The organism is Spirillospora sp. NPDC000708, assembly GCF_040299565.1.
In the GTDB taxonomy this organism is placed as follows: domain Bacteria; phylum Actinomycetota; class Actinomycetes; order Streptosporangiales; family Streptosporangiaceae; genus Spirillospora.
On record NZ_JBEPCJ010000005.1, the window covers coordinates 57,672 to 257,794 of the forward strand.

The window sequence follows — 200,123 nt, forward strand, 5'->3', positions numbered from 1 at the left end:
CGGACTCTGGACCGACGCGACCCGCCGCCCAGCGTGATCGCCGGCAGGCGCAACCGGCTGATGGCCAACGCGGGACGGTTGGCCGGCCGCCGCAGGATGACCATGACCATCGGCTCCATGATGGACCGCACCGCGGCGAGACACTGACACACACCCGATTGCGAATCGGCTCGTCAGCGGTGACCAGCAGGAGCTGCTAGCCGCGGGCGGCGAGGTAGTGGGCGAACGTGGCGCCGATGCCGGCGGAGGTGCCGGTGATGAGCACGGTGCGGAGGGTGGTCATTGGGGGGTTTCTTCGGCCGCGTGGGGGGTGGTGCTGGCGAGGGGGCTGCTGCCGGGGAGCCGGGTGATGGGGTCGGCGCCGAACAGAGTCGCGGGCGTGTGCGCGCCGGGACGAGGGGCGGGGGCGGCGAGGCGATCGGTGACGGCGGTGAGGGCGCCGTCGATGGTGAGCCGGTAAGGGCTGGCCGTGGTGATGCGGGCGGTGGCCCGCCGGCCGGCCGCGTAGGTGGTCTCGCGCCACACGAAGGCAGTGCTGGCGGCCCGTTCGTTCGCGTCGGGGCCCTTCACCGTCTTGTCGATCAGCTTGTGTTTGCCGACAGGGAGGCAGGCACGCGGGCGGGAGGGGATGGGCTACGCGTGCCGGTCGGACGATGCCGGGTCCACGGTCTCCTGCGGGCTGACTTCGGTGGCGGCCCAGGCGGCGAGGAGTAGGAGCTTGTCGTGGTCGGGAGTGTGCGGTGGTGCGCTGTAGGCGGTGAGGGTGAGGCCGGGCTGGGCGGGGAGTTCCATGGCGTCGAAGTCGAGGGTGATCTCGCCGATCGCGGGGTGGCGGAAGGCTTTGCGGCCGGTGTGGTGCAGGCGCACGTTGTGCTTGGCCCACGCCGTACGGAACTCCTCACTGCGGGTGACCAGCTCGCCGATGAGGCCGGTCAGCCCGCTGTCGCCGGGCGCTCGTCCGACCTCGGTGCGCAGCAGCGAAACGGTGGTGTTCAGCGACTCCTCCCAGTCGGGAAAGAAGTCGTGGCCGTCCGGGTCCAGGAACTGGAAGCGGGCGATGTTGGCCGTCCGGGTGTCGCGATCGGGAAACACCGGGGAGTACAGAGCGCGGCCCAGGCGGTTGGTGGCCAGGATGTCCAGGCGGCCGTTGCGGATGAACGCCGGCGAGTCGGTCATAGAGTGCAGGACCCGCAGGGCGCTGTCGGGCAGCGGTCCGCGGGGGCGTCCCGTACGGCGGGCGGGCCGCTTGGCGGCGGCACGGGCCAGGTCGAACAGGTGGGCGCGTTCGGCCTCGTCCAGTTGCAGAGCAGTGGCGACGGCGTGCAGGACCTCGTCGGAGGCGCCGGCCAGGTGTCCACGTTCCAGCCGTACGTAGTAGTCGATGCTGACCTCCGCCAGCAAAGCGACCTCTTCGCGGCGCAACCCCGGCACGCGCCGGCGACCGCCGTACGCGGGCAGCCCGGCCTGCCGCGGGGTGATCTTGGCGCGGCGTGAGGCGAGGAACTCGCGGATGTCACTCTGTGTGCTCACCTCTTCAGGTTAGGCGGGCGTCCGGCGCGGAGAGGGGTCCTGTCAGTACCTGGATCATCAGGCCCTGCTCTCAGCCTGTGACCTGCGGTTCTCTGGGTAGTGGACAGCCGTTGGGGCTGGTCGCTCCCAGGCTGTGCCGGGGTCGACCGATCCCACCCGAGAGCCGACCGCCCTTCCACCAGAGGAGCTCTTCCGTGCCCAAGCAGTCCGCCCCGCAGGAACTCGCGCAGATCGCGCCCAAGCTCGTCGACGTCACCAACGAGGTGCTGTTCGGCGACATCTGGGAACGCCCCGGCCTGTCTGCGAGGGACCGAAGCCTGGTCACCGTCAGTGCGCTGGCGGCCCTCTACCGCAGCGAGCAGCTCGGTTACCACCTCGGTGTGGCCCTGGACAACGGGCTCAGCATGGAGGAGCTGTCGGAGGCGATCACGCACCTGGCCTTCTACGCCGGCTGGCCCAACGCCATGACCGCGATCACCCTGCTGAAGAAGATCGCCGACGAACGCTCCGCCTTACCCCCGACGCGAGCAGCAAACCGGCCCCGCACGATCAGCGGGCGGCAGTGAACCCAAAGAAGAGGACCACGATGGCTGGCAACGGATTCGACCAGATCTTCCCGCTAGGCGAGAAGAACGACACCTACGCGCAGTACTTCATCGGCCAGAGCTATCTGGCTCCGCTCGCCTCGGGCAGCGTTCCCGTCAGCAACGTCTCCTTCGAGCCGGGCTGCCGCAACAACTGGCACATCCACCACGGCACGAACGGCGGCGGGGACCAGATCCTGCTGTGCACGGCGGGCAGCGGCTGGTACCAGGCCGAGGCGCAGGACCCCATCAGCATGGAGCCGGGCACGGTGATCCGCGTTCCGGCGGGCACCAAGCACTGGCACGGCGCGAAGGCCGACGCGTGGTTCTCCCACCTCGCCTTCATCACCCCGGGCGAAGGTGTCAGCAACGAATGGCTCGAGCCGGTCACCGACGAGGTGTACGGCAAGCTGCCGAAGAACGGAGCGAACGCATGACCGTCCTGGAGGAGACCTACACGCTTTCGAACGGCGTCGAGATTCCCAGGCTGGGGCTCGGCACCTGGTTCATCGACGACGACAAGGCGGCCGACGCGGTCCGCGCGGCCGTGCAGATCGGCTACCGCAACGTCGACACCGCCCAGGCGTACGGCAACGAGCGCGGCGTCGGCGAGGGCGTGCGCACCTCGGGAGTGCCCCGCGAGGAGCTGTTCGTCTCGACCAAGCTCGCTGCGGAGATCAAGGACTACGACCAGGCGCTCGCCGCGATCGACGGCTCTCTGGAGAAGCTGGACCTGGACCGTATCGACCTGATGCTGATCCACAGCCCGCAGCCGTGGGACGACTTCCGCGGCGGCGACTACGCCCAGGGCAACCGCGAGGCGTGGCGTGCGCTGGAGGACGCCCACCAAGCCGGAAAGATCCGGGCCATCGGCGTCTCCAACTTCCAGCAGCACGACCTGGAGAACATCCTTGAAGGCGCGACCGTCGTCCCGCACGTGAACCAACTGCTCGTGCACGCCGGGAACACCCCCGCCGAGCTGCTGGCCTACTGCGAGAGCAAGCAGATCCTCGTCGAGGCGTACTCGCCGATCGCCCACGGCGCGATCCTGGAGAACGCCGAAGTCCGGGCGATGGCCGACAAGTACGGGGTCTCCGTCCCTCAGCTGTGCATCCGCTACACCCTCCAGCTGGGCACGGTGTCGCTGCCCAAGACGGCGAACCCCGAACACATGCGGTCCAACGCCGACGTCGACTTCGAGATCTCCGACGCGGACATGGACGCTTTGCGGGGCCTGCGCGATGTGGACTACGGCGACCACAGCGCCTTCCCTGTCTTTAGCGGCAAGTGACACCAGACGAGCGCCACCTCGCGCTGGCGCAGGCCAGCCATGACGAACCGAGCCGGACGCGTACGCGACGGTGTCGGTGGCGCCGAACTCGGCGGTCGCCTGGCTGGGCGACCGCCGCATCGGCCGACCCGCGATGGGCCGCCCCGGACTCATCACCGCCGTCAAGTCCTGCGCGGCACCCCCGCAGCCTCCTGCCCTGGCCCCGGCTGTTCACTATCTGAAAGCAGGGGAGGCGGCGATGCGGCCGGGCGAGGGGGCTCGGGGGCTTCCGGCGACCTGGTCGATCGTGCGCCGGGACCGTCCGGCCGTTCGCGCGTCGACCAGCACATCCGCGGTAGGCAGTTCGGGGCGCGTCACGGCACGTCCGTCATCCTTTCGCGCGGCGCGTGCGTGCGGGTCACTCGGCTTGGGCCGCGCGTTCGAGTGCCTGCGTGCGTTCCTCGGCGACGCGAGCACGTTCGGTGGCGGCGCCGAGCTGCTCGCGCACCGCCGCAGCTCGGCCTCGGCGGCCGCGGTGTCGCGGACCTGCACAGCGACCCTCAGCTCCCCGCGCGTGTCGTCCAGGTCCCGGGCGGCGTCTCGGGCAGCGTCCGCAGCGCGCGGCGTGCGCGTCGTGTTCGGCGGTCTGCAGCGCCTCGCGCAGCCGCGCGTTCTCCTGCTCGGCGATGGCCATCTGGGCGGCGATGCAACCGCCGCGCCCACTCACCCATACCGCTCGGACGTCACAGCCTCATCGCCCGTTCACGCCTTGGCCGATGACGGGCAGGGCCACCATCCTGGTGTGTGCGGTGCCCTTCTACCGGAGTCCGGCCGTAACCCCATCATCGTCGGCGCGCGTGCGGTGTCACTCGGCTTCGGCGGCGCGTTCCAGAGCCTGCGCGCCACGTTCCTCGGCGGCGCGGGCGCGTTCGGCGGCGGCGTCGGAGCGCGCGTCCTCCAGCACGCGCCGTAGCTCGGCCTCGGCGGCTCGACGCCTACGAGACCGAGCGCCTGCCCGTCGCCGAGGAGGTCGTGTCCTTCACCGACAAGATGACCCGCGTCGCGACCGTGGACAACCCCGTGCTGCGCGCCGGGCGCGACACCGCCCTGCGCGTCCTGGACTGGATTCCCGCTGTCCACCGCAAGCTGGCCATGAACCTGTCCGAGCTGGCCCTTGCTCGACCGGGCATGTCCAGAGCGATACCGCGGGCTTCGCACGCCACCACGCCGTGGGACGGCCGTGGCGCCGAGATGACGACCCGACGGTGCGCCGCCGGGCACCGCCAGTGGCCTGACCCGTCACTTTGCCCCTGTTCGGCCTCTGCGGTCATGGGGGAACCTGCGGCTGTCCGCGGACCAGCCGGATCCGCGGGAGGGGCTGACCCGGAGGTCTCGGTCGGCACCGTCGACGGTGGGGTGCTCCCTTCGCCCGGGGAGCGCCCCCACCGTCTCCGTCCTGTTGGATTCGGGGTGGCCTACGAGGTGAGGGACGCGTACGACTTCGTCCCGAGGTAGCCCTGCAGCGAGGCGGAGTTGTTGCCGGACGCCGAGGGCAGGCCGGACCGCCAGTCGGCGATGCCGCCAAGGAGGCCGCAACCGGACGTGGCGGGCACGGAGAACGTGGTGTCGTTGAACGTCGCGCCGATCGCGCTCGTGTAGAACTTCAGCGTGGACGTGTCGGCCAGCGTCTTCAGGTGGACGGGCTGGTCCTTCGTTCCGATGTAGCAGGTGTCGCCGAGCAGCGGGTTGATGACCTTGATGCGGATGTCCATCGCGGTGCTGTAGGTCCCGCTGGCCTGGCCGAGTTCGAGCCCGCCGACGTACTCGGTTAGGACCTTCAGGCCGAGGAACGGGATGTCCTCGGTGCCGGGGACGCCGAGCACGCCGCCGGGTACGGACATCGGCGCCGACTCGAAGCTCCCGAAGAAGTTGCGGCGCACGCCGGTGTCGGGGTCGGGGCCGTTCTGCAGCACGATCGTCATCGGCGAGGTGATCGGCTGCTCGATCTTGCCGATCTTGATCGTGCCGGCGGGGACGACCAGGACGCCGCAGCTCCACTGGCTCGGGGTGGCGCCGGCGGGCAGGGGCGGGCACTTGTCGTAGCCGATGGTCACGGGCGGGTCCTCGGCGGCGGAGGCCGGCACGGCGGCACCGCCGAGGACGGCGGGGGCGGCGGCCGCGCCGAGGGCGAGGACGGACAGGAGCCGGGCGGGCAGCGCGCGCAGGCAGGAGGGGGTCTTCACAGGGGTGGGCCTTTCCCGGAGAACATCACGCGGGATTGAAACACTCGGGGGTGTGTCAATGATCAGTGGCAGGGTAAGGCGCGACACCCCGACGATCAAGGCCTCGGACCAAGGTTGGCGATCAACGTCCAGAGGGTCACCCTGCGTTGATCACGCCGGGCGTCCCGCGAAAGCCGTGCAGTGGGCTGGGCGAATCCGGTCGCCTGACACTCCCCTACGCGTGGCCACTGATCAAGTTCACAGAGCACAAGGCGAAGCCTGCCCATCGCATCCGGTCGAGAGGCTCCGGTACCACCTATGCACGATGCTGAACGATCTGCCGCCGGCATCACGCAGGCCCACCCGCCCGAGCCCGGCGAACCATGGCCTATCAAGCCACGAACCCGGCCGTCCGGTCGGGCTGGCCGACCTCGCCACCCAGATCCACACCCGGAGAACACCGATGAGATCGACTGCTTCCGCGATCAGCCTGAGATGTCGGACGGACGATCAAAACGAGCGGTTGACGCGGTGGCCGTTTCCGGCACCGATCGCTACCGCCGGGACGCCCCAAGTGTCCTATAGATGACTGTTCAGCCCTCTCGATCGGGGAAGCATGAGGGATTCACGCAGCACCTTCACCCACAAACTCCGCCGTCTCATGCCAGTGCCCATGTTCGCGCTGGGATTGGCCCTCGTGGGAGCGATACCGCTGGCGCGAGCCGCACAGCCGCAGCCCTGGCAGCTGGTGAAGACCAACGACTTCAGCCCGTACGACAGCATGTCGGCGGTCACGGCCACCGGCCCGCGCAACGCCTGGACGTTCGTTAGCGGTGACCAGCACGACCGGATCGTCGCGCAGCACTGGAACGGCAGGGCCTGGCGCAACGTGGCAGTGCCCGCCGGACTGCCCGGGGAGATCCGAGAGGCCAGCGCCACGTCCACTTCCAACACCTGGGCGGTCGGCGACAGCGACAACGCTTCCAGCGGTTCGTACGCACTGCGCTGGAACGGCGGCAAATGGGTGGTGGCGCACCGATGGGCCACCGGCGTCGTCAGCGGCGTGACCGCGGCGGGCCCCAACAAGGCATGGGTCTTCAGCGACAATCGCCGCGACGCCGGCGTGGGCACCTGGCATTTCAACGGCCGCCGGTGGATCCAGATCCAGTTGCCGTACAGCATCGAACGGGCAAGCGCGGTCTCAGCCCGCGACATCTGGGCGATCGGCAATGATTCCTCGGACAGCTTCAAGGTGATCGCACATTACGACGGCACGGCCTGGACCCAGGTACCGGCCGGTGACGGGCTGCCCGACGACATCCGGGGCGGCGACGGAGAGCCCTCGCAGCAAGTCTTCCTGTCGGACGTGGTCGCGGTGTCGGCCACGGAGGTCTGGGTGACCGGGACGGTGTCGCGTAGCGACGACCTTGGCGTAACGGAGTTCCCGGTGGCCGCACGCTGGGACGGCAATCGGTGGCAGAAGGTGGACGTGCCGGGGACCTGGCGTCCGCGGGTCGCCGCGGCCGACGGCCGCGGTGGGCTGTGGGTCTCCGGGGACGGCGACCCGCGGGAGTCGGGCCGCGACGCACCGGTGCTGATGCACCGCTCGTCCGACGGCACGTGGTCGAGTTCGGTCGTCCAGGCCGGAAACCGTACCGCCTACGTCGACGGCATGGCCCTGGTGCCGGGGACCACCACACTGTGGGGCGTGGGACAGCTACGGCCTGCGGATGAGTCCTCCTCTGACGGAGCCATCTTCCGCCAAGGACAATGAACCGCCGACCCGGATGGAACGCGGCGGGGCGATCTCCCCAGGGAGATCGCCCCGCGTCCGAAGGACCCTTTTCATCGGTCTGAGGTGATGGTGATCACGGAGTGATCGCGATGCTGACGTTCGGCCGGTGAAGTGAACAGGGCTCGGGGCCGGGTTCGGCGTGTCGACGAGTACGGCCTGGCGGTATGTCGAGGAGGCGGTGGCGCTGCCCGGCCGCACGCACGACCTGACCGCAGTCCGCGTGTGGGGGATTCTGCGGGAGTTGGACAAGGCCGGAATCCTCACGCTGGCCGACAAGGGCTATCAATGCGCCGAGGCCTCGGTGGTCATCACCCCGTACAAGGGACACAACAAACCCGAGTCGCAGAAACAGGGCCAACCGCTCGCACGCCAAGCTCCGCGGACCCGGCGAACGCGCGAACGCTCAACTGAGTCATGGAAGCTGCTCCGCAGGCTCCGCTGCAGCCCCTGCAAGGCCGGCCATCTGGTCAAGGCCATCGCCGTCCTACAGAACTACGAGATCACCCGAGGAATGAAAAGGTCAAAGGTACCGTCGACGCGCGACTGGCTCGCCAAACTCCACCTCGTCGCCGCCGGCCTCGGCATCACCACCCGGCAAGAGCCCCCGCAGCCGCCGGCCTGCGCCCTCACACCGGCCGTGGCCGGCTGTCAGTGGTCGGCGCCGCGCTCGCCGACCAAGCCCCCGTTCGTCGGCGCCGCTGACCGCAGCGAACACCGAGCCATGGCCCCTTTCTGTCACATTCCGGCCGCCCCCGGATGAGCGCCGCTAACGGCAAACCCGTCGCCCCGCGCGCACGCACTGACCCTCTTCCGCGCGATCTCCGAAACCGAAGGCCGCAGGTACACCGCCACCACCTTCCGCGCGCCCGTATCAGGGCTGCGAGCGGATGATCCGGATGACCACGGCGGTCGACTACCTGGCCGACTCGTTCGAGGAATCGGGCCCGCCTCCGTACGCGATGCTGGACCTCCTCTACAGCGACGGCGACATCGTGCAGGACTTCATCATCCCGCACGCCCGCGCCTTCCGGTGGTGGTACCGCAAGCTTGGCCTGGGGCGGAGCGCGAGCGACGGCCCCGACAACCAGTCCGCGCGCGGTCCCTCACCGCCCGCCCCGGGATGCGAGCACTCCCCGCTCGGGCACCCGCGCCGCACACGACCGCCACGCCGTCCTGGACCAGGACCTGCCGGACGACTGCCGGCTGCGCCGCCGCCGCGGCAACGCCTTGTGCAGACCCGCCGCCCGGTTCACCGAACTGACCGACGCAGGCCCACACTCGGCGGCAGATCCGAGGTCGTCTTCCCACCCGACTCCGCCGCCGCCTGATCACCTATCCCGAAACCTCCACCTTGCCCGAGCCGATATCCCGCCGGAACCTGCCCCCGGCCCCGCCCCAGCCCACCGCACCGCACCGCACCGCACCGCACCGCACCGACCACAGCCTTGACGAACACGAAGGCATTCGTCGACATTCAGCAGAATCGTCCATTTGACGGCAGATTGGTCGTCAGACCACGTCGCCCACCTTGGCGGCACGCTCGCGGGCGCGTTCGTCATCGATGTCGATGGTGGCCCGCCGGTAGAGCCCGACCACGGCGTCGGCGGTCAAGAAGTACCGCGTGCTTTGGTGACCTTGCAGAGCTGGTAGCCCAGCGACTCACACGCGTTGGTGATGAAGAGGAGCAGCCGGTGGACCGGTCGGATAAAGGCCAAGAGAGGAATGGGTGACGCCATGAGGGCGCGTGCGCTGATCTGGGCGGTGATCGGGGCTGCGGTAACGGCCGCTGGGACGCTCGTGGTGTTCTGGCTCCTGCGGGGATTGGAGCAGGCGGGCTGGCTGGCCGGCGTGTTCGGCGCGTTCGCCGCTCTGGCCGCGCTCGTGATGGCCCTGCCCCACCCTGCCCCGGCGCCCGTCCCGCCGCCGACGCCCGAGCGGTCCGGCGAGGAGCACGGCGCGACCGTCAACACCTTCAGCGGCGGGACCGTCCACGGTCCGGTGGTCATGGGCCGCGACATCGCCTTCACCGGCAAGCCCGCTCCCGCCACCGGCTCCGGCGCGGACGAGGAGCCCCGGGACGGCGCCGGACCGTCCCGGTGAGCGGCGGGACCCGCAACGAGATCACCGGCGGGATCTTCTTCTCCGCTGTGGTCCAGGGGCGCGACATCACCGTGCAGTTGCCGCCCGCCGTGACCCCGGCACTGTCCGGTCTGCCCGCCGGGTCGGGCGCCTTCACCGGCCGCGAGGACGAGCTGCGCCGCGTGCTGGCCCCGCTGGCCCCACAGGCCCTGCCGGCCCCGGGGAACCAGGACGCCGCAGGCCCGGCGGTCGTCGGCGCGGCGGTCAGCGGGATGGCGGGGGTCGGCAAGACGGAACTGGCCGTCCAGGCCGCCCGGACCGCGCTGGACGACGGCTGGTTCCCGGGCGGCGTCCTGTTCGTCGACCTGTTCGGCTACGACAGCGTCCGGCGCGTCGAACCCGAAGTGGCGCTGGAGGGGTGGCTCCGCGCCCTCGGTGTCCCCGGCGAGCACGTCCCGCCCGGCCTCCAGAACCGGTCCCGGCTGTTCACCTCGATCCTGGACGCCTACGCCCGGGAGGGCCGCCGGATCCTCGTCGTGATCGACAACGCCGCCTCGCACGAGCAGGCCGGGCCGCTGCTGCCGGCCGACGGCCGCACGGCGGCGATCGTCACCTCGCGGCACCGGCTCGGCATGCTGAACACGCGGAAGGTCGATATCGGTGTCCTGCCCGCCGAGGACGCGGTGACGCTGCTAAGGCGCGCCATGGCCATGCTCGATCCGCGCGACACCCGGATCGACGACCATCCCGGCGACGCCGCCACGATCGCCCGACTATGCGGCGGCCTGCCGCTGGCGCTGCGTATCGTCGCGGCACTGCTGGCGGACGAGCCGTCCCGGCCACTGGCCGGGACGGTCGCCGACCTGTCGGAGGCCGGGGCGCGCCTGGAGGAACTGCAGTACGCCGACGCCGACGGTGAGATCGCGGTACGGGCGGCGTTCGCCCTGTCGTACGCACGCCTCGCCCCGGAGCAGGCCCGGCTGTTCCGGTCGCTGGCGCTGAACCCCGGCGCCGAGTTCGGGCTCGACGCGGCGGCGGTCCTCGCGGACTCCCCGACCTCCGGTGTCCGCAGGACGTTGCGCCGCCTCCGCGCGGCCCATCTGATCGAGGACGGTTCGGCGGACGGCAGGTACCGCTTCCACGACCTGATGCGCGACTACGCCCGCGAAAGGCTGGCCGACGAGGACGCCGAGCCCGACCGCGTCGCCGCGCATGGCCGGCTCACGCAGTTCTACCAGCGGACCGCCGCATCCGCCGCCCGCCGGCTCGGCGGATCCGAGGACGACCGTTTCGCCACCCGGGAACAGGCCCTGTCCTGGCTGGACACCGAACGCGCGAACCTGCTCGCCGCCCTGTCCGAGGCCCACGAATCGGGCCAGTGGCTCCGCACGTTCGCGCTCGCCGCCGACCTGAGCGCCTACCTGGAGTTCCGCCACCTCGTGGACGACTCGATCGCCGCGCAGACCCGTGCCCTGGACGCGGCGGCCAGGCTGGGCCCGAGGCAGCAGGCCGTCGCCGCGGCCAACCTGGGCAACGCCTACCGCATCGGAGGGCAGTACGACCTGGCGGAATCCCATCTCAGGCGCGCACGCGAACTCTTGCGCGGAGTCGACCTCGTCTCAGAGGGCGATGTCCTGCACAATCTCGGCCTCGTCTACTTCCGCATGGGCAGGTACGCCAGGGCCGAATCATGCCACCGGGCCGACCTGGGCATCTGCACGGCCACGCGGGAACGGCGTCGTCAGGGCCAGGCCCTGACGGCCCTCGGCGACGCTCTGCGCATGCAGCGCCGCTATGCGGAGGCCGCCAGAACCCTCGACACGGCCATCCACCTCTTCGAACGCCTGGACGCCTCCGCCGATGCCATGCTCGCCCGCGTCAACCACGCGCTCACCTGCCTCGACTGGCGTCCCCACGGCTCAGCGTCCTTCATCATCTGGCAGCTGTGTCGGGCGCTCAAGACGGCCGAGGAGATCGACGCGCGCCCCGTCAAAGCAACGATCTTCCTGAACCTCAGCGCGGCCTATACGATCCGCTGCGGCACCTGCCACCGGGACGCGGCGATCCACTGGGCTCTGGAGGCGGCGGCCCTGTTCAGATCGCTGCGCGACCCCCGCCAAGAGGCCGGGGCCCTCCGAAATGTGGGCATAGCGCACCGCAGCGCCGGGGAGACGGCCGAGGCAGATCGCCACCTGCGGCAGGCACTGGCGATTTTCGCAGGGCTGGGCGCGTCCAAAGAGGTCAAAGTCCTGAACGCGCTGCTGGCGAAACCGGCCCCGCAACCTCTCCGCCATGAGCAGCACTCACGGGACGAGGACGCACGCTGGCTGACGAAATGGTGCGACGACCTGCCACACGCCGTGCTGCGCGGCGATACCGCACGGCTGTCCGACGTCGCCTTCGCGATCTATTAGCTACCCGCGGTGAGGTCGGAACTCATCGACGAACTCGGAAACGACGTCACCTGCTGGATTCAGCTCTCTCCCTGCTGGGCGGAGGTCCTGCGTCCCGCACATGGAAGGCGTTTGCACCCGCAGGCCGACTCGTTCGGCGAGCAGCAGCAACTCGGTGTCGAAGAAACCACTTCCTCGTCCTCGACGACGGGCAGCAACGCCTTGACGACCTCCGTCCGGGCCGCCTTGAACCCGCATTGGGCATCGGAGAACCGGGCGCGCATCACGGCGCGCAGCAGCAGGTTGTAGCAGCCCGAGATGATCTCCCACTTGGGGCCGCGGGCCGTGTGCGCTCCGCGCGCCAGCCGCGACCCGATAGCGAGTTCGCCAGCAGCGGCTTCACCAGCGACAGGGACCCGTTGAGGTCGGTGGACAGGTCCACGTCCATGTAGGCGACCACGTCGGCGACGCTGGCCGACCAGATGTGCCGCAGTGCCCGGCCCCGCCCCTTGCGGTCCAGGTGGACGGCCCGGACCGGCGCCAGCGCGTCGGCCAGCCGCCTCGCGATGTCCCAAGTCCGGTCGGTGCCGGCATTGTCGGCGATCGTGATGACGAAGTCGTAGGAGAGCCCGGTCTTCAGGAAGTCGCGCAGCCCGCGGACGCTGCGCTCCAGCACGTGCTGCTCGTTGTAGACCGGCACCACCACCCCGACCAGGCGCCAGCGCGGCCCGCGCGGGGACCGCCGCTCTCGCGGGAACAAAATCGGTTCGCTCATGGCCCCCACGGTCGGGCGACCGCATTCGCATGCCGTGAACCATCCTCGAGACGAGCCGCAAAGCTGCGGACGCCGTGCCCAGCCCCGCTTAACCCGTCTCTCATCGCCCCAGCAACAGCGGCGCCGAAACGGCCGCACTCGTGGCAGCTGCGCTCAGGGACATCAGCGATTGCTGAATCAGCGTCGTTGTCGTGTGGTCCTGATCCCTACCACCTCGGGAGCCACTTTCGGGAGCCAACGCCTTCCGCCGAGCCTGCGCACACGGGATCATTGGATGGACGACTCGGTGCACCATGCCGACAAGGACTCAGAGTGGATCCTCTTGGCCCCGACGACCCACAGACCATGGGCCGATACTCACTGACCGCGCGGCTCGGATCGGGCGGGATGGGAACCGTCTACCTCGGTCTCTCGCCAGGCGGACGCCCGGTAGCCGTGAAGGTCGTCCGTGCCGAGTACGGCAGTGATCCGGAGTTCCGGCGCCGGTTCGCCACGGAGATCACCGCGGCCCGGCGCGTGGGCGGGTTCTACACCGCCAATGTGGTGGACGCCGACCCCTACGGCGACCCACCCTGGATGGTCACCGCCTACGTCGACGGCCCTTCCCTCTACCGGACGGTCATCGACCAGGGCCCGCTCCCGCCGGACCGAGTGGCGCGCCTCGGCGCCGGCCTGGTCGAAGCATTGGGCGCCATCCACGGATGCGGCCTTGTCCATCGTGACCTCAAGCCCACCAACATCCTGATCGCATCGGACGGTCCCCGGGTCATCGACTTCGGAATCGCCCGCGCCCTCGATGTCACCTCTGCCACCACTACCAGCGCGATCGTAGGCACTCCGAGCTACATGTCCCCGGAGCAGATTCTCGCCGGCCGGCAGATCGGCCCGCCCAGCGACGTCTTCTCCCTGGGATCGGTCCTGACGTTCGCCGCGACCGGAACGGTTCCCTTCGGCGTCGGCCATCCTCAAGCGGTGCTCTTCCGAATCGTGCAAGACGAGCCGGACCTCTCCCAGGTCCCCATCGGCATCAGGGACATCGTCGCCGCCTGCCTCGCCAAGCAACCAGCATTGCGCCCGACTTTAGGCGAGTTGCTGACCGCCTTGAGCGCCGATGGCAGCACCGTCACGGCGGACTGGCCGCCACGTCCGGCCGCAGAAACGATCAACCGGCACGTCACGCCGACCGGCACCCAGCCCAGCAGCGAACCTTCCCGTGCGGCCATTCCAGAAGGCAGCGAGCTACCGGCCGATCTCCGCGACCTCGTTCGGCTGGCCCGCAGCCGCACCATCGACGCCATCAACCGCCGCCGAGCGGCACTTGAGGTGACCGAAAAGGACTCGGCGCTCGGGGTCGCGCTGCTCAGCGAACTCGCTCGAGATCGCTCGGTCGAGCCCTTCGACCGCCGGCTGGCCGCCAAGACGGCGAGCGACTGGGATCTCCGGCAGGGCATCGCACTGCTCACCGAACAGGCCCGTGACAGACGGGATGACAGCCACGACCGGCTCGACGCGGCCAGTGATGTCGCCGGGGTCGACCAGGCCGCAGGAGTCGCGCTGCTCGTCGAGCAGTGCCGCGACCCGGCGCTCCCCCCGAGCGCCAGACGGGAAGTCGCCAAGAAGCTCGCCGTCTTCGACATGGACGCGGCGATCACGATGCTCACCGAACAGGCACTGGACACGGCCTTCGACCGAGACGACCGCCTTCGGGCGGGTGTCGAAGCCAAGGCATTGGATTACGCCCGAGGATCGGCACTGTTGGAGCGGTTGACCGACAGTCTTCGCGACGGACGCTGACGCTTCCAGCCATGCACACGCCGCGAGAACGATCACCGATCATTTGGCCCGGCTGGTCATGATCGCCCTGACGAATCGACAGCCGAACCAGAGCAGGCGTCGGTGATCTGCCACAGGGCCAATTTCGCCTCGTCTGCAGACCTCGATCGGCGCTCGCACCCGACCCCCCTTCGCGATGCGTGCCACCGAGACGTGACGTATTGCCCCCGCCCCGCGCCCTGCGACGCCATCCGACAGGGCCCGGCCGACGACACGACTCCGCGCCTTTCGGTGGCCCGGACGTCCCCAGTCTTCGACGGGTTGTTTGCTGGCTGTCGTCCCGCCTGATGGTGAAACTCCCGGACTGTGCGCACGACCGGAAGAACCATCCCTGCGTGCGCAGGGCCAACGCGCTGCGGTCCCCGCGCACGCGGGGGATGGACAGACCACGCCGGACCTGAGTTGCGTCAGGTGTTCTTACCGGCCAGTCACGCGATCTATCCGCGCCTCGACTGCAGGGACGCGCACAGCATCCTGGAACCGTCCTTCGGCCGGCGGCGACATGCGGCCGTCGGCGGTCCTGTGAGCATCGAATCGTAGGCGGCCCGATGTCACACGCGTGCACCAGTCGGTGTCTTGATGTCGACTGCACCAACCCGTTGGGCCGAGCCCAATGGCTATCCCCGAAAGAGGATCGTGTCGTGGACGCACAGCTCGAGGGTCGCCGGCAGGCAGGGCCGCTGGATAAGGAGCAGGCTCGGGATGTGAGCGAGTACGCCACCGACCCGGAGACCGAGGCGTTCCTCGCCCACCGGAACATGCTGTTCACGGTCGCCTACGAGATGCTCGGATCGGCGGCCGACGCGGAGGACGTTCTGCAGGAGACCTGGCTGCGATGGGTCAAGGTCGACGTGGGGCAGGTGCGCGATCAGCGCGCCTACCTGGTCCAGATCACGATCCGCCAATCGATGAACCGTTTGCGCAGCATAAGGCGCTGCAGGGAGGCCTACGTCGGTCCCTGGCTGCCCGAACCGCTGCTCACCACACCGGACGTGGCCGAGAACATCGAGCTGGCCGAGAGCGTGTCGATGGCGCTGATGCTCGTTCTGGAGACGTTGTCACCGACCGAACGCGCCGTGTTCGTGCTGCGCGAGGTCTTCGGGTTCGGCTATGACGAGATCGCGGCCGCCGTCGGGAAGACCTCCGTGGCCGTCCGCCAGATCGCGCACCGTGCCCGCAGGCACGTGGACGCTCGCCGCCCCCGCGAAGCGGTGTCCCCAAGCCAGGCCCGGGCGGTCGTGGAGGCGTTCCGGCGGGCGTTGGTCACTCGGGACCTGCAGGCGCTGTTCGACGTGCTCGCCCCCCAGGTCGTGGCCATCAGCGACGGCGGTGGCGTAAAGCAGGCCGCGCCTCATCCGATCATCGGCGCCGAGAAAGTGGCCCGTTTCATCATTGGCGGCCTGGCCAAGACCGATGCCGCTCTCACCGTTGGGCCGACCGTGGCCAACGGCAACCCGGCACTGATCGTGCGCGTGGACGGCGAGTTCGACGGTGTCTTGGCGGTGCGCGTCGAGGACGCCCGCGTCACCGGTCTCTACTACGTCCGCAACCCCGACAAGCTGACCCATATCGATACCGAGACCTCACTCACTCTGCGATGAGCACGGTCGCGGAACAGGAGTGCGCGCCCCACTGAGACACCACGCCTCGGTTGATGTTGCGCCGATCAGGTAGCTCATCACGCTCCGGTCATCGACCCCATCGCAGGCGATGGCAGCCCGAGGGATCTGCTCGGCACGGTCGGGTTCCGCTTTCCCCTTCACCTGGCGACAGACCGGCCGGTCCTGCCTCGCCGCTGATGCTGCATGCCCATTTCGAGAGGAATCCATGAGTACGAAACCTTCACAGGCCGCGCTCGCCGACGGCGGCGGGGACGTGCCGGACGCGCGTCAGCTGCGCGTGGTCCTGATCGCCGTCTCGATGGCGTTGATGGCCGTCATCGCGTCGGTGTCCGGGCTGACCGTCGCCCAGACGCAGCTGGCCGTCGACTTCGACACCTCGCAGGACACGGTCCTGTGGATCATCAACATCTACACCCTCACCCTGGCCGCGCTGCTGCTGCCGCTCGGCGCGATCGGTGACCGCCTGGGCCGCAAGCCCACGCTGATCGCCGGGCTGGCCGTCTTCGGCATCGCGAGCATCGCGGCGGGCCTGGCCCCGACCGCCGAAATCATGATGGCCGCGCGCGTGGCCTGCGGTATCGGCGCCGCGACGATCATGCCCATCACCCTGGCCGTCATCACCTCCACGTTCCCCGAAGAGCAGCGCGGGAAGGCGATCGGCGTGTGGACCGGCGTCGCCGGAGGAGGCGGCATCCTGGGCATGTTCCTGTCCGCCCTCCTGGTCGACGTCGCCGACTGGCGCTGGATGTTCGTCCTGCCCGTGGCCCTGATCGTCATCGCCCTGGCCATGACACTGAAGTCGGTCCCCAACTCCCACGAGCGCCCCGCTCACGCCTTCGACGCCGTCGGCGCACTGGTCTCCATCATCGCCGTGGCCGCCCTCACCTTCGTCCTGCAGGAGGGACCGCGTCGCGGCTGGACCGCACCCGCGACGCTGATCAGCCTCGCCGCCGGCCTCATCGCCACGGCCGGGTTCGTGTCATGGGAGCTGCGCCGCCGGGACGCCTCGCTGCTGGACGTGCGCCTGTTCGGCCAGCGCGGCCTGGCCGGCGGCTCGATCACGTTGCTGGTGGTCTTCGGTGTCCAGTCGGGCATCTTCGTGGTCCTGTTCCCGTTCTTCCAGGCCGTGCTCGGCTGGTCGGCGCTGCTGTCCGCGGCGGCGCTGATGCCCATGGCGGCCGCGATGATGACGGCCTCCGGCCTGGCCCCCAGGCTGGCCGCGCGGGTCGGCTCCCGCCTGACCATGAGTTCGGGAATCGCTTTGACCGGCGTCGGTCTGGCGCTTCTGGCCCTGTTCGTCTCCATCGACGGCGGCTACCTGACGATCCTGCCCGGCATCGTCGTCATGGGCGTCGGCATGGCCCTGTCCATGGTGCCCTCCACCGAAGCCATCACCCGTGCCCTGCCACAGGACAAACAGGGCGTCGCCTCCGCTCTCAACGACGTCACCCGAGAATTCGGCACCGCACTCGGCGTCGCCATGCTCGGTGCGATCCTGACGGCCGGCTACCGCAACGCCATCGACGACAAGCTGGACGGCATCCCCCAGGGGGCCGCTGACACGGCCCGCGAGGGCATCGCCAACGCACTCCAGGCCTCGAACGGCGCAGGCTCACAGGCTCAGACCCTGGTGGACGCCGCGAAGCAGTCCTACGTCGACGGATGGCAGCAGTCCATGTGGGCAGGCGTCGCCCTCATGGGCCTGCTGCTCGTCTACATCACTGTTCGCGGTCCGAAGAACACCACCTCCGCAGCCGCATCGGACAAGGCAGAGGCTGCCGAACCTGCCTCACCCGCTTCCCCGTTCCCTGCTCATGACCCCGATCGTGAGGCGGCGATCGCATCCGGGCGGGTCGCCGTAGGAGGAGATCGCGGCCACTCCGAGGGCGGTAGCCACCGCGCCGACGACCTGACCAGCCGGTAGCCGGAAGAGGCATCGCTCGGGCGACGCGGTCGGGCGACCCTTCCCGAACGATGAGGCGCACCGATCCGACCACGTCGTCCGGCCCCGAGACCCGGACCAGATCGCGGCCGCGCTCGCCCACGCCGTGCGGCACGACCTGGCGGTGTCGGTGCGGTCGGGCGGACACAGCCCGCTCGGCCACGGCACCAACACCGGCGGAATGGTGATCGACCTATCGCGCCTGGCCACCGTCGAGATCCTCGAGCCGAGCGCCGGTTCGTGCGCGTGGGCGGTGGCGCGCCCTGGGGCCAGGTGGCCGGGACGCTCGATCCGCACGGCTGGGGTCTCACCGCCGGCGACACCACGGGCGTCGGCGCCGGCGGGCTGACCTTGGGCGGGGCGTCGGCTGGATGGTGCAGCGGCACGGCCTGGCGATCGACAACCTGGCCGGAGCGCGTTGTGACGGCCGACGGCCGCCTGCTCACCGCATCGGCGCAGGAGAACCCGGACCTCTTCTGGGCGCTGCGTGGTGGCAGCGCCAACTCCGGCGTGGTCACCGACTTCGACTTCATCGCCCAGCCGGTCACCACCGTCCACTACAGGTCGGTCGGCTACCGGCTCGACGACCCCGCGGACCTGCTCTTGCGCTGGTTCCTGTCAGCGATCGGGTCGCTGTTCCGCTCAACTCCCGACAGCAAGCGAACCGACGGGAGCATCACATGAAGCACCGCATCGTCGTCCTCGGCGCCGGCTATGCCGGGGCCTACACGGCCGGGACCCTGGCCCGCCGGCTGCCCCCGGCGGACACCGAGCACCGTGGTCAACGCCGTGCCGGACTTCGTCCAGCGGCTGCGGCTGCATCAGCTGGCGGCCGGACAGGAGATCGAGGCACCCAAGCTCACCGACGTGTTCGCGGGCACGGGGATCCGGCTGCGCGTCGCCCGCGTCACCGCCGTCGACCCCGAGCGCCGAACCGTCACCGTGGCCGACGCCTACGGCGGTGGCGAACTGGGCTACGACACGCTCCTGTACGCGCTCGGCAGCCGCGGCGCCGACCACGGTGTCCCGGGCGCGGCCGAGCACGCCTTCGACGTCGCCGACAGGCCCTCCGCACTGCGCCTCCGCGAGCGCCTGGACGGCCTGGCCAGGCGGGGCGAAGGCGGCCGCGTGCTGGTCGTCGGCGACGGCCTGACCGGAATCGAGACCGCCACCGAGATCGCCGAGTCCGCGAGCCAGCAGCACCTCCACCGGGCCCGGCGCGAATCGCGACCGTGCGCGACATCGCCGCCCCCCGCCCGCCTGGCCCGCCTCACCGAAACCTGGCGGCGGCACAAGCCGGACACGCCGCCCATCGACCGATGGTGACGCGCCCGCGTTCATAGGCGCCCGGTGTGGAATACCGCGTCGCGCCGGCCATCACACTGCGGGTTTCGTGTTCACGAGTCGTCGCAATCGAATGGAGGCCTGAAACACCCTTTGGTGAACAAGTCCTGGGCTGCGGACCGACGACTTCAAACACGGGTGATTGTAAAAAATGCCCGCCGTTGACCTGCACTAACCCCGCCGATGAGAGTAAGATCGTTCACTGCCTGGAGAGAAAGGCGATAGTCGCATGCGTCAGGCATCCGGTGATCTCATTCTGCGGAAGGATTCGAGGGCAGGATGGAGCAGGCTGCTCCTCCTGCTGGTACCTGCCGCGGGTTTGACCGCACGCGCCTACCTCACCGAGGGCTGGGAATGGGCTTTGGGTACGGCGGTCGCAGGCACCTCAATCCTCCTCGTGGCGGCTTGGGGTGTGCATCGCTCAAGAATCATGCTGACGGCAGACGAGATCCTCGTGAGAGGGTTGGTCTTGCGACGGCACCGGGCACGGACGCATGCCACCAAAGTGGTACGCGCGCGAGTCCTCGGACCCAAGAACACTTCCGTCGACACTCTGTTCGTGCTGGATGCGCGAGACAAAGTCCTCCTGAGGATCTATGGGTCCGGATATCGGACCAGGGACTTGGACCGGCTGGTCGACGCCCTCGGACTACCGGAAAGCGGCCCCATCGATCCCGTGACGGTACCGGAACTTGAAACCGAGTATCCAGGCCTGGTGTCATGGGCCGTAAAGAACCAGTATGAGGTTGGAATCACAGCCGCCGGCGCCGTCCTTGTCGCTTTGGCCGCTGTCGTCTTCGCGCTCTAAGGCGGCCCGCGGCCGGTGAACGCGCCGAGCGGGTCAAACGAGCTGCCACGGCCGGGCGGGCCAAGACCACGGCGGCGCAGTGCGGCGCGGCGATCGGCGCTGCGGGCGCCGCGGCCGCCTCACGATGTTGCCAGAAACAGCATGGTCTTCCGGACGGACAGGAGCAACCCATCTCCATGCCATCCGGAGAAGGCCGCTCAATTGCGGCCGCGCTGTTGCCGTTTCGGCACGCATGGTTGCCCCGGCACGTCCGGTGCGCCCACGATGGGCGCATGAGGCTGACGACGATGACGCAGATCACCGTGGACGGTGTGATGCAGGGCAACGGTCACGCGACGCCCGAGGAACTGGCGAGCGGATTCACCCGCGACGGCTGGGCGCTCGGAGCATTCGCCGATGACACTGGCGAAATGATCACCGCCACCTATCAGCGAGCGGATGCGTTCCTGTTCGGGCGGCGCACCTACGAGATGTTCGCCGAGACCTGGGGCACCCGGCCGGAAATGCGGGCGCACCCCATCGGGGTCGCGCTCAACGGCGCACAGAAGTACGTCGCGTCCAACAGTCTCCGGCAACCGTCGTGGGGACCCGTCACGCTGCTGCCCGGAGACGCGACCGCGGCGATCAAGGAACTGAAGGAATCGTCATCGGGCGAGATCCAGGTGCACGGAAGCGCGACCCTGATCCGCTCACTGCTCGCTGCCGGCCTCATCGACGAACTGACGCTGCTGGTCGTTCCCGTGCTCCTCGGACAGGGCATGCGGCTGTTCCCAGACGACGGCCCCGCCTCCGCGCTCGAGGTCATCAGCTCCCACACCGACGCAAGAGGCGTCGGTGTGCACGTGTACCGGCCGGCCGGACAACCGGAGCTCCACCCGGCGCGACCGACGTAGACAGACCCGGCCCGGGCCGGTGGCCGGGTGGCGTTGGTGGCCATTGGCGCGCCTTCAGCCGCCGCGGCGGGCGCTTTACAGCTCGCCCTCGGCCTGGTCGATCATGCTCTTGGGCGCACTGATCAGGTCCATCGCGCGGATGCGGGCGTCGTCGGCGCCGGGGACAGTGCGCCGCCCAGCGGCCGCCAGTCCGATCGCAGCCAGTCCGCGGCGTCACTCAGCCCGGTGCAGGCGTTGTTCAACTCGCCCAGCGCGCTGTCATGATGCCGTTCCATGTCGGCAACTCGTGCTCTTCCATTGCGCGGGTCCTTCCATAGCGGGTGGAGGGGGCGGTGCCGGTCAGGAGCCGAGGGCGGTCTCGGCGACGGTCTCGGCGACCTCGGCCCACCGGCGCCGCCGGGCGACCTCGACGCTGGCGCCGGGGTCCACGTCGTCGCCCGCGGCGATGGCCTGGGCGACGTCATCGGCCTCGCCGCGCTGCCGGTGCGCGAACTCCCGCAACGCCTCGGTGAGGACGAACGAGGTGTCGGCATCGTTCAGGTCGACCCCGGGCAGCACCGCGCCGTCGGCGGCCTTAGGCGCGTCCTGGACGGCGGTCCCGGCCCCGGTATCGGCCCTGGTGGTGGCGGTCGTCGTGTCGTCGGCGGCCCGGGCGAGCGCCTCGGCATAGGCCTCGGTGGACATCCCGATGGGGCCGCCGGGCTCGCGGGCATTGAGCTGGCGCTGGCCTGCGGCCCACGCCCAGTACTCGGCGCGGGCCAGCGCCGGGTCAATGCCGATCGCCCCGGCCACGTCCTGCCAGGACAGCCCGGCCCGCACCGCGTGTTCCACGTTGGCGGGGTGGTGGTAGTGCTTGGCGATCGCGCGCCCGTAAGCCAGCAGCTCGGACCACTCAGCGGCCGTCAGCGGCTCGGCGTCCAGCACGCCGTGCCGCTCCGGGTCGTACTCGCCGCGCTCGCGCAGCAACTCCACCGACCGCACGTCCAGCACCCGCCGGTTCAGCTCGTCATAGCGTTCCCGCAGCTCCACGATGTTGTACGGCACGTCGGTCCACCGGGTCATCGCTTTGTCGGTCATGCGCTCTCTCCATGAGAGCCGGCGGCGGGCTTGGCCGAGGTGCCGGGGTCAAAGTGCCGGTAGATGGTCGCGCGCGCCACGCCGAAGGTGTCGGCGATCTGCTGGACGGTGTAGCGGCGCTTGCCGTCCTCGCCGCGCTCGGCGTACATCTCGCGGGCCTTGGCGATCTGCAACTCGGTCATCGCGGCGGGCCGGCCGCCGACCCGGCCGCGGGCGCGCGCGGCGGCCAGACCCTCGAAGGTGGACTCGCGGATCAGGTCCCGCTGGAACTCCTCCAGCACGGCGATGACGTGGAACAACAGCTTGCCCCGCGGAGTGGTGGTGTCGATGTGCTGCTGAACACGATCAGGTCGATCCCGCAGGCCTGCAGCGTCTCGGTGAAGTCGATGATCTGGCGGACGTTGCGCGCCACCCGGGCGAACCGCGTGATCACCATGACGTCCCCGGCGCGGGCGTACTCCAGCGCCTTCTCCAGCTCGGGCCGCCGGTCGAGACGACTGGAGACCTTCTCGATGAAGATCTTGTCGCACCCGGCCTCGTTCAACGCGTCGCGCTGGGAGTCGGGGCTCTGGTCCCGGGTGCTCACCCGGCCGTACCCGATCAGCTCTCCCATCAGCGATGCACCCCGTCGGGGCGGAGGAGGGGCAGGGTGACCAACACCAGACCAACGCCGCGGCGTTACTCGCGGACCGTCTCGAAAACGAACGTTCCCGGACGCGCACTCTTAGCGGCACCCAGCGGCGGAGGGGCCCGCACGAAGCGGCCTTGAGTCTCTCTGGCCGCGTTGTGAAGAAGGTGTGCGGGTGTGATTCTCCGGGCGCCGGTAGAGGCCGATCTGACGGCTGCCTGTGCGCAGACTGTGAACTGCGGAACGGCTCAGCGGGCCGATGTCGGAAAAGGCAACGGCCCCTGGTTGATGCGCAGCGCCAGGAGCCGGCCATGAACCCGAGTCCATCGCCTGGAAGTCGAGCCTGCTATGAGCCTACGTCCGGTCTTGGAGGGCGCACAGCCGCCCGAGCACGTGTCGATCGGCGCCCCGGCCCTGCTGATCACGTTCATCCTGATCGTGGTCGCCGTCGCGGCCTACAGAGATCCCAAGCTTGCAACGGCGATCGGAGCGGCGTGTGCGGTCGGCGCTCTGCTGGTCATCGTTCTCGCGGTGTGACGGCCCGCCGCCAGGGAGTGGACGCGGTGGCAGGGCGTGTGCGGCCCGTGCGTCGTCCTCGTGCGCGGCGCGCGGCCGCCGGGTGCGCGTCGGATCGGGCCCGGCGGCCGGGGCGGCGATGGCGCTCAGCAGGTCACGTCCCCACCTGGAGTCCTTGGCGCCAGCTGGGGTGGGACGGAGTCCAGCCCAGTTCGCGCTTGGCCTTGGCGTTGGACGCGCCGCGCAGTTCGGTCATGAGCACGACGCCGGCGGGACCGGCGGCCAGCCGTCCGATGAACCGGGGCACGCGCATCGGCTTCTTGGCGCCGAGCATCGCGGCCAATTCCGGCAGCCACTGGGCGACCGGGGCGGGGTCGTCATCGACGATGTTGTAGACACCGCGGCCGCCGTTCTCCACCGCCGCCACCGTGGCGTCGGCGGCGTCGGCGATGTGGACGAACGACCACACCCCGCCGCCGTCGCCGACGACCGGGAACTTGCGCTTGCGGATCATCTCCAGCTGCTCCGAGCCCGGCGCCATGGACGTGCCGGGTCCGTAGAACGCGCCGTACCGCAGCACGATCCCCTCGATCCCGTCGGCGCCCAGCACGGCCTTCTCCATGTACTCGACCGCGGCGATCATCGACGCCATCTGGGCGACCGGTGAGCGGTCCAGGGGGTCCTCTTCGGTCTTGGCCGGGCCGCCGGTCCGGGCGTAGGTGAACGCGCCGTTGCTCTGGGCGATGAACCGTCGTACTCCGGTGTCGCGCGCGGCGGCGAGCAGGTTGTCGGTGCCCTCGATCCGCAGCCGGTCGGTGGCGGCGAAGCTGCGTTCGAAGTGGCGGGTGTCGATATGCCCGATGGCGGTCAGCTGGTTGACGATCACCTCCGGGTCCGCCTCCCGGACGGCCTTCCCGACCTGGGCGCTGTCGAGCGCGTCGGCGATGACCGGCACCGCGCCCATCCTCGTGACCGCGTCCTTGCCGGATTCACTGCGGACCATGGCGAACACCTCGTGCCCCGCGCCGACCAGACGCGGCAGCAGCTCCTTGCCCATCGCTCCGGTCGCTCCTGCCACCAGCACTCTCATCATCGGCTCCTTCGCTCTCCGGTTCGGATTCGCCACTTGAACCGGATGGCCCGCCGATTGCTGACAGGAGCTAGATGTGAACCACGTCACACCACCAGCAGAGGCCGGCCATGGTCGGTTGCCGCCCACTGCTCGGTCGCGCGTTCGAGCTTGTCAGGGTTCGCCTGGGTCCTGCAGGCGGTGATGCCCTCGGCGGTGACCTCCAGGCACATGATGGCGACGACCCGGCCCTCCACGACGGCCACCACGGCGGGTTCGCCGTTGGCGGCCCAGGCGTAGATCTCGGACGAGCCGCCGACGATGGCGCGCTTGGCCTCGGCGGGCTTGAACAGGGCCCGCATGAACTGCGCGACCGCGGCGGCCCCCTCGAACGCCCTGGTGCGGGCCGGGACCTTCCCACCGCCATCGCCGACCGAGACGGCGTCCTTGGTGAGCAGGCGTACGAGCTCACCGGTCTGGCCGCTGGTGGCGGCCGCGAGGAACTCCTCGACGACCCGGAAGGCGGACGCCTCGTCGACCTCCCGGCGGGCCTTGCCGTGCGCGACGTGCTTCTTGGCACGGTGAAAGATCTGCTGGCTGGCGGCCTCGGTGATGTCGAGGATCTCGGCGATCTCCCGGTGCGGGTAGTCGAACGCCTCCCGCAGCACGTAGACGGCCCGTTCGCTCGGGGACAGGCGCTCCATGAGGGTGAGGACCGCGTACGACACCGATTCGCGCTGCTCGGCGGTGTCGGCCGGGCCGAGCATCGGGTCCCCCGCGAGCAGCGGCTCGGGGAGCCACCGGCCGACATAGGTCTCGCGGCGGGCCCGGGCGGAGGCGAGCTGGTTGAGGCACAGGTTGGTGAGCACCTTCGTCAACCAGGCCTCCGGAACCTCGACGCGGTCGACGTCGGCGGCCTGCCAGCGCAGGAACGTCTCCTGGACGACGTCCTGCGCCTCGTAGGCGGAGCCGAGGAGGCGGTAGGCGATGGCCTCCAGACGGGGCCTCGCCATCTCGAAGCGGTCGACGTCCTGCACCGTCAGAGGCATGACCTGATCCTAATCAGCGACACGATCACACCCAGCTCGTAGCAGGCCCGCACGATGATGCCATCGGCGTCGACGACCGCCTCCAGCCAGCCGTCCGACACCACGCCCTTGATCGGGACGTTCTCAGCCGCGTCGTAGTGGCGGGTGGTGTTGGGGGTGTCGCACGGCTGGAGGAGGGCAGGCGGCACGCCGCTCCGCCACCAGGCTCGCAGTGTCGTACAACGATCCGTTGCGCCCGGACCGGGCGGGCGGTTACGTGAACCACGGGGTGTGTGCGGGGCGCTGAGCGGCATTGGCGAGGTGGCGCCGGGCGGCGCGCATTGAGGTGGGAGCTGGAATCGGTCCCGCAGCGCTGGGCTGAGGCCGCAACGATTCGCCAAACTATATGCCCGGCTATATGATTGCCGGCTATGGAAATCATTGACGTGTTCGGCATCTGCGGGAGTGTGCGGGCGGGGTCGGTGAACCGGGCGCTGCTGCTGGCCGCACAAGAACTGGCCGACGCCCCCCTGCGGGTGGAGGCATGGGAAGGCAACGCGGAGGTTCCCCGCGTCGACGCGACCATGGGACGTCCGTTCCCGCCGGGCGTCGCGGCCTTGCGAGACCGGGTCGCGGCGGCCGATGTGCTGCTGCTGGTGACGCCGGAACTGAACCGCGGCATTCCCGGCAATATGAAGGACGTCGTCGACTGGCTGGGAATCCTCGCACCGCCTCGCCCGCTGGCCGGCAAGCGCGTCGTGCTGATGAGCGCCTCACCGAACCGCTTCGGCGGCGCGTTCGCCCAGTTGCAGCTTGCCGACCTGCTCCGGCGGTCCGGCGCCGAGATCCTGTCCGACCTCGACGTCGCGGTCGGCTACGCCCACCGTCACGTCGACGACCACGGTGTCCTGGTGAGCGCGGACCCGCGACGCGAGATCTCCGAGCTGTGGCAGCGCGTCCTCGCCCGAGTCCAAAGCGATCGGCAGGTAGTCCAGGTATGACCACCGGGCGTCAGATCGCCGCCGATATCGGGCCGGTCGGTTACGCGCTCGCCCGCGCCACCCGGGCGCACCGCTCGGTGTTGCAGCGCCGGATGGCGCAACTGGGCCTGCACCTGGGCCAGGAGCTCCTCATCGTCGACATCCACCACAACCCCGACACCACCCAGGCCGAACTCGTCGAGCGGATCGGCCTCGAACAGCCCACCATCGCCAAGGCGCTCACCAGGATGGAACGGACCGGGTTCATCCAGCGCACCACCGACCCCGGCGACCGCCGCGTCACCCGCCTGCGGCTGACCGAACGCGGTGCGGCCGTCGTGGACGCCGTGACCGCCGCATGGGCGGACACAGAGGCCCAGGCCACCGCCGGGCTGACCGACGCCGAGGCCCAGCAGCTCGCCCGCCTGCTGACCGCCCTCCGCGACAACCTCGAATAACCCCACTGACCGAGACAGAACATCAGGAGATGAACGTGGACCTCGGCCTGGCAGGAAAGGTCGTGCTGGTGACCGGCGCCAGCTCGGCGATCGGCAGAGCCACCGCATTGGCGTTCGCCGAGGAAAAGGCGCACATCGCCGTCGGCTACCACTCCAACGCCCAAGCCGCCGGCGAGACGGTGGCCCTGGCCGAAAAGCGCGGCGCCCGCGCGATCTGCTGGCAACTCGACCTCGGCCGGCCCGACTCGCTGGAGGCCGCGGTCGAGCACGCCCGCGATGAACTCGGGCCGATCGACGTCCTGGTCAACAACGCCGTCCGCTGGCCGGACCGGCCCAAGCCCGACGAACTGTTCGAAACCGCACCCCCGCAGCGATTCACCGCCTCGATGAGCGCCAACCTCATCGGCCCCTACCTACTCGCCCGCGCGGTCGTCGCCGACATGCGCGCCCGCAGCTGGGGCCGCATCGTCAACGTCTCCACCGGCCTGGTCGAGGACGGCTTCCCCGGCAACGTCTCCTACATCGCCGCCAAGGCGGGACTGCACGGCCTCACCCGCGTCATGTCCCGAGAACTGGCCGCCTCCGGCATCCTCACAAACGTCGTCATGCCCGGCTTCACACCTGCGGACAAACCCATGCCACCCGAACTCATCGAACAGGCCGGGAGCGCTGCGGCGACCCGCAGAGTCACCCACCCCGACGACGTCGCCCGAATGATCGTCTTTCTCTGCTCGACCGCGAACACCAACACCACCGGCGAAGCCATCAGAACCGACGGCCACTTCCTCAGCCCAGGCTGACCCACCCACAGTCCCAAGACCGACACGGGCGGCGACCAGCCTCGGAATGAAAAGTCTCGGCAGGCGGTCACCAGCAGCGGACCGCCGAGGCGGCGCACTGGTGGCAGGCACTGCTGGCCAACGATGAAGCGACCGTGTGCGAAGCGGTGAACACCGCGTTCGCCGACAACCCCGCCGCCGGCTGCGCCGTCGGCGTCAGGACCGGATCCTGTCGGTGGTGATACGCCAGCCGGACCTGGACTCCCTGCCCGACCAGACCCCAGCCATGACGCCCGCCGGGCGGCCCACGTTGAAGTAGCTGACCCAGCGCGACCGCATGCTGTGGTGGCTGACCACCCTCGGCTCCAACATCATCGCCACCCTCAAAGAGGCCTTCGCCACCGCACCAGCCCTCACCGCCATCGACCTGGCCGCCCTCACCCGCATCCCCGACACCCAACGGCTCGGCATCATCGCCTACGGCCGCTGGACCCGCCACGCCGTCGAAACCACCCCCTGGAGCCGGCCGCAAGACGCGCTGCGGTTCCTGGACATCGGGCAGGAGGTGGCCTGCTCGATCACCACCACCGCGTCCGGCAACCTGTCCACCAAGGTCAAGCCACTGGACACCGACAAGGTGACAGGACTGCGCACCCTGCTGGAAAGCCTCCAAGACGAGGCCGAACCCGCCGCCGCGTCCCTGGCGCGCATCGACACCGACATGGCCGCCGCTCCGGCACCGCAGGCGCCCGCCGACCCCTACCAGCTCACGCCCTTCGACCAGTGGCATCAGTGGAAGCAGCAGACGGCGCCACCACCGCCCCACCCGCAGCCCTCCCCCATGCCGTCCGCGCCGAGCCCCCTGCTGCCTCCCGCACAACCACAGCCTCCAGCGCCGCAAGCTCAAGCGCCGCAGCTACCCGCGCCGCAGCCGCCGACGGCGCTGGTGCCAGGGCAGACGGTGGTGCTGCCGGAAGCCGCTCACCAAGGGCTACTGGTCACGTTCGGCTTCACCGGCCCGGACGCCGACCTGACCCTGCTGCTCATCGGCGAGAACGGCCTCGTCGCCGGTGACGAGGACTTCGTGTTCTACAACCAGCCCACCGCGGCGGGCGGAGCCGCCCGCCTGCTCGGCAAACACACCATCGCCCCACAGACCGTTGAACGAGCCGCTCTGCACCTGGCACCTGCCACCCCACATCCACCGCATGGTGGTCTCGGTCAACATGGACGCCGACACCGGCCTCACCTGCGCAGCCCTCACCAACGCCTACCTCGAAACTAACTGCATCACCGGCGCTGCATGGCACTTCCCCGTGCCCGCCGACCCCACCATCAAGGCCATGGTCATGGCCGAGTTCTACCGGCACACCGCCAACGGCGCCCCGGTGAGGAAGCTGCGCGCCGTAGGCCAAGGCTGGTCCGACGGCCTGGACGGACTGGCCCGCGCCTACGGCGTCCAGGTCGACTGACAACCCAGTCAGATCAGCGCCGTGCCTCGGATCTCGATGCCCCAGGGCGCCCACGGATCGATCGTCGCCAGGTCGTCCACGACGAAGGCGACTGTGCTGCCTTGCTCGATGTTGCAGAACTTCTTCGTCCTGCCCAGTGCGCCGCCGCCGATGACGATCGTGCCGGTGGCCCCTCAGTGGTTCGTGGCGGCCGCGGCGAGTGTTCGCCAGTAGGTCTGCTTGGGCGCAAGCAGCCTCTCGATAGTCGCTTCCCGTTCGGGACAGGTCGTTCCCCGGACAGGTGCCGCTGGTCGGCCATGACGCCGTGTTCGGTGTCGGCGGGACACCGGTCAAGAAGACCTTGGACGGTCGCTGAAACTTCAGGGCATGCCGCCCACCGGAGCGGCGGGCCCTGGAACGGTTCCCGCCCCGGGGACACCTGGTTCCACGGAGAGGGGTTGCTCAGCTTTCGATGTCGTCGGCCGCGGTGGAGGTCGGGGTGTTGAGGACGCCGTCGAACGCGTCGAGGACGGGTGTGTGCAGGTAGGTGCTCTGCATCCGGATGCGGTCGGGGCCCGGGGCGAGACGGGCGGTGTCGGGGCCCTCGCGGCGCGTCCAGCGAAGGTCGGCGATCGCGGGCTGCCCGAGGCCGGCCTCGGCGAAGGCGGCTTCGATGCTTCCCTGTTCGGGCGGTTGTAGTGCGGTGTGGTCGATGGTGAAGCCGAAGCGCGCGTTCTCGTCGCGGCGCATCTCCGCGGTGTGCCCGGTCGTGCTGGTCAAGCCGAGGGCGAAGTAGTCGTCGCCGAGAGCGCTGTGCAGGTGCAGTCCCATTGGTAGCCCGGTGAGATGGCCGTCGAAGGAGACCGGCGTCTTCTGGATGTGCGCGTTGTGGGCCACGAGCACGATGCGGGCTCCAGGGTCGAAGTGCTCCAGGTGCCAGAGGACCGATCCGGCCATGTAGAGGTCGCGCGCGGAGGTGTCGGCGGTCAGGCCGTTTCCGGCGAAGAGGCCGGCCATGGCGCGGAAGGTGTAATCGGCGTGGCAGGCGCCTTCGAGGCGGCGCAGGGCGATGTCGTAGCTCTGCTGGTCGCCGCGGGAAACGTACAGGGGCTGGAGGGAGCGGAACCGGATGAGCAACCGTGCCAGACCCGCGCTGAGGGCGTCCTGCTCGGCGGTGGGCAAGCGCGCCCACGCGGGCGCGGCCACAGCGCCGGAGCCACCGGCGAACGTTTCCGCGATCCGCATCGTCGTCTGGACGGTCGGCAGGGTTTCGGGGTCGATCCGGCGCAGGTAATCGGCGACCGGGGCCAGGGCGGGAAGCAGCGACCCGCCGGCCGCCGGAATGTCGATCCCGGCGAAACGCACCGCGCGCGATGCCGTGCGGTTGTACCTGCGGACCCAGCGCAGTGGCTCGGCGACTCCGACGGGGATGGTCCCGGCGAGGTGGGCCGACAGGTCGTCGTCGGTGCCTTCGCCTTGGGCCCAGGCGTCGAGGGGGAAGCCTTCGCTGAAGCCGTACTCGAAGGCCAGGACGGTGAAACCGCAGCGTTCGACCAGGAACCGCACGATCCGCCGGCGCATGAGCGCGAACTCGTTGATGAAGTGGGAGTGCTCGCCGATCGCGACGACGCGTGCATCGCCGATGATGCCGCGCAGCGGCTCCAGGTCGTCGAGCGGAGCGTCAGGGTCGAGGTGGGTGAGCGGGACGGCGTGGTCCCCGAGCCAGTCGGCGAACGGGTTCGGGTGGGATGAGGCGGACATGCTGAGAAGCTCGATTCTGACGTGCTGGATGGGCGGGAGGACGGGTCAGCGCATGCGAGGCGGCGTGGGGGCTGCCTTCTCCAGGTCCTCGATGCCGCCGGACATGATCGTGCGCAGATGCTCGGTGATGTGTGGCAGTGGCCAGTCCCACCAGGCCAGTGCCAGGAGGCGGTCGATGTCCTCGTCGGGGTAGCGGCGGCGCAGGAGCTTGGCCGGGTTGCCGCCGACGATGCCGTAGTCGGGCACATCACGCGTGACCACCGCGCCGGTCGCGATGATGGCCCCGTGCCCGATCCGGACACCGGGCATCACGGTCGCGCCGTTGCCGAACCACACGTCGTTGCCCACCACGGTGTCGCCGGGGTTCGGCAGTCCGGTGAGCAGATCGAAGTGCTCGGCCCAGGAGCCGCCCATGGTGGGGAAGGGGAACGTGGACGGACCGTCCATGCGGTGGTTGGCGCCGTTCATGATGAAACGCGTGCCCGTGCCCAGTGCGCAGAACTTCCCGAGGACGAGCCGCTCGGGCCCGTAGTGGTAAAGCACGTTGCGGGTCTCGAACGCGGTGGGGTCGTCCGGGTCGTCGTAGTAGGAGAACTCACCGACCTCGATCAGCGGGGACTTCACCAGCGGCTTGAGCAGCACCACCCGTGGCTGTTCCGGCATGGGATGCAGGACGGTCGGGTCGGCCGGTACGGGGAGCATCGTGGAAATGGTTCCTCTCGGTCTGGCCGGCAGGCGTCACTATTGCGACATGCGTCGCTTTAGCATGTTCTCACAGTCCAGACTGTTGATCCACTGCTCGGCACGGCGCGCCGAACTCGGCGATCCTGGCCACGAGGCGTTCACCATGGAGGGCGTCGCGGCCTGCGCGGACGACGCGGTGCTCCTGGCCGGCCACAGGCCGGTGAGCACGGCCGTCGCCAGGGTGACGACGCCCCGCCACGACGAAGGCGCTGTCGAGCCCCTGCTCGAAGGAGGCGCCGCCGGACCGCCGGGTGCGGACGACGGCCCCGAGCACCGCCACGCCGAGGACCGCGCCGATCTGCCGGGTGGTGCTGCTGACGCCCGACGCCAGGCCGCCCTCCTGCGGGCTGACCGACTGGATGGCGGCGCCGGTCAGCGGGGACATGGCCAGGGCGAAACCGATGCCGACGACAGCCAGCCGCCACCACACGTTCGTGTAGCCGGTGTCGGCGTGCACGAAGCCCAGGGCCAGCAGTCCCAGCCCGGCCGGCGTCAGCCCGATGGTGACCATGATCCGGAAGCCGTACCGGGCGGCGAGCCGTCCCGCGAACGGGCTGACGACGACCATCGCGAGCGTGGCGGGCAGGGTCTGAACCCCGGGTCGCAGGATCGAGCCGCCCTGGACGTAGACGAAGAACTGGGAGAAGAAGAAGGACGAGCCCATGAGCGCGAAACCGACCACGATCATCGCGGTGTCGGAGACCGTGAACAGCCGTTGCCGGAAGAGCCGCAAGGGCAGCATCGGTGCCGAGACCCGCCCTTCGGTCACCACGAAGGCGGCGAGGATGACGGCTGAGTCCGGCCCACAGCCCGATCGCTCTGACCCGCTCCTGCGAAACCGGATACGCGGCGGCGAGCAGGCTCAGCGAGGCCGGGCTCAGCGCCGCGTCCCCGATGCCCTGCAGGACCCGCCCGGCGATCAGCCAGCCGATCGTGGGCGCGGCCGAGCACACCACGGACGCGGCGGTGAACACCACAACACCGGCCAGGAACAGCTTCTTGCGGCCGAAGCGGTCGGCGAAAACGCCGCGGGACAGCAACAGCATGGCGACCAGCAGCACGTAGGCGTCGACGATCCATTGCAGCCCCGTCAACTGGGTGTGCAGCCGCTGCTGCATGTCGGGCAGCGCCGCACCGACGATCGTGTTGTCGAGCAGCACCATGAACTGCCCCAGGCAGCGTTGATCGTGTGGGGGCTCACCGACGCCCAGACCGTGGACGTTGAGTTGGTGGTGTCGGCGCTGGTGACGAACGCGGTCAACCAGGCGCGACACGAGAAGTCCAGAGTGCGGATCTGCGAAGAGACCCCCGGCACGCTCACCATCGAGGTCTGGGACCCCGTCCTGGCGCCGCCGTACCGCAAGTTTCCGAGCCGCTATGCCGAGACCGGGCGTGGACTGCTCATCGTGGAGGCGCTCGCCGCCCACTACGGCTGGCGTCCGGCTGACGGTGGCGAATGGGTCTTCGCCGTTGTGGAGGTACCCCCGTATGTCTGACAGCTCCGCGCTCGTCGCAGGCGAAACCCTGATCTCGGTCCCGGCCGCTCTGGAGATCGCCCATGGTGCTTACGAGCAGGCGATGGTGCAGCACGGCCTGTTGCCTGACTCCATCAAGACCATCCGGGCGATGGCCGAAAACAACGTCCAGGAGTTGGGACCGAGGAGTGGCCCTCACAAAGACGCCTCCGGACCGCGCTCGGGGGTCTCTGTCCGGCCCCGGCGCCCCGGCGCTGCTCGGAGGGCACCAACGGACGCAACGGCAAGGAGAGGAGGGAGGGTTCCGCGAGAAAGACGGATGGGGCCTGCCGACTCGGCCAGCGGCGAGCCACCGCCGCGCCCAGTGGCCCAAGGAGAGCCAATGTCGATTTGGACAGAGAAATCCCCGGTTGTGATCCGGGCCGAGCTGGCCGCGCCGTTCCACGACGGGTGGAACAAGATGACCGGCGTCACCGTGGACGGCAACATATCGACACCGCCGAGTACTTCTTCCGGTACGACAACCCCATCTGGGCTCGTGTATGACCGGAACGGGTGCAGCTCGTTTTCAGGGAATGGCTGAGCCGGGTCGGTGCCGTCTGGACCGGGGCGACGAAAACGCGATCGGCGCGGCGCGGCAGGCGATGATAGGGCAGGAGCACACGGTGGCCGACAGCGTGCGCTCCTGCTGGTATCGATACCCGCGAAGCACCGACGAGAGTCGGCAACCGAACGGCGAAACTGCGCCTCTGTGCGGGTGAGAGAGTCTCTGAGAACGAGCTGCACCCTCCGCGCATAGCGCGCCACGGCTGCTGCTGTGGGCGTGTAAGGGCGCTCTACGGGCTCGTGGGCGAATTGCGGAAGGCGCTCTGTTCTGAGGCGGAGGTCGCCGACGTTCCCGCGATGGTCTGCGGTGAACCTCTCGTCGCGCTGGCCGAGGCCGTGCGTACCGGGGTCCTCAGTCCGGCGGGGCGGTTGATCCATGCGACTTGGCTCGATGGGCGGACGTTGCGGGAGTACGCAGCCGAGCCGGGGGTGTCAGCGGAGCGGTCGTACAAGCAGCGGCGGATGGCGGAAACCGCGTTGGCCCGGGCGATCGACGAAGGTCACATCTGGACCAATTCCGACGATCGGGTTCCAGTCCAGGGGGATGAGACGCCTCACCGAAGCATTCCAGCCTCGATCCGCCGGGGAACGGTTCCTCGGCGGTAGCCCCGGCCTCAAAGATCCCGGCCACGCCGTCCTTCTTCGGGAGCGACCGGGAACCCGGACGCGGCGGAGGGCGTTCTACTCTGAGAAAGGAATCTATCCGCAGAGAGCGCCCTCCGCCGCGTTTGACACCATCGTTCCACCCGTACACGGCATCGAGCCAAGGGGGCACGGATGCACGAATTCGGCATGGACTCCTCCAGCGATTCCTTCTCGGCACCGAGTTTCTCGGACCCTTCACCGGTCTCCTCGGCCGAAACCTTCAGCCAATCGCCCGCATCCTCATCCGAGACGTTCTCGGCGAGCCCTCCGACCGGGTTCGATACCTGCGCGCAGGACATGAGCGGTGGTGGCGCCGCTGCGCAGGGCACCGAGAGCTCGAGTTGGTTCGGCTCGTTGCTGAGCCAGGTCGCATCCTCCTTCGGCAGCGGGGAGGCGTGCGCCGCCGAAAGAGCTGCGGCGTCGACCGCCACCTCCTTCGACGCGGCGGACCCGCCTCCGGCGGCCGGGCCGGCCGTCGATGCTGCACCAAGTGGCGTGTCCGGGCCGGCAGCGGATCCTCCTTCCATGCGATCGGCGGGTGAGGCCGTCTCCACCGGCGGCGAGAGCTCCGACGGGACCGAGCGGGCAGAAACCCCACCCAGGTCCCGGACACGGCAGTTCTTCGCCGACCTCCAGCAGAAGGGCCTCGAGCAGACCCTGGTGGACCGCTACCGGGACTCGCACCTCAAGGCACGTATCGAGGATTACATGGAGAAAGGCGAGAAAGCCTGGGCGAAGCTGGACCTCAAAGGCGGTGAAGGGGCGGGCCGGAACGGCGAGTTGGCGACTCCCTACGGCGGTTCCGACTATGAGGTGGCCGTCGATTCTGATCTCGAACCCGTCATCGTCTTCGACGACGACACGATCACGGTGCGTCCGGCCAAGAAGCCGCCGAAACCCGCCCCGTCCCATGAGCACGACCACAAATCCTCCGGCGCGCACGTGACGTCCCCGCCAGAGCCACGGGCTCACGCACACCCCTCGGAAGCGCCGCCTCGGACACCATCCCCGGAGGGCCACGACCAGGCGCAAGCCTACTCCGCACCGGACGGCCCCACCGAAGAGAACCTCCGGCACGCGCTCAACCGCGCGGCAATGAAAGAAGGGCTTCTCCCTGCCCTGTCGCCGGACTTCAAGATGACGGAGTTCGAGCAGAAGATCGAGGGCAACGCCTTCTTCCACAAGATCTTCGACGCGCAGACCGGCGACATCATCGGCTACCGGTACGACTCGAATGGGTTCTGGCAGGTCCTCGACCGGCAGGGGCACGTGCTCCGTGCAGGAGAGAAGATGCTCGAGCAACCGCTCGTGGATCCGATCGACTTCGTCGATCCCGAGGCGTTCGCGGAGAAGGCCGCCGAACGCGCCGCCACCGAACGGATCCGGCGGGCTCTCTCTCCCGAGCACGTCGCCGTGGTGGAACACGCCATGGCAGGAGATCTGCGGAAAAGCATCGGCGCCGGCGGGGAGGCCAGCGCCGCTGCGATCCTGCGTTCTGAGGGCCGGACAGTGATCGACCTGAACAGGATCAAGCCGAACCACGTGCTCCTCGACCTGTCTACGGGGCACTCCTTCATCTCGGTCAAGACGCGCGGGATCTACGAGGAAAGGCTCTCTCCCGGCACCCTCAACGCCTACGGGCGCGACCTCATCGCCCTGCTGGAAAGACCCGAACCGGGTATCGCCCCCAACCCTGCGCAGAAGGCCGCCGAGGTCCTGTGGTCCAACCGGGAGCGCCTGGCCGAGGCGGGCGCGTGGCCTCGCGGCCTGCGCCCGGACGCCTCCCCCGAGGAGATCACCGCCTTCATCAACAAAGAGGGCAGGCTCCTGGTGCCCGAGGACCAGGTCGCCGTACTGCGCGAGCACATCAGAGCCCGCGCCCTCACCTCACCCACGATCTTCGAACTCGAGCCCGGTCCCGACCTGGAGCGCCGCGTGGACCACCTGCTCTCCCGAATCGAGTCGTCGGGAATGACCACGGCGGAGTACCGCTCGCTCAACGACCGCGCCCACCGCCACTGAGCCCTGTTGACGATCGTGCCCTCACGGGCCAGCGAGAAATGCGCCCCCTTGACCTCCGGCGCCCGTCCCTCAGACCGGCGGACACGGTGGCCGACAACGTGCGCTCCTGCTGGTATCGATCCCTGCGCAGCACCGGCGAAAGCCAGCAACCGAACCGCAGAACCGCGCGTCTATACAGGTGAGAGAGTTCCTGAGAACGAACTGCACCCACTGGAAGAGCGTCCGCACCGACCTGCTGGAGTCCCGCGAGACCGGAGCAGGCCCTGGACTACATCCGCCGGCACGGCCGCCTCACCACCGACCCGGCGGAGGTGCTGACGACGGCGTACGCGGTGCACTCCTGGCTGTTCCGCCCTGAGCACCTGGCGGACCCGTCGCTGCAGCGCATGGGCGTCAGCACCGCCCACCTGCGCGGCCGGGGTCGAGATGGGCACGATGATGGCGCTCAACCGCGTCGAGATGTCCGGCGAGATCACCAACGTCGGCCCCGCCTGGATGTTCGGCGAAGCCGCCAAGGTCGTCTTCGGTCTCACCACCGCCGAGGCCGAGATGATCGACGAGCTGTACCGCGGCTCGTGGTTCAACGAGCCGCGCAGGGTCGAGCAGGTCAAGGCGCACGTCGCCCTGGGCGGGCGGCTGGTCCACGGCTGCCGGTCCGGCGTCGAGGTCGACATGGCCGGCGGATGCGTCGCGCCGTTCGGCTTCGACCGCTTCCGATCGATCTAGCACGCCGCGGCCTGCACAAATCGTGCCGCGCGACATCCAGCAGCCAGCGTCGGAACGGCGGGTGCATCGCGGCGGAGATCAAGCCGGCCGCGTCGAACCCGATCATGCCATGAGCACCGCGTCACGCACCGAGCTCTCTCAGGTCCTGACGATCGCCGAGGTCGGCCACCGAGATCGGCTGTCACTCGACCACCGTCCGCAGCAGGACCCGATCAGGTCATAAGGCGATGTGCGAGGTCGAGGAGTTCCAGTGGCCGCAAGACACCGTCTCCGTAGCCAGGCGAGCGGACGTGGAGCGGGTCGGTCCAGCCGTTCGGGATCGCGTCGAGACCGTAGCAGGTGCCGACGCGGGCGCCGATGCCCGCCGCGACGGTGCCGGTGTCGCCGCCGCGGTCGGTCGCCGCCCGCGCCGCTGCGTCGTCCCGCCTCTCGTGATTGCCAATCTCAGCAATTGCCTATGTAGTCAGCTCGATGATGCCCTGTAGACTGCGCGGTCGTTCAGGCTCACTTCCGTTGAGGCTCGCGCGTCAAGACGTACGTTGGCGCTTGGGCGGGCGGATGTCTGAGGATCGGCCTTGATGGCGGGAAGGAACTGCTGAGCGCTGGCGGCGGGCCGGTGAGCATGCCGGACCGGGGCACCTGGCGCCGCCGTCTTGGAGCGGTGAAGGGAGATGGGCAGTGTGAGCGCGCCGCTTTACCAGTTGAAAGCAGAGTTCTTCAAGACGCTGGGGCACCCGGCCCGGATCCGGGTGCTGGAACTGCTCAGCGAGCGTGACCACGCGGTGTCGGAGATGCTTCCCGAGGTGGGGATCGAGCCGGCGCACCTGTCTCAGCAGCTGGCGGTGCTGCGGCGGGCCGGTCTGGTGGTGTCGCGCAAGGAAGGGTCGACGGTGATCTATTCGTTGACCAGCCCGCGTGTGGCGGAGTTGCTGGCGGTCGCCCGGGCGATCCTGACCGGGGTGCTGTCGGGGCAAGCGGAGCTCTTGGACGATCTGCGGGCGGCCGGTGTCGGCTCCGAGGGATCCGAGCAGGCCTAGGGTCTCCGTGTGACACCGAGGGGGCTCCGGTAGGACGAGCCGCAATCGCCTCGCTGAGCCCTCCTCGGCTTCAAAGCGGCATCTCGCAGAGCTAGTGGCGCCGCCGCTCCCGACCCACGGAGCAGCTTGCTGCGCAGTTGCCAACATTGGCAATTGCGCAAGGCTGTAGTCTTCCTGATGGTCGGCCCCCTTTCGGGCTCTCATACAGAGGAAGTTCGTGAAAGATCTGCTGCGCAAGATCCTCAAGACCGGCCGGGTGGCCGAGGATCGGCCCGACCGCCCTGAGGCGGCCTTGTCGGCCGGAACCCGTGCTCTGGGCGGTTCGGTGCAGGTCCGGCATGTTGATGCGGGGTCGTGCAACGGGTGCGAGGTGGAGATCGCCTCGGCGTTCGGGCCGGTGTATGACGCGGAGCGGTACGGGGCCCGGCAGGTGGCCTCGCCGCGGCATGCCGATGCGCTGATGGTGACCGGGCCGGTGACCCGCAACATGGAGGTGGCGTTGCGCCGCACCTATGAGGCCGTGCCGGAGCCGAAGATCGTGGTGGCGGTCGGTGATTGTGCCCGCAACTGCGGGGTGTTCGCCGAGGCGTACGGGGTGGCCGGCGCGGTGGGGGACGTGGTTCCGGTGGATGTCGAGGTGCGTGGTTGCCCCCCGGAGCCGGAGGCGATCGTGGCGGCGCTTCGGGGACTCACCGGCCGATGAGCCTGACGGGTGCCGCGTTCGGTGTGGCGATGGGGTCCAGTGCGCTCGCCGCTGGGGCAGGGACGGTGCTGCCGCGGCGAGCCCGCCGCATCACCGTTGGTGTGGGAACGGGCGCCGCCGGTGCGGCCGCGATGGTGGCGGGGGCGGCGGCGATGGCGGGCCACTCCTGGGGTATATGGCTCCCCGATGTGCTGCCCCTGGCGGGGGTGCGGTTGGCGGTCGATCCGCTGAGCGGGGTGTTCCTGACGGTCACGGGCGCGGTCGCGGTGTGCGCGGCGGTGTACGGCGTCGGGTACACCCGCCCCCACCCTGCTGGTCATGAAGCTGCTGGTCATGAAGCTGCTGGTCATGAAGCTGCTGGTCATGAAGCTGCTGGCCACGGCTCGGGTGGTCTCGGGGTGGACGGCCGGGTCGCTCAGGTGATGGTGCCGCTGTTCGTGGCGGCGATGCTGCTGGTGCCCGCTGCGGCGAGCGTGAGCACGTTCCTGGTGGCGTGGGAGCTGATGGCGCTGGCCTCGCTGCTGCTGGTGGCGGCCGAGCATCGGCGGCGGGCGGCGGTGGCCGAGGCCGGGCTGTGGTACGCGGTGATGACGCATCTGGGCTTGGTGGTCACCCTCGCGGGACTGGCGGCGTTCGCGGCCGAGGCGCACGGCGAGACGTTCGCCGCCATGCGGGCGGCCTCCGCCGGCCTGTCACCGGCGGTTCGCGGGGCGGTGTTCGTGGCGACCTTCGCCGGGTTCGCCTCCAAGGCGGGCATCGTGCCGTTGCACGTATGGCTGCCGCGCGCTCACCCGGAGGCGCCGAGCCATGTGTCGGCGTTGATGAGCGCGGCGATGGTGAATCTGGGCGTGTACGGGATCGTGCGGGTCGGGTTGGACCTGCTAGGCGGCGGACCGGCCTGGTGGTGGCTGCTGGTGTTGGCGGCGGGCGCGGTCTCGGCGCTGTACGGCATCTTGCAGGCGGCGGTGGCCACCGATATCAAGCGTCTGCTGGCGTACTCGACCTGCGAGAACATGGGGTTGGTGCTGATCGGTGTCGGCGCCTGCGGGTTCTTGGGGTCCTCGGGCGCGGGTGCGCTGGCTGCGCTGGCATTGACCGCCGCGCTGCTGCATGTGGTCAACCATGCGGGGTTCAAGACGTTGCTGTTCTTGGCGGCGGGATCGGTGCTGCACGCCACCGGGACCCGCGATTTGGACGCGCTCGGCGGGTTGCGGTCGCCGATGCCGGCGACGACGGCGCTGTTCGGGGTGGGGGCGTTGATGGCGTCGGCGCTGCCGCCGGGCAACGGGTTCGTCTCCGAATGGCTGCTGTTGCAGAGCCTGATTCACGCCCTGCCGTCGGGAGGGACCCTCGCCGCGGTCACGATGCCGGTGGCGGTGGCGGTGGTGGCGTTGTCGGCGGGGCTGGCGATCGCGACGTTCGTCAAGGCTTTCGGGGTGGGTTTTCTGGCCCGTCCGCGCACGCCTGCGGCCGGACGCGCTCACGAGAGTCCGCCGTCGATGGTGACGGGCATGGTGGTGGCCGCGGTCTGCTGTACCGGGCTGGCGCTGGTCCCGGGCCCGGTGGCCGGCGGGCTGTCGCGTGCCGTGGCGGTGGCGGTGCCAGGGCACAAGGCGGGGTACAAGGCGGTGACCGGTCCGGTGGCGGATGCGGGGACGCTGCATGTGGCGGGGTTGCCGAGCACGATGTCCCCGCTGCTGATCGTCGGCGCGTTGCTGGTGGCGGTGGTCGCGCTGACCGCCGTGCTGCGCGGCGCCGCCTCGCGGCGTTCCGAACGTCTCGCGCGGAGGCGGGCGCGGCTGTGGGATTGCGGGGCGGGGCCGATGTCGGCGCGGACGGAGTACACCGCGACCTCGTTCGCCGAGCCGTTGCAGCGGGTGTTCGACGACGTGCTGGCCCCCGAGACCGATGTGGACGTCACACCGGTGGCCGAGTCGGCGTATCTGGTGGACAGCGTGACCTACCGGGCGCGGGTGGGCGACCGGGTCGAGCACCGGCTGTACCGGCCGGTGCTGGCCGCGGTGGCGTGGGCGGGACGGGCGGCCCGGCCGCTGGCCAACGGCAGTGTCCACCGCTACGTCGGGTACGGCTTCTCCGCCTTCACCGGCGTGCTGATCGCTTTGGCGGTGCTGCGATGAGCGTGACGGTCGCCGGTTCGGTCGGCGCGGCCGCGCAAGTGGTGCTGGTGGGGGCCGGGGCGCCGCTGCTGGTGGGGCTGATGCGGCAGATTCGGGCCCGTTCGGAGGGACGCGCCGGGGCCGGTGTGCTGCAGCCGTGGCGGGATCTGCGCAAGCTGATGCACAAGCAGCCGATCACGCCGGATGGGACGGGCCTGGTGTTCCGGGTGGCGCCGCTGCTGCTGGCCGGGACGGCGCTGGTGATCGCCGCGGTGATCCCGATCGCCACGACGGCGTCGCCGCTGGACGGCGCCGCGGACCTGTTCGCGGTGACGGCGCTGCTGGCGCTGGGCACGGTGGCGCTCGCGCTGGCCGGGCTCGACACCGGTACCGCCTTCGGTGGGATGGGCGCCAGCCGCGAGATGACGGTGATGGCGCTGGTGGAACCCACCATCCTGGTGTCGGTGTTCGCGCTGTCGGTGCGGGTCGGCTCCACCAACCTGGGCGCGATCGTCACCTCCACGCTGCACGAACCGCAGCGGGTGATCTCGCCCGTGAGCCTGCTCGCCGCGATTGCGCTGGCGGTGGTGACCATCGCCGAGACCGGACGGATCCCGGTCGACAATCCCGCCACGCATCTGGAGCTGACGATGATCCACGAGGCGATGGTGCTGGAGTACGCGGGCCCGGACCTGGCGATGGTGGAGTGGGCGTCGGCGGCGCGGCTGACGCTCCTGCTCGGCCTGGTCGCGAACCTGTTCGTGCCCTGGGGCATCGCCGGAGCGTCGATGGTGATGCTGCCGCTCGCGGTGGCGGCCTACGCGGCGAAGGTCGCGGTACTGGGCGGCGTGCTGGCCGCCGGTGAGGTGTTCATGGCCAAGCTGCGCATGTTCCGGGTGCCCGAACTGCTGGCCGGCTCCTTCGTCCTGGCCCTGCTGGCCGTCGCCGCTTCCTTCTTCCTGGCGGGCACGTGAACCACACGCTGTATGTGCAGCTTCTGGACCTGGCGTGCGGCGCGTTCCTGCTCGCGGGCGTGCTGGTGCTGTGGCGACGCGACCTCGCCGCGATCGTGCGGCTGTTCGCCGTTCAGGGCGCCGCGCTGAGCGCGCTGGTCGCCGTCCTCGGCGTCCACAAGGGCGACACCGAAGTGATCGGCCTTGCGGTGGGGATCGGGCTGCTGCGCGCGGTGCTGCTGCCCTGGCTGCTGCGGCGTGCTCTGGCTGCGAGCAGTGGCGCGGCCGGTCCTGCGGGGGGTGCGAACCGGGAGAGTAAGCCGCTGGTGAATGTGGCTACCTCTCTGGTGGTCGCGGCGCTGCTGGCGCTGGTGGCCTACGCGGTGACCCGTCCGGTGGTGGCGCTGGATCCCTCACCGGCGGCGCACGCGGTCCCGGTCGCGTTGACCGTGGTGCTGATCGGGTTCTTCGCCCTGGTGACCAGGCGGCGGGCGCTGTCCCAGGTGGTGGGGTTCCTGCTGGTCGACAACGGCATCACCGCGGTGGCGTTCCTGACCACCTCGGGGGTGCCGCTGATCGTGGAGGGCGGCGTCTCTCTGGACGTGCTGCTGGCGGTGCTGGTGCTGCAGGTGCTGACGGCCCGGATCCGGGCCGCGTTCGGCGATACCGATCTGGACGACTTGCGGGAGTTGCGGGACTGATGACCGTGATGTTGATCGTCCCGATCGGGGCACCGATCGTTGCCGCAGGCGCCTACGCGGCGCTGGGATGGCGGCGCGCCACGGCCTGGCTGGGCGCCGTCGCCACGGCCCTCCTGCTGGCGTCTGGGATCGTGCTCGCCGCCTGGGGTGCCGGCCGTCCGCGTACCGGCCTGGGCGGGCTACTGCGGGCGGACGCGTTGAGCGCGTTCATGCTGATCGTCATCGGCGCGGTAGCGCTGCTGGCCATGCTCGCCAGCCCCGGATACCTGGCCGCCGAAAAGGCCGCCGGACATGCCACCGGCCGCGACATGCGCCGCTACGGCGTCCTCACCCAGGCGTTCGTCGCGGCGATGGCGCTGGGCGTGCTGGCCGCGAGTCTCGGCGTGCTGTGGGTCGCGGTCGAGGCCACCACGATCTTGACGGCGTTCCTGGTCGGGCACCGCCGCACCCGCAACGCCACCGAGGCCGCCTGGAAATACGTGGTGATCTGCTCCACCGGTATCGCGCTGGCGTTCCTGGGCATCGCGCTGCTGCACTTCGCCGCCCAGCATGCTCAGGTGCCCTCCTCCGGATCGCTGGACTTCACCCAGCTCACCGCGCACGCCCGGCAACTGGATCCCGGCGTCACGCGGATCGCCGTCGCGCTGCTGGTGCTGGGATTCGGCGCCAAGGCGGGCTTGGCCCCGCTGCACGCCTGGCTGCCCGACGCGCACAGCCAGGCGCCCGCACCGGTCTCCGCGCTGATGTCGGGAGTGCTGCTGTCGGTGGCCTTCTACGCCGTGCTGCGGGTGAAGGTGATCGCCGACCTCGCGCTCGGCGCCGGGTTCGTCCGGGTGCTGCTGCTGATCATCGCGCTTGCCTCGCTCATGTTGGCCGCGGCGCTGCTGCTCGCCCAACGCGACTACAAGCGGATGCTCGCCTACTCCAGCATGGAGCACATGGCCCTGCTGGCTCTCGGCGCCGCGATCGGGTCGCGACTCGCCGTCGCCGCGGTGCTGCTGCACGTCCTCGGGCACGGGCTGGCCAAGTCCGTGGCGTTCCTGGCGTCGGGTCAGATCCAGCAGGCCGTCGGCGGCAGCCGGATCGACGCCGCCCGCGGACTGGCCACCCGCGCCCCCCTGGTGGCCGGCGGGTTCGGCGCGGCCGTTGTGGCACTGCTCGGCTTCCCGCCGTTCAGCCTGTTCGCCAGCGAGATCGGCATCTTCCGCGCCGGCTTCAACGCAGGACTCGGCTGGGCCGTCGCTGCCGCCCTGGCGTTGCTGCTGCTCATCACCGCGTCCCTGGCCGCCCGGACCGGCCGGATGCTGCTCGGCGCCCCCAAGTCCGGCCCCGGCGCCGCCACCGTCCCCTTCCGCCCGGCCGCAGCGGCTCTCGTTGTGGGGCTGGTGGCCTGCGCCGCGGTCGGCATCACCGTCTGGCCGCTGCATTCTCTGCTGGACCACGCGGCCGCGATCCTGGAAGCACACCGATGACCTCGCCTGACGACAACCCGCCCGACCCGCACCCCGGCCAGGCCCGCGGCCGGACCGAGGGTCCACCGGTCGATCCGTCGACGCATCAGCCCGAACGGGTGAGAGCCGACGTCGACGCCCGCGTACTGCCCGGCCGCGCCGCCGCACTGCTGGGCGACGGGTTCCGGCTGGCCCTGACCGCGGCTCACCAGGACCCCGACACCCTGCGCGTGGTCTACCTGTTCACCAAGGCGAGACACGGCCAGAACGAGCCCGAGCGCCGTACCGAACTGCACGTGCGGCTCGACCCGGCCGACCCGGTGCTGCCGAGCCTGGCCCGCCTCAGCTTCCCCGCCGGCCGGTTCGAACGCGAAATGCACGATCTGTACGGAATCGTCCCGCAAAACCACCCGCTCCCGCGCCGCCTGGTCCGCCACCACCACTGGCCCCGCGGCTGGTACCCGATGCGCGACGACGCCGGCGCGCCGCCCCCGTTCGGCGACCCGGAGGGCCCCTACCCGTTCGTCCAGGTCGAAGGACCCGGGGTCTATGAGATCCCGGTCGGGCCCGTGCACGCCGGAATGATCGAACCCGGCCACTTCCGGTTCTCGGTCGTCGGCGAGACCATCCTCAAACTGAAGGCCCGCCTGTGGTACGTCCACAAAGGCCTGGAGAAGCTGTTCCACGGAAAATCCCCCGCGGCCGCCCTGCCGATCGCCGAACGCGTCAGCGGCGACACCACCGTCGGCCACACCCTGGCCTTCTGCCTGGCCGTCGAAGACGCCCTCGGCCTGCAAGTCTCCCCGGACGCGCAGCGCATGCGGGCGACCCTGCTGGAACTCGAACGGCTCTACAACCACGTCACCGACCTGGGCGCCCTGTGCAACGACGTCGGCCACTCCGTCCTCAACGCCCAGTTCGGCCGCGTCCGCGAGCAACTCCTGCGCCTCAACGCCCTGACCACCGGACACCGGCTGCTGCGCGGCGGGATCGTCCTGGGCGGCGCCATCGTGCGCGTCATCCCCGACCCGCAGGCGCTGCGAGCGCTCGAGGCCGACATCACCGAACTCGTCGACCTGGCACTCGGCCACACCGTCGTCGCCGACCGCTTCACCGGCACCGCCCCGCTCACCGCCCAAGCCGCCCGCGACCTGGGCGCCCTCGGTTACATCGCGCGCGCCAGCGGCATCGACACCGACGCCCGCCGCGACCACCCCATGACCGACCTGCAGCCGGCGCTGACCGTCCCCACCGCCGCCACCGGCGACGTCCTGGCCCGCTTCCAGATCCGCACTCGCGAGATCACCACCTCGATCGCCGTCATCAACGACCTCACCTACGGCATGTCCCCAGGCGCGGCGTCCTCCTGGCCGCCGCTCACCCCGCGAACCGAGCCGGCATCCGGCGTCGGCATCGTCGAAGGATGGCGCGGCACCATCGTCCACCGCGTCGAGCTCGCCCCCGGCGGCACCCTCACCCGCACCAAGATCGTCGACCCCTCGTTCTTCAACTGGCCCGCCCTGCCGGTCGCGCTGACCGGCGCGATCGTCCCCGACTTCCCGCTGGTCAACAAGAGCTTCAACCTCTCGTACGCCGGCAATGACCTGTGAACGTAGGCAACACGGGCTGCGGGGGCAGGTCGGCTTTGGCATGTTGGGTACGGACGAATGCTGCATCCGTCCTCCGGCCGCCCGATCGGGACGGGAGGTCGCCTCCGGTGCTCCGGACGAAAGGCACGAGGGTGAGCTCATCTCAGCTGTCGCATCGCCACCCCGTCGAGGGCGTCACAGTGATCATCGTGACCGGATACGTCAGCACGGCGATGGCGGACGACTTGGGCACCTACATCCAGCAGGTGCACCGCCGGCCCAGCGACCAACTCGTGTTCGACCTCTCCGGTGCCTTGTTCGAAGAGAAGGAGGGTGTGCAGGCTCTCATGGAGGTGTCGGCCCGGTCCCAGGAGCACGGTGGCGAGGTGCGGCTGGCAGCGCCGCCGAGCGACTTCGTGGGTCAGATGCAGTCGGCGAAACTCGATGCCTTCGTACCCGTGCACGCCACCGTCGACGTCACATCGAGGGACCGGCGTCCGCTGACCATCTTCGACAACGCCGGCGCGCAGACCCGCCGGTGTCCATGTCCATGTCGGCGTCCTCGCTCTCGTGCAGCAGGAAGTCGCTCGTGATCTCCAGCCCGGTGGTCTGGATCCCGCGCCCCGCGAGGTAGCGGCGCGCGGGGATCGACGGACATGTCGAACGGCCACGGTGTGATGACGTTGAGGGCTCCGCATCAGCGCGTTTCGGCGGACCGCCTCGTCCGCCGCCCAGTCAAGGCGAGCAGGCTCTGCTCGGATCCGCCACTCCCGACGACATGCCGTTCATGCGCTCACCGCCCGCAGGTCCGCGGCGATGCCGTCCGTCCACGCGCGGACGCGGTCGCGATCGCGGTGGTCACCGCCCGCCCGCTTGGCGATCCTCGAGGCCAGGAAGCCGCAGGCGCTGGGGTCGAGCCGGCCGCCGAAGGTGGTGTGCCCCCGCGCGCCGACGCGGCGGGCGAGCTTCGCCACGCCCGGCACCGGATCGAGCCCGCCTTCGTCCGCCGAACGGTCGAGGGGCCCGCTGCTGAACAGCCACACGGGCCGCTCGGCCAGGGCTCCGGCGTGGTGGCGGACGAAATGGCGCGCCTCCCGATGCCAGCGCCCGGCATAAAGGGCGCCGCCGAGGACGACGGCGCCGAAGCCGTCGAGCGTCGTGACGTCCCTGGCCGGGCTGACCTCCGCGTCCACTCCCGTGCGGAGCAGTTCGGCGCCGATCCACTCGGCGATCTCCGCGGTGCCCCCGCGTTCGGAGGCGTACGCCACCAGGACCTTCATGTTCTCTCTCCTCAGCAGTCGCGGCGTGCGCCGCCTCGGCAGAGTCGGTCGGTGCTCGCCGACAGCTCCAGCGTGGACACGCGCGGACCCGCGCGCAGGGGACGAAGGTCCCTGCTTCGCCGGTGCCTACGTCCCCGCCGGGCCCGCACGCCGGATCCACCGCCGCCCACGCCCTCGCCCTCCCCGGCGGCGCGGTCCTGGACGCGCTCTGCGCGGAGCGTCCCGGGAACGGCGCCGCCCGCGCGGACGTGCGCCCCGCCACGGTCGCTCAGGGGGTCGTCTGAGGCCGAAGGTCGCCCTGACCCACGGGTCCTATGGCCCTGTCCCTTAACCGCTCCGCGGACTGCAATGGAGATGAGGGAGGCACTTCCGGCCGAGGGGGCGAGGAACCCATGAGCGAAGGCCTCGTGAGAGAGACGGCGGGCACGGCCCAGCCGCCCACCACGCAGATCGTCATCCTCATCGGCGGGCCCGAGGAGGCGCGGCGCACCGGCGCCATGGTGATCGCACCGGCGCGGCTGCTGCGCGCCTGGCGCCGACTCACGATGCTCGACCGTGAGGTGCACGCCGGCCGCCACGACGACGCGGAGAGCCGCCGGATCGGCCGGCTCTTCGACCAGGTGCGAGGGGAGATCCTGGCGTCGGTGTCGGCGCCGCTGGCCGAGGAGGCGCACCGGCTGATCCCGGCGCTGGGCGAACGTCCCGGCCCCGCCGACACGCGGATCGCGTGCTCGGGCACCCTGGCCTGGCTCGACAGCCTGGTGACCTCCATGCTGCTGCAGCTCGGGAGCGAGGCGGCGCCGCGGCCGGTGGTCCCCCGCCCCGCCCCGGCCCGGCCTCGCCGCATCGGGGGCGTCTGAAGCGGCCGGCGCTCCGGAAGACCCGGACTTCCACGGAAGCGCACGGGACCTTGGTCCCTGGAGTCGGCTCCGCCTCTCACCGGAGGCTTGAGACGGCCGCTCGGCGAGCGGGACAGGAGACGATTCGCATGAACACGACGACCGGATGGCCCACGCCGTCCGCACAGCTGCGCACCACGGTCCGGTCCGGGCCGCCCCGATGCGTCATCGTGGCCGGAGAGCTCGACATCCTCACGGCCGCCCGCCTGGAGGACCTCCTGACCGAGATCGTCGAGACGGGCTCACCGCGGGTCGAGATCGACGCCCGCGACCTGAGGTTCTGCGACGCGACCGGGCTGGGGGCACTGGTCGCCGCCGACGAGATCGCGGCGCGGCGCGGCGGCGGCCTGACGCTGACCGGCGGCCAGCCGCTGCTGCGCACGATCCTGCGCGTCACCGGCCTCGACCGGCGCTTTCCCGCGGGCGAGCGGACCGGAAGCGGGCGGCCGGTATGACGACGGTGATCGAGACCCGGGGGCTCACCAAGCGCTACGGGCGGACGACGGCGCTCGACGCGCTCGACCTGGAGGTCGAGCAGGGCGAGGTGTTCGGGTACCTGGGGCCGAACGGCGCCGGCAAGTCCACGACCGTCGGCCTCCTCCTCGGCTTCATCCGCCCGACCTCGGGTTCCGCGACGATCTTCGGGCTGGACGTCCGGAGCGCGGCCCGGGAGATCCATCGGGACCTCGCCTATGTGCCGAGCGAGGCGAACCTCTGGCCTTCCCTGACGGGCGCGGAGACCCTGCACTTCCTGAACACGGTCCACGGTTCGGTGGACGAGCCCTACCGCGCCGAGCTCGTCCGCCGCTTCGAGCTCGACGTCGACAAGAAGGTCCGCTCCTACAGCCACGGCAACCGCCAGAAGGTCCTGCTCGTCGCGGCGTTCGCGGCCCGGCCGCGGCTGCTGGTCCTGGACGAGCCGACGACCGGCCTCGACCCGCTCATGGAACAGGTGTTCCGGCAGTGCGTGCGGGAGGCCCGGGACCGGGGGCAGACCGTGCTGCTGTCGTCGCACATCCTCAGCGAGGTCGAGGCCGTGTGCGACCGCGTGGCGATGCTGCGGGCCGGCCGCATCGCGGAGACCGGCTCGCTGGAGGTCCTGCGCAGGCTCGCGGCGACCCACGTCCGGGCGCGCCTCGACTCCGCCGTCCCCGACCTGTCCGCCGTTCCGGGCATCCGGAACGTCGCCGTCGACGGACGCCTCGTCGAATGCGACGTGTCCGGGCCCATGCGCCCGCTGCTCCACGCCCTCGCACCCGCGGGGCTGGAGAAGCTGACGACCCGCGAGCCCTCCCTGGAGGAGCTGTTCATCGCCCAGTACGGCACGGCCGACTGACCGGCGCCGAGGAGACGAGATGCAGGACGCATTGACACCGCTCGCCGTCCACGCGAGCCGCAGCGGCGCCGCCGAGCCCGCCATCGCCCGCAGCGCGCTGAGGAGGACGTGGGTCGCCGCCACGGCGTGGGCGCTGGTGTTCGGAGGTTCCGCCGCGGCTTCGGCGGTCACCTACGCCGGCACCTATCCGACGTCGGCCGAGCGTCAGGCCATCGCGTCCACGACCGGGCGGGACAGCGGGTTCGCGGTCCTCCTCGGCCCCGTGGCCGACATCGGGACGGCCGGCGGCTACACCGTCTACAAGAACTTCGTCTTCCTCACCACGATCGGCGCCATCTGGGCGCTGCTCGCCGCCACGCGCCTGCTGCGCGGCGAAGAGGACGCCGGCCGCCGGCAGATGCTCCTCTCCGGCCGGACCACCCCCGTCCGCGCCACCGCCGCCACGCTGGCGGGACTCATGGCCGCCGTCGGGATCGTCTTCACGGGGGCGGTCGCCGTCCTGCTGCTCGCGGGCCGCGACTCGCGGCTGGAGTTCGGCACGGGCTCGACGCTGCTGTACGGGCTGAGCCTGGTGATCAACCCCGTGCTGTTCGCCGCCATCGGCGCGCTCACCTCGCAGCTCGCCGCGACGCGGCGCGGCGCGGCCGGGATGGGGTTCGGTGCGTTCGCCGTGCTGTTCGTCCTGCGCATGCTCGGCGACAGCGGCCCCCACATGCACTGGCTGCTGTGGCTGACCCCGTTCGGATGGTCCGAGCTGCTCCGCCCGTTCACCCGCGACGCCCTGCTCCCGCTCCTGCCGGCCGCCGCCGCGGCGATCGCCCTGACGGCCGCGGCGATCGGGCTGTCGGCCCGCCGCGACACGGGGGCCGGGCTCCTGGCGTCGCGCGACACGGCGCCTCCACGGCTGTCCGGTCTCGGCTCCCCCACCGCCCTCGCCGCGCGGCTGGAACTTCCCACGCTGGCCGCATGGTGCGCCGGCGCGGGCGCGGCCGCCCTCTCGCTGGGCAGCCTCGCCAAGGTCGTCACCGACACCTCGACCCGATCCCTGGCGAACGCCCTGGACAAGTTCACGCCACAGGGCGCCCTGGTCGACCGCTACCTGAGCGTCGCGTTCCTGTTCGTCGCCGCCATCGTCGCCCTGATCCCCGCCGGCCAGCTCGCCGCGATGGCGGCGGAGGAGACCTCCGGCCGGACGGCCCACGTCCTGGCCGGTCCCGCGTCCCGGATCTCCGTGCTCGTCGGCAGGCTCGCCCTTACCGGCGCCGCGATCACGACCGCGGGGCTGCTCTCCGGCGTCGGTGCCTGGCTCGGCGCCGCGATGCGCGGCACCGGCGTCGGGTTCGGCTCGATGGTCGTCACCGGCCTGAACCTCGTGCCGACGTCCCTCCTCGTCCTCGGCATCGGCGCCTGCGTGCTCGCCCTGGCGCCCCGCGCCGCCGGCGTCGCCGTCTACGCCGCCGTCATCGGCTCCCTGCTCGCGGACATGCTGGGCTCGCTGGAACCCGGCACCCACTGGCTGAGGAAGGCTTCGTTCTTCCACTACATGGCCTCGGCGCCCACCGAATCCCCGGACGCCCTCACGGTCGTCATCACGGTCGCCCTGGCGGGGGCGCTCTGCGCGCTGGCATGCGTCCTCTTCCAGCGCCGAGACCTCCAGCTCTCCTGACCCCAAGCCCCCAGCACGCTCCTCTGAGCCCGTCCGGTCGCCGGCTGCTGAACACCGACTGCTGCACTTGTTCGAGCAAACGGTCAACGGGCGGGGCGGGCTCGCCGGTCAGCACCATGGTCGACGCCGTGGACCCGTTGTCGCCGGTGACGACGTGGACGCGCAGGTCCGCGTCGTTGCAGCGGCGGACCACGGCGGCGACCTGGAGGTGCGGCGGGTCGTACAGGCCCACCAGCCCGATCAGCCGCAGGTCCTTCTCGGCGTCCTCCCGCTTTCCCGGCACCGGCCGCCCGGAGGGCAGCTCGCGGGCCGCCACCGCGCCCGGCCGCCGGCGACGCGCGCGGACCGCCCGCGCGGCGACCGGCGGCGGCGCGCCCGGGGCCGGAGCCGGTGATCCGGGGGCCGATGGTCTCGGCCCGTTCGGGACTTTGGTCCGCGCGTGCGCGGGACCGATGCCCGGCGCGCGCCCGGGCCGGCCGGTGATCAGCTGATGGCGCGGCACGTGGGCCGCTCATCGAGGAGGCGCTCATGCGCACGCAACCCGTCCGGCGGAGACTGGGGCTCTGGATGGCCTCGGCTCTGGTCGTGGGCAACATGATCGGATCCGGGGTCTTCCTGCTGCCGAGCTCGCTGGCCAAGTACGGTCCCGTCTCCCTGGTCGCCTGGGTCTTCACGGCCGCCGGCGCCGTCCTGCTGGCGCTGGTGTTCGCGCGGCTGGCGCGCGCCTACCCGGAGACCGGCGGGCCGTACGCCTACGCGCGGCGGGCGTTCGGCGACTTCGTCGGGTTCCAGACCGCGTGGGGCTACTGGATCGCGGTGTGGGCCGGGAACGCGGCGATCGCGGTGGCGTTCGTCGGGTACCTCGCGCACTTCTGGCACGCGCTCGGCACGGACAAGCCCTTGGCCGCCGGCGTGGGGCTGGCAGCGATCTGGGCGCTGACCGCGGTCAACTCCTACGGCGTCCGGCAGGGCGGGCTCGTCCAGGTCGTGACGACCGCGGTGAAGCTGGTGCCGCTGCTGCTGATCGCGGTCGGCGGGCTGTTCTTCGTCGAGTCCGCCAACTTCGGTCCGTTCAACGCCAGCGGGACCAGTGCCTTCTCGGCGGTGACCGCCGCCGCGGCGCTGACCCTGTGGTCGTTCATCGGCCTGGAGTCGGCGACCGTCCCCGCCGAGGACGTGGAGGACCCCGAGAGGACGATCCCCCGCGCCACCGTGGCCGGCACCGTCGTCACCGCACTCATCTACATCCTCGGCACCGTCGCCGTCCTCGGCCTCGTCCCCGCTGCGGCACTGGCGACCTCGACGGCGCCGTTCGCGGACGCCGCGGACGCCGCGTTCGGCGGCTGGGCGGCCGACCTGGTGGCGGCGGGCGCCGCGATCAGCGCGTTCGGCGCGCTGAACGGCTGGATCCTGCTGCAGGGGCAGGTGCCCTACGCGGCTGCGCGCGACGGGCTGTTCCCCCGCTTCTTCGCCCGCACCGGACGCGGCGGGACCCCCGTCGCCGGGCTCGTGGTGTCCAGCGTCCTGGTCACCGTGCTGATGGTCATGAACTACAACAGCAGCCTGGTCGACCAGTTCACCTTCATCATCCTGCTGGCCACCCTCACCACCGTCATCCCCTACGCCTACGCGGCCGCCGCCGAGCTGGTCCTGCTGGCCACCGACCGCGCCGCGTTCTCCGGGCGCCGTCTCGCCCGCGACGCGGTGATCGCGCTGCTGGCGTTCGGGTACTCGGTCTGGGCGATCGCCGGCGCCGGGTACGAGGTCGTCTACAAGGGCACCCTGCTGATCTTCGCGGGGATGCCCGTCTACGCCTGGCTGAAGTACCGCGAGAACCGCACCCCGATCAAGGCCGTGGGCAGCGGGCCCGAGTCGCCCGCCAAGGCCGCCTGACCCGCCCCTGAAAGGACGTCTCCGTGTTCACCGTTTCCTCCGAGGTCGGGCGGCTGCGCCAGGTGCTGCTGCACCGCCCCGACCTCGAACTCCTCCGCCTCACCCCCGACAACAAGGACGACCTGCTCTTCGACGAGGTGCTCTGGGCCAAGCGCGCCCGCCAGGAGCACGACGTGTTCGCCGACACCCTGCGCGAGCGCGGCGTCCAGGTCCACTACCTCGGCGAACTGCTGGCCGAGACCCTCAAGATCGAGCAGGCACGGGCGCACGTGCTCGACCACACCGCGTCGGAGACCGTGCTCGGCCCGACGCTGGCCGGCCCCGTGCGGGCCGCGCTCGACGGCATGGACCCCGACACCCTCGCCCGGCACCTCGTCGGCGGCCTGACGAAGGCGGAGATGGGCCTGGCCGTCCACAGCCTGCTGCTCGCCTCGCTCGACGACGGCGACTTCGTCCTGCCGCCGCTGCCGAACCACCTGTTCACCCGGGACCCGTCGGCATGGGTGTACGGCGGGGTGACGCTGCATCCGATGGCCAAGCCCGCCCGCCGCCGCGAGACCCTGCACCTCAGCGCGATCTACCGGTTCCACCCGATGTTCGCCGAGCGGCCCCCGACCGTCTGGTACCCCGGCGCGGACTTCACCCTCCCCACGATCGAGGGCGGCGACGTCCATGTCCTCGGCAACGGCCTCGTCCTGATCGGCATGAGCGAGCGGACCGCCCCGCAGGCCATCGAGCTGCTCGCCCAGCGCCTGTTCGCCGCCGGAGCCGCCGAACGCGTCATCGCCGCCCGGCTGCCGCGCCGGCGGGCGTTCATGCACCTGGACACCGTCATGACGATGGTCGGCAAGGACGTCTTCACCGTCTATCCCGAACTGCCTCCGCTGCGCTCCTACACGCTGACGCCGGGGCGTGCGGGCGAAGTCGCGGTGCACGAGAACGAGGCGCTGTTCCCCGCGATCGCCCGCGCCCTGGGCCTCGCCCACGTCCACGTCCTGACCGCCGAACAGGACGTCCGCGCGGCCGAGCGCGAGCAGTGGGACGACGGGAACAACGTCCTGGCCGTCGAGCCGGGCGTCGTCGTCGCCTACGAGCGCAACGTCACCACCAACACCATGCTCCGCCGCCACGGCATCGAGGTCGTCACCATCCCGGGCGGCGAGCTCGGCCGCGGCCGCGGCGGCCCCCGCTGCATGACCTGCCCCCTCCATCGCGACGAGGTGACCCCGTGAAGGACCTGCTGCGCGTCGCCGACCTGAGCGCCGACGACCTGTCCCTGCTGCTGAAGCTGGCCGCCGGGTTCCAGGACGAGCCCGCCGCCGAACCCGGCCTGCTCACCGGGCGGATCGTCCCGATGTACTTCGCCAAACCGTCCACCCGGACCCGGCTGTCCACGGCGGCGGCGGTCACGCGCCTCGGCGGCACCCCCGTCACGGTCGGCCCGGACGAGCTGCAGCTGCGGCGCGGGGAGACCATCGGCGACACCGCGCGCGTCATGGGCTCCTACGCCGCCGCCGTCGTCATCCGCACCTTCGCCGACGCCGACGTCGCGGACCTGGCCGCCGCCGCTCCGATACCGGTGATCAACGCGCTGACCGACGGCCATCACCCGCTTCAGGCCGTCGCCGACCTGCTGACCGTCAAGGAGCACTTCGGCGACCTGCGCGGTCACCGGATCGCCTACGTCGGCGACGGCGGCAACAACGTCGCCCGCAGCCTGCTGGAGGCCGCGACGCTCGCCGGCATGGACATCGCCATCGCGGCCCCCGACGGCTACCTGCCCACCGGCGAGACCCTCGCGTCCGCCGAGGCCGAAGCCCGTCGGCGCGGCGGAAGCATCATGGTGACGCAGGACCCCGTCGCGGCCGTCAGCGGCGCGAGCGTGGTCTACACCGACGTCTGGCTGTCCATGGGCGACTCCGAGGACGAACGCACGCACCGCAAGGACGTGCTCGCCGCCTACCAGGTGAACCAGTACCTCATGGACCGCGCCGCCGAGGACGCCGTGTTCATGCACTGCCTGCCCGCCCACCGCGGCGAGGAGGTCACCGCGGCCGTCATCGACGGCGGCCGTTCGCTGGCCTTCCGGCAGGCCGCCAACCGGCTCCCCGCCGCCCAAGCCGTCCTGTACGCCCTCCTGACCGACCGGCTGGAGGGACACCGATGAGGATCGTCGCCGCGCTCGGAGGCAACGCGCTGCTACGGCGCGGGGAACCCCTGGACGCCGCCGTCCAGATCGCCCACGTCCGCGAGGCCGTCCGCGGCCTCGCGGCGCTGGCCGGCGGCAACGAGCTGATCGTCACGCACGGGAACGGCCCGCAGGTCGGGCTGCTGGCGATCGAGAGCGCCGCGGACCCGGAGCTCAGCACGCCCTACCCGCTCGACGTCCTCGGCGCCGCGACGCAGGGCATGATCGGCTACTGGCTGATCCGGGAACTGCGCCGCGCCCTTCCCGGCCGCGAGGTCGTCGCCCTGCTGACCGAGACCCTGATCGACCCGGCCGACCCCGCCTTCGATGATCCGACCAAGTTCATCGGCCGCGGCTACCCGCCGGCCGAGGCCAGGCGGATGCGGGAGGACCGGGGCTGGGCGATGCGGCAGGACGGCCGCATGTGGCGAAGGGTCGTCCCCTCCCCCGAACCGCGCGACATCCTGGAGCTTCCGACCATGCGGCGGCTCGTCGACGGCGGTTGCGTGGTCATCGCGGCCGGTGGCGGCGGCGTCCCGGTCGACCCCGACCACCACGGCGTCGAGGCCGTCGTCGACAAGGACCTCACCGCCGCCCTCCTCGCGGAGCGGCTGAAGGCGGACACGCTGATGCTGCTCACCGACGTCCCCGCCGTGATGCGCGACCACGGCACCGTGAACGCCCGTCCCATCCGCGCCATCACCCCTGACCGGCTGCGCGCGATGGATCTGCCGAGCGGCTCCATGGGGCCGAAGGCGGAGGCGGCCTGCGGCTTCGCCGAGCACCGGCCCGGCGCCGTCGCGGTCATCGGCTCCCTCGCCGACGCGCCCGCCCTGCTCGCGGGCGGCGCGGGCACCAGAATCGAGGCGCCATGACCACCGGACTCCAGACTCTCGACACCGGCGCCTGCCTGACGTTGCTGCGCGGCGCCGCGGTCGGCCGGATCGCGTGGGCCGGGGACCACGGCACCGCCTCCGTCCTGCCGGTGAACTTCGTCATGGACGGCACCGCGCTGGTGTTCGCCACGGCGCCCGGCGCCAAGATGGACGCGGTCCAGGCGGGACGCCCCCTGACCTTCGAGGCCGACGACCTCGAACCCGCACTGCGGACCGCGTGGAGCGTCATCGTCACGCGGTGGGAGGCGATCGAGGAGATCAGCGGCCGGGCGGGATAGGCGCCGCCCGGATCTTCTCGGGGGTGAGCCGGACGAAGAACCAGCAGCCGCTGCTCCGCGCCCGGCTCCACCGCTCGGGCCGCCTCGGAGAGTGCGGCCCCGACGAGGCGGTGCTCGTGCACGAGGGCCTCGAAGTGGTCGGGGAAGTCGACGGCCCTCGCCGGGGGTCCTGGTCGCCCGCGCGGCCGGCGGAACGCACCTCACCGATCAGGTCGACGACGAGATCGTGCTCATTGGTCAGCCGCTTGATCGACTCTATGGCCTGGCATCCGCAGTGTTCGCACATGACGTACCGCTGTACCGCTCCCCTGGTCTGTCGTCCCGCCGGATCCCCCGGCGGCGCGGAGGCGCGCGACGACGAGTTCCGCGAACCGCCGCGTCAGCTCGTACCCGAGGGCCGTGTCGACCGCGCAGAGGGTCCGCACCAGCCGGGCATCGAACTCGATGGCGTCGACACGCGTGCTCGCCACGGCCCCGTGCGCCCAGCGCCGCGGCTGGAACAGCCACGACCAGCCGAGCACGGACCCGGGCCCGAGGGTCTCGACGATCGAGCACCGATCGGGCAGCAGCCGGTCGACCGTCACCGTCCCGCCGTCGATGAGCCAGAACCGATCCGCCGGCCGCCCCTCCGCGCACATCCGCTGCGCGGCCGGGATGGTGACACGGCGACCCGCCGTCGCGAGCCTTGTCAGATCGGCCTTCCTCATGCCCCGCAGGAACGGCTCATGAGCGAGCTCTTCCCCGGTCAGTACGCCCACCGCGCTCACCTCCCCCGCCATGGCGGGCCGCTCCACGCTCCGCGGGGCCGGCCCCGATCAGAGATCGACGACGCCACTTCGCCGCCATGACCAGCACACCACCGCGGGGAGGCACCGCACAGGGCCGAAGGACCCGCCCGGACCACCCCCGGAAGGCGCCCGGCGAACGGGACCATCCTCCGCGGGGCAAGGGACCTACGACCGTGCCCGCCGGACGCGTCCGGACGGTCCCCTGTAATCGGTCGTCGACGGAGGAGGAGCGCGATGGACACGAGTCGCCCCGAGCCGGTTCCGGTTCATCCCCGTCCGGCGCCGCCGCCTGCGTGGTTGACGAAAGCGGCGGGGCGCGACTGGACGGACCTCGCGGCGGTCCCAGGGTCCGGGACGCCCTTCGACCCGGAGATCACCCGGTACCTGCCCGAGCCCGCCCGCCGCTGGCTGGGCCACGCGATCCGGCCCGGCACGCCGCTGTCGCCCGCTGCGCTGCTGCACATGCGCGGGCGGATACGGCTCGGGTCCTGGCGGGCCTTCCGCGCGACCCAGATCCTGCGTCCCCCGCACGGCTTCGTCTGGGCCGCCCGCGCCCGGGTCGCTGGGCTGCCGGTCAGGGGTTTCGACCGCTACAGCGGCGGCGACGGGGAGATGCGCTGGCGGCTGCTCGGCGCGGTCCCCGTCATGTCGGCCTCCGGACCCGACATCACCCGCAGCGCCGCGGGACGGCTGGCGAGCGAGTTCGTCTTCGCCCCGGCCGTGGCGCTGTCCCCCACCGTGTCGTGGGCTCCGGTCAGCGGTGACCGCGCCCGCGCCGACCTGATCATCGGCGGCACCGCGCACTCGGTCACCGTGACCGTCTCGCCGGAGGGCGCGCTGACCGAGCTGACGCTCGACCGGTGGGGCGCCCCGGAGGGCGGGGCGTTCGGGCGGCATGTCTTCGGCGCCCGTTTCAGCGGGGAGGCTTCCTATGGCGGCTACACCGTCCCTGCCCATGTGCGGGCCGGATGGTGGTACGGGACCGGGCGCTGGGACCGCGGGGAGTTCATCAGGTTCGCCCTGGACCGGGCCGAGTTCCTGTGAGTCCCACGTGGGCCCCGCCCGCCCTCCGGGCGGGGCCCAAGGGGAGTTCAAGCCCGACGACGCCGGCGAGCGCCCGCTGCGGGGCCGCCACCGGCACCGCCTATCCGAGGGCGTGAGACGCGATGCCCGACCAGGTGGGCGCGGCCGTGAGCGAGACCGACAGCGGCGTCGTCTTCTTCGTCGGAGGCCGGGCCTACAAGCTGAATAAGCCGCTCGACCTCGGCTTCCTCGACTTCGGCACCCGGGAGCGGCGCGAGACCCGGGTGTGTGGGCTCCGGGCCTTCGACCGCAAACCCAGGCACCTGCGGGAGCTGCCGCCGAAGGAGTCGGCGAGGAAGCACGTCGAGTTCATGGGCGGCGCGGACAGCATCATGCCCAAGGCCAGAGCGGCCCTCGAAGCCGGTGAGACGCGCTGGGCCGCGCAGGTCCTCGACCACGTCGTGTTCGCCGACCCGGGAACCCGAGGCTCGCGACCTCCTCGCCCAAGTCCACGACCTCCTCGCCCAAGTCCACGACCGGCTCGGGCGGGGCAGCGAAGGCGGCACCTGGCGCAACTTCAACCTGCAGGGCGCGGCGGAACCGCGCGGGAAGAAGCCCACGAATATCTTCGCCACCCTTATCGCGCTCCTGAACGTTCCCGACCGCGACTTCGACATCGTCACCCCTGAGGCGCTCGATACGGCCGGGCGCCGGGCGGCGAGCGTCGTCGCGTCCCGCACCGCCCGAGACGCCTGCCCCTGGTGGTCTCCCCCGGTCGCCGGCCCGCTCGTGCGCCGGGGGAAGGTGAAACTCGACCGGCACGCCGCAGGGGCGCTCACCGGAGTGAGCGCCCCTGCGGATCCCGCTTCGGGTCACTTGAGGATCGGGAGGCGCTCGACCAGGGGGATCTTGGCCCACCAGCGGCCCAGGCCGAGGGTGTCGCCGGCGCTGACCAGGGCCAGGCCGATGATCACGACCGCGTAGATCAGGTGGTCGTCCATGAACAGGTTGTTGGCCGGGGGCAGGACCGCCGACCACATCATGACCAGCAGCGCCGCGCCGCCCGCCGCCGCGATCCGCATGCCGATCCCCAGGATCAGGGCGGCGCCGACTCCGGCGAGCCCGATCATGAACAGCCAGTCGGCCCAGGCCGCGCCGGCGATGTCGTGGTAGAACCCGGCGAACGGGCCCTTCGGAGAGAACTTCAGGAACCCCTCGGTCGGGCTGCCGCCCTTGGTCCACGCCTTGGCGGCCGGGGTCTCATGACCCAGCCCGAACAGCTTGTCCAGGAACGCCCACAGGAAGACCCAGCCCAGGGCCAGCCGCGCGACCGCCCAGGTGTACCGGGCCGCGGGCGACTCGGTCAGCGGCTTGGGGGTCACCACCCGCACCAGCGCGTGGTGCCCGTGCCGGGTACTCATCTTGTGCTCGGAGACCGCCATCGCGTCTCACCTTCCATCGCATCGCCTTTTCTCTATCCACCCCGAACTCAACACCTCGGCAAACACGCACTGTAGGACCGTTCGGCGCATGATCGACGGGACCTAAGTCCTGTCTCCCGGCCGTTTCCACGCTCATAAAGCGTCCATTTTCAGGCCGGACGGCCCTGCCGCACTGAGGGCCGGCGTCTTAACTTCGCCGAGGTGGACTTGAGCGAGAGGACATTATGAGACCGGCAAGGATTGAGCGCACGATGGATCGCCGGCGCCGCAGCTGCGGCTTCGATCGGAACGACTTGCGACGCGGACTTGACCGGTGGCAGTGGTCGATCGGATTGATTCTGCTGATGGCCGGGACCGCCGTCGCCTCGGTCGCGGCCGTTCGTGTCAGCGGCGCCATTTACGAGTCGGGTGTACGAACCGAACGTCACGAGGCAGCCGTCTTCAATGCGACCGACGCGACGGTCGTGAAGGTCCACGAAGCGAGTCGCACCCGCGGAGTGACGGTGTCCTGGGTCGCCCCGAACGGGTCTCACCGGACCGGCAGTTACGAGACCTGGCACGGAGCGTCCGTGGGCGATCACGTGCGGGTCTGGGTCGGCCCGGCGGGTGTCAGGGAGGACCCCCCACGGCCGCACGCGCGAACGATCGGTGACACCACCGCCTACGCCGTGGGCACGGTGGCCGCGACCGCCGCGGTCTTCTTCGGCGCCTACCAACTCCTCCGGCGCCGCTTCGACGAGACCCGATACAAGCGTTGGGACGCCGCGTGGGCCGATTTCGACCGGCATCGCATCGAGCCGTGAGCGGTCAGCCGTTCTTGAGCGGGACGCGCCAGGCCAGGATCGTGCCGCCGCCGGGCGGCAGCCGGGTGGTGCAGGAACCCCCGCACGCCTCGGCGCGGTCGGTCATATTGCGCAGACCACTGCGGCGGCCGCCCTCGCCGATGCCGACACCATCGTCCTCCACGCGCAGCGTCAGGTCGTCGCCGACATCGATGGCGACGACGGCCTCCCCGGCGTGTGCATGCCGCGCCACGTTCGACAGAGCCTCGCGCACGACCGCGAGGAGCTGCTCGCCGGTCTCCTCGTCGACGGCGGTGTCGAGCAGGCCGTCGAGCCGGACGGACGGAGAGAACCCCAACTGCTCGGCGGCACTGTCGACCAGGGCGTGGACACGGCTGCGCAACGACTCCTCGTCCCCGGTCGCCTGCAGCGCGAAGATCGACGAGCGGATCTGGCGGATGGTGTCGTCGAGATCGTCCACGGCCCGCTGGACCCGGACCGCGACCTCCCGCTTCTGGGTGATCTTGATCGCGGCCATCTCGCCGCTCGGCCAGCTCCAACGCCACCGCCGCCTGCCCCGCGAACGCCTCCAGCAACCGCTGCGTCCCCTCGGAGAAAGGCGGCTCGCCGGGCGCGTTGATGACCGTCAGGACACCGCGGGCGGACGACCCGACGCCCAGCGGCACCGCCAGCAGCGGACCGATCTCCACCTCGACCGGGGTGCGGGCCTCGCCGACGCCGGGCGCGGAGCCCATGCGGAGAAGCGGGGCGCGTCGAAACCCGCGAGAACGCACTGTCGGTCCATGGTGCCGTCCTCCCTCCGATCCCGAGGACCACCCGTCGGCCCCTCGCCGGGCGAGGGGCCGAGGGTCGCTCGTTCCGGGGACCTTCGCCCCTGCCGGGCGGCCTGCCCGCCGGGAGACGGTGGAGCCGTCAGGAGGTACGGCCATGAACATCGGGTACGTCCTCGCCGCCGCCGCTTCCGGCGACGGATGGGGGCACATGGGCAACGGCGGCTGGTCCGGCTGGATGTGGATCTGGGGGTCGATGATGATCATTTTCTGGGTCGTCCTCATCGGTGCGGTCGCGTGGATGATCGTGCGTGCGGCGACGTCGCGGCGGGACACTCCGGCGATCAGCGAGCAGACGGAGCACCGGCACGCCCGGGAGATCCTCGCCGACCGCTACGCGCGCGGTGAGATCACCTCGGAGGAGTACGACGAGCGGCTGGCCAAGCTCGGATGACGACCGCGCAAGCGCCGTACCGCACTCAGGCGGACGAGGTCGCGGCCGCGCTCGGCACCGACGCCGAGCACGGTCTCGACGGCCCGGAAGCGGTGGAGAGGCTGACGTGGGACGGACCGAGCGAGTGAACGCCGGGTCGTTCGTCCCGCCGGCGCGGGACGTCCGCTCCTGCCGTCCCTTCATGACGCACCTTCCCGAGACCGATCGGATCGTCGTAGGCGTGGACGGGTCGGCGGCTTCGCTGGCGGCACTGCTGCGGGCGGCCGACGAGGCGGAGCTACGGCATGTTGAACTCGTCGCCGTCCGCGCCTGGCGGGCCAGCCGGGAATGGCTCGCCCCCTAAGCGGTGGCAGCCGCCCGGCCGTCCCCGGAACAGGAGCGCGAACGGGCCCGGAGCGGGCTGGTCGCGGATGTCCGCAGGACCCTCGGCCCTGCCCCCCGCATATCCGTCCGGCAGGAGCTGGTTCGCGGTGAGGGCGCGAGCGCGCTGATCAGCCGCGCGGCCGGCGCCCGCCTGCTCGTCCTCGGCGGACGCCCCGACGGCCATTCGCCGGAGGTGCGTCCCGGGCCGGTGGCCTCCGCCTGCCTGAGGCACCCGCGGTGCCCGGTCGTCCTCGTCCCGCCCGTCTACGTGCCGGAGGTGAGCGCGGACGGCGGCGCCGATGGCCGGAAGATCACCCAGTCAGAGCCTGGCCCGGCCCCTGGTCTCCTCACCCGGGACCGGTCGGACTCACCCACCTCCGGAAGGGAGTCGGCGTGCGCGTCAGCCACAGGGACGCGTGGGCGATGCGACGGAGGTGGAGAGGATCGCCACTGGAATCCTCGTCACTTCTGACGTGGCGCGGATGTCGGTGATGACCGCTCACTGAAGCTCCTCGGCAAGCGCGACGATGATGCCCTGGGGGCCGCGGAGGTAGCAGAGCAGGTAGGCGTCCTCGTACTGCGCGATCTCTCCGACGAGTTCGGCGCCGTGGGGGCGCAGGCGGGCGACGGTGGTCTTGAGGTCGTCGACCTCGAACATGATGCTGCGCAGGCCCAGCGTGTTCGATGGTGCGGGGTCGGGGTCGGCGCCTATCGCGGCCGGCGAGTGGAACGTCGTCAGTTCGAGCTTGCCGTGGCCGTCCGGAGTCCGCATCATCGCGATGTCGGCGTGGAGGTCGTCGAACCCGTTGACCCGCTCCGCAGCGCGGCCCTGGATCGGGGCCCTGCCCTCCAGCTCCATGCCGAGCTCGGTGAAGAAGGCGATGGCGGCCTCGAGGTCGGCGACGACGATGCCGACGTGGTCCATGCGAAGTGTCATGGCTCGTGCTCTCAGGAGTCGGTGGCCTGGCGTTCGGACTGCTGCTGGATCAGTTCTTCGACGGCGGTCGGAAGGGTCGTCTCGAAGTCGATCAGTTTCGCCCAGGTCGGCGTGACGACGATGCGGACCATGCCCTCGCGGTAGAGCGACCGCACCCCGGCTTCCCGTTCGACCCGCTGCTCGGGCGTCATCTGGTAGGTGGTGTTCATCTCGAGGTATTCGTCTGGGATGCCGTCGGTGACGTCGAGTTCGGCCCGGCCGCGGATGAGCAGGATCTTGGGCGGATGCACCTCGGTGTCGATCGTCAGGGCGACCGCCGGGTTCTGGCGGAGGTGGGCGAGCTTGGGGGCGTTCTTCGCGGTGCACATGACGATCTCGGTGCCGTTCCAGCCGAACCCGACGGGGACATTGCGCAGCGTGCCGTCCTTGGCGACGTAGGCCAGGCGGGTGATGTCGCGGGCCAGCAGCTCCCGGCTCAGCGGCCGGTTCAGGATCTCGGTGGTCTCGTCCGGTGTGGTCAAGGCGTGTCTCCGGTCAGTTCTGGACGGGGAGGTCGTAGAAGCGGCGGGCGCTGGAGTCGATGCGGTTCAGGTCGGTGCCGTAGATGTGCAGGGAGACGGCGGTCTCGTCGCCGATGTTGCGGACGCGGTGGATGTCGCCGGGCGGGGCGAAGGCGCTGACGTCGCCGGTTCGGTTCGGGTTGTGGCCGGCCTCGATCAGGGACGTGCCGTCGTCGGAGAGGGTGTACAGCTCCTCGTGCTCAACACCGGTCAGGACGCCGAACACGCACCAGGTCACGTGGTCATGGATGCGGGTCAGCGCGCCGGGATGCCAGGCGATGGCCACCATCGAGAACGAGCCGTCCGGCTCCACATGCAGGCGGTGGCTGCGGTAGGTGCCGCGCTCGCCGGCGAGCTGGTCCGCGGTGAGCAGGGCGGGCGAGGGTAGGTGCTCGCGGAGTGCGTCCCCCACGTACGACGCGGTGTCGCGCCAGCCGGCGTCGCGGGCGACGGCCGCACGGACCGCGATGACCAGTTCGTCCAGCTCCGCGGCGGAGCGCGCGGTTAGGGTGTTCATGGTGCCTCCCTGGCGGGTGTGCTTCCAGCGTCCGCCCCGAAGGGACCTGTGGTCATCCGTGCCGACCGCAGAGCACCACGGATGCCACCACGGAAAGGGGACATCGGTGGCTGAGCGGATCTCCGAGCGGGAGGCCGAGGTGCTGGGCGCGCTGGGCGCGCGGCTGTCCAACGCGCAGATCGCGAATCGACTGCACATCTCCGTGCGCACGGTAGAGAGCCACGTGTCGTCGCTGCTGCGCAAGTACGGCATGGCCGACCGGTGGGCGCTGGCCGAGCTGGCCCGCGCCGGCGAACGGGAGCCGGGCCGAGTGGCCGGGCTGCCGGTGCCCGGGACGACGTTCGTGGGCCGTGCGGCCGAGCGCGCCGCCGTCCTGGCCGCGGTCGAGCAGGCCCGGCTGGTGACGCTGTTGGGCCCAGGCGGGGTGGGCAAGACCCGGCTGGCCGCGGTGGCGGCCGGGGAGGCCGTGGCGCTGTTCCCGTCCGGCGGGGCCTTCGTGGACCTGGTGCCGGTGCGCGAGGGGTTCGTGGCCCGCGCGGTCGCGACGACGCTCGGGGTGACCGAGGGCTCGCATCAGCCGCTGGAGGAGGCGGTCGCAGCGCGGCTGGGCACCGGGCGGTCGCTGCTCGTGCTGGACAACTGCGAACACGTGATCGACGAGGCCGCCGCGTTAGCCGAGCGGATCCTGGCCGCCTGCCCTGGCACCCGCGTCCTGGTCACCAGCCGCGAACGCCTCGGCGTCCCGGGTGAGCGCACCGTGCCGATCGCCCCGCTGCCACTGGGCTCGGACGCCGAGCGGCTGTTCCACGACCGGGCGCTGGCCGCGGATCCGGAGTTCGTGGCCGAACCCGCGGTGGTCGCCGACTTGTGCGCGCGGCTGGACGGCATGCCGCTGGCGATCGAGCTGGCCGCAGCCCGGAGCGCGTCACTGGGCCCCACGGGACTGCTCGCGGCGCTCGACGACGCGCTGCGGCTGCTGTCGGGCGTACGCGGCGGCGATGAGCGGCACCGTTCGCTGCGCGCGGTCCTGTCGTGGAGTTACGACCTGCTCGATGAGGAGGAGCAGGCGCTGTTCCGGCGGCTCGGGGTGTTCGTCGGGGCCTTCGACCTGGACGCCGCGGCCGCTGTCGGCGGCGACCGCGCCTGCGTCGCGGACTTGCTCGGCCGGCTGGTCGACAAGAGCCTGGTGGTGCACGTGCGCGGGCGGGTCAGCCGCTGGCGCCTGCTGGAGACAGTCCGCGCGTTCACGCTGGCGCAGATGTCGGCCGCGGGCGAGGAGGACAAGACCCGGGCGCACCACCTTCGCTGGGCCGCCGGCGCGGCATCCGCCGCGGAGAGCAGGATCAGCGATCCCACCTGGCGTGAGGACTTCGACGCCATGGCCGCGGACCTGCGCGCCGCGCTCGCCGCGGCCGGCGGCCCGGGCGAGGTGACGCACCGGCTGGCGAGCGCGCTGGCGCACCTGACCTACGCCCGCCGCCACCTGCTGGAGTCCTACGCCCACCACCGGACCGCCGCCGCGGTCGCGCCGAGCGCCGCGTCGGCGGCACGCGACCTGCGCGCTGGAGCCGGGTGCGCGCACGTCAGCACCACGTCCAACCAGCACGTGTACGAGCTGCTGCTGGAGGCCGCCGAACAGGCGGCACGGGCCGGCGACGACCGCGGCCGGGCGATCGACCTGGCCCGCGCGGTCGAGACGGCCTGCCGGTTCCCCGAGGCGTTCGAGACCAGCGTCCCCTACGAGCGTCTGCGCGACCTGCTTGGCGAGGCGGCCGCCGCCGCACCCGCCGACAACCCGGAGGTCACGGCGCGCCTGGCGCTGGCCCGCGCCTGGCTGGCCGGCCCCGACAAAGGCGCACCCGACCCCGCCCTCGCCGCCGCCGCCCTCGCCGCCACCCGGGGAACCGCGGACCCGGTCCTGGTCAGCGCCGGCCTGTGCGCCGCCGGGACCGCGGCCCTGCACGCCGGACGAGTGCGCGAGACCGACCGCGTGACCCGCGAACGCCTGGCGCTGCTGCCGTCCATGGACCGCGACGACCCGTACTGCGCACCGGAGATCTGCAACACCTACGGCCGCGCCTGCACCTACGCGATCATGACCGGCGACCTGCCCGGCGCGCTGGCCGCCGCCCGCGCCGGCATCGACGACGACCTGCTGCGCGACACCCACATCACGGCCAGCCGCCTCGTCCAGCCGCTCGCGCTGACCGGCCGCTTCCACGACGCAGTCGAACACGCCGAACGGATGCTGGACCAATGGGAACGCGCCGGACGCCCCGCCCCGCTCTGGATGCTGCCGGCCGTGAGCCTGACGGTGCTGGCCACCGGGATGCTCGACGAGCCGGGTGCGGGGCCGGGGCAGGTGGCGCGGTGGCGGGCGCACGCCGCGGAGATGGCCGGTAGAGCGCTCGACACGGCACCGGTCGCGGCGTTCGTGAACGCCCGCCTCGCCCTCCACGACGAGCGGTACGACACCGCCGAACCCCTCGTACGCACGGCCTTCACCGTCGACACCCCACTGGACAACTACCTCGCCTACGCGCGGGCGGCGGGCGCGGAACTGGCCGTGGCCGCAGCCCTGCCCGACGCGGCGGATCTGCTGGCGGCGGCCGCCCCGCTCGCCGAAGAGAACGCCTGGGCCGCGGCCTGCCTCGCCCGCGCCCGCGGACGCCTCCACGACGACCGCGCCGAACTCGCCCACGCCCTCACCTCGTTCGAACACCTGGACGCACAAGCCGAACGCGCCCACACCCACGCCCTACTGGCGCGGCTCTAAGTGCGTGTCTCATGTGGATTGTTCGGCATCCCGCCCGCCGGCCTCGACCTCGCCCCGATCATCGACCGCGCCACCCCGAAGACCGGCCAACCCCCTTCACGATCGTCTTCAGCCCCCACGAAGCCGCGCATGGCATCATAATGATCACAATCAGCACCCTCTCTGTTGAGGAGTAGAAGGTGGGCGAACGGCCTCAGGCCGTCAGAGGCTTCGATCCGGGTGTGCCCAGCATCGCGCGGATGTACGACTACTACCTCGGCGGGAAGGACAATTACGAGGCGGATCGGCGCCGCGCCGAGGAGGCGATGGAAGCCGACCCGACGCTGCTGACCACCATCAACGGGAACAGGGCGTTCCTCGGGCGCGCGGTGCGCTACATGGCGTCCCAGGGCATCGACCAGTTCCTCGACATCGGCACGGGCCTGCCCACCCAGCAGAACGTCCACCAGATCGCCCAGGCGGTCAACCCCGGCGCCCGGGTCGTCTACGTGGATTACGACAAGCAGGTCGTCGCCCACGGGCGGGCGCTGCTCGCCGGCTCGGACACCACCAGGATGATCCATGCCGACGTGCGCGAGCCGCGGGACATCCTGGAGCACCCGGAGATCAAGCTTCTGGACTTCGACCGGCCGGTGGGGCTCCTGCTGGTGGCGGTCCTTCACTTCATCTCCGACGAGGACGATCCGCCCGGCATCATGGCGGAATTGCGCGCCGCCCTGCCGCCGGGCAGCCACCTGGCGCTCACTCATGCCTCAGCCGACGGCATCCCCGACGTCGTCGCCAGGGTCGTCGAGGTGTACAGGCAGACCTCGGCGCCGGGGACGCCGCGCACCCACGCCCAGGTGACCGGCCTGTTCGGCGACTTCGAACTGGCCGAACCGGGCCTGGTCTGGGCTCCGCTGTGGCGCCCCGAGCACCCGGTGAGCGCCGAAGAGGCCAAGCGGACCTGGTTCTACGGAGGAATCGGCCGCAAGAACTGATAACCGGCGGCGCGGGGACCGACCATGTGATGGTCTGAACGATCACCGGCCTGGGAGGACGGCATGCGGGCTATGACGGTCGGGGCGGTCCTGGAGCACGCGACGACCAGGGACAAGGCGTTCTTGCACGACGGCGGCGAGACCGTGACGTTCGCGGCCTTCGACGAGCTGACCGACCGCGTCGCGACCGGACTGCTGGCGCGCGGGGTCGGGCATGGTGACCGCATCGGGCTGCTGGGCCTGAACACGCCGCAGTGGCTGGCCGTCTTCTTCGCCGCGGCCCGGATCGGCGCCATCGTCGTCCCGCTGAACGTGCGCTACCGCGAGAACGAGCTGTCGTACATGCTCGGCCAGAGCGGCGCCCGCACCGTCATCAGCGTGGACAGCGCGGGCGGCTTCGACTTCGCCGCGTTCTTCGACGGGTTCCGGGAACGGACGCCCGGGGTGACGGACTATGTCTTCTTCGGCGAGGGCTTCGCGGGCAGCGGCACCTTCGACGAGCTGGCGGCGGCACCGCCCGCCCCGTCCGCGCTGGCCGAAGCGCGCGGGAGCGTGACCCCCGACGACCCCTTGATGATCCTCTACACATCGGGGACGACCGGGCGTCCCAAGGGCGCGGTCATCACCCATCGCAGCATCCTGGCCTCGGCGTCGGCGCAGGCCGCCCACTTCGGGACGGACGACGCCGATGTCCTGCTCGGGCACCTGCCCTTCAACCATGTCGGCGGCATCACCTGCACCATCATGGCGGCACTGGTGAGCGGCGCCTCGGTGGCGCTCCTGCCCGCGTTCAGCCCGGACGGAGCGCTGCGCGCCGTCGAGCAGCACCAGGTCACCCTGCTGAGCGGGGTGCCGACGATGTTCGTGCTGATGCTCGGCCACGAGACGTTCGCCGCCCGCGACCTGTCCTCGGTGCGGAGATGCGTGGCGGGTGGCTCGAACGTGGAGCCCGCGCTGGTCGAGGCGATCCGGCACGGCTTCCCGCAGGCTTCGCTGCATGGGCTCTACGGCCTGTCGGAGTCGTCGGGAGCCTGCGTGCTCTCGCCTTTGGAGGACGCTCCGGAGACGGTCTCGCGCACGCTCGGCAAGGTGATCGGGGATTTCGAGGCCCGGGTGACCGGACCGGACGGGGCGGCCCTCCCGCCCGGGGAGGCCGGCGAGCTCCACATCCGCGGGGCCTGCGTGGCCGCCGGGTACTGGGACATGCCGGAGGAGACGGCCGAGGTGTTCCACCGCGACGGCTGGCTGGCCACCGGCGACGTGGTCACGATGGAGCCGGACGGGCACCTGGTCCTGCGCGGGCGCAAGAAGGAGATGTACCTCCAGGGCGGATTCAACGTCTATCCCGTGGAGATCGAGAACCTGCTGACCGCACACCCCAAGGTCGCGCTGGCCGCCGGGATCGGAGTGCCCGACGAGGTCCTCGGCGAGGTCGGACGGTTCTACGTGGTGCCGAGGCAGGGCGGCGAGCCGCCCACCGCCGAAGAGCTCACCGCCTACTGCCGGGACCGGCTGGCCGGCTACAAGGTGCCCCGCCAGTTCGTCATCACCACCGAAGTTCCGCTGACCCCGGTCGGCAAGATCCACAAGTCCCTGCTCAAAGAGCGCTACCTCGCCGGAGAGCACCTCCGCTAAGGAGTCCGGCCGCGGTCGACGAGGAACGCGATCGGCTTCCGTTTCCGGTGATGCGTGCGTCGTCCTCGTCCAGCAGATCACCCTCGTCTACCTGCGCCGCGTCCTCGGCATCGACAGTTCCGCCTGGACGGCGGCGCCAGCGGAACTCACCGGCGCGCCGCACCCGATGGGTCGACTCGAATCCAAGTGAGGCGCCGCAAGATGTCGATTTTCAGTTCAGGCTTCGTCGATCACGCGAACGCCGGGTGGTCGCAGGGTCCTCGGATCGATGGTCAATGCGATGCGCTCGCCATTTCGAATGTCGATGAGGTCTTCTTCCCATCCACCGTCGCGCAGTTCGGCATTCGTCATGAACAGGTCTTCGTCATCGCGGCCGGTGGCGGCCAGGTGCCCGATGAACCCGAGTGGCAGGCGCTCGACGGTCCAGCCAGGCCATGCGGCGGCCACTTTCGCCACGAGTTGGGGCGGGACGCTCTCTGTCGTCCAGTAGCGAAGCCGGCGTGAGGGAAGATCGATCACCGCGCCGGCGTGAACGGTTTCCTCGGCCGGCCTGGCCTCTGAAACCACCTCGACGAGACCCTCGCGTCCGCTCCATGCATAACCGACATCCCAGCCCGACCATCCAGGAGCCGAAGCCACCCGCACGGCGGTGCTTTCGAGGTAACTCACGCCCGGCTGCAAAGTTTGGAGGTCGCAGCCGAAAAAGCGATACCGGTGCGTGACGAGATCGAGGACGACGCCACGGCAGAACCACGAGTCCACGAGACCACGTGCGGAGTCGTCGTCCACCGCCACGCCACCGCGCAAGATCGACTCGACGATCCGAATGCGATCGCTTTCCTTGGCGAGGCACCAGTCTCCCCACTTCTCGCCCATCGTCCAGCAGGAGCCGTCTTCGGCCCGCAAGACGTAAGCGGTCCAACACCCCATTCCATGCCTCTCCGCAGTGTCTTCGAGTGGGTCGTTGGAATCGCTACGGCAACGACACCTCGGTGTCGGACATGCGATGAGCGTCCGCCGCCCGGCGGGTCGCTATCTCGCGGACGCAGTACATCGCGATGGTCAGGACCGCAGGGAGGACCGTGCCCGGTTCCGGGCGGACGAAGGCGATGTAGGGGGTGACGGATACGGAGCGGTCCACCAGAGTGGCTCCGGAGTCGAGCACCGCGATGGTAGTGAAGGCCGCGAGTGCATAGCCCGCTCTGCGGGTCCAGAGTCCGGTCCGCGGTGTGAGCGCGGCGGCGAAGGCGAGCAGGCTCACGAGAGCGACGGTCGAGATGGCCAGCGTCCACCAGTACCGCCCGTAGCCCCCTCTTGCCCAGCCGTACCGGCGATCACTGCGCCGTAGACGCCGAACAGGAGCAGTGGCAGGACGAACCGGGTCACCTTCGTCACCGCCGCACGCCGGCCCGGACGTGACATGAGGACGAAATGCCCGATGAGCCAGGCCGTGGCGAGAGTGACCGCGAGGGCGCCTGGTCGAGTTGCCGCAGGGCACGGGAGACGTCAGCGGCGGTTTCGTACCGCTCGGCCGGGTCCTTCCTCAGAAGTCCGTGTAGGAGACCGTCCCACGAGCCGGGGATGCCGGGCTGCACCGAACTAGGAGCAGGTGGCTCCTGGCTGAGGTGGGCGGTCAGATAGCCGACACTGTCGGGTGCGTGGAAGGGCAGCCGGCCGGTGATCAGCTCGAACAGCAGGCAACCGAGCGCGTAGAGGTCGCTCCTGGGCTCGGGGTAGCCGCGTGCCTGCTCAGGGGCCATGTACGGGGGCGTGCCGACGATGAACCCCGTCTGGGTGAGACGGTCGGCGGTGGCGTTGGGATCGACCGCTCGCGCGACGCCGAAGTCCAGGACCTTCACCGCGCCGGTGTGCGTGATGAAGATGTTGGACGGCTTGATGTCCCGATGCATGACGCCCGCCGCATGCGCCTCGGTCAGTGCTTCGCAGACCTGCGCGCCCCACCTGGCCGCCTCTTCCAGGCTGACATCGCCCCGGGCCAGCTCGGCGTCCAGCCCCTCGCCCCGGACCAGTTCCATCACCAGAAACGGGGCGTTGCCGTTCTCGGGGCCGCTCTCGCCGAGGTCGTGGACGGTCACGATGTGCGGATGCTGCAGACGAGCCGTGATCCGGGCCTCGCGCAGGAACCGGGCACGCGCCTCGCTCGCGCGGCTTCCGCCCCCGCCGAGCAGCGAGATCACCTTGACCGCGACCCGCCGATCCAGGGTCTCGTCCTGTGCCTCCCAGACCTCGCCCATGCCGCCCTCGCCGAGCTGCCGCACCAACCGGTAGCGGCCTCCCAGGAGTTGATCCTGCACAATGGCCCCTCACCCTCGGTTTCGCCCCGCCTGATCTTGCCACGGCACCCGGGACCGGACCGTACGGTTTCCGGCTCTGTCGCGCCTGACGGAGAAACTCGCCGAGGCGCCAGGGCCAAGGGACTGGAGAATGCCATCGACCTTTACGGCCTGGAAGACGTCGGCCCTTGCGCGGCCCTGACGGCGCTCGCACGCAACACCCGCACCTGCGGCTGACGGTCCGGCCCGAACAAGCCTCAAAGTCTCAATACCGCTGCGCGTACCAGGTCGGTTGCTCGCCGAACATGCCCTTGAAGTCGCGAATGAAGTGGCCCTGGTCGGCGTAGCCGAGGTCCGCCGCCAGCGCGGCCCAGTCGATCGTCCCACCGGCGGCCATGCGTGCGGTCACCTCGTGCAGGCGGAAGCGGCGGATCACCCACTTGGGCCCGATGCCGACATACTCCGCGAACAGCCGTTGCACCCCCCGCACGCTCAGCCCCAACTCGCCGGCGAGGCGTTCGACCCTGGTGACGGCCCGGTCCTTGGCGATCAGCTCGACCGCGGCCACCGCCTGGCGTACCCGGGGGTCGTCGTCTGGCAGGTGTTCCAGCAGGAACGCCTCCACGGTCGGCACGTCGAGCGTCGCGGGCAGGTCCGGGCCGAACACCTCGGTCGCCGGGACGACGCGGTCGGTGATCGCCGAGACGGAGGCACCAAGGAACGGGCGGAAGCAGCCCGGCCGGAACGCGACGCCGAAGACGTGGTCACGGCCCTCGAGGACCTTGATCCGGTAGCCGCTGCACACGCCGTTGACGTCCGCACGTCCGCCGCCGAACGACAGGTGCACGTTCGGGTACGGCACGATCTTCTGCCGGTAGGGCTCGGCGTAGTCCCAGCGAGCCTCCCAGTGCCGCTCCACCCATGGCGCGAGCGCCGGCGACGGATCGTGGAACGTGTGGCGCTGATACCTGCTCCAAGCACCGCGCAGCTCACGAACGTCCCGCTCCACTCGGCAGAGTGTACGTCGCCTTTGTCCAATACCCCTCCCGCCCCGGCCGCCTAGCGTCGCCGCCATGTCACATCTGTCCAACGCCGCCGAGGCCATGGCCGCGATCGCCCGCACCATCACCGACGACCAGCTCGCCAACAAGACTCCATGCACGGAGTACGACGTGCGGGCATTGGTCAACCACCTCCTGTTCTGGGGCCCGTCGCTCGCCGGCGGCGGCCGCAAGGAGTCCGTTCCGCAGCCGGCGGCCGCCGAGTCCGATGCGGACCTGGCGGCCGGCGACTGGCGCGGCCGCCTGCTCGCCCTGCTGGACGACATCACCTCGTCGTGGGCGCCGCCGAGCGCCTGGGAGGGCGAGACGGACATGGGCACGCCGCAGACACTGCCCGCGCCCGTTCTGGGCGACATGATCACCGGCGAGCTGGCCATGCACGGCTGGGACCTGGCCGTCGCGACCGGGCAGCGGCTGGAACTGCCCGCCGACCTGCTGGCGCATCTGCACGACACCGTGTTCGCCAGCGTGGAGCAAGGGCGGGAGATGGGCATGTACGGACCACGGGTCACGGTGCCGGCCGACGCACCCACCTTGGACCGCATCCTCGGCCTGACCGGCCGTGATCCCGCCTGGGCCTAGGTCGTGTCCGGTGGATCATGCGTTGATCCACAGCAGTGCTGTGACCGCTCTCCGGAGACACCAGGCGCGAGGTCAAAGGTCTGGGGGCGACGCCGGTGCCGGGCACGTTCTCGGTCGCTTCGCACTCGTAAGATCAATCTGAGGCGGCCACCTGCCAACTCCGTGGGCTACAGCGTCCGACGCGGTGCTCCGGCCGCCCCCAGCGCGCACGGCGCCGCCGCCCGTGGCCGACGGCGCTTTCGGCCGCGGCCGGCCAGGCCCGGAGCAGCAGTACGGCGATCACGGCGGCCAGTTCCTCGTCGGTGACCTCGCCCTTCTCGATACGGATGTCCATGTGGGGCTCCTTGAGGTCAGGATGCGGTTGACATGAACCTTGGTTGAGGTATCAAGCTGGAGACATGACCTTCACCAAGAGCGAGCGCGAATACCTTGCCAAGCACCGGCGCGGGCATCTGGCGACCATCGGGCCCGACGGGGCGCCACAGGTCAAGCCCGTCGCTTACACGCTCAACAGCGACGACACCATCGACATCGGCGGGCCCGACCTGAGCGCCTCGCAGAAGTACCGCAACATCCAGGCCGACGCCAGGGTGACCTTCGTGCTCGACGACGAGGCGGACGAGCCCGTCGGGCCCGGCGGACAGACCGGCCGCGGTCTGGAAGTCCGCGGCACGGCCGAGCTGTTCTCCCTGGAGGAGGAGCTCCTGCCGGGCTTCAGCCGCGAGGTGATCCGGGTCAGGGCCCGCCGGGTGATCGCCTGGAACATCGACGGCCCAGGCCCCAACATCCGCGACGCCGGGGACGGAGGGCGCGTCCGGCAGCAGGCGTGACGGCCGATCAGGTGGCGGGGGTGAGCTTGTTCTCCTGCCACCACCAGCGGTTGTCGCGATACCAGGTGACCACGTCGGCCAATCCCTGGTCGAACGGCACGGTGGGCTCGAACCCGAGTTCCTCCCTGATCTTGCCGTCGTCCAGGGAGTACCGCCGGTCGTGGGCCTTCCGGTCCGGTACCCGCCGCACGCGTTCCGGACCGGCCCCGCACAGCGTCAGCAGCCGTTCGGTCAGTTCGAGGTTCGTGAGCTCGGCTCCGCCGCCGATGTTGTAGACCTCGCCCGCGGCCCCGGCGGTCAGGACCAGGTGGACCGCGCGACAGTGGTCGGTCACGTGCAGCCAATCGCGCACATTGCGGCCGTCACCGTAGAGCGGGACGTCGAGGCCGTCGATCAGTCTGGTGACGAACAGCGGGATGACCTTCTCGATGTTCTGATGGGGCCCGTAGTTGTTGCAGCATCGGGTCACGGAGACCGAGAGGTCGTGGGAGCGCCAGTAGGCCCGCGCGAACAGGTCCCCGGCGGCCTTGGAGGCGGAGTACGGGGAGTTGGGTGCCAGCGGGAACGCCTCGGTCCACGAGCCGTGCGCGATCGAGCCGTACACCTCATCGGTGGAGACGTGCACGACCCGCTCCACGCCCACGTGGCGGCAGGCCTCCAGCAGCGTGTGGGTGCCGGCGACGTTGGTCATGACGAACGGCGCCGCGTCCGCCAGGGACCGATCGACATGGGACTCCGCGGCGAAGTGAACGACCGCGTCGTGCCCCGGCAGCAGATCGGCCAGCAGCGCGAAGTCGCACACGTCGCCCTTGACGAACGTGAGCCGCGGATCGCCGGTGGGGAGGTTCCGCAGATCGCCCGCGTAGGTCAGCTTGTCCAGCGCCGTCACCCGGACGTCGCGCGTCCCCGGGTAGCGGCCGTCCAGCAGATCCCGGACGTAGGCCGAGCCGATGAAGCCGGCGGCGCCGGTGACGAGGAGGTTCATGCGGGCACCTCGACGCGGCTGTCGTCGCCGACGATCAGCCGGTGGGCCCGCAGTTCCTGGCGCCGCCCGCGCACGCCGGCCTGCTGGCCGATCACCGAGCCCTTGACGCCGCGCACACCCTGGACCGAGGACCGATCGAGCATGATCGTGTCCTCCACCGCCGCGTCCCGCACCGAGCAGCCGCTGCCGATCGCGGTGTAGGGGCCGATGTAGCTGTCGACGACGGTGCTGCCACGGCCGATGATCGTCGGTCCGTCGATGCGGGAGGCGGTCACGCTCGCCCCCGGCTCGATGACCACCGACGCCCCGATCTGGGTGAGCGCGTCCACCGAGCCGGAGATCCGGGGCTCGACGTCGTCCAGCATCGCGCGGTTGCAGTCGAGCAGCTCCGGGACGGTGCCGGTGTCCTTCCAGAACCCCGCGCACATGTGCGCCCGCACCTCGTGGCCCTCGCTCACCAGCCGCTGCACGGCATGGGTGATCTCCAGCTCGTTGCGCCAGCTCGGCCGGATGGCCCGGACGGCCTCGTGCACCTGCGAGGTGAAGAAGTAGGCGCCGGTCACCGCGAGGTTGCTCCGCGGGCGCTCCGGCTTCTCCTCGAGTCCGAGGACGTGGCCGGAGTCGTCGACCTCGGCCACCCCGTACGCGGACGGATCGCTGACCTTCACGAGGATGAGCTGGGCCGCGGGCCGGGTGTCGCGGAACTGCGCCGCCGGTACGGCCAGGCCGTCACCGAAGATGTTGTCACCCAGATACATCAGGAAATCGTCGTCGGCGAGGAAGTCCTGGGCGATCAGCACGCAGTGGGCCAGTCCCCGGGGCTCGTCCTGCGGGATGCAGGTGATGGTGAGGCCGAACGCCGACCCGTCACCGACCGCCGCGCGGACGGCCCGGTCATCGGCGTTGATGATGAGCCCGACCTCGGTGACCCCCGCCTCCCGCAGGGTCTCCAGGCCATGGAAGAGCACCGGCTTGTTGGCGACGGGAACGAGCTGCTTGGGCATGTTGTAGGTGAACGGGCGCAGCCGGGAACCGGTGCCACCCGCGAGGATGAGAGCCTTCATGCTGTCCTTTCCGGGGTCGTGGCCGCGCCGAGCCGCGTGCGGGCGCCGTCGTTGCGGCGGCCCACCGGCAACAGGGTGCGGAAGGACGCCAGGCCGAGCGGCGGAACGATGCCGTAGATCGCCTCGTAGCGGCCGGCGGGGACCACATAGGTCTCGTGCCAGAGCCCGACCGCGGCGCCGTCCGTCGCGAGCGCGTAGAAGTCCCGCCAGGCGCGGCGGTGGGTCGCGCCGTCGGCGAACGCCATCAGGTCGTCAAAGGTGCGCCAGTACTGCAGCGCCACGGTCTCGCGCCTGCCGACGCGCAGCACGCGGTAGCCGAGCAGGCCGCTCTCCGTGTCGGCCTCGGCCTGCCGCAGCATCGGCCGCAGCGCCCTGATCACAGGGCCCCACTTGCGTACGGCTCGCAGCTTGTTGACGCGGATGCCGACCAGGAACACCACCACGTCCTGGTCGTTCTTGACGCTGAACCGTCCGTTGCGAACCTTCCGGTCCTTCTCCTTCTCCTTCATCACGCCCTCCTGCATCAGTGGAAGAACCCATGGATCGCCTTGATCCGCTCTCCGTCGAGGAGCGCGACGTCGAGCCCGGCGACGATCGATTCGGCGTCCGGCGGCCCGCACTCCCAGCCGAAGAGGATCTGGTCGTGGTGGCCGTTGACGGGGTCCCGGGGCACGAACCGGCTCCCGGCGAAGTGACGTCTGGTGGTGCCGATGTAGTCCGACAGCTCGGCGAGCCCGCGGGTCGCGACGAGCGGATCGACATAGAGGACGTCCGCGGTGAACACGTCCGCCATGGCGCCCGGCCGTTCCTCGTCGGGCAGGTTCCAGACGGCGATGTACGCGCTCACCAGCGCCTTGGGAGCGACGGTCATGGCCGTCCCCCGCGGGAAGCGCCGTAGATGGACTCGGCGACCGACCGTTTGCGTCCCTGGAGCTCCGCCAGCACTCCGGGCGGGTAGCCGCCCGACCGCGGCCGGTCCGGGATCTCCTGCCGCCGGTCGAACGGACGGTAGTGGGCGAGGGACCACCCCGATCCCTGCTCGATCAGGGAGCCGTGTTTGGTGTCGTAGTAGCCCTTCATCAGGTTCACGGCGACGCCCGAGGCACCCGCGGCGGCGGCGAAGAGATGGGGATGGAACCGGGTGGACAGCCACGTCTGCCCGGGGACGGCGGGGAACCCCTCGTGCAGCACGTCGCGCAGCGGGTAGCGACGGACGCTCGGCGCCAGATCGTCGGCCATCTCCCAGGCCCGCCGGTCCGCGTCGGGCCAGCACTCGATCAGGCCGACCTCGTCGGCGCCCCACGCGGCGAGCGTCTTGGCCGCGAAATCGATGAGCATGCGCATCCCCTGTTCGGACCGCGCTTCCCTGACCCGCAGCTCGCGTTCGTCCGGTTCCGCCGCGCCGCGCGCGGTCCCCGGCGTCCGGGCGGACGGCGGCGGGAACAAGGTGACGGGCGGCTGGGTGGACTGGATGGAGACCATGACCTCCGGCAGGTCCGCGCCGGGTTCGGCGAGCCAGGCGTCCGGGAGGAGGAAGACGTCGTCACAGGAACGCGCCCCTGGCCGGCCGAGGAGCCGGGACGACGGCTCGTCGCGGACATCCAGCACGTCGAATCCCGCGGTCAGCTCGGGCATGATCTCCCCGGTGCCGCCGATGGCGGGGGACAACCCGAGTCCGGTCGCGGCTGCGGTCCCGCCGGAGATCCCGGTCGCCGCGGTGATGCCGGACAGGAGCCCGGCGAATGCGGGCCAGATCCCGTTCAGGAATCCGCCGCCGGTCAGGTGGACGACATCGGCCCGCCGCAGCAGCTCGACGCCCGCGGCGAGGTCGCCCGCCAGGGACGGATCGGCGATGACCTCGCGCGCGATCTCGCGGGTGCGGGCGCCCGCCTCCCAGTTCCGGAAGCAGATCTGCCAGAGGGTGGAGGTCAGGCGCAGGCGGGGGTGGAGACCCGCCAGCGGGGCGAGCGACGCGGCCGGGTCGATGCAGTCGAGCACGACGTCGGCCTCAGGATGCCGCTCGGCCAGGTGTTTCAGCCAGGTGGCGGCGATGAGCTCGTCGCCGAGATTGGGTATCCCCGCCGTCGAGACCAGATAGTGGAGCGGACGGTGGTCAGGGTTCATCGGCACTCCCGGTCGGCATGGGCCGACGGTCGGATGGGCGAGTCGGACGGGCGAGTCAGATGGGCTGCCCGGCGGCGCGCGCCGCGACGCGCTCAAGGACCGCCTCCAGCGCGGGCAGTTCGGGCTTGTTGCGGCGGAGTGTCCCGCTGACGAAGGGGGCGTCGACGCCCATCTCGGCGAGGGTCCGCGAGATCGAATGGGTGACGACCGGGTGCGGGGAGATCTCCAGGAAGGCGCGGTGGCCGTCCTCGGCCGCGGCCGTCACCGCGGCCACCAGCCGGACGGGGTTCCGCAGGTTGGCCGCCCAGTAGGCGCCGTCCGCCCCGGGCACCGTCCGTGGGTCGGGCAGCGCCGTGGAGTAGACGGGCACCGCGTACGGGCGGGGCGTCAGATCCGCGCCGGCCGCGCGGAGATCGTCCACCAGCGGGTCCATGTGCGGGCTGTGGAAGGCGACGTCGGAGGCCACCCGGAAGATCCCGACGCCCTCGTCCCGCCAGCGCGCGACGAGATCCTCCAGTGCGTCGGGTGTGCCCGCCACGACGCTGGCGGCGGGTGCGGCGGCGATCGCGGCGACCACGTCCGAACGGTCCGCGAGCCGCCGTGCGGCCTCGTCGAACGGCAGCGTCGTCATGACCATCGCGCCGTGGCCCGCGACCCGGCGTAGCAACACCGACCGCCGGCAGATGAGCCGGGCGCCGTCGGCCAGCGACAGTGCCCCGGCGGCGACCGCGGCGGCGATCTCCCCCACCGAATGCCCGATGACGGCGCCGGGCTCGATGCCGCGGTCCCGGAGCAGCCCGACCAGGCCGACCTGCATCACGAAGATCATCGTCTGGACGCGGTCGACGCCGTCCACCTCACCGGTGAGCAGCACCTCCCGCGGGGAGAAGCCGATCTCCTGGAGGAAGACGGGTTCGAGGGCGCTCACCACTGCGGCGAACGCCGGCTCGCCCAGTAGGTCGCGTCCCATGCCGGGCCATTGCGAGCCGTGCCCTGAGAAAACCCACACCTCGCCTTTCACACGGTCCTCCTCACGGGGATCACTCCGGTGAGCGCGATGAGGAATCCGAGGAGCCCGACGAGGGTGAGGGCCACCGGGTTCGCCGTGACCGAGACCAGCGCCAGGACCAGGACCCCGCCGAGCTGCACCATGGTCTGGTAGGCGGCCGAGGCCGCGCCGTGCCGGGCGGGTTCGAGCCCGCTCAGCGCCTGGATGTGCAGGCTGGAGAAGCACATCGCGAAACCCGTCCCGACCAGGAGCAGCCAGGGCAGCACGTCGACCGCGTAGGCCGCCGGGGAGCCGGTCCGTTCGTGCGCGGCCGACCAGGCCAGCAGGCAGCCGAGCGGCACCAGGGCCGCCCCGGCGGTGATCTGCCGGGCCGTTCCGAAGCGCCGGACCAGCCGTCCCGCGACGGGGCTGACAAGGGCGGCGGGCAGGCTGGCCGGCACCAGCGCGATCCCTGCCTGCAACGACGTCCAGCCGAGTTCGTCCTGCAACCGGAACGTCCACTCGACGAGCAGCCCCCAGACCGTGCCGTTCAACGTGGCCGCGCCCAGCGCCGAACGCACCAGCGGCGCATGGACGAGCAGGGCACCGATCTGGAGCCGCGGGGGCGGGCCGCCGGGCGTCGCGGGGAGGAGGCGGAGCCCGGACACCAGCAGCACCAGCGCCACCGGCGCCGGGAGCAGGAACGTCCAGCGCCAGTCCGCGGCTGTCAGGAGGCCGGAGATGATCAGCCCCAGGGTGAAGCCCCAGGCTCCGAGGAACGTGTAGACCGAGATCGCCCGATGGCGCGGCGGTCCCTCCGGGAAGTACCGGGCGATGAACGCCAGCCCGGTCGGCGCGGTGAGCGCCGCGCAAGCACCCTTGACCAAGCGGGCCGCGACGAGGATCGCGGGGGCGTCTGCCAGCGCGCACACCACCGAGGCGGCGGCGAACAGCGCCAGCGCGGCCAGATATGCCTGCCGCTCGCCCCATCTGGCGGCGAGGTTCCGGAGCACGATCAGCAGGCCGCCGAAACCGAGCGCGAACGCCCCGACCACCCACGTCGCCCCTGCCGCGCCGATCCCGAGGTCGGCGGCCAGCGCGGGGAGGGCGACGATCGCCGTCGACACCTCCAGGGCGTCGAGAAGCATCGTCCCCGACAGCACCGCCAGCAGTCCCCACGAACCGCGGGTCTCCGCGGCCGTCTCCCGCGCCGTCACCGAACGCGTCGTCAACGAACGCGCCATCAGAGCACGATTCCGCCGTCGACCTGGAGCACCGCTCCCGTGACGTAGCGCGCCCCCGCCAGATAGCCGACGGCTTCGGCGACCTCCTCCGGATCGCCGAAGCGCCTCAGCGGGATCGCGCCGAGCACGCTGTCCCGGCGTTTGCCGGCCAGCGCCGCGGTCATGTCGGTCTCGATGAGGCCGGGCGCGACCACATTGACGCGCACGCCGTAGCGCCCGACCTCCTTGGCCAGGGCGCGGCTGAACCCGATGATCCCGGCCTTGGCCGCCGAGTAGTTGGTCTGCGTGGGGTTTCCGAGCACGCCGGAGACCGAGGAGATGTTGACCAGGCACCCGGCCTTGCGTTTCATCATCGGGAACACGGCGGCGCGGCAAACGTTGTAGGTTCCGCTCAGATTGGTGTCGATGACCTGCCGCCAGTCGTCGTCGGGCATCCGGACCAGCGGCCCGTCGCGGACGATCCCGGCGGACGTCACGACGACCTCGACCGGTCCCTGCCGCTCCTCGGTACCGGCGACCCATTCCCGCACGGCCGCCGCGTCGGTCACGTCGACCGCGGTGGCGACGGCCTCGCCGCCCGCCTCGGCCGCCTCCTTCTCCAGGCCGCGCGCGGCCGCCTCTTCGGAACGGAAGCAGAAGGCGATACGGCGTCCCTCCCGGGCGAACCGCAGCACCGTGGCGCGGCCGATGCCCCGCGATCCACCGCTCACCAGGACGACGCCTGAACTGTCGTTCGGCATGAACGGACTCCTTCGGTCGTGTGTGGGCGAACGTGGGACGAAACGTGGTGGGGGTGAGGGTGGCGAGGGTGAGCGTGATGTGGGTGAGCGCGGCGAGGGGCGCCGCGGTCATCCGCGGCGCCCCTCGTCTGCGACATACGGACGGCCTAGGCGGCCGTACCCGCCAGGCGGTCGCCGAGGACCTCGTACACGCCGGCCAGATTGACCATGCGCTCCAGCTCGGACTGGTCGATGACCACCCCGAAGTTGATCTCCAGGGAGGCGAGGATCTCGATCGCCCGCATCGAGTCGGCGCCGTGCTCCTCGACGAACAGGCTCGTCTCGGTCACCTCTTCGGTCTCCAGTTCGAGGATGTCGCACACGATCTCCTTGACCTTCGCGCGCGTGGCATCGGTGAGTGCGGTCATGGGTTACCTCCTGGTCGGGTTCCTTGTGATGCGGGGAAGTGAGCCATGGGCAGAGGTCACTGCGGTGGGTTGCCGTGCTTGCGGGCAGGCAGGTCGGCGTGCTTGCTCTGGAGCATCTCGACCGAGCGGATCAGCACCGCCCGGGTGTCCGCCGGGTCGATCACGTCGTCGACCAGCCCGCGCTCGGCGGCGTAGTAGGGATGCATGAGTTTGGCCTTGTACTCCTTGACCAGCCGGGCGCGCGTCTCGTCCGGGTCGTCGGCGGCGGCGATCTCGCGGCGGAAGATGACGTTCGCGGCGCCCTCGGCGCCCATCACCGCGATCTCGTTGGTGGGCCAGGCGTAGCCGAGGTCGGCGCCGATGGACCGCGAGTCCATCACGATGTAGGCGCCGCCGTACGCCTTGCGGAGGACGAGCGAGATTCGCGGGACCGTGGCGTTGCAGTAGGCGTAGAGCAGCTTCGCGCCGTGCCGGATGATCCCGTCGTGCTCCTGTCCGACGCCCGGCAGGAAGCCCGGCACGTCCACGAGCGTGACGATCGGGATGTTGAACGCGTCGCAGAACCGGACGAACCGCGCCGCCTTCTCCGAGGCCTTGATGTCCAGGACCCCCGCCATCGACAGGGGCTGGTTGGCCACGATCCCGACGATGTGCCCGCCGAGACCGGCCAGCGTGCAGATGACGTTGCCGGCCCAGCTCTCGTGCACCTCGATGTGCTCGCCGTAGTCGACGATCTCCTCGATGACGCGACGCATGTCGTACGGCAGGCTGCCGTGCACCGGGACGAGGTCGGCGAGCGCGTCGCACCTCCGGCCGGCCGGGTCGTCGCAGTCGGACCGCGGCGGCGCCTCCCGGTTGTTGGCGGGCAGGATCGCGATCAGCTGCCGCACCTGCTCCAGGCAGGTCTCCTCGTCGTCGAACGCGAAGTGGCACACCCCTGACGTCCCCGCGTGCACGTCCGCGCCGCCGAGGCCGTTGTGGTCGATCTCCTCGCCCGTCACGGCGCGGACCACGTCCGGACCGGTGATGAACATCTGTGCCGTGTCGCGCACCATGAACACGAAGTCGGTCAGCGCCGGGGAGTAGGCCGCGCCGCCCGCGCAGGGGCCGAGCATCACGCTGATCTGCGGGATCACCCCCGAGGCCCGGGAGTTGCGGCGGAAGATCCCCCCGTAGCCGGCCAGGGCCGTGACGCCCTCCTGGATGCGGGCGCCGGCGCCGTCGTTCAGCGAGACCAGCGGAGCGCCCGCCGCCACCGCCATGTCCATGATCTTGTGGATCTTCTGCGCGTGCGCCTCGCCCAGGGCCCCGCCGAAGATGCGGAAGTCGTGGGCGTAGACGAAGACGGTCCGGCCCTCCACGGTGCCCCAGCCGGTGACGACGCCGTCGGTGTACGGGCGCCGGTCCTCCAGGCCGAACCCGGCGGCCCGGTGCCGCCGCAGCGGCTCCACCTCCTGGAACGAGCCGGGGTCGAGGAGCAGGTCGATCCGTTGCCGGACGGTCCTCTTGCCCTTCGCGAGCTGCGCGGCCGTCGCTTGTTCGCTCGGGCCGTCGAAGGCCAGCCGCTTCAGGCCCGCCAGCTCCTCCGCCGGCCCGGTCGCCGGCGGGGCTTGGTCTTCAGCCACCTGCCTCTCCTCTCACTGGGTGCCGCCGAGCCGCAGGATCGCGGCCGCGACCGTTCCGCTCGCGGGGTCGACCGAGGTGAGCACGGCGGCGCGGCGGGCCGCGGCGGGCGTCCGTCCGGCCAGGGCGAGCACGGCGGCGAGCTGGAACGCCGCCGAGACCGCGTGGGTCTCGCCGAGAAGCCCGGTCAGCGCGGGCAGGGTGACCTCGGCGTCCACCTCCGCGTCGAGGGCGGCCGACTCGGCGGTCCCCGTGGATCCGGCCGCTCCGGAGGCGCAGGCCGCCCAGACGTCCGCGGCGGCCGGCCCGGCCGCGGCCAGGGCCCGCCGCGTCACCCGCGCCACGGCCGCCTTCCAATCGCCGTCCACGCACACGCCGAACTCCGTCGCCGCGATCTCGGCGAGGACCGGGACATCGCCCGCAGAGCCATCGGTGAGCGCGAAAATGGCGCAGCCCTCACCGAGCGGTCCGGCGTCTCCGGCGTGGAACTCCAGCCACGAGCGGGCGCGGCTGTACTCCTCGGCCGCGCCGAACAGCACGGTGCGGGCCCGGCCGGTGAGCAGCAGCCGACGCGCGTAGCTCATGGCCGACAGTCCGGTCGGCCGTCCCGCGGCGATCGTGGCGTTGGGTCCCTTGAGGCCCTGCCAGATGGCGCACTGCCCGGCGGCGCCGTTCATCACACCGTAGGGCGTGGTGGCGGGGTCGGTGTGGTAGGGCAGCGCGGCCTGCAGCGCGGTCCGGATGGTCTCCATCATCGTCTGCGCGCTGCCCGTCGTGGTGCCGAGGACCAGCCCGGTCGCGGCGTCGGCCGCGACCTCCTCCTGCAGGCTGCGCACGGTCGCGACGGCCAGGCCGGAAACCCGGTTCATGCCGCGGGTGCCCTTCTTGCCGAGCACCCCGCGCGTCTCGAAGCCGGGCACCAGCCCCGCCCGTTCGTCGGGGGTCCCCCACATGGCACGGTCGATGGCGGTGACGGCCGTGCGCCGGCCGGCCACGCCCGCGGCGAACGCGTCGCGGCCGGCGCCGAACGCCGACAGCGCCGTCCACGCCGTGATCACCGGCGTCACGATCTTCCGGGGCGAAGTTCCCGTCATGCGGCCCTCCCTCCGTGGGCGCCGAAGATCACCACGGCGTTGTTGCCGCCGAAGGCGAGCCCGTTGCTCTGGACGACCCGCAGGTCCGCGGGGGCCGACCGGTTGGGCACGCAGTCGATCTCGCAGTCCGGATCGGTCTCCTCGTGATGGATGGTGGGCGGGATGAAACCGCCCGTGATGGCCAGGCAGCAGGCCGCCGCGGCGATCGCGCTCGCCGCGCCCATGGTGTGTCCGAGCATGGACTTCAGGGAGACGGTCCGCGGCGGCCGGCGCTCGAACACGTCGTTGATCGCCCGGCACTCGGTGACGTCGTTGGCCTTGGTGCCGGTGCCGTGCGCGGAGATGAGATCCACGTCCGCGGCGCGGACGCCCGCGTCGGCGAGCGCGGCGCGCATGCAGCGGGCGATGCTTTCCTGGTCCGGCGCCACCGGATGGAAGGCGTCGCAGTTCAGCCCGTACCCCAGCACCTCCGCGTAGATCCGGGCGCCGCGGGCCTGGGCGGACTCGAGGCTCTCCAGCAGGAGCACCGCCGCCCCCTCGCCGGTGAGGATGCCCTGCCGGTTCCGGTCGAACGGGCGGCAGACGTCCGGGCTGATGGTGCCGAGCCGATAGAACGCGGTGAAGGTCTTGCGGCAGACGGCGTCGGCGCCTCCGCACAACGCGTAGTCGGTCTCGCCGAGCCGGATGGCGTCCAGCCCGTTGCCGAGCGCGTAGTTCCCCGCCGAGCAGGCCGTGGCGAAGGTCGTCGCGTCCGCGTCGGGCAGGTCCAGTTCCAGGGCCACCGCCGCCGCCAGCCGGGCCGCCGGGATGCTCCCGACGATCTCTGGGTCCCACGCCTCGGGGCCCGCCGCGACCTCGGCCTCGGTGAGCTCGTCGATCTCGCGGGAGCCGCCGTCGGTGGTGCCGATGGAGATCAGACCGCGCCGGTCCCGCAGGGCGTCCTCGTCCAGCCCCGCGTCGGTCACCGCCATGCGGGCGGCGGTGGCAGCGAACCGGGCGGCCCTGCCGGGTCCGTCCGCCGGGGTACGGCGCAGCCACTCCGCGGGCTCGAAGTCCGTCACCTCGCAGGCGTTGACGTGCTCGAACCCGGTCGTGTCGAAGGCGGTGATCGGTGCGGCGCCGCTGCGTCCCTCCCGCAGTCCGGCGGCGAACTCCTTCGGCCCCACGCCGATGCTGGAGATCACCCCGATCCCGGTGACCACTACGCGGCGATCTATCGCGGACATGAGACTCCCCTGGTCGTACGGATGTCGTCCAGCAGCTCGGCCTGCCGCAGGCAGTCGGCCGCGCCCGGGGCGAGCGATCCGTTCCGGACGGCGGCGACGAAGGCGGCCACGGTGCGCGCGACCTGGTCGTCCGGTTCGAGGACCAGCTCTTCGGTACCGGACGGGCGCTCCAGCAGCAGCGCCGGGCGATGGTCGGCGGGCGGGGTGAAGGCCCGGTCCACGATGATCTTCCCCTCGCTGCCCCACAGCGCGTACCCCGAGGTGTAGGCGTTGTCGAGCCCGAAGGTGAGATGTGCGGCGACGCCCCCCGACGAGCGCAGCAGCGCCGTGCCCCAGGTGTCCACCTCCCGGCCGGGCCCGCGTTCCGCGGTGGCACCCGCGACCGTCAGGTCCGGCCCGAGGAGATGCAGGGCGGCGCGGACCGGATACAGGCCCGTGTCCCACAGCGCGCCGCCGCCGAGGTCCGCCCGGTGGCGGATGTCACCGTCGGGCCGCCGCGGAATCGCGAAAGCCGCGTGGAACGAGCGCGGCTCACCGATCCGTCCCTCCGCCACCAGCTTCTGGACCACGGCGTGCTGCCCGTGATGGACGAACATCACGTTCTCCATCAGGACCAGGCCCCGTTCGGCGGCCAGCGCGAGCAGCCGCCCGGTCTCGGCCGCACTGGTGGTCAGCGGTTTCTCCGCCAGCACGGGCCGGCCGGCCCGCAGCGCGGCCTCGACCCACCGCGCGTGCAGCGCCGGCGGCAGCGGGACATAAATCGCCTCGACGTCGGCCAGTTCCAGCAGCGCCTCGTACCCGTGGACGGGGCGGCCGCCGAACCGCCGCGCCGTGTCGGCGGCCCGGGCGGCGTCCCGGCCGGCGACCGCGACCAGCTCGGCGTCGGGCGCGGCCGCGATCGCAGGCAGCACGCGGCGCCGGGCGATGTCCGCACAGCCCATGAGCCCGATGCGCAGCGGCCTCATGCGGGCTGCCTCTCCGCCAGGAAGGAGTCGATCACCCTGCGGTGGTAGCCGGCGTCGAAGCCGAGGGCCGCCACCTGGCCGGGCAGCAGCGCGCGCAGCCGCTCGACGCTGACCAGGTGGGCCGCCCCGCCGGCGATGTACTCGCGGCGCGCGGCGACCCCGATCCGCCGTTCGAGGTGGTCGACGATGTCCCCGACCGGAACGGCGTGGCCGGAGGCCAGGTTGACCGTCCCGCCGCGTTCACCGCGGGAGAGCAGCGCGTCGATGAGCGTGACCGCGTCGCGCACCCCGATCAGGTCGCGGGTGGCGTGGCGCTGCACCCGGACGGGGCCACCGGCGCGAACCAGCCGTGTCAGGCTGGGCAGTAGCTGATGCGGCGGCTGCCCCGGCCCCACCACGTGGGAGAGCCGGAGCACCAGATGGGCGGTGCCCGATTCACGCAGCAGCCGTTCCAGCGCCAGCTTGTGGTCGCCGTACGGAGTGTGCGGAACGGCCGGGTCGCTCTCCCGCCCGGGGCGGTCCGCGCCGTAGACCGCCGCCGACGACGTGGAGAAGAACAGCAGTGTGCGGCCGGTCTCCCGGCACCGGGCGGCCGTGTCCCTCACCAGCGCGGTCTCCCTGCCGAACGCGGTGTCGGAGGTGTCGGCCGCCCAGGACACGCCCGCGGCCAGCGCGACCACGTCGGCGTGCCGGTGCGCGATCGCCCGCAGATGCCGAGCGAGGAAACCCTTGCCCACGATCTCCATCCGGCTCACCTGTCCCCGCGCGTCACCGGTGCTCCGCGGCGAGGTTCTGCAGCAGCGGAACGGTCTCCGCCGGGCTCGGCATCGCCATCAGGTCCCGGTAGAGCTCGTCGACGCCCGGCGTGAACACGGGGTCGTTCAGCACCTGGGCGAACTGGCTCTTCACCATGTCCCGCTCGAACGCGGCGTCGTCGATGACCAGCCCCGCGCCGCTCAGGCGGACGGCCCTGGCGATGTCGTCGTAGTACGGGCCGCGCTCCGTCCACACCAGATGGGGCAACCGGTTGTGCACCGCGGTGGCGAACGTCCCGCTGCCGCCGTGGTGGATGAGCGCCGCGCAGGTCGGCAGCAGCACGTTGAGCGGGAGGTAGTCGACGACCCGGACGTTGTCCGGCACCGACCGCACCGCCTTCAGCTGCTTGGCGTTCAGCGTGGCCACCAGCTCGACCCCGAGGTCGGCGGAGATCTCGAAGAGCTCCTCGATCCCCACCTTGCTGGTTCCGTCGGGGAAGAAGCTGCGGATCCCGGCACCCAGCGACACCGCGACCCGCGGGCGCCCGGGATCGGTGTGCACCCAGTCGGGGACGACCGCCGAGCCGTTGAAGGCCACCAGGCGGGTGTGGACGTAGCGCTGGTCGGTCTGCAACCGCAGCCGCGGCGCCGGGTACTGGTCGATCGTCCACTGGCCGAGCAGAAGGTCCTCGCTGAACTCCAGCCCGAAGCGGTCCAGCATCGGCGCCATGACCTCGGCCATCGGGTCGGGCTTCGCCGTGCCGCGCAGCCGGTCGAGCACCTTGCGGCGGGTCCAGGCCACGTCGTCGATCGACCAGAGCACCCGGGCGTGCGCCGCGCCGGTGGCGCGCGCGGCGATCGCCGCCGGGAAGGAGATCGAGTCCCAGAGAATCAGGTCCGGCTTCCAGCTCCGGGAGAACTCCACCAGGTCGTCGGTCATCAGGTTGCCCTGCGCGCCGGGCGGATCGATGTTGGAGTAGCGGTCGAGCGCCCGGATGACGAGGTTGGAGGGCGGCCGCCCGCTCCCGTCGGCCGCCCCCTGGGCGACGTCGGGTTCGATGAGGTCGAGGATGCGATGGTAGAGATCGTCGCTGCCGACGGCATTGGCCTTGGGGAAGTCCCGTTCGCCGGCGGGCACCGCCGGCACCCCGAGCCGGCTGACGATCTCGGTCATCTCGGGGTGGGTGGCCAGCCGCACCTCGTGTCCCGCGGCCTGGAACGCGCCGGCGAGCGGGATCATCGGGTTGATGTGGGCGTGCGACGACGGGGCAACGAACAGGACTCGCATGTGGCACTCTTCCTGTCGATCGGACGGCATGACGAAGTGCATGCCGCAAAAGGGAATGGGGGCATGACGGCACGAGCGCATGACGGAATGACGGAATGACTTAGCGGGCGGCGCACATGACGTTCGAGCCGTCCGATCTGGCGATCGAACGGCTCGGAGCGGGTCTTCTTACGAGGTCAGGGCTCGCGCATCCGGACGGCCCCCGGCCCCTCCTCCGCAAGCCGATCTCCGGGATTGAGAAGCGCGCACGCGTCGACCGACAGGCAGCCGCAGCCGAAACAGCTCGCCAGCCGGTCGCGCAGCCGTTCCAGATAGTCGATCTGCTTCTGCAATTCCTGGTGGTAGCAGAACGACGCCCGCGCCCAGTCCTCCTGGGTGGGAGTACGGCCTGCGGGGAGCAGCGAGAGATAGAAGCGGATCTTCTCCAGCGGCGCGCCCACCTGCTGGGACGCGCGGATGAACGCCACGCGGCGGAGGGTGTCGCGGGTGTAGCGCCGCTGGTTGCCGACCGTCCGGGTGCTGGAGATGAGCTTCTGGCGTTCGTAGTAGCGGAGAGTGGAGCTAGGCACACCACTGCGCCGCGACAACTCTCCGATGGTCAGTTCCTTGGCCTGCGCGGGTAGCGGTACCTCGGTGATGGCTAACCTCCATCGGCTACCTTGAGGACGCCGTCATCGGAAGCCTCTGTCAACGTGCCGGCAAACTGGCTGTTGTACAGACGAGTGTAAGCGCCGCCGGAGGCGACGAGCTCTTCGTGCGTTCCCTTTTCCACGATCCGGCCGGATTCCAGCACCAGGATCAGATCGGCGTCGCGGATGGTGGAAAGGCGATGGGCGATGACGAAGCTGGTGCGGCCCTCTCGCAACGAGCTCATCGCGCGTTGGATGAGCAGTTCGGTCCGGGTGTCCACGGAGCTCGTGGCCTCGTCGAGGATCAGGATCGCGGGATCGGCGATGAACGCGCGGGCGATGGTGATGAGCTGCCGCTCACCCGCGCTGACGCTCTCGCCCTCGTCGTCGAGCACGGTGTCGTACCCGTCCGGCAGCGTGCTCACGAAGTGGTCGACGTGGGTCGCACGCGCCGCGTCGATGATCTGGTCCCGCGTCGCACCGTCCCGCCCGTAGGCGATGTTGTCGGCGATGGTTCCGCCGAACAGCCAGGTGTCCTGCAGCACCATGCCGATCCGGGAACGCAGGTCCGCGCGGGTCAGCTCGGTCAGATCGATGCCGTCGAGGGTGATCCGGCCGCCGGACAGCTCGTAGAACCGCATGAGCAGGTTGACCAGCGTGGTCTTGCCCGCGCCGGTCGGCCCGACGATCGCCACCGTCTGCCCGGGCTCGGCGGTCAGCGAGAGGTCCTCGATCAGCGTGCTGTCCGGGTCGTAGCCGAAGCGGACGTGCTCGAACGCCACCCTGCCGCGGACCGTGCCGAGCCGGTGCGGCTCCGCCGGGTCGGGCCGCTGCTCGTCGGCGTCGAGCAGCTCGAAGACCCGCTCGGCCGAAGCCAGGCCGGACTGGATCAGGCCGAGCATGCCCGCCGCCGTGTTCACCGACTGCCCGAGTTGCTGGGAGTACTGGATGAACGCCTGGACCTCACCGAGCGTGAGCGCGCCCGCCGAGACCCGCAGCGCGCCGACCACCGCCACGACCAGGTAGTTGAGGCTGCCGAGGAACATCATCGCCGGCCTGCCGAGCCCGGAGACGAACTGCGCCCGGGCGCTCGACCGGTACAGGCCCTGGTTGTACTCCTCGAAGGTCCGGGCGGACTCCTCCTGGTGACCGAACAACTTGACCAGCACATGCCCGGTGAACATCTCCTCGACGTGCCCGTTCAGCTTGCCCGTGGTGCCCCACTGGTCGAGGAACCAGGGCTTGGACCGCTTGGCCAGCCACTTGGTGGCCAGCACGGTGAACGGCAGCGTCGTCATCGCCACCAGCGCCAGCAGCGGCGAGATCACGAACATCATGATCAGGACGGCGACGAACTGGAGCAGCGAGTTGAGCATCATGCTGAGCGTCTGCTGCAGCGACTGCCCGAGGTTGTCGATGTCGTTGGTCGTCCGGCTGAGCAGGTCGCCGGTGGGCCGCCCGTCGAAGTGGCTCAGCGGGAGCGCCGAGACCTTCGCCTGAACGCGTCGCCGCAGCCGGAACATCGTCCGCTGCACGAAGATCGTCACCAGGTAGGCCTGGAGGATCATCAGCCCGATGGCCCCGGCGAACAGGACGACGGCCCCGAGCAGGGTGCGGCCCAGCGCGCCGGTGTCGAGGGGCTGATGGGCGCGCACGCTGGTGAACACCAGGTCGGTGGCGTGGCCGAGGACACGCGGCCCGAACAGGTAGGCGGCGACGCTGGCGATCGTCAGCACGACCGAGCCCACCAGGAACGGCAGCTCGGGCCGGGTGACCCCGGCCAGCCGGCGGGCCGTCGCCACCAGGTCCCTGGTCCGGTCGAGGTTGGGCCCGGCGAGGAAGGCCGCCGGCCCGACCCGGATCCGGGAGCCGGTGGCCTGTGAGGGCGTGGACTTCGGCGTGGGCTGCGTCGGCGTGGGCTGCTTCGGCGTGGTGGACATCAGGCCGCCTCCCGCACCGAGAGCTGGGAGTCGACGATCTCGCGGTAGACGGCGTTGCCCGCCACCAGTTCCTCATGGGAGCCCGTTCCGGCGATCCGGCCCTGTTCCAGGACCACGATCCGGTCGGCGTTCCGGATCGTGCCGACGCGCTGCGCCACGATGAGCACGGTCGCCTCGCTGGTCTCCCGCGCGAGCGCGGCGCGCAGGGCGGCATCGGTCGCCGCGTCCAGCGCGGAGAACGAGTCGTCGAACAGATAGATCTCTGGTCTGCGGACCAGCGTGCGCGCGATGGCGAGTCGTTGCCGCTGGCCGCCCGACACGTTGGTCCCGCCCTGGGAGATGGGCGACTCCAGGCCTTCCGGCATGCTCGCGACGAAGCCGGCCGCCTGGGCGACCTCCAGCGCGTGCCACAGTTCCCCGTCGGTCGCGTCGGGCCGTCCGTACCGCAGGTTGGAGGCGACGGTGCCGCCGAAGAGATACGACTTCTGCGGCACGTAACCGACGATCTCGCTGAGCCGGTCGGCGGCCAGGTCACGGACGTCCACGCCGTCCACCAGGACCGCCCCCTCCGTGGCGTCGAACAGCCGTGGGATCAAGTGGAGCAGGGTGGTCTTGCCGCTTCCCGTGCCGCCCGTCACCCCGATCACCTCGCCCGGGCGGGCGAGCAGGTCGATGTCGCTCAGCACCGCGTTCGCGGCGCCGGGGTAGCCGAACGCCACGCCGCGCAGCTCCAGGGTGCCGGTGAGCGAGGTGGTGCGGACGCCCGCGACGGCGGGCGGCACACTCGTCCGGGTGGCCAGCACCTCCTCGATCCGCTCCGCGCACACCTCGGCGCGCGGCATCATCAGGAACGTGAAGAGGGCGACCATGGTCGTCATCAGCATCGACTGCACATAGCTCATGAAGGCGGTGAGCTCGCCCACCTGCAGCGAGCCGCCGTCGACCATCCGGCCGCCGAACCACAGCACCGCGACGCTCAGCATGTTGGCCACCAGCAGCGCCATCGGGAAGAACGAGGTCATCAGGAACCCGAGGCGGCGCGAGACGGCCATCACGTCCCGGCTGGTGCGTTCGAAGCGGCGCCGCTCCGGTTCCTCGCGGACGAACGACCGCACCACCCTGATCCCGGTGATCTGCTCGCGCATGATCCGGGTGATGCCGTCCAGATGGCCCTGGAGGCGCCGGAACAGCGGCCGCATCCAGGCGATGGCCGCCCAGCAGGCCAGCACCATGATCGGCAGGACGACCAGCAGGATGACCGAGAGCGCCGGGCTCGACCGCAGCGCCAGTGCCGCCGCGCCGACCGCCACCACCGGCGCGCTCAGCATCATGGTGAGCGCCATGAGCACCATCATCTGCACCTGCTGGACGTCGTTGGTGGTCCGGTTGATGAGGGAGGGGGCGCCGAACCGGCCCATCTCGCGGGTGGAGAACTCCTGGATGCGGCCGAAGAGAGCCGACCGCAGGTCCCGGCCGACCGCCATCGCGACCCGCGAGCCGACCCGGACCGCCCCCACCGTGCCGGCGAGCTGGACGATCGCCGCCGCCAGCATCACGCCGCCGATCTCTCCGATCCGGCCGGTGTCGCCCTTGACCAGCCCCTCGTCGACGATGTCGGCGTTGAGCAGCGGCAGCGCGAGCATCCCGAGCCCCGACACCACCTGCATCGGCACGAGCAGCAGCAGCTGCTTCCAATACGGGCGCAGTTGCCTGCGCAAGAGCCGGAGCAACACGAGCGGTCTCCTTGGAGCCGGCGACGACGATGGACCCACGCTGCAAGTTGAACCATGGTTCAAGTCAAGCCCCGAGGACGGCCAGGTGGCCGTCCCCCGACCGGGGGTCACGGTCGCAGAGCACCAGCCGGTCGTACTCGGCCGTCCAGCGCGCGCCGTGCTCGGCCAAGGCGAGCCAGACGCTCGTGCAGTAGTGGCCGGGCCCGACCGGGTGAACGTCGGCGGCGACCTCCAGGGGCTTCTCCAGCCGGGACGCCCATGGCCCGACCACGACCAGCGTGTGCCCCTCCGTGCCCGCGGCCTCGGCCACCTTGTCCCACAGGCCACCGGGCTCCACCGGCGCGGGCACCGCCTCGACCACGCCCGGGCCGGGCGACACGTCGAAGACGAGCAGGACGCCCGAGCCGTGCAGCCGCTGGTCGTGGACCACGGGGTCGCGGCTCGGCACCCGGGCCTGCTCGACCGCGGCCAGCACGAACCGCTCACACCGGCCGACCCGGGCGAACGCGGCCGCGGTGCGCAGCGCGGTGAACGGGGCGCCCAGCCCCTGCTCGGTCACGGCGAAGCCGATCGCCCGCCCGCCGGTCAGATGGTTCAGGTACGGGGCGACGCTCACCGCCGGGCTGAGGTCCGGCAAGCCGTACGCGAGGAGCACGAGGTCCGGGTCCATCGCCGTCTCCGGGGCCTCCCCGACCAGGCGTTCGACGAGGTCGGTGTAGGAGACATGCCCGCCCGGGCGTTGCAGGAGGTCCTCGTCGACCTTGGCGCCGAACGGCTCGACCAGGTCGCCGAAGTACTCGCGTCCCGCCGGGGTGAGCTGGATCGCCTGTTCCGGGACCTCGGCGATCGCGGCGGCACCGTGCAGCCGCAGGCCCCTCATCGGTCACCCCCGACGTGGGTGATGACCATGGCGGCCAGGGTCATGCCGACTCCCACGGTCCAGAACAGCTGATGGCGTCCCGGCTCAAGCCGTTTCTCATCGCGCAGCGTCACGTAGTTGATGAACGGGTCGGCGGCGAGGCAGTGGCTGTATCGGGGGACGTTGTCCATGAAGACCATTCCGGGCCGGAATTCCATGTACTGCGTCATGTCGCCCAGGAAAACGATGTTGGAGTTGGTCGAGATGACGGTCTGGATGTCGGCGAGATCGCACCCTGCCCGCGCCGCCGCCTCCTTCATCACCGAGCCGAACAGCGTGGCGCGGTCCTCGGGGATGCGGTTGGCCACTGCGCCCTGCACGCGCTGCGGCCTGGAGTGCTCGCCGTGCGTGCGGGCGACGAACGAGCGGACGGGGTCGCCCGGGCCGTTCCACGACACCAGGCAGGCCGCCGCACCCTCGGCGAGAAGGCAGGCGTTGTAGATGACCTGGGTGCCGCGGCTGTAGTTCTTCTCCCCCGCCACGATCAGCGCGGTGGCGGACGGGTCGCCGTCGGCCTGCAGGAGCGCCCCGGCGGTGTCGATCGCGCTCAGGCCGCCCGCGCAGCTCTGATGGGTGAGCGCGAACGCCGTGGCGTCCCGAAGGCCCAGCGCGTCCCGGATCTCGCGGGCGGGGTCGACCGTGGACGGCCCGATCTCCTGCGCCGCGTGCACGTAGATCAGGTAGCGGACGGACCGGGGGTCGGCGGCGGCGAGGGCCTCGCGCGCGGCCGGCAGCAGCAGGTCGTAGAGATCCATCTCCGGGTCGATCCGCATCCGGTCCAGCCCCTGGATCCGGCGGAACAGATGGGTCTGCGCCGCGTTGAGCCCCAGCTCCGCGGCCCGTTCCTCGACCGTGACCGTCCGTTCCGGAAAGTGCGACGCGACGGCGTCCAGTGTGAGTGATCCGCTCAGCATCTCAGTCCTTGATCTCGCAGATGACCGTGCCGCTGGAGACGGTCTGGCCGACCTCGGCGGCCAGACCGGTGATCGTTCCGGCCTTGTGGGCGGTGAGGGGCTGCTCCATCTTCATGGCCTCCAGCACGGCGACGGTGTCGCCGGCCGCGACGGCCGCGCCCTCCACCACGAGGATCTTCACGAACGTGCCCTGCATCGGGCTGACCAACGAGTCCCCGGACGCCCGGGGGTCGCTGCCCTTCTTGGCGCCGCGCCGCCGGACGGGCGCCGCTCTCCCGTTCGTGGGCGGCGCCGCGGCAAGGGCGGGGACGAGCACCTCGATGCGCCTGCCCGCCACCTGCACCGTGATCCGCTCCCGCCTGACCTCCTCAGCGGCCTCGGGCGGATCACGCGGCAGGATCCGGTTGTCGAACTCGGTTTCGATCCAGCGGGTGTGGACGGTGAAGGGGGTGTCGCCGGCCGGGGTGAAGGCGGGGTCGTTGAGGACGGCCTGGTGGAAGGGCAGCACGGTGGGCACGCCTTCGACGCGGAATTCCGTCAGGGCGCGGCGGGCGCGTTGGATGGCCTGGTGGCGATCGGCTCCGGTGACGATGAGTTTTGCGATCAGTGAGTCGAACGCCTGGGGCACGGTCTGGCCTTGCGTGTAGCCGGTGTCCAGCCGCACGCCCGGGCCTGTCGGTGGTTGCAGGGTGGTGAGCGTGCCGACCGCGGGCAGGAAGCCGCGGCCGGGCTCTTCGGCGTTGAGGCGGAACTCGATGGAGTGGCCGTGTGGTTCGGGGTCGGTGTAGCCGAGTGGTTCGCCGTCGGCGATCCGGAACATCTCGCGGACCAGGTCGATCCCGGTGACCTCTTCGGTGACCGGGTGCTCGACCTGCAGCCGGGTGTTGACCTCCAGGAACGAGATCGTCCCGTCCTGGCCGACCAGGAACTCGCACGTGCCCGCCCCGACGTACCCGGCCTCCCGCAGGATGGCCTTGGAGGAGGTGCGAAGCAGGTCGACCTGCTCGCCGGTCAGGAACGGCGCCGGAGCCTCCTCGACCAGTTTCTGGTGGCGGCGTTGCAGCGAGCAGTCGCGGGTGGAGACGACCACGACGTTGCCGTGCCGGTCGGCCAGGCACTGGGTCTCCACGTGCCGGGGCTTGTGCAGGTAGCGTTCGACGAAGCATTCGCCTCGGCCGAACGCGGCGACCGCCTCACGGACCGCCGAGTCGTACAGTTCGGGGATCTCCTCCAGGGCACGGCCGACCTTCAGGCCGCGACCGCCGCCGCCGTAGACGGCCTTGATCGCGATCGGCAGGCCGTGCTCGACGGCGAACGCGACGACCTCGTCCGCGCCCGAGACGGGGTCCTTGGTTCCGGCCACCAACGGCGCGCCGACCTTGGCCGCGATGTGCCGGGCCTGGACCTTGTCGCCCAACGCGGTGATCGCGGCGGGCGGCGGCCCGATCCAGGTCAACCCCGCGTCCCCGACCGCGGCGGCGAAGTCGGCGTTCTCGGCCAAGAACCCGTAACCAGGGTGCACCGCGTCCGTACCCGCCTCGGCCGCGACCTTCAGCAGCTTGTCGATGTCCAGGTAACTGTCGGCGGCGGACGCACCGCCCAGCGCATACGCCTCGTCGGCGACCCGAACGTGCAACGCGTCCAGATCGGGATCGGCGTACACCGCGACACTCGCCAAACCCGCATCGCGGCAGGCGCGAGCGATACGAACCGCGATCTCACCACGGTTGGCGATCAGAATCTTGCGCACGCGGCCTCCGGAAATTCGCCCAATAAGGACACTTATCGGGAGATACTCGATACTCTCTTCGGCACACCTCGGCACACAAGAGCGCCGGCTCTAAGATTGCGTTAATTGCACTAAATGGGCTTTATGGAGCGCACGGCCATCGTCGCCCGGCCGACCTCCATCACGGGCCGGTCCGCCACGGTGGTCGCCCCGGCGAAGATGAGCGTGTCGGCCACGTCCCGGATAAGCCGGACATGGTGCGTCAGCACGTCGCCCGGCCGCACCCGGCCGACCAGCCGCACGTCCGAGACGCCCCCCAGGAGCGGCACTCGGCCCGCCTCGCGGCCACCGCCGCCCGCCAGCACACCGGCCGCCTGGCACCATGACTCGACCAGCAGGACGGCCGGGTAGTCGTGCGCGAGATCGCCCGCCCCGTCCGGCAGCGCGGCATACCACGGTTCGTTGCAGGTCACCGCCTTGAGCGCGGTCAGCCGCTCGCCGGGCACGACCTCGGTCACACGATCGACCAGCAGCATGGGATAGCGATGCGGCAGCAGTCCCTTGAGCCCGTCCGCGCCGATCACGTCGCGTCCTCCCGCACGAATCGGATCCTCACCCTCGCGGTGACGCCGCGTTCCGTCGAGACCGTGGCCGAGCAGCGCCGGTCCGGCCCCTCGTCCGACCAGGTCCACTCGATGGTGAGCCGGTCGGCGGGCAGCACCGGCCGCAGGAACCGGCTCGACTCGATGTCCGCCAGCCGCCAGCCCGGCGGTGCGGTGGCCAGCCGCACGTACTCCACGACGCAGACGCCCGGCAGAATCGGCTGCCCGGGGTAGTGCCCGGCGAACACGGTCTCCGCCGGGTCGACGGTGACGCTCGCCCGTGTCTCCCCTGCCACGGGCACCGCCACGACCGGGCTCGCCACGTCCGGCGTCACCGCCGCTCCCCCAATCGCAGCAGCGCCGCGGCGACCGTGCCGCTCGGCGGATCGACCGAGGTGATCACCGCGGTCCGGCCGGCCGCCTCAGGGGTCCGCTCGGCCAGGCCCAGCACGGCGCCGAGCTGGAACGCGGCCGAGGCGGCATGGGTCTCCCCGATGAACTCCGGCAGCGGGGTGAGGCGGGTCTCCGCGGGCGCGGCCTCGTCGAGCGCCGCCTGCTCGGCCTTCCCGGCCGGCCCCGCGGCGCCCGAGGCACAGGCGACCCAGACGTCCGCGCCGCTCGGGCTCAGGACCGTCCGCACCGAGCGGTCGACGGCGGCGCCCCACTCCCCGTCCAGGCAGATCCGGAAGTCCAGCGCGAGCACCTCGGCCAGCACCGGGCCGCCGTCCGCGGGCGGCAGGCCGACCGCGAACATCGCGCAGCCCTCGCCCAGCACCGTGCCCTCGACGCCGTCTTCGCCGTGGGACTCCAGCCACGAACGCGCGTGACTGTAGTCCTCGGCAGCGCCGCACACCACGGTCCGCGCCCGCCTGGCGCGCAGCAGCCGCCGCGCGTAGCCGAGGGCCGCCAGGCCGGTCGGCCTGCCGGCGGCGATCGTGGCGTTGGGACCGTGGTAGCCGTGCCAGATCGCGCACTGGCCCGCGGCACCGTTCATGACGCCGTACGGGATGGCGGCGGGGTCGATGAGATGGGGCAGCGGCGCTGTCAGCCCGGTCCGGGTGATGTCCATCATCGTCTGGGCGCTGCCCGTGGTCGTGCCGAGCACCAGCGCGGTCGTCGCGTCGCCGGGCCGCTCCGCGTGCAGGTCGCGCACGGTGGCGACGGCGAGCCCGGCCAGCCGGTCCATGCCGCGGGTGCCCTTCTTGCCGAGCACCGCGCGCGTCTCGAAGCCGGGCACCAGCCCCGCGCGCTCGTCCGGGGTGTCCCAGCCGTCCCGGTCGAGCACACCGACGGCCGTCCGCCCTTCTGCGACCCCCTCGATGAAGGCCGCTCGGCCCCGCCCGTACGGGGAGAAGGCCGACCAGGCCGTGATGACCGGCCGGAGGGCGCCGCCGCGTGCCGAGTCGTTCATGAGCCCTGCCCCTTGTATCTGCCGAAGAGCACCACGCAGTTGTTGCCCGCGAAGGCCAGCCCGTTGCTCTGCACGATCTCCAGGTCCGCCGGCACGAAGCGATTGGGGACGCAGTCGATGTCGCACTCCGGATCGGTCTCGCGATGGTTGATGGTCGGCGGGACGAAGCCGTGCGTGAGGGCGAGCGAGCAGGCCGCCGCCGCCAGCGCGCTCGCAGCGCCCATGGTGTGGCCGAGCATCGACTTGAGAGAGACCGTGCGTGGCGGGCGGCCGCCGAACACCGCGTGGACGGCGCGGCATTCGGTGACGTCGTTGGCCTTCGTGCCGGTGCCGTGCGCCGAGATGAGATCGACCTGTTCGGGGCGCACGTCCGCGTCCTTGAGGGCGAGTTCCATGCAGCGGGCGATGCTGTCCTGGTCCGGCGCGACGGGGTGATACGCGTCGCAGTTGAGGCCGTAGCCGAGCACCTCGGCGTAGATCCTCGCTCCCCTTCGCCGTGCGGACTCCAGGGTCTCCAGCACCAGGACGGCGCCGCCCTCGCCGGTGATGATGCCCTCCCGGTCCTTGTCGAACGGGCGGCAGACGTCGGGCGCGATCGTGCCCAGCCGGTAGAACGCGGTGAACGTCTTCCGGCAGACGGCGTCGGCACCGCCGCACAGGGCCAGGTCGGCCTCGCCGAGCCTGAGCGCGTCGAGGCCGGAGCCGATAGCGTAGTTCCCCGCCGAGCACGCTGTGGTGAGCGTGCTCGCGTCCACGTCGGACATGCCGAGCTCGGCCGCGATGGCCGCGGACAGCCGGCCCGCAGGGACGGCCGCCGCGGCCTTGGGGATCCACGACCGCGGCTCTTCCGCGAGCTGTGTCGCCCGTGGAGGGACGGCCCCCCGCACCCCCCGCTGCGGCTCCGCCTCGAGAAGGTACTCGGTGAGCAGGTCCAGCTCACGGGACTCGCCGTCGGTGGTGCCCACGCAGATGTGCGCCCGGCGGCCGGCCAGCTCCGGGTCGGTCAGGCCGGCGTCCGCGACCGCCATCCGGGCGGCCGCCACGGAGAACCGGGCGGCCCGGCCGAGCGTCTCCACCGGCGTGCGGCGGATCCACTCGGCCGGCATGAAGCCGTGCACCTCACCGCCGTTGACATGCTCGAATCCGGTGGTGTCGAACGAGGTGATCGGCGAAATGCCACTGCGGCCCTCCCGCAGGCCCCGGGTGAACTCCTCCGCGCCCGTCCCGATGCTCGAGATGACCCCGATCCCGGTGACGACCACGCGGACCGCGGCTTCAGACATGTGGCTCCCCATCGGCGCTACGCGGACATGGAGTTGAGGCACGCGAGCAGCGTGCGGGCCTGGACATTGAGGTAGTGACCGTGCCGGACCAGCAGATTGAGCTGGCCGTGCGTGACCCAGCGGTAGTTGGGCGGGGGTGCGAACGGCTCGTCGACGTCGATCACCAGGTACCGGTTGTCGGCGTTCAGGAACCGGCCACCCTCCTCCGACTGCACCGCCGAGTAGCGGACGCGCGCCGGATCCGCCGTCAGCACCTGGTCCAGGAACGCGGGCCGGTCCGCGGTGTCCGCGTGCTGGCCCGGCGTGCACTGGACGGTGGGGCCGATCTCCACCGAGTCGGCGAACCCACCCTCGGATCGGGCGTGCGCGAGGACGTGCGGGACTCCCTCGATCCGGCAGGAGAGGAACGCGATGACCCCTGGCTCGACGGGCTCCAGCAGCGGCTGGGTCCAGCCGGCGACCTCGCGGCTGCTCGCCTCGACGCCGACGCCGACGATGCGGAAGTAGCGGCCCGTCTCGTGCTGGATGACCGAGTCGGTGCGCACCCAGCCCGGCACGTCCGCGAGCGGCATGCAGGAGGAGCGCACGTCGTACCGGCTGCGCACGCCGGTGAACCAGGAGAGCACGTCGGCGTCGGCGTGCAGAGCGCCGGCCTCGGCCCGGTCGAACGGCAGGCAGGAGAGCACCGACCTCAGGTCCATCGAGACGATGGTGTCGCGGCGCAGCAGCGCCCCGATCTGCCCAAGGGTCAGCCAGCGGAAGTCCTCGTGCGGTGGGACCTCGCCGGTCACCTCCACGATCACGTTGCGGTTGACCTTGCGGAAGAACCACGAGCCCTGCTCGGACTGCAGCACGTCCGCGAGCACCCGGCCACGCTTGGGCCCGTTGAAGTACTCGAGGTAACCGACCGCGGTGCCCTTGTGGACCCGGTTGTAGTTGCTCCACGTGGCCTGCACGGTCGGCGACAGCTGGAGCAGGTTGGAGTTGCCAGGCTCCATCTTGGCCTGCAGCAGGATGTGCGGGACTCCGTCGAACTCCTTGACCAGCAGCCCGAGGATGCCGATCTCGGGCTGGTTGAGGATCGGCTGCGCCCACTCGCGGTCCGGCACGACGCCGGTCGTGTCGTTCACCCGGGCCCGCAGCCCTTCGACGGAGAAGAACCGCCCGCTGCGATGGCGCAGGTCTCCGGTGGCCGCGTCGAACGACCAGCCGTCGAGCTCGGCGAAGGGGATCCGGTCCACCTTGAAGTCGTGGGTCGCGACGCGTTCGGCCATCCAGCCGAACACGCCCTCGGTGGTCAGGTCCGCGCCCTCGGTGACCGCGGCGGCGGACCGGGCGAGCCGCGCGGCCAGCCCGGATTCGGCGCGCGGCCGGAGCGGGGAGACGGTCGGGGTGCTCATCGGTTCCACTCCTAAATCAACGAGAAAGACCCCCGGAAACGCAGAGGAGGCGCGAGCGCGTCGCGCCTCCTCTGGGTCCCCTGTGACAGGGGACGGCGAGACCGAGCGGGGGCCGTGAGGTCGGTCTCGTGCGGGGCCGCTGTCAGGCCGGGTAGGGCGTCTTCTCCTTGGCGTCCGCGAGTACCCGCGCCCACCAGTGCAGCTGGACCAGGAGCCTCTTGGCCGCGTCGCGGCAGATCTCGGGCTCCTTGGGCCCATTGCCCTCCTGGTCCCAGTGTTCCCAGGCGTTGGTGAAGCTGACGGTCTCGCGCACGGTCACCGTGTGCAGCTCGGCGAACACCCCCCGCAGGTGCTCGGTGGCGCGCAGGCCACCGGAGACGCCGCCGTACGAGACGAACCCGACCGGCTTGGCCGCCCACTCGGTGAGGTGCCAGTCGATCACGTTCTTGAGCGCGGCCGGGTAGCTGTGGTTGTACTCGGGTGTGACGACGACGTAGGCGTCCGCCCTGGCTACCCGCTCTGTCAGCGGTTCCTGGACGGCCTTCACCTCGGGCGGGAGCTCCTCACCGAACGCCGGCATCGACAGCGGCAGATCGACGTCCGCGAGATCGAGCAGATCGACCTCGAACTCACCGAATTCCTTCGTCTCCGCGGCGAACCAATTGCCGACGGTCGGGGCCAGGCGCCCACCCCGCACGCTTCCGACAATCACAAGGAGACGCAGTTTCTTTTCGGCCATGACGGTCCTTTCGGAGGATCTTCGAATGCGTCTGTGATCTCGAGGCTAAAAGTTGAACTGAGGTTGAGGTCAAGCCTCCGGGCCGGCATTCCTGCAACGCTCTGAGCCGTCCCCGTTCACTCACTCCGCCTGCCGTTCGTCGAGCTCGGACTGCGCGGCCCGCCGGTAGACGCCGTTCTCCGCCATCAGTTCGTCGTGCGTGCCGATCCCGGCGATGCGGCCCCTGTCGAGCACCACGATCCGGTCGGCATGCCGGATCGTGCCGATTCGCCGGGCCGCGATGATGACCGTCGCATCCTCGGCGGCGAGCGCGGCGCGCAGGGCCGCGTCGGTGATGTGGTCGAGCGAGGCGAACACGTCGTCGAAGAGGTAGATCTCCGGCCGCTGGACCAGCGCGCGGGCGATGGCCAACCGCTGGCGATGGCCGTCGGGCAGGCCTGCGCCGCCCTCCGGGATCTCCGTCTCCAGGCCCTGCAGCAGACTCACCACGAAACCCGTACCCTGCGCGATGTCCAGCGCGTGCCAGAGCTCGGCGTCGGTCGCATCGAGCCGCCCGTACCGCAGGTTGGCTCCGATCGTCCCGCCGAACAGAAAGGCCTTCTGCGGTACGTAGCCGACGATCTCGGCGAGGCGGCCGGGGGCCAGGTCCCGCACGTTCACGCCGTTGATGAGCACCTGCCCCTCGCGGGCGTCGAACAGGCGCCGGATGAGCTGGAGCAGGGTGCTCTTGCCGCTGCCGGCGGCGCCGGTCACCGCGACGATCTCGCCCGGCCCGGCCACCAGGTCGATGTCCTGGAGAACGGGCAGGCCCGTGCCCGAACACCTGAACTCCACGCCGCGCAGCTCGACCAGGCCGTGCGGCGGCACCACGCCGGGCCCGGCACCGGGTTCAAGGCCGGGTTCAGGGCCGGGCCCGGCACCGGGTTCAGGGCCCGGTTCGTCGTTGTGGATCTCCTGGACGCGCTCGGCACGGGGGGCGGCGCGCCGGGTCTTCGGGACCGCGATCACGGCGAGCGCGATCGTGACCAGGCCGAGGCCGAGCACCGCCACCGCGGTGCGGGTGTCCTGCAAGAGCCGGAGCAACACGGGGTCTCCAAGGTCCGTCTCGGGCGACAAACCTCACCGTGCGACTTGAACCGAGGTTGAAGTCAAGGCGTTGAGTCAAGGCATTGGACTCGGTTCCGTGCTTCACCGTCACCTCGCGCCCTCGGCGTACTCCTTCGCGTAGCCGAGGGTGGCGGTGCTGTTCCCGCTGAGCGCCTTCCGCACGAACGCCTTGGCTTCCGCGACACCCGCCCCGGCGCCGAGGACCGTCGCGATGTTGGCCGAGTCGATGACGACGGTGTGCTCGGCGGTGACGGTCACGCCGTCGCCTTCCGGCCGGATCAACCAGTAGCCGGTGTGCAGGCTGAGCAGCGCGGGCAGCCCGATCTGCTTGTAGACGATCCGCTCATGCGGGAAGCACACCCGGATCGACTTGGTGGTGTGCGTCGAGCCGTCCTTGGTCCGGGTGTCCATCTCCAGGATCTGGACGCCGGGCTCGTCCTCGGTGAGCTCGACCCTGGCCACGTGCGCCAGCCGTTTCTCCCAGAGCTGCGCCTCGTTCAGGAAGTCGTAGACGTCCTCAGCCGAACCGTCCACCCGGAGTGTGTCCTCGAACGACAGCAGCAGGTCCGCCTCGGCGGCGATGGCCGCCTCGACGTTGGTCTTGAGGGCGGCCAGCTCGGACCGGCTGTTGCGGTCCACCGCCTCGTCGATCCAGGCCAGCCCGGCGGGATCGTCGTCGATCGCACGGTAGTCGTGCAGCAGCCGGATGCGGCTGCGGCCCTCGCCCGCGGGTTCGATCACCCAGGTGCCGCCCATCGAGGCCACCGGCGGGGTGCTCTTCTCCTGGCGAAAGGTGATGCACAGCCCATCGGGATCGAGGCTGCGGCGCGACGTCCAGGTCTTGGGCTCGCCGTTGGCGGTGGCCCAGATCTGGATTCGCTCCGCGCGGTCGCCGCGTTCCAGGTGGGCGACATGGACGGTCGGCGGAAAGATCCGCGGCCAGTTCGCCACCTCGGCGATGAGCCGGTAGACGTCCGCCGCCGGGGCGTCCACGGTGATCTCGTGCTCGACCTCGCGCGTCGTCATCATCTGCTCCCTTAGAAGTTGCCGAGGCCGCCGCAGACGTTGAGCGCCTGGGCGGTGATCGAGGCCGCGGTGTCGGTGACCAGGTATCCGACCAGCCCGGCCACCTCCTCCGGGGTGGAGTAGCGGCCGAGCGGGATCTTGGCGGAGAACTTCGCCATGACAGCGTCCTCCGTGATGTCCCACGCGGCGGCGTAGCCCTGCCGGACCCTTTCGGCCATCGGGGTCTCGACATAGCCGGGGCACACCGCGTTCACCGTGATGCCGGTCGGGGCGAGCTCGTTGCCCAGCGCCTTGGTGAACCCGACCACACCGTGCTTGGACGCCGAGTACGGGGCGCCGAGCACGACGCCCTGCTTGCCCGCCGTGGACGCGATGTTGACGATGCGGCCGCGGTCCCCGGCCCGCATGCCACCCGCGTTCAGCACCTCGCGGGTCATCCGGAAGACGCTGTTGAGGTTGGTGTCGATGACGTCGAACCACAGGTCGTCGGAGATGTCCGCGGTGACCCCGCCGCCGCTGCGGCCGACGTTGTTGACCAGCACATCCACCGGGCCGAAGCGGTCCACGGCCGCCCGGACGAGCCGGGCGATCTCGGCGGCGTCGCGGACGTCGCACGCGGCCCCGTCGACCTCGAGTCCCTCGTCGGTGAGCCGTTTGGCGACGGTGGTCACGTTCTCGGCGCTTCGGGCACAGATGAAGACCCGGTGGCCCTGCGCCGCCAGGGTCCGGGTGACGGCGAGGCCGATCCCGCTGGTCGCCCCGGTGACGATGGCGTGCGGATGCGATGTGGTGGGCATGTCGGTTCCTCGGGTCGCTCAGGCCGCACCGGCGGCGGGAAGGGTGGCGTTGACGACCGCGAGCAGCGCCCGCGGCGTCCGGGCGTCGACGAGTGCCGATTCCTCCAGCCGGATGCCGTGCTCGCGTTCGATGCGGCCGGAGGCCTCCAGCAGGGCGAGCGAGTCGTAGCCCAGTTCCTCGAAGCCGACATCGAGGATGTCGCCGTCGAGCCCGGCCACCTCGCCGGCGGCCTGGACCAGCACGCGCCGGAGGTCGGGCAGGGTGAACTCCTGGTCAGCCATGGATCGATCCCTCTTTCGTGTGTTCCGATATCAGGCACGCAGCACGATCGCGGAGTTGAAGCCGCCGTGGCCGCGGGCCAGCACCAGCGCGGCCCGCAGGCGGGCCGGGCGGGCGGCGCCGGCCACCAGGTCGAGCTCGTACTCGGCGGCCGGGGTCACGTTCACCGTGGGCGGGATGACCTGGTCGCGCAGCGCGAGCAGGGCGGCCGCCAGATCGAGCGGGCCCGCCCCGGAGTAGAGGCGGCCGGTCATCGTCTTGGGCGCGGTGACCGGCACCCCGCCCGGGCCGAAGACCGCGCCGATCGCCGCGGCCTCGATCCGGTCGAGCTCGGGCACCGCGGCCGCGTCGGCGAAGACGACATCGATGTCGGTGGGGGCCAGCCCGGCGTCGGCGAGCGCCAGTTCGATCGCGCGGCGCAGCCCGGGTGGCCGCCCGCTGCCCGGCTTGGGGTCGAACGTGGCGGCGCAGCCCGCGATCTCGCCGTAGCGGGGGGCGCCCCGTTCGGCGGCGGACGCGGAGTCCTCAAGGACGAGGATCGCGCCGCCCTCGCCCGCGACATGCCCGCGGGCCGCCCGGTCGAAGGGCTGGTAGGCGCGGTCGGGGACGTCGCCGCGGCTCAGCCGCCCGGAGGCGAGCTGCGCCACCCAGCCCCACGGGCACACCGAGCCGTCGACGCCGCCGGTGAGCATCAGCCCGGTTCCCTTGCGGATCTGCCGCCTGGCCTGGGCGACGGCGTCCAGCCCGCCCGCCTGGTCGCTGACGACGACGCTGGACGGGCCGCGCATGCCGTTGCGGATGGAGATCTGGCCGGTGTTGACGGCGTAGAACCAGGCGAACGACTGGTAGCCGCTGACGTGCCGGCTCCCCTTGCTCCACAGGTTCTGCAGCTCGCGCTGGCCGAACTCGAACCCGCCCGACGACGCGGCCGTGGCCACCCCCATCCCGTACTCGGGCAGATCCGCCGGGACGGCCCCGGCGTCCTGGAGCGCCCAGTCCGCCGCGACCAGGGCCAGCCGGGTCATGTGGTCGGTCTGCGGGAGCAGCCGGCTCGGCAGGTGGTCCTCGGCGACGAACCCGGGCACCTCTCCGGCGAGCCGGGCCGGGTAACCGGCCGCGTCGAACCGTTTGACGGGCGCGATCCCGCCCGTGCCGGCGCGCGTCGACGTCCAGAACGCCGCCGTGCCGAGACCGTTGGGCGCCGTCACACCGATTCCCGTGACGACCGCGCAGCGCCCCTTCGGCTCACTCACGTCGCGTCGACCCGTTCGGGATCGGCCAGCACCATCGCGCTCTGGAACCCGCCGAAACCGCTGCCGACCGTCAGCACCACGTCGGTGCGCTGCTCGCGGGCTGCGAGCGGCACGTAGTCCAGGTCGCACTCGGGGTCGGGCGTGTGCAGGTTGGCGGTCGGCGGTACCACGTCCTGGTCGATCGCCAGCAGCGACGCGGCGATCTCCAGCGAGCCGATGGCGCCCAGCGAATGGCCGATCATCGACTTGATCGAGCTGACCGGGGTCCGGTAGGCGTGGGCGCCCAGGCTGCGCTTGAACGCGGCGGTCTCGTGCCGGTCGTTCTGCTTGGTGCCCGAGCCGTGCGCGTTGACGTAGTCCACGCTCCCACCGGGCAGCCGCGCCTCCGCCAAGGCACCGTCGATCGCCTCGGCCATCTCCCGGCCGTCCGGCCTGAGACCGGTCATGTGGTAGGCGTTGCAGCGCGTCGCGTACCCCGCGATCTCGGCGTAGATCCGGGCCCCGCGCCGCCTCGCGCTCTCCAGTTCCTCCAGCACGAACATGGCCGCGCCCTCACCGAGCACGAAGCCGTCGCGCGTCCCGTCGAACGGCCGCGAGGCCGTCTCGGGGTCGTCGTTGCGCGGGCTGGTCGCCTTGATCGCGTCGAAGCAGGCGAGCGTGATCGGCGAGATCGGGGCGTCGGCCGCCCCGGCGATCATCAGGTCGGCGGTGCCCTCCCGGACCAGCTCCGCCGCGTACCCGACCGAGTCCAGCCCGGAGGTGCAGCCGGTGGACACCACGGCGGCGGGTCCCTCGGCGCCGACCGCCCACGCCACGTCCGCGGCGAACGAACTGGGCACCAGATAGTTGTAGAGGTGCGGGACGACGTAGTCGGGATCGACGTTCCAGAGCCGGCCGTCGTCGCTGACGACGCGGTACTCCTCCTCGAGCCCCATGGTGGCGCCGACCGCGCTGCCGACCGTGACGCCGGTGCGGGTCAGGTCCTCCTCGCCGAGCTCGATCCCGCTGTCGGCGACCGCCTCCCGCGTGGCGACCACGGCGAACTGCGCGGCCCGGTCCATCCGCCGGATCTCCTGCGAGGTCAGGCCGTGCGCGGCGGGCTCGAAGTCGCACTCGGCCGCGATCCGGGAGCGGAACGGCGAAGGGTCGAAGAAGGTGATGCCGCGGGTCGCGGTGCGCCCCTCGGTGAGCAGGCTCCAGTAGTTCTTCACGCCCAGGCCGCCCGGGGCGAGCACCCCGATCCCGGTGACGACGACGCGCCGGGTCACCGCGGATCCCACCGGTAGAAGCGGGCCGCCATGGCGTCCGACGGCGTGCGCCAGTTCGGGTCGTACGGCGTGATGAACGGCCGGAGGTCCTCGCTGATCTGCTTGAACAGCGGGTGCGCCTTGGCCTCCTCGATGGCGTCGCCGCCGCTCTCGGAGTCGAAGTCCTGCAGGTGGAAGTACAGGCCCTGGTATTTGAACAGCTGCCGGCGCCGGGTTCCCATCAGGTGCGGCATGTCCGTCCGGTCGAACTCGGCGAAGAGCCGCGCGACGTCGGCGCTGTCGTCACCGGCCATCTTGGCGACGATCAGGGTGCTGTGCATGGGCTGGGTCCTCTTCTCGGTCACGGGCTCCTCCTTCACCGGCTCGGCCGCCGGCCCCACACGGAGAACAGCAGGGTGGTGACATCCCGCCCCTCCGGCCGGTCCATCGCGCCGACGAACTCGCTGATCTCCGCGGCGGTGAGCAGACCGTTGTCGATCAGCGGCTGCCCCTGGAGCTCCATCCGGGCCCGCATCAGGGCGTTCTCCGTCTCGCCCGTGCCCGGGCCGAGCGGCCGCACCTTCGTCTCCACGTCGGTCAGCCCGGCCGTGGGCAGGAGGTGCGGCAGGCGCCGCCCCACCCGGGGGTCGGCACCGCCGAGCTCGAACGCCCTGGTGTACGCGCCGACCACGGCCCGTCCGTTCTCGGTCGGGCTGTCGGCGGCGGGCATGAAGTAGAAGTCCTCGGCGAGCAGCCAGCCGCCGGGCCGCAGCCAGCTCACCGCGCGGGCGATCAGCTCGTCCGCGTCGGGGACGAGCGACAGCACGGCCCGGATGAGGATGAAGTCGAGCGACGCCGGCTCGCCGGGCCCCTTGACGGTGATGTCGGCCTCCTCGACGATCAGGTTCGGCGCCCGGCCGTGGTCGAGCAGGCTGGTGTCGGTGTCGACCGCGATGACCGAGCCCTGCGGGACCCGTTCGGCCAGCCAGTAGGACATCGACCCGCCGCCGGCGCCCACGTCGAGACAGTGCCAGGTCGGTTCGAGCGGTAGCCCCTGGATGATCCGGGTCGTCAGCCAGTCGTAGTTGCGCTCCCACAGCGGGGCGATGATCGCCTCGCTGGTGTCGGCGGCGCGGGTCTCGGTCTCCGTCAACGCCCTGCCCCTTCCTGGTCGGTGTCGTGGTCTCGCTCGAGGAGGATCGCGCCGCTGGGACAGCAGTCGGCGACGTCCTGCGCGGTCGCGAGGCGGGCGAGGTCGGCGAGCCGCCGCTCGTTCAGGACGGCCAGCCCGTCGTCTGCGAGGGTGAAGAGCTCGGGCGACATCGCCTCGCAGAGGCCGCTGCCGACGCACAGCTCGCGGTCGATCCGCAGCCGCGCCCTCATCGCGCCGGGGTGGGGACGACGGGAAGCCGCTCGATGCGGCGCATCGCCCAGTTGTCGATGTAGCGGATCTCGTCCCGCGGAAGGGCGGGCTCCAGCCCCGGGAACCTCCGGAACAGCGCCGGGACGGCGATCTCTCCCTCCAGGCGGGCGAGCGCCGCACCGAGGCAGTTGTGCAGGCCATGGCCGAGACCGAGGTGGCGGACGCCGGTCCGGGTGATGTCCAGGCGGTCCGGATCGTCGAACCGGCGCGGGTCGCGGTTGGCGGCGAGGATCGCCGCGATCACCGGGGCTCCGGCGGGCAGCTTGGTCCCGTTCAGCTCCAGGTCCTCGGTGGCCAGCCGGAAGAGCGCGGTGCTCAGCGCGCCCTCGTACCTCAGTAGCTCCTCGACGGCCCCCGGCGCGAGGTCGGGCCGGGAGCGCAGCAGCGCCGCCTGGTCGGGGTGGTCGAGCAGCGCCAGCACGGCGTTGCCGACGAACGCGCGGATCGTGTCGCTGCCCGCCAGGATCATGGCCGCGACCATCGCGACGAGCTCGTCCCGCGACAGCCGGTCGCCCGCCTCCCCCGCCTGGACGAGGTCGGAGACCAGGTCGTCCGCGGGCGCGGCGCGCTTCTCGATGACGAGCTGCTCCGCGTAGGCGCAGATCTGGGCCATGCCCTCGGGAACGTGCTCCATGAGCGCCGGATCGGACGGGAAGACCTTGGCCAGCGTCTCGACCAGCTCCTCGTGCCGCTCGATGCGGAAGCCGAGGATCTCGCCCATCACCCCGGCCGACACCACGCCGCCGAAGTCCTCCATCACGTCGAAGCGCCCGAGCTCCTGGCAGCGGTCGAGGGTCGCGGTCACGGTCTGCGCGACGATCCCGCGCCACTCCTCGATGCGGCGCGGGGTGAACGCGCGCATGGCGAGGCGGCGGAGGCGGGTGTGGTCGGGCGGGTCGACGACCGTGACCGCCTTCTCCAGCACGCTGCCGGCGCCGGCCACCAGCCCGGCCGCCTTGAACTCCTCGCTCCCCCACGTGCCGCCCTGGGAGCTGAAGCGCGAATCGCCGAGCACGGTGCGCACGTCGGCGTAGCGCGTCACGATCCACATGCGCACGTCGCCCGCCGGGAACTGGAACTCGTGCACCGGGGAGTTCTCCCTGAGCCACGCGAACGTGGGATACGGGTTCTGGTAGTAGTCCGGACTCAGCAGCGCTGCCGAGTGTCCTGATTCGCCCATCGCAGGCCTCCAGTACGGGGTGTTGCCAGGCATTCCTCGAGGAACGCGAGGGCCCGCAGGTGATAGGTGCGCGCGGCCACACCGAGGCTGAGGTTGTGCCCGGCGTTGGCCAGCCGGTCGACGACGACCAGTGGTGCGGTCTTCAGGCCGGCGGTCAGCTCCCTGAGGGACTCCTCGTCGTGGTGCCACCAGCGTTCGTGTTCGGCGAAGGTGACCCGGATCGGCACCCGCACGCGGGCGGCGAAGTCCGGGTAGCGGTCCGGCCAGTCCCAGGCCTCCGCGGTCTCCCAGGCCGGCACGTCGGCGGTGATCGGGCCGGCGGACCGGAAGGTCCCCGGCGGGTAGAGGCTCAGCGGCCCCCAGTGCATCGCCCAGGTTTCGCGTTCCTTGAACCTGGCGACGTGGCGCTCGTCCACCGCGTACCGGTGGCCGACGCCCGAGACGTCGATCCCGAGGAGGGTGCCGCCCCGGGTCTCGTCGGCGGCGGTGACGAGCGCGAGCTTGCCGCCGTAGGAGTGCCCAAGGAGAAAGATCCCCGCACCGGTCGGGTGGTGGGCGGCGAAGTCGGCGAGCGCCGCGTGCACGGTGGCCGCCTGCTCGACGAGCGGCTGCCCGTCGGGGAGAACCTCGGCCGAGGCGCCGTAGCCGGGCCGGTCGAGCGCCAGCACCGAGAATCCGAGGCTTGCGCCGAGGCGCAGCAGCGACTGCCCCGGGTCGGCCCGGCCGTCGAAGTAGCCGGCGCGCAGGCCCGCCCCGTGCAACGCCGCGATGACCGCGCGAGGCGGCGCGCCGCCCGGCGGCTCCGCCAGCAGCGCCGAGATCGGGACGCCGGCGGCGTCCAGCACGATCCCGGTCATGTCACGCGGCAGACGAGGTACTCGGGCGGCGCGACCTCCAGGCGGGCGATCTCCTCCTGGCCTTCGGCGATCCGCGGGTCGGCCATCCACGCCCGGTAGGCCGCCTCGTCCACCCACATCGGGTAGTTGACGAACGTCCGGCCGTCCGGGCTGAGATAGGGCGTCGCCGAGATGAAGCCGGGGAAGTCGCGTTTCCACTCGCCGCTGCCCGCGAGCAGCCGCAGCACCGCGGCGGCGGAGTCGCGGCCCGCGAAGTGCCGGGTCGCGACCGCCACGATCCCCGGTTCCCGCCCGGCCTCGGGGCCGGTCAGCCCGGGGACGGAGGTGCCCTGGAACGTCGTCGTCGAGAGCACGCCCGCGTGGTCGGCCAGCTTGCCCGTGGTGTGGCTGGACGCGGCGTCCGGCCGCACTGTGCGGATCACGACGGCCATGTCGTCCAGAGCGGTGTGGACCCGGGCCGTGACGGGGTCGAGGAGCCCCTTGGCCGCCTCGACCAGAGCGCCCGCCGTCGCGGGACCGTCGGTGCGGAAGATCTCGAACGTGACGTGCTCGGCGCCCTCGGTGTGCTCAGCGGAAGGCATCCGCGCGCTCCCTCGCCCAGTCGCGGAACGTGCGGGCGGGCTTGCCGGTGACCTCTCGTACGACGTCCGACCCGACCTCGGGCTCGCCGGTCAGCTGCTTGAAGTAGTCGAGGGCGCCGTCGGCGTAGTCGGGCGGCCAGCCCGCGGCGACCATCTGCTCGCGGGCGGCGTCGGCGTGGACGTCCTCCCACGTCAGCTCGCGGCCGATCTCCTCCCCGATGATGTGCAGCTGCTCCTCCTGGGTGAGGAGCTCGGGGCCGGTGACCAGGTAGCGCTTCCCCGCGTGGCCGTCACCGGTGAGGGCCCGCACGCCGACCGCCGCGAGGTCGCCCTCGTGGACGGACGTCCGGGCCGCCGCGCCGTACGGGAAGTGGACGACGCCGCCGTTGCGGACCTGGGGCGCGAATCCGAGGGCGTTCGCCATGAACCCGGTGGTGCGCAGGAACGTCCACTCCAGGTCGCTGGTGTGGTCCTCGATCAGCCCTTCGAGGTAGGCGTGGCAGTTGTTGTCGCGCGGTTCGAGGCCGATGTGGACACCGACCGACGAGACCAGGACGAGCCTGCTCGCCTGCTTCTCGATCTTCTGGAGGACGTCCAGCGCGGTCTCCGTGCCGAGCGTGAAGAACGGCCACATCCAGAAGACGCCCTTGATCCCGTCGAGCGCGGCGTCGATCGAGCCGGGGTCGCCGAGGTCGCCCTCGACCAGCTCCACGCCCGCGGGCAGCCGTCCGATGTTCGGGTCGTCCTTCACCACCAGGGCGCGGACCGAGACGCCCGCCTCCAGCAGGTGCCGGGCGGCGTGCGGGCCGACGTTGCCGGTCGCCGCCGTGATCAGGACCTTGCAGGGCACGCTCATGGGATTCTCCTTTGCGGCTTCGGTGTCTGCTTCCGGGGCGGCCTGAGGGGCGGCCTCAGCCGAGCAGCGTGCCGCCGGTGGCGTCGATGAAGGCGCCCGTCACCCAGCGGGCGTCGGCGGAGGCGAGGAACGCGACCACATCCGCGACGTCGGCGGGCTCGCCGACGCGGTTGAACGCCGACAGCGCCCCCATCTGCTCAACGGCCTGGGGGATGTCGAAGACCGGGTTGTCGTTGCGGGTGATGCCGGGTGCGACGCTGTTGATCGTGATGCCGCGCGGCGCGAGGATCTTGGCGAAGTGCAGCGCGAGCTGCTCCACGGCGCCCTTGGTCATCGCGTAGGCGATCTCGTCCGGGTTGGCGAAGCGGGTGAGGCCGGACGAGATGTTGATGACGCGGCCGCCCGCGGTGAGGTTGGAGACCGCGCGCTGGATGATGAAGAACGGAGCCTTGGCGTTGACCGCGAAGAGCTCGTCGAACTTCTCGGGGGTGGTCTCCTCAGGGGCGGTGCCGCCCATCACGCCGGCGTTGTTGACGAGGATGTTCAGATCGACCGAGCCGGTGCGCTCCTTGAGGCCGTGTTCGAGTTCGAGGAAGAGCTGGTGCACGTCACCCGGCTTGCCGAACTCGGCCTGGACGGTGAAGGCCCGGCCGCCGTCCTTCTCGATCGCGGCGACGACCTCGCCGGCCGCCTCCCGGCCGCCCGAGTAGTGCACCGCGACCAGCGCGCCCTCGCTCGCGAGCCGGGTCGCGATCTGCCGTCCGATCCCGCGGCTGGCCCCGGTGACCAGGGCCGTCTTGCCGGTGAACCTGTCCATCTCCGCACTCCGTTTCGGGGTTGATCGCCGGGTCGTTCGCGGGGTTTCCGGGATTCGCGGGGTTCTCGGGATTCTTGGCGTTTCCGGGGTGAAGGTGGGCGTCGGAGGTCCGAACCACCGTTCGAGCGCCGCCGCGAGGCTCGTGCCGTCGTCGGTGCCGGTGGCGGCCCACGCGGCGTAACCATCCGGGCGGACGAGGCAACCGCCCTCCGCCGGGGCCACGGCGGTGACCGTGCTGACCCGGTCGGCCCAGCGGGCGGCGACGCGGCGCAGCTCGCCGGACGGGTCGAGCAGCAGGCCGCGGCCCGTCCGAAGCGGAGCGGGGTCGGCGGAAACGAGGCGGCTTCCCTGACGCGGGTTCGTCCCGTCCGGGATGCCGTAGCGGATGTCGAGGCCGGAGATCGTGCCCGCGAGGTGGCGGCGGACCGGCTCATGGTCGATCAGCTCGGCGAACACCGCCCGCACCGCGTCCACCTCGGGGCCTCCGAGCAGGAGCAGCGCCTGGGCCCTGATGCCGGCCAGCACCCGCGCGCCGACCGCGTGCCGTTCGTCGTGGTAACCGTCCAGCAGAGCGGCAGGCGCCCTGCCCCGAGTGACCAGAGCGAGCTTCCAGCCCAGGTTGAAGGCGTCCTGCAGGCCGAGGTTGAGGGCCTGGCCGCCCGCGGGCATCTGGACGTGGGCCGCGTCGCCGGCGAACAGCACCCGGCCGTGCCGGTAGCGCGCCAGTTGCCGGGACGCGTCGCCGAAGGCGTCCACCCACAGCGGCGTACCGTCGCCGATGTCCTCGCCGGTGACACGCCGCCAGATGCCGGTGATCTCATCGAACGTGGGAGCGCCCAGCCGCGGGACGGCCGCGCGGCCGAACTCGTGGGCCATCACCCGGGTGACGCCGTCGCCGCGCCGGGCCGCGATGGCCAGGCCCGCCGGCAGCCGCTGGAAGCGGCGGTCCGGGATCTGGACGCCGTCGACGTCCGCGCGGATCAGCTCGCGGCTGGAGTCCCGGCCCGGGAAGTCCGCGCCGATCAGCCTCCGGACCGTGCTCTGCTCGCCGTCGCAGCCGACGACATACCCGGCGCGGAAGCGGGCCGGGCCGTCCGGCGTGCGAACCTCGGCGACGACATGGTCCTGATGGACGGTGAGGTCGTGCACCTCGTGCGCACGGCGGATGTCGGCGCCCAGGGCGCCCGCCCACCGACCGAGGACCGCCTCGGTGACGGTCTGCGGCGCCTTCCACTGGCCGGGATAGGGGGTCGGCAGCGTCAGGTCGAGCGGAATGCCTCCGAAGTGGCCCACCGCGTCGTTCGGCAGCGTGCCGAACGCGTCGAGGAGCCCCCTGGCGTCGAAGAGCTCCATCGTGCGGGCGTGCAGGGTGGACGCGCGGGACTCGGTCGTCGGGGCGGTGAGACGTTCGAGCACGGTGACGTCCGCGCCGCCCAGCCGCAGCTCACCGGCGAGCAGCAGGCCCACCGGGCCCGCGCCGACCACGAGAACCTGGCGGTCCGCCGCGTCCAGGGTGGCCGTCGCGTCCGCCGTCACCGCGGGTCGCCGAACCAGCGCCGCAGGGCCATCGGCAGGTCGGCGTGACTGCCCGGCGCCGCCCACGCCACATGGCCGTCGGGGCGGACGAGGACGGCCGCGGTGCCGTCGGGCCAGGAGGGCGGCGTGGCGCCGCGGGGCTTGGCGGTCACGATGTCCACCCGGTCGGCCCATCCGGCGGCACGACGGCGCAGCGCGGGATTGTCCGCCAGATCGAGCAGGACCCCGCGGCCGCCGCGCAGCGCCTCGGTGCTGCCGCCGATCCGGGCGTCCCCGTCCAGGGCGAGATTCGGCATGCGGCGGCCGAGCAGCGGATGCGTGCCGCCGCCGACGTCGTAGTGGATCTCCAGCCCGCTGACCATGGCGGCGAGATGCTTGGAGACCTCGTCGTAGCCGATGAGTTCGCGCATGACGTCGCGGAGGGGCTGCACCTCGGGGCCGCTGAGGAAGAGCAGTCCCTGTGCCTGCGTGTTCATGAGCAGCCGCTTGCCCACCGGGTGCCGTTCCTCGTGGTAGGTGTCGAGAAGCCCGGCGGGGGCCCGGCCCTTGACGACGGCGCCGAGTTTCCAGCCGAGGTTGACCGCGTCCTGGATGCCGGTGTTCATGCCCTGGCCTCCGGCGGGCAGATGGATGTGCGCGGAGTCGCCGGCCAGGAACACCCGGCCGCGGCGGTACTCGGTGACCTGGCGGGTGGCGTCGCCGAACGCGCTCACCCAGACCGGCTCGGCGTGCGAGATGTCGTCGCCGGTGAGCCGCTTCCACGCCGCGGCCACCTCGTCGAATTCCGGCGGCGCGGTCCGGCGACGGGCGGGCGTGCCGCGCTCGCAGACGATGAGGCGGGTGATGCCGCCGGGCAGCGGGCCGACCATGACCATCCCGCCCGGCAGGGTCTCGCCGATCATGCGCGGTTCGAGGTCGAGCCCGCGAACGTCGGCGAGATACATCTCCATCGTGGCCGCCGTGCCGGGGAAGTCGAACCCGGCGGCCTTGCGGACGGCGCTGCGCCCGCCGTCACAACCGACCAGGTATGGCGCGGTGAGAGTGTGGGCACCCTCCGATCCCTCGACCTCGACCTCCACCCGGTCGTCCAGGTTCTTGACCGAGACCACCGCGTGGCGGCGCCGGATGTCGCCGCCGAGGGCGGTGACCCACTCCTCCAGCACCGTTTCGGTCTGCGACTGCGGGACGGTCTTGGCCGCCTGATGCGCACCGTCGAGCACCGCGAAGTCGACCGGAACGCCACCGAAATGGCCCACATTGCTGACCTCGATCTCGCCGAACCGCGGCAGCAGTCCGCGCTGGTCGAAGACCTCCATCGTGCGCGCGGTGAACCCCAGGCCGCGTGATTCCCCGGTTCTCTCTGCGAGCCGTTCAAGGACCACGACATTGACCCCGGCCAAGCGCAGCTCACCGGCGAGCATCATTCCCGCCGGACCCGCGCCCACGACGATCACTTCGGCGTCCACGTGCGACTCCTCGATTCCTCGCCACCCGCCGGAGAAATGCGCGACCGGAAGGTGAAGACACTCGTTGGGACGGTATTTGATAGCTTCTTCGGAATCCCATCAAATGACAAGAGAGGGGCGTTCTAAGTTTTCATGAAGCGAGATTCGAAGAACGCTAGACAAGATTAGAAAGGGCTATGTCAGGCGCCGCTTAGCATTTCTAGGCCGAAGTTAGTGAACATCTTGCGCGGCCGTCTTGTCGGCGGCCTGGCGCGCTCTCTAGCGTGAAGCGGGTGACGAATTCGATCTGTAAGGCGCCGAACTGCCGCCGGACCGTGGCCGGGGCCGCGCGCCTGTGCGATCCCTGCGCCGGCGCGCTCGCCGACGACCTGTCCCTGCTGCCCGTGCTGTACGAGGAGTGCGGCCGTCTCCTCGGCGGCTCCGAACAGCGGGTCTCCCTCGGCCGCACCTCGGGCGGACCCCTGCCTGGGCTCCCGTTCAACGACGCTGCCGCCGATGCCCGGGCGGCGATCCGCGCGGTGCTCGGCTCATGGAGCGCCCTGGTCGCGGACGAACGCGGCATCGCGCGCCCGCGCCGCACGGCGGCCGGCCTGAGCTGCTTCCTGACCCGCCATCTCGGCTGGCTGTGCGGGCACGAATCCGCCGCCGAGTTCGCCCGCGAGATCGGTCGGCTGACCGGCGGCGCCCGCCGGGTGGCCCGCCCGGACGGCCGCCGCCGGGTCCCGGTCGGGGCCGCCTGCGTGGAGAGCGGCTGCGCCGGAGAGCTGGTGGCCCTGGTCAGGCCGCACGAGTCCCCGGGTGAGATCGTGTGCTCGGCCGACGCGGAACATCGCTGGGCCGCGCATGAATGGCTCGGGCTCAGCCGCCGTCTGGACCGTCATCCGGGACCGGCGGACTCGGCGAAATCGGCGGAGGCCCCGGAGCCGACGCCTTCCCCCGCCCCTGCCGCCTGGCTGACGGCGACCGAGGTGGCCCGCCTCTGGCGGCTGCCGACCGGAAGCGTCTACCGCCTTGCCAGCGAGCACCGCTGGAACCGCCGCACCCGGGCGGGCCGCACGTACTACGACGGCGCCGACGTGGAGCGTGCCTTCGCCCAGCGCGCCACCACCCGTACCGGCGAGGCCAGGGCCGGCAAGGCCACCAAGGCCGGCTGACCGGCCCGGGGGTCACCTGACGGGGACGCTGTCGTCCTCGTCGTCCTCGTCGTCCACGACCGCCGCGGCACCGGGATTGATGACGGGGAACGTGCACCGCGCGTCCACCCCCCGGCCGCCGGGGGCCTCCGCGAGGGTCAACCGGCCGCCGTTCGCCCCGACCAGCATCCCGGCGATCGACAGGCCCAGACCGCGGCCCTCCCCCTTCTCCCGCTCGCCGCGCCAGCCGCGCACGGTGGCGCGCTCACGCTCCTCGGCGGTCATGCCGGGACCCTCGTCCACCACGCGGAGGGTGGTGTCGCGCCCGCCGACCTGCACCGAGACGATGATGGTGCTCGCCCGGGGCGAATGACGGACCGCATTGTCGAGCAGGATGTCCAGTAGCTGCTCCAGCATCCCGCTCCGGGCGAGGATGACGGCCCTGCCGTGCAGCAGAGTCCGGATCGTGATGCCGTGCCGGTCCGCGACGTCGGACCAGGCGCCCGCTCGTTCGACCACCACCTCGCACATCTCGATCTCCAGCGGCGGCCTGACCTCGATCAGCTTGGCCAGCTCCAGGTGCTCGGTCAGCGTGCTGTGCAGGCGCTCGGTGTCGGCGAGCGCACGCGAGTGCAGCCGTCGGCCGGCCTCGTCCACGTGACCGTCCAGGCCCTCCAGCCGGATCTGCAGCAACTGGATCTCGGTCCGCAGCTGGTGCGCCACGTCCGCGAGGAAGAACGCGTTGCTCTGCTGGGCGGTGGCTATGTCATGGACGCAGTCGAGCAGCTCCCGCAGCCAGGGCGGCGCCCGGTGCGCGGCCAGCCGTTCGATGTCGCCCGCCCGCAGCCCCCGGACCGCGTCCGCGAGCGCGCGGCCGGGTTCGAGCAGCCAGAACTTCAGGGGAACGGCGAGCGCGCCGACCGCGACGAGCGCACTGCCGCCGGCGGTGGCGAGGACGTCCCAGTGGCCGATGAGCAGTCCGGCGGGCAGCACGACCGCCGACAGCGCGAGCAGGGTCAGCGCGAGCTGACCCCCGAAGATCCGTGACCACATGTCAGGCGACTAGGCGGAATCCCACGCCGCGCACGGTCTCGATGAGACCCGCCACGCCGAGCTTCTTGCGCAGCCCCGTCATGTGCACGCCGAGCGTCCTGGTGTCGCCGGCGCCGTCGTGCCCCCAGACCTCTTCCATGATCTGGCCGCGGGTGAACGTGCGGCCGGGTTCGAAGGCCAGGAACGCCAGCAGATCGAACTCCTTGCGGGTCAGCGCGACCTCCTCCCCGTTCACCAGCACCCGCCGGAGCCGCAGGTCGAGGTGGACCCCGCCGAGTTCCTTGACCGAATCGCCGCCCGCCCACGCCCCGCGGGCGCGCCGGACCACGGCCTCGATCCGGGTGGTGAGCTCGCGGACCCGGTAGGGCTTGGCGACGAAGTCGTCCGCGCCCATCCGCAGGCCGAGCACCCTGTCGAACTCGTCGTCCCGGCCGCTGACGATGATGATCGGCACGGTGGAGCTGTTGCGGATCAGCTGGCAGACCGCGAACCCGTCGAGGTCCGGGAGCATGAGATCCAGCAGGACGATGTCCACCTCGGCGCAGTGCTCGAGTGCCGCCCTCCCCTGATCGACGGCGACGGTGTCCATTCCCTGCTCTTCCAGCCGGCCGGCTAATTCCTCGCTGAACTCGGCGTCGTCTTCGACGAGAAGGACCCGCATATATTCCCCTGGCTGTGTCACTGAAGGGCGGCAGGTCATGCGCGCCCACCCCGGACGGTCAGGAACATCGATGCGAGATCGCCTAGAACGTTCCCATCCCGGAAGAGACCAATTCCCGGAACGGGTGCCCCGATGCGTGAGGTCGGCCATCGACCCGTGGTCACTCGGGAGCGTCGCGTCATTGGCGATCAACACATTCCATACTTACTCGACTCAACTCACCGAGACAAGGCCGAAATCTCGCATAGCCAATCACGCCCCGTAACTCACCTCTTCAAGCTCGCCTCTTTCGGCACAACGTGATCCATATCACCCTTCTCTTCGAGAAAGGTCACACGCTCGTAACATCCGGTTCACATCGGATCTGCCGCCGTTCCCGTGGGTTTGGTGAGCGGCGCCGGCGGAAGCTCAATCTGGACGAGGGTGGAGCCCTCGGACGTAGATCACGATGCTGGGGGCCAGGGGGCCGTGGGTTCGAATCCCGCCGCCCCGACAGAGTTCGATGCAGTTCAGAGGGCTGAATCGGAGCCTCTCCACGGCTCCCCGAACGGCGCTTGGGAGCCACAAGGGAAGCCGGCGGCTGCGGACTCACGGGCAGGAAGCGGCTTTCGTCCCGGTGGATGGATCACGTTAGCCGGAAATGCGGTGCCGGGCCCATGACGCTCGGTCAGAAGGTCCTCCCGGTCACGTCCAGCACCACGGGCGACCAGCCCACGCAGGAACGCCACCCAGCTCGCACCATCCTCGGGCGAACTCACCTCGACACCGAGCCGGCACCACTGGCGCTGCATCAACGAGACGGTGACGCTGCTTTCGGCGCGATCTCCCGAACTCCACAGGGCGCTGTCAAGGCCCACGAGGACGACCTACCAGCGGTTGGGGGTATTTTCCGAAGCCGGCTGAGGTCCCGCCTGTGGTGGCGGGGCATGTCCGTCAGGTGCTGGGGCTGGCCGACGATGAGGTCGCGTTTGCATGTTCCTTGTTCTAAGCGTCTTCGTTGGTGGTGGGTCTGGTTGGGGTAAGCAGCCGTTTGCGTTCTGGGGGGTAGTGCCACCATGGGCGGGCGGGTCGCCCTTCGGCCTGGTCCACGGCGGACATGATGGTGTCGAGCAGGCACGGGTCCAGGGCCTCACCGCAGGCGGCCGACATCTGCTCGTACAGTTCGATCGGGTCCCTGCCCGTCAGCTGTGCGCTGCGGGTGATCCCGACGCGTGCGAAGTAGCCGGCCACCGCCCGGCCGACGTTGACCAGATCGGTGAGGTCGGCCCCGGCCAAATCCCTCCGGTCGTGGGAGTTCACGGCGCCGCCTCCTTGGCCGGTGTCCGGCGCGTCTGGTCGAGGGCATCGGCGAGCAGGCCGATCTGCCGGGGATCGCCCGAGCAGGGCAGCAGTACCAGGTCGTCGGCGCCCGCCGCAGTCAGGCGGTCGATCTCCAGGCGTAGCCGGTCGGGGCCGGTCAGCAGGTCAGGCCGGATGTGAGGAAGGTAGTCGGGGCCGTAGTAGTGCGCCACGTAGGCTTCGGCGGTCTGGGCCGCGCCGGGTCCCAGGCAGAAGTAGCGCTCGACGATGATGCGCGGCCGTCCGGGTCGTGCGGCCCGGGTCCATTCCCGGTGGACGGCCTCGACGCCCTCTTCGAGGGTTCGCAGGCCGAAGGACGGGGCCACCCAGCCGTCGGACAGGCGGGCGGCTCGCGCGAACCCGGCGGGTACCAGACCGGCCCAGGAGCAGTCCGGGACGGCCTTCAGGGAGGGCGGGGACCGGGCCGGATGCTCCGGTCGTCTCCCCGCGCCACACGGCGCGCATCGCCGCGAGGCCCGCCTCGAACGCGGCGCCGCGCCGGGCCGCCGGTACATCGCCGGCGGCGTAATCCTCGGGCCAACCGCCCATGCCCAGGCCCACGGTCAGCCGTCCGGCGCACAGCCGCTCCAGCGAGCCGATCTGCTTGGCCAGCAGCACGGGGTTGCCCTGGTAACCGGTGTTGAGGACAGTGGTCATCAGCTCGATGCGCTCAGTTCGGACCGCCGCGGCGGCCAGCGCGACGAGCGGGTCCAGGCTGTCGTACACCAGCCGGTCGATCACCCCCAGGGAGGCGAAGCCGCGCTCATCGCTTTCAGCGGCCCAGCGCCCGATGACCGTGGCGTCCGTGTCCGGCACGGCGGCGGGCAGCCCGATTCCGACTCGCAAGACTTCCTCCCGTGATCGTGGTCGTGTGCAGGTTCCGTGTCCGGCACGGCGGCGGGCAGCCCGATTCCGACTCGCAAGACTTCCTCCCGTGATCGTGGTCGTGTGCAGGTTGGGATGCGGTGCCGTACGGACCGGCGGCACCACTGTCAAGGACACCGGCATGGCCCCGCACCGCGTCGGAGCGCGGCGCTGACCTGAACGGCCAGGGCGCGCGGATACGGCCGCGCCGTCATGTCGACGCCTCTTTCGGGGGGATGTTGAAGTTGATCCGGAAGACGTTGCCGGGGTCGTAGACGGCTTTGAGCTCGGTCAGGCGGGTGTAGTCGCCGGGCCGGTAGGCGGTGCGGACGATGGCCGGGTCGGTGTCCTCCACACCGGCGAAGTTGATGTTGGTGCCACCGGTGCTCCAGGGGCGCAGGTCCGCCAGGAACCGGTCGCGCGACTCCCGGTTCCCGGGGGCGGGCGTCACGCCGGTGAAGAGGGAGAACGCCGCGTCCCTGCCGCCGACGCAGTTGGGGATCTCGGGCGGGCGGGCGTAGGCGCCACCGAAATGCCGCAGCTCGGCGATGAACGGCGGCTGCGCGTCCGGTCCTGCGTGGGCCAGGACGGCGGCCTTGACCAGGCCCTCACCGCAGTGTGGCCGGGCACCGTGTTCACCGTGATCAGGTTCGACCGGTTCGCCCGCAACATGACCGAAGCCGACCAGATCCTCACCGACCTGTCCGACCGCGGCGTGCTGTTCGGGCTCGGCGGATCGGTCTACGACTGGAACGACCCGTTCGGCCGACTGTTCCTGCAAACCCTGGCGATGGTCGCCGAGTTCGAGGCCGACCTGGGAGCCGTGTACCCGCGAAGGCATGGCGCTGGCCGAGAAGAACGGCAAGCTCAAGGGCAAGCAGCCCAAACTGCCCGAGCCTGCGCGGCGGTCCGTCCGCCGCCGGTACGCCGAAGGCGAGGTCTCCCTTGCCGACCTGACCACCGAGTACAGCGTCGGTCGATCCACCATCCACCGGATCGTTCACGGGCCGCCGACCACCCCGAATTGACGAACAACCAGCTACAACGCTGGGCCGTGATCCCTTTCTGACATATTCCGGCCGCCCTCGTACGAGACCGGACGCGCGCCGGAAGCCGAGCCCGACGCATAGAACGGTGTTGGACGGTGTTGAGCGGGAACGGGGCCGGAACGGTCGGCCGGGGGCGGCCGGAAAGACGGATGAACGCCGGATCCGCTGCAAGCGTCTGAACGGCATGGGCGGTCAACAAGGCGGAGTACGGCGACCGGCGCGGCTGATTCCGGGCTACCGACGAAACTCGCTGACCAGCGACAACGCGGAGCCCCCGCACCACTGGATTCCACGCTAAGCAAGATCATCTTCCACTCTCCGCCGTAAGAGCGGTGGAGGGCTGGCATAGGGCTCGACCTGCGCCCGAGGGGATTGCCTCTCCGGTGAGCGTCGGCTCTCGGCAGAGCGCCGACGTCGGCTGCCCCGCCTTCACCGCGTTCGTGGTGTACCGGGTGGCGATCGGCGCTCTGCTGTTCGGTCTGCTCGCGGTCGGCCACCTCGACGGCTGACCCGCTGCCTGCTCGTTCACTCGTCGGCCGTCCACGTCTCGGTGAGTTCGGCGGCCAGCGCGGCCATCTCGTCGACGGTGAGTATGGACGGCGCCAAGGCGAAGGCCGGCGGCGGGGTGTGGAGATCGAGGGAGAGGCCGAGGGCGGCGTTCAGCTTCTGGGCCAAGGACAACGGCGTCAGATCGATGCGGCTGGCCAGCTCGGGCGAGGGCCACTCCGGCCGGGTGACGACCAGCGAGATGAGCAGGGCGTGCTCGGCGTCGGCCCGCATCTCGTCCGGAAGATCCGTGATACCGCGATCGACCAGGTGACCGAGCGCCGAGACGACGATGCCCGACCAGATCTCCCGGTTGACCAGAGGGGAAATGTAGGGACTCAAGCCCTCCAGGTCGGCGTGGATCGCGCGGACGGCGGCGATGTGCTCCTGCGGCGGGGCACCGTCAGGGACGCAGTACAGGTCGAGGGCCGCCGCGAACATCGACAGGCGCGCCCAGCCCATCGTGCCGTGTTCCCAGCGCGGAAGCACCTCCCGCACCGTCGCCCGGAGGGGCGGCAGGAGATCGGGACGCTGTTCGTGCAGGCCGGAGAGGCTGCCGAAGAAACCGTCGAAAGCGTGCGCGACGCCCTCCCAGGACTCGGGAGGCAGGACCGCAAGGGCCGCGCGGGCGTCGGCGACGGCCTGGTCCAACTCGGCGACGTGCAGCAGGTGGTAGCGGGCGCGCAGGAACAGCGCCTCGGCGCGGTATGCGGGTTCCGCGGCCGCGTCGGCGGTGGTAAGGGCCAGGTCGAGGATGTCCTTGATGTCCTCCTCGAGGACGCCGTGGAGCAACGCTTCGAGGCTGTGCCCGGCGCCCCGGCTGACCAGGTAGCAGCCGGTCTGGGGAAGCTGGAAACCCTGCTCGGAGAGCCAGGAGTGGGCTCGCGCGGCGTTGAGGTACCAGGAGGCGGCGCATAGGTGGAAGAACGGATCGACTTCCTCGGCCCAGCGGCCGAACTGGTAGCCGATGCGGTCGAGATGCCGGAGGAGGCGGGGGCTCGGAACGGTGGCGGGGAACAGCTCGGACGTGCGTTGCTCGACCTCGAACGCGGTGTCCAGCCACGCCTCCTGGCTCCCGTCTTCGGGCGCGTACATGCGTCGGCGTGCCAGGAGGACCACCTCCAGGGCGGTGTCGAGGGCGTTGCCGAGGCAGGCCAGCTCGTCCAGGACGGCATCGTCGGCGCCGGGGTAGAGGGACCTCGCCGTCCGGGAGTGCTCGAACGCTTTCAGCAGGTTCGCCAGGCGGTCTCCCGTGGTCAGGCGGGCGTAGGCGCCGGAGAGGTTGTCATGCAGGTCGGCCACCGACCGGTCTGCGACGCCGAGCCTGGTGAGGATCTCCAGCCCGGTCTCGATGTGGCGGATCGAGGTGAGCGCGTCCGGCTCCGCTATCCGGTCGCGCCCGCCTACTGGCCGCCCGTACAGGTTGCCCAGGTTGGCGTGGACGGCCGCGACGTCCTCCCCGTGCGCGTCCGGGTCGAGCAATCGCAGCGCGCGGTTCATGTACCGCAGCGCCTGCCGCCGGTTGGCGATCTCGTCACCGTGCCGGCGGTTCTTGTAAAACAGCCCGAGAAGGTCGGCCGCGATCCCGAGGACGCGCCGGTCGTCCGGGTCGGGGTCGACAGGTGCGGCCTGGAGGACGGCCTCGTAGGCCGCGATCACGTCTTGCTCCGCCGCCTCACCGAGGTCGCCGGGCAGGCCGGTGGACAGGAGGAACGCGGCCATCCGGTCCGCCGTCCGCGCGTGCTCCAGCAGGTCACGCAGGGTCGCCGTCATCCCCGGCCGCCAGTTCCTCGGGCGTGACCTCCGCGGCGTCGTGGTCGCCGGCCGCGGTCCGCACCCTGACCCGCCGCAGCTTCGCCCAGTCGTCGCGCAGCCCGTCGAGTTCCTGCAGGAGCTGCCGCAGCCCCTGGACGAGTTGGACCCCGCCCCCGGTGACGACGACCGCCGTCGCGATGATCGTCACCGGTTCGGCGAAGCCGCTGCGCTCCAGCGCGCACGTCACCGGCCCCACCTCGTCGACGTCCGCCGCTGCGAGCCGGTCGAGCAGGACGTCGGCCAGACCGTCGGGCTCGTCGGCCACCTCCAGGACGAGTTCAAGCCGCATCGGAGTCCCCTTCCGTCGTCGGGACCAGGCCCAGCTCCCGGATCAGGCGGAGCCGCGCATCGAGTTCGTTCGCCATCGCGTGGGGGTCGCGATACTCCTGGGCGAGTTCCAGGAAGGCCGACCCCAGAAGCCGCGGCATCGGACCGTCGGACCGGTGGGCGAGCGCAGTGCCGCTCCCCCACGCCTTCTCGACGGCCCGGCGCGGCGCTTCCCCGTCCACCAGCCGCACGGCGCTGTCGAGCATCAGGAACCGCCGCAGGAGCAGCGGCGGATGGATCTGCATCTCGTCGAACCGCCCGAGCGCGGACCACAGCCGGGCGGCACCGTCCCTGGCATGCACGTGCCGGTCCATCACCTCGGTCATCACCGATGCCGCCATCGCCGCCTCCACGACAGCGAGGAGCAGCGATTCGGCGTCCAGGTCGTCCCCGCCGGAGGCCTCCCAGACGAACTGCCGCACGGCCCAACGGTCGGCCTCGAACTCGAACGCCGCCCGCGCGGCGACCAGCGCCATCGGGTGGTCCACCATCCGCAGCCCGGGCCCGGACGCACCGGGGAGCGGGAACCGCAGGTGGCCGTGCAGGACGTGCCCGACCTCGTGCAGGTACAGCAGGTACAGCGACTGGACCATGGCCTGCTCGGCCAGTTCGTCCGGGGCCGGGCCCTCCGCGGTGAACCACGCAGCGATCAGCTCGACCAGCCCCGTGCTGACGAGGATCTCGGCCTCCTCGCCCGCGGCGCGGGCCTCGGCGCGCGGTGCGGTCTCAGCCGTGATCCTCAACCTGGCCAGCCCGTCCCCGCCCCAGTCCTCATGGATCCGCTCCAGCGTGTCGATCAGCCGCGCTCCCGCCAAACACGCCTCCCACACGTCGCGAAGGCCAGTTTCTCAGCCCTGCCCGCGCTCCAGCAGCCAGGAGCCACATCCGGCCGTTCTCCGGCCAGCGCAGCCCCTTCCCAATGGGCGCTGAGTCAACAACTCCGCCATGATCGTCCTGTACAGGCCAGCCTTTCCGCCGGCTGCCGCCAGGGCCGACGCCTCGCCCCCCGGCACCAGTCAGCATCTCCGGTGTCACCCCGTCGTAGCCGACTTCACCAAATAGGCGACAGCTTCACCGAATAGGCGACAGTCGACGGGTCGCGTCGCACCCGCCGCCCATTTCGCGCTGCTGGCCTCCCGCTACATGCACGACCACGGTGCCACCCCCGGACAGATCGCGGCCGTAGCGGTCAAGAACAGCCGCAACGGCGCGCTCAACCCCAACGCCCAGCGCCGCAACCCCCGCACGCTTGACGAGGTGCTCGCCCACCCCAGATCAGCGGCATGTTCACCCGCCTGCGGTGCTGCCCGATCGGCGAAGGCGCCGCCGCCATCGTCGCCTCCGGCGATGAGATCACCCGCTTCGGCCTAGACCGCGATCGGGCGGTGACCGTCCTGTCGTCGACCGCCCGTTCGGAGACCGTCTACGACGGCGAGAGCTTCGACGCCGTCCTCACCCGCGAGACGACCGCTCAGGCCCTGGCCGAAGCGGACATGACCGCTGCCGACCTCGACCTCGTCGAGCTCCACGACGCCTTCGCCACCGCGGTGTCATGAACCTTCCGTGAGTGGGGGGCCGTCACCAGGACGGCGACGGACCGCGGGCCGATGCTGATCCCCCGGGGGCAGCCCTGGCAGCTCAACTCGTGCACGGGCTCCGAGAGCATGGGAGTCAGCCGCACCGTGCCGATCATCGCCGGTTCGAAAGGGCCCGGCGACGGGGACATCGAGATCGTGTGGTCATGGCCCTGGACCGCAACCAGAGAGCTCGCTACTTCTGGGGCCAGGTGATGCTCTTGGCGAAGTTATTGAAGTAGGATTCGCTCTTTTCGCGCATCACCCTGGACGATCCTAGCAGCTCTCTGAGGCCGGCCAGATTCCGCTTCCCGTCGGGGTTCTCCCTCTCCCTCTCGATGTCCTCGTCGATCCGCTGCAGCCACTGCCCCATGAACATGCTATAGATACTGTCTCGCCAGTTCGGGTGGATCAAGGGCGTGTACTGGAAGTACTCGACCACGTGCCGGGCGGCGCATGCGCTGGCATGCTCGATCGTCACGTCATCGCCGAACCTCTCCGGGAAGAAGTCGAACATGACGAGCATCCGCTGGGCGATCTGGTTGTATTCCAGATTGTTGAGGGCGGGTCTGTCCTTCATTTGCGCCAGGAGGAGCTTCAGTTCCCTTGCTGCGTCCGCTTCGCCGGTCCGGTAAGACACGGTGTTCAGCGAAGTGAACCAGAAGCGGTTCCTGGCCTGCAGCCAATCACTGAGTCTCGTGGTCATCGCACCGATGTAGTGGCAGGCGAGGTTCGGCACCCATTCCTTGGGTTCGCTGTAGCCCTCGGTTGGCTTGGCTTTGTACTTCTCGAGCTGGGCGCTGTGGATGTAGATCCGCCGGTCCCGCTTGAGCTTGCCTTCGAGCTCCCGCCGGGTCGCGTCGTCCGGCTCCTTGTCCAGTAGCGGGCTGGCCACCTTTATCGGTTCGGCCCAATAAGCATTTTTCAAAGGTATGCCCTGGCGGGTTATCCATTCATCTTCGATACTGGCAGGCACATGTTTGATCAGACCGTTCACCGCGTACCGATGCATCTTGCTCGAATCCGACTGAAGGCCCGGCGCGCCGGCCCAGGAGTCCGCCAGATCATTGGTGAACACCCACATCGCATGAATTCTCTCCCATGCCTCCAGGAACGTCTGTCCGATGAGCCATGATTCGATGAACCCCCGCAGCGCCCGATACGAGGTGATGTGCGCGCCCGATCCCTTGTTGCTGGTGGTGTTGTTCTGGATGACTGCTTTATCGGAGGGCGCCCGATCGGTGTCGATCTTGACGATCACCTGCCGCTTCGCCGGCATTTGCTCACCCTGGGACGACCCGAGCCCGCCGGGGTGACCGAACTCCAGTTGGATCATGGCACTGCCTCTCCTGGGGCGCGTTTCGCGGCGTTCCCATAGTCAACCACCACGGCTCGGCGTCATGAAGGACGAGAGAGGCAAGGGTGTCCACGCCGCCAGAATATGGCGAGAAGCGGCCAAAGGGGTGGCGCGAGAAGGCCGGTCCAGCTTACAAGTGCTGTTATCGCCAGTCCTCAACTGACCACTTCACGTCCCGGCGCCAGCCGAAAAGCCCCCAAGGGACTTTGGATCTGTAGGCCGAGCCCCACGGGCCCCACCATCCCCGGCAGGGTGAACCCGAAAACGCCCCGGTTCTCCCGCCGCATGGCGGAGCCCCGCGGTGCTCGATGATCGCGGTTCTCGGGCCGGTCGCATTTATCCGGGGGTCGATTCCGCCGGCGGATCCGCCGCCGCGTACTTCGACACCCATCCCGTGTGCGGTGCCACGGCGACCGGATCACCATCACCGAGCGCGGCTCGGCGATCATTGACGGCCGCTGTGCCCCCGTCATCGCCGCGCCCGGGCGTCCGCCACGGGCGCACCGGCAAGAAGCCCGCGGTCCCAGTGAAGCGCATCCTCCCGGGCCAAATGCTGGCAGAGGTCCGGCCCGGGACGCCCGGGCTCCGGGCCAGGAACTCCACGTCGCCGGGCGCCGGTCGCGCGGTGCGCAGGCCGATCAACTCTGCGAGCAGGGCAGTCCAAGGGCGCCCAGGGGACGTTGACGTTGTAGAGGGTGCTCCAGCGGGGCCAGCGGGTCATGGGCCCTCGTCCGCACTCCGGAGCGGTACGAATGCCCACACCCGCCAAGTGCGGTCGGCCCGGGCGCCGTTGCCGCCGGGGTGAGCGTCCTCGCCGGGACTGGTGTCCGCACCGTCTGGCTGGGCGCCTTGGGGTCGGGCGTGTCGACCAATGCGGGCGGGCCTGATCTACCAGGCGGTCATGCGCCTGGCGGTCGGTAAGGAGCTGGCCGAGAAGGCGGAGGCCGACCAGCTCGCGTTGAAGGCGGGCGCCGCTGCGATCGGTCGGTGAATCGACGGCGCTGGACGTCCACCACCAAGGTGAAGGGTGATGGGTCAGCCGATGGACCGACCACCACGTTCGAGTGAGCCGGAGCCACCACCGGACCGCCGCGTGGCGCGGGCCGCCGAGCTGAACGCCCGCTACGGCCATCCCCGGACGGGCACGAGCGCAGAGGTCACGTTGAGCACGATATCGGCGCTGCGGCCCCACTCCGATCGGTTCCAGACCTCCCGCGGCCGCATTCCTTCATGCTCCGGCGCGGCCGCCCGTTTCGCGTTCGGGTGCCGGCGGGCCGGCGGCTTATGATCACGGCTAGGCGACGGCCGCCGGACATGCGCGATTCGTGACCTTGATCGCGTACTTTCCCACTGTGACAACGCCACCGGACGCTGACGACGTCCAGGAGGCCCCCGGCCAACCGTCCGCCACGGACGCCTGGGCCTCCTCGGACATCGGCACCGCCGCCCCTCCGCCACCGGAGCAGGCCGCCGCCTTCGCGTCGCTCCCGCCGGGTTCTCCCCGCCCCCGCCATCCGCGCCCGGCCGCCGCCGAACCAATCCGTTCGCGCTCGTCGCCGGGCTCATCCAGGCGGCGGACGCGGCGAGGCCGCCGACGGCGAGGGCGCGGCCCCTCAGGCCGCGGCACAGAGTGAAAGCGCACGACGCCCGGGGTCCCGAACCGGCGCCGCCGGCACCGGGCGCCGGGGCGTCCTCCGAACCCGCCGCGCAGGCACCCGCGCCGACGAACCGGCTGGCGATCGCCGCGCTGGTCACCGGCATCCTCGGCCTGGGCATCCTCGCCGTCGCCTTCGCCGTCACCGCGCTCGTCCAGACGCGCCGCCGTCACGAGCGGGGCAAGGCCCTGGCCATCGGGGCCCTCACCGTCTCCACCGCCTGGCTCGCCGCGCTCGCCCTGGCGCTCATCTTCGTACTCGGCGGCAAAGATGATCGTGCCACACCCGATCCCGTCGCTCAGGGGGGCGAGCCGCGGGCCTCCACCCTGAATACCGGTGACTGCTTCACCGGGTTCTTAGCGGGGGTGACGAGGGTATTCGTCAGGAAAGCGTCGTGCACCCAGCCTCACAGCGGCGAGATCGGAGCGAGAGTCACGCTGCCCCCGACGCCGTATCCGGGAGATGCGGCACTGACCACGACGGCCGTTGGACAATGCCGCAACCGCGACGCACTCCTGTTCGAGGAAGGGCGCGGTAACGAATTCAAGATCTACGTCGATCGCCCTGACCGGCAGGCTTGGGAGCACGGAGACCATGATGTGGTGTGCGTACTCCGCTATCCACAGGACATGGCCGACATCCTGCAGAAGCAGCCGAAGTACTTCTCCGATCTGATTCCCGGTGACTGCGTCAGGATATGGGACGGCGGCGGCAACGAGGCCATCGTCGACTGCGATGAGAAGCACGAGGTCCAGGTCTACGCGATCATCAAGTTCCACCGCGAGACGTACCCGACGTCGAAGCAGATGATGGCCAGCTGCACCGAACGCGCGATTCGGGTCTTCGGAACCGATCCGCCGGACGTTCTGGAGAGATTCACGCGCCCCCGCAACGACCAGTGGCTGATGGGACAGCGCTTGGTCTTCTGCCTTGTCGCAGCGCGGCATGGCTCATTGACGCATTCGGTGATGCCCGGTTGAGCGCGCAGGACGAGACCGCTGGGCCTCCGGCGGAGACCGGGCGTCCTGCCACCGACGGCGGCCTGCCGGAGACCGTCGGCCAGGGCCGAGACAGCGGAGCAGCGGCGCCATCTTCAGGTTCGACGCCGGCTTGGGCGGCGCCGGATGGGCGAGTCGAGAACGCGCCGGTCGCCACGAGTCCGCAGGTCACGCCGGCGGGTGCACAGACGTCGGCTCCGGCGTCGACCACGCAAGGGACGCCCGCAGGGGCGACAAGTACGCGTCGTAGGAACACCAGCGCGAAGGCCGCTCTGGTGTTGGGGCTCGTCGGGCTGGTGGTGTTCGCCATCGGGTTCGCCATCATCGCCCTCCTCCAGTCCGGCCGCCGCGGTGAGAAGGGCAAGGGCCTGGCCATCACCGCCCTGGCCCTGTCCGCAGCATGGTCCGTCGCCTTCACCGCCATCGCTGTCGTGGTCCACGACAACGACGGCGGTGCGGCAATCACGCGACCGGCCGGGCAGCGGGTCACCACACTGCGTGCGGGTGACTGCTTCACCGCCTTGGAGGAAGGAGTCACCGGCATGTACGTCGGCAAGACTCCGTGTGCGAGCCCTCATGAGGGCGAGATCGGCTCCGTGACGACAGCGGCCGGTTCCCGCTACCCAGGCGATGCGGCGCTGGTAGCCGAGGCGAAGAGGGCCTGCCAGAAGGGGACCGGCTTCCTGCCGGGCGATGGTCCGGGCGACGGACTGAAAGTGCTCTTCGAGCGTCCTCGCCGCGAGACGTGGGAGACCGGCGACCACGGGCTGGCCTGCGTGTTCCAGCATGCCGATGGGCAAAGGCCCGCCCGAGCGCGGTCCGCGGGCTCGACGGAGATCGGCGGGCTCAGGGCCGGCGAATGCGTCGAGAAGTGGCGGCTGGACAAAGACGAGCAGCTCATCGGCTGCGGGTCCGACCACGAAGTCCAGGTGCTGGGGGTCTTCACGGTGCCCGGCGACGAATGGCCGGGAAAGCGGGCGGAGACCACGACTGCGAAGAAGGGCTGCCGGACGCTGTGGGCCATGACCTTCGGCGCCGCGGAGCCGCGCGCACCGTTGTGGGCAAGGAGCGCGCAGCCGACGCGGAGCGGTTGGGAAGCCCATGACAGGCTGATCATCTGCCTGGTCGCAAGCCACAGCGGAACGCTGAAAGGCTCGCTGATGCCCGGGTGAGGCGTTCCACCGGCACCCTGAACGGTGCACCGCCGCTCATCTGCGCGCTCTCCTCATGGCTTGCGGGGCTGATACCCGAACGAGACGGCAGGCTCCTGCGCTTCGAGAGCCGGCCGCACCGACGCCTCACCGAACTGCACAGCGAACCACTTAACGTCCCGAGGAGGAACCGACGCGCACCGTTCAGCGAGGTCAGCGCGGGCGTAGTCACCGCGGTGCGCGGTGTAGGCGCGAGCGATCTGGCGGTTCGGCCCGTACCGGGTCTCGCGCAGCACTACCCGTCGACGGTGGCCTCCGCCGACGCCCACCGCCGCCACTGGGGGCCCTCCTCCTCGGCCTGCATCCGCGCCTGAGCCACCTCGGGGTCGGGTCGGCCATGCGCACCGGCAGCAGCGCGCCCGCAGCCGCAAGCGCTCGCAGCCCTCCACGGCCAGGCGTTCACCCTCGGCCAGCGCTTGGTCGTCGAAGGGGGGGCGAGGTGGGGCGGAAGGGTGAAGGCCGCTGGCCTCACGGAGGGCAGCGGTGTACTTGGCGCCCTGACGCGTGGCGGCGCGGGCCTTCTTGGCGGCGGTGCTCTGCTTCCCTGCCAAATCACCGTGTCGAAGCAATCTGGACGGTCGGCAGGCGGTTCGAACAGGGCCTGCTCAACCACCACCGCTAGGCGGTCGCCAACTTCGTCGAGCAGAGCTTCGAGGCGGCCAATGGGCAGATCCGCGCGATACCGGAGTCGATGATCATCCACTCGGCGGCGACCAAAGGGATTCACGCAGAATCAGTAGGGCGACGGCAGCAGGGCCATCGCCTATCTCAGAGACAACGGCCACCTGCCCGAGCGAGAGGGCGGCGGCCTCGTCCGCGGCCTGCGGTGAATGACGCATACCAATGGGCCGCACCCGGGCACGACCACCTCGCGCGAGGTCCACTTCCGCATGCAGACGATGACCGCTGTGGCCCGGTATCTGATCGGCTGGTTCCACCGCGCTGTCCCGTAACTCGCGGCCGCCCCAGGCTCTGGGAGGCGAACCGCCGTAGCGGGATCGATCTGGCCGATGACGACCTGGCCGCGACGGGCGAGCCGGATGGCAAGGACGCCGGGCAGGGATGTGCTTCGGGTCGATGATGATGCGCGCGTGCTCGGCGGGATGCCGCCGGGTCGGTGCCGGCTCTTCGGCCCGACCGGCAAAGGCGCCGAGGACCACTGGTCGGTGGGTCTCTCGGCTCCTGACCTCCCCAGGGGCCCGCCGGCGCAGGGTTCCCCCGGCCCGACCAGCGCGTCGCCGCGTCGGCCGCCTCCTACTCCGCGGTGGAGCGCATGTCGATCAGCGGGAGCTGCGTGAGGCGGGCCCGTTCCTGCTGGACGACCTCGGTGCGGCGGTGTGCGCCCAGTCTGGTGTTGCGCACCTTGTCGTGCAGCTTGACGATGGCGTCGAGCAGCATTTCCGGGCGGGGCGGGCAGCCGGGCAGGTAGATGTCGACCGGCACGATGTGGTCGACGCCCTGCACGACGGCGTAGTTGTTGAACATGCCGCCCGACGAGGCGCACACGCCCATCGCGATGACCCACTTGGGGGCGGCCATCTGGTCGTACAGCCGCCGCAGCACCGGGGCCATCTTCTGGCTCACCCGTCCAGCCACGACCATCAGGTCGGCCTGGCGCGGCGTCGCCGAGGCTCGTTCCATGCCGAACCGTGAGAAGTCGTGGCGCGGATCGCCGACGGCCATCAGCTCCATGCCGCAGCAGGCCAGGCCGAACGTCATCGGCCACATCGATGACGCGCGCGCCAGCCCCGCCGCCTTCTCGACGGTCGTGAGCAGGAAGTCCCCGGGGATGTGTTCTTCGAGTCCCATAGCATTTCCAGGCTGGCCGGGCGGGCGAGGGTGATCAATGACCGATCGCGCCATGGTCGTTAAGCCAGGCGTCACAATGGGCGCATGGAGATCCGCGAGATCGAGGCGTTCCTGGAGGTCGCCCGGGAGTTGCACTTCGGCCGCGCGTCCCGGCGGCTGGGCGTGTCCACGCCTCGCGTGAGCCAGGCGGTGCGCGCGCTGGAACGCCGGGTCGGCGCTTCGCTGTTCGAGCGGACGAGCAGGCGGGTCCGGCTGACGCCGCTGGGCGAACGTCTGCGCGCCGAACTGCGCCCCGCATACGAGCGGATGGAACGGGCGCTGGAGGAGGCACGCAGCGGCGCGGGCACCGAGGTGCTGCGCGTCGGCGTCGCGACCAGCCTGCCCGGCTCCGTCGTCGACGGGCCGATCCAGGCGTTCGAGCGGGCCCAGCCGCACTGCGCCCTGGTGCGCTCCGCGCACCCCAACACCGACCCGTCCCGCTGGGGGGACGACTGGCCGGTGGACGTCTTCGTCGGCTGGCTGCCCGCCGACCCCGCCCCCGTGGAGGCCATGGGGTTCACCGTCGGCCCCGCCTGGCTGCGCGAGGAACGCGCGGTGCTGGTGGCGGCCGGGCACCCCCTGGCTCGGCGTGTCACCGTCGACGCCGAGGAACTGGCCAATCAAGACATCCTGTATCCGAGCGGCATGCCGCAGAGGCTCGCCGACCTGTGGATACCGCCGGCCACCCCCGGAGGTGCCCCGCTGCGCCGGGTGCACCAGCACAGGTCCGCCTCGCTTGAGGAGGCGATCGTCCTGGTCGCCGCCGGAGACGCCATCCACCTGACGGTCGCCGCGGTGCGCCCGGACAACCCGCACGTCGTCACCGTGCCGGTGTCCGGCCTGCCGCCGGTGATCTGCGCCCCCGTCTGGCCCACCGGCACCGACAACGCCGTAGTCCACGACTTCGCCCAGGTCACCGGAATGCTGCCCCGGCCTTGACCTCTCCCGCTCGGGCTCACCCGCCGCCGTGCCCCGATGGGGAAGCGCTGCGCAGCGGTCCAGACTTTTCCGCCCAGGCGAGGAAGGCAGAGTTCTCCGCCGTGGCCCGAGGGTGAACCGCACACCGGAGGGCGTCGTGGCTCATCTCCGAGTCGCGAGGCGGCTGGTGAGTACGCCCGGCAGGGTGCCGACCTGCCTTTCGGCAACTATTACGCGCTGACCGGCCTGACCGCCCTCGCACTGTGCGCCGCCCATCTCCGCTCCACCCGGCGACCTGGACCGGCGAACCCGGCCGATCCGGGTTCTCGTTTCCGACCGGGGCTGCCAGTAGTCAGCGGCGAGTCCGGCCGCGAGCCCGGCCCCACGCCGCGCCCAAGTCCGCCCGCGAGCCCAATCACAAGCCCGCTGGTGCTGATACGAAGCGCATCCAAAGTTCTGTCCGCGGCATCCTCGACGGTCCAGGTAAGCGTTGGCTTTCCGGCCGCACGTTCACCCGCAGGAGTGATCATGATCCCCCGGAAGGGGGAACCGCGGTCGTGCGCCGGTCGAGAAGCTCGAAGAGCAAGACATGACGTCCTCGATCGGAGTGCACACATGAGCAACGGGAACCGCCGCACATTCGCCCTGGGGTCGGCCGTCGCCATCGGCCTCGCCGCCACCATCATTGTCGGGATCACCGCGGCGTCCCAAACGGGATGGGCGGCGGCCGACGCGCCCGCCCCGGCGAAGCGCGCCCACAGCAGCATCCCACCCGTGGGCGCCAAGGCCACCCACCTCAAGGGTTGGGCCAGGATGTACTTCCCAGCACCCGACAACGACATCCAGGTCACCGTCGACGCGCACGCCACTTTCGATCCCAACGGCGCCTGGCGGCCCACACGATCGTGGGGGACCTTCCGGATCTCCCACCGGTTCAAGCTGCCGGACGGGACCTGGTTCACCAACTGGGGCGATCTGAAGGTGGACTGCCTCACCACCGGCGGACCCACCGCGACCGTCACAGGCACGCTCAACCGGGTCACGCCCGGTGGACCCTGGGAGGACATGCTGAAAGAACACACACGCATGGGGATCAGCTTTTACGTCGCTGGGCGGAACGCCGGCCCCAGCCGGATCGGGCTGAGCGGAGCCCCCCTTCCCGGAGAAGGCGAACTCTCGCGGTGCATGGCTCCAGCGGCCGACGCACCCCTGATCAAGGGCGGCTACACCCTGAATTGATCGCCGAGTCCCGGGGAACGCAGAAGATCGGCTCGGCCTCGTAGCGGCGGGCCGATCACCGTCGGCACGGCCGCAGTCGCGCGGCGGTGCAGCGGCCGCGGGGCGTGATTCGTTGAACGACAGCGACTGGGAAGCTCACGGACAAAGGTGGGAAGGTCGTGTTGGCCACCCGGCGTGCGTCTCGGACCTAGCAGCGAGGCGATTCGATGAGCGGGGTCAGGACAGATGCCGATCGTCACAGCTTCCAGGGCCGCGCACCTCAACGCCGGCCAGGTCTGCCATCGACGCCGTGTCGGCGAAATCTGCTCGGAGGCCGAGAATAGGGCCGACGCGGCCCGGCAGGTGAACGTGCTACGGCGGCGTCAGCGGAGTGAGGCAGGGGTGCGGCCGAGCATGGTCCGGCTCGTCCGGGCGAGGTGGGCCTGGTCGGCGAAGCCGCTGGCGGCGGCGGTGGCGGCGACCGATGCGTGCGGTAGGGCGAAGACCGCGGTTTTCAAGCGGGCCCACTGGCGGAGCCGCACGAGCGGGATGCCGACGGCCGCCCGGACGAGTGTGCGCAGCCGAGACGCGGAGAGATCTACTTCGGCGGCTATGGCGGCCAGGGATTCGCCGGGGCAGGCGCGGAGGGCACGCACCACCCGCGGGTCGAGTTCCGGACCCTGCCCGGTGAGGCCGGTGACCTCGGCCATGCACGAGGCGTCAAGGAGGCGCCGGACGGTGCCGGCGTCCAGCGTGGTGGGGGCAAGAGCGGACGGCAGTAGCCAGGGGTCGATGAACAGGGCCGCGAAGCCGGAGTCGGTCGAGCAGGCATGGGCGTACTGGGGCGGCACGATCACACCGGGCGCGGTGATCGGACGGTCGCCGGACGGATGCACGGTCACCTGGCCGCCGAACGGCAAGACGATCTTGAAGGCCGGGTGCCGGTGCTCGGTGACGTGGAAGGGCCCGCCTTGGCTGAAGAGCGTGAGCCCGGGAGCAAGGAGGAGGCGGTCGTTTCGTTCAAGCCGTGCGTGCGGGGCCGGGAAGAGGGTTGATGCATGCATGCTCTCGCCGCCGTTGCACTGGCCGCCTTCCTGATCGTGGTCGGGGTCGCGCATTTCGTCGTTCCCGGATACTTCCGTTCGCTGGTCCCGTGCTGGCTCGGAGTTGCCAGCGCCATCATCGCACTGAGCGGTGCCGCGGAGATCGCCGTGGGCGGGCTCCTGCTCGTCTGTAGACAGGCCGGTGGTTGGGCCTCCGCCGTATTGATCACCGCTTATCTACCGTCGCACCTCGACGCCCTGTGGCATGCCCGCCGAGACCGGCCCCGCCTGCTCGAACGACCCGTGGGAGTGGCCGCCCGGCTGGTGGTCAACGCCCTGTACATCGCTTGGGCCATCGCGGTGGCCGCCGGGTGAACGGTCCACTACCTCACCCATCCGCCCATCAGACTTATGAGTGCTTCGAGCGGCCGTCCGACCCTGAGGGAGAAAACGTCCACCAGGACGACCGCTACCCCAGCCACACCCCGTCGCGCATGATGACCCTGCCGCGCAGTTCTGGTTCCCCCCGCCAAGCGCGCACTGTCTTCGGCTCCACGCGTACATATACAAAAGGGCCGTCCTCGGCGCGCGGATCCCATCCGAACTTGCCGGCGAACGCGTTCGCAGCGTCCTCGGGCACGTCCTGGTCTGGGAAGCACTCCGCCTCCCCCTCTAGAAGCACCACGTCGAAAGTGTCCGGCAGGGCCAGGCGCACACGCGGCTCCTCGCGGACGTTACGCACAGTCACAGCGGTTGCGCTGGTGCACATCCATACCGCTCGCCCATCCCACGAAAACCACAGCGGCACCTGGTGCGGGCCGTGATCGGGGTGAGCTGTCGACACCCACATATCCCGCTCGGCAGCGAGCCGTTCCAGAGTGTGGCGCCTACGCTCCGGCACCTCGCGATGAGCGATTCCCGTTGATTGCATGAGGTCGACCCTAGTTAGAGCCGTTAAAAGCGCACATGAGTCGCTGGTCCTACTCCCAGCGACCGACGAAGCCCCAACCGGATCGAGGCGATCCGGCGGTGCGGCACCGACCTGGCCACCGCCCCCGCCGCACCAGTTCGCGTTCCCCGGTGTTGACGGATCTGCCGATCGTGGACGTTTGCGGGTGTCTACGGCGACAAGGATCGGTCGGGTCGCTCCGCAGCCCGACCGAGCCTGTGAAAGATCGAGGCTAGCCTTCGGCTTGGGCCAGTACGTCGACGAGACGTTTGCGGACGACACCCAGCGCGGCGATCTTCCCCTCGACGTCGGTGAGCTTCCGGGCGATGACCCGCGCACTCGCGGGACAGAGGGGACCATCGGCGATGTTCTGATCGAGACAGGCCAGGAAGGCATGGACGTCGTTGGCGGTGAAACCGAGTGAGAGCAGCAGTTTGATGTTGCCCACCCGGCCGATCGACGTCTCGTCATACTCCCGGTAACCGTTCGGCAATCGCCGGGCCTGGAGCAAGCCCTGCTGTTCGTAATACCGGAGTGCGCGAATGGTGGTTCCTGCTTCGTTCGCCAGTTCTCCGATCAGCATTGCCCTATCTTCATCCAGCCGCGCTCAGCCCGCCGTCGACACGAATGATCGTACCGGTGAGGTAACCGGCCTCGGGGCGCGTCGCGTTCACGATCCACCAGGCGATCTCCTCCGGTCGAGCGATACGCCCGAGCGGGATCCGGGCCTGAAGCTCCTTGCCCGCCGCGGCGATCTGCTCGTCGGAGAAACCGGCATGGCTCAGCACCGGTGTCGCCGTTATCCCGGGGGCCACGGACAGAACACGAACACCGCGCTGCGCGAGTTCGACAGCCCACGTGTGGGTCAGGAAATCCAGAGCCACCTTCGTCGATCCGTAGACCGAATTGTTCGGCCAGCCATAGTGGGGCGGGTTGGACGTGACATTGACGATGGTGCCGCCGGCCTCCAGATGCGGCAGAGCATGTTGGGCGAGGAACACTGGAGCCAGAAGGTTCGTGGCGAGCTGCTCCTGGGCGACCTTCCGATCGATCGCACCGAGTGGAGCCGGACGAGTGATCGCCGCATTGTTGACCAGGACATCGATGCGGTCGAACGCCTCCAGCGTTGCGGCGACGATATCGGCGGGCGCGTTCGGCTCGGCGACATCGGCAACGAACGTCCGGATGCGCGGATGGTCCCCGGCTGTCTCCGCCAAGCGTCCGGCAGTCCGGCCGACGATGAGAACCTCGGCGCCCCAGGCCGCGAACTGCCGCGCTGTCGCTCGACCGATCCCGGTGCCTCCACCGGTGACCAGCACTGCTCGGCCATGAAGGGTATTCGTCTCTTCCACGCTCGAGACGCTAAACCCTGACCTCGGCGTCAAGGTCAAGGGCTGGGACGGTATCGGACACTCAACCCGGTGAACTTTGGTGGTCAGCGCACATAGCCGTGTCGATGCCGACGTTGATCGCAGCGTGCTGAGTGGCGTAGTCGCGGTCGAACTGCCCGGCGGCCAGGGCCCCACTCCAGGAACGAGCCGAAGGCCACCGGTCCGCGAGCCAGCCGTGATCTGCGTGAAGTCGCGGTGGTCACCTTTTCCGCGCACCAGCGGCGTGCTGGTGCGCCCGGGCCACGGTGGAGTCCACCGAGGCATCCCGGATGATCAGCCCCTCGGCGAATCCGCCCTGTCGGCTCCGACCTGGACGATTGAGCCATGGTGGGGCGGCCGGGTCAGAGCCAGGCGCGTTCGCGGACCAGGGCCCATGACTGTTCGGCGGTGTTGTATCCCAGTGCGGTCCTGGCGATTTCGGCGCAGTCGGCGATGCGGAGGCGGCGGATGCGGTAGCGGATCTCGTCGATGCCGGCGGGGGCTGCTGACAGGGAGTCGACGCCGAGGCCGAGGAGTAGCGGAATGACCAGGGGGTCGGCGGCGGCGTCGCCGCAGACCGAGACGGTGCGGCCGTGGCGGTGGGCGGCCTGGACGACGCGGGCGATCGCGGTCAGCACGCGCGGATGGGCGGTCATCGCGGGTCCGGCGGCGGGGTCGCGGCGATCGAGGCCGAGGATCTGGCCGGTGAGGTCGTTGCTGCCGATGGAGATGAACGCGGCGGCCGCGGCCAGTTCGTGGACGCGTTCGACGGCCTGCGGCAGTTCGACCATGATGCCGAGCGGTGGCGGCGGGACGTCGACGGCCGCGGCGGCCTGGTGGAGCAGACGCCGGCAGGCGTTCAGCTCGGCGAGGTCGGCGACCATCGGGATCATGATGGTGAGGCCGGTGCCTGGGGGCGCGGCGGTGAGGATGGCGCGCAACTGCGCGCCGAAGGCGTCGGGGGCGGCGAGCATGTGCGGCATCGCCCGGCCGAGCCGTTCGGTGGCGTTCTGGGCGGCGAGGAAGGGCGGCAGCTTGTCGTCGGCGAAGTCGAGGGTGCGTACGGTCACCGGACGTCCGGCGAGATCGGCGAGGACCGGCTTCAGGGCGCGGGCGTGCAGCGTCTGGGTCGGCCACCGGGGCGCGTCGAGGAAGGGCAGCTCGGTGCGGAGCAGGCCGATGCCGTCGGCGTTGACCTCGAGCGCCGCTCGCGCGTCGGCAGGGGTGGCGATGTTGGCCAGCAGCGTCACCGGGTGGCCGTCGGCGGTCCGCGCCGGCCGGTCGCGTTCGGAGAGGTAGGCCGCCCGCTCGTCGCGCAGGCGTGCCAGCCTGGCCAGCACCGCCTCGCGTTCCGACGGGGAGGGGTCGGGCCGTACGAGCCCGCACTCACCGTCGATGAGCAGTTCGACCCCGTCCTGGAGGTCCAGGACGGCGGGGTCGAGGCCGACGAGGAGGGGGATCGACAGGGACCGGGCGATGATGGCGGCGTGCGAGTTCGGGCCGCCGGTCACCGAGAGGGCGGCGGCGACCGGGGTCCGCGCGTCGAGCAGGTCGGCGGCGCCGATCTCTCGGGCGATGAGCACGAGGGGCCCGGCCGGGGTGTGCGCGGCGCGGCCGTCCAGCCGGGCGAGCGCGCGCCGGCCCACCTGCCGGACGTCGGCGGCGCGTTCGGCGAGGACCGGGTCGTCGAGGGCGGCGATCGCGTCGGCGTGCCGGCCGACGGCCCGCTCGATCGCCGCGGCCGCCGACGTGCCGTGCGAGGCGTGCCGGACGGCGTCCGCGAGGAGGTCGGGATCGGCGGCGATGTACCCGGTGACCTCCATGATGTCGGCGGCTTCGGGCTGTCCCCGGTGGCGCAGTTCCCGTGCGAGCCGCGCCAGGTCCGCCGCGACGGCCGCGAAGGCGTCGGTGACCAGCTGGACCGGGTCGCCCGCGGGGCGGCGCTGCGGCAGGTGCGCCTCGGCCGTCCGGTCGGTGCGGCGGGCGAGTCCGAGGGCGGCCCCGGGCGCGGCGACCGCACCGGTGAACGCCGCCGCCCGCGCCGTCACGGCCGCACCGCCTCGGCGAGGGCGCGGAAGACCAGGGCCAGGGAGGTGGCACCGGGGTCCTGGTGGCCCTCGCCGCGCGGGCCCAGATAGGAGGCGCGTCCCTTGCGGCCGATCATCGGGATGGTGGCGCGCATCCCGTCCTCGGCGGCGGCGGCAGCGGCCGCGGCGGTCTCGGCCAGGGTGTGGCCGACGGCGACGGCCTTGGCGAAGGCGTCCACGGCGGGCAGATACGCGTCGATCATGGTCTTGTCGCCGGGACGGGCCGCGCCCAGCCGCTGGACGGCCTCCGCACCCGAACGCAGGCCGTCCAGGAGCTGGTCGGCCGTGGCGGTCGTCGTGGCGAGCTGCTTGCCGGCCGCGCGGAACGCCGAGCCGTACAGCGGCCCGGCCGCACCGCCGACGGTGGACATCAGGGTGGTCCCGGCGGTGACGAGCACCTCTCCGGGCGTGGTGAAGTCGCGGCCGTCGAGGGCGGCGATGACGGCGGCGAAACCGCGCTGCATGTTGACGCCGTGGTCGGCGTCGCCGATGGCCGAGTCGAGCTGGGTGAGCTGGTCGGCGTCGCGCTCGATCGCCGCGGCGATCATGCGTACCCAGGCCAGGGCGGTGGCGCTGTCGAAGCCGCCGGAGGTTGTGTCCACGCTGATTCCTTGCTGTGGGCGCCGGTGCGGTGCCGCACCGGTGTGATCGGTCGGGCTGCGGGGTGGGGCCACGGCGCGCCCGCGGGCGCGCGTGCCCCACCGGGTCACGGGTTCAGGGCCCCCAGCGCAGGGCGGGGGTGTTCACCGGGGCGTCCCACAGTTCCAGCATGCGGTCGTCGGCCTGGCAGACGGTGAAGGAGGCTCCGGCCATGTCGAGGCTGGTGACGTAGTTGCCGACGAGGTTGCGGGAGATGTGCACGCCGCGGTCGGCGAGCTGGGCCGCCACCTCGCCGTACAGCAGGTAGAGCTCGATGAGTGGAGTGCCGCCGAGGCCGTTGACCATCACGATGGTCCGCGTGTCGGGGCGCGCGGGCAGGTCGCCGAGGATCGCGTCGAGCGCGGCCGCGACGATCTCGCGGGCGGGTTGCAGCTTCTGCCTGCTGCGGCCCGGCTCCCCGTGGATGCCCACGCCCACTTCCATCTCGTCGTCGGGCAGCTCGAAGCCGGGTTTGCCCGCGCCGGGGGTGGTGCACGCGGTGAGCGCCACGGCGAAGGACCGGGTGGCCGCATTGACCTGGCGGCCGATGTCGCCGACGGCGGCGAGGCCGGCGCCCCGCTCGGCGAGGGCTCCGGCGATCTTCTCGACGAACAGGGTGGCGCCGGTGCCGCGCCGTCCCGCGGTCCAGGTCGAGTCCTGCACGGCCACATCGTCGTCGACGAGCACGGTCTGCACCTCGATGCCGTCGTCCTCGGCGAGTTCGGCGGCCAGCCGGAAGTTCATCACGTCGCCGGTGTAGTTCTTGACGACGAAGACGACCCCGCCGCCGCTGTCGGCCGCCTTGGCCGCGGCGTGCATCTGGTCGGGCACCGGGGAGGTGAAGACCTCCCCGGGGCAGGCGGCGTCGAGCATCCCGGTGCCGACGAAGCCGCCGTGCAGCGGCTCGTGGCCCGAGCCGCCACCGGAGATCAGCGCGACCTTGCCCGCGCGCGCCGGCTCGGCCCTGGTGATCACGCGGTTGACGGTGTCGACGCGGAGGGAGGGGTGCGCCGCCGCCATTCCGGCCAGGGCGTCGCCGAGGACGGTGTCGGGGCTATTGAGGAACTTCTTCATGAGGTGAGTGCCTCGCTCTCCGCCTGCGCGGCCGCGGGACGTCCGGCGCGTGCGGCTTCAGGGGTTCGGTTGAGCACGGCCGTGTAGAGGAAACCGGCGACAACGGCGCCGACGATCTCGGCGGCCAGGTAGACGGGGAGCTGGCCCCAGTGGACGGTGGTCCCGCCGGCCGCGCCGACGAGCATCGGGCCGATCGTGCGGGCGGGGTTGATCGAGGCACCGGTGGCGGGCGCGACCGGGATGATGATGGCGAAGACCGCCAGGCCGATGGCGACGCCGGCGAAGCCGCCGGGCGCGCGGTGGTCGATCGCGCCGAACACGACCAGGGCGAGCAGGAACGTCCCGATGGCCTCCGCGGTGAACGCCTGGCCGGCGCCGACGTCCTTGCCGTACTGGGCGATGCCGAGTCCCGCGTCGATCGCCTTGTCCCCGAGCACGCCGACGATGGCCGCGCTTCCGAGTACCGCGCCGGCCACCTGGGCGACGAGGTAGCCGGGCACCTCGCGCCAGGGCGTCCTGCCGGTCACGGCCAGGGCGAGCGTGACCGCCGGGTTGATGTGGCAGCCGGAGATGTGCCCGATCATGTGGACCGCGGCGACGACCGCGGTGGCGAAGGCCAGCGAGATCATGCCGAGCTGGGCCATGGTGAACGGCGCGTCGCCGCCCACGATGAGGGTGGCCGGCACCGAGCCGACACCGATGAACACGAGCATCGCCGTGCCGAGCATCTCGGCCAGCAGTCTTTGCGGGCGGCTGTTGTCTTCCATGGTCGCCGCCGGGGGGCGATGCCGCCCGGCGCCTCACCTCCTCGCAGGTGATTCCGAACAGCGTTCATCATTAGTGAACGCTGGTCGGAATCTAGATGTCCGGCGAGGGTGTGTCAAGGCTCACATCAGCGGCAGTGCGCACCGGCAGCGCGCACCAGCGGGGGCGCGCTCAGCTCGCGGCGCGGCGGAGCTGGCCGCGGCCCGCGCCCAGATCGCGGGACAGGTTGCGGGCGGTCTCCCGGACCGCCACGGCGAGCTCCTCGACCCGCGGCCCGGCCAGCAGCCGCTCGACCGGCCCCACCACGCCGATGGCGCCCGCGACCTGCCCTGACCGATCGAAGACGGGCGCCGCGATGGCCGCGTCCCCGAGCGTGGCCTCCTGCTCCTCCAACGCGTAGCCCCGCTGCCGGACGTCGGCGAGCTGCTCCGCCAGCCGCTCGGGCGAGGTGATGCTGGCACCGGTCAGTACCGCGAGATCGCCGCCCAGCAGCCGCGCCTCCACCGCCTCGGACTCGAACGCCACGATCGCCTTGCCCAGTGCGCAGGCGCTCCAGGGGACGCTCGCCCCCACCTCCAGGATCTGCACGGCTCCCTCAGGCCGGAAGGCATGGTGGACGACCAGGACATGGTCGCCGGCCAGCACGCCCACCCAGACCGCCTCCCCGGCCCGCGTGGCCAGCTGGTCGGCCCAGGTGAGCGAGCGCGTGCGCAGTTCGTGACCGTCCAGGTAGGCGTTGCCGAGCAGCACCAGCCCCGGGCCGAGGGCGTAGCGGCTGGAGTCGGCGTCCTGCACCACCAGGCCTTCGGCCTCCAGCGTCCGCAGCATCGCGTGCACGGTCGGCTTGGCGACGCCCAGGCGCTCGGCCAGCTCCGTGACCCCGAGCCGCCGGCCGGCGCCCGCCAGCTCTCTCAGAATCCCCACGGCCCGTTGCACAGATTGGATCATCACTCACTCGCTGTTCGGTATTGCTGAACGACGTTCCGGAATCTACAGTCTCTGTTCATGCAGCAACCAGTTGGGATCGTACTCGTGTCGCACAGCCCCGACCTCGCCGACGGGCTGGCCGACCTCGTCCGCCAGGTCGCGCCGGACACGGTGCCCGTCCAGCCCGTCGGCGGAACCGATGACGGCCGGATCGGCACGAGCTATGAGAGGGTCCGCGAGGCGATCACCGCGGCCGACCGCGGGGCGGGGGTCGCGGTCCTGACCGATCTGGGCAGCTCGGTGCTCACCGCCCGCGCCGTCCTGGCCGACCACCCCGACCCTGCCGTGATCATGGTCGACGCGCCCTTCGTCGAGGGCGCCGTCGCCGCCGCCGTCCTGGCGGCCACGGCCGACCTGCCCGCCGTCGTCGCCGCCGCCGAGGAGGCCCGCCATGCCAGCAAGTTCTGACCCCGCCGCGACGATCGCCGCCGCCGACGTCGTCCTCCCGGCGAACCTGCACGCCCGGCCCGCCGGTCAGCTCGCCCAGGCCGCCGCGCGGTTCCGGTCCGCCGTGACCCTCCGGTACCAGGACCGCACCGCGAACGCCGCCGGCATTCTCGCCGTCCTCGGCCTCGGCGCCACCGCCGGCGCCACGGTCACCCTCCACGCCGAAGGCCCCGACGCCGGACAGGCCGTCGAGGCCCTCACCAGGATCCTCGCCGAAGCCGAATAGGGCCCGTCCCCAGACCGAGGGTGGCGAGCGCGGCCGGCAGAGCACCGGCACGGTGCTCGGCCGCGCCACCCAGAACGTCACCAGGGCCGGCGCGCTGATGCCCAGTCGGAACGGCCACCGCGGTGCCTGGTCGTCGGCGTCACCCTGCTGCTCCTGCCGGTCCAGGCGGAACTCGATCAGGTCCAGCAGCCGGCCCCGCACCTGCGGATCCAGCCGGACCGCGATCACCGCGGACCAGTTCTCCTCGGCCATGTGCAGCGCCGACCGCACCATCCGGGTGACCCGGTCGGGTGCCTTCAGCGCCAGCGCAAAGCCCAATCTCGTCGTGCCGCGCTTGCCCGCGATCAGCTCACGCTCGCCGTCCAGCACCGTCACGCGGTGAGTCGGTGGAAGCCTGAAGACGTTGGCTCCCGACACCGGCTCCCGAGGTGGCACGAAGAGAGCCCCGGCTGGAACAGTGGCAGCCTCCTCATCTAGGCCTTGTTTCAGAAGTCGTTGGGCGTGCTGGTCGGCCCTGGTCGCAGCCACTCGCCGATCACGGCGATGTGCACCGTCGCGCGCTCATATCGGGACGCCCAGCATCTCGATCTTGAACTCGTAGCGGAAGACGGGCGTCCGCTCGGCCCGGCCAGCGAGTTGTCACCTTCGTGGTCAGCACAGTGGCCGCGTCGCTGCCGAAGACGTACTGGTCGGTGATGGCCTTGCGGGCGGGCGGCGAGCTGCGCCATGGCCGGGCTCCGACCGGTGGGGTGCCGTCGCCCCCGACGCTAGGAACGACCGCCCACGCCCGGGGCTTGCGTCACCCAACTCGGCCGCCGACTGCACAGCAGTGCGGTCACCGACGCAAGACGTACGTGCAGTCGGTTGACTCAAGCCCGGTGGCGGGCCCCGGTGCATCATCGGTGGCATCCGATCACTCCGCGGACAGGAAGAGATCATGACCCATATGCGCACACCGGTCGTCTTGCTCGGCGAGGACAAGGCCGCCACCGCGATCAGGGGGCGCCGCGCCTTCGAGGGCGGCCGGCTGCCGCACGCGCCCGGCAAGACGATCCTGGCCGCCCGCTGACGGCATGGACCTCCGCTACGCCAGCGCCCGGGGACGGTGGGTGCTCGCCGCCACCGTCCTCGGGTCGGCGGTCGCCTCGCTCGACGCCACCGTCGTGGGCATCGCGCTGCCCGCCATCGGCCGTGACTTCGGCACCGGCCTGGCGAACCTGCAATGGATCGTCACCGGCTACACCCTCACGCTCGCCGGGCTGCTGCTGGTCGCGGGCGCGCTCGGGGACCGCTACGGCCGTCGCCGCGTGTTCGTCATCGGCGTCGTCTGGTTCGCGGTGGCGTCCGCACTGTGCGCGGTCGCACCGAACCCGGGCGCGCTCATCGCAGCGCGGGCGCTCCAAGGCGTCGGCGGCGCACTGCTCACCCCGGGCAGCCTGGCGATCCTGGAGGCCTCGTTCCATCCCGACGACCGGGGCCGCGCGATCGGCGCTTGGTCCGGGCTGAGCGGAGTCGCCACGGCGGTCGGCCCCTTCGTCGGCGGCTGGCTGGTGCAGGCGGGCTCCTGGCGGCTGATCTTCCTGATCAACCTGCCGGTCGCCGCGCTGGTGGTCGCGCTGGCGGTGCGGCACGTCCCCGAGTCCCGCGCCCCGGACGCGACGGGCCGGATCGACCTCGCGGGCGGCACACTGGTCACCCTCGGGCTCGTCGGCCTGACGTACGGGCTGATCAGGGGCGCGTCCGGCGTTCCCGCGATCGTCGCGGGCGGGGTGCTGATCGTCGCGTTCCTGCTGCTGGAACGGCGGATCAGCCGGCCGATGCTTCCGCTGGGACTGTTCCGCTCCGTACCGTTCAGCGCGACGAACGCCGTCACCTTCGTCGTGTACGGGGCACTCGGCGGCGCGCTGTTCCTGCTGCCCATCCAGCTGCAGCAGGTGTCGGGGTACAGCGCACTCGAAGCGGGCATCTCGCTGCTGCCGGTCACCGCGATCACGCTCGCCCTGTCCGCCCGGTCCGGCGCGCTCGCCGCCCGGATCGGGCCGCGCCTGCAGATGACCGTCGGCCCGATCGTCATCGGCGCCGGGTTCGCACTGTTCACCTGGATCGGCCCGTCCGGCGACTACATCTCCGAGGTGCTGCCCGGCGTCGCCGTCTTCGGTCTCGGTCTGGCGATCACCGTGGCGCCGCTGACGTCCACTGTCCTGGCCGCCGTGCCCGCCGAGCGCGCGGGGACTGCCTCGGCCGTCAACAACGACGTGGCCCGCACCGCCTCCCTCATCGCCGTCGCCGTCTTCCCGGCCGCCGCCGGAATCACCGGGGACGCTTACCTGCATCCGGCCTCGTTCTCCGCCGGCTTCCACACGGCAGTGCTGATCGCCGCGTCCCTGTGCGCCTTGGCGGGGCTCGTAGCGGCGGCGACGATCCGCAATCCGCGCCGAGCGGCACCCGAGCCGGGGTTCCACTGCCCGATGGACGCGCCCCCGCTGCGCACCGGGCGGCCGGTGACGTCCCGGTCGCGTTGACCGAGCCCGGTGTTGAGGATGGCCCGGTGTCCTTGTTCGAGCATCACCGGCAGGGAGCTTCGTGTGGTCCGCACGGCAGCTGGCAGGTTGAGCTCCACCGATGCCTTCCACTGCTGATCGATCTCGTCGCGGAGCCGCCGAGGTGTACGGACGCTCCGCCGACGCGTTGACCGGAATGTCGATCCGGTCACCTGCGGCGGCGACCAGCCGGGACGGCCTACGGAGTCGGTGAGGTCGACTTCGACGATGTCGACCGCTCCGGTTCGCACCAACTCCGCGAGATCCTCCGACGACGGGCGGGCACCTCCGCCGACGAGTGCCCGGACGATGGCGGCGCCGAAGCCCCTGCTCGCCCGGTGACGACAGCGACCTGTTCGGCCGGCTCGAGTTCGACCGGAGGCCGGCGCCCACCGTCCGCCGTGGATTCAGGCGTCGTCGCGTAGGACGGAGGCGAGTTTGCGGCGCGAGCTGATGGCGAGTTTCCGGAAGACTTTGGTGAGGTGGTACTCGACGGTGGAGGTGCTGAGGAACAGGCGGGCCGCGATCTCGTCGTTGGTCGCTCCGGCGGCGGCGAGGCTCGCGACCTGTTTCTCCTGCGGCGTCAGGCCGTAGGTGGTCTGCTCGTCGCGTCTGCGGGGCCGCTCCCCCGTTGCCAGGAGTTCGGTCTTGGCCCGTTCGGCGAAGGCCGCGGCGCCCATGGTCGTGAACATCTCGTACGCGATCCGAAGTTCGGCGCGGGCGTCGGCGCGGCGTCGGCGCCGCCGAAGCCACTCGCCGAACAGCAGGTGGGTCCGGGCGAGCTCGGTCACGATCTGGGTGCGGCCGAGCAGGTCCACTGATTCGCGGTAGCGCTCCTCGGCCTGCTTGTCGTCGGACATCAGCGCCCTGCAGCGGGCGAGGAGGCCCAGGCCCCACGGCGTCCGGCCGGCCGTGGCGCGCTCCTCCAGCCTGGCGAGTGCGACCTTCGCGGCGTTGTCGTCGCCGCTGCGCACGCCCGCCTCGACGATCTCGTGCAGGGACCGGGCGGCGAGACCGGGCCGGTCGCGCTCGAACGAGGGCAGGGCACGGGCCAGCGCTTCGCCGTAATGTCCGAGGCTGTTCTCCAAGACGGCCAGGGAGTTCATGGCGAGGTCGTCGAAGCCGATGCCTTCTGCCGCCATCGCTCGTATCTCGGCCTCTCTGCCGCTCCAGGCCAGGAGCTCGATCCGCTGGATCGCCCCAGGGCGCGGCTGTCCGACGACCTCGGAGAGTTCCGCCAGCTCATCGTGGAGCGCTTCGGCCGCTTGGAATCGGCCCGCCCGCAGTTCCCAGGTGGCTCCGACCATGAGCGTGCTCCGGAGCACGCCCAGCGCCCCATTGGTCCGGTCGTAGGCTTCGAGCCGCCGCCACGCCCGGCGCCCGCCCTCGTCGTCCCATACCTCATCGGCCGCGAACATGCTGATGACGGCGAGGGGCAGGCCTTCTTCGGTGAGGTGCCGGTCTGTGCCCAGAGCGGTCAGTGCGCTGCGCATCAGCGGCGCGGCGGACCGGTGGCCGACGGCGATGCGCGTGGCGTAGCCGTTCAGGAGCAGATCGGTGTAGGTCGGTTCCGGCGGCTGCGTCGCGGGCGACGCCAGCACTTCGCGGGCGAGGTCCTGCTGGGTGAGGGTGGCGATGTGGCCGTCGGTGAGCAGGACGGCCTGGAGCGCCTCGAACATCATCTTCCGCGCCAGACGGGCGTCCGATCCGGCGATCGACTTCGCCGCCTCCAGGAGGATCGCGGGTGCGGCGGCGAACCGGCCGGAGTACGTCTCGGCCGTCGCCCTGGTCTGACGGGCGAGGGCCCGGAGCACGGGGTGATCGAGACCGTGCTCTGCCCGGTCGAGCATCCGGCCGGCGGCGGCGGGATCCCCGAGCACGAGGTGGGCGCGGGCCGCCGCGACGAGGCGGGCGGCCTGATCGCGAGGATCGGGGGAAAGGTCCGCCGCGCGGGACAGGAAGGCGGCCTGCTCGGTATGGCCTCCGCGGGCCCGCGCACGTTCGGAGGCGCTCTCCAGCTCGGCGGCCACCTCCTCGTCGAGCCCGATCGTGGCCTCCGCACGGTGCCACGCATGGTGGTCGGGGTCGAGCACGGGATCGCTCACCGCCGCGAGGGCGGCGTGGACGAGCCGCCGGTCCGCAGCGTCGGCGCCCCGGTAGACGGCCGAGCGGATCAGCGGGTGCCGGAAGTCCAGGGACGGAGTCAGGATGTTCGCGGATATCGCGAGATCGGCCCCATCGCCGGCGATTCCAAGATGTCCGGCGGCCCGCCAGAGCAACCGGAGGTTCTCCGGCGGCGCGGCGGAGACGAGCAGGAGCAGTGATCGCGTCCCCGCGGGGAGTCGCTCGATCTTTCGCAGGAAGTGGGTCTCGAGGAGACTGCCGACCGGGAGAGGCTTGGGCAGCGGAGCGAGGCCGGTGAGCTGTTCCGGGGTGAGCGCGCGGGCGAGCTCGATCAGTGCCAGCGGGTTACCGCCGGTGCCGGTGACGATCCTTGCGGCGACGGTGCCGTCGAGGCGTCCGGCGACGCTCCTCGACAGCAGGCTTACGGCGTCGTCGTCGGGCAGCCCGGACACCGTCATGGCGGGGAGCCCGTCGAACGCGGCCTGCCCGTGCCGGCGCGTGGCGAACAGCAGCCCGATGGCCTCGGCGTACAGGCGGCGCGCAACGAAGGCCAGGGCCTCGGCCGACTCCCGGTCGAGCCACTGCGCGTCGTCGACCACGCAGAGGAGCGGCTGAGGCTCGGCTGCGCCGGCGAGAAGGGTGAGAGCGGCCATGCCCGCCAGGTAGCGGTCGGCCGGGGGGCCGGCCATACGGCCGAACGCCGTGTGCAACGCGTCGCGCTGCGGGGCGGGGAGAGCGTCGATGCCGGGCAGCCATGGGCGCAGCAGGCGGTGCAGCGCCGCGAAAGCGAGGCGCATCTCCGATTCGACTCCGGCGATACGGACGGCGCGGACGTCCGGGTAGCCGGCGGCGGCCTGGTCGAGCAGGCTGGTCTTGCCGATCCCGGGCTCGCCGACCAGTACCAGTGTGCCGCTGTGGCCCTCACGGACCCCGGTGAGGAGATCCGCCAGGACGCGCAGCTCCTTGTGGCGGCCGACGAACGGGATGTGCGCGACCGCGTCCGCCTCGCAGGCCAGAGCGCCCGCCGCCGGCAGCTCCCCGGCAAGGGCGTCCGGGCCGCCGACCTGCGGGGTGAGCGCATCCGATTCGTCGGCGAGCCCGACCTGGCGGTTCATGACCGCGGGCAGCCGCGGCAAGTGGCCCGGGAACGGCGCGCGGAGCCCGTGCAGGCCGGCGAACTCCAGCTCCGTCGTCCGTTCCGCCGGGCGGGGAGGCCGCCTCCCGGCCCGTCGCCTCCGTGTGCCTCTTCGAGCCTGCGCACTGGGCCCTCCCGTTCCTTCGAACTCCCGCCTGGCGGTGGTAGGGCCGAATCTAGGCTCGCGAGCGTCGGGACTCGTCTGGCATCCGACTGAGTATCCGAACCGCGTCACGGTACGCCGGGCGACCAGAACGCACTCTGTGTGATCACCATCAGGCGTCGATGAGTACCGGTGCGGTCGTGGATCGGTCATCGGGCCGGACGCGGGCCGCGTCAGGAGCCGCCTGAGCCCTGCACACCCAGCAACGCGGCGAGCTGTGCCCGGGTGCTGACGTCCAGCTTGGGGAAGATCCGGTACAGGTGGCTGCCGACCGTGCGGTGCGACAGGTACAGCCGCTCGCCGATCTCCTTGTTGGACAGGCCCTCGGCGGCGAGCCTGGCGATCTGCAGTTCCTGAGCCGTCAGTGAGGCCAGCCCGGTGGTCTGTCTGGTGGCGGACTGGGCACGGCCCCCGGCGGCGCGCAGTTCGATCCTCGTCGCCTCGGCCCAGCTTCGTGCACCGATCAGGTCGAAGGTGAGCTGCGCGGAGTGCAGGGGGCGCCGGGCCTCGGCGACCCGGCGCTGCCGGCGCAGCCACTGCCCGAAGGCCAGCTCGAGCCGGGCCCGCAGCCACGGCCAGCGGGTCAGGTCCGCGCCGAGCGCGGCCAGGAAGGCCTCTTCCGCCGCGTCGTCGGAGGCCAGCACCGCGCGCGCATAGGTGAGCTGCCTGACCAGGATGGGCGATTGGACGGTGACGGCCTCCGCTTCCAGGTCGGCGATCAGTTCGCGGGCCTCGTCGGCCAGGCCCGCGCGCACCGCCGCCTCGGCGAGGAAGCTGACGCCGTGGAACCGTTCGTGCACATGGAAGGCCGGATCGTCCGGATCGAACAGCTGCCGCAGCGCGTGGTACGCGTCAGCGTGCCGGCCCGCGCTCAGGTGGGCGAACCCACGTGCGAGCTGCCCGCAGGCCAGCAGGTTGCTGAGCCTTCTGCCCGCCGCCGACCGCTCCGTCTCGTCCACGATCGCCAGCGCCTGCTCGTGGTCGCCGCGCAGCGCCAGGAGCATGGCGTACAGCGCCTGCGAGCCGGCGTCCCAGATCGCCTGCCCGGTGTCCACCGCCAGCCGACGCCCCTCCTCGCTGGCGGCCCAGGCATGCTCCCAATCGCCGATCTCCATGCTGTCGATCACGCTCATCGTCAGCACCTGGGACAGCAGGCCCAGCCTGCCCTGCTGGCGCAGCACGGTCTCCGCACGGCCCAGGAAGTCGACCGAGCGGACCGGATCGGCTACCGCGGCCGCGGCCATGCCGTAGAGCCAGAGCGCGGCCGGGTCGGTGATGTCCTCCAGTCGCGCCCTCGCCAGGCTCTCCGCCACCGTCCGGTACTCGCCCAGCGGGTCGGCGATGCTGAAGATGGCCGTGAGCTGGGCGTCACCGGGCGGGCGGTCGATCCGGCGGGCCACCTCGCAGACCCGGACCCGCGCCGCCGGGCCGGTGTCCGCCCACCAGCAGCGCAGCCCGGCCGCCTGCAGCAGGTTCAGCGCGAGTGCCGAGTCGCCCGCGTCGATCGCCTCCTGCGCCGACTCGCAGAGCGCGAAGACGTGGTCGGCGTCGCCGGGCACACCGTCGTGGAAGATCTCCCGGAGCCACTGCATCCGTACTTGATCGAGCCGGGACAGCGAGGTGCGTCCCGCGCGGTCCAGCAACTGGTCGACGAGGTCGGCGCGGCCGAGGCCGAAGGCGTGCTCGGCGGCGAGCATCAGCCGCCGCCCCCGCGTGGCCGAGTCGGTGCTGAGCTCGGCCGACCGTTCCAGGGCCCAGATCACCTCGGACACCGAGCCGCGGCGCAACGGGATGGTGTGCGCCCGCTCCATCTCGTCGGCCACCTCGTCGTCCTGCCCGCCGATGGACTGCGCCCGGTGCCAGACCCGGCGGTACGGCTCGCCGGTGAGCACCTCGGCCAGCGCCGCGTGGGCCGCCTGCTTGCGGGCGACGGACTCCTTGCCGATGATGGCCGCGCGCACCAGCGGATGCCGGAAGTGCGCGTGGAGGGCGTCGAACCGGACGAGCCCGGCAGCGACGGCGGCCTCCAGCACCGCAACGTGCACGTCCTGCCCGGCGAGGGTCGCGGTGCCCGCGATGATCTCCCCCAGGTCGCCGGTGTCGTCCACGGCCGCGATCAGCAGCGCGTCCCGGCAGAGCGGCGGCAGGTCGTCCAGTCGCGCGGCGAACGCGCGCTCCAGCCGCGCCGTCAGTTGGAGCGAGTGCGGCGGCTGCTCCCCGTGCTCCGCCGCGAGCCGGCTCGCCGAGCGCAGGGCCAGTGGTAGCTCGGTGAGGGCCAGCGGGTTCCCGGCCGCCTCTCGCAGAATGCGCTCCCGGTCGGCGTACCGCAGGTCGGCGGCGTGCCTGTCCAGCAGCGTGCGCGCGTCTTGCTCGGCGAGGCGGTCGAGGTTCAGTTGCGGCAGGTCGGTGGCGGCGAACACGCTGTCGTGCCCGGCGCGGACCACCCCGATCAGTACGCAGGGATCGCTGCCGATGCGGCGCGCGATGAAGCCGAGGACGTCCTGGGTGGGCTGGTCGAGCCACTGGACGTCGTCGACGGCGATGAGCAGTGGCTGCCGGGACGCGACGTCCGTGAGCATGTTCAGGGTCGCCAGAGCGATCATGAACAGCTCCGGCGTCCGTTCGGCGGCGTAGGAGGAGTGCATGCCGAACGCGGCGTGCAGAGCGTCACGCTGCGGCTCAGGCAGTTGGCCGGTTTCGGTCAGCACCGGCCGCAGCAGCTGGTGCAGACCCGCGAACGGGAGGTGCGCCTCCGCCTCGACGCCGGCGGCGGACAGGACGGTGGCGCCGGCGCTCTTGCCGTGGGCGGCGGCGGCGCGCAGCAAGGACGTCTTCCCGATGCCCGGATCTCCCACGACGATGATCGCCGCGCCCTCGTCCTCGATCGAGCCGATCAGGTCGGCAAGGACCCGCTGCTCCCTGTCCCTGCCTATCAGCCCGACCGGCTCCGGCATCCTAGAGTCCGCCGCCGGCTGCCCCGAGCTCGGCTCGTGCGCGGTCAGCCCAGGGTGCGGCGCCGATGCGGTCGAGCTCCGCGGCCGCCGGCCGCAGCGCCGCCATCGCCTCCGTGCGCCGACCGAGCCGCCTCAGCCAGCCGCCGTACGCCAGGTTCGCGCAGGCCTCGGCCCAGGGCCACCCGGCGAAATCCTGGTTCATCAGGTCCGCGTAAAGCGGACCGGCGGTTGCGTCATCAGCGAGCACGGCACGAGCATAGCGGAGGTGAACGATCAGTAGCGGTGACGGAGTCTTGGTGGCCACCTGCGACAACTCGGCTACGAAAGCGTTCGCGTGGGCCTGCCGCCCCGCCTCGACCGCCGCCTCGGCGAGGAACATCACGGCCCCGAATCGCTCCCGCTGGTGGAAGCTCGGATCGTCGGTGCGGAACGCCCGCGCCAGTTCCCGGTACGCCTGGTCGTGCCGTCCGGCGGCCGACAGCGCGGCTCCCTTCGCGAGCTGCGCCATCGACAGCAGATGGTTCAACCGCTGCCGGCTCGCCGCCGCCTCCACCTCGGCCGCGTAGCTGAGCGCCTGGTCCGTATCACCTCGGAACGCGCTGCTCAGCGCGTCGCAGGCGAGGGCACCGATACGCCAGATCGGCTGGCCGGTCTCCTTCGCCAGCAGCTCCCCCTCCCCGGCGGCGGCCTGTGCTCCGTCCCAGTCGCCGGTCTCCAGCCGGTTGACGACGCACAGCGAGAGCACCTGGGACAGCAGCGCCAGCCGCCCCTGGCTCCGCAGCAGCGCCTCCGCCCGTCCGAGGAAGGCCAGGCTGCTGACCGGATCACCGATCGCGGTGGCGGCGATGCCGAAGACCCGCAGCGCGTCGGCGTCGGCGATGTCCGCCGGCCGGACCTCGGACAGCAACTCCACGACAGTGCCGCATTCGACCACCGGCCCGGCGAGCGCGAGCGTGGCGACGTACCGGTGGTCATGCGTGGTACCCGCCCCGCCGGCCAGGGCCTTCGCGGTGGCGACCACGTCGTCCCTCGCAGCGGGCCCGGTGTCGGCCCACCAGCACCGCAGCGCCGCCCCGAGCAGCAGGTTCAGCGCCAGATCGCGGTCGCCCGCCCCGCTGGACTGCCGCGCCACGTCGCAGAGCTGATGCACCCGCGCGGCGTCGCCCGGCACCCCGTCGTGGAAGATCTCCCGCAGCCACTGTGCCCGTGCCCAGTCGAGCTCGGACAGGTCGCATCGCTCCGCAGCCGTCACCAGGAGGCCCACCTGCTCCTGCCGGCCCAGGCTGAAGGCGTGCTCCGCGGCCACCAGCAGACGGTGCCCCCGCTGGGCCGAGTCGCCGGTCAGCTGGGCCGACCGATGCAGCATGCCTATCGCGGACATGACCGCGCCCCGGCCGACGGCCGTCGCCGCGCTCGTCTCCAACTCGTCGGCTATCTCCTCGTCGGGGCCGACGATCGACTGCCCCCGGTGCCAGGCGCGCCGGTACGGATCGGCGTCCAGCACCGCGGCGACGGCGGCGTTGGCGGCGTGCCTGCGCTCCAGAGTCTCGGCCTGCAGCACGCCCGAGCGCATGAGCGGGTGGCGCAGCACCAGGCGACCGTGCTCGACCTGGACCAGGCCGACCTCCTCGGCCCGACGGAGGGCATCGGCGGTGACCGGGGCCCCGTGCAGCACCGCTGTGGCGGACAGGATCTCCGCCGCGTCGTCGACCGGGTCGACGGCCGCGATCAGCAGCGCATCACGGGCGGCCTGGTCCAGCTCGGCGACCCGGCCGCCGAACGCCCGCTCCAACCTGGCCGTGAGCGGCTGCCAGTCCTGGGCCTCCGGATGGGCCGCACCGGTGAGGGTCTCGGGCAGCTCAAGCAGCGCCAGCGGGTTCCCCTGGGCCTGGTCCCTGATACGGCGCCGATCGGCCACACCGGCCACGCCGGCCAGACTGCGCAGGATCTCCTCGGCTGCGTCGCCGTCCACACCGCGGACCGCCATCTCGGGCAGCCCGGCCGAGGCGAACGGCCCCGGATACCCGGTCCGGACGGTCCCGATGATGGCGATCCGCAGCGGCGAGCGGCGGTGCGCGACGAACGTGAGCACATCCTGGCTCTGCGCGTCCAGCCACTGCACGTCGTCGGCCAGGATGGCGATGGGCTGCTCGTTGGCGGCCGCCTCGAGCAGGTCCACCGCCGCCAGCGCGACGGCGAAGATGTCCGGCCGCTCCCCCGCGGCCAGACCGAACGCGGTCAGCAACGCCTGCCGGCGCTGGTCCGGAAGGCCGGCCATCGAGCGCAGCAGCGGACGCAGCACCTGGTGCAGCCCGGCGAACGGCAACTCCGCCTCGGACTGCACCCCAGCGGCCGCCAGAAGCCGGAAGCCCGCGCCGCGCGCGACCTCCCGGGCGGCGCGCAGCAGGGCCGTCTTGCCGATGCCGGGGTCCCCGGTGAGGACGAGGCACTGGCCCTCCTCGGAAACCTCGCCGATCATCTCCATCAGGGCCCGGACCTCGGCGTCCCGGCCGAACAATGCGCTGGTCATCAGCGTAAAGTAACGGTGAGCGCCAGCGAGATGAATGCGTCAAACGACTGTAGGCGCCGGACGAACTCCTGGCGGTGGCCATCACCCCGCCCGGCGCGCCGGCAACTCGCCGCACAGCTTCCGGACGACGCGGGTCAAGGCGTCGGGCACCAGCGGTCGCCTGCCCAGAGAACGGCAGCCGAGGCCACGAGCCGCGTTGCGCGTGTCCACACCGGCGCCTCACCCGGTGGGCGGAGGCCCTGCGACCCGCACGTGATAGGTGTCCGCGGAGGCCAGGATCGCCGCGAGGTCGAATGCGGGCGGTGCCTCGTCGAGGCCGGCGACCGGTGAGCCGTTGGCCGTGAACCAGTCTTCGACGCGGCCGGGCGCGAACACGGCGGCCAGACGGGCGGTCGCGCTGCGGACGAGATAGCCGTGCGCGACACCCCGCGGGCCGTGGGCCACCTGGCCGGGCTCCAGATCGAATCTCTCGTCGCCGACGAAGAAGCTGACCCTGCCGTCCAGGACGATCCAGATCTCCTCCTCGTCCTCGTGGACGTGCAGTGGCGGCGCGTGACCCGCGGAGTCGGTGAACTCCATCACCGAGAGGGCGCCGCCGGTCGCCTTACCGGGCACGAGCACGCGGACCTGTCCGCCCAGGAACCAGAACGGCTCCGCGGAGCCGGGTAGAGCGGTCATGACGATCCCTCCAGGAAGTGGAGGAGGAGGTTCGTCGTCTCCTCGGGATGCTCCTCGTAGATCCAGTGGCCGGAGTCGGGGATGACGACGCCGGTGACGTGCTTGGCGTACTTCTTCGCCTGGTCGCCCACGGAGGAGCCGAGGCTTCCCGACGCGCCGATCGCGAGCACGGGCATGGTGAGTTTGGTCTTCTTGTAGCGGGCGTCGTTCACCATGTCCTGCGGCAGGGTGCGGAACCATGCCAGGCTCGCCTGGAGATGGGCCTTGTCCCGCAGGTATCCGGCGAACACCGAAACCTCCTCCGGGCTGACGGATCCCTTCTTGACTTCGAGGTTGTCGATGAACTTGCCGGTCCACAGGGTTTCGCGGCCTTGGATGAGTTCCTCGGGCATGCCGTTGGAGAGGGCGAAGAAGCCGAAGTGCCATGCGCCGGGCCCGTCCTTGGTCAGCGACGGGAAGGTGTAGATGCTCGGGTCGGGGATCGGCGCCTCGCTCAGGACCAGCTTCTTCACGTCCGACCGGTGCGCGGCGGCGTAGGAGTAGGCGACCATCGTGCCGATGTCGTGCCCCACGATGCGGAGGTCCTTGGAGAGGCCGAGCTGGACGAGCAGTCCGTGCAGGTCCGCGGCCATCGTCTTCTTGTCGTAGCCGGTCGCCGGTGCGTCGCTGCGTCCGGCGCCGCGCAGGTCGGGGGCGATGACCGTGTAGTGCTCGGCGAGAACCGGCATGATGTGCCGCCACTCGTACCAGGTCTGCGGATAGCCGTGGATCAGGACCAATGTCGGGCCGCGGCCGCCGATCACGTAGTCGATGCCGACCGGGCCGACGCGCGCCTTGTGCTCGGTGAATCCGGCGGGCATCTGTTCCTGGGCTTGGGCGGACGTCGGCGGGGCGGCGTCCGCCTGCCGGGTGGCGGCGGCCGCTGTCAGGCCGGCGGCCGCGGTCACCACGGCCAGGGCAAGGCCGAGTGGCCTGGAAAGGACGGGACGGTTACGCATCAAGAACTCCAGAGGGCTCTTTCGGAGATCACAGTGTGGTGATGAGTCCGCCGTCGATGGTGAAGTCGGCGCCGGTGATGTTCGCGGCCCGGTCGCCGGCCAGGTACACCACGAGGTCGGCGACCTCCTCCGGGCGGGTGAAGCGTCCGGTGACGGACTCGCTCGCGGCCAGGTCGGCGACGGCCCCCGCGTCGTCGCCGGTGGCGCTCGCGAGGGTCGCGGCGACCCCGTCGTCACCCAGCCACAGCGCGGTCGCGACGGGGCCGGGGCTGACGGTGTTGACGCGGACGCCCGACGGCCCGACCTCTTTGGACAGGGACTTGCAGAAGCTGGACAGTGCGGCCTTGGCAGCGCTGTAGTCGATCACGAGCGGATCGGGCAGCGCGGCGTTGACCGAGCTCACGGTGACGATGCCGCCCGCGCCGCGCTCCACCAGCCGGGGAAGAGCGGCGCGGGTCATGCGGACGGCCGCCAGAAGGTTGATCGTCAGCGTCGCGTCCCAGTCGTCGTCGGTGACCGACAGGAACCCGCCGACGCGCGGACGGACCGCGCCGACATTGTTGACCAGCACGTCCAGACCCCCGAAGGAAGAGACCGCCGCCTCGACGACGGCGGTCGCCGCCTGCGGGTCGGTGAGATCCACCGCGACCGCGAGCACCTGTCCCGCCTCTTCCAGCGCCTTCAGCTCGGTCGAACCGCTCTTGGAGACCGCCACCACGGACGCGCCCTCCTCGGCCAGGGCGCGTGTGACGGCCAAGCCGATCCCCCTGCTCGCGCCCGTGACGATCGCGGTCTTCCCGGACAGGCCCAGATCCATGGCGGGCTCCCTTCGACGGACGGATCTAGAGGGACTGCTGCCGCAGCCAGGTCAGTGCGGTGTCGGCGACCTCGCGCCACCCGCTGTCGATGGTCAGCGAGTGGCCCTTGGAGGGGAAGTCGGTGATGTCGGTGACGGCCTCGGAGTGCCGGTACTGCTTGAGCGTCGCCCGGACGACCGCCTCCGGGACGGTGTGGTCCTTCCCGCCCGTCATCAGCAGCAGCGGGCCGCGCGAGGCGTTCGCGGTGTCGACCGCGGCCGGGGAATGCGGGTTGAAGTTCGCGGCGGCGGCCTCGAACAGCGGCTTGCCCGGTGCGGGGATCGTCCACTTCTCGAACAGCGCGTCCGACTCGGCCTCGGGGATGGCGTTGCCGAACGCGAACCGGAACTGCTCGGCGGTCAGCGACACCGCGCGGTGCTTGTTCGCGGGGTTCTTGAACACCGGAAGCGTGGCGCGCAGCGCGGACAGCGGCAGCGGGAGCACGCCCTTGATCTGCGCGGCGTCGATCGCGACGGCCGCGCGGGCCAGGTTCTGCCCGAGCAGCTTCTGCGCGATCATCCCGCCGAAGGAGTGGCCGATGAGGATCGGAGCCGAGTCCAGGGTGCGGATGATCCCCGCGAAGTGCTCGACGACGTCGTCGATGCCGTGGTCGGCGATGCTCTCGGGGGTCTCACGGGCCTCGGCCACGGTGTCGGGGTCGCCCGGCCAGCCGGGGGCGATCGGCGCGTAGCCCTCCGCGCCGAACAACTCCATCCAGGGAGTCCACGATGCGGCGTGAAGCCACAACCCATGGATGAAGATGACGGGGATCGGTGTCGTCATGGCTGTCTCTCCAGGTTCGGGTGCCAGTGTCACCTCAGAACACCATCCGCACCGGGCGCCTCGTATCGGGGAAAGACCCCAGTCCGCGCACTCGACTCGCGCAGGTGAATAGGGGAATTCGGGGCCGGCGCGTACCGCCTATTGCCGTCGCGCCGCGGATTCAACGGCTCGCCTCCGCTGCGCCGGGCGCGATCTGTGACCAGTGACGGGCCGGACCGAGGTTCGTCGGCCGGGAGCGGAAGTCCGACCGGTCGCGGCCTGCGGTGCATGGGCTCGGCCGTGTTCTCGGACGATGCCCACACCTGGCGCCGGATGCGGCTGGGGTGTTCCCCCGATGCGAACGGAGACCACGCGACCTGACGCTGATGAGGCCGGCATCCGCCGGTCCGCTGAGGGAGGACATCATGTCGTACGTCAAGGTGGGCACCGAGAACGGCGCCGACATCAGCCTCTACTACGAGGACCACGGTCACGGCCGACCGGTCGTGCTCATCCACGGATACCCATTGGACGGGCATTCCTGGGAGCGTCAGCACCGGGTTCTGCTGCAAGCCGGGCACCGGGTCATCACCTACGACCGACGCGGCTTCGGCCGCTCCAGCCAACCCACCGTCGGATACGACTACGACACCTTCGCGGCCGACCTGGCCGCGCTGCTCGACCGCCTCGATCTGGCCGACGCCATCCTCGTCGGCTTCTCCATGGGTACCGGTGAAGTCACCCGCTACCTCGCCGGATACGGATCGGCCCGAGTGCACAAGGCCGCGCTGCTCGGCGCGGTACCGCCGTTCCTGCTGAAGACCCCCGACAACCCGCAGGGCGTCAACGGCCAGGTCTTCGATGACATCAAGGCAGCCATCACCGCCGACCGGTACGCCTACTTCGAGAGCTTCTTCAACGACTTCTACAACGTGGACAAGCTCGCACCGGCACGGATCAGCGACCGGGCCTGGCAGGCCGGCTTCAACGTCGCCGCCGGTTCCTCGCCGTTCGCCACCTACGCCTGCGTCGACACCTGGCTGACCGACTTCCGCGACGACCTGCCCAAGATCGACGTCCCGGTACTGGTCGTACACGGCACCGAGGATCGGATCCTGCCCATCGAAGCCACCGCCGACCGTCTGCCCGCACTCATCAACGACATCCGGCTGGTACGGGTCGAGGGCGGGCCGCACAACATCGCCTGGACCCACCCCGACGAAGTCAACACGGCGCTCCTCGCCTTCCTCAACGAATAGCAGAGCAGGGGCCTGGAGTTTGCGGTCAGGCCCCTGAAGCTCGCTGCCGGCCCCCGAGCCATCCGACCGCACCCCGCTGCTCAAACCCGCCGCATTCCCTTGGTTCGGCAGCGCACGACCTACCGTCCACGAAGCCGGTCCGTCATCGGCCGAGGAAGATCCGACGAGAGAAGAGCATCATGCACAAGCAACGATGGAAGCGTCCCGTCCTGATTCTCAGCACTGCCCTGGCCGCAATGGCCCCCATCACGGCCGTCACCACGGCACAGGCGAGCCCCGCAGCCCATGCGACAGGCCCCAAGCCCACGATCGTGTTCGTCCACGGGGCGTTCGCCGACGCCGGCGGCTTCAACGCGGAGATCTCTTCTCTGCGCCGACTCGGCTACCCCGTGATCGCTCCGCCCGACCAGCTCCGAAGCCTGACCGGCGACGCCGACTACGTACGCTCCGTCCTGACCACGATCCCCGGCCCGATCGTGCTGGTCGGCCACTCCTACGGCGGTGCGGTCATCACCAACGCCGCCCGCGGGGTCCCCAACGTCAAGGCGCTTGTCTATCTCGGTGCATACGTACCGGACGAGGGCGAAAGCCTGGCGACCGTCCTGCCCCCGGCCCGGTTCCCCGGCTCTCTGCTCGGCCCCGCCACCCTCATCGTCCGCCCGGCCCCGAACCCCTATGCGACCGGCGGCCAGGACGCCGACGTCTACATCGACCCGGCCGACTTCCGGGCCGTCTTCGCCGCCGATGTACCCGCCGAAACCGCAACCGAGATGGCGACCACCCAGCGCCCGCTCTCGGCCACCGCACAGACCCAGCCCTCAGGCGACCCGGCCTGGAAGACCATCCCGTCATGGGACTTGATCACCCTCGACGACAAGGCCATCCCGCCTGCCGGGCAGAAGTACATGGCCGCTCGCGCCAAGGCACACATCGAAACCGTGCGGTCCTCGCACGCCGTCATGGTCTCCCACCCGGCCGCCGTGATCAGAATCATCCTCGACGCCGCACGGTCCCTGTCCCGCTAGGCGGCGACAGATCCACACCGACGGCGGGACCGACAACCCCGCGACCTCACCGACATCCTCCCTGCGGCGGTGACCGAGCCACCCGGCGGGTGGGGGCGGAACATTGCGTCCGTGCAAGTCAAGTGGCGTTCGGAGGATGCCACCGAGTCGGTCTCGCCGGAGGATGCAGACCCACCCTCCGGCGGGCTCTCACCACAACCCCATGGCCCCACACCGCCCGCCCTGCACTTGTCGAGAACCACGTTCGCGCAGGTCAACGCTCGTACTCGTTGAGCATGCCGCCCAAACGCGGCCTTCGTTGAACGTCCAGGCGAGTGATCTCGTCGGGTTCGATGATCGGTGAAGGCAACGGCGCCGGAAAGCCAACGACAGAGCGTGCTCTGACCTGCGGGAACTTGGGGTGGGCGATACTGGGTTCGAACCAGTGACCTCTTCGGTGCGAACACGACCGATCATGCCCGAAAACACGGCCTTCCTGCATCACCGCAGGTCAGACACAGTCCTTCAGCGCAGCTCAGCGCACCTCAAAGAAGATCGAATCTTTTGCGATCTCCCACTATTAGCGCCTCGCGCCCCCAAGCCCCTTTACGTTGTAGATTTCGTGGCCAATGATCGCTGGTTCGAGCACTGCCGGGCGCGCCACCCTGACCTGGATCTCAGCCGGGAGGCATTCGTGGCGCCGGCGCGCGGGTCACCGTCGCCGTGGGCGGACGTCCGCCCAGGGGCGCGGTCAGGTGAGGAAGCTGATGCGTTCGCCGGTCTCGATCATCTGGCGGGCGAACTGGCCGGCGGCGAAGGGCGGCATCGACAGAGCGGTGGACATGGCGGCGGCGAGAGAGGCTATGGGGAGGCGGCCGTTGGCCGTCAGAGGCATCGGGGAGAGCTGGGGCCCTGAGGCCCCGGCGGCGTCGCGCAGCGTCTTGGTGAACTGGCCGTCGGTGGGGAGTTCGACGGCGAAGTGCAGTGTCTCGGGGCTCTGGTGGACGTCGAGGCGGCCCAGCGTTCCGGCGAACAGGCAGAGCAGAAGGTCGGGAGTGAGCCGCCGGGTGAGGACGGCGGGCAGCTGGGTACCGCCGGCGTCGAACCCGTCGACCAGCAGCCCGGGATAGCCCGAGACCACGTCGGAGCGGATCAGCGCGCCCGTCACCGCCGGGTGCGGCGGAGCAAGTGTGCGGGCCGCGTCGAGCTTGGCGTCCGCCGAGGTCAGTCTGCCGATGCTGAACGCGCCGTCGACGAGGCGGCCCACCCAGCGGAGGTCGAGCGAGAAGAAGCGGATGCTCTCCACCGGCAGCAGGCGCGCATCCGGGACCAGGTAGCCGAGCGGCACCCCGTCGAGGGTCCAGAGGTCCTTGAGAAAGGTGGTCACCGTGTCCGGCAGCGTGTCGTCGATGGACGGCACCGCCAGCGGATACCCCGAGGCCGGTTCCAGCGTCGCCCGGAGCGTGGCCTGCGCCCGCCGCCGCTTCCACTCGTACAGCGCGGTGGCGAAGCCGGTGCTCCGCAACCCGAGCAGCCGGCCCAACTCCCAGGCGGTGGCGTAGGAGGCGTCGAACATGCCGACCTCCGAGTGGAAGACCAGCAGGTGGTCGGAGGAGAGCGTCGGGTCGGCGGGCGGCAGGGCGACCGGTCCGGTGGCCAGCGGCCCCCGGTACCACGACACCGCCGACGACCCGTCCCGAAGCCGGTGCCGCACCGGCACGTACCCGGCACGCAGGAAGGTGTCCGCCGCGGCGTTCCCGCTGTCGGGCAGCCGGTAAGGCGACCCGTGCCGGGCCAGGTCCCTGATCAGGGTGGCGAAGGTCTGGTTCCCGGACAGGCAGGAGAACCGCCAGGACGCCAGGCTCACCAGCCGGACCGGTCCGCCGGGCCCCAGGTCGAACCCGTTCGGCCCGTACCGGCCCTCGACGGAGACCAGGTGCGCGGTCGAGGCCCCGCCGGACGGCGGCAGACGGTCGCCGAGCACGACGGCCGAGTCCGCCGTCCCCGGGCTGCGCCGCAGGTGCGCCAGGAACGGCAGGTCGGCGACCGACGGCAGCAACTGCTCCAGCAGCGCTCGCGGCACGTCGATCACGGTGACCTGGTCGTCGGGGGCTTGGTGGGCCTCAAGCGCCGGCGCCGGGCAGTACGCCGGTCCCGAGGCGAGGTCGCCCAGCCGGACGATCTGGGGCACGGGCCGCTCGGCGTCGGTGAACAGCAGCAGCACCAGCCACGGGCCCGGTACGCCGGCCGACCGCTCCCACGGCAGCGTCGGCCGGTCGAGCATCACGTGCGGCAGCACGTTGTGGTGGTCGCCGAGCGACCCGTCCGGCGGGAACACCGCCGCGATCCTTCCCTCCGGCAGGGTGAACCGGTCGCCGCTGACCGTGAAGGTCCGGGTGGCGGCGAACGAGGCGCCGTTCAGCGCGACCGTCTGGGTGGCCGTGACGCTGTAGACACCGGTCGTCAGGACCGGCACGGACTGGTCGACGAACGAGATGTCAGCCATGCGCGACCACCTGGGGCGTCTCGAGGAACTGGTCGGTGGTGAAGCCCGCCAGGTCGACCGTGGCGCCCTTGAGCACGGCGTCGACGATGGCGGACCGTGTCGAGGCGGTCGTGGCGTCGCCGAGTCCCCTGGTGATCGCGGCCGCGCGCGCGGCGTCGGCCTCGGCGGACTGGGCGAACTCCTGGGGCGCGGTGAAGGCGATGGCGGCCCGCTCGGTGAACAGCGGGGTCGTGGTCTTCAGCGCGGAGTCGGGCAGCATCGGCGGGCCTGCGGGCTCGACGGGCGGCTTCGGCCGGATCCGGTACCCGGTGAGCAGGCCGTCGATGAGCTGCGGTGAACTCGTCGATGGCGCCAGGTCCCCGCCCCAGAGCGCGTACGGCAGCGACTTGCCGACCGTCTCGTAGGCGAACAGGTCGTCCACCCGGCGGCCGCCCTGGGTGATCTCGATGCGGTGCGACGTGGTGGTGGTCGCGACGTCCATCGGACCGATCCCGAAGGCCTTTCCGAGCGCGGGCAGGTCGGTGCCCCCGCTCTGCGGCCCCCGGGAACCCGTGCTGGACGGGATGCTGGAGTCGGTGACCAGGACGAGGTTGTGCGGGTCGAGGACGCCCAGGTCGGAGCCGGTGCCGGCGGCCAGGGTGCCGCTCTCGGCGGTGATCGTGGTGATCTTGTCGGCGGGCGGCAGCAGGGTGGACTGGAAGCGGGCCCAGTCGACCGGTTTCGGTCTGGGGTTCGCGGCGGCCCCGAACGCGATCGAGAACGAGATGACGAACAGGTGGATCGACGCCGTGCCGGAGAAGTCGGGCCCCCAGATGTGCAGGTCCGCGCCGACCTCGAAGCCGATGGTGTGGGTGCCGAAGAGGGTGAAGGTGTAGGAGGCGCCGAGCGAGATGTGCAGGGACACCTCGTAGTGGAACGGCTGCCAGCCGATGAGGAAGTCGGCCGAGGCGTCGAACCAGGCGCGCAGCGAGCCGTCCTGCCAGGTCGCCGACAGGTCGCCGCCCGCCATCAGGCACGACGGCGTGAGCGCGAAGTACGCCCCGCCCCTCAACTGGAGCTGCTCGGTGACCTGCCAGTGGAAGCCGAGCCTGGGCGCGTTCGGGTAGTGGGCGGGGACGGTGAAGTGCGGGTGGTAGCCGCCGACGGTGACCACGAAGTCGCCCGCGTGCGGTCCGGCGAACCAGGTCGTGGCCGCGAACCCGCCGACGAGGTGGCAGTCCCGCGACAGCAGGAAGGAGTTCTCGGTGAGCTGCGCGGACACCGAGAGCAAGCCGTCGTCGGGGACGAATGAGCCGAGCATGGCGATCTGTACTTCGGCGATGGGCGTCGCGCCGGGCTGGGCCGCGTCGGTGGCCGGCAGCACCACGGTCGCCATGCCCATCAGGTGCAGCTCGAACCGGTTCCCGAAAGCCAGCACCAGCAGCGCGAACGCGTCGATCATCTCGAGAAGGACGGCCCGGAGCCCGAACATCAGGAAGATGTCGCCCGGTGAGGGCGGCAGCGCGGTGTTCAACCGGGCGAGCTGGCCCGGCAGGTCGGTCCCCGGCGGCGGACCGGAGATGGCGTCGATGACCGGTGGGAAGTCGGCCAGCTCCGAGACGGGCGGCACGATCAGCCGCCGGTTGTAGCCGAAGCCCGCCGCCACCCCGGTGAGCCGCAGGAACGCCGGCCCGATGCCCGCGGGGTAGTTCAGGAAGGCGTAGCCGAACAGCGACGGCCCCTGCGGGAGCTGCATGTACGAGCCCATCGCGCCGATCGTCAGGGTCGGCGTGACGATGGTCGCGAGGCCGCTGTAGCAGCGATACGTGGCGCCCTGGAACCTCACGTCGCTCTTGAGGAACGCCCCGCTGATCGAGACCGGTCCCGCGACGTACGACAGCCCCAGTCCGGACAGGTCGAACGTCGGGCCCGCCGCCGGGTCCGACAGCGCCAGCCCGGCCGACAGGCCGGACGCCGACAGGGTCAGCCCGGCCACCGACAGCGAGGCGTCCAGCAGGAACGCGAGCTGCGCGCTCTGTCCGGGTTCGTGCTGGTAGGCGATGCCGATCCGGGCGATCCGGATGGGGCCGAACGACCGCTGGACCTTGTACCAGAGCGCGTTGTCGGCCGTCTGGACGTCCTTGGACGAGGTGGGCGCGGGCGGCTGCGGCCCCTCCTTGACCGGCAGACGCAACGGTCGCTCCAGCGCGCCCAGCTTGAGCACGCCCTCGATGAGGAACCCGGCGGCCAGGTCCTGGTCGGCGGGCAGCTTGGTGATGGACGCGGGCAGCAGCCCGTCGACGGCCTTGACCTGGGCCGCGGTCAGGTTCGCCGAGGCGGCCCCGAGCCGCAGCGGGTCGAAGCCCCACGTGCCGCCCTTCAGCCGGTCGCCGAGGACCGGCAGCTTGGACAGGTCGATCGTCGCGGTCAGGTCCACGCCGAACACGACGGCCGACCCGTCCACGGCCAGGAACGCGTCGCGCAGGTCGATCCGGATGCCGTCCGGGACGGCCGCGGCGGCGCTCGGCGAGATCGCCGCGACCAGGTCCTTGATCGTGGGGATGGGGTCGTCCGGGCCGTGCGTGTAGCTGGCGATGAAGATCCTGTCGGTGGCCTGGGCGGCGAAGACGAGGGCGAAGGTGGGTGTGAACGGGCCGGTCGGGGTCGGTACGGTGACGGCCAGCGAGGCCGCGAGCGACCGCGCCGCCGTGTCGATGGCGAGGGTGAGGGCGACCTTGGCGGTGTCGATGGGGAACATCGCCGTGCCGGTGAGGAACAGCCGGCGGCTGCCGGTGGTGACCGACATGCCGAGGTTCAGCAGGACGAGTTGGGCGATGGGAGCGGGCAGGGTGATCTGGCCGGTGTGGTCCGCCAGGTCCTGGAACAGCGCACCGATGGGGATCTTCTGGCCGGGGCCGGTCTCGCCGCTGAACATCCACTGCTTGTCGGGTGCCGGGTCGTACTGGGCGGCGATCTTCAGGTCCACGCCCGCGATGGTGAAGATCGCCAGGGCCTGGAACCGGGTGTCGGTGCCGTGGTCGACCGCGAACATCACGTCGGTGAGCGCCAGCCCGGTGGTCAGCTGCCATGTGCCGGCCAGTTCGAGGAACGCGTGGTAGGCGACGCCGCCGGTGCTGGACGGCAGGGTCAGGCCCAGGTCGAACTTCTGCACCGACAGGTCGGGCACCGTGGCCGGGTCGGCCCCGGTGAAGTCGCCGTAGACCTCCCGGATGCTGAGCGGCCCGTCGTCCTGGCGCAGCGCGGCGGAGAGCGTGCGGGCTCCGAAGTCCGCGCTCACCTCCAGCGTGCCGGTGTTCCCGATGCCGAACAGGCCGCCCAGGATGCCGGTGAGCGAAGGCGACGAGAGCGGCCGGTCGATCCGGAAGTACAGGTCGACGGCGTCGAGCGTGAACAGGTCCTGGACGATCGTCCAGGACTCCCGGGTCTCCAGCTTGACGGACACGTAGTCCACCGAGAGCCGGGCCGGGCTGACCATGAGCTGGACCTCGGTCAGCTTCACCGGGTTGGTCACGGTCACGTCGAACGGGATCGGCAGGCCCTGCTGCCGGGTGAAGGCGACGATCTCGGCGAAGGCCAGGTCGCCCAGGGCCGAGAAGTCGCCGCTGAACAGGAGCCGGTCGCCCCAGCCGGCCAGGAACGCGGAGACCAGCACCTGCCGCTGCTGTCCGGACACGGCGATCGGGATGGCCGCCGTCACCACGACCGAGCAGAGCACCATCCAGTCGATCCGGTCGTAGTTGAAGAACGGGTCGGACGTGATCTCGTACCGCAGGCTGGAGAGCGTGAACAGCCCGACGTCCACGCTGCGGTTCTCCGGGCCGTACAGCAGGATGTCGGGGACCGGGGTGGTGGTGAACCCCAGCTCCGGCGGGCCGCTGACCATGGTGACGACGCCGGTGATCGTGTGCGTGGTGTTCGGCATCAGCAGGTCGAGCGGGGCCATCGCCGTGGAGATGATGAGCGTTCCGGTGAAGGCCATCTGCTGGGCGGTGGAGTCCAGGGTCAGCGTGGGCGCCTGGAAGTGCAGCGTGTCGAAGACGGTGTGGGCCAGCGGCGGGAATGCCCGTGTGAAGGTCCACGACGAGTCGGCGGTGGCGGTCACCACGACCGTCACGCCGTCGGCGGTGCCGGTGAAGACGGCGGTCACCTGCATGCCGGTGAAAGGACCGGACGCGCCGGTGCCGGCGACGGTCACGCCGCCGGTCGTCTCGGTGCGGTCGGTGACGGCGTCGAGGGTGAAGCGGCCGGCGGGGAAGAAGCTCGCGAACAGGGCGCTGACGCCGGTCAGCGCGCTGAGCGGGACGTCCACCCGGGCGCCGGTCCGCGTCACGGCGCTCTTGATCTGGTCGGGAGTCATAGGTCCACTTCGAAGGTGTCGCGGGAACCGGTGGTGAAGACCTGGTAGGTGTCGAAGCTGCTGCCGTGGGTGCGGTTCCCCCAGCCGGTGGCCTCGTAGTAGAAGGTCTCGTGCTGGGCGATCTGGGTCCGCAGGGAGGTGGCCAGCCGCTTGCGGTAGCGGACGATCACCTCACCGCTCGGCAGGCTGTGCAGGGGGATCTTCTTGCCCGCGCTGGCGATGACGAGCCGGGGGTCGACCAGGTCCACGAACGCCTGCTGCGAGGAGGTGACGATGCTGGCGTGGTGGCCGGCCTGGAGCACGTCCAGGCCGGCGATCCGCGCCTTCACCGTGTTCATCAGGAAGGTCTCGGTGTTGGTGGTCGCGTCGCCGCACATCAGCACCTTCTTGATCGGCCCTCCGGGCGGACCGACCTCGATCAGCGTGACGACGCTGCCCCGGTTGTTGGGGTTGCTGCCGTCGTTCTGGTACTGGTGGAGCACGTCGGCGGCCAGGATCGAGATCTTGCAGTTCGGCTCGTCCACGATGAGGATGCCGCCGTTCCCGTCGAGCCGGTCCTCGGTGACTCCGCCGCCCGCGGCGACGACGGCCTTGGAGTTGATCGAGACTTCGCCGGGCGCGCCGTTGGCCGGATCGTGGTTGAGCACGACCTTCTTGCCACCGGTGTTGGAGTCCGCCAGCCGGCCCACGAGGTAGCCGCTGGCGCCGCCCTGCGCGTAGCTCGTGCGCAGCGCGCTGAAGTACCAGTTGTTGATCGTGTACTGCCGGCCGAGGACCCGGCTCAGCAGGTTGTAGTGGTCGGTGTCGGGATGCGTCGTGATCAGGGCGTCGATCGTGTTGCTGCCGGCCAGGAACTTGGGGCCGTTGATGATCGCCTGGAGCCGGGCGATGAAGACCGCCTTGGTCTCCTTGTCGGCGGGGTCTTCTTCCCCGGCGTCGGACCCGCAGTCGAACATCAGCACCCGGCCCTGCGGCGTGGACATGATGGCGCTGTCGCCCTGGCCGACCCGCATGAAGGCGATGTGCAGGGAGCCGTCCCCCCGGTTCCCCGGCTGGGCGGCCGGCCGGTTGGCCAGGGCGGTGGCGCGCTGCTGAGCCAGCGCCTGTGCGGCGGCCGCGACCTGGGCCTGCTGGGCGGCGAGCACCGCCGCCCGCTGGGGGGCGGTCTGCGACCGTGTCTCCCGGCCGCCCGGGTAGACGTTCGCGGCCGTGGGGGTCACCCTGACCCGTGGCTGCTTCGGCATTTTCGGCATGGTGCCTCACCTCGGATAGGCGATCTGCCAGCTGCCCTGGTTGACCCGTTCGCCCTTGGTCCGCCAGGTGAAGACGTAGCGTCGGCTGCCGTCGTAGGGGTTGTAGTCGGCCGCGTACGCGTACTCGTTCTGGTACGTGTTGAGCAGGTCGAACTGAAGGCTCCCGGACGCCAGCTTCTGCAGGATCGACAGCTCGTACCCGCCGACCGTGGTGCCGCCGAGGCTGAGGCTGCCGGCCGCCAGGTTCTTCAGGATCTGGAGTTCGCTCGCGCCGATCGTGACCCCGCCGATGGACAGGCCGTTGACCTTGGCGTTGCTCGCGTAGATGTCGCTCAGGCCGTCGGACGTCGGATCGCCGTTCTTGAACATGAGCCCCTCGTACCGGCCCTCGATCCGGTGCCAGAAGACGCCGGTGTGGTGGAACCTGATGGCGGGGTAGACGCCGTTCCCGGTGGAGTCCTGGAACAGCTCCAGGAAGATCTGCGAACCGCCGCCGGCGTTCTTCTCCCGGCGGAGCTGGAGGTGGGAGTTGTCCGCGCTGACCGAGAGTCTGGCGGCCTGCGCGGCGGTGGTGCCGATGGTGACGTTGTTGGCGGTGCCGTTGAGCACCAGGGGCCTGCCGCCCTGCGACTGGACCCAGGAGTAGTCCTTGTTGTACCCGAGGCGCAGGTGGGACTGGTCGGTCGGGCCGAGGACGAGGGTGTCGCCGTTCGGGTCCTGGTCGGTGTTGACGATCTGGAGCTTGCCCGCCGGGGCGGTGGTGCCGATCCCGGTGTTCTGGCCGGCGAACATCAGCGGCGACTTCTCGGCCGTCAGCGTGATCGCGCCGTCCTGGTAGCCGGGCACGTTCTGGTACCCGAGCACGAACTGGACCTGGCCGAGCGAGGAGAGCGCGAAGACCTGCGACAGCGTCACCACGATCGAGCCGTCCGCGTCGAAGGCCGCCGCGGCGGGCGGGGTGAGCTTCCACTGCATCCGCTGGCCGAGGTTCTGCGGGGTGATGGTCCAGTCGGCCGCGACCTTGTCGGCCACCAGGCCGCCGAGCACGGCGTTGCCCGCCTGGCCGACGTCCGACAGGGCCCACTCGCGGGTCTCGCCGGCGGCCTGCGCCGGGTAGGACAGGGTGAAGGAGGCCCCGGCCAATGACAGCGAGGCGTCGCGGGAGAGGTTGGCGATGCGGATGCGGAGGGTGTTGGCCGTGGTCCCGTCGCAGAGCACCCGGTTGCCGCCCACGAACGACGCGGCCAGCGGGATCGTCTTCCGCCCGCGCCGGTTGACGACGTCCAGGAACGCGATCCGGTTGCCGGTGAGCTGGTCCTGCTCCCCCGCGTACCGCATGTTCTGGTACACCATCTCGACCCGGGTGCCCCGGGTGCCGCCGGTCCCGTCGGCGCTCAGCCCCTGGAGCCGCAGGTCGTAGGTCCCGCCCCGGGGGATCGTCGGCGGCGCGGTCGAGGTGAGGCCGAGCACGGTGTCGCCGGTGGCCTGGTCGGTCGTGGTCTGGAGCGTCCAGCCCGGAGTGAGGACGGCCGGTTGCGGCGGGACGGCCAGCACGCCGGTGCGCAGGTGCAGGGCGAGCAGGGGCGCGGTGCCGGGGACGAACTCGATGTCCTGCCGGGAGGTGTTGGTCAGCCGCAGCGTCATCGGCTGCCCGCCGGGGGCGTCGTCGATGAACAGGACCGGCTGCTGGTCGACGTCCAGGAGCGCGAAGTCCAGCGGGTGCGACCGGACGAAGGCGGCCAGCGCGGCCTCGTCGTCGGCCATGTCCCGCTGGATCTCCAGGTCCGCCAGCGCACCGTCGTAGACGCGCAGGTGCGCGAGGCTCCCGCCGTACCCCTGGCCCACCTGGAGCGCCAGGTTCTGCACGGTCCGGGCGCCGGTGTAGGCGTCGGTCGAGACCTGCTTCCCGTTCACGTAGATCGAGGCGGTGCGCCCGTCGTTGACGATCGCCAGGTGCTGCCACGTCCCGGCGGTGACCGCGCCGGGACCGGTGGCGTGGGTCTCGTCGGCGTTCGCGGCGGTGCTGAAGTGGTGCGCCACCGAGCCGTCGGCGTTCAGCACCAGCCGCAGGTCGCCGGGCGGTTTGCCGACCAGCCCGCCGAGCGGCGCCTTCGGCTTCACCCAGACCTCGACGGTGTAGGCCGAGAGCCGGATCAGCGGGGTGTCGGCGAGGGTGAGGGCGTCGGCCGTCCCGTTGAAGGCCAGCACGCTGCCGAACCGCTCGTCCGGCTGGTTCTTCGGATCGCCGACGACGGTGCCCTGGAGGTGGTTGTCGGAGCTGTCCAGGGCCCGGCTGTCGGGGGACAGCGCGTCCAGGTGCCAGTGCAGGACCAGGTTCGAGCTCACTGCCGCTCGGCCTCCTCGACGGCCTGCTCGGCCCCCTTGACGGCCTCCTCGGCCTGCTGGTGGAGCTTGTTGATGAGTTCGTACACACGGGCGTACGGCAGGCCGCCGAGCGCCTCCAGCACGAGGTTGGTCTCCGGCACGGTGAGTTCCAGCCTGATCATTGCCGTCCTCCGTCGGGATCGGGCGTCAGCACCAGCCAGCCCTCACGGAGGGTCGGTTCCGCGAGGACCCGCTGGTCGGGCGCGGGCGGGTCGGGCAGCGTGCTCCAGCCGGCCCGGGTCCGCTCCCGCCAGGACCAGGCGTATCCGGGCTCGTTCGGCAGCGGGACGCCGACATGGTCGGAGTCGCCGAGCAGCGGGCCGGTGAAGAAGGCGACCGCCATCCTCCCCAGCGCCGAGCGGTAGGTCTCGACGGGCAGCGCCAGATCCACGGTCGGCAGGATTCCGCTGGTGGCGTGCACCCGGCCGCGCGGGTCGAGCAGCAGGGTCAGGTACTGCGACGGCAGATCGAGCGCCTGGATCAGCGGGTCCCGGCCCGCCCTGACGTCGTGGAAGTCGCCGGCCGGTTCGCGCGCCGAGTTCTCGAGCCAGAACCCGAGCACCCCGTCGTTGAGCAGGGTGTGCTCGCCGATCCTGATCGGGAACCGGACCAGCTCGAAGTCGTTGGTCTCCCGCGAGGAGCGCCGCATGTCCTGCCGGAACACGTTCCAGTCCTGGTGGACGGCGGGCCAGCCCATCAGCTCGAGGGTGAGCTCGAGCCGGGCCACGGCGATCGGGTTGCCCATCAGCACGGACCTGCCCCGATGCTGCGCGTAGTCCTCCGGCTCGATCTGGGCGAGCGTATCGTCCAGGCCCTCCAGCAGCGTGCCGAGCGCGGTCGGCCCGCCGGTGCGCAGCCGCTCCACGAGCGCGCCGAGGTGCGCGTTGCCGATCGGCGCGAGCGTCCCGCCCGGCGGCGGTCTCCACTGGGCGTACTCGGGTCGCCGGGGGTCGGCGAGCGCGCGCAGGCTGCCGAGCGCGGTGCCGTCCGCCGCGTACACGGCCAGGCTCAGGTCGAGGTTGTCGGGGACCAGCCAGCCGCAGATCGGCGAGGTCCCGCCAAGGTCGTCCGCGCCCTGCCAGTTGACGGTGAGCCGGGCGGGCTGGGCGATCCTGGGCGGCATCGCGACCCAGCCGGGGTGGCCGGGGACGGTCAGCTCGGTCGTCGTGCCCATGCCGTTGAGGTCCACGTCCCGTGTCCGGCCGAAGCTGTCCACGATCCGCAGCCGCAGCAGGCGCATCGCCCCCGCGCGGATCGGGTTGAAGTCGCCGAGCGGATGCGGCGCGAAGCGGTTCTCGCCCGCGACGGCCGCGTCGACGGTGGCCGCGAACGCCTGGTACGGCGGGAAGCCCAGCGGGTCGGCGATCGGGAGCTGCCGGGTGAGCCTGCGCATCAGCAGCGCGTCGTTGAAGCCGCTCAGCGTCGCCGACAGATTGCTGTCCTCGTGCGCGGCCAGGTACCGGTACATCGCCACCATCAGCGTCAGCCTGGCGTCGGAGGCGTTGGCGTCGTACCAGCTCAGCACGGGCGCCGGGTCGGCCGCGAAGGCGGCGGGGGTGACGGCGGGCCGCCCCGCCGCCAGGTACAGCGGCAGCAGGTTGGCCTGGAGGTAGGTGAGGATGCGGGCGGACAGCACCGGGCGGGCGCCGGCCGACAGCAGGGTGCTCCCGGCGTACACGTTGGCGGCCTTGTCCGGCACGTAGGTGTTCGGCTTCAGCTCCACGCCCCGCGGCGGCAGCGTGAAGTTCCGGGTGACGAAGTCCGGGTGGTAGCGGCGGTCGGCCGGATCGAGGTTGTTGCCCTGGGTGGCCGGATAGAACTCCACCTCCCACTCCAGCGTGATCGGGTGAAAGGCCGCCGGGTCCCAGACGGCCGCGCCGAGCCGGCCCGCGGCGGCGACCACGTCGGTCCGCAGCGCGGCGGCCTGGCCGGAGGTGGTGATCGCCGGGGCGTCGTTCGCCGTCACCGCGCAGCCCATGAGGTTGTCCGGGTCGGCGGCGCCGTCCTGCCCGTGCCGGTCGGTGGGCACGGCGGCGGTTCCGGTGAGCAGGACGGCCGGCTCGTTGGGCAGGTGGAAGGGCGGCGCGGGCACCTGCTGGACGACGAAGGCGGAGCGCGCCGGTCGGGCGGTCGCGTTGAGCGTCGTCAGCGCGGTGTCGAGCGCGGCGCGGGCCGCCGTCACCCGCTCGGCCTTGGTCGTCGCTCGGGCCGCCTCCTCGTCGAGGTACCGCATCTTGCGCTGCAGGAAGAAGCCGACCTCGTCCTGGTCGGGGTAGGAGTCGCGGGTCGCGTCGGTCGGGTAGGCGCAGAGCTGGTACTTGTACCAGTCGGCGAACAGCTGCCGCCGGAGCGCCCGCAGGTCGTGACCGGCCCGGTCCAGGTCCTGCTGAGCGGCGTTCAGACGGCTCAGCAGGTCGCTCACGGCGGCCGGGATCGCCAGGGCCTCGCGGAGCTGCTTCTCCTGCGGGGTCACCCCGGCGGTCTCGTCCTGCCTGCGGACCGTCCAGAGCGTCCCGAACGGGACGTCGCGGAACGTGGCCGCGTGCCGCGCCTCCATGAGGCTCGCGCCGAGGTCGAGCGGCTTGGCCTCCAGCCGGTCGGCGTAGGCGATGGCCTCCAGCAGGGCCTCGGCCTCGCTCGGCTGCACATTCGGCAGCACCGCGCCCAGGTGTCCGGCGAGCGCCTCGGTGGGAGTGTTGCCCACCCACACCTTCGGCGCGGGCGGTGACTCGGCGGTGGCGGTGGTGGTGGTGGGGGTGTCGAAGGTGAGTTGCGCGTAGCAGACCGTACGGGTCGGGGCGGTCGCCGCCGTCACCGCCCAGGCGTACTCGGTCTTCAAGGCGTTCCGCCAGTCGGCGCCCAGGGCGGTCACCGGGTCCTGGGCCAGGTCGTCGTACCAGCCGACGATGTCGTACCGCAGGTCCTTCGGCGGGGTCCCGGTGACGGTCGGGTCGTAGCAGCCGAAGACGCTGTGGCAGTTGGCGTAGTGCGCGGCGAAGGTCGGCTCGCCGTAGCCCACGGCGGTGAGCGCGGGCAGGTAGGTGGCACCGGTGTCGCGGCTCCACAGCCTGAGCGGGACCCGGCGGCCGAGGTGGCGGTACGGCTTGCCGGCGGTGCCGATCGGGTAGCTGACCGCGCTCACGTTAGTGTCGGACAGGTGGTCGCTCTCGATGATCCACTGGTCCTGGACGGTGTCCTTGACGGTCCGCGTGACGAGCCAGCGGTTCGGGACGGACGGGATGTGCGTGCTGCCGTCGGCGTTCTGGACCAGCCTGGTGAGGGCGTCCGGGAGTGCCCAGTGCAGATGCACACCGGCCTTGAGCCGGAAGTCCTGGTCCTGGAAGGGGGCGGTCAGCAGGGTCTCGCTGACGTAGGGAAGGTGACCGTTGCGGTCCCGGCCGGTCGCGTCCCGATAGGGCAGCCGGGTGAAGTCGACCGACGGTCCGACGACGTCGAGATCGGTCCCCAGACTGATCGCGTCCAGGCGAATAGGCACGACAAGAACGCCGCTCATGGCCGTTAACCCCCTGCAGGCTCCGCCTCAGCACCCCACCGACCGAAACGTAACAAGCGTCGAGTAAGGGTGAACAGAGCGGCAGGAGCGGCCGGTTTCGCTTTTGCGGTCCTTAATGGTTCACGACCGGCCCTAATCCACCGTCACTATGCGCGATATGACGAGGGCGCGTGCACCGCGCCCTCGCGGTGGACGCGTTTCGGAGGCCGGATGATTGATCGGTACCGGTCGGCCGAATGGTCACCCGAAGGCCGAGCAGCACAACATTCCTGCCCATTACGGCCATGCCCCTTACCTTCGATCTGAGAACAAATGGCCGAAACCGGCAACACATTGCGAAGACAATAGGCCCTTCATGGCCGTCGCGGCCCGACCGCCGGCCTACCGCACCGAACCCTCACTCTGACCTCGGTGAACGTCTCGTCCTCGCGCAGACGGGCCAGAACGAGAGGTGCCCGCTTGCCAGGGTCGAGCAGCCGCCATCGCGCCCCGATCGCTTTGCGCCGGCGGCGGACAGGCCCGGCAACGCAGTTCGGCGTTGAGCTGATCGAGGCCGGACCATCGACCCGCGATCACTCCGTGACCTGCACGCACCGCGCCAGGGGATGAGACGGGTTCATTGTTCCGCGCCGCCCGTTCACCGAAGGCGATTTCCGCCCGCGATAACACGGCAAAGGGTTTCACGCCAGACGGCACAGGGTGAGCGCTTGCTTTCCGACAGGTAACGATAGGCCGCGCACTCGGTCGAGGATTCCGGCCGGACATCAAAGCGCGCAGAAGCCCGGGAAGGTCATCGGCCGGACCATAGGCATGGCGGAGCCGGGCCCACTCGACGCCCAGCAAGCCGCCCTCGCCTCGGGCGAGGACCGCCACGCGGCCGACAGCGCCGACCAGGCACGTCTCACCGGGAACGGAGACAACAGATAGGCGAGCCCCGCCCGGTCCCCTCAGACCGTTGTCCCCGGCCACGCACTCGAAGCCCGCAGCACCAGCGGCAACGTCGCAGGCACAGTGGCCATCACCATGTGACAGCCCCAGACCCCCAAGGCGGGTCGCCCACCCTCACCGCCATTACGCCGGCCTCGCCGGGGACTGGCATGTGGTCGGGCCGCTTCTCCGGCCCGTGCGGTACCGGCCGTCCGCACGGCGCCGGTCCGGCCCCGTGCGTCGCTGAGCTGGAGGTGCCCGTGCTGCCCGGCATGGCCCGGCGGGCGCCTTGGCCGCATCGGCGGTGGCGCGCCCCCAGGTGAGGGGAGGGCATGGCCATCTCCCCGCGCTCCTCTCCAGGCTCGGCCGCACTCCTCGAAAGAGGAATACGTGATCAAAGTCCTTTATGTACTAACTTGTCATATTTACCGAACAGCGGAACGGGCGCCGCGCCGACAAGGGGCATTGGTGCGAGGCCTGCGCGCAGCAAGCGGCTCGACGGTCACGGCGACGTGACCGCACGTCAGGGCATGGTCCCCGGCCGGATCAGGCCGAACCATTGCCCGGCGCGAGGCTCTCGTGTGAAGGTTGATTAACCGTTGACTTCACTCTCATCATTCCTCAGCTTGACCGCGTTCGCGGCCAATGATCGGCCGCTGTCTCCGCTGCCAGAATGCTGAATCGTGTCGGGGAGTCGCGTATAGAGCTTCGGGGGCTTTCTGGTGGCTGATACCGACGCGCTGATGAAGAAGTACTTCGTCCAGCCCGAGGACACCGTTCCTCCTTCGCAGCCGCTCCCGGCCACCTTCGGAGGCTGCAAGGTCACCCCGCTGATCGACGGCACCACCTACTTCAACGAGCTGAAGACGCAGCTCGCCAAACTGGGTGTGGGGACGCCGACGGAGAACGCCGACCAGTTCATCTACATCGCCGGCTGGGACCTCCACCTGGTGGGCGGGAAGATCCTCCCCGCGCCCGGTTCGTCCGGCACCTACCTGCCGACGGTGGAGCTGGAGAAGCCCTTCTCGCTCGACGGGCCCGGGGCGGCCGCCACCATGATCGCCCTGCTCAAGGACAAGGCGAGGGCCGGGGTCGACGTCCGGATCCTGGGCTGGGCCTCGTTCGCCGTCATGCTCGACAACTTCGTCCAGAGCAAAGCGGTGGAGCACGGGCTGGCCAATATCCGCAACGTCAACCTCGCCACCCTGTCCGCCATCCTGGACCTGCGCACCGAACCCAAGCTCGCTGAGAAGGCCTGGGTGAACATCCTGACCCACTCCGCGGGCTCCGCCCATACCAAGCTGGTGGTCCTCGGCAGCGGCAGCGGCGCCATCGGCTTCACGGGCGGGCTCGACCTCGTGGGCGACCGCCACGGCTCCCAGCCGCACCCCGCCCGGCAGTGGCACGACGTGCAGGCGAAGGTCGAGGGCCCGGCGGTGCAGGCGATGCACGACTTCTTCCGCGCCATGTGGAACGAGGTAAGAGGCCGGAAGGTGCGGAACTTCCGCGTCGGCTTCACCAATCTCGACAGCCACACCCCCGGCTCCCCGGAACTGGCCGCGCGCACCCTGCCGACCACGGCGGTGGCGGGACACCACGTCCAGTCGCTGCGCACGCTGCCGCAGTTCAACTACAAGAGCACCAACCGGCTGCCCGAGAACGACAAGATCTCGTTCGCGCCGGCCGGCGTGTTCGAGGTCCGCACCGCCTGGTTCAAGGCGATCAAGGCCGCCGACCGCTACATCTACATCGAGGACCAGGGGTTCTGGTCGATCGAGCTGATGAGCAGGCTGCACGACGCCGTCCAGGCCAAGCCCGACCTCAAGGTGATCCTGGTCGTCGGGGTCGCCGACCCGAACGATCCGGTCTTTCCGCCGTACGGCCTGGTCGCGTTGACCCAGGGCCTGCTGAAGGGGCTGACCACCGCGCAGCGCGCCCAGGTGGCGATGTTCTCCCGCAACGTGATCGTCCACACGAAGTCCACCATCGTGGACGACCACTGGGCGATCATCGGGTCGGCCAACGCCTTCAGGCGCAGCCTCTACACCGACATCGAGCACTCGGTGGCCGTCCTCGGCGAGGAAGACTCGCTGGTGCAGGTGTACCGGGTGGAGCTCTGGAGCGACTCGTTCGAGCTCCCCTTCGCCGACCAGCCGAAGATCGTCAATATCGACAAGGCGCTCAACGTCTGGAACTCCGCCTGGGGAACCTCCGGCAGCGGGGTCACCCTGCCCGCGAGCATCAAACCCGTGGTCCTGCCCACGGCGGAGAAGACGCTCACCGCGAAGGAGCAGGAGAGGTACGACATGTTCGCCGATGTCGACTCGCGCGACGAGTGGGGAGCGTGCTCGTCATGACGATGTTCATCACCCTCAAGGACTACCTCGGCGACAAGTGGCCGCCCTTCCTGCCCAAGCCGCCCGACCCCGCCGTCCTCTCCCACATCTGGATCGAGCCGCCGCAGTCGACCCTCCAGCCCGACAAGGTCAACCTGCTGACCCGCCTGCTCCTGGAGCAGGACCTCATCCTCGCGCTGCCCGGGTTCGACGCGGTGAGCGTGGTGTTGAAGCGCGAGGTCGGCGTCACCGCCGACTCCGAGGGCCTCGGCCTGGAGATCGACTTCGTCCCGCAGACCGTGCTGCGCGTGACCGACGCGCCCGTGGCGCTGCGGTTCGGCCCGACGCTGCTGCGTCCCATGCGCAAGGCGGCCGGCGGCGGCGACGCCCACTACGAGCCCGACCCCGGACGCCCGTTCGTCGAGTTCGAGGTGCCGAAGCTCAGCGGCACCGCCAGCCAGGACGGCATCCAGTCCGACGCGCCGTTCACCGCCGCACTGCCCTACCCGGTCCAGATCGGCGGCACCGGCGTGGTGATCGACAGCGCCACGGTCGGCTTCCACCAGGCGGGCGGCAAGGCGTGCCTGGTGCTCCAGTGGAAGGAGGGCGCGCTCAGCAGGCTGCTCGGCCAGTTCGTCCCCAACCTGGGCGACCGCAGCCCGGCGGGCGAGCAGGACGTCACGCTGCGCCTGATCATCGGCGCGAACGGCCTCGAAGAGGCGCGCCTTGACTGGCAGGCGGCCGCGGGCGGGGCCGCGTTCGCGCTTCCCGGGCTCAGCGTGAACGTCCCGACGTCCAGCCGCTTCTCGCTGCTGCTGATGCGCCAGGGCGCGGGCCTCGGCCGCGCCGCGTTCGTGGTCACGCTGCCCGGAACCGACCCGGTGACGGCGGGCAGCACCTTCGCCTGGGGCCGCGACGGCGACCGCGAGCTGCACAACGACGAGCCGCCCCAGCCGCCCGACAAGCCGCTGTTCGCCGTCTCCCTCGAACCGGCGGACGGCCCGCGCAGCCTGGTGCTGCTGGACGTCGCGCTCGGCGCGCCGAAGCTGCCCGGTTTCTTCCAGCAGCTCACCACGCCGATCCCGCCGCTCGACCTGAACGACCCCGCCTCGCTGTGCAAGCCCGTGGTGTTCGACCCAGCCGATCTCGGCGACGGCTGGACGGCGCGGCTGAGCGTCGACCTCGACGCGGGCGGCGGGTTCACGCTGCCCTTCCTCAAGCAGGGCCAGGGCACCGACTCGCAGTTCCTGCAGCTCTACACGACCACGCCGCTCACCAACCTGCCGATCACGCTGCCACAGGGCGAGGTGGGCTTCGACATCGGCGTGCGGCTGCGCGTCCTCAGCATCGGCTTCGACCTGCTGTGCCGGCTGACGTTCGACCTGGCCACGTTCGCGCTCAAGGTCGACCACGACCAGGGGATCCGGCTGCGCTCGACGGAGGCCGAGCGCCAGTTCCCCGACCTGTTCGGGCTGCGCTGGCGGTTCCGGGGCAAGGATCTGGGCGACAAGACCTTCCACTACTTCACCCTCGCCACCAAGGACTACCACTACCAGCTCCAGCAGCCGGACGGCGCGGTGCTGGAGCTGGACTTCACCCGCGCCAGCGAGGAGCCGATCACCTTCAGCGTGCGGGACTTCGCCCTCACGCCCAAGGGCGTCAACCTCGCCGCCACGGTCACCGACCGTCCGGCCCGGCTGAACGGCCTGCGCACGCGGTTCCGCTTCACCGACAGCGGCTTCGTCATCCGCGAGAACCGCATCGCCGACTTCACCCTCGCCGGCTCGGGCCCGCTGCCGCCCGACCTGGTGGGCGACGCGACCGCCGACATCGCCCTGCAGTTCGCCCAGCGCGACGGCGGCAACCTGACCCTCGTGCAGGGCGCGGCGAACCTGCGCGGCGTCAAGCTGCTGGACTGCAAGGGCACGCGCTTCCAGTTCTCGGTGGACGCCCTGGGCCTGCGGTTCGTCGACGACGGCGCCTTCCACCTCTACTTCACCGTCACCGGCTCCGCGCAGTTCGTCCCGGCGCCCGGCGACGACGCCGACGGGCCGCTGGCGCTGCTCGGCAAGATCCGCATCGACCTGGTCCAGTGCCCGCTCACCGGCGACGCCAAGGTGATCGCCAAGCATGTGAAGTTCCTGATCGAGCTGCCCAAGCCGGTCACGTTCAGCTTCCTCGGCTGCTTCGAGATGGAGCTGCGCGCGGTCGGGTTCGTCCCGCAGTGCGAGTTCTTCGACGGCGACGGCGCCATGCAGGTGACCGGGCAGCTGAAGTTCGCGCAGGGCCCCGGCGACACCCCCGACTCGCGGCCCGACTACCACGAGCTGTTCATCGGCCTGCCCGCGCCGGGCGAGTTCGTCCCGCGCATCCACTTCTCGCGCCTGCCGGTGAACCTGTCCATCGGCGCCGCCTTCCGCCTCAACGGCGTCGTCGACTTCGTGGACGAGCCGGACCAGACCGGGCTGATCGGCGAGGGCGTCGTCCAGATCCAGGGGCTGCCGACGATCGCGGCGAGCTTCGGCTTCGTGCGGGTGCGGCGCGGCGCGGGCTCGCCCTGGCTGCGCGCCTGGTTCCTCTACCTGGAGATCCGCCAGGTCAGCTTCATGATCCCGGTCATCCAGATCTACCTGCGCGAGATCGGGATGGGCTTCGGCTACCGGTTCACCATCGCGTCCATCAAGGCCGCGGACGCCGAGAACGACGTCCGCAAGCTGCTGAAGACCCTGGAGGGGCTCTCGCGCACCCAGGGCGACCTGTCCAGGCGCGACCGCTGGGCGGTGGACCTGGAGGACGCCGGCGAGGACCCGCGCTGGACGATCGTGCTGCGCGCGATGATCTCGCAGACCTCGGCGTCGGTCTCGCCGCTGCGCTACGACGCGTTCGCCGAGGCCGACCTGGCCTGCGTCTTCCTCGTCGACGCGATCATCGCGTTCCGCAGCGACCTGACGTTCTTCATGGCGGTGCGCGGCTGGTTCAACACCAACTACGCCGACTACGTCACGAACAAGGACGGCGCGCGCGAGAACCCGATCCTCAGCGGGTTCGTGCTGCTGTCGCCGCGGCAGAAGCGGTTCCTGGCGCACGTCTCCAAGCCCGAGGGCGGCAAGCCGGGCGTGCACCCGCCGCTGCCCGACTTCGTCCGGGACGCGATCGGCAACAGCCGCTTCTCGGCGACGCTGCTGATCGAGCCGGGCCTGTTCCACTACGAGCTGGGCTGGCCCAACATGCTGCGCTGGCACACCACGCTCGGCCCGCTGGCCGTGGAGGTCGAGGGCGGGTTCATCTTCCGCGTCTCGACCACCGAGATGGTGCTCGGCACCGGCTTCCTGGCGCGCGGGCGGCTCGACCTCAGCGCCGGGGTGGACCTCGGCCTGGTCGGCATGCGGATCACCGCCACCGCGCGGGTCGCGTTCGGCGCGCGGTACATCGGCATCGTCGACTTCCGCGACCCGCTGAACGACTCGGCCGTCTACGGCGCGATCGGGCTGGAGGTGCAGGTCTCCTTCGCGATCGAGTTCTGGATCAAGATCCCGCTGGTGTTCACCACGATCCGGTTGTCGTTCGGCTTCAGCCTGGAGATCACCTTCAGCGCCGGGCTGGAGATCGGCGTGAAGGGGCTGAGCATCCCCGGCGTGCGCGGCAGCGGTACGGTCGGCGTGTCCTGCTGCGGGCACAGCCTCCAGGCCAACGTCAAGATCGCGTTCGAGGAGGGCAACGTCCAGGCGGCGCTCGACCGCACCAAGCAGTTCCTGTCGCTGGGGCTGGAGGCCACCGAGGTCGAGCCGGTGCCGGGCACCGGCGGCGCGATGGACGCCGCGCCCGAGTTCACCCGTTTGCTGTCCGCGCGCTGCGCCGGTCTTCCGCCGCGCGCTCTGGCGGCCGTGCTCGGCGAGCCCGCGGAGGCCCTGGCTCCCGATGTGTTCCATGTGCCAGGCTATGTGGTGTTCGTGCTGCGCGACGCGCCGAGCTGGGACGCCGACCACCAGATCTACTTCGTGCTGCTGCCGCAGGCCGAACGGCTGCACCGGGACGCGCAGGGACGGCTCATCCTCGACGAGGATGGCTTCCCGGTGGCCGAGCCCGAGCTCGGTTTCCTGCCGCCGCCGCCCGCCGATGGCACCACGGTCGGCAAGGACTTCTCCCTGCGCATACCGAAACCGGCGGCAGGCGAGAGCTACACGCTGCGGCACTTCGAGCCGCTGCCCACGCCGCGGTTCGTCGACGTGACCGGCGCGGTCACCGCCGGCGACCCGATCACCTGGGCGGTGAACTGGGCCGCGCGGCTCTACACCGGCGGCTCGGCCGAGCGGCGCGTGGTGAACCCGACGACCGGCCAGGCGAGCGACCCCGCCCCCTTGCAGGACGGCCTTAGCCTGGCCCAGCACCTCGGCAACGCCTTCAAGCAGACCTACACCGGCGCCGGCGACACCGCGGTCGCGCACCCGGTCGGCGATCCCGGACCGCTGCCCGGTTACCGTCCGCCGGTCACCGACCCCCGCGTGCAGAACCCGTCCGACAGCTCGTTCGAGGCGGCCGTCCGCGGAGCCTACGAGCAGTTCGGCGGCTCGCCGTTCCTCAAGCGCGACCCGCAGGAGCTGTACGAGCAGCTGTTGGAGGCGGCGTTCAACCCGAACACGACGATCTACGCCGCCGACGGCACCGCCCAGGACGGCGAGGACCCCGGCACGGTCGGCGCCGTCCAGGCCGACCAGCAGGCCCACCAGCTGCGCGGCGTCATCATCCACGACATCATCGCCGACCTGCGCGCCTTCCAGGCCGAGCCCGACCCGGCCAAGCGCGCCACGCTGATCGCCGGATCGCTGGCCTTCCAGATGGGCCTGGTGTTCGCGGCGCGGACCACCGGCGACCAGCGTCCCGCCTGGCTCGACAAGGTCGGCACCGGCCTGGACGCCCAGCCGTCCATCAGCCAGCGCGAGCGGCCCGACGCCACCGGCCCCGGCACGACCAGCCAGGACGTGCGGACCTTCAACGTCGCCCAAGCCCGGTTCAACCTGTTCCCGCCCGAGTTCCAGCAGGTACGGCAGTACAGCGACGCCAGCACCATCGCCCTTTCATGGGAGCTGAGCTGGCAGCGCCAGGCGTCGCCGGGTGTGAGCCGGACCCAGAACGACCCCGACCACCACCTGGCCCACTACCTGGTGCGCCGTCGCGCGCTGGACGGCGACGAGGGCGAACGCATCACCACGGTCAAGCCGGTCAAGGTGCTGCACCGCCACACCACCGACGTCGCCGCGGCCGGCGGGGTCACGCCGACCGACACGCTGTCGCTGCTCCAGCCGCGCTTCCAGGTCGTCGACCACTTCCCCGACACCGCCGCCGACCGCGCCGCGCTGCCGCGCGAGGGCCGCGGCTACGTCTACACCATCACCCCGGTCGACTTCGCCGGCAACGCCGGACGGCCGCTGACCCTGATCGCCACGCGCTACCCGACCACGCCTCCGGCGGTGCCGGTGGACGGCGATCTGACCGTCAGCTACAGCATCGCCCCGTCCGACCTCGTCCCCGCCGGCGGCACGGGCACGCCGCAGGTGCTGGAGCCGCGCCAGGTCTACGTCGAGTGGAGCGAGGCGGCCCGCCAGGACGGCCCGCCGGTGCCGATCCGCACCTACCGGCTCGTCTTCCGGCGCGAGAGCACCGTGCCGATCGGCTCGTACGGCTTGGACAGCACCACCCAGCGCGGCCGCACCAACGGCCTGCCGACCTCGAACGCCCGGCCGCTGCCGACCGACATCAAGATCGACCTCGACCATGTCTTCGGGCCGCCCGGTGCGCGCGCGGCGGTGGTCCCGGTCGCGGCGCTGCGGGACGCGGGCGTGCTGCCCGACGGCTCGTGGCGTCCCGAGGCGTGGCGGGTGTTCTTCCAGACGATCTCCGATCGGGACGTGCCGTCCGCGCTGGCGCCGGTGCAGCTCCTGCTCGCCGCCGAGGCGGTCGCCACTCCGCCCACCACGCCCGCACCGAGCGACCACATCGAGCACACGGGCAACCCGCGCGAGGAGCGCCGTCCGGCCGAGCTGGAGTGGCTGCCGCGTCCGACCGGTTTCGCGGTGGTGCAGCCCGAGGACGAGCGGGCCGAGCCGGGGTTGGCGCATGCGCCGATGCCGCTGCCCGCCACGGCGGCGGGCGGTCCGCCGCCGTTCGTGTTCACCGGCGACATCGGCGCCGGCGTCGGGTTCCGGCCGCATCCGCTGGGCATCCGGGCGATCCGGTTCCGCTGGAACCAGGGACCGAGCGGCGACGCCGCCTACCCGCTGGAGCTGAACGCCGGGTACCGGCTGCACGAGCTGAACATCGACGCCGCCACCACCGACACCTTCGCCGGCGCCGCCCGGCTCGCCGCCGAGCTGCGGCTGCGGCAGGAGGTCCAGATGGTCCCGGGCGACGACCTGCCGCTGGTGCCCGGCGACACGCTGAACACCAGCCAGTGGGAGGCGTGGTATCCCGGCGCCGTCCAGCGCCGCCGGGCGCCCGACCCGTCCGCCCAGGGTGTCCAGGAGGAGCGCGGTCCCTGGTACTCCTGGCAGGACTCCTACCTGGAGTGGCCGGAGTGGCAGGGCGTCACCCAGCCGGGCGGCCGGCGCACGACGCCGATGCATCCGCTGCTGGCGCGCCTGGTGGAGCGGCTGCGGGCGCTGCGCCCGGGCAGCACCACCGACCCGCAGGGGCACATCACCGACGGCTACGCCGCCGCCCTCCAGCTCAGCCCGCCGACGCTGCCGAACGGCCTGGCCGGCTTCCTGGCCAGCTGCCCGCCGGGCGCCGACCGCTACGGCTGGGGCGCGCTGCAACGCCTCGGCCTGTCGGTCACCTTCAGCCTCCACGACCCCGACACCGGCGCCGTCCGCGGTCCGAAACTGCTGGAACTGCTCAAGGGGCTGTTCGCCACCCTGGAGAGCACCACGGCGCCTGCCGATCCCGACGCTGCGGCCTTCGCCGCGCTGCGCCGGCACCTGCATGTCGAGCTGCTGTTCCAGCCGGGGCGCAGCATCCAGCTCGGCGAGCGTCCGGCCGCAGGCGACGACCTGCTCGCGCTGGTGCAGATCAGCCTGCGTCCGGCCGTGCGGCAGCGGCTGCGCTACCGCGCCGTCACCATCACCGGACGCTCCAACGCCGATGTCGAAGTGCGGTTCGCCCTGTCCGCGCCGTGCAGCCTGGTCAACCGTCCCGACAGCGGCGCCGGGCAGGTGGAGCTCCAGCCCCAACCCGCCCCGGTCGCCCGGACGGTCCGACTGCCGCTCAACGGCGAGTCCGCGCTGCTGCTGCGCGGCGCGACGCTGCCGGTGACGATCGAGGTCCGCCCGCAGGCCCGGCTGACCGCCGATCCCACGCCCTTCGATCCGGCGGTCGCGCCGCTGCTGGACTACGACGCGAGCCGCAAGCTGCTCAGCGCCCACACCATGCTCAGCGCCGACCAGGTCAAGCTGGTGCGCGCCGCCCTGGCCCCGGCCGATGTACAGGCCGCGGACGGCCTGGCCGGGACGGTCCGCACCGAGGATTTCGGCCCGACCGACGAGCGCACCCACCACTTCACCGTCGCGACCGACGCGCTGGCCGCGGTGTTCGCTACGCCCGACGACACCGCCCCCGAACGCGTCCAGTGGCTGCGGCTCAAGTACTACCTGGAGACGCTGAACAGCAACGACCCCAAGGTGCCCGACACCGGCAAGGTCACCCTCTCCACCGACGAGGCCGGGATCGCCAAGGCGCTGCCCGACGTCCTCGCCTGGACGACGCGGTTCTTCGACGCCGGCGGCGCGGTCGCGGTGGGTGACGACGGGCTGGGCACCACCGGCGCCGGCCCCTGGACCGCCACGGCCTACCCGCGCGCCGGATCCCCCGCGCCGGCCACGCCCGACGCCGACGGCCGGCTGACCTACACGCAGCTGATCGAGGACCGCTGGGCGCACACGCTGCGCTACTACCTCCAGCCCTACGGCCGGTACGACCTGCTGTGGCAGAGCCTGCGCCGCTCCCCCACGCTGTTCCCCGGCCGCGCGGCCACCGAGGTCGACATCCCGGCCGTCAAGGTGGATCCGGCCGCGGGCGGCCTGGACGTGGTGCTCGACCGCACGCAGGCCGTCGACGCCCCGCTCGTCCTCGGTTCGCGGCGGCTGGACGAGGCCGCCACCCCGGCGCGTCCGCCCGCGCCCGGCGCGATCTGGGAGGTGATCATCGCCCGGCACCACGAGCAGGCGCTGGCCGAGCGCAACCAGACTCTCGTCCGGCAGCTCGCGTTCCGGCAGGTCGCGTTCAGCCTGCTGCGGCGCTTCGGCTACTCCGACTGGTACGCGTGGGTGCGCGGCTTCGCCAAGGACCATCAGCACGAGCTGCCCGTCCGGCTGGTCGAGGACGCCTACCCGCCGATCCCGGACGCCCTGCCGAGCGCGCCCGACCATCTCGTCCTGGACGGCTCGGCCGACCCGGACGAGCTGCGCGGCCTCGACCTGCCCGAGCGCGTCGGCGACTTCTCCCAGGGCGTCCTCGCCCTGCAGTGGCGGGCGCTGCCGTTCTACTACGAGCACCGCCTGCTGGTGATCGCCCAGACCGACGGGACGGTGTCGCCGGTCAACGGCGTCACCCAGCGCGACTTCACTTACCGCTCGCCGCTGCCGAGCGCCACCGTGAGCGGCTCCGACATCGTGTGGCACCGGTTGCCGCCGTTCCCGCCGCTGCTCCGCTCGGACGGCCGGTTCCAGCAGGACACGCGCGTCCGCACGATCACGATCCCGCTGCGCCGGTTCTGGGACAGCCTGCCCGACGAGGCCCGGCAGCGCTGGCCCGCCGAGGCGCCGGACGCGGTGTCCGGTACGGCGTCCGGTACGGCGAGCGCGCGCAAGCTCAGCGCGCTGCCCGACCCCGAGGTCGTCTACCAGATCGTCGAGCTGTTCAGCGGCAACATCGAAGTGCAGGCCGAGTGCTTCTACGACCCGGTCGCGCAGAAGTTCACCCACCGCCAGCTCGGCAAGCGCTTCCTGGTGGCACAGACGACCTTGGCGCCCCCGACCGGCGCGCTCGGCGACTTCCCGCTGGCCGTCGACCTGGTCCAGGTGAGCGAGGAGCAGCTGAGCAGCGGCTACGACACCGCCAACCTGCCGCTCGACACCCGCAACCGGGTCTCCATCGACGCGCAGGGACGCCTCCTGTTCGCCGGGGTGATGACCAAGAACGACCGCGACGTCCTGGTCAGGCTGATGCAGGAGGCGGACGCGGCGAAGATCCGGGAGCTGTTCGAGAGCTGGTACGCCACCGAACCGGTGAGCGCCCCCGCCGCGAACCTCCCCGACCGGCTCCAAGCGGTGATCGACTTCCTGCCCGCGCCGTCCCTGTCCCTGGTCTGGCAGGGCCCCTCGGACGCGGCCGCCGCCGGCCTGCGCAACCTCCCCGGCGACAGCGCGTTCACCGGCGCGATCGCGCAGATCATCACTCAGGCCACCGGCGCGGCGCCGGACGCCGTCACCCGGGTCGAGATCCCCACCGGGCCGGAGCAGATCCCGGACGAGCTCCAGAACAAGGTGGCGCTCGCGCGCAACGCACCCGGCACGCAGTACACGAGCATCACCTGGACGGGCGCGATGAGCAGCGACGACATCGCCGCGCTGCGCCGCTGGGCCCGGTTCCCCGAGTTCGCCGACGCCGTCGAGAAGCTGATCGCCGCCGTGCAGGCCGCCGGCACCGGCACCCCGCCGCCGCCACCGGTCACGGTCCCGTTCGCTGTCGCGGTGCGTCCGGTCCAGTCGTCGCTCAGCGGCGTCCTGGCGGGCAAGTTGCTGCTCGGTGCGGTGCTCATGCGCTACCACGGCATGATGCGCGCCGACGATCCGGCCGCCCTGGCGACCTCCTATCCCGGAGCGCCCGACCAGCTCGCGATCCGGCGGCTGCACCACACGAGCCAGGGCAGCGGCATGCGCGAACGGTCGCTGGTGATCCGCGCCCGCCGCGGCAGCGCCGCGCCGACCGACCCGCGACCGATCGATCCCACCGACCTGTAACCGGCCCGGGCCGGTGATCGGCCAAGGTCCCTGACGGCCACACGAGCGGACTAGGAGGAGCAGATGGCGAAACTTCCTGACCTGCCGAAGTTGAGAATCGCAGGCCCCTTCTGGACGGCCGAGGCCGAGGTGATCCGGCTGGCCGACCCGGCCACCAACTTCGCCTTCCGCACCCTGTACGTCGACACCACGCCGCGCCAGGCGGTCGGCGACGACAACGCGCTGCTGCCGGGCTCGCTGCTGGCGCTGGTCTACGTCACCAGCGTCACCGTCAGCCCGACGAACGGCGCGACGCCCCAGTACGTGTGGACGCGCAGCGGCACCAAGCCCGACGGCCACCTCCCGCCGCAGGCGATCCGCGCCGCGATCAATGCCGGGACCGCCAGCCTGCTGCTCTTGCAGGCCCCGGTCGACGGCTGGCCCAAGAACATCGTCGGCAACCTGCCGGTCTTCACCTGCCTCGGCGGCGAGATCGTCCTCGATGCGATGACGGCGCAGGCGAACGCCGTCCAGCGGCTGTACACCGCCTTGGGCCTGACCTCGGCGGCGATCGCGCAGCGCACCGGTGCGGCCCATCTGCTCGGGGCGCTGGCCGTCCACTCCGGCGGCCTGTCGGCGTTCGGCCAGGTCCGGCTGCTCTGGGACACCGCGCCGGTCAGCGCCGTGTTCCAGCTCGCCCGGGTCGTCCCGGATCCCGCCCCGACTCCGGGGACCGCGGTGCGCGGGTTCCGGATGACGGTCGAGACCGAGCGGCTGACCGACGCCGAGCGGACGGCCCTCCTCACCTCCTGGCGGCGCCTGAACCGCTACCTCAACCCCGACAACCCGCTGAACGGGCTGGTCCAGCCGGTGCCCGCGCCGCAGTGGGCAACGCTGGAGCTCACCGACCCGCTCACCGTCCCGCGCCTGTTCTGGCAGATCGCGCCCTGGCAGGAGCAGCCCGGCACGCGTCCGATCGTCTTCCCGGGCGACGCGTTCAGCCTGCTGCTGAGCGACCGGCAGCCCTACGACCCGGCCGTCCAGCCCGACACCCTCGCGCGCATCACCCCGGCGGGCGCGCGGTTGACCGTGGACGGCACGAACCTGCGCGTGGACCTGTCGGCCGGAGCCGCGCCCACCGGGACGCCCGGCACGCTCGCCTACCACGCCACGCGCGACACCACCGGCTTCAGCGAGCGGGTCACGCTCGCCGCCACCACGCTCGCCTTCGACCCCAACGAGGCCGCGCGGCGGCTGCGCGCCGGCTTGCAGGAACCCGAACCGTCCTGGACCCGGCCCGCGACGGGGACCACCGGGCCCGTCACTCCGCCGGTGCTGTGGGGGTTCACGCCGCTGGACGACGGGTGGGCCCAGCTCCCGCTGCCGAACCTGTCCGAGCAGATCTACCTCGACGCGGGCGTGGCGCAGGCCACGCCCGTCCCGGCGCCGGACAACCTGCTGCGCGGCGCCGTGAGCTTCGGCAACGACGACTCGTCCGGGCTCGGCCAGGCGCCCGGCGAGCAGCCCTGGAACCTCACCCTCGCCGCGGCCCAGCACATGACCGGCACGTGGGTGCTGGCCCCGGTCGGCTCCGAGTACCGGCTCCAGTCGGCCGACCTGACCCTGGACGCGCCCGAGGTGACGGTCAACGGCCTGTTCTGGCTGAGCACCCAGGCACCCACCGCGGCCGACGCCCTGCCCGACCTCGACGACTGGATCGGCGCTCTGGCGAGCGTCCCGCTGCACACCGTCACCGGACGCGAGCTGTTCGCGCCGCTGGTGCGGTTCGCCTTCGACGCGATCGGCTTCGCATGGCGGAACGCGCCCGCGCCGTCGGCCGGGCTGGGCTCCTGGGCCTTCCAGTACGGCATCGACCCGGTGCTGCTGCGCGCCCTGGTGAACGCCGGAGTCCTCGCGTCCGACACCCTCAGCGCGGCCCTGCCGCTGGTCTGGCGCCGCCATCCGACGCTGCCGATGGTGCAGGCCCTCGCGCTCACCCAGAGCATCAACCCGCCGAACGTGCCGATCGCCGGCCGCCAGCTCGTCCCGTTCGAGCTGCCGGTGACCCGCCAGGACGGCCTGGACCTGCCGAACGCCTGGCGCTTCACCGCCGACGGCGCCGCCGGCTGGCCGCGCTACGGCGGCGCCTTCGCGCCCGCGCGCGAATGGCTCGGCGGCGACGCGGACAAGCTGTACGACCTGCCGCTGGTGGCGCTCTCGCTGCCCGGTCTGGTGCTCGACCCGCGTCCCGACGGCGACCCGGTCCAGAGCGACCCCGCGCTCGGGCTGGCCGTGCAGTACCGCCACGACCTGCCCTACACCGACGAGATCCAGGCGCTGGCGCAGCTTCCCCGCATCCCCGCGGACCCGCGCGAGAGCTCGCCGCTGCCCGACACCGCGCGGCCCGAGCCGCCGCGTCCGCTGACGCGCGCGGACTACGCCGCGTACTGGCGGCGCCTCGCCGAGCGCGCCGACCTGGCCGCCGCCGACAACGTGGCCGCCTTCGCCCGGCAGGACGGCCAGACCGTGCTGCGCTTCCTGGCGTCCACACGCGCCTGGCCCGTCCGCGCCACCCTCGCCCTGGACGGCTACCCCGGCGAGCTGCGCCTGGACAACGCCGACCCTGCGCAGAGCGCGCCCCTTTCGCTGACCGGCGAGGCGGCGCTGCGCGGGATCGACGGCGCCTTCACCGATGAGGCCACGGGCCTGCGCCGCCTGCCCGCGGACGCGCCGCCGGACGCCGGGCAGTACCGGTTGACCGCCGGAAGCATGGCCGCTCGCGGCTCCGGCGCCGGTTTCGGCGATCAGCGCGGGCTGGTGCGCGGCGCGAGCGTGCCCGCGACCAACCTGATCCGGACGCCGCTGAGCCATCCCACCGCGGGCGACGTGCAGCTGACCACCACGCGCGTCCCGCTCACGCTCGGCCATGCGGCGGCGTCCTGGCAGCTGTGGTTCCGCGACCTGCCCGCCCAGGGCACCGCCTTCACCAAGGCGTCCGCCCGCTCGCCCAAGGCGGTCGAACTCGACCTCGACAGCAACGACCCCGAGGCGCACAGCAGCGACTACGAGCACCGCACCGGCTACGAGTGGCGGCTCCGGCCGGCCGGCGACGATCCGGACGCGCCCGTGCCCGGCCTGGACCTGTTCGGGCTGCGCTTCTTCCCGCTGGTGCTCGACCGCGTGGTCTTCGCCGGGGACGGCGTGACGGCGGTCGAGGTGATCGGGCGGCTGCAGCTTCCGGTGGCCGGGTCGGGCGACGAGCAGACCGAGCTGAGCAACTGCGTGCGCCTGACCTTCACCAGCGGCGGCGCCGGTGCCGGTACCGCGCTGAGCCTCAGCGCCATCGGCCTGGAGGGGCCGGCCCTGGAGTGGCCGCTGGCCCTCTCCGCCGGGGAGGTCGGCGACGCGCCGCGCCTGCGGATCGGCACCATCGCCCTGGCCGCCGGTGGGGCTGAGGTGACCGTCGACCAGGTCCGGCTGCACTTCCACCTGTTCCAGGTGGAATGGGCGGTCGGACTGCCGTCGGTCTCCTTCCCGGACCCCGCCACGCCGCCGTTCACCCTGCCCGGCGCGTCCGCGCAGGACCCGATCGTGCCGCAGCGCGTCACGCTCGGCCTGGACATGACCGGCGGCAAGCACACCCTGAACCTCACCCTCGCCGTGCGGGTCGGCCGTCCGCCGACCGGGTTGCAGGCGCTCTACCGCTTCGACGAGGGCGGCGGCGCGACCGTCCACGACTCGTCCGGCATCGGCGCGCCGATGCACCTGACCGCGGCCGCGACCCAGGGGATGAGCTGGGGCGCCGGCGGGCTGACGCTCACCAAGCCGACGCTGCTCCGCTCGGGCGCGCCCGCCGCGAAGCTGACCGCGGCGGTGAAGGCGAGCGGCGAGATCAGCGTCGAGGCGTGGGTGAAGCCCGTCACCGGCCTGGTGACGAACGGGCAGTTCGCCATCCTCACCGTCTCCTCCGACGACGCGCACCGCAACCTCGCCCTGCAGCAGCGCAAGGGGCTGCTGGACTCGTCCAGCCTGGACGCCTGGCTGCGCACCGACAGCACCGACGACACCGGCAGCCCCGACCTGGCCACGCCGGCCGGTTCGCTCGGAGCGGCGTTGCTGCTGGCGTTCACCCGCTCCGCCGACGGCCTCACCCGGATCTACCTCAACGGGCAGCTCAAGGCCGAGCACACCGTCGGCGGGAGCCTGGCCGCCTGGAACGACGGGTTCGAACTGGCCCTCGGCGACGAGATCACCGGCGGGCACGCCTGGTTGGGCACCTACCGCATGGTCGCCCTCTACGACCGCGCCCTCAGCCCGGACGAGGTCGCCGCGCGCTTCGCCGCGGGCCCGGCGACCGCGCCGAGTACCTCCCGGGGGCAGGCACTGTCGGCCGCGTTGACCTTCAACCTGATGGCGGCGGGGGCAGGCGCGGGCACGGGCGCTTTCACGCTCGACAGTGCGAACCTGTTCGGCGATCTCACCCTAGGCGTCACCCTTCCCGACGGTTCACCCGCCGCCCTGGCCGGCGACACCACGCTGCAGTTCGGCTGGAGCGGCTACAGCGCCCCGCAGCCGGACGGCCTCCAGTTCCTGCCCGGCATGCGCCTCGCCGACGCCGGGACGCCCGGCCTCAGCGAACGCGCCGCCCCCGGCTTCGCCACGGTGTCCTTCCGCGCCACCGCCCGGCCGGACGGCGTGCCACAGCTCCCCCTGACCGGCGCGTTCGTCGAGGCATTGCTGGTCACCCATTGGGGCCGTTCGCTGCAGGACCCGGTTCCGAACCGGACGGCCGACGCGGCGCAGCTGTACGGCTCCTCGGCGGGTGACCTCGTCGTGGGCTACACCTCCCGGCTGGACGGCGGCGACTGGCGGGAACGCTTCCTGCTCAACGGGATGCTGACGGCCACCGACCTGGTGTCCTGGCCGCAGCAGCTCACCTACGACTCGTCCAATGCCCGGATCACCCTGCCCGCGGCCCGCACCACCGGCGCCCCGCCCCTGACCCACCTGCGGCACACCATCCGGGTGCTGCTCAACCAGCACGAGCTGCCCGCTGCGACGCTGACCGGCGCGGACGGGCCGCTGCTGTTCACCTTCGCGCAAGGTCAGAGCTGGCAGCCGCTGGCCTTGGTCGAGCACCAGCTCGTCGAAGTGACCCCGGCGGCGGACGGGAGCGGCGGGACGCTCGGCCGCGAGACCCGCTGGACGGCCGTCCAGGAAGTGCGGCTGCTCACGCCGCAGCGCGCCGCCCAGTTCCTGCGCGGGCCGGCCGGCCTCGAAACCACCGACCCCGTCACCGGCCTCAGCCCGCTCGGCAGCGTCGGCGGCGGCTACCTGGCCGCGGGCCTGTCGTCGCTGCTGGCCGATCCGGGCGCGGCGCTCGACGCGCTGCCGCGCGACATGCTGCTCATCGAGGCGAGCGGCCACCACCTGGTCGGGCTCGTCCCCACGCCCGACAGCGCGGCGACGACGTTGCAGTACCTTCCGACCGGCAGCCAGGGCGCCTTGCTGAGCAGCCCGGCGGACTACGCGCCCAGCGATCCGTCCGATCCGCGCTGGCTGCTGCTGACCATGCCGTTCCTCGGGCGCCTGCAAGACACGGCCCGCGATCTGGCCAAGCCGCCCGCCGGACAGCAGCCCAACCCGTTGCAGACCGACCCGCTGCTGCTCATCGGCCGCCTGCGCGCCTCCGCTCCCGCCACCGCTCTGCCGCCTCTCGCGCTCGCTCTGTGCGGCTGGACCGACAGCGCCCCGCTGCCGGTCACCTTCGCGGGCCTGGACACCGCGGTCGGCCGCAGTTTCGCCCGGCTCGACCCGCCGGCGTTGGAGGAGAGCTGGTTCCGCGCGCAGAACCCGCCCCCCGAACCGGTGGACGACCTGCTGCAGAGCGTCCTCGCGGCGCTGACCGAGACGCCGGCGCGGCTCAGCCGTCCGGCGGCGCTGCGGCAGGCCTTCGACCCGCGGCGTCCGTTCTACCCGCCCCAGCCGTCCGGGCTGCCGGACCTGCCCGAACCGTCCCCGTACGCCGGCCCCGTCTGGCGCGAGGACGAGTTGCTGCTGACCCAGGCCGTCAGCACCCTGGCGCCGACCACCAAGCCGCCCTACGGCTGGACGCTGACCGCCGCGCTGATCGCCAGCAGCGGACTGCTCGGCCAGCCCGCCACGGACGGCCCTCACCGCTATCCCGCCGCCACCCTCATCCCCGCGCCGCTGTCGCTCGACGGGGCCGACAACCCGCGTCCGCTGAACCTCGTCGTCAGCCCGTACCTGGGGCTCCAGTGGCGTCCGGCTCCGGCGGTCCCGGCGACCGGCCCGTCGCCGCTCGCGCCGCGGCTGCTGCTGGCCGAGCTGCTCTGCCTCGCGCCCGGCACCGCACGGCTGCAGCCGGTGGCGAGCCGCATGTGGAGCGTCCAGCACGGCAATCCCGACCTGGCCGACGAGAGCCACCTGCGCGTCCAGGCCCAGGGGTGGGCCGCGCAGTCCCAGCGGCTGCTGGCGCCCGAGTCGCCGATCGCGGTGCTGCGCTACCGGATCATCAGCGACAACACGCGTCCGGACAACTTGGGAGAGGCGGCCCTCACCACCGGCCACGCCTTCGCCCTGGTCCCGGTCACGTCCGCATCGCCGCTGGCCAGGCGGCTGTTCGGCATCCGTCCCGGGCTCGGCGTCCTGCGCTATCGCGAGGGGCAGTGCAACATCGCGGCGCTCCCCGCCGGCGCCCGCGACTTCGAACTCGCGCCGCCGCAGACCGTCGGGGTGCAGCCGCTCTACCTCACCCAGCGCCCGGTGCGCACCGACCTGCCCGCATGGCCGTGGGGGCTCGGCGCGCTGCGCGTCAGCGTCCACTACACCAAGGACGCGCAGGGCGTCATCGGCGCGGCCGGCCCGGGCACTTCGGGGCAGACGCTGTGGTGGCAGACCGTCCAGCAGGCGGTGCAGTTCCGCTCGGCGCTGCACACCGACCGCCCGACCGGCGGCCTGCCGCGCCGCTTCCGCGCGCCCGCCGTCAGCAGTTTGCTGCCCGTCCCGCCCGACCCGCCGCTGCCCGCGCTGACCGAGTCGCTGTTCGACCAGCCTCCCCCCGCTCAGCCGGACGGGACGGCTCTGGACCGCTGGCAGCCCGTCCTGCCCGGCGCGCTGCGCTACCTGGTGACCGGCACGCGTCCGGGCGTGTTCGTGACGCTGCGCAACCAGCTCTTGCGCCAGAGCGGCGTCGTCCTGACCGGCGATCATGTGCGTCCGCGCGGGCTGGGCATGCTCTCCGGCGGGCTCCCCGTGCAGCACCGCGCGCCGCGTCCAGTACCGCTGCCCGCCAACCTGGACGGACGGCAGGGCGTCGCGCTGCGCACGTGGGCCAGCCACTTCGCGCCCGACCAGCCGGCCCTGGTCACGCCGTCCCCGGCCGACGAGGCATTCCGCGCCGCCTTCTCCGACCCGCCGGAGAACCCGACCTACCGGCAGACCGCCCAGCGCCTGCGGATGCAGCTGGCCGCGGTCGAGCGCTACACCCTTGACGTGGCGTGGGACGGCGTCCTGACCTTCGTCTACCGGATCGACGGCAGCATCCCCCTGGTCGGCGGGCAGCAGCCGGAGACGCCGACGTCCGGCATCCTCGACTGGATTCTGGCCCTGGAACTCGTCGCCGCCGGACAGGTCACGGCCCTCCAGAACATCACCACCCCGACCCTCGTCCTCACTCCGTCCCTGCGCGCCCGGCTCCGTGCAGTCGGCGTGGCCGTGCCGGACGTCGACACCATCGACACGACGAAGTTCGCGATCTGCCAATTCGCGCTCCCGGGCGCCCCGGACACCCGCGCCGCCCGAGCCCGCCAGCTGATCGCGGCCCTGCCTCCCGGCGCTTCTATCCTCGCGCGCGCCACCGCACAGTTCGCCCCGCACCAGCCCGGCGCCGACGGGTACCACGACGGCTACGGCCACGAGCTGCGCTTCCCGCTCCGCGTGGCCGACCCGAACGCGCCGTCTTTGCCCCTGGTCCCGCGCCACGTCCATTTCGAGGACCCCGAATACAACCGGCGCCTCGCCTCCCCGTCCGCCCACGCCGGCGTCTCGGTGCAGTTCCCTGGACCTGGCACCAGCCCGCAGCGCGCCATCACGCTCTCCGCCGAGCGGCGCGAGTGCAACGCGACGAGCACCCTGGCCCTGCGTTTCGACTGGGACGAACCGCCCCCCGGCACCCCGAACGTCACGCTGACGCTCCAGAAGATCGACCTGGACCAGACCCCGCGCGACCTGACCGCCCCGAACCCCGCACGCGCCCTCGTCCCGGGGAAGCTCTACCAGCTCTCCCTGGCCGCGATCCAGAACCTGAACGGCCCCTTCACCCCAGGCGAGCGCCTGCGACTCCTCCTGCACATCGACTCAGCACCGGTCGAACCAGCCGTGGTGCAGCTCGACATCACCATCGTCGAGGCGCCGGTCATCCCCTCGACCGAAGCGGCCTACGCCCTCCTGCGCAAGCAGAAGACCGGCGAGCACACCTACGTCGAATGCGTCCGCTTCGCCTGGGCCCCCGAAGCCCAACGCGTCGAACTCGTCAATCCGGCCGACCTCCGCACCGAAGTAGTCCGTCGCCGCGCCGTCTTCCACCTCACCGACTCCGCCCGCCCCACCCGCACCCCCCAGTACACCCTCCAAAAACTCACCCCTTCCGGCTCAACCCACATCCCCCCGACCACCTGACCACCGCCCGCGGGCCCAGAACTCGGTCGGCAGATCACGCCAGGGCACACCGGTCCGCACCCGATGACAGATCCCATTGATCACCCGCCGGTGATCGACCCACCGTCCACCCCGCCCGCCGGTCGGCGGCAGCAACGGCGCCGACCGCTCCCACTGCGCATCGGTCAAGTCACCACGACCCATCAACCCACAGTGACCCAACCAACGCCCACCGTCAGCCGATCCAAGAAACAGGCCCTAGGCTAAGCCCAGCGACGCCGTAGTGCAGTGCGATGATCAGTTTGAGGAGGTCGCCCGGCCGCGCCTCGATCAGAGCTTCCCACTCCTCGATGTGCTCCCGGACTGCGACCACGTCGCCTCGAGTCCGGGACCGGTAGCTGAACACTCAAAAGCGAGTCCGCTCGTCCACCATCGCTACCGCTTGAATCTCCTCCGCAGAGATCCACTTAACCGAGCGAAGATCTGCGCCTCGCAAATCTGCGCCTCGTAGATCTGCGCTTCGAAGATCTGCTCCCTGGAGATCAGCACCTCGTAGATCCGCGCCTCGCAGATCTGTCTCCGATAGGACGGCTCTGCGCAGCACCGCCCCCCGCAGATCAGCGTTTTGGAGGCTTGAGTCCCACAGATCCATGCCGGTCAGGTCCAGATTGGTCAGACGAGCGCGTTCGAAGTGCAGGGACGTCAAGTCCAGGCCGCGTTGTTCCGGACGGCATGGTCGGCGCCCGAGGGCAGTGAGAGCAGCTTGGACGTCGTAATCGGGCCACTCAGGAGGTCGAGGGTGTGCGGCCAAGGTTGGGCCGTTATCGCGGTGAGCAGCGGGGGTACGGCGCCGCAGGAAGGCTTCCAGGACCTCTACGAAGTCATCATGGTGGGAGCGGGAGTCTTTGGCGACGTGCGCCAAGGTATGGATTCCGCCGAGACGGGCGTCCATGTCGGGGGAACTAAGGCGTTCCAGCGCCTTGCTGAACCGGTCGGTGACCTGCCCTCGGTGCGACAGGCGGTATGAACGCGCGGTGTACAGCAACGACACAGCCACCACCACCGCGCCGCCGGCCGATACCACCAGAAGCCGCGCATTGTGACGGTCTTTGGGGTCGTGCTGATGCATCCAGTCGGGCATCCGCCACAACGCGATCACATACATCGCCGCCAGCGCGGCCAGCCCGAGTCCGGCAAGCGCCGTCCCCGCGCCGCGCACGACCGGCCGCGCGACCTCGTACTGCCCCTGCCGGCGAAGACGTGTCATCCGATCCACGACAGTCGGACGTCACCGAACCCGGCAGTGGTTCACCGGTTCCTCTGCCCGAATCCGGCCGCAACAGATCGCAAACGAACTCCCGGGCGCATGCGCTGCTCAAACGTGGCGCTTCCCCGGATCGGGGGGCACGCCCGACCCGTTCAACGACGCCACGCTGAGAAGCAGTCCTCACCGCGGGCGGCCTCCTCGCAGCGGCGCCCCGCCATCAGGTTGGAAGAACGGGGATGCGGCGGTGAACGAGCGCGCTTTCCGGCTGCTGCGCTCGATGGCCGGCCAGCCCGAACCGGCCCGCCCGGCCCCTCGATCAGCCTCTGCGTCCGGACCGCCCGACGCGGCGGCCATCCGGGGGGCTCCGCAGCCGTCCCCGCCCACGGGCCTCGACGACCGGCAGCCATAGCGCGGGCAAGCCGAGAAGCCGGATCGGCCGCAAGAGCTCCGGGAGAAGGGCGTTTACCCCGGGAGCCTCCCGGCGCGCTGACCTGCTTGATGATCCCGTTCCGGTGTGTTGCGGTCATGCCCCCTTGAAGGCGGGTCAGGCTTCGACGGCCTCAACCGCCTTCTGGTCATCTTGGCCGTGGGCGCGGAATCGGCGTACGTGCGGAGACATGACCGCACAGGAGGTGGCGCCGAGGATCAGCACGGCGGCTCCGGCGG

The 200,123-nt window shown here is 71.1% G+C and carries 174 protein-coding genes and 6 pseudogenes (1 of these 180 only partly in view); 76 read left to right on the forward strand and 104 right to left on the reverse strand.

The annotated features are described in order from the left end of the window. Positions 1-147, forward strand: the end of a protein-coding gene (locus ABT299_RS05730; RefSeq protein WP_500249906.1) for an SDR family NAD(P)-dependent oxidoreductase. It extends 660 nt beyond the left edge of the window; 147 of the gene's 807 nt are visible here — the last part of the coding sequence; the start codon falls outside the window, past its left edge; its stop codon occupies positions 145-147. Between the two features lie 132 nt (positions 148-279). On the opposite strand, the gene ABT299_RS05735 is transcribed toward ABT299_RS05730, so the two are convergent. Together ABT299_RS05735 and ABT299_RS05740 are read right to left on the reverse strand one after the other, a co-directional pair. Then, complete coding sequence (locus ABT299_RS05735; protein ID WP_500249907.1) at positions 280-570, reverse strand: hypothetical protein; 291 nt, start codon at positions 568-570, stop codon at positions 280-282. A gap of 63 nt (positions 571-633) precedes the next feature. Next, complete coding sequence (locus ABT299_RS05740; RefSeq protein ID WP_500249908.1) at positions 634-1,530, reverse strand: helix-turn-helix transcriptional regulator; 897 nt, start codon at positions 1,528-1,530, stop codon at positions 634-636. A 194-nt stretch (positions 1,531-1,724) separates the two neighbouring features. Between ABT299_RS05740 and ABT299_RS05745 the strand changes: the two genes are divergently transcribed. From ABT299_RS05745 to ABT299_RS05760, 4 genes are all read left to right on the forward strand, one after another. Further along, entirely contained in the window at positions 1,725-2,096 is a 372-nt protein-coding gene (locus ABT299_RS05745; protein ID WP_500249909.1) for a carboxymuconolactone decarboxylase family protein, read from the forward strand. A 20-nt stretch (positions 2,097-2,116) separates the two neighbouring features. Beyond that, positions 2,117-2,551 carry a cupin domain-containing protein gene (locus ABT299_RS05750; protein WP_387024865.1) on the forward strand — a complete coding sequence of 145 codons (435 nt, stop codon included), beginning with the start codon at positions 2,117-2,119 and terminating at the stop codon, positions 2,549-2,551. Further along, on the forward strand, positions 2,548-3,405 hold the full coding sequence (locus ABT299_RS05755) for an aldo/keto reductase (RefSeq protein ID WP_500249910.1): 858 nt from the start codon (positions 2,548-2,550) through the stop codon (positions 3,403-3,405). Before ABT299_RS05750 ends, ABT299_RS05755 begins: the two co-directional genes overlap by 4 nt. A gap of 76 nt (positions 3,406-3,481) precedes the next feature. Then, the gene (locus ABT299_RS05760) at positions 3,482-4,357 is read left to right on the forward strand and encodes a hypothetical protein (RefSeq protein ID WP_500249911.1); all 876 of its coding nucleotides are present in this window, start codon (positions 3,482-3,484) and stop codon (positions 4,355-4,357) included. A 502-nt stretch (positions 4,358-4,859) separates the two neighbouring features. Here the strand turns inward: ABT299_RS05760 and ABT299_RS05765 are convergent. Continuing rightward, complete coding sequence (locus ABT299_RS05765; protein ID WP_500249912.1) at positions 4,860-5,627, reverse strand: hypothetical protein; 768 nt, start codon at positions 5,625-5,627, stop codon at positions 4,860-4,862. Between the two features lie 652 nt (positions 5,628-6,279). On the opposite strand from ABT299_RS05765, the gene ABT299_RS05770 reads away from it, so the two are divergent. From ABT299_RS05770 to ABT299_RS05790, 5 genes are all read left to right on the forward strand, one after another. Next, positions 6,280-7,380, forward strand: coding sequence for a hypothetical protein (locus ABT299_RS05770; protein WP_190853781.1), 1,101 nt, complete (start codon positions 6,280-6,282; stop codon positions 7,378-7,380). Between the two features lie 199 nt (positions 7,381-7,579). Beyond that, positions 7,580-8,161, forward strand: a complete 582-nt coding sequence (locus tag ABT299_RS05775; protein ID WP_500249913.1) for a transposase family protein — start codon at positions 7,580-7,582, stop codon at positions 8,159-8,161. Between the two features lie 287 nt (positions 8,162-8,448). After that, entirely contained in the window at positions 8,449-8,850 is a 402-nt protein-coding gene (locus tag ABT299_RS05780) for a DUF8336 domain-containing protein (RefSeq protein WP_500249914.1), read from the forward strand. Positions 8,851-9,135: 285 nt separating this feature from the next. After that, entirely contained in the window at positions 9,136-9,501 is a 366-nt protein-coding gene (locus ABT299_RS05785) for a hypothetical protein (protein ID WP_500249915.1), read from the forward strand. Then, complete coding sequence (locus ABT299_RS05790) at positions 9,498-11,894, forward strand: ATP-binding protein (RefSeq protein WP_500249916.1); 2,397 nt, start codon at positions 9,498-9,500, stop codon at positions 11,892-11,894. The genes ABT299_RS05785 and ABT299_RS05790 overlap by 4 nt, the downstream gene beginning before the upstream one ends. A gap of 262 nt (positions 11,895-12,156) precedes the next feature. Here ABT299_RS05790 and ABT299_RS05795 read toward each other — a convergent pair whose 3' ends face one another. Next, on the reverse strand, positions 12,157-12,648 hold the full coding sequence (locus ABT299_RS05795) for a glycosyltransferase family 2 protein (protein WP_500249917.1): 492 nt from the start codon (positions 12,646-12,648) through the stop codon (positions 12,157-12,159). A 345-nt stretch (positions 12,649-12,993) separates the two neighbouring features. Here ABT299_RS05795 and ABT299_RS05800 point away from each other — a divergent pair, with 345 nt between their 5' ends. From ABT299_RS05800 to ABT299_RS05835, 8 genes are all read left to right on the forward strand, one after another. Beyond that, positions 12,994-14,442 (forward strand): serine/threonine-protein kinase, encoded by a 1,449-nt coding sequence (locus tag ABT299_RS05800; protein WP_500250035.1) that lies wholly within the window; start codon positions 12,994-12,996, stop codon positions 14,440-14,442. A gap of 680 nt (positions 14,443-15,122) precedes the next feature. Continuing rightward, entirely contained in the window at positions 15,123-16,082 is a 960-nt protein-coding gene (locus ABT299_RS05805; RefSeq protein ID WP_500249918.1) for an RNA polymerase sigma-70 factor, read from the forward strand. Between the two features lie 226 nt (positions 16,083-16,308). Beyond that, on the forward strand, positions 16,309-18,027 hold the full coding sequence (locus ABT299_RS05810; RefSeq protein ID WP_500249919.1) for an MFS transporter: 1,719 nt from the start codon (positions 16,309-16,311) through the stop codon (positions 18,025-18,027). A 124-nt stretch (positions 18,028-18,151) separates the two neighbouring features. Next, on the forward strand, positions 18,152-18,394 hold the full coding sequence (locus tag ABT299_RS05815) for an FAD-binding protein (protein ID WP_500249920.1): 243 nt from the start codon (positions 18,152-18,154) through the stop codon (positions 18,392-18,394). After that, entirely contained in the window at positions 18,319-18,729 is a 411-nt protein-coding gene (locus ABT299_RS05820) for a hypothetical protein (RefSeq protein WP_500250039.1), read from the forward strand. Before ABT299_RS05815 ends, ABT299_RS05820 begins: the two co-directional genes overlap by 76 nt. Before the next feature lie 93 nt (positions 18,730-18,822). Continuing rightward, positions 18,823-19,371, forward strand: a complete 549-nt coding sequence (locus ABT299_RS05825) for an FAD-dependent oxidoreductase (RefSeq protein WP_500249921.1) — start codon at positions 18,823-18,825, stop codon at positions 19,369-19,371. A 247-nt stretch (positions 19,372-19,618) separates the two neighbouring features. Beyond that, positions 19,619-20,197: a hypothetical protein gene (locus ABT299_RS05830; RefSeq protein ID WP_500249922.1), complete on the forward strand. Its 579-nt coding sequence runs from the start codon at positions 19,619-19,621 to the stop codon at positions 20,195-20,197. Between the two features lie 272 nt (positions 20,198-20,469). Next, positions 20,470-21,090: a dihydrofolate reductase family protein gene (locus tag ABT299_RS05835; RefSeq protein ID WP_500249923.1), complete on the forward strand. Its 621-nt coding sequence runs from the start codon at positions 20,470-20,472 to the stop codon at positions 21,088-21,090. Positions 21,091-21,429: 339 nt separating this feature from the next. Here ABT299_RS05835 and ABT299_RS05840 read toward each other — a convergent pair whose 3' ends face one another. Genes ABT299_RS05840 through ABT299_RS05850 form a run of 3 tightly spaced genes read right to left on the reverse strand, consistent with a single transcriptional unit; the run spans position 21,430 to position 22,780 of the window. After that, positions 21,430-22,167, reverse strand: a complete 738-nt coding sequence (locus tag ABT299_RS05840; RefSeq protein ID WP_500249924.1) for a hypothetical protein — start codon at positions 22,165-22,167, stop codon at positions 21,430-21,432. After that, complete coding sequence (locus tag ABT299_RS05845; protein ID WP_500249925.1) at positions 22,164-22,466, reverse strand: helix-turn-helix domain-containing protein; 303 nt, start codon at positions 22,464-22,466, stop codon at positions 22,164-22,166. Before ABT299_RS05845 ends, ABT299_RS05840 begins: the two co-directional genes overlap by 4 nt. Then, complete coding sequence (locus ABT299_RS05850) at positions 22,421-22,780, reverse strand: recombinase family protein (RefSeq protein ID WP_500249926.1); 360 nt, start codon at positions 22,778-22,780, stop codon at positions 22,421-22,423. The genes ABT299_RS05845 and ABT299_RS05850 overlap by 46 nt, the downstream gene beginning before the upstream one ends. 363 nt (positions 22,781-23,143) lie before the next feature. On the opposite strand from ABT299_RS05850, the gene ABT299_RS05855 reads away from it, so the two are divergent. Further along, complete coding sequence (locus tag ABT299_RS05855; RefSeq protein WP_500249927.1) at positions 23,144-23,332, forward strand: hypothetical protein; 189 nt, start codon at positions 23,144-23,146, stop codon at positions 23,330-23,332. A 133-nt stretch (positions 23,333-23,465) separates the two neighbouring features. Here ABT299_RS05855 and ABT299_RS05860 read toward each other — a convergent pair whose 3' ends face one another. The 3 genes from ABT299_RS05860 to ABT299_RS05870 form a co-directional block, all read right to left on the reverse strand. After that, complete coding sequence (locus ABT299_RS05860; RefSeq protein WP_500249928.1) at positions 23,466-24,401, reverse strand: NAD-dependent epimerase/dehydratase family protein; 936 nt, start codon at positions 24,399-24,401, stop codon at positions 23,466-23,468. Between the two features lie 86 nt (positions 24,402-24,487). Continuing rightward, positions 24,488-25,429, reverse strand: a complete 942-nt coding sequence (sigJ, locus tag ABT299_RS05865; RefSeq protein WP_500249929.1) for an RNA polymerase sigma factor SigJ — start codon at positions 25,427-25,429, stop codon at positions 24,488-24,490. Then, positions 25,420-25,617: a hypothetical protein gene (locus tag ABT299_RS05870; RefSeq protein WP_500249930.1), complete on the reverse strand. Its 198-nt coding sequence runs from the start codon at positions 25,615-25,617 to the stop codon at positions 25,420-25,422. The genes sigJ and ABT299_RS05870 overlap by 10 nt, the downstream gene beginning before the upstream one ends. Positions 25,618-25,839: 222 nt before the next feature. Here ABT299_RS05870 and ABT299_RS05875 point away from each other — a divergent pair, with 222 nt between their 5' ends. From ABT299_RS05875 to ABT299_RS05895, 5 genes are all read left to right on the forward strand, one after another. Beyond that, positions 25,840-26,409, forward strand: a complete 570-nt coding sequence (locus tag ABT299_RS05875; RefSeq protein WP_500249931.1) for an NAD(P)H-dependent oxidoreductase — start codon at positions 25,840-25,842, stop codon at positions 26,407-26,409. Next, a complete protein-coding gene (locus ABT299_RS05880) occupies positions 26,406-26,846 on the forward strand; it encodes a MarR family winged helix-turn-helix transcriptional regulator (RefSeq protein ID WP_190853751.1) in 441 nt (146 codons plus the stop codon). Before ABT299_RS05875 ends, ABT299_RS05880 begins: the two co-directional genes overlap by 4 nt. A 29-nt stretch (positions 26,847-26,875) precedes the next feature. Continuing rightward, positions 26,876-27,646 carry an SDR family NAD(P)-dependent oxidoreductase gene (locus ABT299_RS05885; protein WP_500249932.1) on the forward strand — a complete coding sequence of 257 codons (771 nt, stop codon included), beginning with the start codon at positions 26,876-26,878 and terminating at the stop codon, positions 27,644-27,646. Positions 27,647-27,962: 316 nt separating this feature from the next. Next, positions 27,963-28,910, forward strand: coding sequence for a TerD family protein (locus ABT299_RS05890; RefSeq protein WP_500249933.1), 948 nt, complete (start codon positions 27,963-27,965; stop codon positions 28,908-28,910). After that, entirely contained in the window at positions 28,852-29,097 is a 246-nt protein-coding gene (locus ABT299_RS05895) for a TerD family protein (protein ID WP_500249934.1), read from the forward strand. The genes ABT299_RS05890 and ABT299_RS05895 overlap by 59 nt, the downstream gene beginning before the upstream one ends. Before the next feature lie 441 nt (positions 29,098-29,538). Here the strand turns inward: ABT299_RS05895 and ABT299_RS05900 are convergent, their stop codons facing one another. The 4 genes and pseudogenes from ABT299_RS05900 to ABT299_RS05915 form a co-directional block, all read right to left on the reverse strand. Next, a complete protein-coding gene (locus ABT299_RS05900; protein ID WP_500249935.1) occupies positions 29,539-30,837 on the reverse strand; it encodes an erythromycin esterase family protein in 1,299 nt (432 codons plus the stop codon). Positions 30,838-30,882: 45 nt separating this feature from the next. After that, positions 30,883-31,539 (reverse strand): CatB-related O-acetyltransferase, encoded by a 657-nt coding sequence (locus tag ABT299_RS05905; protein ID WP_500249936.1) that lies wholly within the window; start codon positions 31,537-31,539, stop codon positions 30,883-30,885. Between the two features lie 70 nt (positions 31,540-31,609). After that, on the reverse strand, positions 31,610-32,269 hold the full coding sequence (locus tag ABT299_RS05910) for an MFS transporter (RefSeq protein ID WP_500249937.1): 660 nt from the start codon (positions 32,267-32,269) through the stop codon (positions 31,610-31,612). Between the two features lie 169 nt (positions 32,270-32,438). Beyond that, positions 32,439-32,744: pseudogene (locus tag ABT299_RS05915) on the reverse strand (MFS transporter); the annotation flags it as partial. Positions 32,745-32,768: 24 nt separating this feature from the next. Between ABT299_RS05915 and ABT299_RS05920 the strand changes: the two are divergent. From ABT299_RS05920 to ABT299_RS05930, 3 genes are all read left to right on the forward strand, one after another. Then, on the forward strand, positions 32,769-33,077 hold the full coding sequence (locus ABT299_RS05920; RefSeq protein WP_500250036.1) for an ATP-binding protein: 309 nt from the start codon (positions 32,769-32,771) through the stop codon (positions 33,075-33,077). A gap of 1,362 nt (positions 33,078-34,439) precedes the next feature. Then, a complete protein-coding gene (locus tag ABT299_RS05925) occupies positions 34,440-36,329 on the forward strand; it encodes a hypothetical protein (protein WP_500249938.1) in 1,890 nt (629 codons plus the stop codon). Between the two features lie 426 nt (positions 36,330-36,755). Beyond that, positions 36,756-37,055: a hypothetical protein gene (locus tag ABT299_RS05930; protein ID WP_500249939.1), complete on the forward strand. Its 300-nt coding sequence runs from the start codon at positions 36,756-36,758 to the stop codon at positions 37,053-37,055. A gap of 212 nt (positions 37,056-37,267) precedes the next feature. On the opposite strand, the gene ABT299_RS05935 is transcribed toward ABT299_RS05930, so the two are convergent. After that, entirely contained in the window at positions 37,268-37,507 is a 240-nt protein-coding gene (locus ABT299_RS05935) for an ADP-ribosylglycohydrolase family protein (protein WP_500250037.1), read from the reverse strand. Positions 37,508-37,726: 219 nt separating this feature from the next. Between ABT299_RS05935 and ABT299_RS05940 the strand changes: the two genes are divergently transcribed. The 8 genes from ABT299_RS05940 to ABT299_RS05975 all read left to right on the forward strand — a co-directional run bounded on the left by ABT299_RS05940 (position 37,727) and on the right by ABT299_RS05975 (position 46,199). Next, positions 37,727-38,092: an ArsR/SmtB family transcription factor gene (locus tag ABT299_RS05940; protein WP_194736622.1), complete on the forward strand. Its 366-nt coding sequence runs from the start codon at positions 37,727-37,729 to the stop codon at positions 38,090-38,092. 217 nt (positions 38,093-38,309) lie between these two features. Next, positions 38,310-38,795 carry an NADH-quinone oxidoreductase subunit B family protein gene (locus ABT299_RS05945; RefSeq protein ID WP_500249940.1) on the forward strand — a complete coding sequence of 162 codons (486 nt, stop codon included), beginning with the start codon at positions 38,310-38,312 and terminating at the stop codon, positions 38,793-38,795. Between the two features lie 398 nt (positions 38,796-39,193). Next, positions 39,194-40,933, forward strand: coding sequence for a proton-conducting transporter transmembrane domain-containing protein (locus ABT299_RS05950; protein ID WP_500249941.1), 1,740 nt, complete (start codon positions 39,194-39,196; stop codon positions 40,931-40,933). Continuing rightward, positions 40,930-41,886 (forward strand): respiratory chain complex I subunit 1 family protein, encoded by a 957-nt coding sequence (locus tag ABT299_RS05955; protein ID WP_500249942.1) that lies wholly within the window; start codon positions 40,930-40,932, stop codon positions 41,884-41,886. Before ABT299_RS05950 ends, ABT299_RS05955 begins: the two co-directional genes overlap by 4 nt. Next, positions 41,883-42,566, forward strand: a complete 684-nt coding sequence (locus tag ABT299_RS05960; RefSeq protein ID WP_500249943.1) for a hypothetical protein — start codon at positions 41,883-41,885, stop codon at positions 42,564-42,566. Before ABT299_RS05955 ends, ABT299_RS05960 begins: the two co-directional genes overlap by 4 nt. Then, entirely contained in the window at positions 42,566-44,038 is a 1,473-nt protein-coding gene (locus tag ABT299_RS05965) for a proton-conducting transporter transmembrane domain-containing protein (RefSeq protein ID WP_500249944.1), read from the forward strand. The genes ABT299_RS05960 and ABT299_RS05965 overlap by 1 nt, the downstream gene beginning before the upstream one ends. Then, the gene (locus tag ABT299_RS05970; protein ID WP_500249945.1) at positions 44,035-45,627 is read left to right on the forward strand and encodes a hydrogenase large subunit; all 1,593 of its coding nucleotides are present in this window, start codon (positions 44,035-44,037) and stop codon (positions 45,625-45,627) included. Before ABT299_RS05965 ends, ABT299_RS05970 begins: the two co-directional genes overlap by 4 nt. Positions 45,628-45,806: 179 nt before the next feature. Further along, positions 45,807-46,199, forward strand: coding sequence for an STAS domain-containing protein (locus ABT299_RS05975; protein WP_500249946.1), 393 nt, complete (start codon positions 45,807-45,809; stop codon positions 46,197-46,199). Between the two features lie 192 nt (positions 46,200-46,391). Here ABT299_RS05975 and ABT299_RS05980 read toward each other — a convergent pair whose 3' ends face one another. Continuing rightward, a complete protein-coding gene (locus ABT299_RS05980) occupies positions 46,392-46,886 on the reverse strand; it encodes a flavodoxin domain-containing protein (RefSeq protein WP_500249947.1) in 495 nt (164 codons plus the stop codon). A 122-nt stretch (positions 46,887-47,008) separates the two neighbouring features. On the opposite strand from ABT299_RS05980, the gene ABT299_RS05985 reads away from it, so the two are divergent. From ABT299_RS05985 to ABT299_RS06035, 11 genes are all read left to right on the forward strand, one after another. Beyond that, positions 47,009-47,170, forward strand: coding sequence for a hypothetical protein (locus ABT299_RS05985; RefSeq protein ID WP_500249948.1), 162 nt, complete (start codon positions 47,009-47,011; stop codon positions 47,168-47,170). Positions 47,171-47,278: 108 nt separating this feature from the next. Then, on the forward strand, positions 47,279-47,746 hold the full coding sequence (locus tag ABT299_RS05990) for a hypothetical protein (RefSeq protein WP_500249949.1): 468 nt from the start codon (positions 47,279-47,281) through the stop codon (positions 47,744-47,746). Between the two features lie 128 nt (positions 47,747-47,874). Further along, on the forward strand, positions 47,875-48,240 hold the full coding sequence (locus tag ABT299_RS05995; RefSeq protein WP_500249950.1) for an STAS domain-containing protein: 366 nt from the start codon (positions 47,875-47,877) through the stop codon (positions 48,238-48,240). Continuing rightward, entirely contained in the window at positions 48,237-49,121 is an 885-nt protein-coding gene (locus ABT299_RS06000; protein WP_500249951.1) for an ABC transporter ATP-binding protein, read from the forward strand. The genes ABT299_RS05995 and ABT299_RS06000 overlap by 4 nt, the downstream gene beginning before the upstream one ends. 19 nt (positions 49,122-49,140) lie before the next feature. After that, positions 49,141-50,787, forward strand: coding sequence for an efflux permease Rv1217c-related protein (locus ABT299_RS06005; RefSeq protein WP_500249952.1), 1,647 nt, complete (start codon positions 49,141-49,143; stop codon positions 50,785-50,787). A 154-nt stretch (positions 50,788-50,941) separates the two neighbouring features. Continuing rightward, the gene (locus ABT299_RS06010) at positions 50,942-51,181 is read left to right on the forward strand and encodes a hypothetical protein (protein ID WP_500249953.1); all 240 of its coding nucleotides are present in this window, start codon (positions 50,942-50,944) and stop codon (positions 51,179-51,181) included. A gap of 134 nt (positions 51,182-51,315) precedes the next feature. After that, positions 51,316-52,680 (forward strand): amino acid permease, encoded by a 1,365-nt coding sequence (locus ABT299_RS06015; RefSeq protein WP_500249954.1) that lies wholly within the window; start codon positions 51,316-51,318, stop codon positions 52,678-52,680. A gap of 23 nt (positions 52,681-52,703) precedes the next feature. Continuing rightward, a complete protein-coding gene (locus tag ABT299_RS06020) occupies positions 52,704-53,912 on the forward strand; it encodes an arginine deiminase (RefSeq protein ID WP_500249955.1) in 1,209 nt (402 codons plus the stop codon). Next, complete coding sequence (argF, locus tag ABT299_RS06025; RefSeq protein ID WP_500249956.1) at positions 53,909-54,847, forward strand: ornithine carbamoyltransferase; 939 nt, start codon at positions 53,909-53,911, stop codon at positions 54,845-54,847. Before ABT299_RS06020 ends, argF begins: the two co-directional genes overlap by 4 nt. Then, positions 54,844-55,743 carry a carbamate kinase gene (locus tag ABT299_RS06030; RefSeq protein ID WP_500249957.1) on the forward strand — a complete coding sequence of 300 codons (900 nt, stop codon included), beginning with the start codon at positions 54,844-54,846 and terminating at the stop codon, positions 55,741-55,743. Before argF ends, ABT299_RS06030 begins: the two co-directional genes overlap by 4 nt. Next, positions 55,740-56,042, forward strand: a complete 303-nt coding sequence (locus ABT299_RS06035) for a pyridoxamine 5'-phosphate oxidase family protein (RefSeq protein ID WP_500249958.1) — start codon at positions 55,740-55,742, stop codon at positions 56,040-56,042. The genes ABT299_RS06030 and ABT299_RS06035 overlap by 4 nt, the downstream gene beginning before the upstream one ends. A gap of 230 nt (positions 56,043-56,272) precedes the next feature. On the opposite strand, the gene ABT299_RS06040 is transcribed toward ABT299_RS06035, so the two are convergent. Then, a complete protein-coding gene (locus ABT299_RS06040) occupies positions 56,273-56,800 on the reverse strand; it encodes a cyclic nucleotide-binding domain-containing protein (protein ID WP_387028192.1) in 528 nt (175 codons plus the stop codon). Positions 56,801-57,127: 327 nt separating this feature from the next. Between ABT299_RS06040 and ABT299_RS06045 the strand changes: the two genes are divergently transcribed. Then, positions 57,128-57,874: a DUF6544 family protein gene (locus ABT299_RS06045; protein ID WP_500249959.1), complete on the forward strand. Its 747-nt coding sequence runs from the start codon at positions 57,128-57,130 to the stop codon at positions 57,872-57,874. 146 nt (positions 57,875-58,020) lie between these two features. Next, positions 58,021-58,542, forward strand: a complete 522-nt coding sequence (locus ABT299_RS06050; protein ID WP_500249960.1) for an alkyl sulfatase dimerization domain-containing protein — start codon at positions 58,021-58,023, stop codon at positions 58,540-58,542. Between the two features lie 183 nt (positions 58,543-58,725). On the opposite strand, the gene ABT299_RS06055 is transcribed toward ABT299_RS06050, so the two are convergent. After that, positions 58,726-59,295, reverse strand: coding sequence for a DoxX family membrane protein (locus tag ABT299_RS06055; protein WP_500249961.1), 570 nt, complete (start codon positions 59,293-59,295; stop codon positions 58,726-58,728). Positions 59,296-59,546: 251 nt separating this feature from the next. Between ABT299_RS06055 and ABT299_RS06060 the strand changes: the two genes are divergently transcribed. Beyond that, positions 59,547-60,098, forward strand: coding sequence for an Rv1733c family protein (locus tag ABT299_RS06060; protein ID WP_500249962.1), 552 nt, complete (start codon positions 59,547-59,549; stop codon positions 60,096-60,098). A gap of 4 nt (positions 60,099-60,102) precedes the next feature. Here ABT299_RS06060 and ABT299_RS06065 read toward each other — a convergent pair whose 3' ends face one another. After that, on the reverse strand, positions 60,103-60,615 hold the full coding sequence (locus ABT299_RS06065; RefSeq protein ID WP_500249963.1) for a sensor histidine kinase: 513 nt from the start codon (positions 60,613-60,615) through the stop codon (positions 60,103-60,105). A gap of 79 nt (positions 60,616-60,694) precedes the next feature. Next, positions 60,695-61,135: pseudogene (locus ABT299_RS06070) on the reverse strand (hypothetical protein); the annotation flags it as partial. Between ABT299_RS06070 and ABT299_RS06075 the strand changes: the two are divergent. From ABT299_RS06075 to ABT299_RS06085, 3 genes and pseudogenes are all read left to right on the forward strand, one after another. After that, positions 61,026-61,322: an SHOCT domain-containing protein gene (locus ABT299_RS06075; RefSeq protein ID WP_500249964.1), complete on the forward strand. Its 297-nt coding sequence runs from the start codon at positions 61,026-61,028 to the stop codon at positions 61,320-61,322. The pseudogene ABT299_RS06070 and the gene ABT299_RS06075 sit on opposite strands and share 110 nt — an antisense overlap. After that, positions 61,319-61,450: a cation-transporting P-type ATPase gene (locus tag ABT299_RS06080; protein WP_500249965.1), complete on the forward strand. Its 132-nt coding sequence runs from the start codon at positions 61,319-61,321 to the stop codon at positions 61,448-61,450. The genes ABT299_RS06075 and ABT299_RS06080 overlap by 4 nt, the downstream gene beginning before the upstream one ends. A gap of 53 nt (positions 61,451-61,503) precedes the next feature. Beyond that, positions 61,504-62,157, forward strand: a pseudogene (locus ABT299_RS06085) (universal stress protein). A gap of 27 nt (positions 62,158-62,184) precedes the next feature. Here the strand turns inward: ABT299_RS06085 and ABT299_RS06090 are convergent. From ABT299_RS06090 to ABT299_RS06100, 3 genes are read right to left on the reverse strand one after another with little or no spacing between them, the layout of a single operon-like run. Then, a complete protein-coding gene (locus ABT299_RS06090) occupies positions 62,185-62,610 on the reverse strand; it encodes a VOC family protein (protein ID WP_500250038.1) in 426 nt (141 codons plus the stop codon). Between the two features lie 23 nt (positions 62,611-62,633). Then, the gene (locus tag ABT299_RS06095) at positions 62,634-63,143 is read right to left on the reverse strand and encodes a pyridoxamine 5'-phosphate oxidase family protein (RefSeq protein WP_500249966.1); all 510 of its coding nucleotides are present in this window, start codon (positions 63,141-63,143) and stop codon (positions 62,634-62,636) included. A gap of 13 nt (positions 63,144-63,156) precedes the next feature. Further along, a complete protein-coding gene (locus ABT299_RS06100) occupies positions 63,157-63,699 on the reverse strand; it encodes a cysteine dioxygenase family protein (protein WP_500249967.1) in 543 nt (180 codons plus the stop codon). A 106-nt stretch (positions 63,700-63,805) separates the two neighbouring features. Here ABT299_RS06100 and ABT299_RS06105 point away from each other — a divergent pair, with 106 nt between their 5' ends. The 3 genes from ABT299_RS06105 (at position 63,806) to ABT299_RS06115 (ending at position 69,090) form a co-directional block, all read left to right on the forward strand. After that, positions 63,806-66,475, forward strand: a complete 2,670-nt coding sequence (locus ABT299_RS06105) for an ATP-binding protein (protein ID WP_500249968.1) — start codon at positions 63,806-63,808, stop codon at positions 66,473-66,475. 179 nt (positions 66,476-66,654) lie between these two features. Then, positions 66,655-67,455, forward strand: coding sequence for an SAM-dependent methyltransferase (locus tag ABT299_RS06110; RefSeq protein ID WP_500249969.1), 801 nt, complete (start codon positions 66,655-66,657; stop codon positions 67,453-67,455). Positions 67,456-67,518: 63 nt separating this feature from the next. Then, positions 67,519-69,090, forward strand: coding sequence for a class I adenylate-forming enzyme family protein (locus ABT299_RS06115; protein WP_500249970.1), 1,572 nt, complete (start codon positions 67,519-67,521; stop codon positions 69,088-69,090). Positions 69,091-69,306: 216 nt separating this feature from the next. On the opposite strand, the gene ABT299_RS06120 is transcribed toward ABT299_RS06115, so the two are convergent. The 4 genes from ABT299_RS06120 to ABT299_RS06135 form a co-directional block, all read right to left on the reverse strand. After that, positions 69,307-69,966, reverse strand: coding sequence for a hypothetical protein (locus tag ABT299_RS06120; RefSeq protein ID WP_500249971.1), 660 nt, complete (start codon positions 69,964-69,966; stop codon positions 69,307-69,309). Positions 69,967-70,063: 97 nt separating this feature from the next. Further along, positions 70,064-70,351 carry a hypothetical protein gene (locus ABT299_RS06125; RefSeq protein WP_500249972.1) on the reverse strand — a complete coding sequence of 96 codons (288 nt, stop codon included), beginning with the start codon at positions 70,349-70,351 and terminating at the stop codon, positions 70,064-70,066. Between the two features lie 130 nt (positions 70,352-70,481). Further along, positions 70,482-71,405: a serine/threonine-protein kinase gene (locus ABT299_RS06130; protein WP_500249973.1), complete on the reverse strand. Its 924-nt coding sequence runs from the start codon at positions 71,403-71,405 to the stop codon at positions 70,482-70,484. A gap of 244 nt (positions 71,406-71,649) precedes the next feature. Beyond that, complete coding sequence (locus ABT299_RS06135) at positions 71,650-72,393, reverse strand: DUF6597 domain-containing transcriptional factor (RefSeq protein ID WP_500249974.1); 744 nt, start codon at positions 72,391-72,393, stop codon at positions 71,650-71,652. A gap of 64 nt (positions 72,394-72,457) precedes the next feature. Between ABT299_RS06135 and ABT299_RS06140 the strand changes: the two genes are divergently transcribed. Further along, positions 72,458-73,027: a TIGR03086 family metal-binding protein gene (locus ABT299_RS06140; protein WP_500249975.1), complete on the forward strand. Its 570-nt coding sequence runs from the start codon at positions 72,458-72,460 to the stop codon at positions 73,025-73,027. A gap of 133 nt (positions 73,028-73,160) precedes the next feature. Here the strand turns inward: ABT299_RS06140 and ABT299_RS06145 are convergent, their stop codons facing one another. After that, positions 73,161-73,361 (reverse strand): acyl-CoA carboxylase subunit epsilon, encoded by a 201-nt coding sequence (locus ABT299_RS06145; protein WP_387028225.1) that lies wholly within the window; start codon positions 73,359-73,361, stop codon positions 73,161-73,163. Positions 73,362-73,425: 64 nt separating this feature from the next. On the opposite strand from ABT299_RS06145, the gene ABT299_RS06150 reads away from it, so the two are divergent. After that, the gene (locus ABT299_RS06150; RefSeq protein ID WP_190853668.1) at positions 73,426-73,857 is read left to right on the forward strand and encodes a PPOX class F420-dependent oxidoreductase; all 432 of its coding nucleotides are present in this window, start codon (positions 73,426-73,428) and stop codon (positions 73,855-73,857) included. A 7-nt stretch (positions 73,858-73,864) separates the two neighbouring features. Here the strand turns inward: ABT299_RS06150 and rfbB are convergent, their stop codons facing one another. The 42 genes from rfbB to ABT299_RS06360 all read right to left on the reverse strand — a co-directional run bounded on the left by rfbB (position 73,865) and on the right by ABT299_RS06360 (position 116,085). After that, complete coding sequence (gene rfbB, locus ABT299_RS06155; RefSeq protein WP_500249976.1) at positions 73,865-74,842, reverse strand: dTDP-glucose 4,6-dehydratase; 978 nt, start codon at positions 74,840-74,842, stop codon at positions 73,865-73,867. Next, positions 74,839-75,906 (reverse strand): glucose-1-phosphate thymidylyltransferase, encoded by a 1,068-nt coding sequence (locus ABT299_RS06160; protein ID WP_190853664.1) that lies wholly within the window; start codon positions 75,904-75,906, stop codon positions 74,839-74,841. Before ABT299_RS06160 ends, rfbB begins: the two co-directional genes overlap by 4 nt. Further along, positions 75,903-76,415 carry a DUF4188 domain-containing protein gene (locus ABT299_RS06165; RefSeq protein WP_500249977.1) on the reverse strand — a complete coding sequence of 171 codons (513 nt, stop codon included), beginning with the start codon at positions 76,413-76,415 and terminating at the stop codon, positions 75,903-75,905. Before ABT299_RS06165 ends, ABT299_RS06160 begins: the two co-directional genes overlap by 4 nt. 14 nt (positions 76,416-76,429) lie before the next feature. Then, complete coding sequence (locus ABT299_RS06170; RefSeq protein WP_190853660.1) at positions 76,430-76,777, reverse strand: nuclear transport factor 2 family protein; 348 nt, start codon at positions 76,775-76,777, stop codon at positions 76,430-76,432. Next, complete coding sequence (locus tag ABT299_RS06175; protein WP_500249978.1) at positions 76,774-78,030, reverse strand: polysaccharide pyruvyl transferase family protein; 1,257 nt, start codon at positions 78,028-78,030, stop codon at positions 76,774-76,776. Before ABT299_RS06175 ends, ABT299_RS06170 begins: the two co-directional genes overlap by 4 nt. Positions 78,031-78,085: 55 nt before the next feature. Continuing rightward, on the reverse strand, positions 78,086-79,051 hold the full coding sequence (locus ABT299_RS06180; protein ID WP_500249979.1) for an acyltransferase domain-containing protein: 966 nt from the start codon (positions 79,049-79,051) through the stop codon (positions 78,086-78,088). Continuing rightward, positions 79,048-80,262 carry an MFS transporter gene (locus tag ABT299_RS06185; RefSeq protein ID WP_500249980.1) on the reverse strand — a complete coding sequence of 405 codons (1,215 nt, stop codon included), beginning with the start codon at positions 80,260-80,262 and terminating at the stop codon, positions 79,048-79,050. The genes ABT299_RS06180 and ABT299_RS06185 overlap by 4 nt, the downstream gene beginning before the upstream one ends. Further along, positions 80,262-81,002 carry a 3-oxoacyl-ACP reductase FabG gene (gene fabG, locus ABT299_RS06190; RefSeq protein ID WP_190853654.1) on the reverse strand — a complete coding sequence of 247 codons (741 nt, stop codon included), beginning with the start codon at positions 81,000-81,002 and terminating at the stop codon, positions 80,262-80,264. The genes ABT299_RS06185 and fabG (ABT299_RS06190) overlap by 1 nt, the downstream gene beginning before the upstream one ends. Before the next feature lie 146 nt (positions 81,003-81,148). After that, complete coding sequence (locus ABT299_RS06195) at positions 81,149-81,409, reverse strand: acyl carrier protein (RefSeq protein WP_190853652.1); 261 nt, start codon at positions 81,407-81,409, stop codon at positions 81,149-81,151. Between the two features lie 56 nt (positions 81,410-81,465). Further along, positions 81,466-83,034, reverse strand: a complete 1,569-nt coding sequence (locus ABT299_RS06200; RefSeq protein WP_500249981.1) for an acyl-CoA carboxylase subunit beta — start codon at positions 83,032-83,034, stop codon at positions 81,466-81,468. Between the two features lie 12 nt (positions 83,035-83,046). Then, complete coding sequence (locus tag ABT299_RS06205) at positions 83,047-84,126, reverse strand: beta-ketoacyl synthase N-terminal-like domain-containing protein (RefSeq protein WP_500249982.1); 1,080 nt, start codon at positions 84,124-84,126, stop codon at positions 83,047-83,049. Continuing rightward, positions 84,123-85,352: a beta-ketoacyl-[acyl-carrier-protein] synthase family protein gene (locus ABT299_RS06210; RefSeq protein WP_387028233.1), complete on the reverse strand. Its 1,230-nt coding sequence runs from the start codon at positions 85,350-85,352 to the stop codon at positions 84,123-84,125. The genes ABT299_RS06205 and ABT299_RS06210 overlap by 4 nt, the downstream gene beginning before the upstream one ends. Further along, entirely contained in the window at positions 85,340-86,317 is a 978-nt protein-coding gene (locus ABT299_RS06215; protein WP_190853644.1) for a Gfo/Idh/MocA family protein, read from the reverse strand. The genes ABT299_RS06210 and ABT299_RS06215 overlap by 13 nt, the downstream gene beginning before the upstream one ends. After that, positions 86,314-87,063, reverse strand: coding sequence for an NAD-dependent epimerase/dehydratase family protein (locus ABT299_RS06220; protein WP_500249983.1), 750 nt, complete (start codon positions 87,061-87,063; stop codon positions 86,314-86,316). The genes ABT299_RS06215 and ABT299_RS06220 overlap by 4 nt, the downstream gene beginning before the upstream one ends. Positions 87,064-87,085: 22 nt before the next feature. After that, complete coding sequence (locus ABT299_RS06225; protein WP_500249984.1) at positions 87,086-88,360, reverse strand: nucleotide disphospho-sugar-binding domain-containing protein; 1,275 nt, start codon at positions 88,358-88,360, stop codon at positions 87,086-87,088. Positions 88,361-88,536: 176 nt separating this feature from the next. Further along, positions 88,537-88,998: a redox-sensitive transcriptional activator SoxR gene (soxR, locus tag ABT299_RS06230; protein WP_387028447.1), complete on the reverse strand. Its 462-nt coding sequence runs from the start codon at positions 88,996-88,998 to the stop codon at positions 88,537-88,539. Between the two features lie 2 nt (positions 88,999-89,000). Continuing rightward, positions 89,001-90,929: an ABC transporter ATP-binding protein gene (locus ABT299_RS06235; RefSeq protein WP_500249985.1), complete on the reverse strand. Its 1,929-nt coding sequence runs from the start codon at positions 90,927-90,929 to the stop codon at positions 89,001-89,003. After that, positions 90,929-92,662, reverse strand: coding sequence for an ABC transporter ATP-binding protein (locus tag ABT299_RS06240; RefSeq protein ID WP_500249986.1), 1,734 nt, complete (start codon positions 92,660-92,662; stop codon positions 90,929-90,931). Before ABT299_RS06240 ends, ABT299_RS06235 begins: the two co-directional genes overlap by 1 nt. Positions 92,663-92,726: 64 nt before the next feature. Further along, positions 92,727-93,542, reverse strand: a complete 816-nt coding sequence (locus ABT299_RS06245) for a hypothetical protein (RefSeq protein ID WP_190853634.1) — start codon at positions 93,540-93,542, stop codon at positions 92,727-92,729. Continuing rightward, on the reverse strand, positions 93,539-94,495 hold the full coding sequence (locus ABT299_RS06250) for a 3-oxoacyl-[acyl-carrier-protein] synthase III C-terminal domain-containing protein (RefSeq protein ID WP_190853632.1): 957 nt from the start codon (positions 94,493-94,495) through the stop codon (positions 93,539-93,541). The genes ABT299_RS06245 and ABT299_RS06250 overlap by 4 nt, the downstream gene beginning before the upstream one ends. Position 94,496: 1 nt before the next feature. Beyond that, positions 94,497-96,245 carry an acetyl/propionyl/methylcrotonyl-CoA carboxylase subunit alpha gene (locus ABT299_RS06255; RefSeq protein WP_500249987.1) on the reverse strand — a complete coding sequence of 583 codons (1,749 nt, stop codon included), beginning with the start codon at positions 96,243-96,245 and terminating at the stop codon, positions 94,497-94,499. Positions 96,246-96,355: 110 nt separating this feature from the next. Further along, on the reverse strand, positions 96,356-96,808 hold the full coding sequence (locus tag ABT299_RS06260; RefSeq protein ID WP_387028245.1) for a 3-hydroxyacyl-ACP dehydratase FabZ family protein: 453 nt from the start codon (positions 96,806-96,808) through the stop codon (positions 96,356-96,358). Further along, positions 96,805-97,161, reverse strand: coding sequence for an ApeI family dehydratase (locus ABT299_RS06265; RefSeq protein WP_387028247.1), 357 nt, complete (start codon positions 97,159-97,161; stop codon positions 96,805-96,807). The genes ABT299_RS06260 and ABT299_RS06265 overlap by 4 nt, the downstream gene beginning before the upstream one ends. Then, on the reverse strand, positions 97,158-98,237 hold the full coding sequence (locus ABT299_RS06270; protein WP_190853625.1) for a beta-ketoacyl synthase N-terminal-like domain-containing protein: 1,080 nt from the start codon (positions 98,235-98,237) through the stop codon (positions 97,158-97,160). The genes ABT299_RS06265 and ABT299_RS06270 overlap by 4 nt, the downstream gene beginning before the upstream one ends. Then, positions 98,234-99,520, reverse strand: coding sequence for a beta-ketoacyl-[acyl-carrier-protein] synthase family protein (locus ABT299_RS06275; protein WP_500249988.1), 1,287 nt, complete (start codon positions 99,518-99,520; stop codon positions 98,234-98,236). Before ABT299_RS06275 ends, ABT299_RS06270 begins: the two co-directional genes overlap by 4 nt. Before the next feature lie 17 nt (positions 99,521-99,537). After that, positions 99,538-100,920: an NDP-hexose 2,3-dehydratase family protein gene (locus tag ABT299_RS06280; RefSeq protein WP_387028251.1), complete on the reverse strand. Its 1,383-nt coding sequence runs from the start codon at positions 100,918-100,920 to the stop codon at positions 99,538-99,540. A gap of 142 nt (positions 100,921-101,062) precedes the next feature. Beyond that, on the reverse strand, positions 101,063-101,659 hold the full coding sequence (locus ABT299_RS06285; protein ID WP_190853620.1) for an NADPH-dependent FMN reductase: 597 nt from the start codon (positions 101,657-101,659) through the stop codon (positions 101,063-101,065). A gap of 120 nt (positions 101,660-101,779) precedes the next feature. Next, positions 101,780-102,745, reverse strand: a complete 966-nt coding sequence (locus ABT299_RS06290; RefSeq protein ID WP_500249989.1) for an ATP-binding cassette domain-containing protein — start codon at positions 102,743-102,745, stop codon at positions 101,780-101,782. 108 nt (positions 102,746-102,853) lie between these two features. Beyond that, on the reverse strand, positions 102,854-103,792 hold the full coding sequence (locus ABT299_RS06295; RefSeq protein ID WP_500249990.1) for an aromatase/cyclase: 939 nt from the start codon (positions 103,790-103,792) through the stop codon (positions 102,854-102,856). Between the two features lie 11 nt (positions 103,793-103,803). Beyond that, positions 103,804-104,589 (reverse strand): 3-oxoacyl-ACP reductase FabG, encoded by a 786-nt coding sequence (fabG, locus tag ABT299_RS06300; RefSeq protein WP_387028259.1) that lies wholly within the window; start codon positions 104,587-104,589, stop codon positions 103,804-103,806. 18 nt (positions 104,590-104,607) lie between these two features. Further along, positions 104,608-104,871, reverse strand: a complete 264-nt coding sequence (locus tag ABT299_RS06305) for an acyl carrier protein (protein WP_500192522.1) — start codon at positions 104,869-104,871, stop codon at positions 104,608-104,610. A 30-nt stretch (positions 104,872-104,901) separates the two neighbouring features. Beyond that, entirely contained in the window at positions 104,902-106,122 is a 1,221-nt protein-coding gene (locus ABT299_RS06310; protein WP_500249991.1) for a ketosynthase chain-length factor, read from the reverse strand. Continuing rightward, entirely contained in the window at positions 106,119-107,390 is a 1,272-nt protein-coding gene (locus ABT299_RS06315; RefSeq protein ID WP_190853605.1) for a beta-ketoacyl-ACP synthase II, read from the reverse strand. The genes ABT299_RS06310 and ABT299_RS06315 overlap by 4 nt, the downstream gene beginning before the upstream one ends. Continuing rightward, a complete protein-coding gene (locus ABT299_RS06320; protein WP_347256564.1) occupies positions 107,387-107,734 on the reverse strand; it encodes a TcmI family type II polyketide cyclase in 348 nt (115 codons plus the stop codon). The genes ABT299_RS06315 and ABT299_RS06320 overlap by 4 nt, the downstream gene beginning before the upstream one ends. 11 nt (positions 107,735-107,745) lie before the next feature. Next, positions 107,746-108,522 (reverse strand): class I SAM-dependent methyltransferase, encoded by a 777-nt coding sequence (locus ABT299_RS06325; RefSeq protein ID WP_190853603.1) that lies wholly within the window; start codon positions 108,520-108,522, stop codon positions 107,746-107,748. Further along, positions 108,519-108,752 (reverse strand): ferredoxin, encoded by a 234-nt coding sequence (locus ABT299_RS06330; protein ID WP_190853601.1) that lies wholly within the window; start codon positions 108,750-108,752, stop codon positions 108,519-108,521. The genes ABT299_RS06325 and ABT299_RS06330 overlap by 4 nt, the downstream gene beginning before the upstream one ends. Further along, on the reverse strand, positions 108,749-109,972 hold the full coding sequence (locus ABT299_RS06335) for a cytochrome P450 family protein (RefSeq protein ID WP_194736620.1): 1,224 nt from the start codon (positions 109,970-109,972) through the stop codon (positions 108,749-108,751). Before ABT299_RS06335 ends, ABT299_RS06330 begins: the two co-directional genes overlap by 4 nt. Continuing rightward, positions 109,939-110,829 carry an alpha/beta hydrolase family protein gene (locus tag ABT299_RS06340; RefSeq protein WP_500249992.1) on the reverse strand — a complete coding sequence of 297 codons (891 nt, stop codon included), beginning with the start codon at positions 110,827-110,829 and terminating at the stop codon, positions 109,939-109,941. Before ABT299_RS06340 ends, ABT299_RS06335 begins: the two co-directional genes overlap by 34 nt. Then, positions 110,826-111,410, reverse strand: a complete 585-nt coding sequence (locus tag ABT299_RS06345; protein ID WP_500249993.1) for an antibiotic biosynthesis monooxygenase — start codon at positions 111,408-111,410, stop codon at positions 110,826-110,828. Before ABT299_RS06345 ends, ABT299_RS06340 begins: the two co-directional genes overlap by 4 nt. Next, on the reverse strand, positions 111,397-112,266 hold the full coding sequence (locus tag ABT299_RS06350) for an NAD(P)H-binding protein (protein WP_500249994.1): 870 nt from the start codon (positions 112,264-112,266) through the stop codon (positions 111,397-111,399). Before ABT299_RS06350 ends, ABT299_RS06345 begins: the two co-directional genes overlap by 14 nt. 55 nt (positions 112,267-112,321) lie before the next feature. Continuing rightward, a complete protein-coding gene (locus ABT299_RS06355; protein WP_500249995.1) occupies positions 112,322-114,619 on the reverse strand; it encodes an SDR family oxidoreductase in 2,298 nt (765 codons plus the stop codon). Further along, positions 114,616-116,085 (reverse strand): FAD-dependent monooxygenase, encoded by a 1,470-nt coding sequence (locus ABT299_RS06360; RefSeq protein WP_387028273.1) that lies wholly within the window; start codon positions 116,083-116,085, stop codon positions 114,616-114,618. The genes ABT299_RS06355 and ABT299_RS06360 overlap by 4 nt, the downstream gene beginning before the upstream one ends. Positions 116,086-116,357: 272 nt before the next feature. On the opposite strand from ABT299_RS06360, the gene ABT299_RS06365 reads away from it, so the two are divergent. Beyond that, on the forward strand, positions 116,358-117,239 hold the full coding sequence (locus tag ABT299_RS06365; protein ID WP_500249996.1) for a helix-turn-helix domain-containing protein: 882 nt from the start codon (positions 116,358-116,360) through the stop codon (positions 117,237-117,239). Between the two features lie 12 nt (positions 117,240-117,251). Here ABT299_RS06365 and ABT299_RS06370 read toward each other — a convergent pair whose 3' ends face one another. The 5 genes and pseudogenes from ABT299_RS06370 to ABT299_RS06390 all read right to left on the reverse strand — a co-directional run bounded on the left by ABT299_RS06370 (position 117,252) and on the right by ABT299_RS06390 (position 121,585). Next, positions 117,252-118,271: a sensor histidine kinase gene (locus ABT299_RS06370; protein ID WP_190853588.1), complete on the reverse strand. Its 1,020-nt coding sequence runs from the start codon at positions 118,269-118,271 to the stop codon at positions 117,252-117,254. Between the two features lies 1 nt (position 118,272). Then, positions 118,273-118,932, reverse strand: coding sequence for a response regulator transcription factor (locus ABT299_RS06375; protein WP_190853586.1), 660 nt, complete (start codon positions 118,930-118,932; stop codon positions 118,273-118,275). A gap of 984 nt (positions 118,933-119,916) precedes the next feature. Then, positions 119,917-120,231 carry a helix-hairpin-helix domain-containing protein gene (locus tag ABT299_RS06380; protein WP_500249997.1) on the reverse strand — a complete coding sequence of 105 codons (315 nt, stop codon included), beginning with the start codon at positions 120,229-120,231 and terminating at the stop codon, positions 119,917-119,919. Beyond that, positions 120,228-121,278 (reverse strand): annotated as a pseudogene (locus ABT299_RS06385) (LLM class flavin-dependent oxidoreductase). Before ABT299_RS06385 ends, ABT299_RS06380 begins: the two are co-directional and overlap by 4 nt. 67 nt (positions 121,279-121,345) lie before the next feature. Next, positions 121,346-121,585 (reverse strand): BBE domain-containing protein, encoded by a 240-nt coding sequence (locus ABT299_RS06390; RefSeq protein WP_500249998.1) that lies wholly within the window; start codon positions 121,583-121,585, stop codon positions 121,346-121,348. 81 nt (positions 121,586-121,666) lie between these two features. Between ABT299_RS06390 and ABT299_RS06395 the strand changes: the two are divergent. The 3 genes and pseudogenes from ABT299_RS06395 to ABT299_RS06405 form a co-directional block, all read left to right on the forward strand. Continuing rightward, positions 121,667-121,951, forward strand: a pseudogene (locus ABT299_RS06395) (recombinase family protein); the annotation flags it as partial. A gap of 22 nt (positions 121,952-121,973) precedes the next feature. After that, positions 121,974-122,162 carry a hypothetical protein gene (locus ABT299_RS06400; RefSeq protein WP_500250040.1) on the forward strand — a complete coding sequence of 63 codons (189 nt, stop codon included), beginning with the start codon at positions 121,974-121,976 and terminating at the stop codon, positions 122,160-122,162. A gap of 404 nt (positions 122,163-122,566) precedes the next feature. After that, complete coding sequence (locus tag ABT299_RS06405) at positions 122,567-122,692, forward strand: hypothetical protein (protein WP_500249999.1); 126 nt, start codon at positions 122,567-122,569, stop codon at positions 122,690-122,692. Between the two features lie 16 nt (positions 122,693-122,708). Here the strand turns inward: ABT299_RS06405 and ABT299_RS06410 are convergent, their stop codons facing one another. Genes ABT299_RS06410 through ABT299_RS06420 form a run of 3 tightly spaced genes read right to left on the reverse strand, consistent with a single transcriptional unit; the run spans position 122,709 to position 125,686 of the window. Continuing rightward, the gene (locus tag ABT299_RS06410; RefSeq protein ID WP_500250000.1) at positions 122,709-124,502 is read right to left on the reverse strand and encodes a hypothetical protein; all 1,794 of its coding nucleotides are present in this window, start codon (positions 124,500-124,502) and stop codon (positions 122,709-122,711) included. Then, positions 124,483-124,833, reverse strand: coding sequence for a hypothetical protein (locus ABT299_RS06415; protein ID WP_500196080.1), 351 nt, complete (start codon positions 124,831-124,833; stop codon positions 124,483-124,485). Before ABT299_RS06415 ends, ABT299_RS06410 begins: the two co-directional genes overlap by 20 nt. Then, the gene (locus ABT299_RS06420) at positions 124,823-125,686 is read right to left on the reverse strand and encodes a hypothetical protein (RefSeq protein ID WP_500250001.1); all 864 of its coding nucleotides are present in this window, start codon (positions 125,684-125,686) and stop codon (positions 124,823-124,825) included. Before ABT299_RS06420 ends, ABT299_RS06415 begins: the two co-directional genes overlap by 11 nt. Before the next feature lie 468 nt (positions 125,687-126,154). On the opposite strand from ABT299_RS06420, the gene ABT299_RS06425 reads away from it, so the two are divergent. Further along, a complete protein-coding gene (locus ABT299_RS06425; RefSeq protein ID WP_500250002.1) occupies positions 126,155-126,427 on the forward strand; it encodes a hypothetical protein in 273 nt (90 codons plus the stop codon). Positions 126,428-126,641: 214 nt separating this feature from the next. On the opposite strand, the gene ABT299_RS06430 is transcribed toward ABT299_RS06425, so the two are convergent. Further along, positions 126,642-127,781, reverse strand: coding sequence for a hypothetical protein (locus ABT299_RS06430; protein ID WP_500250003.1), 1,140 nt, complete (start codon positions 127,779-127,781; stop codon positions 126,642-126,644). A 1,651-nt stretch (positions 127,782-129,432) separates the two neighbouring features. On the opposite strand from ABT299_RS06430, the gene ABT299_RS06435 reads away from it, so the two are divergent. Both ABT299_RS06435 and ABT299_RS06440 read left to right on the forward strand, forming a co-directional pair. Next, positions 129,433-130,437: a DUF4190 domain-containing protein gene (locus ABT299_RS06435; RefSeq protein ID WP_500250004.1), complete on the forward strand. Its 1,005-nt coding sequence runs from the start codon at positions 129,433-129,435 to the stop codon at positions 130,435-130,437. A gap of 293 nt (positions 130,438-130,730) precedes the next feature. Further along, entirely contained in the window at positions 130,731-131,627 is an 897-nt protein-coding gene (locus tag ABT299_RS06440) for a DUF4190 domain-containing protein (protein ID WP_500250005.1), read from the forward strand. 1,293 nt (positions 131,628-132,920) lie between these two features. On the opposite strand, the gene ABT299_RS06445 is transcribed toward ABT299_RS06440, so the two are convergent. Next, positions 132,921-133,475: an NADH-quinone oxidoreductase subunit B gene (locus tag ABT299_RS06445; protein WP_190853578.1), complete on the reverse strand. Its 555-nt coding sequence runs from the start codon at positions 133,473-133,475 to the stop codon at positions 132,921-132,923. A gap of 84 nt (positions 133,476-133,559) precedes the next feature. On the opposite strand from ABT299_RS06445, the gene ABT299_RS06450 reads away from it, so the two are divergent. Next, positions 133,560-134,453, forward strand: coding sequence for a LysR family transcriptional regulator (locus ABT299_RS06450; protein WP_387028281.1), 894 nt, complete (start codon positions 133,560-133,562; stop codon positions 134,451-134,453). Between the two features lie 594 nt (positions 134,454-135,047). Next, positions 135,048-135,671 (forward strand): hypothetical protein, encoded by a 624-nt coding sequence (locus ABT299_RS06455; protein WP_500250006.1) that lies wholly within the window; start codon positions 135,048-135,050, stop codon positions 135,669-135,671. A 362-nt stretch (positions 135,672-136,033) separates the two neighbouring features. On the opposite strand, the gene ABT299_RS06460 is transcribed toward ABT299_RS06455, so the two are convergent. Beyond that, positions 136,034-136,768 (reverse strand): helix-turn-helix domain-containing protein, encoded by a 735-nt coding sequence (locus ABT299_RS06460; RefSeq protein WP_500250007.1) that lies wholly within the window; start codon positions 136,766-136,768, stop codon positions 136,034-136,036. On the opposite strand from ABT299_RS06460, the gene ABT299_RS06465 reads away from it, so the two are divergent. Beyond that, positions 136,751-137,068: a DoxX-related protein gene (locus ABT299_RS06465; protein WP_500250008.1), complete on the forward strand. Its 318-nt coding sequence runs from the start codon at positions 136,751-136,753 to the stop codon at positions 137,066-137,068. The genes ABT299_RS06460 and ABT299_RS06465 overlap by 18 nt on opposite strands. A 94-nt stretch (positions 137,069-137,162) precedes the next feature. Here ABT299_RS06465 and ABT299_RS06470 read toward each other — a convergent pair whose 3' ends face one another. From ABT299_RS06470 to ABT299_RS06505, 8 genes are all read right to left on the reverse strand, one after another. Beyond that, on the reverse strand, positions 137,163-137,624 hold the full coding sequence (locus ABT299_RS06470) for a pyridoxamine 5'-phosphate oxidase family protein (protein ID WP_500250009.1): 462 nt from the start codon (positions 137,622-137,624) through the stop codon (positions 137,163-137,165). A 250-nt stretch (positions 137,625-137,874) separates the two neighbouring features. Next, the gene (locus tag ABT299_RS06475; protein ID WP_190853569.1) at positions 137,875-138,225 is read right to left on the reverse strand and encodes a MerR family transcriptional regulator; all 351 of its coding nucleotides are present in this window, start codon (positions 138,223-138,225) and stop codon (positions 137,875-137,877) included. Positions 138,226-138,235: 10 nt separating this feature from the next. Then, positions 138,236-138,994, reverse strand: a complete 759-nt coding sequence (locus ABT299_RS06480) for an SDR family NAD(P)-dependent oxidoreductase (protein WP_347256562.1) — start codon at positions 138,992-138,994, stop codon at positions 138,236-138,238. 380 nt (positions 138,995-139,374) lie between these two features. Then, on the reverse strand, positions 139,375-141,060 hold the full coding sequence (locus ABT299_RS06485) for a putative PEP-binding protein (protein WP_500250010.1): 1,686 nt from the start codon (positions 141,058-141,060) through the stop codon (positions 139,375-139,377). After that, on the reverse strand, positions 141,057-141,701 hold the full coding sequence (dhaL, locus tag ABT299_RS06490) for a dihydroxyacetone kinase subunit DhaL (protein WP_500250011.1): 645 nt from the start codon (positions 141,699-141,701) through the stop codon (positions 141,057-141,059). Before dhaL ends, ABT299_RS06485 begins: the two co-directional genes overlap by 4 nt. 112 nt (positions 141,702-141,813) lie before the next feature. Further along, positions 141,814-142,812 carry a dihydroxyacetone kinase subunit DhaK gene (gene dhaK / locus ABT299_RS06495; RefSeq protein WP_500250012.1) on the reverse strand — a complete coding sequence of 333 codons (999 nt, stop codon included), beginning with the start codon at positions 142,810-142,812 and terminating at the stop codon, positions 141,814-141,816. Further along, a complete protein-coding gene (locus ABT299_RS06500) occupies positions 142,809-143,579 on the reverse strand; it encodes an MIP/aquaporin family protein (protein WP_500250013.1) in 771 nt (256 codons plus the stop codon). Before ABT299_RS06500 ends, dhaK begins: the two co-directional genes overlap by 4 nt. A gap of 169 nt (positions 143,580-143,748) precedes the next feature. Beyond that, the gene (locus tag ABT299_RS06505; RefSeq protein WP_190853559.1) at positions 143,749-144,525 is read right to left on the reverse strand and encodes an IclR family transcriptional regulator; all 777 of its coding nucleotides are present in this window, start codon (positions 144,523-144,525) and stop codon (positions 143,749-143,751) included. A gap of 57 nt (positions 144,526-144,582) precedes the next feature. Between ABT299_RS06505 and dhaM the strand changes: the two genes are divergently transcribed. The 4 genes from dhaM to ABT299_RS06525 all read left to right on the forward strand — a co-directional run bounded on the left by dhaM (position 144,583) and on the right by ABT299_RS06525 (position 147,759). Beyond that, entirely contained in the window at positions 144,583-144,972 is a 390-nt protein-coding gene (dhaM, locus tag ABT299_RS06510) for a dihydroxyacetone kinase phosphoryl donor subunit DhaM (RefSeq protein WP_387028298.1), read from the forward strand. Then, entirely contained in the window at positions 144,956-145,237 is a 282-nt protein-coding gene (locus ABT299_RS06515) for an HPr family phosphocarrier protein (RefSeq protein ID WP_500250014.1), read from the forward strand. Before dhaM ends, ABT299_RS06515 begins: the two co-directional genes overlap by 17 nt. 946 nt (positions 145,238-146,183) lie before the next feature. Continuing rightward, positions 146,184-146,306, forward strand: a complete 123-nt coding sequence (locus ABT299_RS06520) for a hypothetical protein (RefSeq protein ID WP_500250015.1) — start codon at positions 146,184-146,186, stop codon at positions 146,304-146,306. 4 nt (positions 146,307-146,310) lie between these two features. Then, positions 146,311-147,759 (forward strand): MFS transporter, encoded by a 1,449-nt coding sequence (locus ABT299_RS06525; RefSeq protein ID WP_500250016.1) that lies wholly within the window; start codon positions 146,311-146,313, stop codon positions 147,757-147,759. A gap of 425 nt (positions 147,760-148,184) precedes the next feature. Here ABT299_RS06525 and ABT299_RS06530 read toward each other — a convergent pair whose 3' ends face one another. From ABT299_RS06530 to ABT299_RS06560, 7 genes are all read right to left on the reverse strand, one after another. Then, complete coding sequence (locus tag ABT299_RS06530; protein WP_500250017.1) at positions 148,185-151,016, reverse strand: helix-turn-helix transcriptional regulator; 2,832 nt, start codon at positions 151,014-151,016, stop codon at positions 148,185-148,187. A 356-nt stretch (positions 151,017-151,372) separates the two neighbouring features. After that, the gene (locus ABT299_RS06535; RefSeq protein ID WP_500250018.1) at positions 151,373-154,153 is read right to left on the reverse strand and encodes a helix-turn-helix transcriptional regulator; all 2,781 of its coding nucleotides are present in this window, start codon (positions 154,151-154,153) and stop codon (positions 151,373-151,375) included. Position 154,154: 1 nt separating this feature from the next. Next, positions 154,155-156,683 (reverse strand): AAA family ATPase, encoded by a 2,529-nt coding sequence (locus ABT299_RS06540; protein WP_387028307.1) that lies wholly within the window; start codon positions 156,681-156,683, stop codon positions 154,155-154,157. A gap of 219 nt (positions 156,684-156,902) precedes the next feature. Continuing rightward, on the reverse strand, positions 156,903-157,361 hold the full coding sequence (locus tag ABT299_RS06545) for a cupin domain-containing protein (protein WP_500250019.1): 459 nt from the start codon (positions 157,359-157,361) through the stop codon (positions 156,903-156,905). After that, positions 157,358-158,308 carry an alpha/beta fold hydrolase gene (locus ABT299_RS06550; protein ID WP_500250020.1) on the reverse strand — a complete coding sequence of 317 codons (951 nt, stop codon included), beginning with the start codon at positions 158,306-158,308 and terminating at the stop codon, positions 157,358-157,360. The genes ABT299_RS06545 and ABT299_RS06550 overlap by 4 nt, the downstream gene beginning before the upstream one ends. Before the next feature lie 79 nt (positions 158,309-158,387). Then, a complete protein-coding gene (locus ABT299_RS06555; RefSeq protein WP_500250021.1) occupies positions 158,388-159,176 on the reverse strand; it encodes an SDR family NAD(P)-dependent oxidoreductase in 789 nt (262 codons plus the stop codon). A gap of 25 nt (positions 159,177-159,201) precedes the next feature. Beyond that, the gene (locus tag ABT299_RS06560; RefSeq protein WP_500250022.1) at positions 159,202-159,999 is read right to left on the reverse strand and encodes an alpha/beta hydrolase; all 798 of its coding nucleotides are present in this window, start codon (positions 159,997-159,999) and stop codon (positions 159,202-159,204) included. Positions 160,000-160,403: 404 nt separating this feature from the next. Between ABT299_RS06560 and ABT299_RS06565 the strand changes: the two genes are divergently transcribed. Both ABT299_RS06565 and ABT299_RS06570 read left to right on the forward strand, forming a co-directional pair. Further along, positions 160,404-161,237, forward strand: coding sequence for an alpha/beta fold hydrolase (locus ABT299_RS06565; RefSeq protein ID WP_500250023.1), 834 nt, complete (start codon positions 160,404-160,406; stop codon positions 161,235-161,237). Positions 161,238-161,473: 236 nt separating this feature from the next. Continuing rightward, the gene (locus tag ABT299_RS06570; protein WP_500250024.1) at positions 161,474-162,262 is read left to right on the forward strand and encodes an alpha/beta fold hydrolase; all 789 of its coding nucleotides are present in this window, start codon (positions 161,474-161,476) and stop codon (positions 162,260-162,262) included. A 730-nt stretch (positions 162,263-162,992) separates the two neighbouring features. Here the strand turns inward: ABT299_RS06570 and ABT299_RS06575 are convergent. From ABT299_RS06575 to ABT299_RS06600, 6 genes are read right to left on the reverse strand one after another with little or no spacing between them, the layout of a single operon-like run. Then, positions 162,993-164,747 carry a hypothetical protein gene (locus ABT299_RS06575; RefSeq protein WP_500250025.1) on the reverse strand — a complete coding sequence of 585 codons (1,755 nt, stop codon included), beginning with the start codon at positions 164,745-164,747 and terminating at the stop codon, positions 162,993-162,995. After that, positions 164,740-169,104: a DUF6603 domain-containing protein gene (locus ABT299_RS06580; RefSeq protein WP_500250026.1), complete on the reverse strand. Its 4,365-nt coding sequence runs from the start codon at positions 169,102-169,104 to the stop codon at positions 164,740-164,742. Before ABT299_RS06580 ends, ABT299_RS06575 begins: the two co-directional genes overlap by 8 nt. Continuing rightward, a complete protein-coding gene (locus tag ABT299_RS06585; protein ID WP_500250027.1) occupies positions 169,101-170,348 on the reverse strand; it encodes a ComEC/Rec2 family competence protein in 1,248 nt (415 codons plus the stop codon). The genes ABT299_RS06580 and ABT299_RS06585 overlap by 4 nt, the downstream gene beginning before the upstream one ends. A gap of 15 nt (positions 170,349-170,363) precedes the next feature. Next, entirely contained in the window at positions 170,364-172,703 is a 2,340-nt protein-coding gene (locus ABT299_RS06590) for a LamG domain-containing protein (RefSeq protein WP_500250028.1), read from the reverse strand. Beyond that, positions 172,700-172,864, reverse strand: a complete 165-nt coding sequence (locus ABT299_RS06595) for a hypothetical protein (protein WP_387028325.1) — start codon at positions 172,862-172,864, stop codon at positions 172,700-172,702. Before ABT299_RS06595 ends, ABT299_RS06590 begins: the two co-directional genes overlap by 4 nt. Further along, the gene (locus ABT299_RS06600; protein ID WP_500250029.1) at positions 172,861-176,256 is read right to left on the reverse strand and encodes a hypothetical protein; all 3,396 of its coding nucleotides are present in this window, start codon (positions 176,254-176,256) and stop codon (positions 172,861-172,863) included. The genes ABT299_RS06595 and ABT299_RS06600 overlap by 4 nt, the downstream gene beginning before the upstream one ends. A gap of 1,649 nt (positions 176,257-177,905) precedes the next feature. Here ABT299_RS06600 and ABT299_RS06605 point away from each other — a divergent pair. The 3 genes from ABT299_RS06605 to ABT299_RS06615 all read left to right on the forward strand — a co-directional run bounded on the left by ABT299_RS06605 (position 177,906) and on the right by ABT299_RS06615 (position 198,211). Beyond that, on the forward strand, positions 177,906-179,540 hold the full coding sequence (locus tag ABT299_RS06605; protein ID WP_500250030.1) for a phospholipase D family protein: 1,635 nt from the start codon (positions 177,906-177,908) through the stop codon (positions 179,538-179,540). Next, positions 179,537-189,532 (forward strand): hypothetical protein, encoded by a 9,996-nt coding sequence (locus ABT299_RS06610; protein WP_500250031.1) that lies wholly within the window; start codon positions 179,537-179,539, stop codon positions 189,530-189,532. Before ABT299_RS06605 ends, ABT299_RS06610 begins: the two co-directional genes overlap by 4 nt. A 63-nt stretch (positions 189,533-189,595) precedes the next feature. Beyond that, positions 189,596-198,211, forward strand: coding sequence for a LamG-like jellyroll fold domain-containing protein (locus tag ABT299_RS06615; protein ID WP_500250032.1), 8,616 nt, complete (start codon positions 189,596-189,598; stop codon positions 198,209-198,211). Here the strand turns inward: ABT299_RS06615 and ABT299_RS06620 are convergent. Together ABT299_RS06620 and ABT299_RS06625 are read right to left on the reverse strand one after the other, a co-directional pair. After that, positions 198,212-198,394: pseudogene (locus tag ABT299_RS06620) on the reverse strand (transposase); the annotation flags it as partial. Between the two features lie 202 nt (positions 198,395-198,596). After that, positions 198,597-199,457 (reverse strand): pentapeptide repeat-containing protein, encoded by an 861-nt coding sequence (locus ABT299_RS06625; protein WP_500250033.1) that lies wholly within the window; start codon positions 199,455-199,457, stop codon positions 198,597-198,599. Between the last annotated feature and the right edge of the window lie 666 nt (positions 199,458-200,123).

Excerpts from the sequence above, each read along its gene's own strand:
- ABT299_RS05750 (WP_387024865.1), top strand. The coding sequence starts at position 2,117 with ATGGCTGGCAACGGATTCGACCAGATCTTCCCGCTAGGCGAGAAGAAC.
- ABT299_RS05755 (WP_500249910.1), top strand. The coding sequence starts at position 2,548 with ATGACCGTCCTGGAGGAGACCTACACGCTTTCGAACGGCGTCGAGATT.
- ABT299_RS05770 (WP_190853781.1), top strand. The coding sequence starts at position 6,280 with ATGTTCGCGCTGGGATTGGCCCTCGTGGGAGCGATACCGCTGGCGCGA.
- ABT299_RS05785 (WP_500249915.1), top strand. The coding sequence starts at position 9,136 with ATGAGGGCGCGTGCGCTGATCTGGGCGGTGATCGGGGCTGCGGTAACG.
- ABT299_RS05795 (WP_500249917.1), bottom strand. The coding sequence starts at position 12,648 with ATGAGCGAACCGATTTTGTTCCCGCGAGAGCGGCGGTCCCCGCGCGGG.
- ABT299_RS05800 (WP_500250035.1), top strand. The coding sequence starts at position 12,994 with ATGGGCCGATACTCACTGACCGCGCGGCTCGGATCGGGCGGGATGGGA.
- ABT299_RS05810 (WP_500249919.1), top strand. The coding sequence starts at position 16,309 with ATGAGTACGAAACCTTCACAGGCCGCGCTCGCCGACGGCGGCGGGGAC.
- ABT299_RS05830 (WP_500249922.1), top strand. The coding sequence starts at position 19,619 with ATGCGTCAGGCATCCGGTGATCTCATTCTGCGGAAGGATTCGAGGGCA.
- ABT299_RS05835 (WP_500249923.1), top strand. The coding sequence starts at position 20,470 with ATGAGGCTGACGACGATGACGCAGATCACCGTGGACGGTGTGATGCAG.
- ABT299_RS05840 (WP_500249924.1), bottom strand. The coding sequence starts at position 22,167 with ATGACCGACAAAGCGATGACCCGGTGGACCGACGTGCCGTACAACATC.
- ABT299_RS05850 (WP_500249926.1), bottom strand. The coding sequence starts at position 22,780 with ATGGGAGAGCTGATCGGGTACGGCCGGGTGAGCACCCGGGACCAGAGC.
- ABT299_RS05855 (WP_500249927.1), top strand. The coding sequence starts at position 23,144 with ATGAGCCTACGTCCGGTCTTGGAGGGCGCACAGCCGCCCGAGCACGTG.
- ABT299_RS05860 (WP_500249928.1), bottom strand. The coding sequence starts at position 24,401 with ATGAGAGTGCTGGTGGCAGGAGCGACCGGAGCGATGGGCAAGGAGCTG.
- sigJ (WP_500249929.1), bottom strand. The coding sequence starts at position 25,429 with ATGCCTCTGACGGTGCAGGACGTCGACCGCTTCGAGATGGCGAGGCCC.
- ABT299_RS05875 (WP_500249931.1), top strand. The coding sequence starts at position 25,840 with ATGGAAATCATTGACGTGTTCGGCATCTGCGGGAGTGTGCGGGCGGGG.
- ABT299_RS05880 (WP_190853751.1), top strand. The coding sequence starts at position 26,406 with ATGACCACCGGGCGTCAGATCGCCGCCGATATCGGGCCGGTCGGTTAC.
- ABT299_RS05885 (WP_500249932.1), top strand. The coding sequence starts at position 26,876 with ATGAACGTGGACCTCGGCCTGGCAGGAAAGGTCGTGCTGGTGACCGGC.
- ABT299_RS05890 (WP_500249933.1), top strand. The coding sequence starts at position 27,963 with ATGCTGTGGTGGCTGACCACCCTCGGCTCCAACATCATCGCCACCCTC.
- ABT299_RS05895 (WP_500249934.1), top strand. The coding sequence starts at position 28,852 with ATGGACGCCGACACCGGCCTCACCTGCGCAGCCCTCACCAACGCCTAC.
- ABT299_RS05900 (WP_500249935.1), bottom strand. The coding sequence starts at position 30,837 with ATGTCCGCCTCATCCCACCCGAACCCGTTCGCCGACTGGCTCGGGGAC.
- ABT299_RS05905 (WP_500249936.1), bottom strand. The coding sequence starts at position 31,539 with ATGCTCCCCGTACCGGCCGACCCGACCGTCCTGCATCCCATGCCGGAA.
- ABT299_RS05910 (WP_500249937.1), bottom strand. The coding sequence starts at position 32,269 with ATGATCGTGGTCGGTTTCGCGCTCATGGGCTCGTCCTTCTTCTTCTCC.
- ABT299_RS05925 (WP_500249938.1), top strand. The coding sequence starts at position 34,440 with ATGCACGAATTCGGCATGGACTCCTCCAGCGATTCCTTCTCGGCACCG.
- ABT299_RS05930 (WP_500249939.1), top strand. The coding sequence starts at position 36,756 with ATGGGCACGATGATGGCGCTCAACCGCGTCGAGATGTCCGGCGAGATC.
- ABT299_RS05940 (WP_194736622.1), top strand. The coding sequence starts at position 37,727 with ATGGGCAGTGTGAGCGCGCCGCTTTACCAGTTGAAAGCAGAGTTCTTC.
- ABT299_RS05955 (WP_500249942.1), top strand. The coding sequence starts at position 40,930 with ATGAGCGTGACGGTCGCCGGTTCGGTCGGCGCGGCCGCGCAAGTGGTG.
- ABT299_RS05965 (WP_500249944.1), top strand. The coding sequence starts at position 42,566 with ATGACCGTGATGTTGATCGTCCCGATCGGGGCACCGATCGTTGCCGCA.
- ABT299_RS05970 (WP_500249945.1), top strand. The coding sequence starts at position 44,035 with ATGACCTCGCCTGACGACAACCCGCCCGACCCGCACCCCGGCCAGGCC.
- ABT299_RS05980 (WP_500249947.1), bottom strand. The coding sequence starts at position 46,886 with ATGAAGGTCCTGGTGGCGTACGCCTCCGAACGCGGGGGCACCGCGGAG.
- ABT299_RS05990 (WP_500249949.1), top strand. The coding sequence starts at position 47,279 with ATGAGCGAAGGCCTCGTGAGAGAGACGGCGGGCACGGCCCAGCCGCCC.
- ABT299_RS05995 (WP_500249950.1), top strand. The coding sequence starts at position 47,875 with ATGAACACGACGACCGGATGGCCCACGCCGTCCGCACAGCTGCGCACC.
- ABT299_RS06000 (WP_500249951.1), top strand. The coding sequence starts at position 48,237 with ATGACGACGGTGATCGAGACCCGGGGGCTCACCAAGCGCTACGGGCGG.
- ABT299_RS06005 (WP_500249952.1), top strand. The coding sequence starts at position 49,141 with ATGCAGGACGCATTGACACCGCTCGCCGTCCACGCGAGCCGCAGCGGC.
- ABT299_RS06015 (WP_500249954.1), top strand. The coding sequence starts at position 51,316 with ATGCGCACGCAACCCGTCCGGCGGAGACTGGGGCTCTGGATGGCCTCG.
- ABT299_RS06030 (WP_500249957.1), top strand. The coding sequence starts at position 54,844 with ATGAGGATCGTCGCCGCGCTCGGAGGCAACGCGCTGCTACGGCGCGGG.
- ABT299_RS06035 (WP_500249958.1), top strand. The coding sequence starts at position 55,740 with ATGACCACCGGACTCCAGACTCTCGACACCGGCGCCTGCCTGACGTTG.
- ABT299_RS06055 (WP_500249961.1), bottom strand. The coding sequence starts at position 59,295 with ATGGCGGTCTCCGAGCACAAGATGAGTACCCGGCACGGGCACCACGCG.
- ABT299_RS06060 (WP_500249962.1), top strand. The coding sequence starts at position 59,547 with ATGGATCGCCGGCGCCGCAGCTGCGGCTTCGATCGGAACGACTTGCGA.
- ABT299_RS06065 (WP_500249963.1), bottom strand. The coding sequence starts at position 60,615 with ATGGCCGCGATCAAGATCACCCAGAAGCGGGAGGTCGCGGTCCGGGTC.
- ABT299_RS06075 (WP_500249964.1), top strand. The coding sequence starts at position 61,026 with ATGAACATCGGGTACGTCCTCGCCGCCGCCGCTTCCGGCGACGGATGG.
- ABT299_RS06080 (WP_500249965.1), top strand. The coding sequence starts at position 61,319 with ATGACGACCGCGCAAGCGCCGTACCGCACTCAGGCGGACGAGGTCGCG.
- ABT299_RS06090 (WP_500250038.1), bottom strand. The coding sequence starts at position 62,610 with ATGGACCACGTCGGCATCGTCGTCGCCGACCTCGAGGCCGCCATCGCC.
- ABT299_RS06100 (WP_500249967.1), bottom strand. The coding sequence starts at position 63,699 with ATGAACACCCTAACCGCGCGCTCCGCCGCGGAGCTGGACGAACTGGTC.
- ABT299_RS06115 (WP_500249970.1), top strand. The coding sequence starts at position 67,519 with ATGCGGGCTATGACGGTCGGGGCGGTCCTGGAGCACGCGACGACCAGG.
- ABT299_RS06120 (WP_500249971.1), bottom strand. The coding sequence starts at position 69,966 with ATGGGCGAGAAGTGGGGAGACTGGTGCCTCGCCAAGGAAAGCGATCGC.
- ABT299_RS06140 (WP_500249975.1), top strand. The coding sequence starts at position 72,458 with ATGTCACATCTGTCCAACGCCGCCGAGGCCATGGCCGCGATCGCCCGC.
- ABT299_RS06145 (WP_387028225.1), bottom strand. The coding sequence starts at position 73,361 with ATGGACATCCGTATCGAGAAGGGCGAGGTCACCGACGAGGAACTGGCC.
- ABT299_RS06150 (WP_190853668.1), top strand. The coding sequence starts at position 73,426 with ATGACCTTCACCAAGAGCGAGCGCGAATACCTTGCCAAGCACCGGCGC.
- rfbB (WP_500249976.1), bottom strand. The coding sequence starts at position 74,842 with ATGAACCTCCTCGTCACCGGCGCCGCCGGCTTCATCGGCTCGGCCTAC.
- ABT299_RS06160 (WP_190853664.1), bottom strand. The coding sequence starts at position 75,906 with ATGAAGGCTCTCATCCTCGCGGGTGGCACCGGTTCCCGGCTGCGCCCG.
- ABT299_RS06165 (WP_500249977.1), bottom strand. The coding sequence starts at position 76,415 with ATGAAGGAGAAGGAGAAGGACCGGAAGGTTCGCAACGGACGGTTCAGC.
- ABT299_RS06170 (WP_190853660.1), bottom strand. The coding sequence starts at position 76,777 with ATGACCGTCGCTCCCAAGGCGCTGGTGAGCGCGTACATCGCCGTCTGG.
- ABT299_RS06175 (WP_500249978.1), bottom strand. The coding sequence starts at position 78,030 with ATGAACCCTGACCACCGTCCGCTCCACTATCTGGTCTCGACGGCGGGG.
- ABT299_RS06185 (WP_500249980.1), bottom strand. The coding sequence starts at position 80,262 with ATGGCGCGTTCGTTGACGACGCGTTCGGTGACGGCGCGGGAGACGGCC.
- fabG (WP_190853654.1), bottom strand. The coding sequence starts at position 81,002 with ATGCCGAACGACAGTTCAGGCGTCGTCCTGGTGAGCGGTGGATCGCGG.
- ABT299_RS06195 (WP_190853652.1), bottom strand. The coding sequence starts at position 81,409 with ATGACCGCACTCACCGATGCCACGCGCGCGAAGGTCAAGGAGATCGTG.
- ABT299_RS06205 (WP_500249982.1), bottom strand. The coding sequence starts at position 84,126 with ATGACGGGAACTTCGCCCCGGAAGATCGTGACGCCGGTGATCACGGCG.
- ABT299_RS06210 (WP_387028233.1), bottom strand. The coding sequence starts at position 85,352 with ATGTCCGCGATAGATCGCCGCGTAGTGGTCACCGGGATCGGGGTGATC.
- ABT299_RS06215 (WP_190853644.1), bottom strand. The coding sequence starts at position 86,317 with ATGAGGCCGCTGCGCATCGGGCTCATGGGCTGTGCGGACATCGCCCGG.
- ABT299_RS06220 (WP_500249983.1), bottom strand. The coding sequence starts at position 87,063 with ATGGAGATCGTGGGCAAGGGTTTCCTCGCTCGGCATCTGCGGGCGATC.
- ABT299_RS06225 (WP_500249984.1), bottom strand. The coding sequence starts at position 88,360 with ATGCGAGTCCTGTTCGTTGCCCCGTCGTCGCACGCCCACATCAACCCG.
- ABT299_RS06235 (WP_500249985.1), bottom strand. The coding sequence starts at position 90,929 with ATGTCCACCACGCCGAAGCAGCCCACGCCGACGCAGCCCACGCCGAAG.
- ABT299_RS06245 (WP_190853634.1), bottom strand. The coding sequence starts at position 93,542 with ATGAGGGGCCTGCGGCTGCACGGTGCCGCCGCGATCGCCGAGGTCCCG.
- ABT299_RS06250 (WP_190853632.1), bottom strand. The coding sequence starts at position 94,495 with ATGCTGAGCGGATCACTCACACTGGACGCCGTCGCGTCGCACTTTCCG.
- ABT299_RS06270 (WP_190853625.1), bottom strand. The coding sequence starts at position 98,237 with ATGAACGACTCGGCACGCGGCGGCGCCCTCCGGCCGGTCATCACGGCC.
- ABT299_RS06275 (WP_500249988.1), bottom strand. The coding sequence starts at position 99,520 with ATGTCTGAAGCCGCGGTCCGCGTGGTCGTCACCGGGATCGGGGTCATC.
- ABT299_RS06280 (WP_387028251.1), bottom strand. The coding sequence starts at position 100,920 with ATGAGCACCCCGACCGTCTCCCCGCTCCGGCCGCGCGCCGAATCCGGG.
- ABT299_RS06285 (WP_190853620.1), bottom strand. The coding sequence starts at position 101,659 with ATGGCCGAAAAGAAACTGCGTCTCCTTGTGATTGTCGGAAGCGTGCGG.
- ABT299_RS06295 (WP_500249990.1), bottom strand. The coding sequence starts at position 103,792 with ATGACGACGCGCGAGGTCGAGCACGAGATCACCGTGGACGCCCCGGCG.
- fabG (WP_387028259.1), bottom strand. The coding sequence starts at position 104,589 with ATGCCCACCACATCGCATCCGCACGCCATCGTCACCGGGGCGACCAGC.
- ABT299_RS06305 (WP_500192522.1), bottom strand. The coding sequence starts at position 104,871 with ATGGCTGACCAGGAGTTCACCCTGCCCGACCTCCGGCGCGTGCTGGTC.
- ABT299_RS06330 (WP_190853601.1), bottom strand. The coding sequence starts at position 108,752 with ATGAGGGCGCGGCTGCGGATCGACCGCGAGCTGTGCGTCGGCAGCGGC.
- ABT299_RS06335 (WP_194736620.1), bottom strand. The coding sequence starts at position 109,972 with ATGGGCGAATCAGGACACTCGGCAGCGCTGCTGAGTCCGGACTACTAC.
- ABT299_RS06340 (WP_500249992.1), bottom strand. The coding sequence starts at position 110,829 with ATGACCGGGATCGTGCTGGACGCCGCCGGCGTCCCGATCTCGGCGCTG.
- ABT299_RS06345 (WP_500249993.1), bottom strand. The coding sequence starts at position 111,410 with ATGCCTTCCGCTGAGCACACCGAGGGCGCCGAGCACGTCACGTTCGAG.
- ABT299_RS06350 (WP_500249994.1), bottom strand. The coding sequence starts at position 112,266 with ATGAGCGTGCCCTGCAAGGTCCTGATCACGGCGGCGACCGGCAACGTC.
- ABT299_RS06370 (WP_190853588.1), bottom strand. The coding sequence starts at position 118,271 with ATGTGGTCACGGATCTTCGGGGGTCAGCTCGCGCTGACCCTGCTCGCG.
- ABT299_RS06375 (WP_190853586.1), bottom strand. The coding sequence starts at position 118,932 with ATGCGGGTCCTTCTCGTCGAAGACGACGCCGAGTTCAGCGAGGAATTA.
- ABT299_RS06400 (WP_500250040.1), top strand. The coding sequence starts at position 121,974 with ATGGCGCTGGCCGAGAAGAACGGCAAGCTCAAGGGCAAGCAGCCCAAA.
- ABT299_RS06410 (WP_500250000.1), bottom strand. The coding sequence starts at position 124,502 with ATGACGGCGACCCTGCGTGACCTGCTGGAGCACGCGCGGACGGCGGAC.
- ABT299_RS06415 (WP_500196080.1), bottom strand. The coding sequence starts at position 124,833 with ATGCGGCTTGAACTCGTCCTGGAGGTGGCCGACGAGCCCGACGGTCTG.
- ABT299_RS06425 (WP_500250002.1), top strand. The coding sequence starts at position 126,155 with ATGTTCACCCGCCTGCGGTGCTGCCCGATCGGCGAAGGCGCCGCCGCC.
- ABT299_RS06430 (WP_500250003.1), bottom strand. The coding sequence starts at position 127,781 with ATGATCCAACTGGAGTTCGGTCACCCCGGCGGGCTCGGGTCGTCCCAG.
- ABT299_RS06445 (WP_190853578.1), bottom strand. The coding sequence starts at position 133,475 with ATGGGACTCGAAGAACACATCCCCGGGGACTTCCTGCTCACGACCGTC.
- ABT299_RS06450 (WP_387028281.1), top strand. The coding sequence starts at position 133,560 with ATGGAGATCCGCGAGATCGAGGCGTTCCTGGAGGTCGCCCGGGAGTTG.
- ABT299_RS06455 (WP_500250006.1), top strand. The coding sequence starts at position 135,048 with ATGAGCAACGGGAACCGCCGCACATTCGCCCTGGGGTCGGCCGTCGCC.
- ABT299_RS06460 (WP_500250007.1), bottom strand. The coding sequence starts at position 136,768 with ATGCGCGACCCCGACCACGATCAGGAAGGCGGCCAGTGCAACGGCGGC.
- ABT299_RS06470 (WP_500250009.1), bottom strand. The coding sequence starts at position 137,624 with ATGCAATCAACGGGAATCGCTCATCGCGAGGTGCCGGAGCGTAGGCGC.
- ABT299_RS06475 (WP_190853569.1), bottom strand. The coding sequence starts at position 138,225 with ATGCTGATCGGAGAACTGGCGAACGAAGCAGGAACCACCATTCGCGCA.
- dhaK (WP_500250012.1), bottom strand. The coding sequence starts at position 142,812 with ATGAAGAAGTTCCTCAATAGCCCCGACACCGTCCTCGGCGACGCCCTG.
- ABT299_RS06500 (WP_500250013.1), bottom strand. The coding sequence starts at position 143,579 with ATGGAAGACAACAGCCGCCCGCAAAGACTGCTGGCCGAGATGCTCGGC.
- ABT299_RS06505 (WP_190853559.1), bottom strand. The coding sequence starts at position 144,525 with ATGATCCAATCTGTGCAACGGGCCGTGGGGATTCTGAGAGAGCTGGCG.
- dhaM (WP_387028298.1), top strand. The coding sequence starts at position 144,583 with ATGCAGCAACCAGTTGGGATCGTACTCGTGTCGCACAGCCCCGACCTC.
- ABT299_RS06515 (WP_500250014.1), top strand. The coding sequence starts at position 144,956 with ATGCCAGCAAGTTCTGACCCCGCCGCGACGATCGCCGCCGCCGACGTC.
- ABT299_RS06520 (WP_500250015.1), top strand. The coding sequence starts at position 146,184 with ATGCGCACACCGGTCGTCTTGCTCGGCGAGGACAAGGCCGCCACCGCG.
- ABT299_RS06525 (WP_500250016.1), top strand. The coding sequence starts at position 146,311 with ATGGACCTCCGCTACGCCAGCGCCCGGGGACGGTGGGTGCTCGCCGCC.
- ABT299_RS06530 (WP_500250017.1), bottom strand. The coding sequence starts at position 151,016 with ATGAACCGCCAGGTCGGGCTCGCCGACGAATCGGATGCGCTCACCCCG.
- ABT299_RS06535 (WP_500250018.1), bottom strand. The coding sequence starts at position 154,153 with ATGCCGGAGCCGGTCGGGCTGATAGGCAGGGACAGGGAGCAGCGGGTC.
- ABT299_RS06540 (WP_387028307.1), bottom strand. The coding sequence starts at position 156,683 with ATGACCAGCGCATTGTTCGGCCGGGACGCCGAGGTCCGGGCCCTGATG.
- ABT299_RS06545 (WP_500250019.1), bottom strand. The coding sequence starts at position 157,361 with ATGACCGCTCTACCCGGCTCCGCGGAGCCGTTCTGGTTCCTGGGCGGA.
- ABT299_RS06555 (WP_500250021.1), bottom strand. The coding sequence starts at position 159,176 with ATGGATCTGGGCCTGTCCGGGAAGACCGCGATCGTCACGGGCGCGAGC.
- ABT299_RS06560 (WP_500250022.1), bottom strand. The coding sequence starts at position 159,999 with ATGACGACACCGATCCCCGTCATCTTCATCCATGGGTTGTGGCTTCAC.
- ABT299_RS06565 (WP_500250023.1), top strand. The coding sequence starts at position 160,404 with ATGTCGTACGTCAAGGTGGGCACCGAGAACGGCGCCGACATCAGCCTC.
- ABT299_RS06570 (WP_500250024.1), top strand. The coding sequence starts at position 161,474 with ATGGCCCCCATCACGGCCGTCACCACGGCACAGGCGAGCCCCGCAGCC.
- ABT299_RS06575 (WP_500250025.1), bottom strand. The coding sequence starts at position 164,747 with ATGGCTGACATCTCGTTCGTCGACCAGTCCGTGCCGGTCCTGACGACC.
- ABT299_RS06580 (WP_500250026.1), bottom strand. The coding sequence starts at position 169,104 with ATGACTCCCGACCAGATCAAGAGCGCCGTGACGCGGACCGGCGCCCGG.
- ABT299_RS06585 (WP_500250027.1), bottom strand. The coding sequence starts at position 170,348 with ATGCCGAAGCAGCCACGGGTCAGGGTGACCCCCACGGCCGCGAACGTC.
- ABT299_RS06595 (WP_387028325.1), bottom strand. The coding sequence starts at position 172,864 with ATGATCAGGCTGGAACTCACCGTGCCGGAGACCAACCTCGTGCTGGAG.
- ABT299_RS06600 (WP_500250029.1), bottom strand. The coding sequence starts at position 176,256 with ATGAGCGGCGTTCTTGTCGTGCCTATTCGCCTGGACGCGATCAGTCTG.
- ABT299_RS06610 (WP_500250031.1), top strand. The coding sequence starts at position 179,537 with ATGACGATGTTCATCACCCTCAAGGACTACCTCGGCGACAAGTGGCCG.
- ABT299_RS06615 (WP_500250032.1), top strand. The coding sequence starts at position 189,596 with ATGGCGAAACTTCCTGACCTGCCGAAGTTGAGAATCGCAGGCCCCTTC.
- ABT299_RS06625 (WP_500250033.1), bottom strand. The coding sequence starts at position 199,457 with ATGACACGTCTTCGCCGGCAGGGGCAGTACGAGGTCGCGCGGCCGGTC.